The sequence below is a fragment of the Tersicoccus sp. Bi-70 genome (genome assembly GCF_001968825.1).
GTDB lineage: Bacteria > Actinomycetota > Actinomycetes > Actinomycetales > Micrococcaceae > Tersicoccus.
The window spans coordinates 112,728-343,413 of record NZ_MIEU01000012.1 but is presented as its reverse complement, the minus strand read 5'-3'; the positions used below and the strand labels follow the sequence as shown (position 1 = coordinate 343,413).

Annotated in this window: 190 protein-coding genes, 5 tRNA genes and 1 riboswitch (2 of these 196 only partly in view); of the genes, 123 read left to right on the top strand and 72 right to left on the bottom strand. The window is 72.3% G+C overall.

What is annotated here, in order from left to right; genetic code table 11:
• From BGP79_RS10665 to dnaE, 19 genes are all read left to right on the top strand, one after another.
• Positions 1–410: the 3' end of a peptidoglycan D,D-transpeptidase FtsI family protein gene (locus BGP79_RS10665; protein ID WP_369800187.1), read on the top strand. 1,381 nt of this gene lie to the left of the window's left edge; only the last 410 of its 1,791 coding nucleotides appear in the window; its start codon lies off the left edge, out of view; its stop codon occupies positions 408–410.
• A 26-nt stretch (positions 411–436) separates the two neighbouring features.
• Positions 437–2,272 carry a UDP-N-acetylmuramoyl-L-alanyl-D-glutamate--2,6-diaminopimelate ligase gene (locus tag BGP79_RS10660; RefSeq protein WP_076695267.1) on the top strand — a complete coding sequence of 612 codons (1,836 nt, stop codon included), beginning with the start codon at positions 437–439 and terminating at the stop codon, positions 2,270–2,272.
• Positions 2,269–3,777, top strand: coding sequence for a UDP-N-acetylmuramoyl-tripeptide--D-alanyl-D-alanine ligase (gene murF / locus BGP79_RS10655; protein WP_076695265.1), 1,509 nt, complete (start codon positions 2,269–2,271; stop codon positions 3,775–3,777). The genes BGP79_RS10660 and murF overlap by 4 nt, the downstream gene beginning before the upstream one ends.
• Positions 3,774–4,880: a phospho-N-acetylmuramoyl-pentapeptide-transferase gene (gene mraY, locus BGP79_RS10650; protein ID WP_076695263.1), complete on the top strand. Its 1,107-nt coding sequence runs from the start codon at positions 3,774–3,776 to the stop codon at positions 4,878–4,880. The genes murF and mraY overlap by 4 nt, the downstream gene beginning before the upstream one ends.
• Entirely contained in the window at positions 4,862–6,487 is a 1,626-nt protein-coding gene (gene murD, locus BGP79_RS10645) for a UDP-N-acetylmuramoyl-L-alanine--D-glutamate ligase (protein WP_076695261.1), read from the top strand. Before mraY ends, murD begins: the two co-directional genes overlap by 19 nt.
• Positions 6,488–6,620: 133 nt before the next feature.
• Positions 6,621–7,955: a putative lipid II flippase FtsW gene (ftsW, locus tag BGP79_RS10640; RefSeq protein ID WP_083701823.1), complete on the top strand. Its 1,335-nt coding sequence runs from the start codon at positions 6,621–6,623 to the stop codon at positions 7,953–7,955.
• Positions 7,955–9,088, top strand: a complete 1,134-nt coding sequence (murG, locus tag BGP79_RS10635) for an undecaprenyldiphospho-muramoylpentapeptide beta-N-acetylglucosaminyltransferase (protein WP_076695257.1) — start codon at positions 7,955–7,957, stop codon at positions 9,086–9,088. The genes ftsW and murG overlap by 1 nt, the downstream gene beginning before the upstream one ends.
• An 8-nt stretch (positions 9,089–9,096) precedes the next feature.
• Positions 9,097–10,572 carry a UDP-N-acetylmuramate--L-alanine ligase gene (gene murC / locus BGP79_RS10630; protein ID WP_076695402.1) on the top strand — a complete coding sequence of 492 codons (1,476 nt, stop codon included), beginning with the start codon at positions 9,097–9,099 and terminating at the stop codon, positions 10,570–10,572.
• Positions 10,565–11,440 carry a cell division protein FtsQ/DivIB gene (locus BGP79_RS10625; protein WP_083701795.1) on the top strand — a complete coding sequence of 292 codons (876 nt, stop codon included), beginning with the start codon at positions 10,565–10,567 and terminating at the stop codon, positions 11,438–11,440. The genes murC and BGP79_RS10625 overlap by 8 nt, the downstream gene beginning before the upstream one ends.
• 339 nt (positions 11,441–11,779) lie before the next feature.
• Positions 11,780–13,183 (top strand): cell division protein FtsZ, encoded by a 1,404-nt coding sequence (gene ftsZ, locus BGP79_RS10620; RefSeq protein WP_076695255.1) that lies wholly within the window; start codon positions 11,780–11,782, stop codon positions 13,181–13,183.
• Between the two features lie 7 nt (positions 13,184–13,190).
• Complete coding sequence (locus BGP79_RS10615; protein ID WP_076695253.1) at positions 13,191–13,898, top strand: polyphenol oxidase family protein; 708 nt, start codon at positions 13,191–13,193, stop codon at positions 13,896–13,898.
• Entirely contained in the window at positions 13,895–14,662 is a 768-nt protein-coding gene (locus BGP79_RS10610; protein ID WP_076695251.1) for a YggS family pyridoxal phosphate enzyme, read from the top strand. The genes BGP79_RS10615 and BGP79_RS10610 overlap by 4 nt, the downstream gene beginning before the upstream one ends.
• Positions 14,663–14,786: 124 nt before the next feature.
• A complete protein-coding gene (locus tag BGP79_RS10605) occupies positions 14,787–15,293 on the top strand; it encodes a cell division protein SepF (protein ID WP_076695397.1) in 507 nt (168 codons plus the stop codon).
• A gap of 88 nt (positions 15,294–15,381) precedes the next feature.
• A complete protein-coding gene (locus BGP79_RS10600; protein WP_076695249.1) occupies positions 15,382–15,681 on the top strand; it encodes a YggT family protein in 300 nt (99 codons plus the stop codon).
• Between the two features lie 186 nt (positions 15,682–15,867).
• Entirely contained in the window at positions 15,868–16,812 is a 945-nt protein-coding gene (locus tag BGP79_RS10595) for a DivIVA domain-containing protein (protein WP_076695248.1), read from the top strand.
• Between the two features lie 394 nt (positions 16,813–17,206).
• Complete coding sequence (gene lspA / locus BGP79_RS10590; RefSeq protein ID WP_233121414.1) at positions 17,207–17,803, top strand: signal peptidase II; 597 nt, start codon at positions 17,207–17,209, stop codon at positions 17,801–17,803.
• Complete coding sequence (locus BGP79_RS10585; RefSeq protein ID WP_076695245.1) at positions 17,800–18,738, top strand: RluA family pseudouridine synthase; 939 nt, start codon at positions 17,800–17,802, stop codon at positions 18,736–18,738. The genes lspA and BGP79_RS10585 overlap by 4 nt, the downstream gene beginning before the upstream one ends.
• Positions 18,739–18,891: 153 nt before the next feature.
• Positions 18,892–19,407 carry a hypothetical protein gene (locus BGP79_RS10580; protein ID WP_076695242.1) on the top strand — a complete coding sequence of 172 codons (516 nt, stop codon included), beginning with the start codon at positions 18,892–18,894 and terminating at the stop codon, positions 19,405–19,407.
• 70 nt (positions 19,408–19,477) lie between these two features.
• The gene (gene dnaE / locus BGP79_RS10575; protein WP_076695240.1) at positions 19,478–23,089 is read left to right on the top strand and encodes a DNA polymerase III subunit alpha; all 3,612 of its coding nucleotides are present in this window, start codon (positions 19,478–19,480) and stop codon (positions 23,087–23,089) included.
• Between the two features lie 47 nt (positions 23,090–23,136).
• Here dnaE and BGP79_RS10570 read toward each other — a convergent pair whose 3' ends face one another.
• Positions 23,137–23,682 carry a flavin reductase family protein gene (locus BGP79_RS10570; RefSeq protein WP_083701794.1) on the bottom strand — a complete coding sequence of 182 codons (546 nt, stop codon included), beginning with the start codon at positions 23,680–23,682 and terminating at the stop codon, positions 23,137–23,139.
• A gap of 296 nt (positions 23,683–23,978) precedes the next feature.
• Here BGP79_RS10570 and hisD point away from each other — a divergent pair, with 296 nt between their 5' ends.
• Both hisD and nrdR read left to right on the top strand, forming a co-directional pair.
• Positions 23,979–25,301, top strand: a complete 1,323-nt coding sequence (hisD, locus tag BGP79_RS10565; RefSeq protein ID WP_076695393.1) for a histidinol dehydrogenase — start codon at positions 23,979–23,981, stop codon at positions 25,299–25,301.
• A 141-nt stretch (positions 25,302–25,442) separates the two neighbouring features.
• On the top strand, positions 25,443–26,027 hold the full coding sequence (nrdR, locus tag BGP79_RS10560) for a transcriptional regulator NrdR (RefSeq protein WP_083701792.1): 585 nt from the start codon (positions 25,443–25,445) through the stop codon (positions 26,025–26,027).
• Between the two features lie 130 nt (positions 26,028–26,157).
• Here the strand turns inward: nrdR and ppgK are convergent, their stop codons facing one another.
• From ppgK to BGP79_RS10530, 6 genes are all read right to left on the bottom strand, one after another.
• Complete coding sequence (ppgK, locus tag BGP79_RS10555; protein ID WP_076695391.1) at positions 26,158–26,934, bottom strand: polyphosphate--glucose phosphotransferase; 777 nt, start codon at positions 26,932–26,934, stop codon at positions 26,158–26,160.
• 263 nt (positions 26,935–27,197) lie between these two features.
• Positions 27,198–28,076 (bottom strand): type I methionyl aminopeptidase, encoded by an 879-nt coding sequence (map, locus tag BGP79_RS10550; protein WP_076695238.1) that lies wholly within the window; start codon positions 28,074–28,076, stop codon positions 27,198–27,200.
• A gap of 38 nt (positions 28,077–28,114) precedes the next feature.
• The gene (locus BGP79_RS10545; RefSeq protein ID WP_076695388.1) at positions 28,115–28,612 is read right to left on the bottom strand and encodes an FBP domain-containing protein; all 498 of its coding nucleotides are present in this window, start codon (positions 28,610–28,612) and stop codon (positions 28,115–28,117) included.
• A gap of 515 nt (positions 28,613–29,127) precedes the next feature.
• A complete protein-coding gene (locus tag BGP79_RS10540) occupies positions 29,128–29,661 on the bottom strand; it encodes a MarR family winged helix-turn-helix transcriptional regulator (RefSeq protein ID WP_233121392.1) in 534 nt (177 codons plus the stop codon).
• A complete protein-coding gene (locus BGP79_RS10535; RefSeq protein ID WP_083701790.1) occupies positions 29,633–30,349 on the bottom strand; it encodes an FMN reductase in 717 nt (238 codons plus the stop codon). The genes BGP79_RS10540 and BGP79_RS10535 overlap by 29 nt, the downstream gene beginning before the upstream one ends.
• Before the next feature lie 3 nt (positions 30,350–30,352).
• The gene (locus BGP79_RS10530) at positions 30,353–31,531 is read right to left on the bottom strand and encodes an LLM class flavin-dependent oxidoreductase (RefSeq protein WP_076695236.1); all 1,179 of its coding nucleotides are present in this window, start codon (positions 31,529–31,531) and stop codon (positions 30,353–30,355) included.
• Between the two features lie 162 nt (positions 31,532–31,693).
• Here BGP79_RS10530 and BGP79_RS16455 point away from each other — a divergent pair, with 162 nt between their 5' ends.
• From BGP79_RS16455 to BGP79_RS10520, 3 genes are all read left to right on the top strand, one after another.
• Positions 31,694–31,858 (top strand): SPOR domain-containing protein, encoded by a 165-nt coding sequence (locus BGP79_RS16455; protein WP_143588376.1) that lies wholly within the window; start codon positions 31,694–31,696, stop codon positions 31,856–31,858.
• A 97-nt stretch (positions 31,859–31,955) separates the two neighbouring features.
• Positions 31,956–33,296: a type I glutamate--ammonia ligase gene (gene glnA / locus BGP79_RS10525; protein WP_076695234.1), complete on the top strand. Its 1,341-nt coding sequence runs from the start codon at positions 31,956–31,958 to the stop codon at positions 33,294–33,296.
• A gap of 8 nt (positions 33,297–33,304) precedes the next feature.
• Positions 33,305–36,364, top strand: coding sequence for a bifunctional [glutamine synthetase] adenylyltransferase/[glutamine synthetase]-adenylyl-L-tyrosine phosphorylase (locus tag BGP79_RS10520; RefSeq protein ID WP_076695232.1), 3,060 nt, complete (start codon positions 33,305–33,307; stop codon positions 36,362–36,364).
• On the opposite strand, the gene BGP79_RS10515 is transcribed toward BGP79_RS10520, so the two are convergent.
• Positions 36,352–36,981: an O-methyltransferase gene (locus tag BGP79_RS10515; RefSeq protein WP_076695230.1), complete on the bottom strand. Its 630-nt coding sequence runs from the start codon at positions 36,979–36,981 to the stop codon at positions 36,352–36,354. The two genes, BGP79_RS10520 and BGP79_RS10515, sit on opposite strands and share 13 nt — an antisense overlap.
• Before the next feature lie 108 nt (positions 36,982–37,089).
• Here BGP79_RS10515 and BGP79_RS10510 point away from each other — a divergent pair, with 108 nt between their 5' ends.
• Positions 37,090–37,272, top strand: a complete 183-nt coding sequence (locus BGP79_RS10510) for an AsnC family protein (RefSeq protein ID WP_369800186.1) — start codon at positions 37,090–37,092, stop codon at positions 37,270–37,272.
• A gap of 88 nt (positions 37,273–37,360) precedes the next feature.
• On the opposite strand, the gene glnA (BGP79_RS10505) is transcribed toward BGP79_RS10510, so the two are convergent.
• Positions 37,361–38,785, bottom strand: a complete 1,425-nt coding sequence (gene glnA / locus BGP79_RS10505; protein ID WP_076695226.1) for a type I glutamate--ammonia ligase — start codon at positions 38,783–38,785, stop codon at positions 37,361–37,363.
• Between the two features lie 256 nt (positions 38,786–39,041).
• Between glnA (BGP79_RS10505) and BGP79_RS10500 the strand changes: the two genes are divergently transcribed.
• Positions 39,042–39,473, top strand: coding sequence for an RDD family protein (locus BGP79_RS10500; protein WP_076695224.1), 432 nt, complete (start codon positions 39,042–39,044; stop codon positions 39,471–39,473).
• Between the two features lie 58 nt (positions 39,474–39,531).
• Here the strand turns inward: BGP79_RS10500 and BGP79_RS10495 are convergent, their stop codons facing one another.
• The 4 genes from BGP79_RS10495 to lipB form a co-directional block, all read right to left on the bottom strand.
• Positions 39,532–40,260 (bottom strand): DUF4191 domain-containing protein, encoded by a 729-nt coding sequence (locus BGP79_RS10495; RefSeq protein ID WP_076695222.1) that lies wholly within the window; start codon positions 40,258–40,260, stop codon positions 39,532–39,534.
• A 208-nt stretch (positions 40,261–40,468) separates the two neighbouring features.
• Positions 40,469–41,884, bottom strand: a complete 1,416-nt coding sequence (locus tag BGP79_RS16450; RefSeq protein WP_076695220.1) for a PRC and DUF2382 domain-containing protein — start codon at positions 41,882–41,884, stop codon at positions 40,469–40,471.
• A 263-nt stretch (positions 41,885–42,147) separates the two neighbouring features.
• Complete coding sequence (gene lipA, locus BGP79_RS10485; protein ID WP_076695218.1) at positions 42,148–43,155, bottom strand: lipoyl synthase; 1,008 nt, start codon at positions 43,153–43,155, stop codon at positions 42,148–42,150.
• Positions 43,152–43,841, bottom strand: a complete 690-nt coding sequence (gene lipB / locus BGP79_RS10480) for a lipoyl(octanoyl) transferase LipB (RefSeq protein WP_076695216.1) — start codon at positions 43,839–43,841, stop codon at positions 43,152–43,154. The genes lipA and lipB overlap by 4 nt, the downstream gene beginning before the upstream one ends.
• Before the next feature lie 103 nt (positions 43,842–43,944).
• On the opposite strand from lipB, the gene BGP79_RS10475 reads away from it, so the two are divergent.
• The gene (locus BGP79_RS10475; RefSeq protein WP_076695213.1) at positions 43,945–45,798 is read left to right on the top strand and encodes a phosphotransferase; all 1,854 of its coding nucleotides are present in this window, start codon (positions 43,945–43,947) and stop codon (positions 45,796–45,798) included.
• A gap of 151 nt (positions 45,799–45,949) precedes the next feature.
• Here BGP79_RS10475 and sucB read toward each other — a convergent pair whose 3' ends face one another.
• From sucB to BGP79_RS10460, 3 genes are read right to left on the bottom strand one after another with little or no spacing between them, the layout of a single operon-like run.
• The gene (gene sucB / locus BGP79_RS10470; RefSeq protein ID WP_076695211.1) at positions 45,950–47,809 is read right to left on the bottom strand and encodes a 2-oxoglutarate dehydrogenase, E2 component, dihydrolipoamide succinyltransferase; all 1,860 of its coding nucleotides are present in this window, start codon (positions 47,807–47,809) and stop codon (positions 45,950–45,952) included.
• 53 nt (positions 47,810–47,862) lie between these two features.
• Positions 47,863–49,290, bottom strand: coding sequence for a dihydrolipoyl dehydrogenase (gene lpdA / locus BGP79_RS10465; RefSeq protein ID WP_369800185.1), 1,428 nt, complete (start codon positions 49,288–49,290; stop codon positions 47,863–47,865).
• A 56-nt stretch (positions 49,291–49,346) separates the two neighbouring features.
• Positions 49,347–50,918 (bottom strand): leucyl aminopeptidase, encoded by a 1,572-nt coding sequence (locus tag BGP79_RS10460; protein ID WP_076695207.1) that lies wholly within the window; start codon positions 50,916–50,918, stop codon positions 49,347–49,349.
• Positions 50,919–51,153: 235 nt separating this feature from the next.
• On the opposite strand from BGP79_RS10460, the gene BGP79_RS10455 reads away from it, so the two are divergent.
• The 4 genes from BGP79_RS10455 (at position 51,154) to BGP79_RS10440 (ending at position 56,705) form a co-directional block, all read left to right on the top strand.
• Positions 51,154–52,197 carry a proteasome assembly chaperone family protein gene (locus BGP79_RS10455; RefSeq protein WP_076695205.1) on the top strand — a complete coding sequence of 348 codons (1,044 nt, stop codon included), beginning with the start codon at positions 51,154–51,156 and terminating at the stop codon, positions 52,195–52,197.
• A gap of 69 nt (positions 52,198–52,266) precedes the next feature.
• Complete coding sequence (locus tag BGP79_RS10450; protein ID WP_083701788.1) at positions 52,267–53,523, top strand: nitrate/nitrite transporter; 1,257 nt, start codon at positions 52,267–52,269, stop codon at positions 53,521–53,523.
• 108 nt (positions 53,524–53,631) lie between these two features.
• Positions 53,632–54,951: a DUF4192 family protein gene (locus BGP79_RS10445; RefSeq protein WP_076695201.1), complete on the top strand. Its 1,320-nt coding sequence runs from the start codon at positions 53,632–53,634 to the stop codon at positions 54,949–54,951.
• Between the two features lie 227 nt (positions 54,952–55,178).
• The gene (locus tag BGP79_RS10440; protein WP_369800184.1) at positions 55,179–56,705 is read left to right on the top strand and encodes an RNA polymerase sigma factor; all 1,527 of its coding nucleotides are present in this window, start codon (positions 55,179–55,181) and stop codon (positions 56,703–56,705) included.
• Positions 56,706–56,815: 110 nt separating this feature from the next.
• Here BGP79_RS10440 and BGP79_RS10435 read toward each other — a convergent pair whose 3' ends face one another.
• Entirely contained in the window at positions 56,816–57,040 is a 225-nt protein-coding gene (locus BGP79_RS10435) for a hypothetical protein (RefSeq protein ID WP_076695197.1), read from the bottom strand.
• Between the two features lie 181 nt (positions 57,041–57,221).
• Between BGP79_RS10435 and BGP79_RS10430 the strand changes: the two genes are divergently transcribed.
• The gene (locus BGP79_RS10430; protein WP_076695196.1) at positions 57,222–59,333 is read left to right on the top strand and encodes a type IIA DNA topoisomerase subunit B; all 2,112 of its coding nucleotides are present in this window, start codon (positions 57,222–57,224) and stop codon (positions 59,331–59,333) included.
• A 52-nt stretch (positions 59,334–59,385) separates the two neighbouring features.
• On the opposite strand, the gene BGP79_RS10425 is transcribed toward BGP79_RS10430, so the two are convergent.
• Complete coding sequence (locus BGP79_RS10425) at positions 59,386–60,474, bottom strand: M56 family metallopeptidase (protein WP_076695194.1); 1,089 nt, start codon at positions 60,472–60,474, stop codon at positions 59,386–59,388.
• A gap of 7 nt (positions 60,475–60,481) precedes the next feature.
• On the bottom strand, positions 60,482–60,853 hold the full coding sequence (locus BGP79_RS10420; protein ID WP_076695192.1) for a BlaI/MecI/CopY family transcriptional regulator: 372 nt from the start codon (positions 60,851–60,853) through the stop codon (positions 60,482–60,484).
• 194 nt (positions 60,854–61,047) lie between these two features.
• Between BGP79_RS10420 and BGP79_RS10415 the strand changes: the two genes are divergently transcribed.
• From BGP79_RS10415 to BGP79_RS16620, 3 genes are read left to right on the top strand one after another with little or no spacing between them, the layout of a single operon-like run.
• The gene (locus BGP79_RS10415; protein ID WP_076695190.1) at positions 61,048–62,652 is read left to right on the top strand and encodes a cytochrome ubiquinol oxidase subunit I; all 1,605 of its coding nucleotides are present in this window, start codon (positions 61,048–61,050) and stop codon (positions 62,650–62,652) included.
• Between the two features lie 60 nt (positions 62,653–62,712).
• On the top strand, positions 62,713–63,756 hold the full coding sequence (cydB, locus tag BGP79_RS10410; protein WP_076695188.1) for a cytochrome d ubiquinol oxidase subunit II: 1,044 nt from the start codon (positions 62,713–62,715) through the stop codon (positions 63,754–63,756).
• The gene (locus BGP79_RS16620; protein WP_076695186.1) at positions 63,743–68,200 is read left to right on the top strand and encodes an ATP-binding cassette domain-containing protein; all 4,458 of its coding nucleotides are present in this window, start codon (positions 63,743–63,745) and stop codon (positions 68,198–68,200) included. The genes cydB and BGP79_RS16620 overlap by 14 nt, the downstream gene beginning before the upstream one ends.
• Positions 68,201–68,327: 127 nt before the next feature.
• On the opposite strand, the gene BGP79_RS10400 is transcribed toward BGP79_RS16620, so the two are convergent.
• The 5 genes from BGP79_RS10400 to BGP79_RS10380 form a co-directional block, all read right to left on the bottom strand.
• Positions 68,328–69,863, bottom strand: a complete 1,536-nt coding sequence (locus BGP79_RS10400; protein WP_076695184.1) for an HNH endonuclease signature motif containing protein — start codon at positions 69,861–69,863, stop codon at positions 68,328–68,330.
• A gap of 600 nt (positions 69,864–70,463) precedes the next feature.
• Entirely contained in the window at positions 70,464–71,633 is a 1,170-nt protein-coding gene (locus BGP79_RS10395; protein ID WP_076695182.1) for an RtcB family protein, read from the bottom strand.
• 403 nt (positions 71,634–72,036) lie between these two features.
• A complete protein-coding gene (locus BGP79_RS10390; protein ID WP_076695179.1) occupies positions 72,037–72,498 on the bottom strand; it encodes an SRPBCC domain-containing protein in 462 nt (153 codons plus the stop codon).
• Entirely contained in the window at positions 72,495–73,157 is a 663-nt protein-coding gene (locus BGP79_RS10385; RefSeq protein WP_076695177.1) for a dihydrofolate reductase family protein, read from the bottom strand. The genes BGP79_RS10390 and BGP79_RS10385 overlap by 4 nt, the downstream gene beginning before the upstream one ends.
• Entirely contained in the window at positions 73,154–73,498 is a 345-nt protein-coding gene (locus tag BGP79_RS10380; RefSeq protein ID WP_076695176.1) for a helix-turn-helix transcriptional regulator, read from the bottom strand. The genes BGP79_RS10385 and BGP79_RS10380 overlap by 4 nt, the downstream gene beginning before the upstream one ends.
• Positions 73,499–73,636: 138 nt before the next feature.
• Here BGP79_RS10380 and BGP79_RS10375 point away from each other — a divergent pair, with 138 nt between their 5' ends.
• Entirely contained in the window at positions 73,637–74,194 is a 558-nt protein-coding gene (locus tag BGP79_RS10375; protein ID WP_076695174.1) for a GNAT family N-acetyltransferase, read from the top strand.
• 79 nt (positions 74,195–74,273) lie between these two features.
• Here the strand turns inward: BGP79_RS10375 and BGP79_RS10370 are convergent, their stop codons facing one another.
• Positions 74,274–76,949 (bottom strand): DNA topoisomerase IV subunit A, encoded by a 2,676-nt coding sequence (locus BGP79_RS10370; protein ID WP_083701786.1) that lies wholly within the window; start codon positions 76,947–76,949, stop codon positions 74,274–74,276.
• A 217-nt stretch (positions 76,950–77,166) separates the two neighbouring features.
• Between BGP79_RS10370 and BGP79_RS10365 the strand changes: the two genes are divergently transcribed.
• From BGP79_RS10365 to BGP79_RS10350, 4 genes are all read left to right on the top strand, one after another.
• Complete coding sequence (locus BGP79_RS10365) at positions 77,167–79,992, top strand: GNAT family N-acetyltransferase (protein WP_076695172.1); 2,826 nt, start codon at positions 77,167–77,169, stop codon at positions 79,990–79,992.
• An 86-nt stretch (positions 79,993–80,078) separates the two neighbouring features.
• Complete coding sequence (locus BGP79_RS10360; RefSeq protein WP_076695170.1) at positions 80,079–80,753, top strand: DUF5998 family protein; 675 nt, start codon at positions 80,079–80,081, stop codon at positions 80,751–80,753.
• On the top strand, positions 80,746–81,975 hold the full coding sequence (locus tag BGP79_RS10355; protein WP_083701820.1) for an alkaline phosphatase family protein: 1,230 nt from the start codon (positions 80,746–80,748) through the stop codon (positions 81,973–81,975). The genes BGP79_RS10360 and BGP79_RS10355 overlap by 8 nt, the downstream gene beginning before the upstream one ends.
• A complete protein-coding gene (locus tag BGP79_RS10350) occupies positions 81,968–82,609 on the top strand; it encodes a thymidine kinase (protein ID WP_076695168.1) in 642 nt (213 codons plus the stop codon). Before BGP79_RS10355 ends, BGP79_RS10350 begins: the two co-directional genes overlap by 8 nt.
• A gap of 90 nt (positions 82,610–82,699) precedes the next feature.
• On the opposite strand, the gene sepH is transcribed toward BGP79_RS10350, so the two are convergent.
• Positions 82,700–84,286, bottom strand: a complete 1,587-nt coding sequence (sepH, locus tag BGP79_RS16425; protein WP_076695166.1) for a septation protein SepH — start codon at positions 84,284–84,286, stop codon at positions 82,700–82,702.
• Between the two features lie 310 nt (positions 84,287–84,596).
• Between sepH and BGP79_RS10340 the strand changes: the two genes are divergently transcribed.
• Positions 84,597–84,896, top strand: a complete 300-nt coding sequence (locus BGP79_RS10340) for a DUF4193 domain-containing protein (protein ID WP_076695164.1) — start codon at positions 84,597–84,599, stop codon at positions 84,894–84,896.
• Between the two features lie 128 nt (positions 84,897–85,024).
• Here BGP79_RS10340 and BGP79_RS10335 read toward each other — a convergent pair whose 3' ends face one another.
• Positions 85,025–85,561, bottom strand: a complete 537-nt coding sequence (locus BGP79_RS10335) for a DUF3093 domain-containing protein (protein ID WP_083701785.1) — start codon at positions 85,559–85,561, stop codon at positions 85,025–85,027.
• Between the two features lie 142 nt (positions 85,562–85,703).
• Here BGP79_RS10335 and dut point away from each other — a divergent pair, with 142 nt between their 5' ends.
• From dut to BGP79_RS10315, 4 genes are read left to right on the top strand one after another with little or no spacing between them, the layout of a single operon-like run.
• Complete coding sequence (gene dut, locus BGP79_RS10330; RefSeq protein ID WP_076695162.1) at positions 85,704–86,189, top strand: dUTP diphosphatase; 486 nt, start codon at positions 85,704–85,706, stop codon at positions 86,187–86,189.
• Positions 86,186–87,127, top strand: coding sequence for a DUF3710 domain-containing protein (locus BGP79_RS10325; RefSeq protein WP_233121387.1), 942 nt, complete (start codon positions 86,186–86,188; stop codon positions 87,125–87,127). Before dut ends, BGP79_RS10325 begins: the two co-directional genes overlap by 4 nt.
• The gene (locus BGP79_RS10320) at positions 87,120–87,401 is read left to right on the top strand and encodes an OB-fold nucleic acid binding domain-containing protein (protein WP_076695160.1); all 282 of its coding nucleotides are present in this window, start codon (positions 87,120–87,122) and stop codon (positions 87,399–87,401) included. The genes BGP79_RS10325 and BGP79_RS10320 overlap by 8 nt, the downstream gene beginning before the upstream one ends.
• Complete coding sequence (locus tag BGP79_RS10315) at positions 87,398–88,240, top strand: DUF3159 domain-containing protein (protein ID WP_143588374.1); 843 nt, start codon at positions 87,398–87,400, stop codon at positions 88,238–88,240. The genes BGP79_RS10320 and BGP79_RS10315 overlap by 4 nt, the downstream gene beginning before the upstream one ends.
• On the opposite strand, the gene BGP79_RS10310 is transcribed toward BGP79_RS10315, so the two are convergent.
• Together BGP79_RS10310 and BGP79_RS10305 are read right to left on the bottom strand one after the other, a co-directional pair.
• Positions 88,206–88,979, bottom strand: a complete 774-nt coding sequence (locus BGP79_RS10310) for a TrkA family potassium uptake protein (RefSeq protein WP_083701817.1) — start codon at positions 88,977–88,979, stop codon at positions 88,206–88,208. The genes BGP79_RS10315 and BGP79_RS10310 overlap by 35 nt on opposite strands.
• Before the next feature lie 8 nt (positions 88,980–88,987).
• On the bottom strand, positions 88,988–89,662 hold the full coding sequence (locus BGP79_RS10305) for a TrkA family potassium uptake protein (protein ID WP_076695158.1): 675 nt from the start codon (positions 89,660–89,662) through the stop codon (positions 88,988–88,990).
• Between the two features lie 155 nt (positions 89,663–89,817).
• On the opposite strand from BGP79_RS10305, the gene BGP79_RS10300 reads away from it, so the two are divergent.
• From BGP79_RS10300 to BGP79_RS10290, 3 genes are all read left to right on the top strand, one after another.
• Entirely contained in the window at positions 89,818–91,803 is a 1,986-nt protein-coding gene (locus BGP79_RS10300; RefSeq protein ID WP_076695157.1) for an APC family permease, read from the top strand.
• Positions 91,800–93,281 carry a class I SAM-dependent RNA methyltransferase gene (locus BGP79_RS10295; RefSeq protein ID WP_076695155.1) on the top strand — a complete coding sequence of 494 codons (1,482 nt, stop codon included), beginning with the start codon at positions 91,800–91,802 and terminating at the stop codon, positions 93,279–93,281. The genes BGP79_RS10300 and BGP79_RS10295 overlap by 4 nt, the downstream gene beginning before the upstream one ends.
• 244 nt (positions 93,282–93,525) lie before the next feature.
• The gene (locus BGP79_RS10290) at positions 93,526–96,348 is read left to right on the top strand and encodes an aconitate hydratase (protein ID WP_076695153.1); all 2,823 of its coding nucleotides are present in this window, start codon (positions 93,526–93,528) and stop codon (positions 96,346–96,348) included.
• Positions 96,349–96,441: 93 nt separating this feature from the next.
• Here BGP79_RS10290 and BGP79_RS10285 read toward each other — a convergent pair whose 3' ends face one another.
• Both BGP79_RS10285 and BGP79_RS16955 read right to left on the bottom strand, forming a co-directional pair.
• Entirely contained in the window at positions 96,442–96,969 is a 528-nt protein-coding gene (locus BGP79_RS10285) for a winged helix-turn-helix domain-containing protein (protein ID WP_083701783.1), read from the bottom strand.
• 10 nt (positions 96,970–96,979) lie between these two features.
• On the bottom strand, positions 96,980–97,297 hold the full coding sequence (locus BGP79_RS16955) for a hypothetical protein (protein WP_233121384.1): 318 nt from the start codon (positions 97,295–97,297) through the stop codon (positions 96,980–96,982).
• On the opposite strand from BGP79_RS16955, the gene BGP79_RS16950 reads away from it, so the two are divergent.
• The 4 genes from BGP79_RS16950 (at position 97,178) to BGP79_RS10265 (ending at position 102,119) form a co-directional block, all read left to right on the top strand.
• Entirely contained in the window at positions 97,178–97,906 is a 729-nt protein-coding gene (locus tag BGP79_RS16950; RefSeq protein WP_255363078.1) for a S41 family peptidase, read from the top strand. The two genes, BGP79_RS16955 and BGP79_RS16950, sit on opposite strands and share 120 nt — an antisense overlap.
• Before the next feature lie 177 nt (positions 97,907–98,083).
• Positions 98,084–100,111, top strand: a complete 2,028-nt coding sequence (dxs, locus tag BGP79_RS10275; protein WP_076695147.1) for a 1-deoxy-D-xylulose-5-phosphate synthase — start codon at positions 98,084–98,086, stop codon at positions 100,109–100,111.
• Positions 100,112–100,199: 88 nt separating this feature from the next.
• Positions 100,200–101,174, top strand: a complete 975-nt coding sequence (locus tag BGP79_RS10270; protein ID WP_076695145.1) for an aldo/keto reductase — start codon at positions 100,200–100,202, stop codon at positions 101,172–101,174.
• Between the two features lie 81 nt (positions 101,175–101,255).
• Positions 101,256–102,119: a helix-turn-helix domain-containing protein gene (locus BGP79_RS10265; protein ID WP_076695143.1), complete on the top strand. Its 864-nt coding sequence runs from the start codon at positions 101,256–101,258 to the stop codon at positions 102,117–102,119.
• Positions 102,120–102,218: 99 nt separating this feature from the next.
• On the opposite strand, the gene BGP79_RS10260 is transcribed toward BGP79_RS10265, so the two are convergent.
• The 7 genes from BGP79_RS10260 to BGP79_RS10230 form a co-directional block, all read right to left on the bottom strand.
• Positions 102,219–102,695 (bottom strand): Rieske (2Fe-2S) protein, encoded by a 477-nt coding sequence (locus tag BGP79_RS10260; protein WP_076695141.1) that lies wholly within the window; start codon positions 102,693–102,695, stop codon positions 102,219–102,221.
• 111 nt (positions 102,696–102,806) lie between these two features.
• Complete coding sequence (locus tag BGP79_RS10255; RefSeq protein WP_076695139.1) at positions 102,807–104,945, bottom strand: 3-hydroxyacyl-CoA dehydrogenase NAD-binding domain-containing protein; 2,139 nt, start codon at positions 104,943–104,945, stop codon at positions 102,807–102,809.
• Positions 104,942–106,204, bottom strand: coding sequence for a thiolase family protein (locus tag BGP79_RS10250; protein ID WP_076695137.1), 1,263 nt, complete (start codon positions 106,202–106,204; stop codon positions 104,942–104,944). Before BGP79_RS10250 ends, BGP79_RS10255 begins: the two co-directional genes overlap by 4 nt.
• Before the next feature lie 124 nt (positions 106,205–106,328).
• Positions 106,329–107,696: an HRDC domain-containing protein gene (locus BGP79_RS10245; RefSeq protein ID WP_076695135.1), complete on the bottom strand. Its 1,368-nt coding sequence runs from the start codon at positions 107,694–107,696 to the stop codon at positions 106,329–106,331.
• A gap of 95 nt (positions 107,697–107,791) precedes the next feature.
• Entirely contained in the window at positions 107,792–108,427 is a 636-nt protein-coding gene (locus tag BGP79_RS10240; protein ID WP_083701782.1) for a DUF3000 domain-containing protein, read from the bottom strand.
• An 81-nt stretch (positions 108,428–108,508) separates the two neighbouring features.
• A complete protein-coding gene (msrB, locus tag BGP79_RS10235; protein ID WP_143588373.1) occupies positions 108,509–108,958 on the bottom strand; it encodes a peptide-methionine (R)-S-oxide reductase MsrB in 450 nt (149 codons plus the stop codon).
• 165 nt (positions 108,959–109,123) lie between these two features.
• On the bottom strand, positions 109,124–109,600 hold the full coding sequence (locus tag BGP79_RS10230) for a hypothetical protein (RefSeq protein WP_076695132.1): 477 nt from the start codon (positions 109,598–109,600) through the stop codon (positions 109,124–109,126).
• A 166-nt stretch (positions 109,601–109,766) separates the two neighbouring features.
• On the opposite strand from BGP79_RS10230, the gene BGP79_RS10225 reads away from it, so the two are divergent.
• Positions 109,767–111,008, top strand: a complete 1,242-nt coding sequence (locus BGP79_RS10225; protein WP_076695130.1) for an alpha/beta hydrolase — start codon at positions 109,767–109,769, stop codon at positions 111,006–111,008.
• A gap of 231 nt (positions 111,009–111,239) precedes the next feature.
• On the opposite strand, the gene BGP79_RS10220 is transcribed toward BGP79_RS10225, so the two are convergent.
• Together BGP79_RS10220 and BGP79_RS10215 are read right to left on the bottom strand one after the other, a co-directional pair.
• Positions 111,240–111,713 (bottom strand): SufE family protein, encoded by a 474-nt coding sequence (locus tag BGP79_RS10220; RefSeq protein WP_076695128.1) that lies wholly within the window; start codon positions 111,711–111,713, stop codon positions 111,240–111,242.
• Between the two features lie 157 nt (positions 111,714–111,870).
• Positions 111,871–112,791, bottom strand: a complete 921-nt coding sequence (locus tag BGP79_RS10215) for a sulfurtransferase (RefSeq protein WP_076695126.1) — start codon at positions 112,789–112,791, stop codon at positions 111,871–111,873.
• A 200-nt stretch (positions 112,792–112,991) separates the two neighbouring features.
• Between BGP79_RS10215 and zapE the strand changes: the two genes are divergently transcribed.
• Complete coding sequence (zapE, locus tag BGP79_RS10210) at positions 112,992–114,026, top strand: cell division protein ZapE (protein ID WP_076695124.1); 1,035 nt, start codon at positions 112,992–112,994, stop codon at positions 114,024–114,026.
• Between the two features lie 126 nt (positions 114,027–114,152).
• Here zapE and BGP79_RS10205 read toward each other — a convergent pair whose 3' ends face one another.
• Together BGP79_RS10205 and BGP79_RS10200 are read right to left on the bottom strand one after the other, a co-directional pair.
• Positions 114,153–114,518 (bottom strand): antitoxin, encoded by a 366-nt coding sequence (locus tag BGP79_RS10205; RefSeq protein WP_076695123.1) that lies wholly within the window; start codon positions 114,516–114,518, stop codon positions 114,153–114,155.
• Between the two features lie 210 nt (positions 114,519–114,728).
• Positions 114,729–114,800, bottom strand: a tRNA-Val gene (locus BGP79_RS10200).
• 244 nt (positions 114,801–115,044) lie between these two features.
• Here BGP79_RS10200 and BGP79_RS10195 point away from each other — a divergent pair.
• The 16 genes from BGP79_RS10195 (at position 115,045) to hisF (ending at position 127,011) form a co-directional block, all read left to right on the top strand.
• Positions 115,045–115,117 (top strand) — tRNA-Gly (locus BGP79_RS10195).
• Positions 115,118–115,199: 82 nt separating this feature from the next.
• A tRNA-Cys gene (locus BGP79_RS10190) sits at positions 115,200–115,273 on the top strand.
• 36 nt (positions 115,274–115,309) lie between these two features.
• Positions 115,310–115,381: transfer RNA gene (locus BGP79_RS10185), tRNA-Val, on the top strand.
• Positions 115,382–115,528: 147 nt separating this feature from the next.
• Positions 115,529–116,512 carry a cytochrome gene (locus tag BGP79_RS10180; RefSeq protein WP_233121379.1) on the top strand — a complete coding sequence of 328 codons (984 nt, stop codon included), beginning with the start codon at positions 115,529–115,531 and terminating at the stop codon, positions 116,510–116,512.
• Positions 116,513–116,608: 96 nt separating this feature from the next.
• Positions 116,609–117,247 carry a peptide deformylase gene (def, locus tag BGP79_RS10175; protein ID WP_076695119.1) on the top strand — a complete coding sequence of 213 codons (639 nt, stop codon included), beginning with the start codon at positions 116,609–116,611 and terminating at the stop codon, positions 117,245–117,247.
• Positions 117,244–118,203 (top strand): methionyl-tRNA formyltransferase, encoded by a 960-nt coding sequence (gene fmt / locus BGP79_RS10170; RefSeq protein ID WP_076695117.1) that lies wholly within the window; start codon positions 117,244–117,246, stop codon positions 118,201–118,203. The genes def and fmt overlap by 4 nt, the downstream gene beginning before the upstream one ends.
• Positions 118,196–120,040, top strand: coding sequence for an RsmB/NOP family class I SAM-dependent RNA methyltransferase (locus BGP79_RS10165; protein WP_076695115.1), 1,845 nt, complete (start codon positions 118,196–118,198; stop codon positions 120,038–120,040). The genes fmt and BGP79_RS10165 overlap by 8 nt, the downstream gene beginning before the upstream one ends.
• 50 nt (positions 120,041–120,090) lie before the next feature.
• Entirely contained in the window at positions 120,091–120,741 is a 651-nt protein-coding gene (gene rpe / locus BGP79_RS10160; protein ID WP_076695113.1) for a ribulose-phosphate 3-epimerase, read from the top strand.
• A 116-nt stretch (positions 120,742–120,857) separates the two neighbouring features.
• Positions 120,858–121,013: riboswitch (FMN riboswitch) on the top strand.
• 123 nt (positions 121,014–121,136) lie between these two features.
• Positions 121,137–121,826 carry a nicotinamide riboside transporter PnuC gene (gene pnuC, locus BGP79_RS10155; RefSeq protein ID WP_076695111.1) on the top strand — a complete coding sequence of 230 codons (690 nt, stop codon included), beginning with the start codon at positions 121,137–121,139 and terminating at the stop codon, positions 121,824–121,826.
• Complete coding sequence (gene ribD / locus BGP79_RS10150; RefSeq protein ID WP_076695110.1) at positions 121,823–122,983, top strand: bifunctional diaminohydroxyphosphoribosylaminopyrimidine deaminase/5-amino-6-(5-phosphoribosylamino)uracil reductase RibD; 1,161 nt, start codon at positions 121,823–121,825, stop codon at positions 122,981–122,983. The genes pnuC and ribD overlap by 4 nt, the downstream gene beginning before the upstream one ends.
• 1 nt (position 122,984) lies before the next feature.
• Entirely contained in the window at positions 122,985–123,743 is a 759-nt protein-coding gene (locus BGP79_RS10145; protein ID WP_076695109.1) for a riboflavin synthase, read from the top strand.
• Positions 123,740–124,546, top strand: a complete 807-nt coding sequence (gene ribB / locus BGP79_RS10140) for a 3,4-dihydroxy-2-butanone-4-phosphate synthase (RefSeq protein ID WP_076695107.1) — start codon at positions 123,740–123,742, stop codon at positions 124,544–124,546. Before BGP79_RS10145 ends, ribB begins: the two co-directional genes overlap by 4 nt.
• Complete coding sequence (ribH, locus tag BGP79_RS10135) at positions 124,543–125,055, top strand: 6,7-dimethyl-8-ribityllumazine synthase (protein WP_076695105.1); 513 nt, start codon at positions 124,543–124,545, stop codon at positions 125,053–125,055. Before ribB ends, ribH begins: the two co-directional genes overlap by 4 nt.
• A 10-nt stretch (positions 125,056–125,065) precedes the next feature.
• On the top strand, positions 125,066–125,329 hold the full coding sequence (locus tag BGP79_RS10130; protein WP_076695376.1) for a phosphoribosyl-ATP diphosphatase: 264 nt from the start codon (positions 125,066–125,068) through the stop codon (positions 125,327–125,329).
• 41 nt (positions 125,330–125,370) lie between these two features.
• Entirely contained in the window at positions 125,371–126,213 is an 843-nt protein-coding gene (gene hisG, locus BGP79_RS10125; protein WP_076695103.1) for an ATP phosphoribosyltransferase, read from the top strand.
• Positions 126,214–126,237: 24 nt separating this feature from the next.
• Positions 126,238–127,011, top strand: a complete 774-nt coding sequence (gene hisF, locus BGP79_RS10120) for an imidazole glycerol phosphate synthase subunit HisF (protein WP_076695101.1) — start codon at positions 126,238–126,240, stop codon at positions 127,009–127,011.
• A 64-nt stretch (positions 127,012–127,075) separates the two neighbouring features.
• On the opposite strand, the gene BGP79_RS10115 is transcribed toward hisF, so the two are convergent.
• The 3 genes from BGP79_RS10115 to BGP79_RS10105 form a co-directional block, all read right to left on the bottom strand.
• On the bottom strand, positions 127,076–127,705 hold the full coding sequence (locus tag BGP79_RS10115) for a TIGR03085 family metal-binding protein (RefSeq protein WP_076695099.1): 630 nt from the start codon (positions 127,703–127,705) through the stop codon (positions 127,076–127,078).
• Between the two features lie 108 nt (positions 127,706–127,813).
• Complete coding sequence (locus BGP79_RS10110) at positions 127,814–128,416, bottom strand: FMN-binding negative transcriptional regulator (protein WP_076695097.1); 603 nt, start codon at positions 128,414–128,416, stop codon at positions 127,814–127,816.
• Entirely contained in the window at positions 128,416–129,321 is a 906-nt protein-coding gene (locus BGP79_RS10105; protein WP_233121376.1) for a DMT family transporter, read from the bottom strand. Before BGP79_RS10105 ends, BGP79_RS10110 begins: the two co-directional genes overlap by 1 nt.
• Before the next feature lie 31 nt (positions 129,322–129,352).
• On the opposite strand from BGP79_RS10105, the gene BGP79_RS10100 reads away from it, so the two are divergent.
• Positions 129,353–130,759 carry a PLP-dependent aminotransferase family protein gene (locus BGP79_RS10100; RefSeq protein WP_076695093.1) on the top strand — a complete coding sequence of 469 codons (1,407 nt, stop codon included), beginning with the start codon at positions 129,353–129,355 and terminating at the stop codon, positions 130,757–130,759.
• Between the two features lie 67 nt (positions 130,760–130,826).
• Here the strand turns inward: BGP79_RS10100 and BGP79_RS10095 are convergent, their stop codons facing one another.
• The 3 genes from BGP79_RS10095 to BGP79_RS10085 are packed head-to-tail and all read right to left on the bottom strand — an operon-like array spanning position 130,827 to position 133,294.
• Positions 130,827–131,321 carry an SRPBCC family protein gene (locus BGP79_RS10095; protein ID WP_076695092.1) on the bottom strand — a complete coding sequence of 165 codons (495 nt, stop codon included), beginning with the start codon at positions 131,319–131,321 and terminating at the stop codon, positions 130,827–130,829.
• Between the two features lie 48 nt (positions 131,322–131,369).
• Entirely contained in the window at positions 131,370–132,368 is a 999-nt protein-coding gene (locus BGP79_RS10090) for a patatin-like phospholipase family protein (protein ID WP_076695090.1), read from the bottom strand.
• Positions 132,365–133,294 carry a helix-turn-helix transcriptional regulator gene (locus BGP79_RS10085; RefSeq protein WP_076695088.1) on the bottom strand — a complete coding sequence of 310 codons (930 nt, stop codon included), beginning with the start codon at positions 133,292–133,294 and terminating at the stop codon, positions 132,365–132,367. Before BGP79_RS10085 ends, BGP79_RS10090 begins: the two co-directional genes overlap by 4 nt.
• A gap of 102 nt (positions 133,295–133,396) precedes the next feature.
• On the opposite strand from BGP79_RS10085, the gene BGP79_RS10080 reads away from it, so the two are divergent.
• Together BGP79_RS10080 and BGP79_RS10075 are read left to right on the top strand one after the other, a co-directional pair.
• The gene (locus BGP79_RS10080; RefSeq protein ID WP_076695086.1) at positions 133,397–134,860 is read left to right on the top strand and encodes an MFS transporter; all 1,464 of its coding nucleotides are present in this window, start codon (positions 133,397–133,399) and stop codon (positions 134,858–134,860) included.
• A gap of 49 nt (positions 134,861–134,909) precedes the next feature.
• On the top strand, positions 134,910–135,791 hold the full coding sequence (locus BGP79_RS10075; RefSeq protein WP_076695374.1) for an aldo/keto reductase: 882 nt from the start codon (positions 134,910–134,912) through the stop codon (positions 135,789–135,791).
• A 90-nt stretch (positions 135,792–135,881) separates the two neighbouring features.
• Here BGP79_RS10075 and BGP79_RS10070 read toward each other — a convergent pair whose 3' ends face one another.
• Both BGP79_RS10070 and BGP79_RS10065 read right to left on the bottom strand, forming a co-directional pair.
• Positions 135,882–136,829: an NADP-dependent oxidoreductase gene (locus BGP79_RS10070; protein ID WP_076695372.1), complete on the bottom strand. Its 948-nt coding sequence runs from the start codon at positions 136,827–136,829 to the stop codon at positions 135,882–135,884.
• Between the two features lie 146 nt (positions 136,830–136,975).
• Positions 136,976–137,545, bottom strand: coding sequence for a TetR/AcrR family transcriptional regulator (locus tag BGP79_RS10065; RefSeq protein ID WP_076695084.1), 570 nt, complete (start codon positions 137,543–137,545; stop codon positions 136,976–136,978).
• A gap of 87 nt (positions 137,546–137,632) precedes the next feature.
• On the opposite strand from BGP79_RS10065, the gene BGP79_RS10060 reads away from it, so the two are divergent.
• Together BGP79_RS10060 and BGP79_RS10055 are read left to right on the top strand one after the other, a co-directional pair.
• On the top strand, positions 137,633–138,673 hold the full coding sequence (locus tag BGP79_RS10060; RefSeq protein ID WP_076695370.1) for a zinc-dependent alcohol dehydrogenase family protein: 1,041 nt from the start codon (positions 137,633–137,635) through the stop codon (positions 138,671–138,673).
• Positions 138,674–138,994: 321 nt separating this feature from the next.
• Positions 138,995–141,064: a bifunctional diguanylate cyclase/phosphodiesterase gene (locus tag BGP79_RS10055; RefSeq protein ID WP_076695082.1), complete on the top strand. Its 2,070-nt coding sequence runs from the start codon at positions 138,995–138,997 to the stop codon at positions 141,062–141,064.
• Between the two features lie 99 nt (positions 141,065–141,163).
• Here BGP79_RS10055 and BGP79_RS16615 read toward each other — a convergent pair whose 3' ends face one another.
• The 3 genes from BGP79_RS16615 to BGP79_RS10040 form a co-directional block, all read right to left on the bottom strand.
• Positions 141,164–143,077 carry an adenylyl cyclase gene (locus BGP79_RS16615; RefSeq protein WP_158067171.1) on the bottom strand — a complete coding sequence of 638 codons (1,914 nt, stop codon included), beginning with the start codon at positions 143,075–143,077 and terminating at the stop codon, positions 141,164–141,166.
• A gap of 220 nt (positions 143,078–143,297) precedes the next feature.
• Complete coding sequence (locus tag BGP79_RS10045) at positions 143,298–144,131, bottom strand: alpha/beta fold hydrolase (RefSeq protein ID WP_076695078.1); 834 nt, start codon at positions 144,129–144,131, stop codon at positions 143,298–143,300.
• Between the two features lie 5 nt (positions 144,132–144,136).
• Complete coding sequence (locus BGP79_RS10040; RefSeq protein WP_076695076.1) at positions 144,137–144,637, bottom strand: hypothetical protein; 501 nt, start codon at positions 144,635–144,637, stop codon at positions 144,137–144,139.
• Between the two features lie 56 nt (positions 144,638–144,693).
• Between BGP79_RS10040 and BGP79_RS10035 the strand changes: the two genes are divergently transcribed.
• On the top strand, positions 144,694–145,440 hold the full coding sequence (locus BGP79_RS10035; RefSeq protein ID WP_076695368.1) for a hypothetical protein: 747 nt from the start codon (positions 144,694–144,696) through the stop codon (positions 145,438–145,440).
• A gap of 86 nt (positions 145,441–145,526) precedes the next feature.
• Here the strand turns inward: BGP79_RS10035 and BGP79_RS10030 are convergent, their stop codons facing one another.
• Positions 145,527–146,489 carry an alpha/beta fold hydrolase gene (locus tag BGP79_RS10030; protein WP_076695075.1) on the bottom strand — a complete coding sequence of 321 codons (963 nt, stop codon included), beginning with the start codon at positions 146,487–146,489 and terminating at the stop codon, positions 145,527–145,529.
• Entirely contained in the window at positions 146,486–147,472 is a 987-nt protein-coding gene (locus tag BGP79_RS10025) for an SDR family NAD(P)-dependent oxidoreductase (RefSeq protein WP_076695073.1), read from the bottom strand. Before BGP79_RS10025 ends, BGP79_RS10030 begins: the two co-directional genes overlap by 4 nt.
• Positions 147,473–147,637: 165 nt before the next feature.
• Here BGP79_RS10025 and hisI point away from each other — a divergent pair, with 165 nt between their 5' ends.
• The 11 genes from hisI to pyk all read left to right on the top strand — a co-directional run bounded on the left by hisI (position 147,638) and on the right by pyk (position 163,369).
• A complete protein-coding gene (hisI, locus tag BGP79_RS10020; RefSeq protein ID WP_083701780.1) occupies positions 147,638–148,063 on the top strand; it encodes a phosphoribosyl-AMP cyclohydrolase in 426 nt (141 codons plus the stop codon).
• Between the two features lie 78 nt (positions 148,064–148,141).
• Complete coding sequence (locus tag BGP79_RS10015) at positions 148,142–149,893, top strand: anthranilate synthase component I (protein WP_083701779.1); 1,752 nt, start codon at positions 148,142–148,144, stop codon at positions 149,891–149,893.
• The gene (locus BGP79_RS10010; RefSeq protein ID WP_083701778.1) at positions 149,890–150,714 is read left to right on the top strand and encodes a Trp biosynthesis-associated membrane protein; all 825 of its coding nucleotides are present in this window, start codon (positions 149,890–149,892) and stop codon (positions 150,712–150,714) included. The genes BGP79_RS10015 and BGP79_RS10010 overlap by 4 nt, the downstream gene beginning before the upstream one ends.
• Before the next feature lie 136 nt (positions 150,715–150,850).
• A complete protein-coding gene (locus BGP79_RS10005) occupies positions 150,851–151,144 on the top strand; it encodes an HGxxPAAW family protein (RefSeq protein ID WP_233121372.1) in 294 nt (97 codons plus the stop codon).
• On the top strand, positions 151,141–152,031 hold the full coding sequence (trpC, locus tag BGP79_RS10000; RefSeq protein WP_076695071.1) for an indole-3-glycerol phosphate synthase TrpC: 891 nt from the start codon (positions 151,141–151,143) through the stop codon (positions 152,029–152,031). Before BGP79_RS10005 ends, trpC begins: the two co-directional genes overlap by 4 nt.
• A gap of 8 nt (positions 152,032–152,039) precedes the next feature.
• On the top strand, positions 152,040–153,365 hold the full coding sequence (trpB, locus tag BGP79_RS09995) for a tryptophan synthase subunit beta (RefSeq protein WP_233121369.1): 1,326 nt from the start codon (positions 152,040–152,042) through the stop codon (positions 153,363–153,365).
• Positions 153,362–154,216: a tryptophan synthase subunit alpha gene (gene trpA / locus BGP79_RS09990; protein ID WP_076695067.1), complete on the top strand. Its 855-nt coding sequence runs from the start codon at positions 153,362–153,364 to the stop codon at positions 154,214–154,216. Before trpB ends, trpA begins: the two co-directional genes overlap by 4 nt.
• Positions 154,213–155,292, top strand: a complete 1,080-nt coding sequence (gene lgt, locus BGP79_RS09985) for a prolipoprotein diacylglyceryl transferase (RefSeq protein ID WP_233121367.1) — start codon at positions 154,213–154,215, stop codon at positions 155,290–155,292. Before trpA ends, lgt begins: the two co-directional genes overlap by 4 nt.
• Positions 155,293–155,488: 196 nt before the next feature.
• Positions 155,489–160,303, top strand: a complete 4,815-nt coding sequence (gene gltB, locus BGP79_RS09980) for a glutamate synthase large subunit (protein ID WP_233121365.1) — start codon at positions 155,489–155,491, stop codon at positions 160,301–160,303.
• Positions 160,296–161,762 (top strand): glutamate synthase subunit beta, encoded by a 1,467-nt coding sequence (locus BGP79_RS09975; RefSeq protein WP_076695065.1) that lies wholly within the window; start codon positions 160,296–160,298, stop codon positions 161,760–161,762. The genes gltB and BGP79_RS09975 overlap by 8 nt, the downstream gene beginning before the upstream one ends.
• A 98-nt stretch (positions 161,763–161,860) precedes the next feature.
• Positions 161,861–163,369, top strand: a complete 1,509-nt coding sequence (gene pyk, locus BGP79_RS09970; RefSeq protein ID WP_076695063.1) for a pyruvate kinase — start codon at positions 161,861–161,863, stop codon at positions 163,367–163,369.
• A 136-nt stretch (positions 163,370–163,505) separates the two neighbouring features.
• On the opposite strand, the gene BGP79_RS09965 is transcribed toward pyk, so the two are convergent.
• Complete coding sequence (locus BGP79_RS09965; protein ID WP_083701777.1) at positions 163,506–164,165, bottom strand: response regulator; 660 nt, start codon at positions 164,163–164,165, stop codon at positions 163,506–163,508.
• Between the two features lie 94 nt (positions 164,166–164,259).
• Between BGP79_RS09965 and BGP79_RS09960 the strand changes: the two genes are divergently transcribed.
• Positions 164,260–164,341, top strand: a tRNA-Leu gene (locus tag BGP79_RS09960).
• Between the two features lie 250 nt (positions 164,342–164,591).
• On the opposite strand, the gene BGP79_RS09955 is transcribed toward BGP79_RS09960, so the two are convergent.
• Entirely contained in the window at positions 164,592–165,620 is a 1,029-nt protein-coding gene (locus BGP79_RS09955) for a PHP domain-containing protein (protein WP_076695061.1), read from the bottom strand.
• Positions 165,621–165,784: 164 nt separating this feature from the next.
• Between BGP79_RS09955 and BGP79_RS09950 the strand changes: the two genes are divergently transcribed.
• Complete coding sequence (locus BGP79_RS09950) at positions 165,785–166,993, top strand: inorganic phosphate transporter (RefSeq protein ID WP_076695059.1); 1,209 nt, start codon at positions 165,785–165,787, stop codon at positions 166,991–166,993.
• On the top strand, positions 166,990–167,211 hold the full coding sequence (locus BGP79_RS09945) for a hypothetical protein (RefSeq protein WP_076695057.1): 222 nt from the start codon (positions 166,990–166,992) through the stop codon (positions 167,209–167,211). Before BGP79_RS09950 ends, BGP79_RS09945 begins: the two co-directional genes overlap by 4 nt.
• Positions 167,212–167,305: 94 nt before the next feature.
• Here the strand turns inward: BGP79_RS09945 and BGP79_RS09940 are convergent, their stop codons facing one another.
• Positions 167,306–167,791, bottom strand: coding sequence for a hotdog fold thioesterase (locus BGP79_RS09940; RefSeq protein ID WP_083701776.1), 486 nt, complete (start codon positions 167,789–167,791; stop codon positions 167,306–167,308).
• Between the two features lie 96 nt (positions 167,792–167,887).
• On the opposite strand from BGP79_RS09940, the gene polA reads away from it, so the two are divergent.
• The 5 genes from polA (at position 167,888) to coaE (ending at position 176,156) form a co-directional block, all read left to right on the top strand.
• Complete coding sequence (gene polA, locus BGP79_RS09935; RefSeq protein WP_076695055.1) at positions 167,888–170,614, top strand: DNA polymerase I; 2,727 nt, start codon at positions 167,888–167,890, stop codon at positions 170,612–170,614.
• Positions 170,615–170,636: 22 nt separating this feature from the next.
• The gene (locus BGP79_RS09930) at positions 170,637–171,944 is read left to right on the top strand and encodes a GNAT family N-acetyltransferase (protein ID WP_076695053.1); all 1,308 of its coding nucleotides are present in this window, start codon (positions 170,637–170,639) and stop codon (positions 171,942–171,944) included.
• Positions 171,945–171,981: 37 nt separating this feature from the next.
• Positions 171,982–173,304, top strand: coding sequence for a GNAT family N-acetyltransferase (locus BGP79_RS09925; protein WP_076695052.1), 1,323 nt, complete (start codon positions 171,982–171,984; stop codon positions 173,302–173,304).
• A gap of 236 nt (positions 173,305–173,540) precedes the next feature.
• Positions 173,541–175,010, top strand: coding sequence for a 30S ribosomal protein S1 (gene rpsA / locus BGP79_RS09920; RefSeq protein WP_076695050.1), 1,470 nt, complete (start codon positions 173,541–173,543; stop codon positions 175,008–175,010).
• Between the two features lie 168 nt (positions 175,011–175,178).
• The gene (gene coaE / locus BGP79_RS09915) at positions 175,179–176,156 is read left to right on the top strand and encodes a dephospho-CoA kinase (RefSeq protein ID WP_076695048.1); all 978 of its coding nucleotides are present in this window, start codon (positions 175,179–175,181) and stop codon (positions 176,154–176,156) included.
• Between the two features lie 95 nt (positions 176,157–176,251).
• Here coaE and BGP79_RS09910 read toward each other — a convergent pair whose 3' ends face one another.
• A complete protein-coding gene (locus BGP79_RS09910) occupies positions 176,252–176,611 on the bottom strand; it encodes a hypothetical protein (RefSeq protein ID WP_076695046.1) in 360 nt (119 codons plus the stop codon).
• Positions 176,612–176,769: 158 nt separating this feature from the next.
• On the opposite strand from BGP79_RS09910, the gene uvrB reads away from it, so the two are divergent.
• The 5 genes from uvrB to BGP79_RS09885 all read left to right on the top strand — a co-directional run bounded on the left by uvrB (position 176,770) and on the right by BGP79_RS09885 (position 185,343).
• On the top strand, positions 176,770–178,878 hold the full coding sequence (gene uvrB, locus BGP79_RS09905) for an excinuclease ABC subunit UvrB (protein WP_076695044.1): 2,109 nt from the start codon (positions 176,770–176,772) through the stop codon (positions 178,876–178,878).
• A 1-nt stretch (position 178,879) separates the two neighbouring features.
• On the top strand, positions 178,880–180,904 hold the full coding sequence (locus BGP79_RS09900) for a hypothetical protein (protein ID WP_076695043.1): 2,025 nt from the start codon (positions 178,880–178,882) through the stop codon (positions 180,902–180,904).
• A 149-nt stretch (positions 180,905–181,053) separates the two neighbouring features.
• Positions 181,054–182,268, top strand: a complete 1,215-nt coding sequence (locus BGP79_RS09895; protein ID WP_083701774.1) for a TerC family protein — start codon at positions 181,054–181,056, stop codon at positions 182,266–182,268.
• A 113-nt stretch (positions 182,269–182,381) separates the two neighbouring features.
• Positions 182,382–183,842, top strand: a complete 1,461-nt coding sequence (locus tag BGP79_RS09890; protein ID WP_083701773.1) for an MFS transporter — start codon at positions 182,382–182,384, stop codon at positions 183,840–183,842.
• Between the two features lie 235 nt (positions 183,843–184,077).
• Positions 184,078–185,343: a TerC family protein gene (locus tag BGP79_RS09885; protein WP_076695041.1), complete on the top strand. Its 1,266-nt coding sequence runs from the start codon at positions 184,078–184,080 to the stop codon at positions 185,341–185,343.
• A gap of 95 nt (positions 185,344–185,438) precedes the next feature.
• Here BGP79_RS09885 and BGP79_RS09880 read toward each other — a convergent pair whose 3' ends face one another.
• Together BGP79_RS09880 and BGP79_RS09875 are read right to left on the bottom strand one after the other, a co-directional pair.
• A complete protein-coding gene (locus BGP79_RS09880) occupies positions 185,439–188,042 on the bottom strand; it encodes an RNA helicase (RefSeq protein ID WP_083701772.1) in 2,604 nt (867 codons plus the stop codon).
• Between the two features lie 71 nt (positions 188,043–188,113).
• Positions 188,114–189,130: a LacI family DNA-binding transcriptional regulator gene (locus tag BGP79_RS09875; RefSeq protein WP_076695039.1), complete on the bottom strand. Its 1,017-nt coding sequence runs from the start codon at positions 189,128–189,130 to the stop codon at positions 188,114–188,116.
• Positions 189,131–189,301: 171 nt separating this feature from the next.
• On the opposite strand from BGP79_RS09875, the gene BGP79_RS09870 reads away from it, so the two are divergent.
• From BGP79_RS09870 to BGP79_RS09850, 5 genes are all read left to right on the top strand, one after another.
• Positions 189,302–190,612 carry an extracellular solute-binding protein gene (locus BGP79_RS09870; RefSeq protein WP_076695351.1) on the top strand — a complete coding sequence of 437 codons (1,311 nt, stop codon included), beginning with the start codon at positions 189,302–189,304 and terminating at the stop codon, positions 190,610–190,612.
• On the top strand, positions 190,609–191,514 hold the full coding sequence (locus BGP79_RS09865; protein ID WP_076695038.1) for a carbohydrate ABC transporter permease: 906 nt from the start codon (positions 190,609–190,611) through the stop codon (positions 191,512–191,514). Before BGP79_RS09870 ends, BGP79_RS09865 begins: the two co-directional genes overlap by 4 nt.
• A gap of 1 nt (position 191,515) precedes the next feature.
• Entirely contained in the window at positions 191,516–192,388 is an 873-nt protein-coding gene (locus BGP79_RS09860) for a carbohydrate ABC transporter permease (protein ID WP_083701771.1), read from the top strand.
• 71 nt (positions 192,389–192,459) lie between these two features.
• Positions 192,460–194,799 (top strand): glycoside hydrolase family 3 N-terminal domain-containing protein, encoded by a 2,340-nt coding sequence (locus BGP79_RS09855; RefSeq protein WP_233121360.1) that lies wholly within the window; start codon positions 192,460–192,462, stop codon positions 194,797–194,799.
• A gap of 124 nt (positions 194,800–194,923) precedes the next feature.
• Positions 194,924–196,054, top strand: a complete 1,131-nt coding sequence (locus tag BGP79_RS09850) for an aldose epimerase family protein (RefSeq protein ID WP_083701770.1) — start codon at positions 194,924–194,926, stop codon at positions 196,052–196,054.
• Positions 196,055–196,186: 132 nt separating this feature from the next.
• Here BGP79_RS09850 and xylB read toward each other — a convergent pair whose 3' ends face one another.
• Both xylB and xylA read right to left on the bottom strand, forming a co-directional pair.
• A complete protein-coding gene (gene xylB, locus BGP79_RS09845) occupies positions 196,187–197,659 on the bottom strand; it encodes a xylulokinase (protein WP_076695036.1) in 1,473 nt (490 codons plus the stop codon).
• 3 nt (positions 197,660–197,662) lie between these two features.
• The gene (gene xylA, locus BGP79_RS09840; RefSeq protein ID WP_076695035.1) at positions 197,663–198,841 is read right to left on the bottom strand and encodes a xylose isomerase; all 1,179 of its coding nucleotides are present in this window, start codon (positions 198,839–198,841) and stop codon (positions 197,663–197,665) included.
• 78 nt (positions 198,842–198,919) lie between these two features.
• Between xylA and BGP79_RS09835 the strand changes: the two genes are divergently transcribed.
• Entirely contained in the window at positions 198,920–200,158 is a 1,239-nt protein-coding gene (locus BGP79_RS09835) for an ROK family transcriptional regulator (protein WP_233121357.1), read from the top strand.
• 49 nt (positions 200,159–200,207) lie between these two features.
• Here the strand turns inward: BGP79_RS09835 and BGP79_RS09830 are convergent, their stop codons facing one another.
• The 6 genes from BGP79_RS09830 to BGP79_RS09805 form a co-directional block, all read right to left on the bottom strand.
• Positions 200,208–200,906 (bottom strand): class F sortase, encoded by a 699-nt coding sequence (locus BGP79_RS09830; RefSeq protein WP_076695033.1) that lies wholly within the window; start codon positions 200,904–200,906, stop codon positions 200,208–200,210.
• Positions 200,903–202,054: a glycosyl hydrolase family 8 gene (locus BGP79_RS09825; protein ID WP_076695032.1), complete on the bottom strand. Its 1,152-nt coding sequence runs from the start codon at positions 202,052–202,054 to the stop codon at positions 200,903–200,905. The genes BGP79_RS09830 and BGP79_RS09825 overlap by 4 nt, the downstream gene beginning before the upstream one ends.
• Positions 202,051–202,932 (bottom strand): DUF4397 domain-containing protein, encoded by an 882-nt coding sequence (locus BGP79_RS09820; protein WP_076695030.1) that lies wholly within the window; start codon positions 202,930–202,932, stop codon positions 202,051–202,053. Before BGP79_RS09820 ends, BGP79_RS09825 begins: the two co-directional genes overlap by 4 nt.
• Positions 202,932–205,013, bottom strand: coding sequence for a glycosyltransferase family 39 protein (locus BGP79_RS09815; RefSeq protein WP_083701768.1), 2,082 nt, complete (start codon positions 205,011–205,013; stop codon positions 202,932–202,934). Before BGP79_RS09815 ends, BGP79_RS09820 begins: the two co-directional genes overlap by 1 nt.
• Positions 205,010–206,488 carry a glycosyltransferase family 2 protein gene (locus BGP79_RS09810; RefSeq protein WP_233121354.1) on the bottom strand — a complete coding sequence of 493 codons (1,479 nt, stop codon included), beginning with the start codon at positions 206,486–206,488 and terminating at the stop codon, positions 205,010–205,012. The genes BGP79_RS09815 and BGP79_RS09810 overlap by 4 nt, the downstream gene beginning before the upstream one ends.
• A 193-nt stretch (positions 206,489–206,681) precedes the next feature.
• Positions 206,682–207,332, bottom strand: a complete 651-nt coding sequence (locus tag BGP79_RS09805; protein ID WP_076695027.1) for an MBL fold metallo-hydrolase — start codon at positions 207,330–207,332, stop codon at positions 206,682–206,684.
• Between the two features lie 86 nt (positions 207,333–207,418).
• Here BGP79_RS09805 and BGP79_RS09800 point away from each other — a divergent pair, with 86 nt between their 5' ends.
• The 17 genes from BGP79_RS09800 to secG all read left to right on the top strand — a co-directional run bounded on the left by BGP79_RS09800 (position 207,419) and on the right by secG (position 228,191).
• The gene (locus tag BGP79_RS09800; protein ID WP_076695025.1) at positions 207,419–207,943 is read left to right on the top strand and encodes a MarR family winged helix-turn-helix transcriptional regulator; all 525 of its coding nucleotides are present in this window, start codon (positions 207,419–207,421) and stop codon (positions 207,941–207,943) included.
• Between the two features lie 11 nt (positions 207,944–207,954).
• The gene (locus BGP79_RS09795) at positions 207,955–209,877 is read left to right on the top strand and encodes an MDR family MFS transporter (RefSeq protein WP_076695024.1); all 1,923 of its coding nucleotides are present in this window, start codon (positions 207,955–207,957) and stop codon (positions 209,875–209,877) included.
• A gap of 177 nt (positions 209,878–210,054) precedes the next feature.
• The gene (locus tag BGP79_RS09790; protein WP_076695022.1) at positions 210,055–211,866 is read left to right on the top strand and encodes an ABC transporter ATP-binding protein; all 1,812 of its coding nucleotides are present in this window, start codon (positions 210,055–210,057) and stop codon (positions 211,864–211,866) included.
• Positions 211,863–213,782 (top strand): ABC transporter ATP-binding protein, encoded by a 1,920-nt coding sequence (locus tag BGP79_RS09785; protein ID WP_083701766.1) that lies wholly within the window; start codon positions 211,863–211,865, stop codon positions 213,780–213,782. Before BGP79_RS09790 ends, BGP79_RS09785 begins: the two co-directional genes overlap by 4 nt.
• A complete protein-coding gene (locus BGP79_RS09780; protein WP_233121352.1) occupies positions 213,779–214,210 on the top strand; it encodes a GntR family transcriptional regulator in 432 nt (143 codons plus the stop codon). The genes BGP79_RS09785 and BGP79_RS09780 overlap by 4 nt, the downstream gene beginning before the upstream one ends.
• A 67-nt stretch (positions 214,211–214,277) precedes the next feature.
• A complete protein-coding gene (gene uvrA, locus BGP79_RS09775) occupies positions 214,278–217,154 on the top strand; it encodes an excinuclease ABC subunit UvrA (protein WP_233121401.1) in 2,877 nt (958 codons plus the stop codon).
• 82 nt (positions 217,155–217,236) lie between these two features.
• Entirely contained in the window at positions 217,237–217,998 is a 762-nt protein-coding gene (locus BGP79_RS09770; RefSeq protein WP_233121350.1) for an HAD hydrolase-like protein, read from the top strand.
• Entirely contained in the window at positions 217,995–218,663 is a 669-nt protein-coding gene (locus BGP79_RS09765) for a 1-acyl-sn-glycerol-3-phosphate acyltransferase (RefSeq protein ID WP_076695018.1), read from the top strand. The genes BGP79_RS09770 and BGP79_RS09765 overlap by 4 nt, the downstream gene beginning before the upstream one ends.
• 8 nt (positions 218,664–218,671) lie before the next feature.
• Positions 218,672–220,714, top strand: a complete 2,043-nt coding sequence (uvrC, locus tag BGP79_RS09760; RefSeq protein ID WP_076695016.1) for an excinuclease ABC subunit UvrC — start codon at positions 218,672–218,674, stop codon at positions 220,712–220,714.
• 114 nt (positions 220,715–220,828) lie between these two features.
• On the top strand, positions 220,829–221,728 hold the full coding sequence (rapZ, locus tag BGP79_RS09755) for an RNase adapter RapZ (RefSeq protein WP_076695014.1): 900 nt from the start codon (positions 220,829–220,831) through the stop codon (positions 221,726–221,728).
• 23 nt (positions 221,729–221,751) lie between these two features.
• Entirely contained in the window at positions 221,752–222,732 is a 981-nt protein-coding gene (yvcK, locus tag BGP79_RS09750) for a uridine diphosphate-N-acetylglucosamine-binding protein YvcK (RefSeq protein ID WP_076695333.1), read from the top strand.
• Positions 222,733–222,816: 84 nt separating this feature from the next.
• Complete coding sequence (whiA, locus tag BGP79_RS09745) at positions 222,817–223,797, top strand: DNA-binding protein WhiA (RefSeq protein ID WP_076695012.1); 981 nt, start codon at positions 222,817–222,819, stop codon at positions 223,795–223,797.
• A 156-nt stretch (positions 223,798–223,953) separates the two neighbouring features.
• Positions 223,954–224,583 (top strand): superoxide dismutase, encoded by a 630-nt coding sequence (locus tag BGP79_RS09740; protein WP_233121348.1) that lies wholly within the window; start codon positions 223,954–223,956, stop codon positions 224,581–224,583.
• An 81-nt stretch (positions 224,584–224,664) separates the two neighbouring features.
• Positions 224,665–225,672, top strand: a complete 1,008-nt coding sequence (gap, locus tag BGP79_RS09735) for a type I glyceraldehyde-3-phosphate dehydrogenase (protein WP_076695009.1) — start codon at positions 224,665–224,667, stop codon at positions 225,670–225,672.
• 11 nt (positions 225,673–225,683) lie between these two features.
• The gene (gene pgk, locus BGP79_RS09730) at positions 225,684–226,934 is read left to right on the top strand and encodes a phosphoglycerate kinase (protein ID WP_076695007.1); all 1,251 of its coding nucleotides are present in this window, start codon (positions 225,684–225,686) and stop codon (positions 226,932–226,934) included.
• 110 nt (positions 226,935–227,044) lie between these two features.
• Positions 227,045–227,875 carry a triose-phosphate isomerase gene (gene tpiA, locus BGP79_RS09725; protein ID WP_076695006.1) on the top strand — a complete coding sequence of 277 codons (831 nt, stop codon included), beginning with the start codon at positions 227,045–227,047 and terminating at the stop codon, positions 227,873–227,875.
• Positions 227,876–227,939: 64 nt separating this feature from the next.
• A complete protein-coding gene (gene secG / locus BGP79_RS09720; RefSeq protein ID WP_076695004.1) occupies positions 227,940–228,191 on the top strand; it encodes a preprotein translocase subunit SecG in 252 nt (83 codons plus the stop codon).
• Between the two features lie 113 nt (positions 228,192–228,304).
• Here the strand turns inward: secG and pgl are convergent, their stop codons facing one another.
• From pgl to zwf, 3 genes are all read right to left on the bottom strand, one after another.
• Positions 228,305–229,090, bottom strand: coding sequence for a 6-phosphogluconolactonase (gene pgl, locus BGP79_RS09715; RefSeq protein ID WP_076695003.1), 786 nt, complete (start codon positions 229,088–229,090; stop codon positions 228,305–228,307).
• Positions 229,091–229,161: 71 nt separating this feature from the next.
• Complete coding sequence (locus tag BGP79_RS09710; protein ID WP_076695001.1) at positions 229,162–230,109, bottom strand: glucose-6-phosphate dehydrogenase assembly protein OpcA; 948 nt, start codon at positions 230,107–230,109, stop codon at positions 229,162–229,164.
• Positions 230,106–230,686, bottom strand: partial view of a glucose-6-phosphate dehydrogenase gene (zwf, locus tag BGP79_RS09705; protein ID WP_076695331.1) — the final stretch only. It continues 970 nt past the right edge of the window; only the last 581 of its 1,551 coding nucleotides appear in the window; its start codon lies beyond the right edge, outside the window; its stop codon occupies positions 230,106–230,108. Before zwf ends, BGP79_RS09710 begins: the two co-directional genes overlap by 4 nt.

The following is a 230,686-nucleotide window of genomic DNA, read 5'->3' as shown; positions in this document are numbered from 1 at the left end:
ACGCCTACGTCGACCCGGACGGCACCGAGCACAAGGTGCCGATCGCCGCCGGCACGCGCGTCGTCTCCGACGACACCGCCCACCAGGTGCAGCAGATCATCGAGGGCGTGATCACCGACGGTGGCGCCAAGGACGCGCAGCTCGAGGGCTACCGCGTCGGCGGCAAGACCGGCACCTCGGAGAACCCCGGCCCCAACGGCCGCTTCGACGGCTACACCGCGTCCTTCGTGGGCATGGCCCCGATGGAGAACCCCAAGTACGTGGTCGGCATCGTGCTGCAGAAGCCGCAGGGCAACATCTACGGCATCTCGACCGCCCCGGCGTTCAAGACGATCATGAGTCAGGTGTTGAACACCTACAAGGTCCCGCCGTCGACGGGTACGCCGCCGCACCTCCCGCTCAACTACTGAGCGAAGGACGCGCTACGGTGAACAGGATGCCTGCTGATCATTTCGCCTCCCCTGACGCTGCCCGCGGCCCGGTCGCGGGTCACGAGACCGCTGCCGCCGACCAGCCCCCGGCCGGTCCCGCGGCGCTGCGACCGGCCCGTCCCCGGGCCGTGCCGCTGTCGGAGCTGCGCACGCTGATCGGTGCCGAGACGGCCCCGCCCGCGACGCCCGCGACGACGTCCGTGCCGTCGGTCGCCTCGGGCGCCGCCGCCGGCGACGAACTCGACCCGGCCGTGACCGGCGTGAGCCTGAACACGTCGCAGGCCCTCCCGGGCGACCTCTACGCCGCGCTGCCCGGCGCCCACCGGCACGGCGCGGAGTTCGTCGCCGCGGCGGTGGACGCCGGTGCCGTCGCCGTCCTGACCGACGCCGCCGGAGCGGCCTTCGCCGCCCGCAGCGGCGTGACCGTCCCCGTCCTGGTCCACTCGCAGCCGCGCTCCGTCGTCGGCGCCCTGTCCGCGCGGGTGTTCGGCCCGGCGCCGGAGGAGCCGCCGCTCGCGCTGTATGCCGTCACCGGCACCAACGGCAAGACGACGACGACGTACCTGGTCAACGCGCTGCTCGGCGCGGCCGGGTCGCGGACCGGGCTGATCGGGACGATCGAGATCCTCGCCGGGCGCACCCCGATCCCCTCCGTCCTGACGACCCCCGAGGCGCCGCAGGTGCACTCGGTGCTGGCGCTGATGCGCGAGCACGGGGTGGACGCGGCCGCGATGGAGGTCTCCTCGCACGCGCTGTCCTACCACCGGGTCGACGGCATCCGCTTCGACGTCGCCGGCTTCACCAACCTCACGCAGGACCACCTGGACCTGCACGGCAGCATGGGGGAGTACTTCGCCGCCAAGGCGCAGCTGTTCACCCCCGAGCACGCCCGGCGCGCGGTGATCCTCGCGGACGGCGAGTGGGGCCGGGCGATGGCCGCCCACGCCGCGGAGCAGCTCGGCGCGGACGCCGTCACGACGCTGCTGGTGGACGACGCCGCCGCCCCCAGTACCGCTGGCACCGACGGCACCGACGGCACCACCGACCTGCCCGGCGCCGTCTGGCGCGTCACCGACCTGACCCGGGACGGGCTCGGGCACCGGTTCACCCTCTCCGGCCCGGACGGCGCCCGGCTGAACGCCCGCACGGGGCTGCCCGGCGGCTTCAACGTGGCCAACGCCGCGCTGGCCGTGCTGATGGTGCACGCCGGCGGCATGGACCTGCCCACGCTGCAGCGCCTGCTGGACACCACCGACGCGCTGACCCCGCAGGTCCCCGGCCGGATGCAGGTCATCGGCACCGCGCCGCACGCTATCGTGGACTTCGCCCACAATCCCGACGCCCTGGTCCGCGCCCTCGAGGCGACGCGGCCGGACGGTGACGGGCGGCTGCTGATCGTCTTCGGCGCCACCGGCGACCGGGACGCCACCAAACGACCCCTGATGGGGGAGATCGCGGCGCGGCTCGCGGACGTCGTCATCGTCACCGACGACGACCCGCACGACGAGGATCCCGCCCCGATCCGCAGCGCCGTCCTGGACGGGGTGCACCGGGCCGTCGACGCCGAGGGCCTGGCCACCGTCGTCGAGGAGGTCCACCCGCGGGCCGAGGCGATCCGCCGCGCGGTGGAGCTGGCCCGGCCGCAGGACAGCATCCTCGTGGCCGGCCGCGGACACGAGGTGTGGCAGGAGGTCAAGGGCGTGAACCTGCCGCTGGACGACCGGCAGGAGCTCGCCGAGGCGCTGCGGACGGCCGGTCAGCACGGGCAGGCGCCCGACGCCGCGGCCGATCCCGACCCCCGGGACGGCCGTCACCACGAGGAAGGCAACACACCAGCATGATGGACCTCACGGCGACGCAGATCGCCGAGATCACCGGCGGGACGCTCACCGCCGGCGCCGATCCGGAGGCGGTCGTCACGACCGTCGCCACCGACTCCCGCGAGGTCACCGCCGGCACACTGTTCGTCGCCAAGCCGGGCGAGGTGGCCGACGGGCACGACTTCATCCCCGCGGCCCTGGCCGCCGGGGCGAGCCTGATCCTCGCCGAGCGCGAGACCACCGACGACGCCGGCCGCCCCCACCCCGCCGTCGTCGTCCCCGACGCCGTGCTCGCGATGGGCACCCTGGCCGCCGACCACGTCGCCCGGCTGCGCGCGGCCGGCCCGCTGACGGTCGTCGGCATCACCGGATCCGCCGGCAAGACCACCACCAAGGACCTGACCACCGCGCTGCTCGCCACGCAGGGTCCGACCGTCGGCCCGATCGGCTCGTACAACGGCGAGGTCGGCGTCCCCCTGACCGTCTTCACCGCCGGGCCGCAGACCCGCTTCCTCGTCATCGAGATGGGCGCCACCCAGCGCGGCAACATCGCCTACCTCGCCGACATGGTGCGCCCCGACCTCGGCGCCGTGCTCATGGTCGGCACCGCGCACCTGGGCGAGTTCGGCTCCGTCGAGAACATCGTCGCCACCAAGGGCGAGCTCGTCGAGGCGCTGCCCGCCTCCGGGATCGCCGTCCTGAATCACGACGACGACCGGGTCCGGTCGATGGCCGACCGCACGGGCGCCACCGTCCTCTGGTTCACCGCCGACCCGGACGCCGGCGCCACCCCCGAACTCGCGAACGCCGTGCGCGCCTCGGACCTGCGCACCGACGCGGACGGGCACCCCGTCTTCACGCTGCACCTGCCCGCCGGCCCGGCCGGCGCCGCACAGGAGCACCCCGTGCACAGCCGCCTGATCGGTGTCCACCACGTCGGCAATCTGCTCGCCTCCGCCGCCCTCGCCCACGCCGCGGGGGTGCCCGGGGCCACCATCGCCGAGGTGCTGACCACCAGCGGCGCCGTCAGCCGCTGGCGGATGGAACGGACCGACCGGGCCGACGGCGTGACCGTCATCAACGACGCCTACAACGCCAACCCCGACTCCATGCGCGCCGCCCTGCGCACCCTCGCGGCGCTCGGGGCCGACTCCGGCCGCCGCACCTGGGCGGTGCTCGGCACCATGCTCGAGCTCGGGGCGGACTCCGTCGCCGAGCACGACGCGATCGGCCGTGCCGCGGTGCGCCTGAACATCAACCAGCTCGTCGTCGTGGGGGAGGATGCCCGCGCGCTCCACACCGGCGCCGTGATGGAGGGCTCGTGGGGGGACGAATCCCGCTGGGTGCCCGACGTCGAGGCCGCCGAGGCGCTGCTCGCCGAGACCCTGCGGCCCGGTGACATCGTGCTGGTCAAGTCCTCCAACGGGGCCGGGCTGCGCCATCTGGGCGATCGGATAGCATGGGGGCCGATGAGCAGCCAGGACACGGACGAGGGCCCCGCAGCCCCGGAGGTCACCGCGCCGTGATCGCGCTCATCCTCGGCGGTGGCCTGGCCCTGCTCTTCTCCCTGATCGGCACGCCGCTCTTCATCCGCCTGCTCGTGCGGCGCGGCTACGGCCAGTTCATCCGCGATGACGGCCCGACCTCGCACCACACGAAGCGGGGCACGCCCACCATGGGCGGCACCGTCGTCGTCGCGGCCGTGGTGGTCAGCTATCTGCTCACCCACCTCATCATCTTCCTGCTCAACCCGCGCACCGAGGGCCCGACCATCTCCGGCGCCCTGCTGCTGTTCCTGATGTGCGCGATGGGCGGGGTCGGGTTCCTCGACGACGCCCTGAAGATCTCCAAGCAGCGCAGCCTCGGCCTGACCGCCGTGGCGAAACTGGTGCTGCAGGGCCTCATCGGCATCGTGTTCGCGGTGATGGCGCTGGGCTTCCCGGACGCCAACGGCGTCACGCCGGCGTCGACCGCCGTCTCCTTCGTCCGGGACACCCCGGTCAACCTGGCCTTCGCCGGCCCGGCCCTCGGCGTCGTGCTGTTCGTGATCTGGGCCAACCTGATCGTCACCGGCACCACGAACGGCGTGAACCTGACCGACGGCCTGGACGGGCTCGCGGCGGGCGCCTCCATCATGGTGTTCAGCGGCTACCTGATCATGGGGTTCTGGCAGTACAACCAGAACTGCGCGTCGCCGCGCATCGCGCACGGCGCCTGCTACACCGTCCGCGACCCCCAGGACCTGGCGATGCTCGCGGCGGCCCTGATCGGCGCGCTCGTCGGCTTCCTGTGGTGGAACACGTCACCGGCCAAGATCTTCATGGGCGACACCGGCTCGCTGGCGCTCGGTGGCGCGGTGGCCGCGTTCGCGATCCTCTCGCGCACCGAACTGCTGCTGATCGTCCTCGCCGGCCTGTTCGTCATCATCTCCCTCTCCGTCATCCTGCAGGTCGGGTTCTTCAAACTGACCAGGGGCAGACGGCTGTTCAAGATGGCGCCCCTGCAGCACCACTTCGAGCTCAAGGGCTGGGCCGAGGTGACGGTCGTGGTCCGGTTCTGGATCGTCTGCGGTCTGTGCGTCGCCGTGGCCGTCGGCATCTTCTACGCCGAATGGGTGGCCCTGGCGTGAGCCCGGAACCCTCCGAGGCCGCTGATTCGTCCGTCACCCCGCCCCTCGACTCCGCGCGCACGCGTGAGCTGCGCAACTGGGACGCCGACTGGGCCGGGCTGCGCGTCGTGGTCGCGGGCATCGGCACCGCCGGTTTCGCCGCCGCGGACACCCTGATCGAACTCGGCGCCGCCGTCGTCGTGATCGACGCCGCCGACACCGACGCGAGCCGGCAGGCGGCCGACACGCTGCGCATCGTCGGCGCGCGCGCCGTCCTCCTCGGCCCCGACACCGCCGGCACCCTCCCGGTGATCGACGACGCGCCACCGGAGCTGGTCGTCGTCTCGCCGGGCTGGCGACCCACCGCGCCGCTGCTGCGCGCCGCCGCGGCCGCCGGCGTTCCCGTCTGGGGCGACACCGAACTCGCGTGGCGGCTCACCGAGCGCGCCGGCCGGAAGACGCCCGCCTGGCTCGCCATCACCGGCACCAACGGCAAGACCACCACCGTCGGGATGACCGAGGCGATCCTGCAGGCCTCGGGCCGGCGCGCGATCGCCGTCGGCAACGTCGGGACGCCCATTCTCGACGCCCTGCGCGACCCGGTCGAGTACGACGTGCTCGCCGTCGAGCTCTCCAGCTTCCAGCTGCACTACAGCCACAGCGTCTCGCCGCTGGCCAGCGTGTGCCTGAACATCGCCGAGGACCACGTCGACTGGCACGGCTCCTACGAGGCGTACCGGGACGCGAAGGCCAAGGTCTACGCACGCACGCAGGTGGCCTGCGTCTACAACGCCGAGCAGGTCGAGACCGAGCGGATGGTCGAGGACGCCGACGTCGTGGAGGGGGCCCGTGCGATCGGCTTCACCACCGGCGCGCCCGCGGTGAGCATGCTCGGCATCGTCGACGGGCTGCTCGTGGACCGCGCGTTCATCGCCGAACGCCGCGACAGTGCCGCCGAGCTGGGCCACGTCTCCGACATCGGGGACCTCGTGCCGCGGCACCAGGTGGCGAACGCCCTTGCCGCCGCCGCCCTGGCCCGCGCCGCCGGCGTCGAACCCGTCGCCGTGCGCGACGGGCTGCGCGCCTACCAGCCCGGCACCCACCGCATCCAGCCCGTCGCCACCCGCGACGGCGTGCTCTGGGTCAACGACTCCAAGGCCACCAACCCGCACGCCGCCGACGCCTCCCTGGCCGCCTTCCGGCCGGTCGTGTGGATCGCCGGCGGTCTCTCCAAGGGCGTCGCGTACGAGGACCTGGTCACCCGTCACCGCGACCGGCTCAAGACCGTCGTGCTGATCGGCGCGGACAGTGCCGACCTGCGGGCCGCACTGCGGCGACACGCTCCGGATGTGCCCGTCATCGAGGGCGGCGCGGGCGAGACTGGATCCGGGCAGTCCGCCGGACCGGACGTCATGACCTGGGCCGTGTCGGCCGCCGCCGCGGTGGCGACCGACGGGGACACCGTGCTGATGGCACCGGCGGCCGCCTCGATGGACCAGTTCGTCTCCTACGCCGACCGCGGCGACGCCTTCATCCGGGCGGTGCAGCATCTCACCACAGGGGAGCGCACCGCCGGCCCCGGCTCCACCGGGCCGGGCTCCACCGACGGCGGCACGGACGCCGGCTGACGCCGCCCGCCGGTCACCCGACCGGCATCCGGGCGATGGCGGCCGAGCCGCTCGCCCACCCGGTGCAGCTGCGCCCGTCCGGCCGGGACGACGACACCGGCCCCTTCGCTGCAGACAGGAGTTCCCCGTGGTCATGACGCCCCCGCGTCCGCAGGCCCCCCGAGCCGGTTCGGCGACCGCCGTCCGGCCCGCGTCCCCTCCGGCACCCCACGTGCCGCGGTCGACGCTGCTGCGGCTCATCGCCGGCGTCTGGGCCAGGATCGAGGACCGCGACCAGCGGTCGGGCAACTCCAGCTACTACCTGATCCTCGGCTCCACCATCGCCCTGACCGCCGTCGGGCTGCTCATGGTGCTCTCGTCCTCCGCGGTCGAGGCGATCGCCGAGGAGGGCTCCTCGTACGCCCTCTTCCTCAAGCAGGGCATGTTCGGCGTCGCCGGCCTCGCCCTGATGTTCATCCTCAGCCGGCTGCCGGTGCGCACCATCAAGCTGCTCGCGTGGCCCGCCGTGGGCGTGGCCGTGCTGCTGCTGATCGCGATCTTCACCCCGCTCGGCTACGAGGTGAACGGCAACCGCAGCTGGCTCCGCCTCGGCGGACTGACGGCGCAGCCCTCCGAGGCCGCCAAGTTCGCGCTCTGCCTCTGGATGCCGCTCATCCTGGCGCGCAAGGGTCCGCTGCTGCGACAGGTGCGCCACGCGCTCATCCCCGTGCTGCCCGTCGCCGGCATGATCATCGTCCTCGTCGTGCTCCAGCACGACCTCGGCACCTCGCTGCTGCTCACCCTCATCGTGATCGCCACCCTGTTCTTCGCGGGGGTGCCGAAGCGGCTCTTCCTCGTCGCCGGCGTGCTCGCCGCGGCGGGCGCCGTCGTGATGGCGCTGGGCAGCGGCAACCGCATGTGCCGCATCACCGGCTGGCTCGGTGACGGCCAGTGCGTCGGCATCAACGACCAGGCCAACGCCGGCCTCGGCGCGCTCGCCTCCGGCGGCTGGTGGGGCCTGGGACTCGGCCAGAGCCGGCAGAAGTGGTTCTACATCCCCGAGGCCCACAACGACTTCATCTTCTCGATCATCGGCGAGGAGCTCGGGCTGGTCGGCACGATCGTCGTCCTGTGCCTCTTCGGCATCCTCGCCATCGCGATCCTGCGCGTGATCATGCGGCACACCGACCCGTTCGTGCGGATCACCTCGGGCGCCATCCTCACCTGGATCCTCGGTCAGGCGTTCGTCAACATCGCCATGGTCACCGGCCTGCTGCCCGTCATCGGCGTCCCACTGCCCTTCATCTCCTACGGCGGCTCGTCGCTGCTCGTGGTGCTGTGCGGCATCGGCGTCGTCCTCTCGTTCGCCCGTGCCCGTCCGACGCCGCGGCGAGGCACCGGGGGAGCGAGCCGGGTGTCCCTGCTCACCGGGCGCGACGGCCGGTTCGAACCGGACCTCGCGGGCCCGAGCGGACGGGGGCGCGGCTGATGGGCCGGCCGAGCATCGTCCTGGGCGGCGGCGGCACCGCCGGCCACGTCTCGCCCCTGCTGGCGATCGCCGACGCGATCCGCGACGCGCGCCCCGAGGCCGACCTGCTGGCCGTCGGCACCCCCACGGGGATGGAGACGCGCCTGGTGCCCGCCGCCGGGCATCGGCTGGCCACGATCGACCGGGTGCCCCTGCCCCGCTCGCTCTCCGCCGACCTGGTGCGGCTGCCCGTCCGCCTGGTCAAGGCGATCCGGCAGGCCGGCGCCCTCCTCGACGCCGCGCACGCCGACGCCGTCGTCGGTGTCGGCGGATACGTCTGCACGCCGCTCTACCTGGCCGCCCGCCGCCGGGGGGTGCCGATCGTCATCCACGAGGCCAACGTCACCGCCGGTCTCGCGAACCGGGTCGGTGCCCGGTTCGCCACCGCCGTCGCCACCGCGTTCAGCCAGACGAAGCTGCCGCACGCGCGACTGGTCGGCATGCCGATGAGCCGGGCCATCGCGGACCTGGACCGGGCCGCCGCCCGGCGCGCCGCCCGCGCCCGGTTCGGCATCGCTCCCGACGCGACGCTGCTCGCCGTCACCGGCGGCTCCTCCGGTGCGGCCTCCCTGAACCGCTCTCTGATCGCGGCCCTGCCGGCGCTGGCCGCGGCCGGGATCAGGGTGCTGCACGTGACCGGCCGCGGCAAGCAGATGGAGTCCGCCCCCGGCGTGCCCGTCACCGCGGACCACTACACGCAGGTCGAGTACGTCGACGGCATGGCCGACCTCTACGCGGCCGCGGACCTGCTCGTCGCCCGCGCCGGGGCCGGCACGGTCAGCGAGGTGGCCGCCGTCGGGCTGCCCGCCGTCTTCGTGCCCCTGCCCCACGGCAACGGCGAACAGGCCCTGAACGCGCGCTTCCTCGTCGACGCCGGCGCCGCCCTGATCGTGCGGGACCACGAGTTCACCGCCGACTGGATCGGCGCCCATGTCCCGGAGCTGCTGCACGACGATGCGCGGCTCGCCGGGATGGCCGCCGCCGCCGCCGAGCGCGGGATCCGCGACGCCGACCGCACGATGGCTGCACTCGTCCTCGACGCCGCCGAGCGGCACGCCGACGGTTCCGGCTCCGGCGGGGAGGTGTCCCGGTGAACGAGTCCGTGACGACCCGGCCGGACGCGCTGGCACGGCTCGGCCGGGTCCACCTGATCGGCATCGGCGGTGCCGGCATGTCCGCCGTCGCCCGGATCCTGCTCGCCCGCGGCGTGCCCGTGAGCGGGTCCGACGGGCGGGAGTCCGCCGTCCTGACCGCGCTGCGGGACCTCGGTGCGACCGTGCACGTCGGACACGACGCCGCCCACCTCGCCGACGTCGATACCGTCGTCGTCTCCACCGCGATCCGCACCACCAACCCGGAGCTCGCCGCCGCGCGGGCCACCGGGCTGACGGTCCTGCACCGCTCCGAGGCCCTCGCCGCCGCCATGACCGGCACCGACGTCGTCGCCGTCGCCGGCACCCACGGCAAGACGACGACCACCGCGATGACCACCGTGCTGCTGCGCGAGACCGGGCGCGACCCCTCGTTCGCGATCGGCGGCGACGTCTCCGCTCTCGGCGTCAACGCCGCTCATGGCACCGGCGGCATCTTCGTCGCCGAGGCCGACGAGTCCGACGGGTCGTTCCTGAACTACGACCCGCGCATCGCCGTCGTCACCAACATCGAGCCGGACCACCTCGACCACTACGGCACCGCCGAGGCCGTGCACGCGGCGTTCGCGGACTTCGCCGCCCTGCTCGGCCCGGACGACACCCTCGTCGCGTGCCGGGACGACGCCGGCTCCGCCGCCCTGGCCGTCGCGGTCCGGACCCGCACGGACGGCCCGACGGTGCTCACCTACGGCACGAGTCCCGTGACCGATCCCGACCGTGACGCGCTGATCGAGGACATCGTCCCCGCCGGTGCGGGCAGCCTCAGCCGGATCACCCTGCCCGGTGGCCGGCGGACCGAGCTGGCGCTGCAGGTGCCGGGGGAGCACAACGTCCGCAACGCCGCCGCCGCACTGCTCGCCGGCACGGTCCTCGGCGTCGACGCGGGGGAGGGGAGCGCCGCGCTCGGCACCTTCACCGGGGCCGGCCGTCGCTTCGAGTACAAGGGCGCGTCACCCGACGGGGCCGTCCGGGTCTACGACGACTACGCCCACCACCCCACCGAGGTGGCCGCCGCCCTGTCGGCCGCCCGCGCCGTTGCCGGAACCGGCGCCGTGCACGTGCTGTTCCAGCCGCACCTCTTCTCCCGCACCCGCATCTTCGCCGCCGAGTTCGCCGCCGCGCTGGCCGGCGCGGACCGGGTGACGGTGCTGGACATCTACCCGGCACGCGAGGAACCCGAACCCGGGGTCACCAGCGCGCTGATCACCGACCGCTTCGCACCGGGCGAGGCCGCCGTCCTCGAGACCGACCCCGAGCGCGCCGTCCACGACATGGCGGCCGCCGCCCGGCCGGGCGACCTGCTGCTCACCGTCGGTGCCGGCGACGTCACCGCCCTCGGGCCTCGCCTGGTGGACGCTCTCGCAGGCCCGCCGGCGATCGCCGCGTCCGATCCCACCACGCCCGTACCGGAGGCCGATCATGAGTGAGCGCACCCCGCGCGACCGCGACCGCGAGGCCGGCGGCCCGTACCGCTCGGAGATCCGGCTCGGCTCGACCGGCAAGGTGAGCCTGCTCGAGCCGGAGCGGCCCAGTTCCGCCCTGCTGGCGGACCAGCCCGGCGCGGACGGTTCGACCGTGCTCGACTTCCCGGGCACGCACCGGCGCCACCGTCGCCGCGCCTGGGCGATCGGCATCGGCGCGACCGCCGTCGTCGTGGCCGCGCTGATCGCCGTGCTCGTGTTCTCCCCGATCCTGGCGATGCGCCACGTGAGCGTCGTGGGCAACCGGCTGACCACCGCGCGGGCCGTCACCGACGCCCTGTCCTCCCTGCAGGGAACCCCGTTACCCCAGATCACCCGGGACGAGGTGCGCAACCGGCTCGCGTCGATGGCCGCCGTCGAGGACGTCTCGGTCGAGGCCCGGCCGCCGTCGACCCTCGCCGTCACGATCCACGAGCGCACACCGGTCGCGATCCTCAAGGAGAACGGCAAGTACCTGCTGATCGACCAGAACGGCACCCAGCTGGCCACCGCCACCGACCGGTCCTCCGTGTCGCTGCCGATCATCGACGGCGGCACCGCCGTCATCGGCAAGGACGTGTTCCGGGCGATCACCGCGGTGCTCGCCGCGCTGCCCGCCGACGTGCTGGCCAAGATGGAGCACGCGTCCGCGACGTCCGTCGACTCCGTCGAGCTGACCCTGCTCGACGGCAAGAAGGTCGTGTGGGGCAACTCCTCGCAGCGCGAGCTCAAGGCGAAGGTGCTCGCCGCGCTGATCGCCCGTCCGCAGAACCCGGACACCCCGGCGGTGCAGACGTACGACGTGAGCACCCCGTCGCGCCCCGTCACCCGCTGACCGTACGCGGGGGGGAACGCCCCGTCATCCGTCGTCGTCCACGACCGGTCTCCCGCACCGATCGGGGACACGCCGACGACGTTGTTTGCTCCCGACGGACCCACCGCCTAGCGTTCTTCACGACGTCGTACTTGACATAACTCTAACCCTCAACCTGAGGGTTAAGGTCACGGACTTCGGCTTCGTGTCGCACTCGGACCCCGTGCGAGCATGGGAGGCGCAGTCGTGGCCCTGAGCACCGAGGGACCTCACGCGCACCGGTGAGGGACCACCGCAAGGCCAGGCACCGGACCGCTGGGTCCGGCACGGCGAGGAACGAACGAACAAGGGATCGAGAACGTGGCAGCACCTCAGAACTACCTGGCCGTCATCAAGGTCGTCGGGATCGGCGGCGGCGGAGTCAACGCCGTGAACCGGATGATCGAGGTGGGATTGCGCGGTGTCGAGTTCATCGCCATCAACACCGACGCGCAGGCCCTGCTGATGAGCGACGCCGACGTCAAGCTCGACGTCGGGCGGGAGCTGACCCGCGGCCTCGGTGCGGGCGCGGATCCCGAGGTCGGCCGGAAGGCCGCCGAGGACCACGCCGAGGAGATCGAGGAAGTCCTCAAGGGCGCCGACATGGTCTTCGTGACCGCCGGCGAGGGCGGCGGCACCGGCACGGGCGGTGCCCCGGTGGTCGCGCGGATCGCCCGCGGCCTCGGCGCCCTGACCATCGGCGTCGTGACCCGCCCGTTCACGTTCGAGGGCCGTCGCCGCTCGAACCAGGCCGAGTCCGGCATCGACACGCTGCGCGACGAGGTCGACACCCTCATCGTGATCCCGAACGATCGGCTGCTCTCGATCAGCGACCGCAACGTCTCCATGCTCGACGCGTTCCGTTCCGCCGACCAGGTGCTGCTCTCCGGTGTCCAGGGCATCACCGACCTGATCACCACGCCGGGCCTGATCAACCTCGACTTCGCCGACGTCAAGTCGGTCATGCAGGGCGCCGGCTCGGCGCTGATGGGCATCGGCTCGGCCCGCGGTGAGGACCGCGCGGTCAAGGCGGCCGAGCTGGCCATCGCCTCGCCGCTGCTCGAGGCCTCGATCGACGGCGCCTACGGCGTGCTGCTCTCCATCCAGGGTGGCTCCGACCTCGGCCTGTTCGAGATCAACGAGGCCGCCCGCCTGGTCCAGGAGGTCGCACACCCCGAGGCCAACATCATCTTCGGTGCCGTCATCGACGACGCGCTCGGCGACGAAGCCCGTGTCACCGTCATCGCCGCGGGCTTCGACAGCCCCGACAACGACGACGATCGGGCCGCCTCGGCCGCCTACGCCGCGAGCCAGATCGGCGCCGCACCGTCGGGCCCGTCCCGCTCCGCCGGCCAGGGAGCGCAGGGTGGCCAGCACGGCCAGTCCCGGCCCGCCGCCGGCAACCGCCCCGCCCCGTCGCGCCCCTCGGGTCGCCCGGCCGCGCCCGAGCGTCCGGCCCCGGCCGCCGCGCCGAGCAGCCAGAACAGCTACGGCCAGAACGGTCACGGCCAGAACGGCAACGGCTACCGCGACGGTGGCCAGGAGCCGGTCCCGGCCTACGCGCCGGACGGCGTCGGGTCCTCCGCGGCGGGTCAGTACGGTGGGAACCGTTCCTCCGCGCAGGACGACGCGGGATACGACGAGCTCCCGGCCGTCGTCGAGCCGGGCCCCGGTCAGGTCGGGCGCCGCGGTGACGACCTGGACGTGCCGGACTTCCTCAAGTAGTCCGCGCATGTTCCATCACCGCGAGCAGGTCGCGGCCGGCACCTGGGTCGGTTTCACCGACACAGGTGCCGGCAACCTGGCCAGCCGCCTCGGGGGCGACCCCGCGGGGGTGGCCCGCAACCGGGCCGCGCTGCTCGCGGAGATGGGCGTGACCCGCGGGTCACTGCGCTTCATGCATCAGGTGCACGGCACGGCCGTGCATCGTCTCGCGCCCACCGAGGCGCCCGGCGTTCCCGTCGCGGACGCCCTTGTCGACGGTGCGGGCGACAGTGCCCTGGCCGTCCTCGTCGCCGACTGCGTGCCCATCGTCATGGTCGCGGAGCGCCCCGACGGCTCGACCGCGACCGCCGTCGCGCACGCGGGCCGCCGCGGCGCCGCCGGCGGCATCGCGACCGCCACCGTTCGCGCGCTGCAGGCCGACGGCGGCGAGCGGATCCGTGCGTGGCTCGGGCCGGCCATCTGCGGCGCCTGCTACGAGGTCCCCGCCGACATGCGCACCGAGGTCGACGCCGCTCTGCCCGGCTCCGCCTCGACCACGCGCGACGGCACCCCGGGGCTCGACCTCCGCGCCGGTCTCGAGCGGCAGCTGGTCGCCGCCGGGGTCGAGGTCACCGTGGTTCCCGGCTGCACGCGGGAGAGCGAGGGTCTCTTCTCCTACCGTCGCGATCCGGCCACCGGGCGGACCGCGGGCCTGGTCTGGCACACGCCCTCGTGACGGACGTCCCGGAGGCCGACGCCCGCACGGAGGACCTGCGGTCCCGGCTCGCCGCCGTCCACGGGCGCATCGACCGGGCGACGGCGGATGCCGGCCGGGACGACCGGCCCGAGCTCATCGTGGTGACCAAGTTCTTTCCCGTCGAGGACGTGCTGCGCCTCGCCGCGCTCGGCGTCCGTGACGTGGGGGAGAACCGGGACCAGGAGGCCTCCGCCAAGGCCGATGCTGCGGCGGCCGCCGCAGCGGCATCGAATACCGCGGGCGACCTGCGCTGGCACTTCATCGGGCAGCTGCAGAGCAACAAGGCCAGATCCGTGGTGCGGTACGCCCGCAGCGTGCACTCGGTCGACCGGTCCTCCCTCGTCCGCGCGCTCGGCCGGGCGGCCGCCGAACACCGCCCCGCCGACCTCGGTCCGCTCGCCTGCTGGGTGCAGGTGGACCTGTCCTCCGTCGCGGGTGCCGCGGGTGACGGCGGTGGCCGTGGCGGCGCCGACCTGTCGCAGGTCCTGCCCCTCGCCGACGCGATCGCCGCGACCGACGGCTTGACCGTGGCGGGCGTGATGGCGGTGGCGCCGCTCGGCGTGGACCCCGATCCCGCCTTCGCCCGGCTCGCCCGGATCGCCGCCGATCTGCGCGCCGCGCACCCCTCCGCCACCGGCATCTCGGCGGGCATGAGCGCCGACCTGGAGAGCGCCATCGCCCACGGGGCGACACACCTGCGTGTCGGGTCCGATGTTCTCGGCCCGCGTCCGGCCGTGGGGTAGCGTCCTAGACAGCACCCCACCCCAGCTGCCGAGCACGGTTCACAACGAGCACGGTTCACAATGAGCACGGTTCGGACCGGGTGGGTCCACGGATCGACACGCACGACGCACAAGGGAGATGTTCATGGCCGGGACGATGCGGAAGGCAATGGTCTATCTCGGACTTGCCGACGGCGATGAGGACTACGACGCGCCGGCCCCGGTGCAGCGTCAGGAGACCGCCTACGCGGAGCCCGAGCGCGAGACGCGACGGGAGGCCCCGCGCCCCGTCCCCGGCAGCGACGACTACCGTGCGCCGGTCACGCCCATCAAGCGGGCCACGTCGTCTCGCGAGGAGAGCACCGAGTTGCACCAGATCACCACGGTCCACCCCCGCTCGTACAACGACGCGAAGGTCATCGGGGAGAGCTTCCGCGACGGCATCCCGGTCATCATGAACGTCACCGACATGGGAGAGTCCGACGCCAAGCGGCTCGTCGACTTCTCCGCCGGCCTCGTCTTCGGTCTGCACGGCAGCATCGAGCGCGTCACCAGCAAGGTCTTCCTGCTCACCCCGTCCTACGTCGAGGTGCTCGGCGAGGAGAAGAAGCCGCAGGACACCACCGCGGCCGGCTTCTTCAACCAGAGCTGAACCCCCGGACCGTGCACCGGTTCCGCCCCGGCGGACCCGGTAGACTCCACGCGACCGGTACGCGAGCGATGAGGGAAGTGCGGCTGTAGTGAGTCTCGTCTTCGGAGTGATCTACGTCCTCCTCCTGCTGTTCGTGCTGAGCCTGTTCATCCGGCTCGTCTACGACTGGGTGCAGATGTTCGCCCGCGGCTGGCGTCCCACCGGCCCGGCCCTGGTGCTCGCCACGGCCATCTACACGATCACCGACCCGCCGGTGAAGTGGTTGCGGCGCACGATCCCGCCGCTGCGGCTCGGGTCCGTCTCCCTCGATCTCGGGTTCCTCATCCTGCTCCTCGTCACGGGGATCCTGATGAGCATCACGTCCGGCCTGGCCGCTTCCTTCGCCTGACGGCGCGAGCCGCCACCGGTGTCGATCGGTGCCCGCACGGGCCCGTCGCGCCTGCCACCGGGGTTCCGGTCGCTCGCGTACAGTGGTCGGATGGCCGCCGTGTCCACCGGGGTCCTGCTTCGGCGCCCCCGGGCGTCGCGGGTCGGGTCGACACGAGATCGAACATCGAACAAGTGAGGTGACCTGATGGCTCTGACGCCCGAGGACGTTGTCAACAAGCGTTTCCAGCCCACCAAGTTCCGCGAGGGCTACGACCAGGACGAAGTCGACGACTTCCTGGACGAGGTCGTCGTGGAGCTGCGCCGGCTGACCCAGGAGAACGACGAGCTGCGCCAGCGCCTCGCCCGCCACGAGAGCGGCGCGAGCGACGGCGGCACGAGCATCCGTCCGGCGACCGCCGGGGACTCCGCCCCCGGTACTGCTGCCGCCGCGGCCCCGACGACCGGGGACGCCGGCACGGACACCACCGCATCGCCCGCCGTGTCCAGCACGCCGTCCAGCTCGGACGCGACCGACACGACGCCGTCCGGCACGGACGCAGCCGGTACCACGACGTCCGGCACCGACGCAGCCGGTACCACGACGTCCGGTGCGGACGCGGCCGGCACGTCCGCTGACGCCGTCCGCGGCGGCTCCGACACCACGAGCGCCGACACCACGGGCGTCGACGCCACGGGCACCGACGCGACCGACACCCCGACGACCGGCACGCCGGCTCCGGGCGTGGACGCCGCTGCCGACACCGCCGTCCCGGCCACGTCCGCCGCTCCGGTCACCGCCTCCGCCGGCACCACCTCCGCCGGCACCACGCCGACCGCCGACAACGCGGCCGGCCTGCTCGCCATGGCGCAGCGCATCCACGACGAGTACGTCAACTCGGGCATCGAGCAGCGCGACAGCATCATCGCCGAGGCGCAGACCAAGGCCGAGACCATGGTCAGCGACGCCGAGGCGCACCGCACGAAGACCCTGACGGATCTCGAGCACCAGAAGTCGGATCTCGAGCGTCAGGTCGAGCAGCTGCGCGGGTTCGAGCGGGACTACCGCTCGCGCCTGAAGGAGTACATCGAGGGTCAGCTGCACGACCTGCAGAGCACCGGCTCCGTCGAGCACCGCTCCGACAACGTCTGAGTCGGCTCTCCCTGATCCACCACCGGGTCGGGTCCGGCGGCCCGGGATGTCCTGTCCCGTCAGCCGCCGTCCCGGCCGGCGTGCACCCGGCGCGGCCGGTGTCGAGGCGGTCCACCCGCCCCGGCGCCGGCTGCGCCGTCTGCGCATCACCGGTGTGGGTCCCATCAACATCACGAGGAACAGCCCCACCATGATCGACGGCGACGACGCCCGCCCGACCGCTGCCGCGCCGGACACCACCCCCACCCGGCGCCCCGCGGAGCACCATCCGGTCCAGCCCAGCGCCAACCGGGCCAGCGCCGATCAGCCGGGTGCGGACACGTCCGCGGACGCCGCCGGCGGTGATCCGCGCACGGCGGCGGGCGCGGTCGCCCGCCGCCGCCGCACTGGATACGTGGTCCTGCTGCTCGCCTGTGCGGCCTTCGCCTGGGTGTTCGACCAGTCGACGAAGCTCTGGGTGCTCGGCACGATGACCGAGGGGCAGATCACCCCGGTCCTGCCGCCGCTGCTGCGCTGGCACTTCATCCGCAACTCCGGCGCCGCCTTCTCGTTAGGCGAGGGGTACACGTGGGTGTTCACGCTCGTCATGATCGCGGTCGCGCTGTTCGTGCTGGTCGTCCTCCTGCGCCGGGTCGCGTCCTGGTGGTGGGCGATCGCGCTCGGTCTGCTCCTCGGCGGCACCCTCGGCAACCTCACCGACCGGTTGTTCCGGCCCCCGGGCTTCGGCGTCGGCCACGTCGTCGACTTCATCGCCCTGCCCAACTTCGCGATCTTCAACATCGCCGACTCCGCCATCGTGGGCGGCGTCATCACGCTGTGCGTGCTCACCCTGTTCGGCATCGGCATCTCCGGCCAGCGGGAGACGGCGAGCGGCCACGAGGCCGGCGACGAGACCAGGTCCGACGGGGCCACCGCCGACGGGACCACCACCGACGAGAGCACCACCGAGCAGGGCGCGGACACCGGGGACGGGCCGGGACGGCTCCGGTGAGCGCCGAGACGACCCCCACCCCGGTCCGCGTTCCCGCCGACGTCGAGGCCGAACGCGCCGACGCCGTCGTCTCCGGTCTGCTCGGGATCTCCCGTTCGGCGGCCGCGGCTCTCTTCGCGGGGGGCCACATCCGCCGCGGCGGCCATCCGTTGGCCAAGTCGGACCGGCTCACCGGCGGGCAGACCATCGAGGTGACCGTTCCCGAGCGTGACGACACCGCGGCGATCCGGCCCGAGGCGATCGACACCATGGGCATCATCGCCGACACCGAGGACTACGTGGTGGTGGACAAACCGCCCGGGGTCGCCGCGCACCCCTCACCGGGCTGGGTGGGGCCGACCGTGGTCGGCGGGCTGGCCGCGGCCGGTTACCGCATCTCCACCTCCGGGGCGCCCGAGCGGGCCGGCATCGTGCACCGCCTCGACGTCGGCACCTCCGGCGTCATGGTCGTCGCCAAGACCGAGCACGCCTACAGCCGGCTCAAGCGGGCCTTCAAGGAGCGCACGGTCGAGAAGGTCTACCACGCGCTCGTGCAGGGCCTGCCCGACCCGATGGCCGGCACCATCGACGCGCCGATCGGCCGGCACCCCGGGCACGACTGGAAGTTCGCGGTGATCTCCGACGGCCGTCCCTCCGTCACCCACTACGAGATGCTCGAGGCCTTCGGCCGGGCCACCCTGCTCGAGGTGCACCTGGAGACCGGGCGCACCCACCAGATCCGGGTGCACGTCTCCGCGCTGCGCCACCCCTGCGTCGGAGACCTCACGTACGGCGCCGACCCGCGGCTCGCGGCCGAGCTCGGGCTCACGCGGCAGTGGCTGCACGCCCGGCGGCTCGGCTTCGAGGATCCCGGCACCGGTCAGCCGGTCAGCTTCGAGAGTCCGTACGCGCCGGACCTGCAGTACGCCCTGGACGCCCTCCGTGACCACCCGTGAGCCGGCTCGTGCGGTGCTGAGCCGACGATCCCGTCCCGGGCCGCGCACCGGCCGATCCCGCCTCCCGGGACGGAACCCGGAACGCCGCCCGTCGCGTTGCCCGTCTCGCTGCCCGTGCTTCTGCCCGTCTTTGACTCGCTGCGACGGAGCGCCGTGGCGTCGGTGAGCTTCGGGCTCAACCGACGCCGGGTCCGCCGCCAGTACCTGACGGCGGTGCTGGTGTGCGCCGCGGTGCTCGCCGGCTGCATCGTCCTCGCCCTCGTCCTCGGCGAGGAACTCGCGGGGCCGCACCACAGCTCGATCCTCATCATGGCGCTGGGGACCGGCATGTTCTTCTCCGCGATCACGCTCGTCGTGCTGGCCACCCGCCTGTTCGACCTGCGCAGCACGCCCGCCCGCGTCACCGTCGACAGTCGCGGCATCTGGATGGGGGAGACCTACTACTCGTTCACCGACCTGCAGTCCGTGGCCGTCACGCCCGCGGACCGGGGCCGCCCCTCCCGACGGCGCTTCGTCCTCACCCCGCTCGACGAGCACCGGGTCGTCTACCGGCTCGGCGCGGCCGCGACCGACGAGACGATGGAGGCGGACTACCGGCAGTTCGTCCAGGTGCTGACCACCGCCGTCGCGGCGCACCCGAACCTGCCGAGGATCACCTTCCTCGACTGACATGCCCGGGCGATATGAGCGACGAGCGCGGCACCACGAAGCGGTCCGCGAGGGCCACTAGACTGACTCGGTGGCAACCGGTTCCTCCTCGTCGTTCGTCCATCTCCACAACCACACCGAGTACTCGATGCTCGATGGCGCCGCCCGCCTCGACGACCTGTTCGCCGAGGCCAATCGCCAGCAGATGCCGGCGATCGCGACCACCGACCACGGCTATCTCTTCGGTGCCTTCGACTTCTGGAAGAAGGCCACCGACGCCGGCGTCAAACCGATCATCGGCGTCGAGGCCTACGTCACCCCGGGCACCGCCCGCTCGGACCGCACCCGCGTGCGCTGGGGCGACGAGAGCCAGAAGAAGGACGACGTCTCCGCGTCCGGCACGTACACCCACATGACCCTGCTCAGCTACAACAACCAGGGCATGCGCAACCTCTTCCGGGCGTCCTCGATCGCCTCGCTGGACGCCGCGTACGGCAAGTACCCGCGCCTGGACCGCGAGCTGCTGGAGACGTACAGCCCCGGCCTGATCGCCACCACCGGCTGCCCCTCGGGCGAGGTGCTGACGAAGCTGCGGCTCGGCCAGTACGACGCCGCGCGCCAGGCCGCCTCGGACTACCGGGACATCTTCGGCGCCGAGAACTACTACTGCGAGGTCATGGACCACGGCCTCGAGTTCGAGCGACGCACCGTCACGGACCTGCTGCGCCTGGCCAAGGACCTCGGTCTGCCGCTGGTGGCCACCAACGACCTGCACTACACGCACGAGGAGGACGCGAAGGCGCACGAGGCGCTGCTCGCCCTCCAGTCCGGCTCGACGCTGCTCGAGCCCACCTACGACAACGGCGGCAGCCGGTTCGCATTCAGCGGCACCGGGTTCTACCTCAAGAGCGCCGCCGAGATGCGGTCCCTGTTCGCGGAGATGCCCGAGGCGTGCGACAACACGCTGCTCATCGCCGAGCGGTGCGACGTCTCGTTCAACACCGACGCGAACTACATGCCGAAGTTCCCCTGCCCGGACGGCGAGGACGAGACGTCCTGGCTGGTCAAGGAGGTCGACAGCGGCCTGGCGTACCGGTTCCCGGGCGGCATCCCCGAGGCGGTCCGCAAGCAGGCGGACTACGAGCTCGGCGTCATCACCCAGATGGGGTTCCCCGGCTACTTCCTCGTCGTCGCCGACTTCATCAACTGGGCCAAGAACAACGGCATCCGCGTCGGCCCCGGCCGTGGCTCGGGCGCCGGCTCCATGGTCGCGTACGCCCTGCGCATCACCGACCTGGACCCGCTGCGGCACGGCCTGATCTTCGAGCGGTTCCTCAATCCCGAGCGCGTGTCGATGCCCGACTTCGACGTCGACTTCGACGATCGCCGCCGCTCCGAGGTGATCCGCTACGTCACCGAGAAGTACGGCGACGACCGGGTCGCCATGATCGTCACCTACGGCACGATCAAGACGAAGCAGGCGCTCAAGGACTCCGCCCGCGTGCTGGGCCATCCCTTCAGCATGGGGGAGCAGCTCTCCAAGGCGCTGCCGCCCGCGGTGATGGCCAAGGACATCCCGCTCGCCGACATCCACGACCCGCAGGCCAAGCGGTACGGCGAGGCCGGCGAGTTCCGCGAGATGCTGGCCAACGACGCCGCCGCGCAGCAGGTGTTCGACACCGCGCTCGGCCTCGAGGGCCTGAAGCGCCAGTGGGGCGTGCACGCCGCGGGCGTGATCATGTCCTCGGACCCGATCATCGACGTCGTCCCGATCATGCGCCGCGCCCAGGACGGCCAGGTCATCACGCAGTTCGACTACCCCACGTGCGAGGGTCTCGGGCTGATCAAGATGGACTTCCTGGGGCTGCGGAACCTGACGATCATCTCCGACGCCCTGGCGAACGCGAAGCTGAACCGGGACGTCGACATCGACCTGGAGACCCTGGGCGTCGACGACCCGGACGCCTACGACCTGCTGGCCCGCGGCGACACCCTCGGGGTGTTCCAGCTCGACGGCGGCCCGATGCGCGCCCTGCTCAAGCTGATGCGACCCGACAACTTCGAGGACATCTCCGCCGTCATCGCCCTCTACCGGCCCGGGCCGATGGGCGCGAACTCGCACACCAACTACGCGCTGCGCAAGACCGGGGTGCAGGACATCACCCCGATCCACCCGGAGCTGGCCGAGTCGCTCGCCGACATCCTCGACACCACCTACGGCCTGATCGTGTACCAGGAGCAGGTGATGGCGATCGCGCAGAAGGTGGCCGGCTACTCGCTGGGACGCGCCGACATCCTGCGCCGCGCGATGGGCAAGAAGAAGAAGTCCGAGCTGGACAAGCAGTACGCCGGCTTCCACCAGGGCATGCTGGACAACGGATACTCCGAGGCCGCGGTGAAGACGCTGTGGGACATCCTGCTGCCCTTCTCCGACTACGCGTTCAACAAGGCGCACTCCGCCGCCTACGGGCTGGTCGCGTACTGGACGGCGTACCTGAAGGCCCACTTCCCGGCCGAGTACATGGCCGCCCTGCTCACCAGCGTCGGCGACGACAAGGACAAGCTCGCCCTCTACCTGAACGAGTGCCGCCGGATGGGGATAACCGTGCTGCCGCCGGATGTCAACGAGTCGCTGGCCACGTTCACCCCGGTCGGCACCGACATCCGATTCGGCATGGCCGCCGTCCGCAACGTCGGCACCAACGTGGTCGAGGCCATGGTCGCCTCCCGCACCGAGAAGGGCGCCTTCACGTCCTTCAACGACTTCCTCGCCAAGGTCCCAGCCTCGGTGTGCAACAAGCGCACCATCGAGTCGATGATCAAGGCCGGCGCGTTCGACGGCATCGGGGAGGCGCGGCGCGCCCTGGCGATGGTGCACGAGGAGGCGGTGGACCTCGTCATCGACCAGAAGCGCAAGGAGGACGCCAACCAGTTCGACCTCTTCTCCTCGCTCGGCGGCGACGATCCCGAACCCGGTTTCGCCGTGGCGATCCCGGACCTGCCGGAGTGGGAGAAGAAGGACAAGCTGGCGTTCGAGCGGGAGATGCTCGGGCTCTACGTCTCGGACCACCCGCTCGCGGGGCTCGACAAGGTGCTCAGCGAGCACGCCGACACCTCGGTCGAGGCCCTGCTGGCCGACGAGTCCCGCCCGGACGGCTCCAGCGTCACCATCGCCGGCATGATCACCTCCCTGTCCCGCCGGATCGCCAAGACGTCCGGCAACGCGTACGCGCGGGCGGAGATCGAGGACATGTCCGGGTCCATGGAGGTGATGTTCTTCGGCAAGGCCTACGCGCCGATCGCCAACGTGCTGGCCGAGGACCTCATCGTCGTCGTCAAGGGACGCCTGCAGCGGCGCGACGACGGCAGCGTGACCATCAGCGCGCAGGAGCTGTCCGTACCGGACCTCTCCAACGGTGCGCACGGGCCGGTCGAGATCACCCTTGCCTCCCACCGGGCCACCGAGATGCTCCTGACCGAGATGGCCGACGTGCTGCGCAACCACCCGGGCAACTCCGAGGTGCGGCTCAACCTGGTGGGACGGTCCTCGGTCGAGGTGCTGCGCCTGCCGGTGCGGCTGCGGGTCAACCCGGACAACGCGCTGTTCGGGGACCTGAAGGTTCTCCTCGGCGCCAACTGCTTCGAGACGGTGCCCATGGGGGCGAGCGTGCCACGACCCCCGGCGTTCGCCGGAGTCCGCTGACGGGACTGCCCGTCAGCGAACCGGGGATCCGGGGAACGTCCGGTCGCTCAGATCTCGTACTCGAGGTCCCCGGCGAGGTAGTACCGGCCCGAGTGGTAGAGCAGCGGGTCCGTGGCGTCGTCCGCGGCGGAGGCCCCGCCGTCGACGATCCGGGCGACGATCACGGCATTGTTGTCGAACGGGATCCGCGCCTCGATCAGGCCCACGAGCCAGCCGCGCACGCCGTGCAGCACCGGGACACCCTGCGGGCCGAGGTCCCAGTTGTGCTCGTCGAAGCGGTCCCGGGTGCGGGCGAAGCGGTCCGCCAGCGGCTGGTTCGCGACGCCGAGGAAGTGGACGCCCAGGTGCGTGGCGGCCTCGATGGCCGGCCAGGACGACGACGTGAGCGCCATGTTGAACGTCAACCGCGGCGGCTCGGCGGAGAGGGAGGCGACCGACGTGGCGGTGAAACCGTAGGGCACGCCGTCGCGCATCGCCGTGATGATCGCGACGCCGGCGGCATGGCGCCGGAACCCCTCCTTGAACAGGGTCTGCAGCTCCGCGTCGCCGCGGGCGGACGCGATACCGGTCGTGCTGGTTCCGGACGTGGTCATCGATCAACCTCGGGGTCGGGTGCAGGATGGTCTTTCCGCTGCGCCGGACCGGGTCCGGCGCTTTTCACGATACGCCGGACGACCAGGGCCGGAACCCGTTTGCGACCCTCCGTGAACCCGGACGGCGACGTGTCACCGGGTGCGCGCTGACCGGGCGGGCCGGCCGCCCCGCCTACCATGGTGGGGTGAACGACGCCGCTGCTCCCGCCTCCGCCCGCACCACCCTCGACGCCGCGTCCGGCGACGTCGTCCGGGATGACGCCCACGAGGCGACGGGCGGCCCGGTCGCCTTCGCGGTGCAGGATCTGCGGGACTCGGCGGCCACCGGTGCCGACCTGCGGGCGGTGATGCCCCGGGCCGGTGCCATCGCGAAGGACGCGACCGCGACCGTCACCGCCCTGTTCGAGCGGTTCCAGGCGGCGCCCCTGGCCACCGTGCTCGAGATGACCGAGCAGTTCGACGGTGTGTGGCTGGACCACCCGCGCGTCCCGGAGGAGCAGCTGGACGAGGCGCTCGCCCGGCTGGACCCGCAGGTCGAGCAGGCGCTCCGGACGGCGATCGACCGGGTCCGCCGCTTCGCCGAGGCCACCCGGCCGGCGGACACCGAGGTCATGATGGCCGACGGTGCGCGGGTCGCGAATCGCTGGCTGCCCGTCTCCCGGGTGGGGCTGTACGTGCCCGGCGGCCTCGCCGTCTATCCGTCGTCCCTGGTCATGAACGTGGTGCCCGCGCAGGCCGCCGGCGTCACCTCCATCGCCCTCGCCTCCCCGCCGCAGAAGGCCTTCGGCGGCCGGCCGCACCCGACGATCCTCGCGGCGGCCGCGATGCTCGGCATCCGCGAGGTGTACGCGATGGGCGGGGCCCAGGCGGTGGCCGCCTTCGCGTGGGGCCTGCCCGGCGCCGAGCGCGCCGACGGCTCGACCGCGGCCCCGCTGCCGGCCGTGGACGTCATCACCGGGCCCGGCAACGTCTTCGTGGCGACGGCCAAGCGGCTCGTGCGGGGCCGGGTCGGCATCGACTCCGAGGCCGGCACCACCGAGATCGCGATCCTCGCCGACGAGACCGCGGACCCGCGGTTCGTCGCCGCGGACCTGATCAGCCAGGCCGAGCACGACCCCAACGCCGCCTCGGTGCTGATCACGGACTCCGCGGCGCTGGTCGACGCGGTCCGCACGGCGCTGGACGAGCTGGTGCCGGCGACCCGGCACGCCCAGCGGGTGGCGACCGCGCTGGGCGGCCCCCAGTCCGGCGCCCTGCTGGTGCGTGACCTCGACCAGGGAATCGCCGTGTGCGATGCGTACGCCGCCGAACACCTCGAGATCCACACGCGGGACGCCGCCGGTGTCGCCGCCCGCATCCGCAACGCCGGTGCCGTGTTCGTCGGCCCGTGGAGCCCCGTGAGCCTGGGCGACTACTGCGCCGGCTCCAACCACGTGCTGCCCACCGCGGGCACCGCCGCGTACTCGTCCGCGCTGAACACCACCACGTTCCTCAAGGCGGTCCAGTACATCGACTACGGCCGGGAGGGCCTCGCCGAGGTGGCCCCCGTCGTGCGCGCCCTCGCCGACGCCGAGGATCTGCCGGCGCACGGGGACGCGGTCGACATCCGCTTCGCCTGAGGCCGCATCCTCGACCCACTACATGTGGGACGAAATGCTGGTCTCACCACTACATGTGGGATATGCTGATCCCGGTCTCAGCCGGTTCCCACCGGCCGTCCGGGGCCGGATGCCGACGGGTGCGAACGGGGAGGTGCCGGGATGAACTGTCCGTTCTGCCGCTCGGCCGATTCCCGCGTCGTGGACTCGCGGATCGTGGACGAGGGCGCCTCGATCCGCCGTCGCCGGTTGTGCTCGAACTGCGGCAAGCGGTTCTCGACGCTGGAGACCACGAGTCTGACCGTGCTCAAGCGGTCCGGGGTGGCGGAGCCGTTCAGCCGCAACAAGGTGATCTCGGGCGTCCGCAAGGCCTGCCAGGGCCGGCCCGTCACCGAGGACGACCTGGCGATGCTCGCGCAGGAGGTCGAGGAGTCCATCCGCGCCGCGGGTGCCGCCGAGATCGACGCGCACGACGTCGGCCTGGCGATCCTGCGCCCGCTGCAGCGGCTCGACGTGATCGCGTATCTGCGGTTCGCGAGCGTCTACCAGAGCTTCGAGAGCCTGGAGGACTTCGAGCAGGCCATCTCGCTGCTGCGGCACGAGGCGGACGTCGCCGCCGGACAGACCCACTTCGACGAGGCGCTCGCGAGCGTGCTGCCGGAGCGCGAGGAGCCGGCATCGCCGGCGAAGAAGCCGCGGAAGCGGCGCACGTCGGCGGGTACCGCCGACCAGGGCGGATTGTTCTAGCCCTCACCACACGCCGGTGGTGGCCGCGGAGGGGAAGCCACGGCCACCACCGGACTCCACCCGATCGGGTGACACCCCGAGACAGGAGAGGCCCCCGGCGTATGCGCCGGGGGCCTCTCCTCAGGGAAGGTCAGGACTTCGCCCGCTTCTTCGTGTAGTCGAACCGGAGGGCGGCGTGCAGGGCCGCACCGACGATGCCGGCGTTGTTCTTCAGCGTGGCCGGCACGATCTTCGTCTGCAGGTCCAGCTGGGGCAGGAAGTCCTCGCTGCGCTTGGAGATGCCGCCGCCGACGATGAACAGCTCGGGGGAGAAGAGGAACTCGACGTGCGAGAAGTACCGCTGCAGGCGGGGCACGTACTCCTCCCAGCTCAGGCCGTCACGCTCCCGCGCGGTCGCGGAGGCCCGGCTCTCGGCGTCGTACCCGTCGATCTCCAGGTGACCCAGCTCCGCGTTCGGCACGAGCTTGCCGTCCATGATGTACGCCGAGCCGATGCCGGTGCCCAGGGTGATGACGAGGACGACCCCGAGCTGGCCCTTGCCGGCGCCGTACTGCGCCTCGGCCAGGCCCGCGCCGTCCGCGTCGTTGAGCACCTCGACGGGCCGCTTGAGCTTCTCGGTCATCAGCTTGTCCACGTCGGTGCCGATCCAGCTCTGGTCGACGTTCGCGGCGGACCGGGCGACGCCGTTCTTGATGATGGCCGGGAAGGTGATGCCGACCGGCGCGTCGGGCTCGGGGCCCTCGGGGCGGCCGGTCAGTTCGGCGACGACCTCGGTGACGACGTCGGCGACGGCCTCGGGCGTGGACGGGCTGGGCGTCGGGATGCGGAAGCGTTCCCCGATCAGCGTGCCCTTGGCCAGGTCGACGATGCCGCCCTTGATACCGGTGCCGCCGATGTCGATGCCGATGACCGGTCCACTGAACCGGTGATGGCTCGGGGCGGCCGCAGCGCGCGCGGCATCCTTCTCGGTCTTCTCCGCCCGCTTGCGGGCCTGCTTGATCGCCTTCTCGGCGTCGTCGTCATGCGACACGTGATGCTCCATCGGATCGGGTGCGGCCGTGGTGCCGACCACCGGCCGGCGTGCTTTCCCTATCATGCCTGCTCAGCGGGCCGGAGGCGATCCGGGGGCCGCGGTGGGCGATCGACACCCCGGCCGGGGCGGTGTCCGGGTCAGGAGAGGGTGAGGATGTCCGCGCCGGTCTCGGTGACGACGAGGGTGTGCTCGAACTGGGCGGTGCGGCGGTGGTCCTTCGTGACCACGGTCCAGCCGTCGTCCCACATGTCCCACGCGATGGTGCCGAGGGTGAGCATCGGCTCGATCGTGAAGGTCAGGCCCGGCTCCATCACCTGCGAGTAGGACGGCGCCGCGTCGTAGTGGGGGATGATGAGCCCGCTGTGGAAGGCCTCGCCCACGCCGTGACCGGTGAAGTCGCGCACCACGCCGTAGCCGAAGCGACGGGCATAGGACTCGATGGCCCGGCCGATCACGTTGATCTGGCGGCCCGGCTTGACGACCGTGATGGCCCGCCGCAGGCACTCCTCGGTGCGCTCGACCAGCAGCCGGGACTCCTCGTCGACGTCGCCCACGAGGAACGTCCGGTTCAGGTCCCCGTGCACCCCGTCCTTGTAGGCGGTGATGTCGATGTTGATGATGTCGCCGTCGGCCAGCACCGTGCTGTCCGGGATGCCGTGGCAGATCACCTCGTTGACCGAGGTGCAGATCGACTTGGTGAAGCCCTGGTAGTGCAGCGTCGACGGGTACGCGCCGTGCGCGACCATGAACTCGTGGCCGATCCGGTCCAGCTCGTCCGTCGTCACGCCGGGCGCGATGGCCTCCGCGACCGCGTCGATCGCCTGCGAGGCGATGCGCCCGGCCGCGCGGATCCGCTCGACCACCTCGGGCGTCTTCACGTCCGAGGCGGTGACCCGCTCGGGCCCGGTGCGGCCGACGTACTCCGGCCGCGGGATCGAAGCGGGCACGGTGCGGATGGGGCTGAGCGTGCCCGGAACGAGGGAGCCGACGGGCGCGGTGGACGGGGTGGAGAGCATCTGCTGATCCTATCGACAACCGCGCCCGCAGCCTGCGCTCAGCGTTCTCGCACGCGCTCGGCGAACTGGTCGGCGCGGGCGATCAGCCCGTCGATCTGACGCGCGACGACGGCGGCCGGATCGGGGTGCATGTCTCCCTCCGGCGGGGCCACCCGCACGTTGGCGCTGCAGGCGAAGTCGGCGCAGATCAGGGTGCCGACCGTGTTGCCGTTCCGCCCTGCGGCACCGGCCCGGCGGGCGACCCACAGCAGGACGTCGTTGGTGGCCTCCACCGAGCGGCACAGCTCGCACAGCACGGCGCGGTTCTTCCGTGCGCCGCCGGCCGGTGCGCGCAGGAGCACCGAGACGAGCCGGTCCCCGGTGGTGCGCAGCGTCAGGTAGCCGCGCAGCGGCATCTTCGGGTCGCGCCAGCCGAGGACGTCGAGGGTGTCCCAGGCCAGCTGGTCGAAGCCGGGCGGAAGGGTGAGTCGTGCCGCCTCGGAGCGGCTGGCGTTGATGAAGGACGATCGGATCTGGGCAGGGGTGACGGGACGCATGGCGGTCTCTTCCGGGGTGACGGCGGAGCCCCGCCGGGCGCGCGGCAGCACGGTGGCCGGGCGCGACGACGGGGAACGGGGACGGGAAGGTGCGTCTGCCGTGGCCGGTGAGGCCGGTGCGGGCAACGACGTGCCGGGCACCGCTCACGGGCGAGGGAGCTGGGACCGCCGCGGGTGGACCGGGTCGGGTCAGCGGGAGAGGGCAGACGAGAGCGGGTGCGGGCAGCAGGCCATGACGGCCACCCCGCATCCCGGAGCGGTGGGCTCGTGACCCGGTCGCATCCACGTCTCCTCGAGAAGAATCCTTCGATCGCCGGTGTCGCACGGCGATCCGGCGGTGCCGCGGCGTCCGGCTGGAGCCGGCACCGAAGCCGTTCCATCATGCCAAGGGCCCCCGGCCGTGTCCACCGCGATGGCCCGTCATCAGCCGGCCCGGACGCACGCCGCCCACGCCGTGGCCGCCGCCGGGCCGGAGAACGGCCGTCCCGGCGACGGTCACCACGCGGGCGAGACCGTCACGGCTCCTCGTGCAGCGCGCCCGCCAGCCGAGAGAAGACCCGCAGCAGCACGCCGGCCTCCTCGTCGTCGATCCGGTCGAGGACCAGGTCGGTGACGTCGCGGAAGTGCAGGGCGGCCGCCCGGCGGAACAGGTGCCGGCCCTCCTCGGTCAGCACCGCCTCGGCGCCACGCCGGTCGCCCGGAGCGGCGCAGCGCTCGACGAGACCGCGCTGTTCCAGGGTGCGCACCTGGTAGCTGAGCCGGGAGGGGGAGAAGACCATCCGGCCCGCCAGCTCGCCCATCCGCATCCGGTGGTCCGGCGCCTCCGTGAGGACGAGCAGCAGGTTGTAGTCGGCCAGGTGCAGGCCCGTGTCCGCGCGCAGCGACCGCTCCAGCCGGTCCTGCAGGACGGCCGTCGTCTCGAAGTAGGCCCGCCAGGCCTGCCCCTTCCGGTTCGACCGGCCGCCGCCGGGGACGGCGCTCGGCGGCGGTGCGTCCGGAGACGCGTCCGACCGCGCGTCGTCAGCGGCCGCCACCGAGGAGCTGGTCAAACGGGATCACCTCCAGCGGCTTCGCCTCGCCGGAGCTACGCCGTGCCCGCGCCGGCAGCCGGCCGACCACGGAGGCCAGTTCCGTCCCGGCCGCCTCGATCCGCGACTGCAGGGGTGCGGTGCGGGCGGACGCCTGGCCTCCCTCGACCTCGCCCCAGTCGTCCGAGGCGGCGTACACCGCCGACGGCATGATGCGGGTGCGCAGGTAGGAGAACAGCGGCCGCATCGCGCTGTCGACCATGAGGGAGTGACGGGGGGTGCCACCCGTGGCGCCGAGCAGGACCGGGACGCCGCGCAGCGCGTCGTCGTCCACCAGATCCCAGAAGGACTTGAACAGGCCCGAGTAGCCGGCCTTGAAGGTGGGGGAGACGGTAATGACGGCGTCCGCCTGCTCAACCTCGTCCAGGGCGGACTGCAGCGCCGCCGAGCGGGACGGATTGACCATCGCCTCGGCGATGTCGACGGCGATCAGCCGCAGCTCGACGACGTGCACCTCGGGCACGATCCCGTCGGCGGACAGCGCGTCCGTCGCTGCGGTGGTCAGCCGGTCGGCCAGCTGCCGGGACGACGACGGGTCGCCCAGACCGCCGGAGACCACGACGAGGTGGCGCGCCTGCGGGGTGAAGGGGTCGGTGGCCTCGCCGCCGAACGACGCCGGCCCGCCGGTGATGTCGGGGATCCCGGTCATGGCTCAGGCTCCCGCCGCGGCGGTCGCGGTGGCCTTCGCCGCGCGCTCGCGGGCGTCGGCGAAGGCCTGCGACCCCTCGGCGCCGCCGGGAATCGGATCCTCGCCGCGCTCGTGGCGCTCGACCAGGAACGCGTGGGTCGGAGCGTCGGGCACATCGGCGGGCTTGAGGGCGTCGAACTCCTTCCGCAGCACGGGCAGCACCTCCTCGCCGAAGATGTCGATCTGCTCGAGCACGGTGTCGGTCGGCAGGCCGGCGTGGTCGATGAGGAACATCTGCCGCTGGTAGTCGCCGACCCAGTCCCGGAAGCCCAGGGTCCGCTCGATGACCTGCTGCGGGGACCCGACGGTCAGCGGCGTCATCGTCGAGAAGTCCTCCAGGGACGGGCCGTGGCCGTAGACCGGGGCGTTGTCGAAGTAGGGGCGGAACCGTGTGACCGCGTCCTGCGAGTTCTTCGCCATGAACGCCTGGCCGCCCAGGCCGACGTAGGCCTGGTGCGCCTTGCCGTGGCCGTAGTACTCGTAGCGCTGCCGGTAGAGCTGCACCATCGCGATGATGTGCTCCTTGTTCCAGAAGATGTTGTTGTGGAAGAACCCGTCGCCGTAGTAGGCGGCCTGCTCGGCGATCTCGGGCGAGCGGATCGAGCCGTGCCAGACGAACGGGGCGACGCCGTCGAGCGGCTGGGGCGTCAGGGTGAAGTCCTGCAGCGGGGTGCGGAACCGGCCCGTCCAGTCGACGTGCTGCTCGTGCCAGAGCCGGTACAGCAGGTTGTAGTTCTCGACCGCGAGGTTGATGCCCTGCCGGATGTCCTTGCCGAACCACGGGTAGACCGGGCCGGTGTTGCCGCGGCCCATGGTCAGGTCCACGCGGCCGTCGGCCAGGTGCTGCAGGTAGGAGTAGTCCTCGGCCAGGCGGACGGGGTCCATGGTCGTGATCAGGGTCGTCGCCGTCGAGAGGGTCAGCGTGTCCGTCTGCGCCGCCAGGTAGGCCAGCAGGGTGGGCGGGTTGCCCGGCGCGACGAACGGCGGATTGTGGTGCTGGCCCGTGGCGAAGACCTCGAAGCCGGCCTGCTCGGCGTGCTTCGCGATCGTGACGGTGTCCTTGATGCGCTGGTTCTCGGTGGGGGTCTTCCCGGTGGTGGGGTCCGTGGTGATGTCGCCGATGGTGAAGATGCCGAACTGCATGACCACTCCTGAGGTCTCGTCGTGCGATTAGTTCAAATTTGAATCACTTGTGTCAACGCACCCGCGGCCGATCTATTCCCGGCTCTATTCCCGGCGCCGCCTAGCATGGAGTCCCGGGCCACGACCGCGGCCCGCCACCTGCGACTACGGAGGAGTCCGGTCATGGCCGACTACTGGTACAACGTCAACACCCACCAGGTCGAGAAGGGCGCGCAGTCCGACTACACGCAGCTCCTCGGCCCCTACGAGACGGAGGCGGAGGCCCAGCAGGCGCCCGCGAAGGTCAAGGCCAACAACGACGCCTGGGACGCCGGCGAGGACGACTGACACGGACGTCCGCCGCCTCCGGGAGCGCGGCGAACGGACCGGCGCGGGCGACCAGTAGAGTGGCAACGATCGCCCCGTCGTCGTCAGGAAGGGCCCGATGGACCGCCAGCAGGAATTCGTCCTCCGCACCATCGAGGAGCGCGACGTGCGCTTCGTTCGACTGTGGTTCACCGACGTCGTCGGCACCCTGAAGTCGGTCGCGCTCGCCCCCGCCGAGGTGGAGGGCGCCTTCGAGGAGGGCCTCGGGTTCGACGGCTCCTCGATCGAGGGCCTGGCCCGGATCTACGAGTCGGACATGCTGCTCGTCCCGGACCCGTCGACGTTCCAGATCCTGCCGTGGCGTGGTGAGACGGAGAAGACGTCCCGGATGTTCTGCGACATCCGCACCTCCGACCGCGAGCCCTCCGCCGCGGATCCGCGGCACGTGCTCAAGCGGACCCTCGCGAAGGCCGCCGACCTCGGCTTCACCTGCTACACGCACCCCGAGGCCGAGTTCTACCTGCTCGAGTCCGACCAGGTCGGCCCGGACGGCGAGCCGGTGCCCGTGGACCGCGCCGGGTACTTCGACCACGTCCCCGGTGGCGTGGCCCAGGACTTCCGCCGCACCGCGGTGACCATGCTCGAGTCGGTCGGCATCTCGGTGGAGTTCAGCCACCACGAGGCCGGCCCGGGCCAGAACGAGATCGACCTGCGGTACGCCGACGCGCTGCAGACGGCGGACAACATCATGACCTTCCGCACCGTCGTGAAGGAGGTCGCCCTGATGAGCGGCACCTATGCGACCTTCATGCCCAAGCCGTTCTCGGCGCACCCGGGCTCGGGCATGCACACGCACTTCTCCCTGTTCGAGGGCGACTCCAACGCCTTCTACGAGGCCGGCGCCCAGTTCCAGCTCTCCCGCACGGGCCGTCAGTTCATGGCCGGGGTGCTCAAGCACGCTCCGGAGTTCACCGCGGTCACCAACCAGTACGTCAACTCCTACAAGCGGCTGTGGGGCGGCGGCGAGGCGCCCAGCTACCTCTCCTGGGGCCACAACAACCGCTCCGCCCTGATCCGCATCCCGCTCTACAAGCCGGAGAAGGGCCAGGCCGCGCGCCTCGAGTATCGCGGCATGGACTCGGCGGCCAACCCGTACCTCGCGTACGCGTGCATCCTCGGCGCGGGGCTGAAGGGCATCGAGGAGGGCTACGACCTGCCGCCGGCCGCCGAGGAGGACATCTCCGCCCTGAGCACGGCCGAGCGCCGGGTGATGGGTCACGACCCGCTGCCGTCCAGTCTGCACGACGCGATCCGCTCCATGGAGGAATCCGAGCTGGTCGCCGAGATCCTCGGCGAGCAGGTGTTCGAGCACTTCCTGCGGAACAAGCGCGAGGAGTGGAACGAGTACCGCCGCCAGGTGACGGACTGGGAGCTGGAACGGCATCTGAGCGTGCTCTGAGGACGACGATGAGCCTGACCCGGCAGCTGATCAGCGGCGGCTTCGCCGACCTGGAGAAGTCCGCGCGGTTCCTCGACGCCCCCGAACTGGCCACCGTCGACCGGGAGCGGCTGCTCTCCGACCTCGCCCAGGCCGCCGACCCGGACCTGGCGCTGCAGTCGCTGGTCCGTCTGCTGGCGCTGCAGCCCCAGCTCCGCACCCTGCTCGACGGACCGCCGTCGGCCACCTTCCCGCTGTTCCGGCTGCTCGGGGCGTCCGAGGCCCTGGCGGAGTTCCTGATGCGCCGGCCCGAGCACCTGGACGTGCTCAGCACCCGGCTCGCCCCCGAACCCGAGGCGGTGCCCGCCGCTCGCCTGCGCGCCGCCCTGATGGCCGCCGTCGACGCCGATCCGGAGGCCCCGACACCCGTGGCCGGCCGCACCGGCCCGGACGCGTGGGTGGCCCTGCGCGTGGCCTACCGGCGGTTGCTGACCGATCTGGTGATCCGCGACGTGTGCGCGCTCGACCCGCTCGCGTGGCTGCCCGCCGTCGGTGCGGAACTGGCGGACCTGGCCGCGGCCGCCCTCGACGCGGCGCTCGCGGTCTCCCGCGCGGAGGCGGCCACGACCCACGACCCGGACGACATCGCCGCTGTCCGGCTCTGCATCATCGCGATGGGCAAGTGCGGGGCCCGAGAGCTGAACTACGTCTCCGACGTCGACGTCATCCACGTCATCGACACCGTCCAGCAGCCCGACACCGTCCAGCAGCCCGCGGGCGCCGGGCTGTCCGACGAGACCGCCGTGACCATCGGCACCGCCCTGGCCGCCGGCGTCGCCCGCGTGATCTCGGCGTCCGCGCCCGAGCCGGCCCTGTGGGAGGTCGACGCGAACCTGCGGCCGGAGGGGCGCGAGGGGCCGCTCGTGCGCACGCTCGCCTCGCACGTGGCCTACTACCAGCGGTGGGCGCAGAACTGGGAGTTCCAGGCCCTGCTCAAGGCCCGGCCCGCCGCGGGGGACCTGGAGCTCGGTGAGCGGTACCGGGCGGCACTGGCGCCGCTGGTGTGGGCCAGCAGCGAGCGGGCGGGGTTCGTCGAGTCCGTCCAGGCGATGCGCCGGCGGGTCAGTGAGAACATCCCGGCCCGGGACCGGGAGCGGCAGATCAAGCTTGGTGCCGGGGGACTGCGGGACGTCGAGTTCAGCGTCCAGCTGCTCCAGCTGGTGCACGGCAAGGTCGACGAGTCGGTGCGGGTGTCCACCACGACGGCGGCGATCGACGCGCTGGCCGCGGCCGGCTACATCGGCCGGGCGGACGCGCGGGAGATGGGCCATCACTACCGGTTCCTGCGTCTGCTCGAGCACCGCATCCAGCTCGTCCGGTTACGGCGCACGCACCTGATGCCCGAGAGCAGCCACGCCCGGCGCGCGCTGGCGAAGGCGGTGCTCGCGCCCGACGAGCCGGTCCGGCCCGCTCCGGAGGCCCTGATGGCCGAGTGGGCGCGCGTGAAGCGGGACGTGCGGGCTCTGCACGAGCGCATCTTCTACCGGCCGCTGCTCAACACCGCCGCCCATCTGAGCGCCGACGACGTCCGGCTCAGCCCCGAGGCGGCGCAGGCACGCCTGGCGGCGCTGGGGTACGGGGATCCGCGCGGGGCGATGCGGCACATCGAGGCCCTCACGGCGGGTGTCAGCCGGCGCGCGGCGCTGCAGCGGCAACTGCTGCCGGTGCTGCTCGGCTGGCTGGCCGACGGCGTCGATCCGGACGCGGGCCTGCTCGGTTTCCGCCGCGTCTCCGAGGCGCTCGGGACCAGCCCGTGGTACCTCGGCCTGCTGCGTGACTCCAGTTCCGCCGCCGAACGACTCTGCCACGTGCTCTCCAGCTCTCGGCTGATCACCGACCTGCTCGAGGTCGAGCCCGAGGCGGTCGCCTGGTTCGGCAACGAGGACGAGCTGCGGCCGGTGCCGTTCGCCGCGCAGTGGGCCGAGATCCGGTCGAAGATGTCCCGGCATGCCAGTGCCGACGCGCAGATCCGGCTGGTGCGCCTGACCCGGCGCCGGGAGATCCTTCGCACCGCGATCTGCGACGCCGGCGGCCTGCTGGACCAGGCGGCGGTCGGTCGTGCCCTGGCCGACGCGGACCGGGCCGCGGTGCTCGGTGCGCTGCACATCGCCGAGCGCGAGGTGTTCGGCGACCCGCGGGACCGGCCGGAGCCGCCGACCGACGTCCTCATTGTCGGCATGGGCCGACAGGGCGGGCGCGAGATCGGCTACGGCTCGGACATGGACGTGCTCTACGTGCACGACCCCCGCCCGGGCGCGGATCCGGCGGAGGCCAGGAAGGCCGCCGAGACCATCGTCGCCCGGCTCGGGGTCCTGCTGCAGCAGCGGTGCACCCCGCCGGTGCTGGCCGAACGGCCCCTCACCCTGGACGCCGCCCTGCGGCCCGAGGGGCGGCAGGGGCCCCTGGTGCGCACGCTCTCCTCCTACCGCGAGTACTACCAGCGGTGGGCCGACACGTGGGAGGCGCAGGCCCTGCTCCGCGCCCGTCCGCTCGCCGGGGATGACGGCCTGGCCGACCGCTTCATCGAGCTGATCGACCCGGTCCGCTACCCGGCCAGGCTCGACCCGGCCGCGGTGCGCGAGGTGCGGCGGATCAAGGCGCGCGTCGAGGCGGAGCGACTGCCGCGCGGCGCCGACCCGTCCCGGCACGTCAAGCTCGGGCGCGGGGGACTGAGCGACGTCGAGTGGCTCGTCCAGCTGCTCCAACTCCAGCACGCCGGCGCCGTCCCCGCCCTGCGGACGACGTCGACGCTGGACGCCCTGCACGCGGCGGTCGACGCCGACCTCCTGCCCGCCGAGGACGCCGAGGTGCTCGAGGAGAGCTGGCTCCTGGCCAGCCGGGTGCGGTGCGGGACCATCATCTGGTCCGGGCGAGCCTCGGACGTCCTGCCGTCCGACCGGCGCGCCCTCGAGGCGGTCGCCCGCTGGTGCGGATATCCCGCCGGCTCCGCCGCCCGGCTGGAGGAGGACTACCTCCGGCTGACCCGGCGCGCGCGGGCGATCTTCGAACGCCACTTCTACGAGACCTGAGCGGCTCCCGGCGGATCGGTGTGGGGGTCCGCGGGTCCCCGCACGATCACGAGCAGGCCGGCGCCGGTCGGCACCACCGCCTGCGTGACGCCGGGGGTCGCGTCGACGAGCTCACGGAACTCCTGGACCTGCTCGGCGTGGGAGAGCACGTTGTCGACGACGAGCGTGCCCCCGTCGGGGCGGAGGCCGGCGAACAGCCGTGGCCAGTAGTCGACGTAGGCGGGTCGTTCGGCGTCGAGCAGCACGACGTCCCACGGCCCGGACTCGCGCCGCAGCCAGCCGCCCGCGTCGGCGGTGACGAGGTCCACCCGATCCGCCAGGCCGGTGCGGTGCAGGTGCTCACGGGCGGCCTCGGTGCGGGCGACGTCGACGTCGAGGCTGGTCACGCGTCCGCCGGTGGCGCGCACGGCGTCGGCCAGCCACAGGGTCGAGTACCCCACGGACGTCCCGATCTCGAGCACGCGCCGCGCGCGGGCGCTGCGGACCAGGGCGGAGAGGACCGCAGCCGAGTCCGGCTCGAGGCACCGGTAGCGCATCAGTCGATCGTCCAGGCCGGCGTCGTGGGCGGTCACGGCGCCGTGCAGGTCCGCCAGATAGGCGGTGAGACGAGGATCCACGTCACGAGCGTACGTCGATCGCTCGTCAACGATGGTTGACTTCCGTTCGGCTCGTCAACTAGCGTTGACGGCATGGAGGTGGATCGATTGAGAACGTTGGTGGATTCGATGAGCGACGACGGCGATCCGACGACTGCGCTGTTCGCCGCGGCGGAGGCCCGGAAGGAACTGGATCGCACCGAGGCCGCCCTGGTGCGCCGCGCGCGCCTGCAGGGCATGACGTGGGAGATGATCGCCGTCTCACTCGGCGTCAGCAAGCAGGCCGTGCACAAGAGGTACGGGAAGGTCTAGCGTCAGGACGAGCAACGGCGACGGCCGCGCACCCGGGCGGGTGCGCGGCCGTCGCCGTGCGTGGAGCGGTGGTCGTCGGACCCGGTGCTCAGACCCCGTAGTAGAGCTCGAACTCGTACGGGTTCGGGCGGGCCGCCAGCGGGAGGATCTCGGCCTCGCGCTTGTACGCGATCCAGCTGTCGATGAGGTCCTGCGTGAACACCTCACCGGCCTGCAGGAACTCGTTGTCCGCCTCGAGGGCGTCGAGCGCCTCCTCGAGCGACCCCGGCGCCTTCGGGATGTCCTTGGCCTCCTCGGGCGGCAGCTCGTAGAGGTCCTTGTCGATCGGGGCGGGGGGCTCGATCCGGTTCTTGATGCCGTCGAGGCCCGCCATCAGCTGCGCCGCGAAGCCCAGGTACGGGTTGCCCGAGGGGTCCGGTGCGCGGAACTCGATGCGCTTGGCCTTCGGGTTCGACCCCGTGATCGGGATGCGGATACCGGCGGACCGGTTGCCCTGCGAGTACACCATGTTGACCGGCGCCTCGAAGCCCTTGACCAGGCGGCGGTAGCTGTTGACCGTCGGGTTGGTGAAGGCGAGAACCGCAGAGGAGTGCGCGAGCAGGCCGCCGATGTACCAGCGGGCCAGGTCGGAGAGGCCGGCGTACCCGGTCTCGTCGTAGAACAGCGGCTCGCCGCCGTTCCACAGCGACTGGTGGCAGTGCATGCCCGAGCCGTTGTCACCGAAGATCGGCTTGGGCATGAACGTCACGGACTTGCCGTAGGCCCAGCCGGTGTTCTTGATGATGTACTTGAACTTCTGCAGGTCGTCGGCGGCGTGCAGCAGCGTCGTGAAGGTGTAGTTGATCTCCGCCTGGCCGGCCGCGCCGACCTCGTGGTGGGAGCGCTCGACCTTCAGGCCGGCCTTGCCGAGCTCGATGCACATGGCATCGCGCAGGTCCGCCTGGTGGTCGGTCGGGGCCACGGGGAAGTAGCCGCCCTTGAACGGCGTCTTGTACCCGAGGTTGCCGCCCTCCTCCTTGCGCGCGCTGTTCCAGGGCGCCTCCTCGGAGTCGATCCGGTAGGAGGAGGATCCCGGGGTGCTCTCGAAGCGCACGTCGTCGAAGACGTAGAACTCGGCCTCGGGGGCGAAGAACGCGGTGTCGGCGATGCCCGTCGAGGCCAGGTAGGCCTCGGCACGCTGGGCGACGCCGCGCGGGTCGCGGTGGTAGGGCTCACCGGTGCGCGGGTTGACGATGGAGAAGTTCAGCGCCAGCGTCTTCTCGACGCGGAACGGGTCGATGAACGCCGTCGCCGGGTCGGGGATGAGCTGCATGTCGGACTCGGCGATGCCCTGGAAGCCGCGGATCGACGAACCGTCGAACAGCTGGCCGTTGACGAAGAAGTCCTCGTCGACGGTCTCGGCGGGCACGTTGAAGTGCTGCTGCACGCCGGGCATGTCGGTGAACCGGACGTCGACGAACTTGACGTCCTCTTCCTTGATGAAGCTCAGCACTTCACTGGCACTGTTGAACATCTACCGTGCTCCTCTGCTGGGACTGGCGGGGGCGGCGCGTGAACGGGGACGCGCCTGCGCCGGACCGTCGGCGACGATGCCGTCGTCCGGCCCTGCTGTTGCCTCAACCCTACGGGCTTCGATTTGCCCGGACGTGTCACCGATGTTTCACGCACGTAACGGGGCCCACCAGGACGCGGATCCACGGGCGTGTCGTCCCCGGGTGCCAGGACCGGCCGCGGCGTCCGCGGCGAGCGCGCGCGACTAGGCTGGTGGCGTGGTCGATCGTCGTGACATCGGGTCCTGGCTGCAGGGCCCACCCCGCCCATCCGCGTATCCCGGGCAGAACCTCGGCGCTCCCGAGCGGGGACCCGGATCGGTCGCCCGCCTCGGCCGGCGGGTCGTCGCCCTGGTGATCGACTGGGGCCTGAGCTATCTGATCGCCGCGGCCTTCCTCGACAGCAACAACCTCGCCCTGCTCGGCATCTTCGCCCTCGAACAGGTCGTCCTGCTCGGCACCGCCGGGTTCGCGTTCGGTCACCGGCTGCTCCGCCTGCGTCTGCAGCGCCTCGACGGCTCCGCCCCGGGCCTCGGCCGCGCGGCGCTGCGCACGATGCTGCTGGTGCTCGTGGTACCGGCGCTGATCAACGACCAGAACCAGCGGGGTCTGCACGACCGGGCAGCCGGCACGGTGCTCGTGCGGTTCTGACGGATCGGTTCCGACGGTGCGGTGCGGGGAGGCCGTCCCCGCTGCTGACCGGTCCGGCTCAGCGCCCGCGCAGGGCGCGACGGTCCGGCCGGGCCCGCGTCGGGTCGATCCCCTTGGGGATCGGCAGCCGCGGCGCGAGCGAGGAGAGCCGCTTCCCGACGGCGCCGACCTCCTGCCGCGTCAGCTGCGGCTTGAGCTTGGTGATGGCGCGGGAGAGCTTCGGCAGCGGCACCTGACCCTCCTCGCGGCCCGACTCGATCACGTGCACGGCCACGTTGGGCAGCAGACGCGTGAGCCGCTTCTGCTCGGTTCCCGCCAGCCGACGCGCCCGGTGGGACGGCCCTTCCGTGATCAGGATGATGCCCGGTCGGCCGACGACGCGGAAGACGGTGTCCTTGGTCCGCGGATCGACGGCGACCGGCTGCTCCTCGACGATCCAGCCGCGCTTGAGCGTGCTGAGGGCGGCGCCGGCCGCGCCGGGCTGTCCCTCGATCTGCCCGAACGCCGCACGCTCCGCCTTGCGCGAGAGGACGACCAGCGCGCCGAGGACACCGAGAGCGATGCCGATGATGAGCAGGGTGATGATGTTGTTGATCAGCAGGCCGATGACGAGGCTGAGCGCCACCACGCCGAGGAACACGGCGAGCATGACCCACACGACCGTGGGGTCCTGCCGGCGGGTCATGGTGAAGACCTGCTTCATCTGAGCGAAGCGGCCCGGCTTCTTCTGGGCGTCAGCGGGCTTGCGGCCGAATCGGCGCTTCTTCGGCTGCGGTGTTGTGGACACGGTGGATTACCTCGATCGCGGTCGGGAGCGAGTCCATCCTAGTTCACCGGTGCCGCGGACCGCGTCGCGCCGTCCGGCGGAGTCGGCGCCGTCGTCGCCGGGCACGGAAGCGGGGCCGTGCTCGGTGAGCACGGCCCCGCGTCGTGGGTGCGGACGGCACCCGGGTGGGTCTGACGGTGTCGATGACGCAGGTCACCGACGGTGGAGGTCAGTACCGGTCGGTGCCCGGACGATCCGTGTCGGTCGTCCCGGTCCCGGTTCCCGTTCCGGTGCGGCCGGTGCCGGTGGTGTCCGTGTCCTCGTCGACGTCGATCTCCTCCCGGCGGACCTCACCGGAGACCGCCTCCTCGTCGTGGACCGTGTCACGGTGCACCCGGATGCGCTCGGCGTCGACGACCTCCTTCTCGACGACCGGCACCTGGCCGGTCACCGTGATGGTGCGTTCCTCGTCCTCACCGATGGTGCCGCCGGTGTGGGCCTCGCCGTCCGCGATGGGCTCCCGCTCGATGGAGACCTCCTCGCGCTCGACGGGGACGGTCACCGTCTGGTTCTCGGTGACGACGTGCTTGCGCAGCCGCAGGCGACCGGTCTCGCGCGTCTCGGTGCCGACGCGGAGACGCTCCTCGTGCCGGACGATCTCCTCGTCACCGCCCACACCCGTGTCGCGCGTCCCGGATGCGGTACCCGTGCCGGCCAGGCCGGCCGCGGTTCCCGTCCCGGCGGCGCCCGACGTGGTGTCGGTCGTCGAGGCGTCGGTCGTGGAGGTGCCGGTCGTGGCGGTCTCCGGGTCCCGCAGGTCCGCGGAGTACCCGGACGAGGTGCCGACGACGTCCTCGTCGACCCCGGTGGTGCCGCGGTCGGCGCCCCCGGTCGTGTCGTCGTGGCGACCCGTGGAACCCGGCGTCGCGTACCCGGCCGTGCCCGCGGTGTCGCCCGTGTCGGTCAGGCCGGCGCGCGTGCCGTCGCGGTCGACGTCGGTGTACTCGCCTTCGCCGGTCAGGCCGCTGCGGGAGCGGTCGCCGTCGACGTCGGTGTACTCGCCCTCGCCGGTCAGGCCGCTGCGGGAGCGGTCGCCGTCGACGTCCGTGTACTCGCCCTCGCCGGCCAGGCCGCTGCGGGAGCGGTCGCCGTCGACGTCCGTGTACTCGCCCTCGTCCACCCCGCGCGTCCGGGAGGTGTCCCCGGCCGCGGTGCCGGCCGCGACGCCCGCTGCGGTCCCGGCGGCGGTGCCGGTGCCTGCAGTGGTGTCCCGGTCCGTGGTCCCCGTGCCCGACGCCGCTTCGCGGCCGGCGTCCGTGCCGGTCGTGGTCCCGGTGTCGAGGCCGTAGTAGCGGTAGAGCTCCGCCTCCTGCTCGGGGGAGAGGTGTTCGTCCTCGTCCATGTTGGGCGCGTCCTTGACGAACTTCTTCTCGTAGGGGACGCGGAGGCCGTTCGCGTCGTTCTCGGCGCGATCCAGCGGGATGAAGGTCTCCTTCGTACCGAAGAGGCCGGTCCGGACGGTGACCCAGCTGGGGTCACCCGTGGCGTCGTCGACGTAGACCTGACCGACGTCGCCGATCTTGTCCCCGTCCTGGTCGATGACGGTCGCACTCTGAAGCTGTTCGATCGAGAGATTGCTGCTCATGGAGATGCTTCCTTCCTGTACCGGCGGCTGGCTCTCAGCCACGTCCGTTCGGCCTGCTCCCGGACCGAGGATGTCCAGCCCGAGCTGAGCCCACTCCCGATCCTTTCCCCGGTACAGGGCCAAGTCAATGGGTAGACATGAGCCACGTCACATGGGAAGGAGCCCGAGATGATCCGCGTCCACGCGGCCGGCCGTCGAGCCGGGAACGACGAAGCGGCCGGCCCCGAGGGACCGGCCGCTTCGCGGATCGTGTGTCGGCGTGCTCAGCCGACGCGGGAGAGGACGCTCGTGGCCTCCTGCAGGGTGGACCCGGACTCACCGATGTGGGCGAGCTCCGGCGGGATCGTCATGCCCTTCTTGCGCATGGCGGTGGCCCAGAGCCGGCCGGCACGGTAGCTGGAGCGCACCAGGGGACCGCTCATGACGCCGAGGAAGCCGATCTCCTCGGCCTCGTCCCGCAGCTCGACGAACTCCTGGGGCTTGACCCAGCGCTCCACCGGGTGGTGCCGCGGGGACGGCCGCAGGTACTGCGTGATGGTGATGAGGTCGCACCCGGCGTCGTGCAGGTCGCGCAGGGCCTGCGAGATCTCCTCGCGGGTCTCGCCCATGCCGAGGATGAGGTTGGACTTGGTCACCATTCCCCGCTCGCGACCGCGGGTCAGGACGCCGAGGGACCGGTCGTAGCGGAACGCCGGGCGGATCCGCTTGAAGATGCGCGGAACCGTCTCGACGTTGTGGGCGAACACCTCGGGCGCGGCGTCGATCACGGCGTCCAGGTGCTCGACGTGGCCGGTGAAGTCCGGGATCAGGATCTCGACGCCGGTGCCGGGATTCATCGCGTGGATCGCGCGGATGGTCTCCGCATAGAGCCAGGACCCCTCGTCGGCGAGATCGTCCCGCGCGACGCCGGTCACCGTCGCGTACCGCAGCCCCATCTGCGCGACCGACTCGGCCACCTTGCGGGGCTCCTGCACGTCCAGGCGCGCGGGCTTGCCGGTGTCGATCTGGCAGAAGTCGCACCGACGGGTGCACTGGGCGCCGCCGATGAGGAAGGTGGCCTCACGGTCCTCCCAGCACTCGAAGATGTTGGGACAGCCGGCTTCCTCGCAGACCGTGTGCAGGCCCTCGGAGTGGACGAGCGACTTCAGCTCGGTGTACTCCGGGCCCATCTTCGCGGTGGTGCGGATCCATGCGGGCTTGTTCTCGATCGGCGTCTCCGCGTTGCGGGCCTCGACCCGCAGCAGGCGACGGCCCTCGGGGGCGATGGTCACAGCAGGACTCCTTCGGTGGGGGAGGTGGCGGCCGGGGCCGCGCCGGTCAGCAGCGCTTCGTGGGCGAGCAGCTGAGCCTGGACGATGGGGGCGAGGTCGGCCGGGGTCACCTCGCGACCGGTCTCCTCCAGGACGGAGGTGACGGAGGCGTCGGAGATCCCACAGGGCACGATCTTGCCGTAGGGGCGCAGGTCGCAGGTGGCGTTGATGGCCACCCCGTGCATGGTGACGCCGTCGGCGACGCGGATGCCGATCGCGGCGATCTTGCGATCCGGGCCGCGGGAGTCGCCGGGAAGCCACACGCCGGAGCGGCCCTCGACGGTCACGCCCTCGACGCCGACCTCCCGCAGGGTGGCGATGAGGATGGTCTCCAGCGCCCGGACGTACGCGACGACGTCGAGGGGCTGGGGCAGCCGCAGGATCGGGTACCCGATGAGCTGACCCGGTCCGTGCCAGGTCAGGCGGCCACCGCGGTCGACCTTCACGACCTCGGTGCCGTCGTACGGGTAGTCCTGCGGCTCGGTGCGCTTGCCCGCGGTGTAGACCGGCGGGTGCTCCAGCAGCAGCACGGTGTTCGGCTCGGTGCCGGCCGCGACCGCGCGGTGCAGCCGTTGCTGTTCGTTCCAGGCCTCGCGGTAGTCGACGAAGTCCGGGGCTAGTCGTGCAGGAGGGAACCTCAACGTCATGCGTCTCAGCCTAGTCCCGGTGACCGACAGGACCCTCCCTGAGGCCTCCCGTGACCTGTGGACAACTCCGGCGGGCGTGACCGTCTCCGGCGCACACTGAAGCATGGACATGCGGGAGGACGGGCAGACCGGGACGGCCGGGTGTGTGCGTGACACGACGCCGCAGGTGCCGGGCCACGAGACGCTGCGCCTGATCGGCGAAGGGGCCTCGTCGGTGGTATGGCTCGTCCGCCGCGGGCAGGACGGCGCGCTGCTGGCCGGCCGGGTCGAAACGGATCCGCTGCCCTCCCGCAACGCTCCCGGTGTGGCTGGCCGGCCGCCGACGCTCGGGTCGGCCGCGGCTGCGCTCGGTCCGCTCGCCGCGGACCACCTGGTGCACCCACGAGGTGAAGCCGTGGCCGGCTGCCGGATCGCCGGCCATCGGCACCGGGTGATGCTGATGGACCATCTGCCCGGCGGCAGTCTCGCCCAGGTGGTCGCGGCGCGGGGGCCGCTGTCCATCGGCGAGACGGTCACCGTCATCACCCCGCTGGCGCAACTGCTCGCCGCCGCGCACGCCGCCGGGCTCACCCACGGTGACGTCAGTCCGGGGAACGTGCTGTTCGCGGTGGACGGCCGGCCCGTTCTGGCGGACTGGGAGCTGGCCGGCCTGCCGGGCCGACCGGGACCGCCGGGGACCGGCACGGACGGCTTCCGCGATCCCGTCGCGACGCCTGCCGGCCGGTCGGGGCCGGCGGCGGACGTCTACGCACTCGCCGCCGTCGCGTGGTTCTGCCTGACCGGGCGGGTACCGGGGCCGACGGAACATCGGCCACCGCTTCCCGTCCTCGTGCCGGCGGTCTCGCGTCCGCTCGCGCTGCTGCTGGACCGAGGGATGGACCCGGACCCGCAGGCGCGGCCCAACGCGGCCGAACTGGCGCGCGGGGTGTTCGCGGTCGCCGTGGCGGAACCGGTCGACCTGCACGCCAGCGTCCATCCCAGCGTGCGGCCGGACCTGGTGACGCGCCGGACCGCCACGGAGGTGGGACGCCGACGACGGGCGCGACGTTCGACCGGGCGTGGATCAGTGCGAGCAGGGCCGCTGCGGGGCGGGGGCTGGGCCGCAGGACCCGTCGTGGCATCCGGTCGACGCCGCACCCGCGTGGGGGCGACGAGGGCGGAGCCGACCACCACGACGGTCGCTCCGCGGTGGCGTGGATGGGGGATCGCCCTGCTGCTGGCGGTCACCGTCGGGGGAGTGGCCGCGCTGCTGGCCCCGGTGCCCCCGCCGGGCGGTGCCGCGGTCGCCGGACGGACACCGACCGGGCCGGTCGCGGCGACGTCCGGCCCTGTGTCCGCGTCGGACGCTGCTTCCGACTCAGGACCGGGCAGCGCCTCGTCCCTCGCTGCGGTGCGGCCGGAGGCGACGGCCGCGGCGGGCGCCACCTCGACCGTCGCTCCACCAGGAGTGGATGCGTCCCGGTCACCTCGCCCGGCGGCGGCCACCCCGGTTCCCGCGACCGCCTCACCGGCGGCCCCGGCTGCGCCGGCCGAGCGGCACCCGGGATCGGCTTCGGCTTCGGCCGATCCTGTGGCGGCCGCGCGCGCCCTGACGGAACAGCGGACGCGCGCGTTCCGGGAGGGGCGCTGGGATCTGCTGGCCGACGTCTCCGTCCCCGGATCGCCGGCCGCGTTGGCTGACCGCGCCGCGGCAGCCGCCCTCGTCGCTGCGTCGGGGCGTCTCGCCGATCTGCGCGTCGAGGTCACGTGCGCTCAGCGCATCTGGGCGCGGAACGGATCCGGCGGCCCGGTCGTCGTCCGCCTGTGCGCCCGCTTCACCGGGTACCGCCAGGTCGACAGGACGGGCACGGTCGTCCGCACGGTCGCGGCGTCGCCGGTTCAGGACGTCCGGCTGCAGCTGGTCCGCGCGGGGGACGGCCGCTGGCGGATCGACCGGGTGAGCGGGACGGCAGGGTGAGCGGGACGGCCGACTGAGGCGGCGCCCGGAGGCCGACCGCGCCGGCGGCACCGACGGCACCGACGGGTCGATCGCGCCGGGACGTGCCCGGACAGACAGGAACGGGGCGGGAGCGCCGTGCGCTCCCGCCCCGTTCCTCAGATGCTGTCGGTCAGAGCCCGAGGTCGGACTCGAACGCACCTTCCTCGAGCCGCTGCTTGAGCGACTGCAGGAAGCGGCCGGCGTCCGCACCGTCGACCAGACGGTGGTCGTAGGTCAGCGACAGGTAGCACATCGACCGGATCGCGATCGTGTCGTTGCCGTCACGGTCGGTCACCACGACGGGACGCTTGACGATCGCGCCCGTGCCGAGGATGCCCACCTGGGGCTGGTTGATGATCGGGGTGTCGAACAGGGCGCCGACGCTGCCGATGTTGGTGATCGTGAACGTGCCACCGGACAGCTCGTTCGGGGCGATCTTGTTGGTCCGCGTGCGCTCGGCCAGATCGGCGATCGCCCGCGAGATGCCCGCGAGGTTGAGGTTGCCGGCGTCGTGGATCACCGGGACCAACAGGCCCTTCTCGGTGTCGACGGCGATCGCGAGGTGCTCGGAGTCGTGGTACTCGATCTCCTTGGCCTCGGCGTGGTAGGACGCGTTCACCTTCGGGTGCTGCTTCAGCGCCTCGGCCACGGCCTTGGCGAAGAAAGGCAGGAAGGTGAGCTTGACGCCCTCCTGCGCGAAGAACTGGTCCTTCGCCCGTCCGCGCAGCTTCGCGATGCGGGTCATGTCGACCTCCTGGACCTGCGTCAGCTGCGCCGACACGTCCAGGGACTCCTTCATCCGCTGCGCGATGACCTGACGGATCCGCGGCGCCTTCTGCGTCGTCCCCCGCAGGCGGGCGTTCTCCTCCGACACCGCGCCCTGCGCAGCCGCCGGGGCGGAGGCAGCGGCGGCCGGAGCGGCCTGCTGGGCTGCCGCGGCCTTCTTGGCCTCGGCCGCCTCGATGACGTCCTGCTTGCGGATGCGACCGCCTACACCGGTGCCGGTGAGGGACGAGAGATCGACGTCGTGCTGCTGCGCCAGCTTGCGCACCAGCGGGGTCACGTAACCGCCGGCGTCGCCACCGGTGGCCGCAACTTCCTGCTTGGGCGCCTCCTGCTTCGGAGCTTCCTGCTTGGGGGCTTCCTGCTGGGGCGCCTCCTGCTGGGCGGGCTCCTGGGTCGCGGGGGGCTGGACGGCCTGCTGCGGCTCGGCCGGCGCGGGCTTCTCCTGCTCCTTCGGTGCCGGAGCAGCCTCCTCGCGGTCCTCCGACGGGGCGGCGACGACCGGCTCCGGGGTGGGGGCCTCCGCCGTGGCCGGCGCACCGGAACCGGAGCCGATCACGGCGAGGACGGCGCCGACCTCGACGGTCTCGTCCTCGGCGACCTTGATCTCCTGCAGTGTGCCCGCCACCGGCGACGGGATCTCGGTGTCGACCTTGTCGGTGGAGACCTCCAGCAGCGGCTCGTCGACGGCGACGTCGTCACCGACCGACTTCAGCCAGCGGGTGACGGTGCCCTCGGTGACGCTCTCGCCGAGCGCCGGCAGCGTCACCTGGCTGCTCTCGCCGCCGGATCCACCGCCCTGCTGACCGGAGTCGCTCTGGCCCGAGGGCGCGGACGCCGGTTCGGAAGCGGCCGGCTCACTGGGCTGCTCGGATTCCTGGGCGGCCTCCTGCTCGGGCGCCGGCTCGGTCTCCTGTGCGGCCGGCTCGCTCTGCGCGGCGTCGTCGCCGCCCGAGGCGGAGCCGCCCTCGCCGGAGCCGATCCGCACCAGCGCGGCACCGACCTCGACGGTCTCGTCCTCCTGGACGAGGATCTCCTCGATCACCCCGGCGACGGGGGAGGGGATCTCGGTGTCGACCTTGTCGGTGGAGACCTCCAGCAGCGGCTCGTCGACGGCGACCTCGTCGCCGACGGACTTCAGCCACCGCGTGACGGTGCCCTCGGTGACGCTCTCACCGAGGGCGGGAAGGCTGACGGTTTCAGACATGTCGTCCCCGTTTCTTCTGTGTACGAGTGATGTTCGCGTGGTGGGTGGGGGTGTCAGCCGTGCAGCGGCTTGCCGGCCAGGGCCATCGCGGCCTCGCCGAGCGCCTCGTTCTGGGTCGGGTGCGCGTGCACGAGGGACGCGACGTCCTCCGGGAACGCCTCCCAGTTGACGATGAGCTGCGCCTCGCCGACCTGCTCGCCCATGCGAGCGCCGATCATGTGGACGCCCACGATGGGGCCGTCCGCCTGGCGCACGAGCTTGATCAACCCGGCGCTGCCCAGGATCGAGGTCTTGCCGTTGCCGGCGAGGTTGTACTCCTGGATGGTCACGGCGTCGTCGCCGAACTTCTCCTTGGCCTTTGCTTCCGTGAGACCGACCGAGGCGATCTCCGGCTCGCAGTAGGTGACCTTCGGGATGTTGACGTCCTCGACGACGACCGGCTTCTTCCCGGCGATCTCCTCGGCGACGAAGATGCCCTGCTGGAAGCCGCGGTGCGCCAGCTGCAGGCCGGGGACGATGTCGCCGACCGCGTAGATGTTGCCGACGCCGGTGTGCAGGCGCTCGTTGGTGATGACGTACCCGCGGTCCATGGTCAGGCCCGCGTCCTCGAAGCCGAGGTTCGCGGTGACGGGGCCACGGCCGACGGCCACGAGGAGCAGATCCGCCTCGAACGTCTTGCCGTCCTCGAGGGTGGCCTTGACGCCGTTCTCGTTCTCCTCGACGCCGGCGAACCGGGTGCCGGTGTTGAAGTCGATCTTGCGCTTCTTGAACGCCCGCTCGAGCTGCTTGACGATGGCCGCGTCCTCGTTCGGGACGAGCGACGGCAGGGCCTCGATGATGGTCACGTCGACACCGAACGAGTTCCACACGGAGGCGAACTCGCAGCCGATGACGCCGCCGCCGAGCACCAGGGCCTTCTTCGGCAGGGTGTCCATGGTCAGGGCGTGATCGGAGGTGATCACCTTGTTGCCGGTGATCTCCAGGCCCGGCAGGCTGCGGGAGTACGAGCCGGTGGCGAGGATGATGTTCTTGCCGGTGTAGGCGGTGCCGTCGACCGTGACGGTGTCCTGCCCGGTGAGCTTGCCCTCACCCTCGATGACGGTGATGCCCTTGGACTTGATCAGCCCGGTCAGGCCGCGGAACTTGCCCGCGATGATGCCGTCCTTGTACGCGTTGACGGCGGGCATGTCGATCGACTCGAACGAGGCCTTGACCCCGTACTTCGCCGCGGTCTTCGCGTTCTCGGCGATCTCCGCCGAGTGCAGCAGCGCCTTGGTGGGGATACAGCCGTTGTGCAGGCAGGTACCGCCCAGCTTGCCCTTCTCCACCAGCGCGACCGAGAAGCCGAGCTCCGCGGAGCGCAGTGCTGCCGCGTAGCCGGCGCTGCCTCCGCCGAGAATCAGGATGTCGAATGCCTGCGAAGCTGCCGGTTCGGCCACGTGGATGCTCCCTCGCCTGTTCGTCCGCCGAGCAGGGACCATCCCCTGCCCGGGCTGTCGTTTCGCGCTTCACCCTACTGTGGACGCGCCTCTCGACTCTACTCGCGCACGACGCCGTGACGTGCCACGGACTCCGCCAGGGAGACCAGTGTGCGCACCCCCACACCGGTGCCCTCCTTGGGGGTGTAGCCCCAGGCGCCGCCCTCGTTGAACGCCGGTCCGGCGATGTCGAGGTGCGCCCAGGGCACGCGCCGTCCGTCGACCTCGGGGACGAACTCGTGCAGGAACAGACCGGCGGTCAGCATGCCGCCGAACTTGCCCCCGATGTTGGCGATGTCGGCGACGGTCGAGTCCAGTCCGCGGCGCAGGTCGGCGGGCAGCGGCATGGGCCAGAACTCCTCGCCGACCGCGGTGGCGGCGTCGACGACGGCCTGCCGGGCGCCGTCGCTGCCCATGACGGCGCTGACGCGGGTGCCCAGGGCGATCATCTGCGCCCCGGTCAGGGTCGCGATGTCCACGAGCAGGTCGGGCTTCTCCTCACCCGCGGCGACGAGGCCGTCGGCGAGCACGAGGCGACCCTCCGCGTCGGTGTTGAGCACCTCCACGGTGCGGCCGCCCTTGATCCGGATCACGTCGGAGGGGCGCTGCGCGGACGCGGACGGGAGGTTCTCCGCCAGGCACAGCCAGCCGGTCATGCGCACCTTCAGGCCGAGGTCCGCGGCGGCGAGGACGGCGCCGAGCACGGCGGCCGCCCCGGCCATGTCCGACTTCATCGTCGTCATGCCCGTCGGCGGCTTCAGGCTCAGGCCGCCCGAGTCGAACGTGATGCCCTTGCCGACCACGGCCAGGTGGGCGCGGGCCCCGGAGGGCGCGTAGTCGACGCGCACCAGGCGCGGCCCACGGGTCGAACCCTGGCCGACGCCGGTCAGGCCGCCGAAGCCCTGCGCGGCCAGCTGCTCGTCGTCCAGCACGGTCACCGTGACCGGCCGGCCCGCGGCGGCGGAGACCGCCGCGTCGGCGAACGTCTCCGGGTAGAGGTCCAGCGGCGGCTGGTTGACGAGCGAGCGGGTCAGCCCGACGGCGCCGCCGATCGCGCGCGCCCGGTCGAAGGCCGGGCGGATCGTGCGGCCCGGCAGCCCGGTGGGGATCAGCACCCGTTCGACGGGGGCGCGCAGCCCGGCGGCGGTCGCGTGCCGGTAGGGGGTGTACGCGTAGGCGCCCAGGGCGGCACCCTCGGCGATCGCGGCGACGTCCTCGACGGTGGCGGCGGGCAGGCCGAGCACGACGGTCGCCGAACCGGTGAGCTGCCGCACGGCCGAACCGACGGCGCGGCGCAGCGACTCCGCCCGGGCGGGACCGGTGTCGGCGAGACGACCGACGCCGGTCAGGGCGAGGACGGGCACAGACGGGAGGCCGTCGCCGGCCGGCAGCCGGAGCAGCTCGTCCGGCGCGCCCGAGGCGGCGAGCACGGACAGGGCGTCGGTGATCCTCGTGCGCTCGGCCGCCGGGAAGGGGCCGTCGAGCAGGACCGGGCCGTCGGCGCCCTGGGCGACGCCGAGGACGAGCACGTCCGCGCGCACCCGGGCCAGGTCCTCCCGGCAGGCGTCGATGCGGACGGGCTCGACGATGAGCCCGGCGGGGATCTCGGTGGACTTCTTCTTGGGCGCCATGGCGCTCCTCCTCGACGTGTCGGTGACCGGTGCTCGTCCGATCCAATCACGGGGCACCGACCGAACACGCGGCGGCGGCCTGGTGCGGGAATGCGGCACGCCCGTGCGAACGTTGCAGCAGAGACAGGCGTACGGGTCGGTAACACCGGCCACGGCCGCCGAGAGAAGCACCGAGAACAGCGCCGAGAACAGCGATGACGGGATCCCGTCATCGCCCGACCATCGAGGAGTCACCGTGCAGGAGCCGTCCACCCTCTACGAGGTGGTCTCCGACCTGGTCCACACCCCGCAGATCCGGGGCCTGAACCTGATCATGGGGCTCACCGGTGCCGCCGAGGCCGGGCAGGCGGCGGACCAGATCCGCACCGAGCTGCTCGACCGGCTCGAGCACGAACTGGTCATCGAGTTCGACGCCGACGCCCTCTACGACTACCGCGACCGTCGACCGATCATCGCCTTCGACGGGGACCACTTCGCGGACTACGAGCAGCCCCGACTGCAGGTGCACGTCCTCAAGGACGAGACCGGTCAGCCGTTCCTCATGCTCAGCGGCTTCGAGCCCGACTACCAGTGGGAGCGATTCGCGCGCGCCGTCGTCGGGCTCGTCCAGCAACTGGACGTGCGGCTGGTCAGCTGGGTGCACTCGCTGCCGCTGCCGGTGCCGCACACCCGGCCGCTCGCGGTGACGGCCCACGGCAACCGCCCGGACCTGATCGAGGGCATCTCGGCGTGGAAGCCGACCGCGCGGATGTCCGCGACCGTCGGCCAGCTGCTCGAGATGCGGCTCGCCGAGGCCGGGAAGGACGTCGTCGGCTTCGCCGTGCACGTACCCCACTACCTGGCCGAGGCGCGTTTCCCGCAGGCGGCCGTGACCGGGCTCGAGCACCTGGCCGCCGCCGCCTCCCTGATGCTCCCGTCGGACCGGTTGCGTGAGGCCGGACGGGAGCTGGAGAAGTCCATCGACGAGCAGGTCGCCTCCTCGGAGGAGGTCCGCGAGCTGGTGCACGGGTTGCAGCGCCAGTACGACGAGTACCGCCAGGGTCAGGAACCGCGCCGGTCCCTGCTGGCCGGCCCCGACGGTGAGCTGCCGGACGCCGACGAGCTCGGCGCGGCCGTCGAGGCCTACCTGGCCACCATGGACGCCGACGATCCCGATCAGCTGACCCTGGACACCCCGCCCGCCGAGACGGACGACCGCCCCGACGCCACGGGCGCCGACGGCACCGACACCACCCACACCGACGGCACCGGCACGGACGGCGGCGACCCGCAGCACTGAGTGACCCGTCGACCCGGGTCCCGACGTCACGGTGCGGGCCCCCGGGCGCCGGGCTGCGATGATGACGAGGTGGGAACGCGTCGAGCCTGGGTGGTGTGGATCGCCGGGCTCGCCGCCTACGTGATCGCCATCACCCAGCGCACCTCGTTCGGGGTGGCCGGGGTCGCCGCGACCGACCGGTTCAACGCGACTGCGTCGGCGCTGTCGGCGTTCGCCGTCATCCAGCTGGTCGTCTACGCCGGCCTTCAGATCCCCGTGGGGGTGCTCGCCGACCGGTTCGGTTCCCGGGCCATGATCGCCGGGGGAGCGGCACTGATGGCCGTCGGCCAGCTCCAGCTCGCCGTCGCCACCACCATCCCCGCCGGGGTGTTCGGCCGCGTGCTCGTGGGCGCCGGGGACGCCATGACGTTCATCTCCGTGCTGCGGCTGGTCCCGCTCTGGTTCACGCCCGCCCAGGTGCCGCTGCTGAGCCAGGTCACCGGCATCGTCGGGATGGGCGGCCAGCTGATCTCCTCCATCCCGTTCGCCGCCCTGCTCGACGGACAGGGCTGGTCCACGGCCTTCCTCTCACTCGCCGGCCTCGGCGTCCTCGCGGCCGTGCTCGCGGCGGCGGTGGTGCGCAGCGAGCCGCCCGGCTCCGGCGTTCCCCGGCACACGCCCACCGTGCGGCAGACGGGACGGGTGATCGCCGACGCCTTCGCCGAACCCGGCACCCGGCTCGGCATGTGGAGCCACTTCACCGTCCAGTTCCCCGGTCAGGTGTTCATCCTGGCCTGGGGCTACCCCTTCCTCGTGTCCGCGCAGGGCATCCCGCCCGAGCGTGTCGCCGTGCTGATGACGGTGTTCGTGGTGGCCGGCGCGGTCGGCGGTCCGTTCCTCGGCCGCATCGTCGCCCTGCGGCCGCTCGTGCGCTCGCGGCTCGTGCTCGGGATCGCGCTGGCGATCCTCGTCGCGTGGACGGCCGTGCTCGTGTATCCCGGCCGTGCCCCCTTCTGGCTGCTGACGGTGCTCGTCGTCGTGCTCTCCGCCGGCGGTCCCGGGTCGATGATCGGCTTCGACTTCGCCCGCGAGTTCAACCCGCCGCACCGGCTCGGTACCGCCAACGGCATCGTCAACATCGGCGGTTTCACGGCGGCCCTGGTGAGCATGTACCTGATCGGCCTCGTGCTGGACGTGCTCAAGGCGACCGGCTTCTCCGGCGGGAATCTCTATGCCCTCGATTCGTTCCGCATCGCGCTGTGCGTCCAGGGCGTGCTGATGGTGCTCGGTGGGCTGGCGCTGATGCGGGTCCGTCGGCTCGTCCGGGGTCGCGCCGCCTCGTCCTGAGGCCGCGGCCACCCGGTCTCCCTCCCCAGGTGCTGCCCCGGCGGTGGTTGTCCACAGGCGCGACACCGGCCGTCCCCGACCGGGCCCCCACGGAGGACGGTGGGGCCCATGACTCGATCGCCCGCCACCGCCATCCGTTCCGCCGAGGACCTGCTCGCCTACGTCCCGCACGGGCTCGGGCACTGGCCGCGGGAGAGCCTCGTGATCCTCGCCGATTCCGGGGGCGAGGCCGGGGGCCTGCTCCGCCTCGACCTGCCGCACCGCTGCACCGCGACTCTCGGGGCGGAGATCGCCCGGTACGTGGGTACCGTGCTGGCCCCGGGTACACCCAGCGGGGTGTTCGTCGTCGTCTACACCGCGCAGCGGCCACGCCCCGGGGCGGGCCTCCCGGTGCTCGTCCACCGCCTCGTCCGCACCCTCGAACGGCTGGAGCTGACGGTGCGGGACTGCCTGTACGTCACCGACGGCGGGTGGGGGCACATCGATCGGTCCGGTTCCGACGTGCCGTGGGGCCGCCGCCGTCCCCTCGAGGACATCGCCGCCAGCGTGCTCCACACCGAGTTCGTGTTCGCCGGTCTCTCGTGGGGGTCCGCTCCGGTGGACGACGTGGTCCCGGCCGCCACCGGGCCGGACGCTGACGAGATCCGCCGCTGGGCCACCGTCCACGACCCCGGGGCACGGCCCGATCCGCCGGACGCGGACTGGGTCCGCCGGATCGGGGAGGTGTGGGACGAGGTGCTGGCAGCCGTCGGTGCCGGCGGGGCCGGCGTACGGTCCGCCGGGGGATGCGCCGGGGGAGCGGGGCGACCGAGTCCGGGTGTGGGGCGCGCGACGATGCCGCCGGCCGGGGCCGGGGCGCCGGCTCCGTTCCCGGTGTCGGCCGAGACCGCCGGTCTGCTGCTCGCAGGACTGCGCAGCCGGACCGTCCGGGACCTGCTGCTGTTCCAGAGCGCGGTCGGTCCCTCGCCGGTCATTCCGGAGCTGCTCCTCGGTGACGGTCGTGTCCGGACCCACGCTCGCCCTCCCGCGGGTGCGGAGCGGACCGCCGAGGCGTGTGCGCGGGAGGCGACGGACCGGGACGCCTGTCTGCGGACCGGCGGCATGCCGCTGCTGGCGTCCGTCATCACCGGGACGGTGGCGCTCACCCCGGACTGGAGCCGGCTGGACGCGGCGCACCGGATGCTCGAGGCGCTCGCCCCGCACGCGCAGGGAGAGGCGCGGTGCGCGACGCTGACGCTGCTGGGGTGGATCGAGTTCGCGCGAGGCCGGGGGTCGCGCGCCCACCGGTGCCTGGACGCCGCCCTGCAGGTGGACGGCGGGTACGAACTGGCGCGTCTGTTCGACCGGTTCCTCGACCTCGGACAGGTGCACGAATGGGCCCGCCACCGGACGACGGCCTGGCGGGGCGGTCATCCGGACGCCGCGTGAACAGGGCGGTCCGGGCACCGGATGCGCCGTCGGCGGGGCTGTCGTGTCACAATGGGAGGACGACCCTTCGAGTCCGTTCAGCCGCATCCGCGGCATTCAGCACGTCGCCCCCCGCCGATCTCCCCGACCACCGTTCCCCGGTGACCGGGGGAACATTCCGGGTGGTGTCGGTGTTTGAAGGAGCAAGACCCTTCAAGTGCCCGTGCGACGGACTTGACAGGGTCATAGTGGTGTTACCCAGTCTCGGGGCGCCGCGGACAGTCTGCGAAAGGTTTTCAGTGTCACCGGCGAAGAAGTCCAGTACCGCATCCGACGAGACGACGGCCACCCTCACCGAGGAGCGCGCCGCTCGTACCCCTGCCCGGAAGAGCGGCACCGCGAGCAGGACCGCCGCCAAGCCGGCCGCGAAGTCCACCGCAGCCGCCCCGGCCAAGCCCGCCGCGGCCGGCGCCGCGAAGAAGACGACCACCCGGAAGCCCGCGGCCGCGAAGACGGCGACCACCAAGCGCGCCACCACCCGGAAGAAGACCACGGCCGAGGGCGAGGACCAGAACCTCGCGACCACGGGCGAGGACACCATGGAGGACTCGGAGCCCGTCGAGACCGATCTGGACGCCGAGGCCGAGGCCACGGTGCCCGAGGACGACGAGGACGAGTCCAGCACCAACGACAACGACGCGACCACCTCGGACGACGAGAACGGCCGCAGCACCGCCGCCACCGGCACCACCGCGGCCAAGCAGGAGACGACCGGCACCGGTTTCGTCTACTCCGACGCCGACGACGACGACGCGCCCGCCGTCCAGGTCGTCTCCGCCGGGGCCACCGCGGACCCGGTCAAGGACTACCTCAAGCAGATCGGCAAGGTCGCGCTGCTGAACGCCGAGCAGGAGGTCGAGCTCGCGCTGCGGATCGAGGCCGGCCTGTACGCCGAGCACAAGCTGGTGGACCTGCAGGCGGACCCGAACGGCGCCGGCAAGGCCCTGGATAAGAAGTTCGAGCGCGAGCTGAAGTGGATCATCCACGACGGCAAGCGCGCCAAGAACCACCTGCTCGAGGCGAACCTCCGCCTCGTCGTCTCCCTCGCCAAGCGCTACACCGGCCGCGGCATGCTGTTCCTGGACCTCATCCAGGAGGGCAACCTCGGTCTGATCCGCGCCGTGGAGAAGTTCGACTACACCAAGGGCTTCAAGTTCTCCACCTACGCCACCTGGTGGATCCGGCAGGCGATCACCCGGGCCATGGCCGACCAGGCGCGCACCATCCGCATCCCGGTGCACATGGTCGAGGTCATCAACAAGCTCGCCCGCGTCCAGCGTCAGATGCTGCAGGATCTCGGCCGCGAGCCCACCCCGGAGGAGCTGGCCCTCGAGCTGGACATGACCCCCGAGAAGGTGGTCGAGGTCCAGAAGTACGGCCGCGAACCGATCTCGCTGCACACTCCCCTGGGTGAGGACGGCGACTCCGAGTTCGGCGACCTGATCGAGGACTCCGAGGCGGTCGTTCCCGCGGATGCCGTGAGCTTCACGCTCCTGCAGGAGCAGCTGCACTCGGTGCTCGACACGCTCTCCGAGCGGGAGGCCGGCGTCGTCGCGATGCGGTTCGGCCTGACCGACGGCCAGCCCAAGACCCTCGACGAGATCGGCAAGGTCTACGGCGTCACCCGCGAGCGGATCCGCCAGATCGAGTCCAAGACGATGTCGAAGCTGCGGCACCCGTCGCGGTCCCAGGTGCTGCGCGACTACCTGGACTGACCGGTCCCCGGGATCTCCCGGAGAACCTCAGGACACGCAAGAGGCCCGTTCCCTCCAGGGGAACGGGCCTCTCGTCTGTCGTCTCGGTCGCCGGAACGGCGCCGGCGTGCTCAGTCCTCGGACGCGGCCGCCGGGGTCTCGCGGAGGCGGTCCGTCTCGTCCTGCCACGACGCGGCCAGGGGCCGCAGACGGGCCTCCACCTTGCGCGCGTGGTGCGCGCAGAACGCCAGCTCGCCCCCGGAGGATTCGAGCACGACCCGGACGTACGCCTGCGCCCCGCAACTGTCGCACCGGTCCATGGCGGTCAGTTCTCGATCTGCCACTGCTGTACTCATCGCTACCTCCTCGCTGGATGCTGTACTCCATACAACCACCCGCAGGCCCCGAGTCATCTCAACCCGGCCTCTCTTTCGCTGACCGCGTACCGGGTGAGCCTGCCCGGAGCGGCGCTCGTGCTGGCCTAGGATCGAGAAGCCGGCCTGACCGGCACCCCATCACGAAACGGATCTGGATCACGTGACTGCGCAGCGCTCCGAGTACACCGCACGGCACCTCTCGGTGCTCGAGGGGCTGGAGGCCGTGCGCAAGCGTCCCGGCATGTACATCGGCTCGACCGATTCGCGGGGGCTGATGCACTGCCTCTGGGAGATCATCGACAACTCCGTCGACGAGGCCCTGGCCGGCTACGGGCAGAACATCGTGGTCATCCTGCACGCCGACAACTCCGTCGAGATCCACGACGAGGGCCGTGGCGTTCCCGTCGACATCGAGCCGCGCACCGGCCTGACCGGCGTCGAGGTCGTCTTCACCAAGTTGCACGCCGGCGGCAAGTTCGGCGGCGGCTCCTACACCGCCTCGGGCGGCCTGCACGGCGTCGGCGCCTCCGTCGTCAACGCCCTCTCCTCGCGCCTGGACGTCCAGGTGGACCGCGGCAGCAAGACCTATCAGATGTCGTTCCGCCGGGGTGAGCCGGGCCGCTTCACCGACCGCGGGTCCCGGCCGACCGCCGACGCCGTCTTCGCCCCCTTCGACGAGGCGACCACGCTCGACGTCGTCGGCAAGACCAAGCGCGGCGTCACCGGCACCCGCATCCGCTACTGGGCCGACCGGCAGATCTTCACCCCGGACGCGCGCTTCAACTACGACGAGCTGATCACCCGCGCCCGGCAGACCTCCTTCCTCGTCCCCGGTCTGCGGATCGTCATCCGCGACGAACGGCGCCTGCCCGGCACGCCCGGGGAGCTCGGCGTCGCCGAGGAGGTCTTCCAGCACGACGGCGGCATCGCCGAGTTCGCCGACTACCTCGCCGTCGACGCGTCCGTCACCGACACGTGGCGCATCCACGGCAGCGGCTCCTTCACCGAGACGGTGCCCGTGCTCGACGAGACCGGCCACTCCCGCATCACCGAGGTCACCCGGGACTGCGAGGTCGACGTCGCGCTGCGCTGGGGGATCGGGTACGAGACGACGATCCGCAGCTTCGTCAACATCATCGCCACCCCCAAGGGCGGCACCCACCAGTCCGGCTTCGAGCAGGCGCTGCTGAAGACCTTCCGCAAGGCCGTCGAGACGAACGCGCGGCGCCTGAAGGCAGGCAACGACAAGGTCGAGCGCGACGACGTGTTCGCCGGCCTGACCGCCGTGCTCACCGTCCGCCTCGCCGAGCCGCAGTTCGAGGGCCAGACCAAGGAGGTCCTCGGCACGTCCGCCGTGCGCGGCATCGTCGCCCGGGTCGTCGAGAAGGCGCTGACCGCGAAGCTGACCTCCACCGCGCGGGCCGAGAAGACCCAGGCCAACGCGCTGCTCGAGAAGATCGTCAACGAGATGAAGTCCCGCGTCTCGGCCCGGCAGCACAAGGAGACGCAGCGGCGCAAGAACGCGCTGGAGACCTCCACGATGCCGGCCAAGCTCGCGGACTGCCGGATCAACGACGTCGAGAAGTCCGAGCTGTTCATCGTCGAGGGCGACTCCGCGCTCGGCACCGCCAAGCTCGCCCGCTCCTCGGACTACCAGGCGCTGCTGCCCATCCGCGGCAAGATCCTCAACGTCCAGAAGGCGTCGATCGGGGACATGCTCTCCAACGCCGAGTGCGCGGCGCTGATCCAGGTGGTCGGTGCCGGCTCGGGCCGCACCTTCGACCTGACCGCCGCCCGCTACGGCAAGGTCATCCTGATGACCGATGCCGACGTCGACGGTGCCCACATCCGCACCCTGCTGCTGACCCTGTTCTTCCGCTACATGCGACCGATGGTCGAGGACGGCCGGGTCTACGCCGCCGTCCCGCCGCTGCACCGGGTGGAGATCGTCAACCCCGGGGCGAAGGCCAACGAGACGGTCTACACGTACTCGGACGCCGAGCTGCACCGCGTGCTCGCGGAACTGGAGAAGACCGGTCGCCGGTACAAGGAGCCCATCCAGCGCTACAAGGGGCTGGGGGAGATGGACGCGGACCAGCTGGCCGAGACCACGATGGACCCGCGCCACCGCACGCTGCGCCGGGTGCGCTACCAGGAGGCCGCGTCGGCCGAGACGGTGTTCGAGTTGCTGATGGGCTCGGAGGTCGCCCCGCGCAAGGACTTCATCGTCGCCGGCGCCGCCTCGCTGGACCGGGACCGCATCGACGCCTGAGCGGCTCGCCGGACGACGTCCGGACAGGAGAGCCGTCCCGACAGGAGCGCGGTCAGGCGAGCAGGGTGGCCGGTGCCAGCACGAGCAGCAGGGCGAGCAGCCCGACGACGATGCGCGGCACGGCACCAAGGGGTGCCGGGGGCCGCAGCAGCCGGGTGACCCGGGCCGGGGTGACGCGGCGTGGCGTCGCCATCGCATCCGCCTCGACACCGTCCACCCGGACCACCGGATCCGCGCCCGCGGTCAGCGGGCGGTGACCGACCGCGTCCGGCCGGGCCGACCCCGATCCGCCGGCCGGCTCGTTGCCGTCCGCGGCCCCGCCGGACTGAGCCGGCTCGACAGGCGCGGACGCCCCACCGACGATCGCGATGGCCCGCACCAGGGTGGTCCGGTCCACCGTGTGCAGGGCGTCGTCGTCCGCCAGCATCTCCACCAGGTCGGTGACCGCGCCGAGGGCCAGCCGCGACGTGGGCAGCCACGGCAGGGAGGAGCGCCAGGCGGCGAAGGCGAGCAGCAGCAGGTGGTGGTGCTGGCTCAGGTGGGCCCGCTCGTGGGCGAGGACGGCGTCCAGCTCCGCGGGAGCGAGGGCCTGCAGCAGCCCGTCGGAGAGCACGGTGACCGACTTGGTGCCGCCGGGCAGGCAGTAGGCCAGGGGAGTGGGGTGGTCGACGACGAGCGTGTTGTCCCGCGCCGCCCCGTCCCGCACGGCGCCGTCACCCCCGGAGTCGTCAGGCGTCGCCGGACGGCTGAGCAGCCGGAGGGCGTCCCGGTGCGCGCGACGGCGCTGGCTGATCCGCCGCCAGGTCAGGCCGAGGGTCAGCAGGAGGTGACCGCCGAGCAGCACGGCCGCGCAGAGCGCGAAGACCGGCACGATGCCCAGCGTCATGCTCGGATCGGTGCCGCCGCGCACGTCCGCCAGGACGGTCGATGACGCGGAGAGCAGGTCGTGCCCGGCGGGGGCGAGCCCGAACGCGAGCAGGGCGCCGATCATGCACATGCCGCCGGAGAGGGCGATCGCCTGCCACAGCACGAGGGCGAGGGCCGGTCCGCGCGCCGTCCAGCGCGCCCGGACCAGGAGCATCGGCACCGGCCAGGCGAGCACCACGGCCAGCAGGCCGAGGATCACTCCCGTGCGGACCATGCCAGGATCAGTCGCGGCCGCGAAGGATCTGCCGCAGCAGGGAGGCGTCCTCCTCGGACATCGAGCCGACGAACCGGCTGAGCACGGCGTCCCGGTCCGGGGCCTGGCCGAGCACCTCGTTCATCAGGGACACGGTGTGCGCCTCGCGGGTGGAGATCGCCCGGTACTGGTGCGGCCGGCTGGTCCGGCTGCGGGCCACCAGCCCCTTCTTCTCCAGGCGGGAGAGCACCGTGAGCACCGTGGTCACGGCGAGCTCGCGGCCCTCCGCGGAATCCGGGCTCTCGGCGAGCCGATCCCGCAGGGTGGTCGCGGTCATCGGGTCCGCGCTGGACCAGAGCTGGTCCATGATGGACCGCTCGAGATCCCCCAGTGACGCCATACCGTCCCCCTTACACTGATGGCGGGCGCCCCGAGAGGCGCCGATGGATGTCGTGTCGGAGACCAGATTACCGTGCGACGACGGGTTGTTCTACACTCGGTAGAAGCTGAGGTTTCTACGAAGCGTAGAAATACACGGTTGCGGCCGCCAGCCGCACCGCTGCTCACGATTCCCCCGGTCTAGGAGCGCACGGTATGGACCCCCTCGACATCGCCCGGTGGCAGTTCGGGATCACCACGGTCTACCACTTCCTCATGGTCCCGCTGACCATCGGCCTCGGCCTCAGCGTGGCCGTCATGCAGACGCTGTGGCACCGCACCGGCGCCGAGCACTACCTGCGGATGACGAAGTTCTGGGGCAAGATCTTCCTGATCAACTTCATCATGGGCGTGGCCACGGGCCTCGTGCAGGAGTTCCAGTTCGGCCTCGCGTGGAGCGAGTACAGCCGCTTCGTCGGCGACGTGTTCGGCGCCCCGCTGGCGATGGAGGCGCTGCTCGCCTTCTTCGTCGAGTCCACCTTCCTCGGTCTGTGGATCTTCGGCTGGAAGCGCCTGCCCCCGCGCATCCACCTGGCGACGATCTGGCTGGCCTCCCTGGCCACCATCGGCTCCGCCTACTTCATCATCGTGGCCAACTCCTGGATGCAGCATCCCGTGGGCGTGCAGATGATCGACGGCCGCCCGCACATGACCGACGTCGTCGCCGTCCTGACCAACAACACCGCGATCGTCGCCTTCACCCACGCCGTCACGGGGGCCTTCGCCGTCGGCGGGGCGATGCTGTTCGGCGTCGGCTGGTACCACCTGTGGCGCCGGCGCAAGGACGGCGTGGACACCGTCGACGCGAAGGGATACGTCATCCCGGGCGCCGGCAAGGGCATCGGCCGTGACGTCGTCGAGCACAAGGTGTGGTTCCGGTCCCTCGTGATCGGTGGCTGGATCGCCGTCGTCGCCTTCGCCGGCACCGCGATCACCGGCGACGCCCAGGGCAAGCTCATGTTCCAGCAGCAGCCCATGAAGATGGCCGCCGCCGAGGCCGCCTGCCACTCGGGCACCCAGTTCTCGGTGCTCTCGATCGGCCAGCTCGGCTCCCGGGACTGCTCGAAGATGGTCGCCGTGTTCGAGGTGCCGGGCGTGCTGTCCTTCCTCGCCAACGGTGACTTCACCACCCCGGTCAAGGGCGTGAACGAGCTGGTTCCCGAGTACCAGCAGAAGTACGGCACGAACCTGCCCGACGACCCGAAGTACGGCGAGCGGGCCGGCCAGGCGATCCAGTACGTGCCGGTCATGGAGGTCACCTACTGGGGCTTCCGCCTGATGATCACCTTCGGCGGCCTCTCCGCGCTGGCCTGCTTCATCGGGCTGATCATCACCCGCAAGGGCACCGTGCCCCTGTCGAAGCCGTTGATGATCAGCGCGGTGCTCGGCATCCTCGCACCGTTCGGCGCCAATTCGGCGGGCTGGATCTTCACCGAGATGGGCCGCCAGCCGTTCGTCGTCGCCCCCAATCCGGACCCGAGCGGCATCGACCAGGTGTTCATGTACACGGCGGCCGCCGTCTCGCCCGGCGTCTCCTTCGGGGAGGTGCTGTTCTCCCTCATCGTGCTCACGTCGGTCTACGCGGTGCTCGCGGTCGTGGAGGTGGGCCTGCTGGTGCGGTTCATCCGCGGCGGTGTGGCGTCCGCGATGCCCGAGCTCGCGCACGCAGGATCCCCGGCGTCCGACGACGACGAGGGCCCCAGCCCGGACCGCGGCCCCGACGACGGGAAGGACAGCGATGTCCTCGCCTTCGCCTACTGACCCGCGGCCCGGCGACATCGCCGCGACCACCCCGTTCCGTCACCATCCGGGAGAGTTCTGATGGACGTCCTGCCCACCGTCTGGTTCGTGCTCATCGCCGTCCTGTGGACCGGCTATCTGTTCCTCGAGGGCTTCGACCTGGGCGTCGGCCTGCTGATGAAGCTGTTCGCGCGCGACGAGCGGGAGCGCCGGGTGCTGCTGAACACCATCGGGCCTGTCTGGGACGGCAACGAGGTGTGGCTCATCACTGCCGCCGGCGCCACGTTCGCCGCCTTCCCGTTCTGGTACGCCTCCCTGTTCTCGGCCCTGTACGTCCCGCTCGTCGTCGTGCTGCTCGGCCTGATCTTCCGGGCCGTCGCCATCGAGTACCGCGGCAAGCGGACCTCGCTGCGGTGGCGCACCGGCTGGGACTGGGCCCTCGCCGGAGGCTCGCTGATCGCCGCGGCCGGCGTGGGTGCCATGCTCGCGCTGACGACGACGGGGCTCCCGTTGAACGCCGACGGGGACCGGGTGGGGGGCCCGTTCGCCTGGCTGAACGGGTACGCGGTGCTCGGGGCGGTGGCGAGCGTCGGCTTCTGCCTCGTGCACGCCCTCGCGTTCATCGCCCTGAAGACGGACGGCCCGGTGCGCCACCGGGCGCGGCGCCTGCTGGTGCGGGTGCTGCCGGTGGGGCTGCTGCCGATCACCGCGTGGGTGCTCGTGGTGCAGGTGCGCAGCGGGACCCTGCTGACGTGGCTGCCGATCATCGTCGCCGTGGCCGGAGCCGTCATCGCGTGGGTGCAGGCACGCCGCGATCGGGAGGGCCGGGCCTTCGCCGGGCTCGCGGTGTTCCTGCTCGGCGGGATGGCCGCGATCTTCTCCGCCGCGTACCCCGTGGTCCTGCCGTCGTCGCTGAACTCCGCCTGGGACCTGACCGTCGCGAACGCCTCGTCGTCGGCGTACACGCTCGGCGTCATGACGGTGGTCGCCGCCTTCGGGGTGCCCCTCGTGCTGGCCTACCAGGGGTGGACGTACTGGGTGTTCCGCAAGCGCGTGACCGGCGACCACATCCCCGACGCCCACGACTTCGAGCCCGTCGCCGCGGCCGACCGTGCCGGCCGCTGAGCCCGCGACCGCCGGCACGGAGAAGGGCACGGGGAAGAGCGCCGACGCGGACGCGTCCGCTCGGTTACCGCGTCGGGGCCTGAGCCGTCGGGGTGCTGCTCGTCGTGATGCTGCCCGACGTGGCGCGACCCCGCCCTGGGCGGGGGTCGCACCACGGACGCTCTACCTGCTGGGCCTGACCGCGGCGCTCAAGGCGGCCGGTCTCGTCGCCGTCGCGCAGGCGATCGCGACGGCCGTCGCCGGCCTGGCCGCGGGCCGCGCACCCGCGGGCGGTACCCTGGCGATCGGCGTCCTCGGTGCCATACTGCAGGCCGCCGCGCACTGGGGCGGCCAGGTCGCCGCCCGCCGGGCCGCGCTGGGGGAGAAGGAGCGGCTGCGGGCCCGGCTGACCCGCCGTGCCGTCGACGGCGCCGGCCGGGACCTGCCCGGTGGTGGCGCGGGTTCGGTGGCGGTGCTCGCGACCCGGGGCCTGGACGACCTGGACAGCTACTACACGCAGTACCTGCCCGCGCTGGTCGGCTGCGCGGTCGTGCCGCTGCTGGTCGGGCTGCAGATCCTCGCCGCGGACTGGGTGAGCGCCCTCATCGTCGTGCTCACCGTGCCGCTGGTGCCGGTGTTCATGATCCTGATCGGGCTCGAGACACGCGACGCCGTCGACGCCGCGGCCGGCTCCCTGTCCCGCCTCTCGGACCACCTGGTCGAACTCGCCCGTGGCCTTCCCGTCCTGGTCGGGCTCGGGCGGGCCGGCGCCCAGCTCCGCGCCCTCCGGCGGCTCTCCGACGACTACCGGTCCCGGACGATGCAGACCCTCAAGGTCGCCTTCCTCTCCTCGCTGGCGCTCGAGTTGATCGCCACCATCTCCGTGGCGCTCGTCGCGGTGTTCATCGGGGTCCGCCTGATCGCGGGGCAGCTGGACCTGCAGCTCGGCCTGCTGGCCCTCGTGCTCGCCCCCGAGTGCTACCTGCCGCTACGGCAGCTCGGTGCGGCCTACCACGCCAGCGACGACGGCCTGGCCGCCCGAACCCGCGCCGAGGAGCTGATCGACGCGCCACCGATGCGCCGGCTCGCCGAGCCTGCTGTCACGACGGACGCGGGGGCCACGGCGGACGCGCCGGGCACGACGGACGCGCCGGACGCCATGGACGCCACCGACGCGACGGGCACGACGGACGCGACGCACACGCGGCCCGGCGCCTCGCTCGCCGACGTCGTGATCGAGGACCTGGGCGTCACCTACCGGGGCCGGACGCGGCCGGCGGTCATCGACGTGAGCCTGACGGCTCCGGCGGGGGCGATCACGGCCCTGGCCGGCCCCAGCGGCTGCGGCAAGTCGTCGGTGCTCGGCGTCCTGGCCGGCACCCTCGGGGACCACCCGGCGGTCGCGTCGGTGACCGGTCGGGTGCGCGGCATCGATCCCGACCGGGTCGCCTGGCTGTCCCAGCACCCCGTCACGACGGAACCGACCGTGAGGGCCGAGGTGCGGGCCTGGGCGGCCGGGGTCCACGCCGGCCGGACCGACCCTCGCGACACCGGAACCGGGACCACCGCCACTGCCGCCACCGCCGCTGCCGCGACCGAGACAGCCGCGCCTGCGGCCGCTGCGACCACCGCGCCTGCGTCCCCCGTGACCTCCACGACGCGGCCCGGTGGTCCCGACCGGCCGGGTGACGACACTGCCGACGACGACCTGGCCGTCGTCCTCGGAGTCGACCGCGAGACCGACGTCGACGCTCTGACCCGGCGGCTGCTGGCGCAGGTCGGCCTGGCGGATCAGGCGGACGCCGAACCGGGCCGGCTCAGTCCCGGCCAGCTGCGCCGCCTCGGTCTCGCCCGCGTACTGGCGCGCGTCGAGTGCGGTGCGACCGTCGTGCTGCTCGACGAACCGACGGCCCACCTGGACACCGCCACCGCGCGGCTGATGGGCGACGTCATCGACTCGTTGTGCGGCCGTGCCACCGTGCTGCTCGTCGCGCACAGTCGCGCGACCCTGGCGCTCGCCGACACCGTGATCACGTTGCCCGCACCGTCTGCCGACCCCGCACTGTTCACCGACGCCGCGTCGGACGCCGACGCCGCGTCGGACGCCGACGCCGCGTCGGACGCCGACGCCGGGTCGGACGTTGGAGCAGCCGTTGGCTCGGCAGCCGGAGCAGCCGCCGACTCGCCAGCCAGACCTGCCGACGGATCCCTCATGGCCGGCTCGTCGACGGCCGGCTTCCTGACGGCAGGACACGACGAAACCCGTGCGCTCACCGACGCATCGGTCGCGTCCCTGCCGGTCGACGTCGTCACCCCCGCCCTGCCGGAGGGCAGCGCCGCCGTGCCGATCCGGTCCGGAACCGTGACGGACGACCGACTCACGGAACTCACCGACGTCGCCGACGGCGCCGACGGCGCCGACGGCGTCGCCGCTGGGCAGCCCGACCTCCCCGGTACGGCCGACCACCGCGGCCGCCGTCCGCGATCGGCTACCTGGCGGGCGCTGCGACTGGCCCTGAACCCGCTGCGCCCCCGCTTCCTCGGCGCCGTCCTCGTCGGCACCCTCTCGACGCTGTTCGCCGTGTCGCTGACCGCGCTGTCGGGCTGGTTGATCGTGCGGGCCAGCACGCAGCCGCCCATCCTCTACCTGCTCGCAGCGATGGTGGGGGTGCGATTCTTCGGGATCGGCCGGTCGGTGCTGCGGTACCTGGAGCGGCTGTGGCTGCACGACGCGATCTTCGCCTCCCTGACGGATCTGCGCACCACAGTATGGCGGGCTCTCGGCCGACGCGCGGGCTCCTTGCGCGTCCTCGCCCGCGGCGAGGTGGCCGTCTCCCGGCTGATCGGCGACGTCGACCAGCTCCGCGACCTCGCCCCCCGGGTGATGCTGCCGCCGGTCGTGGCGGTGGCCACCTCCGTCGCCGTGCTGATCGCCACCGGCATGCTGGCCCCCGCGCTGCTCGGCGTGCAGATCGCCGCACTTGCCGTCGTCCTGCTCGTCGCCCCTGTCGTCGCTCTGCTGGCCGACCGTCGAGCGGTCGTCGCCGAGCAGCGAATCCGTGGCGGCGTCCTGCGGCGAACCGCCACGCTGATCCTCGCCGCGCCGGACCTGCGGGCCAACGGCATGGCCGCGCCGCTGCTCGCCCGGCTCGGCGCGGACGACCGGCGTGCCACGGACGCCGCGCGCCGGGCCACCGGGGCGCAGGGCGCCGGGGGAGCCGTGATCGTGCTGGCCATGCTGCTCTCGGCGGTGACGATGACGGCGGTCAGCGCGGCCCCGGTGCTCGCCGGAACACTCGACCCCGAGGCGATCGCCGTGATCGTCCTGACCCAACTGGCCCTCGTGGACCCCTTCATCGACACCGTGACCGCGGTGCAGCAGCTGCCCGCCCTGCGAGCGGCCGTCGACCGGTTCGCCGACCTGACCGGCCCCGAACCGGCGACCCCGCGCACGGTGCTGGAGGACGAGCGGGAGGCCGGCGCCGTGCATGCCGGTCCACTCGCCGGGGCCGAGCTTGCCGATGCGGTGTTCGCGTGGCCGGACGCCGACGCGGCAATGGGCGCAGGCCTGTCGTCGGGCGCTCCCAGCGCGGGCTCGAGCGCCGGCTTGTCGTCGGCCGCAGCCGGCCCGGGGCCGGGCGCAGGCCTGTCGTCGGGCGCTGGTCCGACTGTCACTGGTGCAGCCGGTGCAGCCGGCCCGGGGCCGGGCGCAGGCCTGTCGTCGGGCGCTGGTCCGACTGTCGCTGATGCAGCCGGTGCAGCCGGCCTGTCGTCGGCCATCGGGCCGTCGGTTGCCGACGTCTCGGCGGCACGGCCATTCGCCGTCGGGCCCGTGAGCGGGCAGCTGCCGGTGCCAGGCGGCGGTGGGTGGCTCGTCATCACGGGGCCGTCCGGGTCGGGCAAGAGCACCCTGCTGTCCGGACTGCTCGGTTTCCTCCCGGCCGCCGAGGGACGATACCTGCTGGACGGGGACCCAGTGGAGAGCGCTGCCGCCGGCACCGCCGGCCGGCATCGCCTGACCCGGATAGCGTGGTGCCCGCAGGATGCCCACCTGTTCGACTCGAGCCTGCGCGCCAATCTGCTGCTGGCGCGAGCCCGCGAGGACGCCCCCACCGAGGACCAGGTGCGGCGGGCGCTGTCCGCCGTCGGGCTGGGAGAGCTGCTCGCCGACCTGCCGGACGGGCTCGATACCCGCATCGGAGCCTCGGGCAGTGCGCTCTCGGGTGGTCAACGGATGCGGGTGGCGATCGCCCGCACCCTGCTCGCCGAGGGCGAGCTGGTGCTGCTCGACGAGCCGACCGCCCACCTGGACACCGCGACCGCCGAGGCGCTGATGGCGGACCTGCGCCGGGGCCTGCGCAACCGGATGGTCGTCCTGGTCACGCACGACCCGACGCAGATCCTGCCTGGCGATGCCGTGATCGACCTTCCCGACCCGGCAGGGGTCCCAGCCGCCGCGAGTTGAATCGAGGCGGCCTGGCCCGGCGCGCGTCGCGGCCGCAGCGAGTTGAGCCGAGGCGGCCTGGCCCGGCGCGCGTCGCGGCCGCAGCGAGTTGAGCCGAGTCGAGCGCCACGAGCTGGGTCGGTGTCCGTCAGAAGGGCGGTCCCTCGGGTTCGGCGGGGTAGTGACGTCCGGTCGGAGAGCGCCAGATCAGGCTGCCCGGCGTCCCGGCTTCCGGTGGTGCGGACGCCACCGACCACCCGGAGTGGTGTTTGAGCACATGGTGCTTCCGGCACAGGTGGGTCAGGTTGCCGGGCTCGCTCGACCCACCGTCGGCCCAGGCGACCAGGTGGTCGACGTCGCAGCTGGTTGCCGTCCGTCGGCACCCGGGGAATCGGCAGATCCCGTCGCGCACGGCCAGCGAGCGACGCAGCCGGTCGGGTATCCGGTACTGCCGGCCGTCGGTGACGATCACCGGCACGATCCGGCTGTCGGTGCGCAGAACGGCGCCCCCAGGATCGTCGACGGTCAAGCCCAGCATGAGCGAGGCGGCCGTGGCAGCCAGCTCACGGGCCTCGGCGGCGGTGATGGGACCGAACTCGCCCAGCACACCCGGCTCGTGGCCGCCCAGCAGGGTGGACGCCGGGATGGTGAGCAGTACCCGGGGCGCCGGAGCCTCGGTCGTCGCGCCGTTCGCCGTGCCGGTCGACGTGCCGGTGCGAACCCGGTTCATCGCACCCGCGTCGGTAGGGGCTCCGCCCGATCGACCGATGACGGTGCCGGCCGTCCCCACCGTGCCGCTTCCGAACCGGCCCGGTCGACCGGCATCGAACCGGCCCGGTCGACCTGTGCCGGTGCTGTCGGGAGTGCCGTCGCCGGCGCAGTCGGCCAGATCGGCAGCGCCGGTGAGCAGGTCGGCCAGGACGTCGGCGCGCAGCTGCGTGAGGGTGCGTGACGGCGCCGCCGGCCGGCGTATACCGAACGAGTCGACAGTCGGGTCGGCAGTGAGGCCGGGGTCGGTGATGGTCTCGGCTGCCTGCAGGGCCCGGGCGAATTCGCCGAGCCGCCCGTCGATACGGAAGGCGACGGCCGCGGGCAGCACCGCGGTGAGGACGGCCATGCCGTCGCCGTCCGGCGTGATGCGCACGTGCCGGTCGGCGAGGGCGGCTGCGTGCCGCGCGGAGAAGCTGATCGGATGACACCGCTCCCGCAGACGCCGTGCCCGAGCCTTCAGCTGGTCGGGTCGGCATCCGGCCAGACCGACGTCGAGCAGAGAGGACTCGGTGTCTTCCATCGCGTGACGGAAGACCGCGGCTTCCTGCCCGTCCGTGGCCGAGGCGAGGCCGTCGGCATACTGCTGGACCTCGTCGGCGATGATCGTTGCGGTCGCGCCGGTAAGCAGGGCCGCACCCAGTGCGGCGTCCGTGGCCGACAGGTGATCGGCCAGGAGATCGGCCCGGCGCACCAGCGCATACACCGCCTTCTCCCCGATCTGCAGGGCACCCGCGATCTCCGCCACCGCGCTGCGCTGCCCGACGGCGAGGCGTTCCGCGCGCGGAAGACCGCGGCCGCCGTCCGGCTCGGGGTGGGCCTCGACCCAGCGCTCGTGCTCAGCCTGGGCCAGCGCCATCGTCGCCCGCACCGCACGGTGCTTCGCCCAGGCAAGCCAGGACTCCAGCCGCCGCACGTCCTCGAGTGTGGCGACTCCGGACGCAGCGCTGACGAAGGAATCCGCGGCAGTCAGCCGAGCGAGGATGTCCGTCGCCGGGAGCGGGCCTGGGCGTGCGGGTGCCGGGCCAAGGGGTGACGCCAGATTTGGCGTCCGGGAGGAGGTCAGCACGCCGCCAGCCGAGCGAGGCATCAGCTCGCCCTGCGCCAGATCACGAGGCCCTTCCATGACCTCACTACACCACCCACCACCCACAGAACTCGTGGTTGCCGACGGCCTGTGGATATGTCGGCGCCGCCCCGTCGAGTGCGAGGGAGCGGCACCCTCGCACTCGAGCTCGCACCGTTGCGCGCGACGGAACTGCGGGGATGCGTCCGGCGTCCTGGTCTGCACTGGCGCGGGGCGCAAGGGGACCGTGGCTCCGTTGCTGAGCTCGCATCGACATCGTCGGGAGAAGACCACGCGCTGGCCTGCCAGACCGGGGGTTTCATCTCGACCCACGAGGCGCAGCGGGTCTTCGCGCCGCCCCGTCGAGTGCGAGGGAGCGGGCCCTCGCAGCGCGCGCCACAACGCACAGCGGGTCCCCCGGGAGAGCCCCGGGGGACCCGCTGCCGGGCGTCAGTCGCCCTTGACGTTCACCACCTGCCTCAATGTGTGCCGCACGGTCACCAGGTCCGCGGCGTCCGCCATGACCCGGTCGATCGGCTTGTAGGCCTGGGGGATCTCGTCGATGAAGGCGTCGGTGTCCCGGTACTCGATCCCGGCCATCGCCTCCCGCAGCTGCTCGTGCGTGAAGGTCTTCCGCGCCGCCGACCGAGAGTACTCACGGCCCGCCCCGTGGGGCGAGGAGTTCAGCGACACCGGATTGCCCTTGCCCTCCACGACATAGGACGCGGTGCCCATCGACCCGGGGATCAGCCCGGGACGGCCCGCGTCGGCCATGATGGCGCCCTTCCGGGACACCCACACGCGCTTGCCGAAGTGCTTCTCGGACTCGGTGAAGTTGTGGTGGCAGTTGATCCGCTCCTGCTCCTGCACCGGCGCGCCCAGGAACTCGCTCAGCTGACGGGCGACGCGGTCCATCATCTCCTCGCGGTTGAGCAGAGCGAACCGCTGTGCCCACCGCAGCTGACGGATGTACTCAGTGAACTCGGGCGTCCCCTCGACCAGGTAGGCGAGGTCCCGGTTGGGCAGATCGATCCACCACTGCGTCGCGAGCCGCTGGGCGACGGCGATGTGGTGCTGGGCGATCTTGTTGCCGACGCCGCGTGACCCCGAGTGCAGGAACATCCACACGGCGTCCGACTCGTCGACCGACACCTCGATGAAGTGGTTGCCGCTGCCGAGCGACCCCAGCTGGAGCCGCCAGTGACCCGTGTACGTCGCCGGGTCGAACTCGGCCTGCCGTGCCGCCTCCTCGAGTTCGGCGACCCTGGGCTCGGCGGTGGCGACGACCTTCCGATTGTCGTGACCGGCCGACAGGGGAACGGCCCGCTCGATCTGCTGCCGCAGCACGGACAGGTCGCGACCGGCGAGGTCGCCGCGCGTGAACTGTGTGCGCACGGCGATCATGCCGCAGCCGATGTCGACGCCGACCGCCGCGGGCATGATCGCGCCCAGCGTGGGGATGACGGAGCCGACAGTGGCACCGAGCCCGAGGTGGGCATCGGGCATCAGCGCCAGGTGCGGGTGGATGAACGGCATGGTCGACGATATGCGGGCCTGATCCAGCGTCTTCTCGTCGAGCAGGCTCGCCCACGAGACGAGGTGTTTCGACAGCCTTTCCATGGAGATTCCTTCGGTGGAGCGCACGACGGGTGCGCGGTCAGTGGGCGGGTCGTCAGGTCCGCTGACGTGCCGACCGGCTCGTTTCCGAAGGAAGGCTGCCGGCAGAGAGAACGCCCCGGACCTGTGCGGTGCGGGGCGTGAGAAGAGGTGAAGCTACTGCACGACCGGCGCCGGAGGGCACGACTCGAAGCGGAGCGAGGCGTAGAGCCCCAGCACCGCGTTCTGGCGACGTTCCCGTTGCGGGGTCATCGCGTCGTCCTTCCGACCAGCCTGATCACCGTGCCGGCGGCACAGCCTCCTCAACGTAGCGGTACGTCGGGTGGCGCGCAAGAGGGGCCGGCCAACGATCGAGGTCGCCCGTCACGGGCGGCCCACGCCACTGCTCCGTGTCCTGGTACAGCACTCAAGCGAGGTAGGTGGCGAGAGCGTCGAGCAGGCCACGGGTACCCGCCTCTCGCCCCGGACCGTCGTCCCAGAACCGGTCGAAGAAGACCCCGTGTTCGGTATGCGTGAAGCGGGTGCCGTCGGCGATGGGTTCGAATTCCAGGGTCGCCAAGGACGTCGACATGTGGGTCCCGTCGATCCACATGTCGTAGGTGGTGACGATCCGGCAGTGCTGCACGATGTCGGTGTAGGTGGCTTCGTATCGAGAGACGGGGCCGTCGTGGAAGCGTCCCTCGTCGACGTCGTGCCCTCCGACGCGGAAGTCGAACGCCCAGGCGCCCGGTTCCGCGGCGTCGCCCGCGCCCCACCAGCTCCGCTTCTGGTTCTCGTCCGCGAAAGCGTCCCAGACGCGGTCGACGGGTGTGGGGTAGTCGCGGGTCAGGCTGAACCCGGAGCGGGCGATCCGCCGTTCGGTCGTCACGGGCGTTCCTCCTGCCGTGCGAAGGTGACGTGGATGGTTCCGCTCTCGGCGACCTCCGCCGTCGTCCTGTGCGTGAGGTCGAGTCCGGGCAGGTCGTCCCACAGCCGGGTGCCCCGGCCGAGGACGATCGGAGTCATGGTGAGGTGCAGCTCGTCGACCAGCCCGGCGCTGATGAACTCGCGCGCGGTACCGATTCCGCCGCCGATGCGCACGTCCTTGCCGTCGGCTGCGCCGACCGCTTCGGCGAGCACCTCCTCGATGGCACCGCTGCGGAAGTGGAACGTGGTCCCGCCGTCCATCGATATCGGCGGGCGGGGAGCGGTGCTGGTGAGGACGTACACCGGGGTGCCGAACGGGGGTCGATCGCCCCACCAGCCCTTCCAGTCCGGGTCGTCGGGATAGGAGTGCAGGCCGAACATGGCCGCTCCCATGATCTCGGCGCCGATGTTCTCGAAGGACGCCGCGACGTGGGCATCGTCGATGCCGGTGGTGCCGGCGCCGCTCGTGTCGCCGAACACGCGTTCCCGGAAGGTGCGCGTGGCGAGGTGGGACGCCGTCAGGCGACCCCAGTCGTCACCCATCGGGTTGTCCGGAGACTGCCCGGTCGTCGAGGTGCAGCCGTCCAGCGAGACGAACAGGTCCATGCGAACGCGGGTCATCGGGAGTGTCCTTTCGTGGTGCTTCGCGTGAGGTGCATGCCGAGTCGATCGGCCTGGTGTTCCGCGGGGGTGCGTTGCTCGGAGAGCCACAGGTGCAGGACGTCGAGACCTCCTGGCCGCAGCGTCACCGTCCGGACGCGTCCGTGCTTCTCGGACGTGACCAGCCCGGCTTCCTCGAGCACTCTCAGGTGCTGCATGAGGGAGGGCAGTGCCATCGAGAACGGTGCCGCGAGGTCGGAGACGACGGCCGGAGACTTCGCCAACCGTTCCACGACGGCTCGGCGCGTCGGGTCCGCGAGGGCGCGGAGGACGACGTCGAGCTCCGCCCGATACTTAGGCATGGGACTAAGTATCATGGTGGGACGGAGGATCGTCAATCGCCCTCGGGCGTCGGCAGCGCTTCCCGCACGGAGCGGCGCCGCCGAGGCCGGGCGTGCGCGGTCCCAGGATGAGAGTTCACGCACGTCGAGGAGCGAGCCATGTTCGAGAAAGCAGTCGGTGACGGGGTCACGATCACGCCCCTGGAGGTCTGGCACGCGCAGGAGTTCGCCGATCACCTTGACCGGGCGCGGGAGCACATCCGTCCCTGGGTTGGCCCGCGATTCGTCACGGATACCGTCGACGATGCCAGATCGACGCTCCGGCGCTATGCCACGGCGACCGCGGAGGACGGCGCGCGGATCTACGGGCTGTGGGACGGCGGCGCCATCGTCGGCGGCGTGATGTTCGTCGCCTTCGACCCGGTCTGGGGGATCTGCGAGATCGGCGGCTGGCTCGAACCGGGAGCCGTCGGCCGAGGACTCATGTCCCGTTCCGTCGACATGCTCATGCAGTGGGCGTTCGAGGAGCGGGGGATGGCGCGGGTGGAGTGGAGGTGCCGAACGGACAACGACCGCAGCATCGCGACCGCTCGGCGGTTGGGCATGCGTTCGGAGGGAGTCCTGCGGAGCAGCTGGGTGTTCGAGGGCCGGCGATACGACAAGGAGGTCTTCGCCCTCCTGCGCGACGAGTGGGCCGCACGTCGAACCGGGGCGTAGCAGGTCGGAAGGGCATCAACGCGGGAGCGCTGATCACGCCGGCGGGCGACCTCCGGAACCGGTCGGTGCTCGGCTCAATTCACCAGAGCGTCTCGGTGTCCTCGTCCGTGCTGACACGGGTGTCCGCGTCCACGTCCACGGTCCCCGCGTCGGAAGCAGCCCCCGCGTCGGAGGCGGTCCCCGTGTCGGAGGCGGTCTTCGCGGGAGCCGCCGCCTCCGCGTCGTGCGCCGCTGCCTCGACCACCGGGACCGGCGCCGGGCCGATCGCGTCGATCGCCTGACCCGCCGGCACCCCGGAGCCGTCCCGCCGGCCGTGCTCGGTCGGCAGCGCCCGGGAGGCGCCGTTGGCCGCCGCTGCCCGCGCCGGGCCGTGACCGGCCCACGCCAGCGCCAGCTCTTCCTCGCCCTTGAGGAACCGGTGGGCCCGCACGCCCGCGGTGCCGCGGCCCTTGGCCGGGTACTCGCCCAGCGGCGTCACCTTCACGGAGGCCCCCACGTCGGATGACGAAGCCGCCGTCAGGGTCACGACGACGGCGTCCGGGTCCTCGGCCGTGACCACGCTGAACGCGATCACCGCGTCCCCGGCGCCCAGCTTGATGCCCGCCATTCCCCCGGCGGTTCGCCCCTGGGCCCGCACGAGCCCGGCCGAGAAGCGGAGCAGCTGCGCGCGCCGGGTGACGAGCACGAGGTCGTCGGTGTCGGTGGCCGGGGCCACCGCGAGCACACGGTCGCCCGGCTTGAGGGTGATGATCTCCCAGTCGTCCCGGTTCAGCGGGTAGTCGGGGCTGACGCGCTTCACCACGCCGCCGGCGGTGCCGAGCGCGATCACCGCTCCCAGCGGGGCAAAGCCGATCAGCGACTCGCCGCGCTCGAGCGTGAGGAACTCCTTGACCGGCACGCCGCCGGCCAGGTTGGGGGTGCCGGCGGTGGGCGGCAGCTGCGGCAGGTCCACGACCTGCACCCGCAGCATCCGGCCGGTGTTGGTGACCGCGCCGATCTCGGCCCGCGCGGTGGTGCGCAGCACCGTCCGCCACGCGTCGTGCCGCTGCCGGGGCGCCTGGACCGGCAGGGCCGCGGCGTCCGAGGTCCGGGCCACCTGGCCCGACGTCGAGAGCAGCACCCAGCACGGGTCGTCAGCGATCTGCAGCGACGCCGGGGCGCCCTTTCCCGAGAGACCGGCCGGTCCGGCCGACACGGCGGCGGGCAGCGCCGGGGCGGCGTCGGCCTCCAGCAGGACGGTGCGGCGCGGAGTGCCGTAGGTCGCCGCGACCTCGGCCAGCTCGTCCGAGACCACGGCGCGCAGCCGTGCGTCGGAGCCGAGGATCGCCTCGAGCTCGGCGATCTCGGCCCGCAGCTCGTCCTGCTCCTTCTCCAGCTCGATGCGGGAGAACTTCGTCAGTTGGCGCAGTCGCAGCTCGAGGATGTAGCTGGCCTGCGCCTCGGACAGGTCGAACACGGCCATCAGCCGGGCCCGGGCGTCGGCCACCTCGTCCGAGGAGCGGATGATCTCGATGACCTCGTCGATGTCCACCAGCGCGATCAGCAGGCCCTCGACCAGGTGCAGCCGGTCCTGACGCTTCGCCAGCCGGTACGCCGTCCGCCGTCGCACCACCTGCAGCCGGTGGCCGACGAAGACCTGCAGCAGTTCGACGAGGCCCAGCGTGCGCGGCTGGCCGTCGACGAGGGCGACGTTGTTGATGCCGAACGAGTCCTCCATCGGCGTCAGCTTGTACAGCTGGGCGAGGACGGCCTGCGGGTTGAACCCGTTCTTGATCTCGATGACCAGTCGCAGCCCCTTCTTGCGGTCGGTCAGGTCGACGATGTCGGAGATGCCCTGCAGCTTCTTCGCCTGCACGGCGTCCTTGACCTTCTCGATCACCTTCTCCGGGCCGACCAGGTAGGGCAGCTCGGTGACGACGATGCCGGTCTTCCGGGCGCTGACCTGCTCGATCGTGACGGTGGCGCGCGTCTTGAACGAGCCGCGGCCCGTCCGGTACGCGTCCCGCACCCCGTCCAGCCCGACGATCCGGCCACCGGCCGGCAGGTCCGGGCCCGGCACGAAGCGCATCAGCTCGTCGATCCCGGCCTCGGGGTTCGCGATGAGGTGCCGCGCCGCCTCGATCACCTCGCCGAGGTTGTGCGGCGCCATGTTCGTCGCCATGCCCACCGCGATGCCGGAGGACCCGTTGACCAGCAGGTTCGGGATGGCCGCGGGCAGCACCTCCGGCTGCATCAGCTGGTTGTCGTAGTTGGGCACGAACTCGACGACGTCCTCGTCCAGGTCCGCCGTCATCGGCTGGGCCGCCGAGGCCATCCGCGCCTCGGTGTACCGGGCGGCCGCGGGCCCGTCGTCGAGGGAGCCGAAGTTGCCGTGCCCGTCGATCAGCGGCAACCGCAGGGTGAAGGCCTGGGCCATCCGGACCATGGCGTCGTAGATCGCCGCGTCCCCGTGCGGGTGCAGCTTGCCCATCACCTCGCCGACCACGCGGGCGCTCTTGACGTGCCCGCGGTCCGGCCGCAGACCCATCTGGCTCATCATGTAGAGGATGCGACGCTGCACCGGCTTGAGGCCGTCCCGGGCGTCCGGCAGCGCGCGGGAGTAGATCACCGAGTAGGCGTACTCGAGGAACGAGGTCTCCATCTCGGAGGAGACGTCGACGTCAACGATTCTTTCTTCGACCTGGATGTTCTCGACGAAGGCGCCTCCACCGTCGGAGTGCGGACCGTCGTTCGACGTCGGCTTGCGGCGTGCCATGGGTCGGTGATCCTCCTGCCGCGACCCCGGCGACCGCCGTGTCCGGCGGCGCGCGGGACCGTCGGTGCATGTGTCGTGGTGCGGTCGTGCGGGCGGTGACGTGTCGGCCGGTCCGGCGCGCGATGCCGTCCGCGTCGGCCCGCGGAAAGGGGCCGTGACGGCGGAGTGACAGCGCGGGGAAAAGACAGCGCAACGGCGTTCACCGTACTGTGAGTCTATGGCGAACGGCGCCCCGACCCGCGGATATCCCCAGCACTGGGAGGCCGACGTCGTGCTGCGCGACGGCGGCACGGCGCACTTGCGGCCGATCCTGCCCGAGGACGCCCCCGCCCTGCAGGCCATGCACATGGCTCAGTCCCAGGCCTCCATCTACCTGCGGTTCTTCACCTACAAGTCCCAGCTCTCGGACCGGGAGCTGGTGCGCTTCACCGAGGTGGACCACGTCAACCGGGTGGCGTTCATCATCACCATCGGCGAGGAGATCATCGGGGTCGGCCGGTACGACCGGCTGGAGGGCTCCGACGACGCCGAGGTCGCGTTCAACATCTCCGACCACCACCAGGGTCGCGGCATCGGGTCGATCCTGCTCGAGCACCTGGCCGCCGCCGCCCGGGAGAAGGGCATCCGCACCTTCGTCGCCGAGGTGCTGCCCGAGAACCGGAAGATGCTCACCGTCTTCGCCGACGCGGGCTACGAGGTGCAGCGCCACTTCGACTCCGGTGTGGTCGAGGTCAGCTTCGACATCGACCCCACGGACCGCTCCCGTGCCGTGATGGAGGCCCGCGAGCACCGCGCGGAGGCCCAGTCGGTGGCCGCGCTGCTCTCCCCGCACACGATCGCCGTGATCGGCTCGGACGCGGACCGGCGCCGGGCGGGGGGCCTGCTCGCCCACATCCGCGACGGCGGCTTCACCGGCACGGTGTACACGGTCACCGGCGGGGGAGCCGACGTCGACACCGAACAGGCCGACACCACCGAGGTCGACACGACCGTGGCGAGCCTCGCCGACGTGCCGGCCCCGGTGGACCTGGCGGTCATCGCGGTCGCCTACGACGAGGTGATGCCCACCGTGCACGCCTGCGCGGCCGCCGGGGTGCGCGGGCTGCTGGTCGCCACGGGCGGGTACGCCGACGACGCGGAGCACGGCCAGGATCGCCAGCACGAGCTCGTCCGGGTCGCCCGTGCTCACGGGATGCGGGTGATCGGCCCGGCCTCGCTCGGCATCGTCAACACCGATCCCGCCGTCCGGCTCAACGCGTCCGGCCTCGCCCCCGTCGACCGGGGCGTGCTCGGCGTCTTCACCCAGTCCGCCGCGCTCGGCGTGCTGATGGACGCGGCGGCCCGGCGCCGCTGCCTCGGCGTCTCCCACGTGGTCTCGGCCGGCAACCGGGCGGACGTCTCCGGCAACGACGTGATGCAGTTCTGGGAGGACGACGCCGCGACCGCCGTCGTCGGCCTCTACCTGGAGTCGATCGGCAACGCCCGCAAGTTCTCCCGCATCGCCCGCCGGCTCGCTCGCAGCAAGCCCGTGATCGTCGCGAAGTCCGACGCGATGGGCCTGCAGCTGCCCCCCGGCCACGCCGCACGCACGAGCCAGGCCCCGGTCGGGGCGCTGGACGCGATGATGCGCCAGTCCGGCGTCATCCGCGTCCGGACCAGCGAGAAGCTGATGGAGGTGGCGCAGCTGCTGGTCAGCCAGCCGCTGCCCGCGGGCGGATCGCTCGGGGTGGTCGCCAACTCGCTCGCCCTCGGGGAGGTGGTCGCCGACGCGGCCCGGGAAGCGGGGCTGCACCTGGCCCGGATGCAGGCCGACGTGCAGCTCGGTGGAGACCCGGCGTCCTTCGCCGAGGCGGTCCGGGCGGTGCTCGCGGACGAGGCGGTCCACCTGCTGCTCGTCAGCCTGCTCCCGCTCGGCGACGTCCCGGTGCAGACGTGCGCCCGGATCCTGCTCGATGCCGGGGCCGCGGCCGGCAAACCCGTGGTCGCGGTCTTCACCGGCGCGGACGACGGCGGGTGGACCGAGGGAGTCGCCGTCCCCGCCGGGGAGGATGTGAGCGAGCCGGACGACGTCGAGGGCGAGGCGGATGCCGCGGCGCTCGCCGATCCGGCCGAGCTCGCCGATCCCGCGGACCCCGCCCGCACCGCGGGGCAGGACGAGCGGGCCCGCCAGGCCGGGCTGCCCTGCTTCATCGGCCCCGGCGCCGCCATCCGGGCCATTGCGGCCGCCGTCGGCTACCGCACCTGGCTGGACCGGGAGGAAGCGGACCTCGTCGACCCGCCCGGCCTGCGGCGCAAGGACGCCGCCGCGCTCATCGCGGGCTGGCTGCAGGACGCCGGCGCCGCCACGCGCGGGGCCGAGCTGTTCACCCTCGACGCCGCCCGGACCGCGGCGCTGCTCGACTGCTACGGCATCGCCGTCCTGCCCTCGGTCTCCTTCACCACGGCGGACGAGGCAGTCGCCGCCGCCGACGCCATCGGCTGGCCCGTGGTGCTCAAGACGACCGACGAACACCTCCGGCACCGGCTCGATCTCGGCTCCGTCCAGCTGAACATCCCGGACGCCGCCGCCCTGCGCTCCGAGATCGCCCAGATGACGGCGGTGCTGACCGCCCACGGCGCCAGCGGGATGGAGATCCAGGCCATGGCCCCCACCGGTCAGGGCTGCGTGCTGCGAGGTCTCGAGGATCCGCTGCTCGGCCCCGTCGTCTCCTTCGGGCTCGCCGGCGACGCGGTCAACCTGCTCGACGACTGGGGGCACCGGTCGCCCCCGCTGACCACCACCGACGTCGCCGATCTGATCCGTGCGCCGCGGGCGGCCCGCAAGCTGATCGGCCACGAGGGCCAGCCCGCCGTCGACCTCGCCGCGCTCGAGGACCTCGTGGCCCGCTTCGCGGTGCTCAAGGACGAGCACCCCGAGGTCGGCGTGATCGAGTTCAACCCCGTGCTCGCCTCCGCCTCCGGACCGACCGTGCTGAGCGCGCTCGTGCGGATCGGCAACCCCGAGCAGCGCACCGACAGCGCGCGCCGCGCCCTGCGGAGCTGAACGGCGCCGTCGTCGGCGAGCCGGCCGTGATCCCCAGGTCGCCCGCGCCGGCACACGGCCGTGAGCGGTTCTGAGAGACTGGGTCCATGCCACAGTCCATCGGCTCGGCGGCCGCCGCCAAGAAGTTGAAGAAGACCCTCGACCATGCCGGTTTCTACCCGGCCCTCGTGGCGGACGTCATCATCGACGCCCTCGACGGGCGGGAGCCGTCCGGCGAGCTGGTGCACCTGGAGACCCACGTCGAGCGCACCGAGGTGCACCGCCACATCACCGTGCTGGTGTTGACGGAGGACATGCTCGTCGTCGCCCAGGCCGACGACCAGCACCTGGACGAGGACGGCCCCGAACCGCTCGCGCACGTCTCCACCGAGTCGGTCCCGCTGGCCGCGGTCAGCTCCGTGGTGCTCTCGGCCGCGTGGGCCCGCCCGCAGGACTACAAGCCCGGGGACCAGCCGCGGGAGGTGACGCTCGCGATCTCCTGGAGCGGCGCCCAGCGGCTGGACCTCGTCCCGGCCGGCTGCACCGACCCGCAGTGCGACGCCGACCACGGGTACACGGGGACCTCGGCGCTGGAGGACCTCGTGCTGCGGATCAGCGCCGACGCGGACGGCCCGGACGCCGTCGAGCAGGCCCGGCGGTTCGCCCGCGCGATCCGCTCGGCCAGCACCGTCCCGGACACGCACCCGCACCCCGCGCCCGCCCGTGGCGGCACGATCTCCGCCCGGCTCGGCCGGCCCCACCAGCCCCGTCCGGGTGCCTGAGCGTCCCACCTCCGGGTCCGAGCGCGGTCTGGACGGACTCGCCGGGCCGCCGGACTACGACCGCCGTGCCGTCTCCGCCGTCTTCACCAGTGCGGCGGCGACCGTCGGTGTGCCCGGTTTCACCGACACCCTGGGTCTGCCGGCCGCGAGCCGGGTGTGCGTCTTCATGGTCGACGGGATGGGCCACGAGCAGCTGACGCGGCGATCCGGACACGCGCCGGTGCTGCGGTCCCTGCTGGCGGGGGATCACGGGGCCACGACCCGGGTGATCGATGCCGCGTTCCCGTCGACCACCGCGGCCTCCCTCGCCGCGCTGGGCACCGGCCTGGCGCCCGGCCGGCACGGCCTGGTGGGGTACGACGTCCTCGACCCGGACCGCGACGTCGTCGTCAACATGCTCGGCGGCTGGGACGCCGCCATCGACCCCGAACGGTGGCAGCCGCACCCGACCGTGTTCGAGCGCGCCGCCGCCCACGTCCCGGTCTCCACCGTCAGCCAGTCGCGATTCGAGCGTTCGGGCATGACGCGGGCGGCTCTGCGCGGAGCACGATTCCTGCCGGCGAGCACCCTGCAGGCCGCCACCACCGTTGCCACGGAGGCGCTCGCTCCCGCCGGTCCGCACCTGCTCTACCTCTACGCCAACGACCTGGACAAGGCCGGGCACCGGTACGGCGTCGACGCGCCGGCCTGGGAGCACGCCCTCGAGGAGGTCGACGGCGCCGTCGGGCGGCTGCTGGCCCGGCTGCCGCGGGGCACGCTGCTGATGATCACCGCCGACCACGGGATGATCGACGTGGACGAGGCCCACCGCATCGACGTCTCCGCCGAACCGGACCTGATGGCCGGCGTCCGGCACACCGCGGGGGAGCCCCGCCTGCTGCAGCTCCACCTCGACCCCAGCGCCGACCGTGCCGCGGTGATCGCCCGCTGGCGCGAGCGGTTCGGCCGGGTGGCGTGGGTGCTGGACCGGGAGGATCTGATCGAGGCCGGGCACCTGGGCCCGGTCGACCCGGCCGTGCGGGGGCGCATCGGCGATGTCCTGGTGGCGGCTCGCGAGCCCGTCGCGTTCTACGACCGGGCCCGCGTGGGGGAGGGCCCGATGCGGATGGTGGGCCAGCACGGCTCGTGGACGGCCGCCGAGCGGAAGGTCCCGCTGATCACCGTCGTCGCGCCGGGACCGCAGGGGAAGAAGCGGAAGGGCGCGGACCCCCGCCGTGGCTGAGCTGGTCTTCTTCACCGGCACCATGGACTGCGGCAAGTCCACCCTCGCCCTCCAGACGGACTGGACGCACCGCTCCCGTGGCCGCACCGGCATCCTGTTCACGCGGCAGGACCGGGGCGGGCCCGCGACGATCTCCAGCCGGCTCGGGCTGTCCGCGCCGGCGGTCGAGGTGACCGACGCGACCGACTTCTGGCGCGAGGTGACCGGGGACGGGCCCGACGAACGCACCGTCGACTACGTGATCTGCGACGAGGTGCAGTTCTACCGGCCGGAGCAGATCGACCAGCTCGCCCGGCTCGTGGACGAACGCGACGTGGACGTCTTCGCGTTCGGCATCACGACGGACTTCCGGACCCGACTCTTCCCGGGCTCGGCGCGCCTGGTGGAGCTGGCCGACCGGATCCGCAGGCTGCCGGTCGAGCCGCTGTGCTGGTGCGGTCGGCGGGCCACCCACAACGCCCGGACCGTGGACGGCGTCATGGTGGTCGAGGGCGAGCAGGTGGCGATCGGCAACGTCGCATCGGAGACGGAGATGGAGCCGGCGTCGTCGTCGGCCCAGGCCGGCGGCGCCGTCGCCTACGAGACGCTGTGCCGCCGGCACCACCGGCAGCGGATCACCGCGCGACACGCCTGACCTCCGGAACCGCCCGAGAACGACGACGGCCCGCCGACGGAAGGATCCGTCAGCGGGCCGTCGGTCGACGTGGCGCGTGTGCCCCGGTGGTCAGTCGCCGCGCTTGCCGAAGACGATCTCGTCCCAGCTGGGCACGCTCGACCGGCGGGCCTTGCCCTTGCCCTGGTCGCCGTCCTGCGGGCGACCCTTCTTCGCCGCCTCGTCGGACTCCTCGGCAGGGGTGCCGGCACTCGTCCCCCGGGCGGCAGCGGACGGGGAACCGGCCGGCCGGTTCTGCTGGCCGGGTCGATCCTGGCCCGACCGATCCTGGCCCGACCGATCCTGGCTGGCTCGGCCCGAGGACGGGCGGCCCAGCGCGGGTCGGGCGCCGGTACCGGTCTGCTCCCCACCGGACGGGGTGCGGGTCTGATCGCCCGCCTCACCGGCGACGGCCTCGACGCCCTCGGACTCCGTGGTCCCGTCGTCGGTCATGACGTCGGCAGGCTCGCCGTCGGATCCGGAGGAGTCGGCGTCACCGGACGGACCGGCACCGGACGCGTTCTCGCTGTGCGGCTCGGCGTCGCCGCCCGTAGCGTCGGCACCGGCCTCGTTGCCGGGAACCGAGCCCCGGTCGAAGCCGAGCAGGTCGTCGACCGAGACGTCCTCGGGGGTGTCGCCGCGCCGGTTGCGTCCACGCAGCAGACCCGAACCCCAGCGGTGCCCCTCGCGCGACGGGGTCGCGATGGAGGTGTCGCCCTCCGCGGTCTCGGCGGTGTCGCCGCCGCGCGGGTCCGGCACCTGCTGGCCGTCCTCGTCGATCGGCAGCCGGGTCTGGTCGTCGTCGGCCGACCCGGAGGCGTCCTGGCCCGGGCGCGGGTGAGCCGCCGGCACCGGCCCCCGGCTGAGCAGCAGGGCCAGCGCGTCGTCGGCCTCCTCGTCGCTGCCGAGGCGCTGGCCGCGGCGGGAGCGCAGCACGTCCAGCAGGTCGGCGGACTCGTCCTCGACCTCGGGCTCGGACTCGACGTCGAAGACGGCGTCGGTCACGGCGGTCAGCCGGCGCGGCGGGATGGGCCCACTGAGCGGCTCGAGCTCGCTGAGCACCTGCGCCCAGCGGTTCGCGTTGGCCAGGTGCTTGCGGGACGGGTCGAACACCCACTGGGCGGGCGGCTGCTCGCCGAGGTCGATCGCCGACTCCTCGGGCAGATCGAATCGGGCGACGACGTCCCAGGATCCGTCCGTGCGACGCCAGGCGTCCCACTGCACGGTGGCCGGGTCGACGGACATGGCGCGCAGGCGCACGGCGACCATGGCGTCCAGCGTCGCCGGCTGATCGCCGAAGGCGGCGCGGTACTCGTCGTGGTGGCTCGGGGAGGCGACCTCCACCTGCCGGGCCTGGCCGGCCAGCCAGTCGCGCTCTGCGCGCACCGGGGCCTCGTACCGACGGATGTGGTCCAGGTCGTAGCCGCTCTCGACGGCGATCTGCTCGGCGCTCGCGCCGGCACGGATCCGCGCCTGGATCTCGCGGGGGGAGAGGGGGACCTTGACGGCGGGGGTCTGGCGGGCCTGACGCCGCGGCACCCGCTGGGTGGCCACACGCAGGGTCTCGTCGATCCGCACCTTGTACATGGCGCCGGCGTCGTCACCGAACAGCAGGTGATCGCCGTCCTCGTGAACGCCCATCAACCGGAGTTCCTGCATCGATCGCCCTCCACGGCATGAGATTGGGACGGCGCCCGCACGCGCGCCCGCCAATGACAATGGCACTAGAACAATGGCACGGAATCGGCCCGGACTCCACTTGGTGGCGCGTCTCGGCGCGCCCCGCCGGTCGCGGGTCGGCGACGGCTTCGCCCACAGCGCAACGGCGATGTCGCGGGCATGAAATCGGGGTCGTCGCGGTTGGAGAACGGCGTACACCTCGCGTGCTGAACGCGGCTACCGAGGCCGTATAGTATCTTTCTTCCCGACCAGGGACCCGCACGAACGACCGGAGCGTGAAGAGACACCAATGGCGACAGATTACGACGCGCCACGCAAGACCGACGACGAAACGAACGAAGACTCCATCGAGGAACTGAAGTCCCGGCGTACCGACAAGCAGTCGGCGGTCGTGGACGAGGACGAGGCGGAGGCGGCCGAGGGGTTCGAACTCCCCGGTGCCGATCTGTCCGGTGAAGAGCTCCTGATCCGGGTGCTGCCCGCTCAGGCTGACGAGTTCACCTGCGGTTCCTGTTTCCTGGTGCGGCACCGCTCGCAGATCTCCCGGCAGAAGGACGGCATGTTCATCTGCAAGGAGTGCGACGCCTGAAGCGCTTTCCCCGGTCCGTGTCCAGCAGCGGCACGGACCGGACGACGCACCACTGCCGTACCGACAGGTACGGCAGTTTTTTTGTGCCCGGATGACCGCCCGAACGGCTCAGTGTGGCTGAGCCCGGCTCAGTCCGCGGCGCGGGAGGCGCCGGTGAGGACGCCGACCAGCCGGCGCGGGTGCCGCGTCGAGGTGATCCAGTACGGGGTGGGATCCGCCGGATCGGTGATGCCGATGGTCACGACCGGATCGACCCAGCCGCGGATGCACTGGTAGGCGCGCGCGTTCAGCTCCATACCGCGCTGCACCCGGGCCTCCTCGTGGCTGAAGCCGGCGACGTCGCCGAGGTAGCGCCGTTCGATCTGCGCGCGGCCGACCTGCAGCACCGTCGGGGTGACGACGATGGTGGCGGCGGAGCGGATCAGTGCGAACACGAGCAGCCCCGCGAGGATGAGGAAGACGACGACGCCGGCCGTCATGTTGATCGGGGCGAACACCACCATCGAGCCGGCGGCGACGCCGATGCACACGAACCAGACCCAGAACGAGGGCCACAGCCGTTCCCGGTAGAGCACGGCGTCCGCTCCGGGCGCGTCCGCCGCGGTCGACGAGGACGACGCCGGGTCGGGGGTCGGCTGGGCGGGATCGGGCGCGGAGCGGGGCATGGCTCCAGCATCCCACCGCGCGCGTGTCCGCAACCAATCCGCGCCTCGCCTCCCGGCGATCACCGGCCCGCCCCCCGGCGATCACCGGCCCGCCCCCGCTGATCGCCGGGACGCCCGGCACGGCTGGTTAGAGTGGGGGACTGTGACCGACGAGAACGCGCCGACCACCGTCCGGGTAGCGGTTCAGCTGCTGGACGAGGGCATCGAACCACCCGCCTACGCCCATCCCGGGGACGCCGGAGCCGACCTGCGCAGCCGGGTCGACCTCGTCCTCGAACCGGGGGAGCGGGCGCTGGTGCCGACCGGGGTGGCCCTCGCGCTGCCCTTCGGCTACGTCGGCCTCGTCCATCCCCGCTCGGGGCTGGCGACGAAGCACGGCATCACCATCGTCAACGCGCCGGGCACCGTCGATGCCGGCTACCGCGGCGAGCTCATGGTGACGCTGTTGAACACGGATCCGCGCGAGGCGTTCACCGTCGCGCGCGGCGATAGGATTGCCCAGCTGGTCATCCAGCGCGTCGACCGCGCCGACTTCGATGTGGTGACCGACCTACCGACCTCGGTCCGCGGCGCCGGAGGCTTCGGCTCCACCGGCGGGTTCGGGACGAAAGGACTGAAGGACGCATGATCTTCGGACGCTCCAAGCGACGCGGCTCCGCCGACCTGCCGATGACCTCGGCCGATCCGGTGGCCCCCGCCGACACGACCGACACCACCGACTCGGACAGCACCGGCTCGATCGGTACCGACTCGGCCAGCACTCCGCCGACGACGGGCACGCCCTCGACCGACGGCTCGGCGACCGGCACGGACACCGCCGCGACGGACACCGCCGCCGAGGACGCCACGCCCGCGTCGAGCCAGACGCCTGAGGTCCCGGCCGACGCCGGCACCGACGGGAGCCCCGAGGAGCCCGCCACCGCACCGGCCCCGGGTCCCGCGGTCGATGTCCTGGATCGGGCCGAGCACGGTCCTCACGACGTCGGTGAGATCACCGATCGCGACGGCTACCTCGACCTCGGCGCCATCATGATCAAGCCGGTGCAGAATGTGATGCTGCGCCTCGAGGTGCAGGAGGCGACCAACCGGGTCCTCGCCGCGATCCTCGACCTCGGCGAGAGCAGCCTGCAGCTGCAGGCGTTCGCCGCTCCGCGCTCCGCCGGTCTGTGGGACGAGATCCGCGCGCAGATCGCCGAGGGCGTCACCGCGCAGTCCGGCCAGGCCCACGAGGTGCGCACCTCCTTCGGCACCGAGCTGCTGGCCGCCGTGCCCACCGTCGCCGGTGCGGACGCGGGTCTGCGCGTCGCCCGCTTCGTCGGCGTCGACGGACCGCGCTGGTTCCTGCGCGGCGTCATCACCGGCGCGGCCGCGACGGACGACGAGCAGGCCGCCGCCATCGAGGCGCTGTTCCGCGACGTCGTCGTGGTCCGCGGCACCGAGGCCATGGCCCCGCGCGACCTGCTCACCCTCTCCATCCCCGGCGTCGAGGACGCCGGCGACACCCCGGAGGGACCCACCCCGGACGGCCCGCCGGAGCGGGGCCCCGAGGTCACCCAGATTGGCTGAGTGGCCCGCCATCGAGACCCCCCACCGGGTCACGCTGACCGGCAGCCTCGAATCGGTGACCATCCAGCCGATCGGCGCGCCCCCGTACTACGAGGCGGTGCTCGACGACGAGGCGGGCCACCGGGTGCACTTGATCTGGCACGGGCAGCGGTTCGTGCCCGGCGTCGACGCCGGCGTCACGCTGCGCGTCGAGGGCACGCTCTCCCAGCAGGCGCACCGTGCGGTCATCTTCGACCCGCACTACGAGATCATCCAGCAGGGAGGCGAGGCGTGAGCGGCCAGCACCTTCCCGGCACGCCGGGCATGCCCGACGAGGGCCCCGAGCCGGGGCGTGTCGAGCACAGCCGCGACGAAGAGAGCCGCGTCGAGCAGAGCCGTCGGGAGGCCCGTGACGCCGAGTCGCGCGCCGGCTCACCCTCGGGTGAGCCGGGTGCCGAACCGACCGGCTTCGCCCGGGTGGCCGCAGGCATGACCGGCAGCGGCCTGAAGACCGACGACGCCGGACGGATCGACGTGCTCGCGGCGATCGGCGGGCCGCGCGGCATCGTCGAGGCCGTGCTGCCGGGCCTGGTGTTCCTCACCGTCTTCACGTTCGCCCGCGCCCTGACCCCGGCGCTGATCAGCGCGATCGCCGTCGCCGTCGTCTTCACGGTGTGGCGGCTGATCGAGCGGCGCCCCGTCGTGCAGGCGCTCTCCGGCCTGGTCGGCGTCGTGATCTGCGCCCTGTTCGCCGACGTCAGCGACCAGCCGCTGAACTACTACGTGCCCGGCTTCTGGACGAACGTGGTGAGCATCGTCGTGCTCGTCGCCTCGGTGTTCGCCCGTTGGCCCCTGGTCGGCCTCGTGTTCGGGCTGCTCCGCAACGAGGGCAACGACTGGCGCCTCGTGCCGGCCCGGGCCCGCGCCTACACCCGTGCGACGTGGTTGCTGATCGCCATGTTCGCCCTGCGGCTGATCGTGCAGTTCCCGCTCTACCTGGCCGGCAACCTCGTGGCGCTCGGCACCACCCGGCTGCTGATGGGAGTGCCGCTCTACGCCTTCACCCTCTGGATGGCGTGGCTGATCTCCCGGCCGGCAGTCAGTCCTCGCCGCGCCCCGCGCTCGACCCGCTGACCTCCGCGGCGGTCGATCCCGTCGTCTCCGTGGCTGCCGTCGACCCGGTCGAGCCCGTCGTCTCACCCGTCGCCGACGTCCCGGTGCCGGACAGGATGGTCCGCAGCTCGTCCTCCGCCTGGATGGTGGTCAGGAAGAACAGCTGGTCCCCGCCCTCGATGACGTCGTCCTGACTCGGCGCGATCGGGATCTCGTCCCGCAGGATGGCCACGGCCGTCGAGTCCTCGGGCCACGCGACGAACGCCATCGTGCGGCCGACCAGCGGCGACTCGTCCGGCACGGTGAACTCGACGAGCGAGGAGACGCCGGCCCGCAGGGTGAGCAGCCGGACGATGTCCCCGACCTCGACGGCCTCCTCGACCATCGCCGTCATCATCCGTGGCGTGCTGACGGCGACGTCGACACCCCAGGCGTCGTCGAACATCCAGTCGTTCTTCGGGTTGTTCACGCGGGCGACCGTCCGGCCGACGCCGAACTCCGACTTCGCGAGCAGCGAGACGACGAGGTTGACCTTGTCGTCACCGGTGGCGGAGACGACGACGTGGGTGTTGGGCAGGTCGGCGTCGGCCAGGGTCGACAGTTCGCACGCGTCCCCGATCAGCCAGCGGGCGCCCCGCAGGCCGGACCGGCCGATCACCTCGGGCTTGCTGTCGATCAGCAGGACGTCGTGGTCGTGGGCCAGCAGCTCGCGGGCGATGGACGATCCCACCGCTCCCGAGCCGACGATGACGACACGCATCGCCATGATCAGTTCACCTCCGTGGCGGGGGCGGCGGACAGGAGCTTGGTGACCTCGTCGGAGCGGTCCACGGGCATCATCACGTGCACGGTGTCGCCCGGCTGGTAGGTGGTGTCCGCCGCGGGGAGCATGCCCTCCCCGAACCGGGTGAGGTAGGCGACGCGCACGCCGGTGAGCCGCTCGACGTCGGCGACCGGGCGGCCGGACCAGGCCTCGTCCAGGTTGACCTGGCTGAGGATCAGCCGGCCGGAGGACTCCCGGAAGTCGCCGGCGATGGCCTGCTCGGGCAGGATCCGGCGGAGAACCTGGTCCGCGGTCCAGCGCACGGTGGCAACGGTGGGGATGCCGAGGCGCTGGTAGATCTCCGCGCGCCCGGAGTCGTAGATGCGGGCCACCACGTGGCGGACATGGAAGGTCTCGCGGGCCACGCGGGTGGCGAGGATGTTGGAGTTGTCGCCGCTGGAGACCGCGGCGAAGGCGTACGCGTTCTCGATGTCGGCGCGCCGGAGGGTGTCCTGGTCGAACCCGATGCCGCTGACCTTGCGGCCGCTGAAGCTGGACCGCAGGCGCCGGAACGCGCGGTCGTCCTGGTCGATGATGGCCACGGAGTGACCGTTGTTGTCCAGGGTGTGGGCCAGGGACAGGCCGACCCGGCCACAACCCATGATGACGAAGTGCGCCACGGACGCTTCTCCCTCGCTTCTGGTCTCGACGGCAGCCGGTGTGGACGATGCCCCCGGCACATCCTACGCAGGCGCACGAGGGCGTCCGGTCACCCGCACGGGTGGGTGGCCGGGCGCGCGTGGCGATGGGTGGGACAAACGTCTAGGTTTGCTCTGTGCTGACGTTCTTCAACGCGATCAAGCGGATCCTGGTCGGCAAGCCGTTCCGCAACGACCGCCTGGGCCACACCCTGCTCCCGAAGCGGATCGCCCTTCCCGTTTTCGCCTCCGATGCCCTCTCCTCGGTGGCCTACGCTCCCGACGAGATCCTGCTCACCCTCGCCCTGGCCGGCGTCGGGGCGGTGACCATATCCCCGTGGGTGGGTCTCGCCGTCGCGCTCGTGATGCTGACCGTGGTCGCCTCGTACCGGCAGAACGTGCACGCCTACCCCTCGGGTGGCGGCGACTACGAGATCGCCAACGAGAACCTGGGCAAGCCCGCGGGTCTGACCGTGGCGTCCGCGCTGCTCGTGGACTACGTGCTCACCGTCGCGGTGTCCATGTCCTCGGCGTCCAACTACCTCGTCACCGCGGTGCCGGCGCTGCACGGGCAGCAGGCCGGGCTGGCCGCGCTCGGCGTCGTCCTGCTCGTGGTGGTGAACCTGCGCGGCATCAAGGAGGCCGGCTCCGCGTTCGCCGTGCCCACCTACGTCTTCATGGTCTCGATCCTCGGCATGTGCGCGGTCGGCATCATCCAGTCCTTCTTCGGCGTGCTGCGGCCGGCCGAGAGCGCGGACTTCCAGATCATCCCCGAGGCCGGACTCGACCAGGGCCTGGTGGGGCTCGCGGGAGCGTTCCTCATCCTGCGGGCCTTCTCCTCGGGCGCTGCGGCCCTGACCGGCGTCGAGGCCATCAGCAACGGCGTGCCGAACTTCGAGCGGCCCAAGTCGAAGAACGCGGCCACCACCCTGCTGCTCCTCGGCGTCATCGCCGTGAGCATGATCGCCGGCATCCTCTTCCTGGCCAGTGCGACGCGCGTGCACATGGCGCAGGATCCGGCGACGCAGTTCCGCCTCAATGGCGCCCCGCTGCCGGACGGCTACATCCAGCACCCGGTGATCAGCCAGCTGGCCGAGGCGGTGTTCTCGGACGGGACCATCCCCTTCTACATCGTCGTCGCCGCCACCGGCCTCATCCTGGTGCTCGCCTCCAACACGGCGTTCAACGGCTTCCCCGTGCTGGCCTCGATCCTGGCCAAGGACGGCTACCTGCCCCGCCAGCTGCGCACCCGCGGGGACCGGCTCGCCTACTCCAACGGCGTGCTCGCCCTCGGTGCGGCCGCGCTCGTGCTGATCCTCGCGTTCAACGCGGACGTCACCCGGCTGATCCAGCTCTACATCGTCGGTGTGTTCGTCTCCTTCACGGCCAGCCAGCTCGGCATGATCCGGCACTGGGGCCGGCAGCTCAAGGTGACCCGGGAGGGCCCCGAACGACGGCGGATCCTGCGCTCGCGCGTGATCAACACGATCGGCCTGACCATGACGGCCACCGTGCTCGTGATCGTGCTGCTCACCAAGTTCATCCACGGGGCGTGGATCGCGCTGCTGGCGATGGGCATCATCTACGCGATCATGTGGAGCATCCACGCCCACTACGTCAACGTGGCGCGGGAGCTGTCCGTCGACGGGTCCCGCGGCGACAAGGCCGCCCGGGCGCTGCCCTCGCGCGTGCACGCCGTCATCCCGGTGGGCCACGTGCGCAAGCCCGTGCTGCGTGCCCTCGCCTTCGCCCGTGCGACCCGACCCTCGACCATCAGCGCCGTCGTCGTCGACGTCGACCGCGAGGAGACGAAGCAGACGATGGAGGACTGGGACCGGCTGCGGATCCCCGTGCCCCTGACCATCCTCGCCTCGCCGTACCGCGACACCACCACGCCCGTGCTCCGCTACATCAAGAGCCTGCGCCGGGACTCCCCGCGGGACCTGATCGTCGTCTACATCCCCGAGTACGTGGTCGGCAAGTGGTGGGAGCAGCTCGTGCACAACCAGACGGCGCTGCGGATCAAGACCCGGCTGCACTTCGAACCGGGCGTCGTCGTCGCCTCCGTCCCGTGGCAGCTGGCCTCCTCGGAGGAGGCCGCCCGCTACCAGGAGATGCTGTGACCGCGGGGGACGTCCGCCCGGACACGGATCCGGCGGCGGGTGCCCCGGCCGAGCTGGAGCTGACCCTCGGGCCCATCGCGCACGGCGGTCACACCGTCGCCCGGCACGAGGGCCGCGTCGTCTTCGTCCGGCACGGCATCCCGGGGGAGCGGGTACGGGTGCGGGTCACCGAGGCCGCCCCCACCGCCTCCTTCTGGCGGGCCGACGTCGTCGCGGTGCTCGACGCCTCCGAGGACCGGCGGGAGCACCCGTGGGCCGAGGCGGACGCGCTCGCCGCCGCCGACGCCGGATCGGTCCCGGTGGGCGGCGCCGAGTTCGGCCACATCGTCCTGTCCCGGCAGCGGGACCTCAAGCGGGAGGTCCTCGCCGAGCAGTTGCGTCGCCTGGCCGGGATGGACGGTGACGAGCTGCCCGCTCTCGCGGTCGAGGCCGTGCCGGACGAGGACCCCGCCGGCCTGCACTGGCGCACCCGCGTCACCTTCGACGTCACCGCCGACGGCCGGGTCGGGATGCACCCGCACCGCAGCGATCTCGTGCTGCCCGTCGCCACCATGCCGCTCGGTGTCCGCGCGGTCGACGCCCTCGGTCTCGCCGGCGTGGACCTGACCGGCGTCGCCCGGATCGAGGTGGCGGTGCCCTCGGGCGATGCCGGTGCGGGTTCCGGCCGGCCGCTGATCACGCTGTTCCCCACGATCAGCGCCGACGACGGCGAGAGCGCCGACAGGGCCGACAGTGCCGACAGCGCCGTCGACGAGGCGGCCCTGCACCGCATCGCGGCGGACGTGCCCGGCGCGTCGGTGTGCTGGCACGACCCGGTGACCCACGAGATCCACGCCCTGCGCGGGGACCCCTGGGTGACCGAGCGCGTGGGGGAGCGCACCTACCGGGTGACCGGGGACGGCTTCTGGCAGGTCCACCGGTCCGCTCCGGACGTGCTGTCCGCGGCCGTGCGGGAGGCGCTCGGCGCAGTCGACGGGCTGACCGTGCAGGACCTCTACGCCGGGGCGGGCCTGTTCAGCGGCCAGCTCGGCGCCGCCGGTGCCGCCGTCACCTCCGTCGAGTCGGCCCACGCCGCCAGCGCCGACGCCGCCGTCAATCTCGCGGACCTGCCCGGGGTCACGGTCCGCCGCGGAGACGTGGCCCGGTACCTCGGCGGCCCCGGCCGCGGCCGCGGTCGACCCTCCCGGAGCGGACGCCGCACCGGCAGGCCCGAACCCGCGGCCGCCGGTCCTGGACCCGCCGACGCCGTCGTCGTCGACCCGCCCCGCGTGGGGCTGGACCGCCGCGTCACCGACCGGCTGATCGCCGCGCCGCCCGCCCGGCTCGCCTACGTCTCCTGCGACCCGGCGTCGTTCGCCCGGGACCTCGGCCGGTTCCGCGCCGCCGGTTGGCGGCTGCACACCCTGCGGGCCTTCGACCTGTACCCGGACACCCATCACCTCGAGTCCTTCGCTCTGCTGTCCCCGTCCGGGCGCTGAGCAACATGCCGGAACGGGTGCGTCCGAACGGCTAGGATGAATCTGCCCGTCGGCCGCGACGCGCACCGAGACGCCGGGGGATCACCTCCGGGGGGACCTCCCGGGGCACGCACGACGGGCAGCGTGGTGGTGCCGGCGCCGCTGGACGGCGGCCGGCCGGGGGGAGACCCCGATCAGGCTTCACCCGTCGCTGAAGACGACGACGGGTCGTGAGTCATCAGACGGTAGCGAGAGGAGCGTCGCTGTGAGCGCAGTCGACAGTTTTGGTTCCAAGGGCGTCCTGGACGTCAAGGGAAAGCAGTACGAGATCTTCCGGCTGAACGCCGTCGAGGGGTCCGAGAAGCTGCCCTACAGCCTCAAGGTGCTGCTGGAGAACCTGCTCCGCACCGAGGACGGCGCGAACATCACCGCCGATCACATCCGGGCCCTGGGCTCCTGGAACCCCGAGGCCGAGCCGGACACGGAGATCCAGTTCACCCCGGCCCGCGTCATCATGCAGGACTTCACCGGCGTCCCCTGCGTCGTCGACCTGGCCACCATGCGTGAGGCCGTCAAGGAGCTCGGCGGCGATGCGAAGCGCGTCAACCCGCTCGCGCCGGCCGAGCTGGTCATCGACCACTCGGTGCAGATCGACGTGTTCGGCACCGGCAACGCCATCGAGCGCAACATGGACATCGAGTACCAGCGCAACGGTGAGCGGTACCAGTTCCTGCGCTGGGGCCAGACCGCGTTCGACGACTTCAAGGTCGTCCCCCCGGGCATGGGCATCGTCCACCAGGTCAACATCGAGCACCTGGCGCGCACGGTCATGACCCGGGAGGTGGATGGCACCCTGCGGGCGTACCCCGACACCTGCGTCGGCACCGACTCGCACACCACCATGGAGAACGGCCTGGGCGTGCTCGGCTGGGGCGTCGGCGGCATCGAGGCGGAGGCGGCCATGCTCGGCCAGCCCATCTCGATGCTCATCCCGCGCGTCGTCGGCTTCAAGCTGACCGGCTCCATCCCGTCCGGTGCCACCGCGACCGACGTCGTGCTGACCATCACCGAGATGCTGCGCAAGCACGGCGTCGTCGGCAAGTTCGTCGAGTTCTACGGCGAGGGTGTCGCCGCGGTGCCGCTGGCCAACCGCGCCACGATCGGCAACATGAGCCCCGAGTTCGGCTCGACCGCCGCGATCTTCCCGATCGACGACGTCACCCTCGAGTACCTGCGCCTGACCGGCCGCTCGGCGGAGAACGTCGACCTGGTCGAGGCGTACACCAAGGAACAGGGCCTCTGGCACGACCCGTCGAAGGAGATCTCCTTCTCCGAGTACCTCGAGCTGGACCTCTCCACGGTCGTCCCGTCCATCTCCGGCCCGAAGCGGCCGCAGGACCGGATCGAGCTGACCAACGCCAAGCCGCAGTTCCGCGAGGACCTGAAGAACTACGTCGAGGACGGCGAGACCGAGCTGCACGGCGTGGACGAGGCCTCGGACGAGTCCTTCCCCGCGTCGGACTCCCCGGCCTACCACGCCAACACCGACGCCGAGGACGCCGCCGCCGCGCCCCGCGAGACCGTCTCCGCGGCCTCCGGTGCCACCGGCCGCTCCTCCAACCCGGTGTCGGTGACCATGGAGGACGGCCGCCAGTTCACGCTGGACCACGGCGCCGTCTCGATCGCCTCGATCACCTCCTGCACGAACACGTCGAACCCGTCGGTCATGATGGCCGCCGCGGTGCTGGCCCGGAACGCGGTCGAGAAGGGCCTGGCCTCCAAGCCGTGGGTCAAGACCTCCGTCGCCCCCGGCTCGAAGGTCGTCACGGACTACTACGAGAAGTCCGGCCTGGTGCCCTACCTGGAGAAGCTCGGCTTCTACATCGTCGGCTACGGCTGCACCACCTGCATCGGCAACTCCGGCCCGCTGGAGTCCGAGATCAGCCAGGCGGTCCAGGACAACGACCTCGCCGTCAGCGCCGTCCTCTCCGGCAACCGCAACTTCGAGGGCCGGATCAACCCGGACGTCAAGATGAACTACCTGGCCTCCCCGCCGCTGGTCATCGCGTATGCCCTGGCCGGCACCATGGACTTCGACTTCGAGAACGACGCGCTCGGCCAGGACGAGAGCGGGGCGGACGTGTTCCTCTCCGACATCTGGCCGGACCCCGCCGAGGTCCAGCACATCATCGACGGCTCGATCGACACCTCGATGTTCGACGAGGAGTACAGCACGATCTTCGACGGTGACGACCGCTGGAAGCAGCTGCCGACGCCCGCCGGCGACACCTTCGCGTGGGACACCGAGTCCACCTACGTGCGCAAGCCCCCGTACTTCGAGGGCATGACGATGGAGACCACGCCGGTCGAGGACATCACCGGGGCGCGCGTGCTGCTCAAGCTCGGCGACTCCGTCACGACCGACCACATCTCCCCGGCCGGCTCCTTCAAGTCCGACACCCCCGCGGGTCGGTACCTCACCGAGCACGGCGTCGAGCGCAAGGACTTCAACTCCTACGGCTCCCGCCGTGGCAACCACGAGGTGATGATCCGCGGCACGTTCGCGAACATCCGGATCAAGAACCAGCTGCTCGACGGCGTCGAGGGCGGGTTCACCCGGGACTTCACCAACGGTGGCGAGCAGGCCGCGGTGTACGACGCGTCGGTGAACTACCAGGCCGCCGGCACCCCGCTGGTCGTCCTGGCCGGCAAGGAGTACGGCTCCGGGTCCTCCCGCGACTGGGCCGCCAAGGGCACCGCGCTGCTCGGCATCAAGGCCGTCATCGCCGAGTCCTACGAGCGGATCCACCGGTCCAACCTGATCGGCATGGGCGTCCTTCCCCTGCAGTTCCCGGCCGGCCAGTCCGCCGACTCGCTGGGCCTGGACGGGACGGAGACCTTCGCCATCACCGGCGTCACCGCGCTGAACGAGGGCACCACGCTGAAGTCGCTCTCGGTCGTGGCGAGCAAGGACGGGGCCGAGGACATCTCCTTCGACGCCGTGCTGCGCATCGACACGCCGGGTGAGGCCGACTACTACCGCAACGGTGGCATCCTGCAGTACGTGCTGCGTCAGATCGCCAAGTGATCGCCGCCTAGACGGGCGACGACGCCGGGAGGGCCCGGGGGAGTGATCCCCCGGGCCCTCCCCTGTACGCCGGGTGGCACGGTGGGACCGCTTCTAGGCGTCGAACACCGTGATGAAGATTCCGTGACGGGGGGCATCTCGCTGGGCGGGCAGGTGCAGCACGACATTCTCGAGGTGTTCGGCCACGGATCTCACCTGAGCGGAAGTGAGCCGCACCGTTCGCAGGAGGGCGAAGGCGTCGCTATCGGCCAGTACGGCCTCGGTCACGGTCTGCAGCATCCCGGTGGTGGCGTCCCGCCCGCGCAGGCACAGAGGAGCGCTGCGGTACAGGATCCCGGTCCCGCCGCGGCCGGTCACCGAGCCGACCCGATCGACGAGGCCGACGCGCTCCAGCACGGCCACGTGATGGGCGATGTTGCCCTTGTTGATCCTCAACTCTCGCGCCAGAGCGCTGACGGTCATCGGCTCACGCAGAGCCAGGGTGATCCGGTGCCGCGTCGAGTGCCGCATCGCTTCACGCTGCTCGATCGTCTCGACGAGGGTACGCAGCTCCGGATTCTCCATGACGAAAGCGTCAAGCCAGTTGGGGCAGCCGTCAAGAGGGCTGGACGGTAGAGGCATGTCCTGTGCCTCACCGTCGACCGGTCCGGCTGCTCACGTGTTCCTCGCGCTGGCCGACCTCGTCGATCAGCACTACGTCCTGAGCGATCGTGCGCGCACCCACGCCGACGCCATCCGCAGTCATGCCGGCGAACTGGCCGGGCACCTGCCGGACATCGACGCCGCCAACACCGCCCTGCGCACTCTCGTGCCCGACCGGCACCTGTGCCTGCGACCGACGCGCCCGAGCGTTGTCCAGGACATCGCAGACACGCCGGACGACGCTCGAGCCGGCGGAATCCACCAGGTCGAGAGCCTCGTCGGCGGCCTCTGCCTCGTCGAGTTCCACCCCGTCTTCCCCGCGCCCGATCGGGCGCTGCCCGCCCTGCGGGCAGCGGCACGGCGCGCGGCCGGGTCCCGCGGGCTGGTGATCGACCTGCGCCGCTGTTTCGGCGGGGACACCGACACGGCCGCCCTCATCCACGGCTGGCTCCTGGGTCCCACACCGATCCACCTCGGGCGGTTCGAGCACCGTGGACACCCGAGTACCGACTACGTGTCCGACCCTGATGTCGGCGCCCATTACGGCGCACCGGTACGCGTCCTCACCTCAGCAGGCACGTTCTCCGGGGGCGAGGACATCGCCTACGTCCAGCAGGCTCTCGGTCGGGCCCGTGTCGTCGGGGAGCAGACGTGCGGCGGAGCCCACCCCGTCGAGCACTTCTCACTCCCGGGGGACCACTCGTGCCAGATACCCGTGGCCCGGAGCGTCATCGAGGCCACCGGAGGCAATTGGGAAGGGATCGGCGTCACCCCCGACACGGTCTGCCCTGCCGACCGAGCCCTCGACCACGCCCGACGCGAACTCGCGGACCTCGACGCAGTGCCACCACGGCACGCGACGATCACAGAGACCGCACCGACCGCGGTCCCGGCTCGATCGCGGCCTGAGTGGTGACGGCCCGCCGTCGGGCCAGCTCCGCGCCCAGCAGCGCGTCCGAGGCCGGTGACGACGTCGGTGGCGAGCATCTGACGAGGCCCGGGACACCGGGCGTCCTGCAGCGGGGAGGAGGTCGCCCGGCGTACAGTGGAGAGTTCGCACGGAAGACGCCGCCGTGCGGGAAGGAGCCGGACCATGGGCCTGCTGGAGACCATTGCCCACCCCCAGGACCTCAGCCGTCTCACCCCGGCCCAGCTGGAGAAGCTGGCCGCCGAGATCCGCGATTTCCTCGTCGCCAACGTCTCCCGCACCGGCGGGCACCTGGGCCCCAACCTCGGGGTCGTCGAGCTGACGCTGGGTCTGCACCGCGTCTTCGACTCGCCGCGGGACAGCATCGTCTTCGACACCGGGCACCAGTCGTACGTGCACAAGCTGGTCACCGGGCGGCAGGACTTCAGCACCCTGCGCCAGGAGGGCGGCCTCTCCGGCTACCCGGAGCGCGCCGAGTCGGTCCACGACATCGTCCAGAGCTCCCACGCCTCCAGTTCCCTGTCCTGGGCGGACGGCATCTCCAAGGCGCGGAAGCTGCGTGGCGAGGACGACCGGTGGACGGTGGTCGTCGTCGGCGACGGCGCCCTCACCGGCGGCATGGCCTGGGAGGCCATCAACAACATCGCCGCGGACCGCGACCGGCGCGTCGTCATCGTCGTCAACGACAACGGCCGCTCCTACGCCCCGACCATCGGCGGCCTCGCCGACCAGCTCGCCGCGCTGCGCGCCGGCATCGACCGCGTCCGCACCGCCCCCGCGTACGAGGGCACGCTCGACTTCTGGAAGGAACGGCTGCAGAACGGCGGCGTCGTCGGGCAGTTCGCCTACAAGAGCCTGCACGCCACCAAGAAGGGCATCAAGGACTGGTGGGCGCCGCAGGGCCTCTTCGAGGATCTCGGCATGAAGTACATCGGGCCCATCGACGGCCACGACCTCGGCGCCGTCGAGGACGCCCTGGGTCAGGCCCGGCGCTACCAGGGGCCGGTCATCGTGCACGCGCTGACCGAGAAGGGACGCGGGTACGCGCCCGCCCGCGCCGACGAGGCGGACCAGTTCCACGCCGTCGGCGTCATCAACCCCGAGACGGGGATGCCGCTGGAGAAGCCCGGCGCCCGCTCCTGGACCTCCGTGTTCAGCGAGGAGATCGCCGCGATCGCCGACGAGCGGGACGACATCGTCGGCATCACCGGGGCCATGACCATCCCGGTCGGCCTGCACACCATGGCCGCTCGCCACCCCGACCGCGTCTTCGACGTCGGCATCGCCGAGCAGCACGCCGTCGCCTCCGCCGCGGGCATGGCCTTCGGTGGGCTGCACCCCGTCGTCTGCCTGTACGCCACCTTCCTCAACCGGGCCTTCGACCAGCTGCTGATGGACGTCGCCCTGCACCGGGCCGGGATAACCCTCGTCCTGGACCGCGCGGGCGTCACCGGCCCCGACGGGCCCTCCCACCACGGCATGTGGGACCTCTCCCTGCTGCAGATCGTGCCCGGCCTGCACCTGGCCGCGCCCCGCGATGCGGACACCCTGCGGGAGGAGCTGCGGGAGGCGGTCGCCATCGACGACGCGCCGTCGGTCGTGCGGTTCTCGAAGGGCTCGGTCGGACCGGCGGTCGCGGCGATCGACCGCACCGGCGACGGCGTCGACATCCTCGCCCGCACTACCCCGAACGGGGACACCGCGGACGACGACGACGAGCCGGGCGGCGGGACCGACCGGGCCGCCGACGTGCTGCTGGTCAGCGTCGGCGCGATGAGCGAGCTGGCGCTGGACGTCAGCCGGCGCCTGGCCGACCAGGGCATCTCCTCGACCGTGATCGACCCGCGCTGGGTGCTGCCCGTCGCGGAGTCCGTGGTCGCGATGGCGGCGCGGCACCGCATCGTCGTCGTGATCGAGGACGGCGTGAAGGCCGGCGGCGTCGGCTCCCGGCTGCGGCAGCACATGCGCGCGGCCGGCGTGGACACCGCCCTGAACGAGGTGGGCCTGCCGGTCGAGTTCCTCGCCCACGGGTCCCGCTCGCAGGTGCTCGCCCGGGTGGGGCTGACCGGGCAGCAGATCGCCCAGGACACCGTCGCCCAGGTGCTCGGCGCGAAGGTGCCCTACGCGCGGCCCCTGCCGGCCGACGCGGACGAGGACCGGACGGCGCAGAGCCGGGAGTCGGACGCGCGCTGACCACGCAACTGCCGACGTCGCGTCGTCGCAGGTGACCCCGGTACCGCCGGTGACCAGGGCGGACCTCGAGGTTCCCTAGACTGGAGCGATGGAACTCCGTCAACTGGGCACGTCCGGCCTGACCGTCTCCGCGGTCGGCCTCGGCTGCAACAACCTCGGCCGGGCCGACACCGCGAGCGAGACCCTCAAGGGCAGTCAGGCGGTGATCGGTGCGGCGCTCGATGCCGGCATCACCCTCTTCGACGTCGCCGACAACTACGGGAAGACGGCCGGCCTGAGCGAGGAGCTGCTCGGCAAGAGCCTGGGCCGGAGACGCGACGAGGCCGTCGTCGCCACCAAGTTCGGCATGGACACCCGCGGCGCCAGCGGGTCGTGGCAGGGAGCCCGCGGCTCCCGCCGGTACATCATGACCGCGGTCGAGAACTCCCTGCGTCGCCTCGGCACCGAGTGGATCGACCTGTACCACTACCACACGCCCGACGGCGTCACCCCGATCGAGGAGACCCTCGAGGCGCTCGACGACCTGGTCCGCGCGGGCAAGGTCCGCTACATCGGGCACTCCAACCGCGCCGGTTGGCAGATCGCCGAGGCCGAGTTCACCGCCCGGATGCGGGGGACCGCGCGCTTCGTCTCCGCCGAGAACGCCTACAACCTGCTGGACCGGCGGGCCGAGCAGGAGGTGATCCCGTCGGCGACCGCGTACGGGATCGGCGTGCTGCCGTACTTCCCGCTCGCCAACGGCCTGCTCACCGGCAAGTACGCGGGCGGCAAGGCCCCGGAGGGCTCCCGCCTGACGCACTCCCGCAGCGGCCTGCTGGACACGACCGACTGGCGGCAGCTGACCCGGTTCTCGGAGTACGCCGCCGCCCGGGACCTCACCGAGGTGGAGGTGGCGTTCTCCTGGCTGGCGTCCCGGCCCGCCGTCGCCAGCGTGATCGCCGGGGCGACCCGCCCGGAGCAGGCGACGACGAACGCGTCCGCCGTCCGGTGGAAGCCGACGGCCGAGGACCTCGCCGAGCTGGACGAGATCTTCCCGCCGGCCGAGAAGGTCGCCCCCTTCTGACGGGGGTCTGGTCACGCCGGGACCGGCGCCGTACGCTGGAGGTGTGAAATTTCGCACCTATTGGCGACGGGGACTGCGGCGATGACCGCCGACCCGGCGCCGGTGTGGGCGGCCCTGGCCGACCCCGTGCGACGTGCGATCGTGGACCGGCTGCGCCACGGGCCGGCCACGACCTCGGATCTGCAGGCGGTGGTCGGACGCACCGGCCGCGGCGGCAGGACCGGCTACGGCGCCCTGCATCACCTGAAGGTCCTGCGGGAGGCGGGGCTCGTCACCGCCGAGGCCCGCGGGCGGGAGCGCCTCAACCACCTGAATGCGGCCCGGCTGGTCGAGAGCACGCTGAGCTGGCTCTCGCCCGAGCAGGCCGACGACGCCCTGCGGCTGAATCGTCTGGCCGCCTTCGTCAGCAGGCCGGCGTCCCCGGACGCCGGTACGGAAAGGCCCAGTGCCATGCCCGAGATCAACACCTTCAGCGTCCGCCAGTCCCTCGAGATCGACGCCGACCCCGCCACCGTCTACCGGGCCATCACCCAGGACCTGGAGGCCTGGTGGGGCGCCCCCTACCTGCTGATCGCCGAGGACGGCGACGCGCCGACCCGGATGACCGCCGAGCTGCGCATCGGCGGATCGGTGACCGAGAGCCGGGGGGAGCGCGCCGAGCTGTGGGGCGTCGTCAGCGGCCTGGAGCCGGATCGTGTCTTCGCCTTCACCGGGTCGATGGGCATGCGATCGCCGTGCACCGGCGAGGTCCGCTACGAGCTCGTCCCGGTCGGGGAGCGCACGCGGGTGAACCTGAGTCACGACGCGGTGGGAGCCTTCCCGGCCGAGCGTGCCGCCGGGTACGACCGCGGGTGGGAGGACCTCAACCTGCGCCTGCAGGCCTGGGTCGAGCGCCAGGAACGCTACGGCGTCGGCGGGAAGAACCGGGACACGCGAGCCGGCTGACACACCCCTGAGCGCCAGCTCGTCGATAGATGTCGCGAAACTCCGCGAATCCGTGTCGGATGCAGCATCTCTTGACGAGCTGGCGCGGATAGCGGCAGGTCAGGCGAGGTAGACGGTGCCGTCCGCGACGGTGATCTTGCGCTCGATCAGCGGCTTGTCCGCCGGGCCCTGCAGGACGGCGCCGTCGGCCAGCGCGAACTCCGAGCCGTGGCACGGGCACACGAACTTGTCCGACTCGACGTCGACCGTGCAGCCCTGGTGGGTGCAGGACGGGCTGAACGCGCGGAAGGTGTTGCCCGACGGGTGGGAGAGGAACACCTGCGCGTTGCCGGTGCCCACCAGTTTGCTGGCGCCCACGGGCACGTCGGCGGCCTTCGCCAGTTCGGGTCCGCGGGCGGCCGCCGAGGAACCTCCGGCCGAGGACGCCGTCGCCGAGCCGGGAGCGGACGACCCGCCGGCGGAGGAGCTGCCCGATCCGGTGGGGGCACAGGCGGCGAGGGCAGCGGCCGCCACCGCCGAGGACGAGAGCGTGATGACCACGCGGCGGGACGGGGACGAGGCGGAAGGCTGTTCCATGTCGGTCAGCCTAGGGTCGGCCGATCCGGACGCCCAGCCGACCGGCACTCCTCCGGGGCGATTCAGGGTCAACACCCAGCCGCCCCGGAGGAAATGCAGGTCAGCGCGTTGTCAGCCCTGGTCCGCGTGGAACCGGCGTCCCGTGACCCGCTCGGAGGCGCCCACCCGGTCCAGGTAGGGCGTGATACCGCCCAGGTGCAGCGGCCAGCCGGCACCGAGGATCATGCACAGGTCGATGTCCTCGGGCCCGGCGACGACGCCCTCGTCGAGCATCCGCCGGATCTCGTCGGCCAGCGCGTCTTGCGTGCGGGTCAGTACCTGCTCGGCGGTCGACGGGGTGTCACCGACCTCGAGCAGGGCCAGCGTCTCGTCGGAGACGACGTCGTTCCCGTCCGCGTCCTTCTCGAACAGGCTCGTGCGCCCGGCGTCGATCAGGCGCTGCTGGTTCGCCGAGACGTGGAAGCGGTCGCCGAACGCGGCCTGCAGCGACTCCTGCACGTGCGCGCCGACCGGCAGACCCACGAGCGCGAGCAGGGCGAACGGCGTCATCGGCAGTCCCATCGGAGCCAGCGCGGTGTCCGCGGTGTGCGCGTCGGTGCCCTCGTCGAACACCTTCGTGATCTCGCCGAACATGCGGCCGAGGACGCGGTTGACCACGAACGCGGCGGAGTCCGTGACGAGCACGGCGTTCTTCTTCAGCCCCTTCGCGACGGCGAAGGCGGTGGCGAGCACCGCGTCGTCGGTCTTCGGGGCGCGCACGATCTCCAGCAGCGGCAGCACGGCCACCGGGTTGAAGAAGTGGAAGCCGACCACGCGCTCGGGGTGGGCCAGGTCCTCCGCCATGGCGGTGACGGAGAGCGAGGAGGTGTTGGTGGCGAGGATGCAGTCCTCCCGCACCACGGCCTCGACCTCGGCGAAGACCTGCTTCTTGACGGAGAGCTCCTCGAACACCGCCTCGATGACGAAGTCGGCGTCCGCGAACTGGCCCTTGTCGACCGTCCCGGTCACCAGCGCGGTGATCCGGTTGGCGGCGTCGGTGCTGATCCGGCCCTTGTCCTTGAGCTTGGCGACCTCGGCGTGCACGTACGCGACGCCCTTGTCCACGCGCGCCTGGTCCACGTCGGTCATGACGACGGGCACGGTCAGCCGGCGCGCGAAAAGCAGCGCGAGCTGGCTGGCCATCAGGCCGGCGCCGACGACGCCGACCTTGGTCACCGGGCGCGCGAGCTTCGCATCGGGGGCGCCGGCGGGCCGCTTCGCCCGCTTCTGGACGAGCTCGAGGAAGCCGTACACCGTGGTCTGGAACTCGGGGGTGGTGATCAGCTCGGCGAGAGCGTCGTCCTCCGCGGCGAACGCCTCGGCCTTCGTCCGGTGCCGGCCCTGGTCGAACAGCTCCAGCGCCCGCTGCGGCGCCGGGGTGGCGTTCGAGGTACGGGCGGTGACCACGGCGCGGGCCTTCGCGACGGCGGCGTCCCAGGCGGCGTGGTCGATGGTGTCGTCGTCGAGGGCGTCGGGCCGGGTCACGGTGACCGTGCCGGTCAGCACACCCGCGGCCCAGGTGAGCGACTGCTCGAGGAAGTCGGCGCCCTCGAACAGGGCGTCGGCGATGCCGAGCTCGGCCGCCTGCGGCCCGGTCAGGGTCCGGTTGTTGGCCAGCGCGTTCTCGAAGATGACCTTCTCTGCCTTCGCCGGCCCGATCAGCCGGGGGAGCAGGTAGATGCCGCCCCAGCCGGGCACCAGGCCGAGGTAGACCTCGGGCAGGGCCAGCGCACCGGCGGCGGTGGAGACGGTGCGGTAGTCCGCGTTCAGGGCGATCTCGAGACCGCCGCCGAGCGCGACGCCGTTGATGAACACGAAGCTCGGCACCCCGAGGGAGGTGAGCAGCCCGTACACGTGGTGGCCGAGGCGCGCCATCTGCCGGCCCTGCTCCTGATCGCTCAACCGCGTCGTGGCGGACAGGTCCGCGCCGGCGACGAGGTAGTGCGGCTTGCCGGTGATGCCGACGGCGACGATCTCGCCCGCCGCCGCGCGGGCGGCCAGCCCCTCCAGGGTGCGGCCGAGCTCCACCAGGGTGTTCGGGCCGAGCGTGGTGGGGCGCCGGTGGTCCTGGCCGTTGTCCAGGGTGATCAGCGCCATCGTGCCGGCGCCGGCGGGTAGGGCGACGTCGGTGGTCAGGGAATGGGTGACGACCTCGTCGGCGAAGGCGTCCGCGAGGGGCTGGAACTGCGCGGTGGTGGTGTCGGCGCTCATGCCGTGGCTCCTTCGGTGCTGGTGGTGCCGGTGCTCGCGGTGCCGGTGCTGCTGCTGCCGTAGTCGGCGTGGTGGGGGTTCTCCCAGATGACGGTGGCGCCCATGCCCAGGCCGATGCACATCGTCGTGATGCCGTACCGGACGGACGGGTCCTCCTCGAACTGGCGGGCCAGCTGGGACATCAGCCGCACGCCCGAGGAGGCGAGCGGGTGGCCCACGGCGATGGCGCCGCCGTACCGGTTGACCCGCGGGTCGTCGTCGGCGATGCCGAAGTGGTCCAGGAACGAGAGCACCTGCACGGCGAACGCCTCGTTGATCTCGAACAGGCCGATGTCCTCGATGGACAGGCCCGCGTTGCGCAGTGCCTTCTCCGTCGCGGGCACCGGGCCGACGCCCATCACCTCGGGCTCGACACCGGCGAACGCGAAGGACACCAGGCGCATCTTCACGGGCAGGCCGAGCTCGACGGCCGTCTCCTCGGAGGCCAGCAGCGCCGTGGTCGCGCCGTCGTTCAGGCCGGCGGCGTTGCCGGCGGTGACCCGGCCGTGCGCGCGGAACGGGGTGCGCAGCTCGGCGAGGTCCTCGACGGTGGTGCCCGGTCGCGGCGGCTCGTCCACGGTGCGCAGCTCCCAACCGGAGCCGTCCTTGCGGGTGGCGACCGGCACGAGATCGGGCTGGATCTGCTGCGCCTCGTACGCGGCACCGAGCTTGCGCTGGCTGGCCGCCGCGTAACGGTCGGTGCGCTCCTTGGTGATGGCCGGGAAGCGGTCGTGCAGGTTCTCGGCGGTGTTGCCCATGTTCAGGGCAGCGGGGTCGACGATCCTCTCGCTGACGAAGCGCGGGTTGGGGTCCGCGCCGACGCCCATCGGGTGGTGGCCCATGTGCTCGACACCGCCGGCGATGACGACGTCGTACGCGCCGAAGGCGATGCCGGAGGCGGTGGTGGTCACGGCGGTCATCGCGCCGGCGCACATGCGGTCGATCGCGAAGCCGGGCACGGACCGCGGCAGGCCGGCCAGCAGGGCGGCGGTGCGGCCGATGGTCAGGCCCTGGTCGCCGGACTGCGTCGTGGCGGCGATGGCGACGTCGTCGATGCGCTCGGGCGGCAGTTCGGGATGGCGGCGCAGCAGGTCGCGGATGCAGTGCACGACCAGATCGTCGGCCCGCGTCTGCGCGTAGTAACCCTTCTCGCCGGCCCTGCCGAACGGGGTGCGGACGCCGTCGACGAAGACGACCTCTCGCAGCTGCCTCTGGTTCACGGATGACTCCTCGCACCGATCGCGGTGTGCGCTGGTTCACGCACGTCCTCGATGTTACCCGTGGGTAACAAGCCCGCTCAACCCGCGACGCGGCTGTTCGGCAGCGCGGATGGATCGGTGCAGGTCAGCGGGTGGTCGAGGTCGTCGAGGCGGTGGCGGCCCGCTTCGGTGGTGCGGCCTCGGTGATGCGCAGGGCGTCGAGGACGATGCCGCCCACGAGCTCGCGCTGCCAGGGCCGGGCTCCTGACGCGGTCAGGGCAAGCTCGACGGCGTCGCCGTCCACGGCGTCACCCGCGGCGGGGGGACGCCAGATCACCCGGCGCAGCAGGTCCGGGGTGAGCAGGTTCTCGATCGGGATGGTCCACTGCTCGGACAGCTCGGCGATCCGGGCGCGGGCGGCGGTCAGCCGGGCGGCGGCCACCGGGTCCTTGTCCGACCACTGCCGCACGGGCGGCGGGGAGTCCCCGGCGACGTGCAGGGGCGGGAGGTCCTCGGCGGCGCGGCCGGCGGCGACGGCGCGCAGCCAGCGCGGTGCCTCCCGGCGGGCGGCGCGCCCGTGGAACCCGCGCGTCTCGAGCAACTGCGGCACGGTGCGCGGCATGGCCTGGGCCGCGGCGACGATCGCCGAGTCGGGGATCAGGCGGCCCGGTGCGACGTCGCGGTGGCGGGCCAGGTTGTCGCGCTCGAGCCAGAGTTCCCGCACGGCGGCCAGCTGATGCCGGTCACGGATCTGGTGCAGGCCCGAGGTCCGGCGCCACGGGTCGGTGCGCACGATCGGGGTGGTGGTGAGACGGACGTGCTCGAACTCCTGCCGGGCGAACTCGTCCTTGCCGGTCTCGGTGAGGCGGTCGGCCAGCCGGTCGCGCAGCGCGACGAGCACCTCGACGTCGAGGGCGGCGTACTTCAGCCAGGGTTCGGGCAGCGGGCGGGTGGACCAGTCGACGGCCGAGTGCTCCTTGGCCAGGTGCAGCCCGAGCTCGGCCTCGATCACGGCGCCGAGGCCCACCCGGGGCATGCCGAGCAACCTCGCGGCGAGCTCGGTGTCGAAGAGGCGGTCCGGGCGCATGCCCTGCTCGGCCAGGCACGGCAGGTCCTGGGACGCGGCGTGCAGCACCCACTCGACATCGGTGAGCGCCTCCTGCAGCGGGTCGAGGCCGTCCAGGGCCTCGGGATCCACCAGCCAGGTGCCCGCACCCTCGCGGCGCAGCTGGACCAGGAAGGCGCGCTGCCCGTACCGGAAACCGGAGGCGCGTTCGGCGTCGACCGCGACGGGTCCGGTGCCGGCGGCCAGGGCACGGGCGGCTCGCTCCAGACCCTCGGCGGTGTCGATCACCGGCGGGATGCCCTCGGCCGGGTCGAGCAGGTCGACGACGGCGACGGTGTCCACGGCGGCGCTGTCGGCGGCGGCGGCGTCAGTCTCGGACGGGGTGGCGTCAGGGGCCGGCGTGGTGTCGTCGGGCCGTGGCTGACGGGAAGAGGGACCTGTTGTCATGTCGGGTCAAGGATATCCCGTCGGCACAGGTCAGACGGCGAGACCGGCCGGGCGGGAACGCGACGGCACGGCACCCGACCCGACCGGACGGTCGCTCAGGTCAGGCGCCGGCCCGGCAGTGAGGTGACGCCCTCGGGCAGCGGCGGCAGGCCCGCGAAGGTGCACACCATGTCGCCCCACGCCTCGAGGTGGTCGGTGACGTCCGCGTCGGCCGGAGTCCAGGACGCGCGCAGTTCGATGTCCACGGCGTCCGGGCGGTCCGCGAGCGAGCCGTAGCTCTCCGAGAGGATGCGAGTGGCGGTGCCGCCGGCCTGCCGGAAGGCGGCGCCGTGATCGGCGAGGGCTTCCTGCAGCCACGTCCAGGCGACCGAGCCGAGCATCTGGTCGTTGCCCATCTCGGGCTCGAGCTCGGCCCGGATGTAGGTGACGATACGGAAGTGCCCGTCCCACACCGGGGAACCGTCCGGGTCGTGCAGAAGGATGAAGCGGCCGTGGGCCAGCTCGGGTGTGTCGTCGCTGCCGAGGGCCAGCCGCGCCGGGCCGTGCACCGGAGTGAGGGTCGGTCCGCTGGCGGTCACGTCGGCGCCGAGCGCGACGGCGAAGGGCGCGAGGCGGCTGGGAGCGGGAATCTCGTGGAGCGCGAGTTCCCGGCGCACGCGCGCCCGCCGCAGGGCGCCCAGGGCCGTGATGAAGTCGGCCGGCGCGTGCTCCAGGCCGCCGATCGTGGTCACCCTCGGAACACTAGTGGCCGGGGTGGAGCCGGGGATCGAGGCGCGCCGCACACGTGCGCGCGCCCCGGCCCGGCGGACGGGTCAGCCCTGTGCGGCCGGTGACCCATCGTCGTCACCGTCGTCGCGCACGAGGCGCATCGAGACGGAGTTCATGCAGTAGCGCAGATCGGTCGGGGTGCCGTATCCCTCGCCCTCGAACACGTGGCCGAGGTGGGAGTCGCAGGTCGCGCAGCGCACCTCGACGCGGTCCATACCCATGGTGCGGTCGTGGATGTAGCGGACGCGCTCCTCGGCCAGCGGGGCGTAGAAGGACGGCCAGCCGCAGTGGGAGTCGAACTTGGTGTCGCTGCGGAACAGCTCGGCGCCGCAGGCGCGGCACTGGTAGACGCCGGTCTCGTGGCTGTCCCAGTACTCGCCGGTGTAGGGGCGCTCGGTTCCCGCGCGGCGCAGCACGGCGAACTCCTCGGGCGTCAACTCCTGGCGCCACTCGTCCTCGGACTTGGTCACGGTGCTGGTCGGCTGATCGGTCACGGATGCTCCTCGGTTCGCGGTCGAGATCCCTGATGTGGAGATGCTGGGGTTCCGGATGCTGTCGGGCCGGGTCCCGGCCCACTGGTGTCAACGCGGCGCGCGGGTACCCGTATTCCGGTGCGGGGCCCGCTCGGCGGTGCCGGTCAGGTGCAGGTCAGGTGCCGGTCAGGAGTCGCCGATGAAGCTGGAGCCCGAGTAGAGGTGCAGGACGGGCAGGCCCAGCTTGTCCTGCGCGCGGGTCGCCCAGTCGGTGTGGAAGGTGTCCTCGACGGCGTGCGGGACGGTGATCACGACGGCCTCGCGAGCGTCGTGAGCGCGGACGGCGGCGACCAGGGCGTCGACCGGCTTCTCCGCGGCGACCTCCCCGGTGACAGCGGCACCGGCGCGCTCGAGGACCTCCAGCGACGTGCGCAGCGCCTCCTCCGGCCGGGGCCGATCCGTCGGGCCGTGCTCGTCACCGCCACGCTCGGGCAGCTCGAAGAGGCTGAGCCGGTCGATCAGCTCGACCAGCAGGGACCGGCCGGTGCGGCCCGGGAGGACGACGTGGAAGGCGACGTCGACGTCGGGGTGCAGGGCGGTCAGGTTGGCGGCATCCGCGTCCAGCAGCGGCTGCTCGGTCAGCACGACGATGGTCTCGCTCATGCGGGAAGTCTAGTGGGGGAGCGGGTCCCGGGTCCCGAGCCGGTGTCGCTCCGTGGCGGTGCTCTGCTCTGCTGGGTTGTGCCTGCCGTCCGGCTGGGTTGTGCCTGCCGTCCGGCTGGGTTGTGCCTGCCGTCCGGCGTTCAGGGCTGCGTGGTACGAATGGGCCATGGCGATGGACTCCCGTGGGCGCACCGGCGCGGCCGGTGCGGTGCTGCCCTGGCTGCGCTGGGGTGGCACCGGGCTGGCGGCAGGAGCCGCGGTGGCCTCGGTGCTCGCGGCCACGTCGTCCGGTCTGGCCGCCTACTACGCGCGCATGATCGTCATCCCCAATCGCCGCCGCGAGGACCTCGAGATCCTTGCCGTTGCGGGCGTGGCCGGACAGCGCCGCGTCGTCCTGCCCGCCACCGCGGAGACGACCGTGCCCGGCCGGTATGCGCTCTACGTCGGCGGCGGAGCCAGTCGCGCGCTGATCGGGGAGATCCTCTCGCTCGACGGGTCGACCGTGACCCGCGCCGTGACCGGGGGCGACGAGGCCGCGCTCGCGGCCGCCACCCGGGGCTGGTGGTCCGGCGACATCATCGCCGACCCCGGCGAGCTCGGCCTGGCTCACGTCGACGTGCAGATCGGCACCCCGGCGGGCCTGGCTCCGGCCTGGCGGATCGACCCCGACGACCCGCACGCCCCCGAGGCGTCGACCTGGGTGATCGGCATCCACGGGCGCGGGGCCCGGCGCAGCGAGACCCTGCGCGGCGCGGCCGTCATGCACCGGCTCGGGCACACCATGCTCGCGATCGCGTACCGCAACGACGGGGAGGCGCCCCGCGCGGACGGCGGCCGCTACGGCCTCGGCGGGACCGAGTGGCGGGACGTGGACGCGGCCATCGCGTACGCCCTCGACCACGGGGCCGAGCGGATCGTGCTGCTGGGGTACTCGATGGGCGGGGCGGTGGCCCTGCAGACGGTCGACCAGTCGACGTGGGCGCACCGGATCGCCGCCCTCGTGCTCGACGCCCCGGTGGTGAACTGGACGGACGTGCTCGGATACCAGGCGAGGCTGAACCGGGTGCCGGACTCGATCGGCCAGTTCTCGCAGCTGATGATCTCCCACTCCGCCGGCCGGGCCGTGACCGGGCTCGTGGCCCCGGTGGACCTGAAGAGCATGGACTGGGTCTCCCGCGCCGAGCACCTGCACACCCCGACCCTGATCATCCACTCGGTGGACGACGACTTCGTGCCCGCGGGCCCGTCCGAGGAGCTGGCCCGGCGCAACCCGGAGTTCGTCCGGTTCGTGCCCTTCGACGCCGCACGGCACACCAAGGAGTGGAACGTGGACCCGGAGCGGTGGGAGGCCGTCGTCGCCGACTGGCTGCCCACGGCGCTGCGCGGGTCGGCGCCGGCCCCGCGCTAGCTGAGGCTCTCGGCGTCCTGGGTCGGCGGCGAGTGGACGGTTGATGCGGCGTACGGGCCCGGGTGTCGAGTGGACGGTTGCTGCGGCGTACAGGCCCGGGGGTGACGTCGTCCGTCCACTGGGCGACGAGGTCTTCGCCGAGTGTGCGGATACTGCAGTCATCCGGCCCGAATGGGTGCGTTATCCGCACACTCGGCGGACGAAATCGATGCGGGGCCCGCCCGGGGCGGGTCAGGAAGCGGCGGCGCCCTGCGCGGCGAGCTGCTGGGCGATCTGACGCTTGATCCGCATCAGCATCGCGCCCATGCCGCGCATCCGCAGCGGGGTGACGGCACGGGTGAGGCCGAGCATGTCGGGGGTGTCCTCGGGGACGGCGAGCACCTGGGCCGCGGTCGATCCGGCGAGGCCCTGCTGCAGGACGCTGGCGAAGCCGCGCGTCGTGGGCGCCTCGGCGGGCGCCGAGAAGTGCAGGTCGACCCGGTCGCCACCGTCGGCGACGTCGACCTTGACGAACAGCGGCGTCTGGCACTCGACGACCTGCTCGAGCAGTTCCGGATGCTTGCCGTACTCCGCGGGCAGGTCCGCCAGCTCCCGGGAGAACTCGAGCAGGAGCTGGAGGCGCTCGCGCTCGTCGACGGCCTGGAAGTCGTCGACGATCTCGGCGAGCTTGTCGGGCAGGGCGGGGGAGTTGGGGGTGGTGCTCACGATCACTCAGTCTAGGCGCGCGGGCGTTCTCGCGCCGTCGCGCACACCACACCGCCGGTGCGGCCGAGCCGGACGAGGCTCACGATCGGCGGCCGGGACGACGACGGGCGCCGCGGACCGGGTGGTCCGCGACGCCCGTCGCTGGGGAGCAGCGGCGTCAGCGCGCGGCGGGAGCCTCGCCCGGTGCGTCACCGGTGGCGATCGGCACGCGCACTGCGTTGCCCCACTCGGTCCAGGAGCCGTCGTAGTTGCGGACGGACTCGAAGCCGAGCAGGTGGGAGAGCACGAACCAGGTGTGGCTGGACCGCTCGCCGATGCGGCAGTAGGCGATCACGTCGTCGCCATCCTTCAGACCGGCACCGTCGAGATAGACCTTCTCCAGTTCCTCGCGGGACTTGAAGGAGCCGTCCTCGGCGGCGGCCTTCGCCCACGGCACAGACGCCGCGGACGGGATGTGACCGCCGCGCAGGGCGCCCTCCTGCGGGTAGGCCGGCATGTGGGTCTTCGCGCCGGAGTACTCCTCGGGGGAGCGGACGTCGATGAGCGGCTTGCCGAAGTGGGCGAGCACGTCCTCCTTGAAGGCCCGGATCTGCGCGTCGGAGCGCTCGACCTCGGGGTAGTCGCCGCCCGCGGCCGGGTCCGATGCCTCCGTGGTCAGGTCGCGGCCCTCGGCGACCCACTTGTCGCGGCCACCGTCCATCAGCCGGACGTCCTCGTGGCCGAAGAGGGTGAAGACCCACAGGGCGTACGCGGCCCACCAGTTCGACTTGTCGCCGTAGATGACGACGGTGGTGTCGCGGGAGATGCCCTTGCTGTTCATCAGCTGGGCGAAGGTCGCGCCGTCGACGTAGTCGCGGGTCACCGGGTCGTTCAGGTCCGTGTGCCAGTCGACCTTCACCGCACCCGGGATGTGCCCGGTCTCGTACAGCAGCACGTCCTCGTCGGACTCGACCAGGACGAAGTCACCGTGCTCGGGGTGCGCGGAGTCGACGCGTTCGGCCACCCAGTCGGTCGAGACGAGCCGGTCGGGGTGCGCGTAGCCGCGGAACTTCTCGTTCGCATCCGCTGCGATGGTCATCGGACATCCTTCTTCCGGTCGGGGTCTGATCCAGCCCCCACCCTAGCCGTGGCCACCGGGGTGTGTCCGGCCCCGATGCCGTCGGCGTCATCCGCCGTCACCCCCGCGCGCAGGGGCACGCGACCGTCGGGGGAGAGGGGTGCTGCCGTACTGTGGGTACGCATCGAGAACCGACGCACCACCCTGGGAGGACTGACGCCGTGGGCGAGATCGTGCACCTGGTCGACCGACAGCCGACGGTCTCCGCCGACGACCTGCTGGCCGGATTCCATCCGTCACCGCGCTTCGGGGAGGTCTCGTTCGACACCTACCGTCCGGACCCCGCGCAGCCCACGCAGACGGAAGCGGTGCACGCGCTGAAGTCCTTCGCCGCGGCCATCGAGGCGCCCGCTCCGTCCGGGTGGCGCAAGCTCTTCGGTTCCCGGCCGCCCGAGACCAAGGCCGGGATCTATCTCGACGGCGGCTTCGGCGTCGGCAAGACCCACCTGCTGGCCTCGCTGTGGCACGCGGTGGAGGGTCCCAAGGCGTTCGGCACCTTCGTCGAGTACACGAACCTCGTGGGGGCCATGTCCTTCCGCCGCGCCGTCGACGAGCTGCAGCGCTACCGGCTGGTGTGCATCGACGAGTTCGAGCTCGACGACCCGGGCGACACGGTGATGATGTCCCGGCTGATGCGTGAGCTCGCCGACGCGGGCGTCAAGCTCGCCGCCACCTCCAACACGCTGCCCGGGGCCCTCGGCGAGGGTCGGTTCGCGGCGGTCGACTTCAAGCGGGAGATCCAGGTGCTGGCGGACCAGTTCGACGTCGTGCGGATCGACGGCGAGGACTACCGGCACCGCGGGCTGCCCGCCGCCCCCGAGCCGCTGACGGACGACGCGGTCTCCGCCGCCGCCGACGCCGCGGCGCAGGACGGGAGGACGGTCGCGCTCGACGACGTCCAGACCCTGGTCGAGCACCTCTCGAAGGTCCACCCGAGCCGGTATCGGCAGTTGATCGACGGCGTCGACGTCGTCGCCTGGCGAGGCGTGCAGACCATCACCCGGCAGGACCAGGCCCTGCGGTTCGTGGTCCTCGCCGACCGGCTCTACGACAAGGACGTGCCGATCATCTCCAGCGGCGAGCCGCTGGACCGGCTCTTCTCCGAGGAGATGATGGCCGGCGGCTACATGAAGAAGTACTTCCGGGCGGTGTCCCGCCTGACCGCGCTGACGCGCGAGGGCGGCACCGCCGGCTGACGGCGTCGTCCGGGCCCGGACACACGTGAACCGACGCCACCCGCAGGTGACGCCGGCTCACGGCTCGATCATTCGTCTGGGCAGTCCTCCGTCGGCCTCACGCGGCCGCGGTCACCCGCTTAGGCGTCAGCGCCCCAGGTCGGGGTCCACCTTCGTCGGGTCGGGCTGCGTCGCGTCCTCGGTGGGCGCGGAGGGGGTCTCGGTACCGGGCGTTCCCGTGCTCGGCGTTCCGGTGCCACTGCCGGGCGTGGTGCCCGTGGTGGTTCCCGTCTCGCCGGGCCGGTCCTGTGAACCGAGGCGGTTCACGGCGTCGCCGGCCTTCTGCTGCACGGAATCGATGCGGTCGGCATACTTCCCGCCGGTCTTCTGGTCGATGAAGTCACCGGCCTTCTCGATGCCCTGCTTCACCTGATCCTCATGACCGCGGACGGCGTCAGCGGCCTTGTCGAACAGGCCCGAGGCTTTGCCCTTCAGATTGTCGAAAGCAGACATGCCACCTCCTCTCTGCCGGGAGGCCCGTCGCCTCCGTGTGCGAACCATGCTAGAGCAGTCGGCTCGCGGGAGACCCGGGTGACGGCGCCGAGTTCGCCGGTTTCACGGCGAGCGGAATGCCATGCCCGGTGAACGGCACGGGCTCGACCGCCGAGATCGGTCCTGACGACGAGAGAGGGCCCCGGAGCGACTCCGGGACCCTCGATGCGGTGGGCGATACTGGGTTCGAACCAGTGACCTCTTCGGTGTGAACGAAGCGCGCTACCACTGCGCTAATCGCCCTCGCGTGCCACCCGCAGGCCGGGCAGCGATTCACCATCGTAGCGGAGTCGGAACCGGGCGCGAAATCGGTGTGGACCGCCCTGGACGGCTCGGTGGAGGGCGGGATGTCGGTGCGGTCACGAGACCGTGAAATCCGCGCGAACACAGGGATCACCGGCCGATTTGGAACTGCGCCGGGACGCCTGTAGAGTCATTTCTCGCAAGAACACGGCGGCACCGCCCCGAGGCGGGCCGGTTTCTTCATGCGGACGTAGCTCAGCTGGTAGAGCACCACCTTGCCAAGGTGGATGTCGCGGGTTCGAATCCCGTCGTCCGCTCGCACGTCACTGTTCAGTCAGTCGGTGATCCGGACCTCCAGTCCGGCCTCCGGACGGCGGTCCGAGTGGACCACCTGGTCACGGTGGGGTGGCCGAGAGGCGAGGCAGCGGCCTGCAAAGCCGTATACGCGGGTTCGAATCCCGTCCCCACCTCCAGCCCCGGAGAGTTCCGACCCTCCGACGGCGACATGGGCGCGATTGGCGCAGCGGTAGCGCGCTTCCCTGACACGGAAGAGGTCACTGGTTCGATCCCAGTATCGCGCACGACAGAAGGCCCCGGCGGGTGACCGCCGGGGCCTTCGTGCGTCCGGGGCCTGACACACGAAGGCCGAGCGGCCCTGCGCACCCCATCCGGGCCGAGCCCGGCGCGGGCGTTGGAGAAACGTCGGTGGCCGGTGGGAGAGTGAAGGCATGACGCAACCGAGGCTGGCGCACCAGACCGAACACGGACGGATGTACTCGAGATCGACGAGTGCGCCGCCGACGGTGCCGTCCATCACCACCGTCATCGGCCAGCAGGCCATGGACCTGACCGGCTGGTCCGGCTACATGGCCGCGAACCACCTGGCTTCCCACCCGGAGCTGCGCGGCGCCTCGGCCGATCCGGGGCAGCTGCGCGCTCTCGTGCGGGAGTCCGCGGCCGCCGCCGAGCGGTACCGCGACCGTGCCGCCGAGCGCGGGGACCGTGTGCACTACTACGCCGAGCAGGTCGCCCTCCGGCACCTGGACCGGGAGCACCGCGTGCGGGAGGCCCGGGAGGACCTCGCCCAGCACGACGAGCACCCCTTCGCGGACCGGTTCGACGAGTGGTGGGACGCGTACGCGGTGGAGCCCCTGGCCGCCGAGGTGACCGTGTGGAACCACGAGGTCGGCTACGCCGGCACCCTCGACCTGGTCGCCCGCATCGGGGGCCGGGTGTGCCTGATCGACTTCAAGACCAAGGGCACGGACCGGGACGGCTTCGTCAAGGCCCTCGACGACAAGGTCGTCATGCAGCTGGTGGCCGGCATGAAGGCGCAGGAGATCCTCGTCGACCCGGTGGCCGGCACCTGGGAGGCCTTCCCGTACGGCGCGAACCCGCTGCTGCTGCCGGTCGCCATCGGGCAGACCGAGGTGCGGCCGATGCGAGCCCGCGACGACGTCCTCGCCCACCACTGGTACAAGTTCTGCTCGCTGCGCCGCGTGTGGGAGACCTCTACGGACGCCACCGCAGCCGGCCGGGCGCTGCTGCCCATCGCGCCGCCGCCGGCATCGAGCGCCGCGACCGCCGGTTCCGGTGCGCAGGACGCCGCCGCGTCGTCGGCGATCACCGACGCCGAGGCCGGGACCACGCACCGCACCCCGTCCGGATCGACCGCCGTCTCCGCGCTCGCCGGGTCCTCGTCGGGCGCCTGAGCGGTTCGTCGGCGTCGGCGTCCCGACCACTAGACTGGAGCGCCGGACCGGACCACACGGGGCCCGGACGACGACACGAGGAGCGCGACGACAGCGATGGCGATACTGCCCGTCCGGGTGCTGGGTGACCCGATCCTGCGGACCCGGGCCGAGGCCGTGACCCGGTTCGACGACGCCCTCGCCCGGCTGGTCGAGGACATGCACGAGACGATGATCGCCGTCGGAGGTGTCGGGCTCGCCGGCCCGCAGGTCGGCGTCGGGCTGCGCGTCTTCACCTGGGAGGTGGACGGCTCCTCCGGGCACGTCGTCAATCCCGTCCTCACGATCGAGGAGGAGACGCAGGCCGGCATGGAGGGCTGTCTCTCCGTCCCGGCGATCGGCGGCCACACCACTCGCGCGCAGCGGGCCACCGTCACCGGCGTGGACGTCGGGGGCGCTCCCGTGACCGTCACCGGCGAGGGGCTGCTCGCCCGCTGCCTCCAGCACGAGACCGACCACCTCGACGGGATGCTCTACCTCGACCGGCTGATCGGCGACGAGCGGCGCACCGTGATGGCGGCGCTGCGCACGGACGACTGGCGCTCCGCCGTCGACCAGGTGCAGGCCGAACGGCGGGACCTCGATGCCGCCGGCAGCGTGACGACGCCGCACCGCGGGACGACCGGGGCCGCGCCGACGAGTGCACCGGGCAGGGCTGCCGCTCCCGGCGCGAGCTTCTTCGGCGGCGGCCGATGAGGATCCTGTTCGCGGGTACCCCGGAGACGGCGGCCGATTCGCTCCGCCGGCTGCAGGAGCGGCTCGATGGGACCGACCGGCAGATCGTCGCCGTGCTCACCCGGCCCGACGCGCCGCTCGGGCGCAAGCGTGTGCTCACGCCGTCGCCGGTGGCCGCTGCCGCCGTCGAGGCGGGGTTGCCGGTGATCAAGGCCGCCCGGGTCGACGACGACGTCCGGTCCCAGCTGGCTGCTCTCGACCTCGACGTGGCCGTCGTCGTCGCCTACGGCGCGCTCGTGCCCGCTGCCGCGCTGGACCTTCCCCGCCACGGCTGGCTCAACCTGCACTTCTCCCTGCTTCCCGCCTACCGCGGGGCCGCCCCCGCCCAGCGGGCCATCATTGACGGGCACACCGAGACCGGCGCGAGCGTCTTCGCCCTGCGCACCGGTCTGGACACCGGCCCCGTGTACGCCACGGTCACCGCGCCGATCGGGCCGGACGACACGGCGACGTCGCTGCTGCAGACCCTCACCGTCACGGGCTCGGACCTGCTGGCCGGCGTGCTCGACGGCCTCGCCGACGGATCGGCGCACGCCACCGAGCAGACCGGTGACGTCACGCTCGCCCCGAAGCTGAGCCTGGAGGACGGGCGACTCGACTGGTCCGCCTCCGCCGCGGCGCTGGACGCCCGCAGTCGCGGCGTCACCCCCGAACCGGGAGCCTGGACCATGCTGGACGGGCAGCGCGTCAAGCTCGGTCCGGTCCGGGACGCCGCGCGTGCGGACGCCTCGTCCCGTGTCGACGAACCGCCCGCGCTCGAGCCCGGCCTCGTGGCCGGACACGGCAGGACGGTGCTGGTCGGAGCCGGTGACGGCGCGGTCGTGCTGAGCACCGTGCAGCCCGCCGGACGTACCCCGATGCCCGCCGCGGACTGGTGGCGTGGCGCCCAGCACGGTCAGGAGATCCGTTTTGGCTGACAACGACAGGAACGGTCACGACCGTGACCGGCGTGACGATCGCGGTCGGGCAGGTGCTGGTGGCCGTGCCGGCGGGAACCGGCGGGACGACCGCGGCGATCGCGCCGGCCGTCCCTCAGGCGCAGGCGACGACCGGCGTCAGGCCGGGGACCGGCAGCCGCGTGGCGCCGGCGAGAACCGAGGCGGCGGGGCACGCGGCGGCGGAGAGGTCCGCCGGAACGCGCAGGGCCGTGAACGCAACCGCGGTGGTGAGCGCAGCTTCAGCGCGTCCGCGCCGGCCCGCCGCGGACGCACGTCCGACCCGGCCCGTCTGGCCGCCTTCGAGACGCTGCGTGCCGTCAGCGCCGACGACGCCTACGCCAACCTGGTCCTGCCGGCCCGGCTGCGCCGCCACGGGCTGAGTGGACGCGACGCCGGTTTCGCCACCGAACTGGCCTACGGATCGCTCCGTTCGCTCGGCACCTGGGACGCGATCCTCGCCCGCTGTGTGGACCGTCCCCTCGAGTCGGTCGACGCTCCCGTGCGCGACGCCCTGCGCCTGGGCGTCCACCAGCTGCTCGCGATGCGGGTGCCCGCCCACGCGGCCCTCGACCAGACCGTGGCGCTGGCCCGGGAGGCGATCGGCGCCGGGCCCAGTGGGTTCATCAACGCGGTGCTGCGGCGTGTCTCCGAGCGCTCGCTCGACGACTGGCTGCAGGAGTTGACCGCCGGCGTGGACGACACCACCGCCGCCGGGCTGCGCTACAGCCATCCGACGTGGGTCGTGCGCGCCATGCGGCAGGCGCTCGTCGCCCACGGCCGCGACGCCGGCGAACTGACCGACCTGCTCACGGCCGACAACGCCGCCCCGGTGGTCAACCTGGTGGCCCTGCCCGGCCTCGGCGACCTCGACGAGGTGCTCGCCGCCGGGGCCCACGAGGGTGAGCTCGCCGCCGGATCCGCCTCCATCGCCGCAGGGGACCTGAGCCGCTTCACCGGTGTCCAGGACGGCACCGTCCGCATCCAGGACGTCGGCTCCCAGCTCGTCGCCCGCGTCCTGGCCGCCGCGCCGGTCCAGCCCGCGAGCACCGGCGACGCGGACATCGACGGTACCGACGGCGAACGCTGGCTCGACGGATGCGCCGGGCCCGGCGGCAAGGCCGCGCTGCTCGCCGCGCTGGCCCTCGAGAGCGGCGCCACGGTGACCGCCAACGAGCCGGCCCCGCACCGGGCGGACCTGGTCCGCCGGGCACTCGGCGCCGTGCCCGAGGCCGCGTGGCGGATCACCGAACGAGACGCACGGGACATCGGCGCCGAGGAGACCGGCCGGTACGACCGGGTCCTCGTGGACGTGCCCTGCTCCGGTCTCGGCGCCCTGCGCCGCCGTCCCGAGGCGCGCTGGCGGCGCACCCCCGCGGACGTCGCCCAGCTCGGCGCCCTGCAGCGTGACCTGCTCCGCTCCGCGATCGCGGCGACCCGTCCCGGCGGCGTCGTCGCCTACGCGACCTGCTCGCCGCACCCGGCGGAGACGGTCGCCGTCGTCGACGACGTGCTGCGCGCGTATCCCGGGGTGGAACTGCTCGACACCCCGGCCGTGCTCGACGACGCCGCCCTCGTCCCGCTGCACGCGGGCGGCATCGAGGGCTCCGACCGGGACGCTCCCGGTCCCCGCACCGCCCAGCTCTGGCCGCACGTCCACGGCACGGACGCCATGTTCCTGGCGCTGCTGCGGGTGCCCGCGAACGCGGACGCCCCGAGCGCCGGCACGCAGAACACCACGACGCAGACCACCAGTACGCAGAACACCCGCACGCAGAACACCAGCACGCAGCACACCCGCACGACGGAGGCCCCGTGACCGAGTCCGCACCCGCGCCATCGACCTCGCCCGCATCAGGGCACCGGCCCGTGAGGATCCACCCGAGCATCCTCTCGGCCGACTTCGCGAACCTCGAGGCGGAGCTGGGCCGGATCGCCGACGCGGACAGCGTGCACGTGGACATCATGGACAACCACTTCGTGCCGAACCTGACGCTCGGGCTGCCGGTCGTTCAGCGCCTCCAGCAGGTGAGCCCGATCCCGCTGGACGTGCACCTGATGATCGCGGATCCCGATCGCTGGGCTCCGGGCTACGCGGAGGCGGGGGCGGCATCGGTCACGTTCCACGCCGAGGCGGCGCGCGCGCCCGTCCGCCTCGCGCGGGAACTGCGGTCCCTCGGTGCGCGGGCCGGCGTCGCCCTGCGTCCGGCCACCCCGGTCGAGCCGTGGCTGGACCTGCTCGCCGAGATGGACCTACTGCTCGTGATGACGGTCGAGCCCGGCTTCGGTGGCCAGGCGTTCCTCGACGTCATGCTGCCCAAACTGCGTCGGGCCCGGGCCGCGATCGACGGCTCGGGGGCCGCAGTTGCCCTGCAGGTGGACGGGGGCGTGACCGCGGAGACCATCGTAGCCGCCGCCGACGCCGGGGCCGACGTGTTCGTCGCCGGCTCCTCGGTCTACGGGGCCGACGACGCCGCGTCCGTGATCGCGGATCTCCGCCGGGCCGCCGGCGGCTGCTGAGGCGGACGCGCGCTCGGGCTGTCCGCCGGGCGTCACCCCTCGCACCGGCCCGCTCGCTGACGTCACCGTGACGGACCGAACGGCGTCGCCCGCGTGCCCCGTGCCATAATGAGCGGGTACGTGCTCCGGGGTCGGTGAAATTCCGAACCGGCGGTCAAAGTCCGCGACCCGGTGCGTCGATCCCGGTGGCTCAGCCACCGCGGGACGCGCATCGGTTGAGCCGGTGGAATTCCGGCACCGACAGTCACAGTCTGGATGGGAGAAGCACGTCGCGCGCGACGTCCGGCGACAGCCGGGCCCGTCGCCGGGACAGCGGTCGTCGCCGTCCCGGCCCTCGTGCGCACCCTCGCCCCGGAACCGTCAGTGAACGGATCGGCGAGGAAGGGAACGGGCCCGTGGACGTCCTGCGATGGCTGTTCGAGGCGAAGCTGACCATCGGTGGTGGCTTCATCCTGTGGCGCGAGGTGCTCGGCAACGTCTTCGGCCTGGTCAGCGCCTTCGGTGGGATGCGCCGCAAGGTGTGGGCGTGGCCGGTCGGCATCGTCGGCAACGTGCTGCTCTTCACCGTCTTCCTCGGGGCGGTCTTCGGCTCCCCGAACCCGGTCAACCTGCTCGGCCAGGCCGGCCGCCAGGTGATGTTCATCGTCGTCTCGATCTACGGCTGGTACCGGTGGCGCCAGTCCCGAGGCGACGGCGGCACCGCCGTGACCCCCCGCTGGGCCTCCAACCTCACCCGCGTCCGCCTCGTCATCGCCCTCGTGGTCGGCACCGGTGTGCTCACCCCGGCGTTCCGCGCCCTCGGCAGCTACGAGCCGGTGTGGGCCGACGCCTGGATCTTCGTCGGCTCGCTGCTCGCCACCCTCGGCATGGCCCGCGGCTGGGTCGAGTTCTGGCTGATCTGGGTCGCCGTCGACATCGTCGGCGTGCCCCTGCTGATCTCGGCCGGCTACTGGGCGTCCGCCATCATGTACATCATCTACGGCGGGTTCACGCTCACCGGCTTCTTCGTCTGGTGGCGCTACCGCAACCAGGCCCAGGCGCCGCGCGTCGAGACCGTGTTCCCGGATCCGCGGGTCGAGTCATGACCGCGACGACGCATCACCACACCACCGACGCGGGGTTCACCCTGGCCGAGGAGCACGCCATGGCCGCCGCGCTGCGGGCCGCCGCCACCGGCGTCCGCGGCGCGAACCCCCTCGTCGGCGCCGCCCTGCTCGACGTCGACGGCCGGCTGATCGCCGTCGGGCACCACCGCGGCGCCGGGACGGACCACGCCGAGGTCGACGTCCTGCACCGGGCCGCAGCCGCCGGGGCGAGCCCCGAGCAGATCGCCGCCGCGACCATGGTCGTGACGCTGGAACCGTGCAACCACACGGGCCGCACCGGTGCGTGCACCGAGGCCATCCTGGCCGTCGGCATCCGCTCCGTCGTGCACGCCATCGGCGACCCGCACCGGGCCGCCGCCGGGGGAGCCCACCGGCTGCGGGCCGCGGGCGTGGACGTGCGCGACGGCCTGCTCGCCGACCAGGCGTTCGACCTGAACCGCCGGTGGCTCGACGTCGTCGGCACCCGGCCGTTCGTGACCCTCAAGATCGCCCAGAGCCTGGACGGCGCGGTGGCCGCGGCGGACGGCACGAGCCAGTGGATCACCGGCCCCGCCGCCCGGCAGGACGGCCACCGCCTGCGCGAGCTCGCCGACGCCGTCCTCGTCTCCACCGGCACGGTCCTCGCCGACGACCCGACCCTGACCGCCCGCCACCCGGACGGCACCCCGGCCGGACGGCAGCCGCGTCGCGTCGTCATGGGCCTTCGCCCGGTCCCGGCCGAGGCCGCGGTCCGCGGCGACGACGGGCGTTTCCGCGCCCTGCCCACCCACGACCCGGACGAGGCGCTGGCCGCGCTCTACGCCGACGGCACCCGGCACGTCCTGATCGACGGCAGTCCCCGGCTCAGCGCGGCGTTCGCGCGGGCCGGCCTGGTCGACGAACTCATCGTCTACCAGGCGCCCCTGCTGATCGGGGGCCGGCCCGCGTTCCCCGATCTCGGTCTGGACACGCTCGACGACGCCCTCCGGTTCGAGCCCGACGAGGCCGGCGGCGGCGCCGCCACGCGCTTCGGCCCGGACACCCGGCTGCGCTTCCGGCCGGTGGACGGGACGGCCGTCCAGCTCGACCCCGAGACCCTCGACCCGCTCGACCGACCCCAGACCTCCGATCACTCCGCCACCGGCAAGAAGGGCTGACATGTTCACCGGCATCATCACCGACCAGGGCACCGTCCGGGACATCGTGCTCGACCCGGCGCGCGACAGCGCCGTGCTCACGCTGACCGCGCACGAGGCCGCGGCCGACCTGCCGTTCGGCGGCTCGCTGGCCGTCAACGGCGTCTGCCTGACCGCGACGACGGACCCCGCGCTGAACGCCGGCACCGGCGCCGACGGCGTCGATGCCGTCGGGGAGCTGCCCGCGACCGCCGCGAGCGGCGCGGCCGGGACCGTCCGGCTCGACGTGATGGGGGAGACCCTGCGGCGCACGACCATCGGCGCCCTGAGCGCCGGTGACACCGTCAACCTCGAGCGCTGCCTGCAGCCCACCGGCCGGTTCGACGGCCACATCGTGCAGGGTCACGTCGACGGCGTCGCCCGGTTGGCCGAACGCGAGGACCTGGGCGACTGGGAGCGCCTGCGCTTCGCCGTGCCCGCGACCCTCGCGCCCTACCTGGCGGAGAAGGGCTCCGTCGCCGTCGACGGGGTGTCCCTGACGGTCACCGCGGTCAGCGACGCCGACGCCGCCGAGCACTGGTTCGAGGTCGGCCTCATCCCCACCACCCTGGCCGTCACGACCCTCGGGACGCTGACGCCGGGCAACCCCGTCAACCTGGAGGTCGATGTGATGGCCAAGTACGCCGCCCGCCTCGCCGCCTTCGGCGCGGTCGCCACGCGGCCGGCCGCGACGACGAGCGCAGCGACCAACCCGACGACGGACGCAGGAGTGCAGGCATGAGCGGTGTGACCACCCCGGCCTCGGCCGACGCCAGCGCCGCCACCGGCGAGACCACGATCGCGGCGACGACGGCCGCCGCCGGCGCCGTGACGCTCGATCCGATCGAGGCGGCCCTGACCGCCCTGCGCGCGGGCCGTCCCGTCGTCGTCGTGGACGACGAGGACCGCGAGAACGAGGGCGACATCATCTTCCCGGCCGAACGGGCCGACGCCGCGCTGATGGGCTTCACCGTCCGGTACACCTCCGGGGTGATTTGCGTGCCGCTCACCGCCGAGCGCGCCGCGCAGCTGGCGCTGCCGCCCATGCTGGCCGTCAACGAGGACCCGAAGGGCACCGCCTACACCGTGTCGACGGACGCGGCGAGCGGCGTGAGCACCGGCATCAGCGCGGCGGACCGCGCACGCACCGCCACGGTGCTGGCCGACCCCGCCGCGACGGCCGGGGATCTCACCCGGCCCGGTCACGTCTTTCCCCTGATCGCCGTGGACGGCCTGCTCGACGTCCGGCCCGGCCACACCGAGGCCGCCGTGGCCCTGTGCCTGGCCACGGGGCACCGGCCCGTCGGCGTGATCGCCGAGCTGGTGCACGACGACGGGTCGATGATGCGGTTGCCGGCCCTGCGCGCGTTCGCCGACGAGCACGACCTGAGGCTGATCAGCATCGCCGACCTGATCGTCCACCTCGGCCGTCACCCGCTGGAGGACGGCGGCGGCACCGAGCCGATCAGTACCGACCGGACCACCACCGACCCCAGCACCACCGATTTCAGCACCGACTCCACCCTCCGAGAGGATTCCCGATGAGCGGCCACGGCGCCCCCCAGCCCACCCTCGACCCCGGCACGAAGGACCTGCGCGTCGCGATCGTCGCCGCCTCCTGGCACGAGCAGGTGATGGACGGACTGCTCGACGGCGCCCGCCGCGCCGTCGCCGCCGCCGGCGCGACCGCCGTCGAGGTCCGCGTGCCCGGCTCCTTCGAGCTGCCCGTCGCCGCCGCGCGGCTGGCCCCGACCGTGGACGCCGTCGTCGCCCTCGGTGTCGTCATCCGCGGCGGCACCCCGCACTTCGAGTACGTTTGCTCGGCCGCCACGACGGGCCTGACCGACGTCTCGGTCGCCACCGGGGTGCCGGTCGGCTTCGGTGTCCTGACGTGTGACACCGAGCAGCAGGCCCTCGACCGCGCCGGCCTGGAGGATTCGAGCGAGGACAAGGGCTTCGAGGCGGCCGCCGCGGCGCTGAACACGGCCGCCGTTCTCGCCGGTGTGACGGGCGCCGCCGCCGCCGATACCGGGGCAGCAGCGGGACGACGGTAACGTGGACGCCGTGAAATCCTTCGACTCCCTCTTCGCCGAGCTGCGCGCCAAGGCCGCCGACCGCCCCGACGGTTCCCGCACCGTCGCGGAGCTGGACGCCGGCGTGCACGGCATCGGCAAGAAGATCGTGGAGGAGGCCGCCGAGGTGTGGATGGCCGCCGAGTACGAGACCGACGAGGAGGCGGCCGAGGAGATCTCGCAGCTGCTCTACCACGTGCAGGTGATGATGATCGCGAAGGGCCTGATGCTCGAGGACGTCTACCGACATCTGTAGGCCGCCCCTCCGCCGTCAGACCTGATCAGGAAGAGACCACCATGCTCCGCGTCGCCGTCCCCAACAAGGGTTCCCTGTCCGAAGCCGCCACCACCATGCTCAGCGAGGCCGGCTACCGGCAGCGCCGGGACAGCCGGGAACTGGTCCTCACGGACCAGGAGAACCACATCGAGTTCTTCTACCTCCGGCCCCGCGACATCGCCGTGTACGTCGGCTCCGGCACGCTCGATGTCGGGCTGACCGGCCGTGACCTGCTGCTGGACTCCGGTGCCGAGGCGGTCGAGCTGATGGAGCTCGGCTTCGCCGCGTCGACCTTCCGCTTCGCCGGCCCAGTCGGCCGGTACAGCGCCATCGAGCAGCTCGCGGGCCGTCGCCTGGCCACCAGCTACGACGGGCTGCTGCGCCGCTACCTCGCCGAGCGCGGCATCGACGCGTCGGTGGTCCGGCTCGACGGCGCCGTCGAGTCCTCCGTCCGGCTCGGCGTCGCCGACGCGATCGCCGACGTCGTCGAGACCGGGACGACGCTGCGCGCGGCCGGCATGGAGACCTTCGGGGACCCGATCCTGCGCTCCGAGGCCGTGCTGATCGGCCGGGACGGGCACGAGCCCGAGGGCCTGGACGTGCTGATCCGGCGCCTCCAGGGCGTCCTCGTCGCCCGCCGCTACGTGATGATGGACTACGACATCCGCGCCGAGCTGGTCGACGCCGCCTCCGCGATCACGCCGGGCCTCGAGTCGCCGACCATCTCCCCGCTGCGGGACGGCGAGTGGGTCGCGGTCCGCGCCATGGTGCTGCGCAGCCAGACCAACCGGATGATGGACGAGCTGTACGAACTCGGCGCCCGCGCCATCCTCACCAGCGCCATCCACGCCGCCCGGATCTGACGCGCCGCATCGAAGGAGACCGACATGAGCGTGGCGATCCGCGTCATCCCGTGCCTGGACGTCGACGCCGGGCGGGTGGTCAAGGGCGTGAGGTTCGAGGGACTGCGCGACGCCGGTGACCCCGTCGAGCTGGCCCACCGGTACGACCGGGCCGGCGCCGACGAGCTGACCTTCCTCGACGTCACCGCCTCCTCCGGCAACCGGGCGACCACGTACGACGTCGTGCGCCGCGCCGCCGAGGAGGTCTTCATCCCGCTGACCGTGGGCGGGGGCGTGCGCTCCGCCGCGGACGTCGACCGGCTGCTCCGCGAGGGCGCCGACAAGGCCTCCATCAACACCGCCGCGGTGGACCGGCCCGAGGTGATCGACGAGATCGTCACCCGCTTCGGCTCCCAGGTGCTCGTGCTCTCCCTCGACGCCCGGCGGGTCCGCGACGGCGACCGCACCGACTCCGGCTTCGAGGTCACCACCCACGGGGGACGCCGGGGCACCGGCATCGACGCCTTGACCTGGGCGCGGCAGGCCGCCGAGCGCGGGGTGGGGGAGATCCTGCTCAACTCGATCGACGCGGACGGCACCAAGGACGGCTTCGACCTGGAGCTGATCGCCGCGGTGCGGGCCGTCGTGGGCGTTCCGCTGATCGCCTCGGGCGGGGCGGGCGAGCCGGCGCACTTCCCGCCGGCGGTGGACGCGGGGGCGGACGCCGTGCTGGCGGCCTCGGTGTTCCACTTCGGCCCCGACGACGCGATCGCCCAGGTCAAGGCCGCGATCCGCGCGGCGGGTCACCCCGTCCGCTGAGGCATGTCCCGCACGTCGGCGTTGCCGGATTGAGGCGATCCCGGGCCGAAACCCGCCGGTCGGGTCAGCCCCGCAGGGCCGCGACGGCCTCGGGGGATCCCTCGACGGTGACCAGCGCGTTGGCGCGCCGGCCGGAGGCGTGCATCAGCAGTTCTCCGGGTGCGCCGACCACGGCGACGGAGTCCGCGGCGCGGCGGGCCACGTGCCGGTATCCCTCCGGGTCCACCAGGACGACGCCGACGCCGGCCGACCGGTAGGCCAGGCCGGCGAAGGCGACGAGCCGCTCCCACAGCGCGGCCTCGTAGTCGGCGTCCAGGATCCGTGGCGCCCACTCGTCGACGGCGCGGCGCACGTCCTCGGTGTGGACGAAGTACTCGAGCAGGTTGACCCGGGCCGCGAGCTGCGGGAGGCGCCGGGGGCTGAGCAGACTGGGCTCACGACGGAAGCGGTCGACGAGCGTGGCGAAGTCGGTGCGCGTGGAGGCCGTGGCGGCCAGCTCGCGCGTGCGGCGCTCGGTCCGCTCGGCCAGCGGAGGCAGGGCGATGCCGGCGGCGGCGCCGGGCCGGTGCTCGCGCAGGTAGAGGTGCGCGGCGAGTTCCTGGGTGCGCCAGCCCTCGCACAGCGTGTCACGGCCCGGGCCGGCCGCCAGCAGCGTCTCGGCCAGCGCCTCCCGGGAGAGCTGCACGAAGTCCATCAGGGCGAACGTAGCACGGTATCCGAGAGGAACCGCGGTGCACGCAGCAAGGGCCGCCACCCTTCCGGGTGACGGCCCCTGCCGGCATCGCCTCGTGTCAGCACCGTGTCAGCCCTGTCGCCGCATCTCCGCGGCCAGTGCGGCGTTGTGCCGGGCGAGCTGGTCCGTGATGTGCGCGCGGACCTCGGGACTCTTGTTCTGGCTGAGCTTGGCGCGGGCCTCGAACCGGTCCACGCGCAGGCGCAGGCCGACGGTGCCGCGCGCGGCCCGGCGGGTGGCCGGCTCGTCCTCCCCGAGGCTGCGACCGCCCGGCCGGTGCTGCTCGAAGTGGTCGGTGAGCCGGTTGAGCATGGCCCAGTTCTCCTCGTCGGTGAGCACCTGCGGGGTGCCGTAGAGGTGCGCGGTGACGTGGTTCCACGTCGGCACCAGGTCGCCCGCCGCGTACCAGCTCGGGGACACGTAGTCGTGCGGGCCCTGCACGATGACGAGCATCTCGTGCTGCCCGAGCTCGTGCAGCTCGTCGTCGGGGCGGCCGACGTGGCTGGCGAGGACGATCTCGTCCCCGCCGTCGTCGTCGATCAGCAGCACCGGGTAGTGCGAGGCGACGAGGCCGCGGCTCGTGGCCGAGACGAAGGTGGCCCACGGGTGCGCGGTGACGAGCCGCTTGACCTCGGCGGGGTCGGTCATCAGGTATCGGGGGGTGTGGCGCATCAGGCGGGGACCTTCCGGTGCAGACGGGTACGGACGGCGAGGGCGGCGCAGGCGATGATCGCGAGGCCGCCGACGACGGTGGGCCAGCCGACCCGCTCGTGCAGGATCAGCGCGGCCCAGGCGATGCTGAGGACGGGCTGGACGAGCTGGACCTGGCTGACCTGGGCCATGGGGCCGATCGCGAGACCCCGGTACCAGGCGAAGAAGCCGAGGAACATGCTGATCACCCCGAGGTAGGCGAGCGCCAGCCACGCGGCCGGGGTGCCGGAGAGGTCCCGGCCGGCGACGGAGGCCAGGCAGCACACCGTCATCACGGGGGCCGCGACCACGAGCGCCCAGGAGATCGTCTGCCACGACCCGAGCTCGCGAGCGAGCAGCCCGCCCTCGGCGTAGCCGACCGCCGCGGCGACGACCGCGCCGAACAGCAGCAGGTCGGACCAGTGCAGGGCGCCGAGGCCGCCGTTCTGCAGGGACGCGACGACGACGGTGACCACCGCACCGAGGGCGGCGAGGAACCAGAAGGAGCGGGCCGGGCGTTCCCGGCCGCGCAGCACCGCCATCACCGCGGTGGCGGCGGGCAGCAGGCCGATGACGACGGCGCTGTGGCCGGCGGGGGCCGTGGTGAGGGCGAAGGAGGTCAGCAGGGGGAAACCGGCGACCACCCCACCGGCCACGACGCCGAGGCGCAGCCACTGACGGGCCGTCGGACGCCGCTGCCGGGTCACCGCGAGCACGGTGGCGGCGAGCGCGGCGGCGATCACGCCGCGGGCCGAGCCGATGAACAGCGGCGGGAAGGCGGTGACGGCCACGCGGGTGAACGGGACCGTGAAGGAGAAGGCCACGATGCCGAGCAGTCCCCACCACCAGCCGGTGGTGCGGGACGACATGCCGGGTAGCAGTGGCATCACCGAGTGGGTAGCGCTACTCTCTATCGTCATGAACGACGATAGCACGAGCAGGATCGTCACCGGCCTGCGCGCGTGGATCGGCGACGCCCGGCCGGACGCCCGGCTCCCGTCCAACCGCGCCCTCGTCGCCGAGTACGGCGCGAGTCCGGTCACGGTGCAGAAGGCGATGCGGCAGCTGATCGGGCTCGGCCTGGTGGAGAGCCGTCCCGGGGTCGGCACCTTCGTGCGCGCCGTGCGCACGGCGGCGCCCGTCGACCACGGCTGGCAGACCGCCGCGCTCGGCGCGGCGCAGGTCCGCGGCTCCACCCTGTCCTCGACGCAGCGGTCGGTCGCCCCCGACGCCATCGGGCTGCACATGGGCTACCCGTCGCGGGATCTGCTGCCGGAGCGGCTGGTCCGGCAGGCGCTGGCCCGCGCCGCCCGCAGCGACGTCGCCCTGCGCCGGGCGCCCGCGGCGGGACTGCCGGAGCTGCAGGCGTGGTTCGCCGCCGAGCTCGCGAGCGCCGCCCCCGCCGGCGTCACCCCGGCCGCGCCGCGGGACACGCTCGTCCTCTCGGGCAGCCAGAGCGGGTTGAGCTCGATCTTCCGCGCCGTGGTCGGCCCCGGCCAACCGCTGCTCATCGAGTCGCCGAGCTACTGGGGGGCGATCCTCGCCGCGGACCAGGCCGGGGTGACGCTCGTGCCGCTGCCGTCGGGACCCGACGGGCCGGACCCGGTGGACGTCGACCGCGCCCTCGCCCGGACCGGGGCGCGGGCGTTCTACGCCCAGCCCACCTTCGCCAACCCGACCGGCGGCCGGTGGCCGGCGGAGACCGGCCTGGCCGTGCTGGAGAGCGTGCGCCGGCACGGCGCGTTCCTGATCGAGGACGACTGGGCGCACGACCTCGCCATCGACGCGGACCCGCACCCGCTCGCGGCGCTCGACACGGACGGGCACGTCATCTATCTGCGCTCGCTGACCAAGAGCGTCTCGCCGGCGCTGCGCGTCGCCGCCGTCATCGCCCGCGGGCCCGCGCGCGACCGCATCCTCGCCGACCGTGCCGCGGAGTCGATGTACGTCAGCGGCATCCTGCAGGCCGCCGCGCTCGACGTCGTCACCCAGCCCGGCTGGCGCACGCACCTGCGCGGCCTGCGGGAGCAGCTGCGCGCCCGCCGGGACCTGCTGCTGGCGAGCCTGCGCGACCACGCCCCCACCGTGCACGTGGAGACGGTCCCGGCCGGCGGGCTCAACCTGTGGCTGCGGCTGCCCGACGGCAGCGACGTGCCCGAGATCGTGCGGGACTGCGAGAGCCGGGGCCTGATCATCGCCCCGGGCACCGAGTGGTTCCCGGCCGAGCCCTCCGGGCCGTACGTCCGCGCCAACTACGGCGGCGAGGACCCCGAACGCTTCCCCGAGGCGGCGGCCATCCTCGGCCGGGTGCTGGCCGCCCGCTGACGGACGACGGGTGACGGCCGGCGGCTGAGCGACGTCGGCCGGGGCCGGAGCGCGACCGGTGCCGGTCTCAGCCCTCCAGGTCGGCCTTGAGCCGGGCGAGCGTGCGGCGGATGTTGCCGGCCTGGAACTCGTGGAAGAGCCGGCCCTTCGTCACGAACCGGTCGAACCGCGCGGCCCAGGCGTCGGACCACGTCGTCCGGTCGTCCTGCCAGGTCTCGGTGACGCGGGTCCCGGTGGCGGTCGGCTCGAAGGTGTACGCCCACGTGGCGATGGGCGCGCTGATCAGGGGCCGGCCGACGCCGATCCGGTGCACCCGGAAGGCGAACCGTTCGCCGGGCTGCGCCGCGATGACGGTGCAGGCGGTGGACCAGCGGGCGAACCCGCGCCGATTGTGGCCGACGAACGTGTCCCCGACCGCGAGGGCTCCGCGACTCGGCTCCCGGGTGCCCCGGTTCTCCGGGCTCCAGCGGCCCATCTGGGCCGGATCGGCCACCTCGCCGTAGATGGTCGAGGCGGGGGCGGCGATCTCGATGCTGTCGGACACGCTCATGGGTCGGGTCATGCGCTCAGCCTGACACAGGCGCGGGCGTGCCCCGGTCGGCGGGGGTGATCAGTGCCAGAAGGCGGCGAGCGGGCCGGCGAGCGCGCGGCCCTGGCGGTGGCCGGCGCGGGCGGCGGGCGGGCGCGAGGCGGGATCCATCATCCCGCCGGTCCCGAAGGCGTCGCGCGCTCCCTCGTCGGGCAGGATCGTCTCGACGGCGCTGCCATCCCCGCGCAGTTCCGCGACCTGGGCGGCGAGCTGCATGCCCCACGCCGACGGGTGCCGCGACCGGCCGCCGAAGGGAGAGAGCACGAGCACGCGGGCGTACCCGGCCGCGAGGTCGGCGTTCTCGTTGCGCCGATAGCCACCGTCGATGTAGCGGTCCGCCCCGATCCGGTACGGGGCACCGCTGGAGGTACTCGCGGCGACGGCATCGACGAGGTCGACGCCGCTGTGCCGGTCGAAGACGACGGGCTCACCGGTGCGGGCGTCCACCGCGGTGATCAGCAGCGCCCGTTCCGGCCAGTGCAGACCGGGCAGGCGGGCGGCGACGGTCTCCCGCCAGCGGGTGGCGGCCGCGCCGTCCGACGTCGCGTCCAACTCGAGGGCGGCCGCCCCCATCCGACGGCGCATGTCGGCCGCGTCCGTGGCGGCGGCGATGATGCGGTTCGTCCGCTCGAGGTGATCGGCGACCGCGCCGGCCGCGCCGCGACCACCGGCCGACGACGCGTTCCCGGGTGACCCTGCGTTCCCGGCCGCCCCGGCTGGTCCGGCGGGCCGACCCGACCGGCCCGGTGCCGCCTCGAGGATGGCGGCGAGCAGCTCCGCGGGCGTCGACCCGGCCCGTTCCGCCCCGGCGACCGGTGATCCGGTCACCTGCGCCGCCGCCGTCGCCCCGGCCGAGGTCCCGATGATCAGGTCGGCGTCCAGCACGTCCAGCCCGGCGTCGGCCAGGCCGGCGATGACGCCGATCTCCCAGGCGTTGCCGGCCGACCCGCCGCCGTGCAGCACCAGCGCCCGCTGGCCCCGCGGCACCCGGCCGGTGGCGTCGATGCCGGGCTCGGTCACGAGGGGTCGCCGATCTGCGCGGCGGTGTTCGATCCAGGTGCGTCTGGTGCTCCGGTGTCCTGGCCGGTGTCCGCGCCGGCGTTCTGGGTCGCGACCCAGCTGGCGAGCACCTTCAGGCCGTCCTCGGCGGGGGTGCCGGGGTCGGCGGTGTAGACGTTGATGCGCAGCCCCGGATCCGCGGCCAGTTCGAGGGCCTCGAAGCTGAGGTCGAGGTCCCCGACGATGGGGTGGTGCAGGCGTTTGCGCCCGGTGCGGTGGTACTTGACGTCGTGCCGGGCCCACCGGGTGCGGAACTCCTCGCTGCGGGTGGAGAGCTCGCCGACCAGGTCGGTGAGGTCCTTGTCGTAGGGGTTCCTCCCGGCGGTCGAGCGCAGGATGGCGACGATGTCGTCCGCGGCCCGCTCCCAGTCGGTGTAGAAGGCCCGGGCCTTCGGGTTGAGGAAGGTGAACCGCGCGTTGTTCGGCGGGCTGGTGGGCTCGGCCATCAGGTCGAGGTAGAGCGCACGACCGAGCTCGTTGGCGGCGAGGACGTCACCACGGTCGTTGCGGACCCACGCCGGGGCCGTCGTGATCGCGTCGAGGACCCGCTGCACACCCGGGCGCACCGTCGACGGGCTGCGCCGTCGTCGCACGCGCGGCGGGGCGGCGGACGCGCGGGCGAGGTCGAACAGGTGGGCCGTCTCCGCCTCGTCGAGCTGCAGCGCCCGCCCGAGCGACTCGAGCACGCTGTCCGAGGCACCGGTCAGATTGCCGCGCTCGAGGCGGATGTAGTAGTCGATGCTCATCCCGGCGAGCATCGCGACCTCCTCGCGGCGCAGGCCCGCGACGCGGCGGTTGCCTCCCCACGCCGGCAGGCCGGCCTCCTCGGGCGTGATCCGGGCCCGGCGCGAGGTCAGGAACTTCCGCACGTCCTCCGCGTGTGTCATGCCTCCACGCTACGGGGGAACCGCCCACCGGTGGGAGGTACTGCCGGTACCCGGAAGAGCCGTGACTCCCCGGGGCGTCGACGCGATGGTGGTGTTGACGGCATGAGATCCGCACCCTCCACGGCCGCCCACCCGGCGGCGATCCTGGCGATCATCCTCGTCAGCTACTTCATGATCCTGCTGGACAACTCCGTCATCTTCACGGCGCTGCCGACGCTGCAGGCGGAGCTCTCGTTGACGCCGGGGGAGCTGTCCTGGGTCCAGGACGCCTACACGCTGGTCTTCGGCGGTCTGCTCCTGCTCGGTGCCCGGGCGGGGGACCTGCTCGGACGCCGGCGCGTGTTCGTGATCGGCCTCGTCGTCTTCTCCGTCGCGTCCCTGCTGATCGGACTGTCCCCGGCCGGGTGGTGGGCGATCACCGGCCGGGCCGTGCAGGGCGTCGGCGCGGCGATCGTGGCCCCGGCGTCGCTGTCGCTGCTGACCGCCAGCTTCCCGGAGGGCCGTGAGCGTTCCCGCGCGGTCGCCTGGTACGGCGCGACGGCCGGGATCGGCGCCAGCCTCGGTCTGCTCATCGGTGGCGCCCTGGCCCAGGGTGTGTCCTGGCGGGCCGGGTTCTTCGTCAACGTGCCCATCGGTGTGGCGATGATCGCCCTCGCTCCCCGGTTCCTCGGCGAGACCGAGCAGGCTCGCGGTCGGTTCGACCTGCTCGGCGCGCTCACGGCGACGCTCGGCATCGGTGCCCTCGTGTTCGGCATCATCCACGCGGCCGACGCCGGCTGGGTCTCCCCGGTGACGATCGCCGCGGTCGGCGCCGGGGTGGTGCTGCTGGTGCTGTTCGTGCTGATCGAACGGGCCGCTCCGCAGCCGATCATGCCGTTGCGGCTGTTCAGAAGCCGTCGTCGCACCGGCGCCTACGTGGCCCGCCTGCTCTACCTGGGCGCGATGATCGGGTTCTTCTACTTCACCACCCAGTTCCTGCAGGAGGTGCTCGGCTTCGGACCCCTGCAGGCCGGTCTTGGGTTCCTTCCGATGACGGCGGTCAACTTCGCCGTCGCGATGGTCGTCCCCCGGCTCGTCCGACGACTGCCGGACTCGGTGCCCCTGCTGGCCGGCATCGCGCTCACCCTGGCCGGCATGGTCTGGCTCGGTCGCGCCGGCGTCGCCGCGGACTACGGGATGGACATCGCCGCGCCGATGATCCTCATCGGCGCAGGTCAGGGGCTGGCGTTCGCGCCGCTGACCTCCTTCGGGATCGTCGGCGCGTCGACCGCGGACGCCGGAGCGGCCTCCGGTCTGGTGAACACGTTCCACCAGGTCGGGACCTCCCTCGGTCTGGCCATCGGCGTGGCCGCGGCCGCGGCGGTGCCCGCCGGGGCCGGCCACCCCGCTCGGCTGGCCGCGCAGGTCGGCGCCGCGCTGACGACGGGCAGCGTGCTGCTGGTGCTCGGCCTGGCCGTCGTCGCGGTGCTCATCGCCCCCGCGGACCTCGCCGGCCTCCGGGACCACCGAGGCCGGTCGAGGAGACGCGGCGACGCCCTCGGCGTCGCCGCCCGAGAGGGGTACTGACGCGCCCTCCCATCTCGCCCGTCCCCTCCCTACCGTGGAAGGCATGACCATGGAACTCACCTTGAACAACGGCGTCACCATGCCGGCCCTCGGGCTCGGCGTCTTCCAGAGCCCGCCGGAGGAGACGACGGCGGCCGTCGAGGCGGCGCTCGCCGCCGGATACCGGCACATCGACACCGCCGCCATCTACGGCAACGAGCGCGAGGTGGGGGAGGGCATCCGCCGCTCCGGCGTCGACCGCGCGGACGTGTTCATCGAGACGAAGGTCTGGGTGAGCGACTTCGGCCACGACGAGACGCGGCACGCGTGGGAGAAGGCCGTCGGCAAGCTCGGCGTCGACCAGCTCGACCTGCTGATCCTGCACCAGCCGGCCCCCGACCGCTTCGAGAAGACGATCGCCGCCTACCAGGGGCTTCAGACCCTGCTGGCCGAGGGGAAGGTCCGTTCCATCGGCGTCAGCAACTTCACGCCGCGCCACCTCGAGCGGCTGCTGGCCGAGACCGACGTCGTGCCCGCCGTCAACCAGATCGAGCTGCACCCGTACTTCGCGCAGCACGACGTGCAGGCCGCCGACGCCGAGCACGGCATCCTCACCCAGGCGTGGTCGCCCATCGGCGGCATCACCTTCTACCCGGGCTGGGGCGAGGACCGGAAGAACGTGATGGAGGACGCCACGATCGGCGAGATTGCCCGGGCGCACGGCAGGAGCCCGGCCCAGGTGATGCTGCGGTGGCACCTGCAGGAGGGTCGCTCGGCCATCCCCAAGTCGGTCAACCCGGGGCGCATCGCGGAGAACGTCGCGGTCTTCGACTTCGAGTTGAGCGCCGACGAGATCGCGGCCGTCGACGCCCTCGACACCGGCTTGCGCAGCGGCCCGGACCCGGACGTCGCCCGCGAGGAGCGGTTCGCCGTCGCCATCCCGGAGGCCTGAGCGCGAGCTCGACCGACAGGCTTGCCGGCCGAGCCGACACAGCAGGAGGGCCGGATCGCGATCCGGCCCTCCTGCTGTGTCCGGTTCGACTCAGGCGGCCGCCGGCACGCTGACGACGACCTTGCCCGACACCGGCGTGGTCGCCGCCTCGGCGTGCAGCGCCGGGAGCTCCTCGAGCGAGATCCGGCGGCTGACGTCGATGTGCAGGTCACCGCGATCGACCGCCGCGACGAGCTGCGCGAGCTGGGCGGCGTCGCTGCGCACGAAGACGTTCAGCCCGCGGACGCCGCGTGCCTCGTCGCTCGGCGCCTGCATCCACACGGTCGTGTTGACGACCGCGCCGCCGTCGCGCACGAGCGCTGCCTGACGAGCGAGCTCGTCCGGTTCGATCGGCGCGAGGTTGAGCAGCAGGTCGACCGGCTCGCTCACGGCGGCGCTGACGTCGCCGGCGGTGTGGTCGATCACCTCGTCGGCCCCGGCAGCACGGACGCGTTCGGCGCTGCGGGCGCTCGCCGTGGCGATGACGTGCGCACCGGCACCGTGGGCCAGCTGCACGGCGTACGCGCCGACGGCGCCCCCGGCCCCGGTGATGAGGACCCGCTGACCCGCCCGCAGGTCGCCGAGCTCGAACAGCGCCTGCTGGGCGGTGAGCGCCACCGAGGGCAGGGCCGCCGCATCGACGAGGTCCACGCCGGCCGGCGCGGCGGTGAGGACGTCCGCCGGCGCGACGACGTACTCGGCCGAGGCGCCGGGTGCGGCCATCGGCAGGAAGCCGATCACCCGGTCCCCGACGGCGACGCCGTCCACGCCGTCGCCCAGCAGCTCGACGGTGCCGGCGACGTCGATGCCGGGCGTGTGGGGCAGCTGCACCGGGAACGGCTCCTGCAGGCCGCCGCCGCGGATGCCGGCGTCGACCGGGTTGAACGAGGTGGACGTGACGCGCAGGCGGACCTCGCCGGCGCCGGGCTCGGGAACCGCCACGTCCTCGTAGCGCAGGACGTCGGCGTCGCCGTAGGTGTGGAACCGTACTGCCTTCATGATCATTCGCCTTCGGGAGGAGGGACTGCATCGCCGGCACGTCGCCGGCACGCATCCATAGCGGAGGCTTTCCTCCGTTTATTCCGGCCAAGACGAGATGGCGCCGAATCGGCGGCCGCTCGGCTCGATGGGTGACGCCGACGGCGTCAGTCGGGGTCGGCGGCGATGCCGCGCAGGAACACGGTGCGCTGTTCGGCGGCGGCGGCCTCCCAGCCGGGCACGTTCGCCAGGGGCTGGGCGAGCAGGGCGCCGAAGCGGACCACGGTGCCGGCGTCGACGTCGGGCCGGACCGTCCCGTCCTCGTGGCCGCGCCGCAGGATGGCACCCATGGTCTGCTGCATGCGGGCCCGGTACTGCGCGGACTCGGTCCCCTCGGTCATCGGCGCCCCGTGGAGCGGCAGGACCAGGTCCTCGCGGTGGGCGAACGTCTGGTGCAGGAAGCGGCTGACGGCGTCGAGCCCGGTCTCGCCCGACGCCAGGGCGTCCTCGGCCTCGGCCAGGATCAGCCGGTAGGCGCGGACGGCCAGCGCCTCCAGCAGCGCCTCGCGGTTGGGATACCGGCGGTACAGGGTGCCGATCCCGACGCCGGCCTCGGCGGCGATCTGTTCGAGGGGGACGAACTCACCGCGGGCCAGGCCCGCGCGCGCGGCCGCGGCGAGCAGGCGCTCGGCGTTCTCGGCGGCGTCCTTGCGGAGCCTGCGGGGCGGTGCGGTCATGGTCCCGCAAGGTTACGCGGGCTGATGCCCGTCGTCCGCGCCGTCACGGCGGCGTCGGACTCGCGGCGACCGCGATACGGTGCACGGATGCGTGCTGTCGTCATCGATGCGGTCCAGGGTCAGCCCGAGGTGCGGGAGGTCGACCGGCCGTCGGCGCCCGACGGCGGCGTCGTCGTCCAGGTGCGGGCCACCGGGATGTGCCGCAGCGACTGGCACGCGTGGGCCGGTCACGACGACATCGCCTTCCCGCACGTGCCCGGGCACGAGCTGGCCGGCGTGGTCGCCGAGGTCGGCACCGGAGTGACCCGCTGGACCGTGGGGGACCGGGTCACCGTGCCGTTCGTGTGCGGGTGCGGTCGCTGCGCGTGGTGCCGCGACGGCGACGCCCAGGTGTGCCCCGACCAGCAGCAGCCCGGCTTCACGCACTGGGGTTCCTACGCCGAGTACGTCGCCCTGCACGCCGCCGACACCAACCTGGTCGCCGTGCCGGACGACGTCGACTTCACGACCGCGGCGAGCCTCGGCTGCCGGTTCGCCACCGCGTACCGCGCCCTCGTCGGCCGCGCCCGGCTGCGGGCCGGGGAGTGGGTCACCGTGGTCGGCGTCGGCGGGGTGGGCCTGAGCGCGGTGATGATCGCTCAGGCGCTCGGAGCCCGCGTGATCGCGGTCGACCGGAACCCGGACGCGCTCGCCGTCGCGGCCCGCCTGGGAGCGGAGCACACGCTGCTCACCGCCGACGGCTCCGACGTTCCCGCGTCCGTCGCCGACCGGACCGGCGGTGGCAGCCACGTGGCGGTGGACGCGGTGGGCAGCGAACAGACCTGCGCGGATGCGATCCACAGCCTGCGCCGCCGCGGCCGGCACGTGCAGATCGGCCTTCTTCCCCCGGTCGACGGGCTGCCGCGGGTGCCCATGGACCGGGTGATCGCCTGGGAGCTGGACGTGCTCGGCAGCCACGGCATGGCCGCCGCGGATTACCCGGGCATGATGGCGCTCATCGAGCAGGGCCGGCTTCAGCCGCAGCTGCTGGTGGGGCGCACGATCGGCCTCGAGGAGGCGGCCGCCTCGCTCCCGACCTACGACCGGGCCACCGCCGCCGGCATGACGATCATCGACCCCACCCGATAGGACATCGGCGACAGCACGACGCCGCGGGCGGCACCGGTCCGCATGCGCGGCAACGGCGGCGGCAGCGTCATCCACCCCGTCCTCACCCGCCGCGGGTGCCGGGAGGTCCGAGCCGGGAGGACGCGAACAACTCGTGACGCCCGGTGCCTCACGGAGGGGCGGACGGTGCCGATAGTGGACAGCAGTCACGTCTGTCCACGTCACACCATCACGCATCCGGGGAGAACATGTGGGGAATCAGTTCCGCCCCGTCCGGGCACGCCGGTGTTCCGTGCGCCGGCCGTGCGACCGGCACCGATCCGAGGGGGGCACGAGAGCGGCATGAGGTCGCCTGAGCAGACGCGTATCGAGGAGCTCGAGCGCAGCGTCGAGCGGGAGCGGCAGGGCCGGCTCGCCGCCGAGGCCATCGCCGAGCAGGGGGTGCGGGAGCTGTACGACAAGCAGCAGCAACTGCGCCTGCTCGAGGCGGTCGCCGACGCGGCCAACCAGTCGAGCACGGTCGAGGCGGCGCTGCAGGCCGGGGTCCGGACCGTGTGCGAGTACACGGACTGGCAGATCGGTCACGCGTTCCTGCCCGACGCCACCGGACGGCGACTGCGGCCCACCTCCATCTGGTACGGCGTCGAGGAGGGCCGGTTCGGCGAGTTCTACGAGTCGACCGGGGACTTCGGCTTCGCCGTCGGACACGGCCTGCCGGGCCGCGTGCTGGCCAGTGCGACCGCCGCCTGGGTCACCGACCTTACGGTCGACACCACCTTCACGCGTGCCGAGCAGGCCCGATTCGCCGGTCTCCGGTCGGCCGTCGCGTTCCCCGTCCTGGTGGGCAGCGAGGTGACGGCCGTCCTCGAGTTCTTCTCCGACCAGGTCCTCGAACCCGACGAGACCCTGCTGCGCCTGCTGGCGAAGATCGGTGCCCAGCTGGGCCGGGTGGCCGAGCGGGAGCGGGCGCGGGATCGCCTGCTGCACGACGCCCTGCACGATCCGCTGACCGGGCTTCCGAACCGTGCCCTGTTCTCCGACCGGCTCGCGCACGCCGTCACCCGTACCGAACGGGACGCGAGGACGTCGTTCGCCGTCCTCTTCCTCGATCTGGACCGGTTCAAGCTGTTCAACGACAGCCTCGGCCACCCCGTCGGGGACGCCGTCATCATCGAGGTGGCCCGCCGGTGGGCTGCCTGCCTGCGCGCGGGGGACACGCTCGCCCGGCTCGGAGGCGACGAGTTCACCGTGCTGCTGGACGGGATCGTGGACGTCAACGACGCGGTGCGCGCCGCGGTGCGGATGATGGACGCGCTCGCCGACCCGATCGTGGTCGACGGGCAGGACCTGTTCGCCAGTGCGAGCATCGGCATCGCCACCAGCAGCACGGGCGGCGAGTCGACGGACGACATCCTGCGCCAGGCGGACCTGGCGATGTACCGCGCGAAGGTCCTCGGCAAGGGCCGGTACGAGATCTACGACCCGGTGATGCACGAGCACGCCGTCGGCCGCTTCTCCCTCGAGTCACGGATGCGCCAGGCGCTGCAGGAGGAGGAGTTCGTGGTGCACTACCAGCCGATCGTCTCCCTCCACGACGGCGCGATGGTCGGCGTGGAGGCGCTGGTGCGCTGGCAGAAGTCGCCGACCGAACTGGTGTACCCGGACGACTTCATCCCGGTGGCCGAGGAGACCGGCCTGATCGTCTTCCTCGGGATGTGGGTGCTCAGGGAGGCCTGCGAGACGATGGTGCGCTGGCACCAGCAGTTCCCGCAGGAGCCGCCGCTGACCGTCGCCGTGAACGTCTCCGCCCGCCAGTTCGCGCAGTTCGACTTCGCCGAGCAGGTGGGCCGGGTGCTGGCCGAGACGGGGATCCGCCCGGAGACTGTGAAGCTGGAGATCACCGAGAGCGTGTCGATGACGAACACCGAGCACACCAAGGAGGTGCTCACCCAGCTCGAGCGCCTGGGCGTGTTCGTCAGCATCGACGACTTCGGCACCGGGTACTCCTCGCTGGCCTACCTGCACAGCTTCCCGATGGACACGCTGAAGATCGACCGGTCCTTCGTCGCCCAGCTGGACCGCGGGGACACCGGCCGGCAGATCATCGCGACCATCATGAACCTGGCGCGGGACCTCGGCATCCGGGTCATCGCGGAGGGCACGGAGACGTCGCAGCACGTCGAGGAACTCAAGTCCCTGGGGTGCGACTTCGCGCAGGGATACTTCTTCTCCCGTCCGGTCGAGTCGGCCGCGGTCACCAGCCTGCTCGAGCTGCGGGGCGACCGTCCCCAGGAGCTCGAGGCGCCGCCGGTGCCGACCGGGACCGTCGCGGCTGCCGTCGCCGCCGCCGCCGTCGTGGCCGTCGCGGCTGCCGTCGCGCCCGACGGCGAGCCGGACGCCCTGCCCGTCTAGCACCGACCGTCACACGACGGCACCGACCCGTCACACGAGAACGGCGGCCCCGGGATGCGATCCCCGGGCCGCCGTTCTCTCGTGAGGCGGGTGCCGCGCCTAGTTGGCCCGGCCGTTGGTGTAGGTGGTGATCGTCTGCGGCTGGCCGTCGTTGACGCCGCCGATGGCCGCCGTGCCCTGTCCGTTGATGACGTGGTCGATCGTGCCCGCCTTGTTCAGCGAGACCGTGGTCAGGTCATGCATGATCACGCCCGGGGCGTCCGGGACCTCGAACGACTGCGTCGCGTGCAGGGACGGGTTGACGTTCGTGTAGACGTAGCTGCCCAGTCCCCACGCCTCGTGGGTCCTGACCGTGTTCGCCACCTTGTACGCCGCCCAGCCGTTGAGGCCGTCGTGCTGCCACGCCGCCTGGTCGGGCGCGTCGTAGGGGAGCTCGTTCTGGAAGAACACGGTGCGGCCGCGCTCACCGTTCCAGATCACGTTGTCCTTCTGGTAGTGCTCGACGAACAGGCCGGTCGCGGTGACGTCGTCACCGTTCACGACGACGCCGGTGTCCGCGGTGTTGACCGTCCAGCCGACCGAGCCGGGCACGCCGTGGTCGGCGCGCCACGCCCACACGTCGTCGAGGATCGCGTGGTCGCTGTTGACCTCGAGGCTGGTGGTGGCCTTGCCGACGTGCGGGCCGCCGATGCGGAAGAAGACGTCCTGCAGCGCGGTGGGATCGGCGGCGGTGCCCTGGTGCTTGCCGCCCTCCTGCCGTCCGCTGCCGATGCGCAGCAGCGTGGGGGAGTTGACCGTCCCGGCGTCGAAGGTGAGACCGGCGATGTCGACGCCCTGGACATCGGCCACCGTCATCGGCACCGCGCCGTTCTGCGCGGTGAAGGTGGCCAGACCCAGGCCGAGGACGACGGTGTCGGCCCGCTTGACCGCGATGCTCTGCGCGACGTCGTACACGCCGGGCGTGACGAGCAGATTCTTCCCCTGGGCCAGCGCGGAGTTGATCTTCGCGACGGAGTCCCCGGGACGGGCGACGTAGAAGTCGCTCAGCGGCAGAGACCGGCCTGCGGTGTGGCCGTTCGCCCACGTGGTGCCCGTGGAGTTGGTCTGCGCACTGGGGACGAACACCCGCCAGGCGCCGGCCTCGTCCACGTACAGGTAAGGCTTCTCGCGGGAGACCGGCGTGGCCGTCAGGGTGGTGTAGGGCGGGTCCGGGAAGGACTGCGCCGGGGCGTTGACGTCCCCGGAGAACACCTGGTTCCAGACGCCGTTGGACCAGCCCGCGCCGAGATCGGTGTTGCGGACGTAGAACTGCTGCTGCGAGCCGTTCAAGGCGCCGCCCCGCAGTCGCGAGTCGGCCACGAAACCGCCGCTGGCGTAGTTCGGGCTCTCGCAGTAGGGCATGAAGGTGGTGAATTCCTTCACGTCCACCCGGCGCATCGGGGCGGCCTGGGAGACCGCCCACATCTCGTTGCCGGTGTGGCAGCCGTCGGCGGTCGGGACCACGTGGATCGTCAGGTTGGACACCGATCGCCAGAAGGTGTCCAGGGCGCCGCTGCCGTTGCGGCCGGTGGCGGTGACGCCGCCGTTGATGGTGACGCCGGAGGGGTCCTGCCCGAGGCCGTCGACCTCGGTGTAGTAGCCGACCTTGACGTCCAGCGGGTTCGACTCCGAGCCGTAGGTGCCGGGCTTGAAGAGCAGCGCGTACCGCTGCGTGCCCATCTCGTTGTCGACCTGCTGGGCGTAGATCGCGTCGACCCGGGCCTGGATGTCGGCCTGGGCCATGTCGGGGGAGAAGACGACGACGTTGGGACCGAGCTCCTGGGGAGTCTGGTTCCTGGCCTGGCTCGCCTGGGTCGGGGCCTGGGCCGGGGCCTGGCTCGGGCTTGACGGGCTGGGTGCGGCCACCGCGCTGGTGGGGGCGAGGACGCCGAGCGTCACCGCGCACACGGCGGCGGCGACGCCGGTGCGGCGTCGACGGGACCGGGGCACAGTGAAGGGGGAGGGGAGGGACACGGGTACCTGCTTCCGAACGAAGCGGCGGTCCCCCCGCTCACTCGGATCGGGTGGTCCGAGCGACGCGGTGTCAGGACCGCACATCGATGTGATGCACGTAACATAACACCGATGTCGTCAGCACCCTGTTGATCGGCATTTCCGGTCTTCGCGCTGGTCGCAGGCGCGCATCACCCGGCGCGGGTCAGCGGGTCAGCGGGCCGGGATCAGCGGGTGCGGGTCAGCGGGTGGTGAACAGATCCGCGAGTGCGCCGGCGACGCGGCCGGGCTCGTTCTCCATGGGCAGGTGCCCGGCGCCGGGGATGCGGACCAGGCCGGTGTGCGGGATCTGCGCGGCGAACCGTTCGGCGTACTCGACCTTCTGGAAGCCGTCGTCCTCGCCCCATACCAGCACCTTCGGCAGGGACGACTGCTCGAGTGCGGGCACGAGATCCGTCGTGAACCGGGCGTCGGCCGCGGCTGCCATGGCCATCCACGACCGGCACACGCGCGCATCGTGCCACGGCTCGAGGTAGTCGTCGATCAGCTGCTCGGTGGCGGCGCGGCCCAGCGCGGTCGTCACGGCCTCGCGCCGCGAGGCGAGCAGATCCTCCGGCGTCGTGGCGGCCACCACGGCCGGGTCCCGGAAGCGGGCGACGCCGGGCACGGGCCACGAGTCGAACATGACCGCGTTGACCAGCGCCAGCCGGCGAACGTCGAGAGGGCCACGGACGGCCAGGTGCTGGGCGACACCGCCGCCGATGTCGTGACCGGCGACGCCGACGGGACCGGTGATCCCGAGCGCGGCGGCGAAACGGCCCACCCAGTCGGCGAGGGCGGGCACGGCGGCGGTCTGCGGGTCGAGCTCTCCGTCCGAGCGGCCCATCCCGGGGAAGTCGACGGCGACGGGCCGCAGCCCGGCGTCGGCCAGACCGTCGAGCACCGGTTGCCAGACCCGGCTCCAGTACGTGCCGTGCAGGAGCAGGACGACCGGCCCGTCCCGGTCGACGGTCAGGTAGCTGGTGCGGTGCCCGTCGACCTCGGTCTCGGCCCGTGTCACGTTCGTCTCCGTCATCCTCCTCACTGTACGGGCGGGGGGTGAGCGGTGGTCGACCGGTCGCCCGCGGTCCCGCGGGTGCCCCTACGGGCGGCCACCCGCGTCTGCAGTCCCGCGATGCCGGCGCGGATCATCGCGCCATAGCCCTCGTCGGCCAGGCCGTCGGCGCTCGCCCGCGCCCGGTCGAGGTGGTGCGCGGCGTCGTCGAGCCGGCCCAGGCGCAGGTAGTCGTCGCCCAGGTTCAGATGCAGGCTGGGGGCGAAGCCGTGGGCCGAGGGAACGCCGATCGGGGCGAGGTCCGCGTCGGCCACGGACCCGTGAGCGGCCAGGGCGCGCTCGTCCCAGGCGGTCTCCTCCGCGAGATCGTCCTGCTGGTCCGCGAGGTAGTGCGCGATGACGCACCGCTGGGCGCCCTGCTCGGGCGCGGTCGCCGCCCAGCACGCCGTCAACGCGTCCCGCGCCTCGGCGCTGCGCCCGCCGAAGGACACGGTGACGGCGGCCAGGATCTCCTCCCACGTGATCATGCGGCGAGGTTACCGGCGGCTTGCGCCGTATGCGCGCGACGGCTGAGATCGTGAACATGTTCTCCGTCCCCGAACGCTCCGAGATCCGATCCCGACTCGTGGAGCGCGCCGCCGCGGACCCGGACATCGCTGGAGCGGCCCTGGTGGCATCGGCGGCACGCGGGACCGAGGACCGCTGGTCGGACATCGATCTGGTGCTCCAGCTGCGGACGGGCGTGGCGGAACCGACCGTCGTCGACGCGTGGACGCGCTACCTCGACCGGATCGTCGGCGTCTCCGACATCCACGACGTGGTCGCCGGGTCGGTGCGCTACCGGGTGTTCCTCCTGCGATCCTGTCTGCAGGTCGATGTCTCCTTCTGGCCCCGGGACGAGTTCCGGGCGACCGACACGGGCTTCCGGCTGCTGTTCGGGACGGCCAACGAGCCGGCGGACCCGCGGCCGGCGGACGCCGGCGACACGATCGGCCGGGGATGGCTGTACGCGCTCCACGCCCGGTCGGCGGTGGCGCGCGGCCGGCTCTGGCAGGCCGTCACCATGCTCGACGAACTCCGGAACAGTCGGATCGCCCTGCAGTGCATCCGCGCGGGACTGGACCCCTGGCACGGCCGCGGAGTCGACCAGCTGCCGCCGCGTGAGCGGCAGGACCTCGAGACAAGCCGGGCGACACAGGTCACGGCCGCGTCGCTGGACCGCAGCCGGATCCACCTGACGCGGCTGCTCCTGGCGGAGATCGCCCGGCACGACGCGGATCGGTCCGCCGGGCTGCGCGACCCGTTCGCCGCACTGGCGAAACCCGTCTGACGACGACGCGAGCCGGATCCCGACGAGCCCGTCCACCCGCGCAGAGGCGACCATGGTCGGCTCCCGGTGTGCTCGACCACGGATCGTCACCCCGCCACGAAGCGGTCGTTCGCAGCGCGCCAGGCCGCGCCCATCGTGCCGCCGCCGTGGCCGCCGTCCTCGTCGATCACCAGCTGGGACGCCGGCCAGCGCCGGTGGAGCTGCCAGGCCGTCGCGACGGGTCCGGAGATGTCGCGCCGGCCGTGGATGAGGACGGCCGGGATGCCGACCGGCCGGTCGGGGCGCGCCAGCAGCGGCGGATCCAGGAATCCGTCGTGGGACCAGTAGTGGGTGGTCAGCCGGACGAAGGCGTGCCGGAAGCGCCGGTCCTGCCATCGGGGGTCGCGGTGCAGTCCTCCGGCATCGATCGACACGTGGGTGTCCTCCCACCGGGCCCATTCCCGTGACGCGGCGTCCCGGACGGCCGGATCGGGGGAGCCCATCAGGCGGGCGTACGCCTCGACCAACCGGTCCTGCCCCCGCACATACCCGACGCCGGCGTCCTCGGCGTGCCGGGCGAGCCGATCCCAGGCCTCCGGGAAGACCGCCCCCACTCCCTCGCTGATCCAGTCGACCTCCGGCCGGCTCGTGGTGGTGACCGCGACGAGGACCAGGGCGGTGACGCGGTCGGGGTGGGCATGGGCGTAGGCCAGGGCGAGCGTGCAGCCCCAGGAGGCGCCGTTCACGATCCACGCCTCGACGCCGAGGTGCTCCCGGAGGCGTTCGATGTCGCGCACGAGGTGGTCGGTCGTGTTGGCGTCCAGCGACGTCGCGGGATCGGAGGTGTGAGGAGTCGAACGACCGCACCCGCGCTGGTCGAGGCCGATCACGCGGGTGCGCGTCAGGTCGAAACGGTGCCGATAGGTGCTCTCGCCCAGGGTGCCGCCAGGGCCGCCGTGCAGATGGAGGGCCGGCGTCCCGGCCGGGTTGCCCCACTCCTCCCACCAGATCCGCTGGCCGTCGCCGACGTCGAGCAGGCCGGACCGTCGCGGCTCCTCCGGCGTCGTCACGCGAGGAGCCGCTCGCTGAGGTCCCAGAGGCGTCGCGCGTCGTCCGGGTCGAGCATGGCGGAGTTCGCGTCGGCCGGGATGCTGTCCGCGGTGAGCGGGCGGTCCGCATCATCCAGGACCGCGACGTCGTTGTCCTTCAGATAGACCCCGCCGATGCCGTCGAGCAGGGGACTGGCCGCCCCGAGGACGAGGGTCGACGCGCCCTGCTCGACCGTCTTCTTGCCCGCGGCCGGGTCGATGACCGTGGCGCCCTGCTCGTCGACGAGCCCCTGGGCCCGGTAGGACTCGACGCGGTCGGCGCGGTGCGGACCGGGCCCGATGACGACGCCGGGGTGCGCGGCGAGGGCGCGGATGCCCTCGTCGGCATGGCGTCGATCGAGTTCCACGGTGAAGAGGGTGTTCGCCCGCTTCGACTGTCCGTAGGCCGCACCGGGGTCGTACCCGGAGGCGAAGTCGACGTCATCCCAGCGGATCCGGCCGAAGCGCGCCGCACCGGAGGTCACGGTGAGGACGCGGGCACCGCCGGCGGCCCCGGCCGCCCGGAGGGAGGGCAGGAGCGCCCGCGTGAGCCGGAAGTGGCCGAGGTGCGAGGTGGAGAACGCGAGCTCGTGGCCGCGGGCGTCGAGTCGGAGTTCCGGCTGGAACAGCACAGCGGCATTGTTCACGAGCATGGGCAGGGGCCGTCCCGATCCGTTCCACCGGTCGCCGAAGGCGTCGATCGAGACGGGGTCGGTGAGGTCGAGCTGCTCGACGCGGACGCCGTCGATGCCGCCGACGACGGCAGCGGCGCGCTCCGTGTCCCGGGAGGCGACGGTCACGGACGCCCCGGCCGCGGCGAGCGCGCGGGTGACCTCGCGGCCGAGCCGGCTGTGTCCGCCGGTGACGATCGCCTCCTGCCCGGTGAGGTCGACGCCCGCCAGCACGTCGGCGGCGGTGCTGGCGGCGGTGAACGGCGTGGGCAGGGGAGCCTGGGGCGAGGTCATGTGCTCAGTGTCGTCGTCCTTCGCCCGACGGGGAATCGTGACCGCCGGCAGGGGTCGTGTGGTTTGGTGGCCCCACTGTCGACGGGTCGAGGTGTGCTTCACCGACCAGGACGGGAGAGGACCCGTCCCGGCGGCTCGACCCGTGCGCCGTAGACTGGGACGGCCATGGACTCCACCACCGCTGATCCCTTCCGCGTGCCCGAGAACGGCGCTGCCGACAACGGCTCCGGCCAGCACCCCGCCCTCGACCCGACCGTCGCCGAGCGCCTCAAGCGCGACGCCGCCGGGCTGGTCGCCGCCGTGGTGCAGCAGCACGACACCCGCGAGGTGCTGATGGTGGGCTGGATGGACGACGAGGCCCTGCGTCGCACCCTCACCAGCGGCCGGGTCACCTACTGGTCCCGCTCCCGGCAGGAGTACTGGCGCAAGGGCGACACGTCCGGTCACGTCCAGTGGGTCAAGTCCGTGGCCCTGGACTGCGACGGCGACGCCCTGCTCGTGACCGTCGACCAGGTCGGCGCCGCCTGCCACACCGGCACGCACACCTGCTTCGACGGCCGCGACCTCGCCGCCGTCACCGGCTCGCGGTAGCGGCAGCCCACCAGCGGTCCCGGCACCGGGACCCGCCCGCACGATCGTTCCCGCCCGAAGGAAGGACCCGTCAGCCTCATGGCCGCGTTCGGCGTCGTCAGCCCCACCCTCGAGGAGTTCCGTGAACTCGCCGCGCACCGGCGGGTGATCCCGGTCCGCGTCCGCGTGATCGCCGACGGGGTCACCCCGGTGAGCCTCTACCAGCGGCTCGCGGGGGAGCGGCCGGGCACCTTCCTGCTCGAGTCCGCCGCCGTCGGCGGCCTGTGGTCGCGCTACTCCTTCATCGGCGTCAACGCCCGCGCCACCCTGACGACGAAGGACGGGCAGGCGCACTGGATGGGCACCCCGCCGCTCGGAGTCCCGACCGACGGGGACCCCGTCGTCGCCCTGCGCGACACGGTCGACGCGCTGCGCACGGACCGGTTCGACGGGCTGCCCCCGCTCACCAGCGGCATGGTCGGCTTCATCGGCTGGGAGTCCGTGCGGCACTGGGAGAAGCTGACCAGCCCGCCCGAGGACGACCTGCAGCTGCCCGAGCTCGCCATGGGCCTGGTCTCCGACCTGGTCGTGCACGACAACAAGGAGGGCACCGTCTGGGTGATCGCCAACGCGATCAACGTCGACAACACCGGCGAGCGGGTCGACGAGGCCTGGCACGACGCCGTCGACCGCGTCCACGCCATGCTCCGCACCCTCGCCGAGCCCCACCCCGTGGATCCGGTGCGCGTCATGGAGCCGGGGCCGGACGGGACCGACGACGTGGACGTCACGGTGTCGGCCGCCGGCCCCGTCCGCGAGTCCTGGGCCGAGCAGCAGTACCTCGCCGCGATCGAGCACGGCAAGCGCGCCATCGTCGACGGCGAGGTGTTCCAGGTCGTCATCTCCCGCCGGTTCGAGGCGGACTGCGCCGCGTCCCCGCTGGACGTCTACCGGGTGCTGCGCCGCACCAACCCGAGCCCGTACATGTACCTGTTCCGTTTGCAGGACGCGGACGGGAAGGACTACTCGATCGTCGGGTCGTCGCCGGAGTCCCTGGTCAAGGTCGAGGGCGACACGGTGATCACCCACCCGATCGCCGGCTCCCGGCCCCGGGGCGCCACCGCCGAGGAGGACCACGCGCTCGCCGAGGAGCTGCTGGCCGACGAGAAGGAGCGCTCCGAGCACCTCATGCTCGTCGACCTCTCGCGCAACGACATCTCGAAGGTGTGCGTGCCCGGCACCGTGGACGTCACCCAGTTCATGCAGATCGAACGGTTCAGCCACATCATGCACCTCGTCTCCACGGTGATGGGCCGGCTGCGGCCGGGCGCCTCCGCGTACGACGTGCTGGCAGCGACGTTCCCCGCGGGAACCCTCTCCGGTGCCCCGAAGCCCCGGGCGATGCGCCTGCTCGACGAACTCGAACCCCACCGGCGCGGCGCCTACGGCGGCGTCGCGGGCTACCTCGACTTCGCCGGCGACATGGACATGGCCATCACCATCCGCACCGCCCTGCTGCGTGACGGGAAGGCCTGGGTCCAGTCCGGTGGCGGCATCGTCGCCGACTCGGACCCGGCGACGGAGGCCGCCGAGTCCGTCAACAAGGCGGCCGCCCCGATGCGCGCCGTGCTGCTCGCCTCCCGACTGCGCGAGGTGGACCACGCCTGGCTGGACGCGCGGGAACGGCTCGACGGTGGCCCGGGCGGCCACCACGCCGGGCGGCACCGGGCGGACCACCGGATGGCGGCCCGTTTCGACGCGGCCGACGGAACACCGGACGACGCGGAGGCCGACGCGACGGAGATCGCCACCGCGGACGTGCATGCCGCGGGGGACGGAACGAGCCGATGACCGCCACGAACGCCGCCACGCGTCGTCCCCGGCGGACCGGTCCGCGCCTGACCCGGGCGCGGACCGTCCTGATCACCGTGGTCGCCGCCGGCGCCGTCTTCCTGACCACCACGCAGACGTGGGTGCACGCGACCCTCACCTCGGGCACCGTGCGCAGCATCGAGGCCGCGGTCAACGGGTCCGACGCCGCCCGCTCGGTCACCGCGCTCGCCCTCGTGGCGCTGGCGGGCGCGCTCGCCCTCAGCATCGCCGGACGGGTCGCCCGCGTGATCGTCGCGATCCTCATCGTCCTCGCAGGCCTCGGCTCCGCCGTCGCGGCCGTCTCCCTCCTCGCGGACCCGGCAGCCGCGGCGAACGGGGAGATCGCCACCCAGTCCGGTGTGACCGGCGGCAACATCGTCGCGAGCGCGACCGGCTGGGTGGGCGCCGCCGTCGTCGTCGCCCTCCTGCTGGCCGCGTGCGGCGTCCTCGTCCTGATCGCCGGCCGCCGCTGGGACTCCGCCCGCCGCTTCGAGACACCCGCGGCCGGTGCGGCCGCCGTCACGACGGCCGACGCCACGACCGGGGAGGCCCCGGCCGGTGACGCCGCCGACCGGGATCGGGACGCGCCGGCGCCGGAGACCATCCCGCAGGACGCGACGCCGCGGACCGGGAAGCCGACCGGAACCCCGACACCGACCGGAACCACGACGGCGACCGGAGCCACCGGAACGACGACGTCGACACCCGAAGGCGCACCGACCGGAAGCCCGTCGACCGCACCGGTGGACGACATCGACAGCTGGGACCGGCTGACCCGCGGCCAGGACCCGACCGACTGACACCCGCGCGGCCCGCTGTGAGTCGGGTCACGGACGGGCGCCGACACCGGGGCAGCAGGGGTCCAGTGGCAGAATGGACCCGACGCACCGGACGCGACACACCGCAGCCGAGCAGCCACACGAGAGGACACCGCCGATGAGCACCGGAACGCAGCAGGGTCACCACGAGCAGGGCGGCGACGCCGCCAACACCCCCGACCGCAAGGTCGACCTGCTTCCCGTCGGTCACGGCAACAGCCCCGCCGCGTGGACGTGCGTCGGTGTCATGGCCCTCGGTGTCGTCGTGGCGTGCCTGGCCTTCGTCTTCGCCAACGTCCCCTTCTTCGTCGTCGGCGTCGTGATCATCGTCGCCGGTCTGTTCGCGGGCTGGTTCCTCCGCCGCGCTGGCTACGGCGTGGGAGGCGACAAGATCAAGAGCCACCACGCGTGAGCGTCCTCGACGACATCGTCGCCGGCGTCCGGGAGGACCTGGAGGTCCGCCGCCGGGAGATCGGTGACGCCGAGGTCGCCCGGGCCGCGACCGGTGTGCTGCCCGCGCGGGACGCGTTCGCCGCGCTCGGAGGCGGCGTGGTCGGTGCCGACCGCCGGCTCCGGCTGATCACCGAGGTCAAGCGGGCGAGCCCCTCGAAGGGGGACCTGGCCGCGATCGCCGATCCCGCGTCACTGGCCGCCGCCTACGAGGCCGGGGGAGCAGCCGCCATCAGCGTGCTCACCGAACAGCGCCGGTTCCGCGGGTCGCTGGCCGATCTGGACGCCGTCCGCTCCGCCGTCTCCATCCCGGTGCTGCGCAAGGACTTCACGGTCGACGCCTACCAGATCCACGAGGCGCGGGCCCACGGCGCCGACCTCGTCCTGCTGATCGTGGCCGCCCTGGACCAGCCGACCCTGATCGACTTCCTGGCGCTCACGCACGAGCTCGGCATGAACGCACTCGTGGAGTCCCACACCGCGGACGAGCTGGAGCGCGCCCTCGACGCCGGCGCCCGCATCGTCGGCGTCAACACCCGGAACCTGAAGACCCTCGACGTGGATCCCGGCGTCTTCACCCCGCTGGCCGGGATGATCCCGAGCGACGTCGTCGCGGTGGCCGAGTCCGGCGTCGTGGATGCCGACGACGTCGCCGGCTACGCGGCCGCCGGGGCCGACGCCGTCCTCGTCGGCGAGGCGCTCGTGCGCAGCAGCCTCGGCGAGGGAGCCGACCCGGCCCAGACGGTCCGCCGGTTCGCCGCCGCCGGAACCGCCGCGCAGCGCGAACGCGGATCCCATGCACCCGCGCCGACGTACACCGATCCGACCGACACCGAGCCGACACGATGAGTGAGCCCGTGACCCAGACCCCAGCCCCCACCCCCGCCACGGACGAGCCCCGCTCGGCCGCCGACGACTTCCTGGCCGGCGGCCTGCGCCACGCGCCCGGGCCCTACTTCGGGGACTACGGCGGACGCTGGATGCCCGAGTCGCTGATCGCCGCCCTCGACGAGCTGACCGACACGTTCGAGAAGGCCAAGACGGACCCGGACTTCATCGCCCAGGTGAAGGATCTGAACCGCAACTACTCGGGCCGGCCGTCGCTGCTGACCGAGGCGAAGCGGTTCTCCGCCCATGTCGGCGCGCGGGTCTTCCTCAAGCGCGAGGACCTGAACCACACGGGCAGCCACAAGATCAACAACGTCCTCGGCCAGGCGCTGCTCGCCGCCCGGATGGGCAAGACCCGGCTGATCGCCGAGACCGGCGCCGGCCAGCACGGCGTCGCCAGCGCCACCGCGGCCGCCCTGATGGGCATGGAGTGCGTCGTCTACATGGGCGCGGAGGACACCCGCCGCCAGGCGCTCAACGTCGCCCGGATGGAGCTGCTCGGCGCGACCGTCATCCCCGTCACCAACGGTTCGCAGACCCTCAAGGACGCCATCAACGAGGCGCTGCGGGACTGGGTCGCCAACGTCGACACGACGCACTATTTGCTCGGCACGGCCGCGGGCGCCCACCCGTTCCCCTCCCTCGTCCGGTACTTCCACGAGGTGATCGGCGACGAGGCCCGCGAGCAGATCCTGGAGCAGACCGGCCGGCTGCCCGACGCCGTGACCGCCTGCATCGGCGGCGGCTCGAACGCCATCGGCATCTTCCACGCTTTCCTCGACGACGCGTCGGTCCAGCTGTACGGTTTCGAGGCCGGTGGCGACGGCGTCGAGACCGGCCGGCACGCCGCGACCATCACGCTGGGCCGGCCCGGCGTGCTGCACGGCGCCAACACCTACCTGATGCAGGACGAGGACGGCCAGACCGTCGAGTCCCACTCGATCTCCGCGGGCCTGGACTACCCGGGCGTGGGTCCGGAGCACTCCTACCTGCACGACATCGGCCGCGTCACGTACGAGCCGATCACCGACGCCGAGGCGATGGACGCGTTCCGGCTGCTGTGCCGCACCGAGGGCATCATCCCGGCGATCGAGTCGGCGCACGCCCTCGCCGGCACCGTCAAGGTCGGGCAGCGCTGGGCCGCCGAGGACGAGGCCGCCGCGCGCGAGAAGGTCATCGTCGTCTCCCTCTCGGGCCGGGGCGACAAGGACGTCGCGACCGCCGCCGAGTGGTTCGACCTGCTGGACGCGGACAGCGCGGAGCAGGAGATCGCCGAGGAAGGGGAACAGCTGTGAGCACGCACGTCACCGAGACCGGGACCGCCCCCTCCTCCACGTCGAAGGCGGCCGCCGCGATCGACGCCGCCCGCGAACAGGGCCGCACCGCACTGATCGGGTACCTGCCCGCCGGGTACCCGGACGTGGCCGGCAGCATCGAGGCCGCCGTGGCGCTGGCCGAGAACGGCGCCGACATCATCGAGATCGGCGTCCCGTACTCCGACCCGGTGATGGACGGACCCGTGATCCAGGCCGCGACCACCGAGGCCCTGGCGAACGGCTTCCGCGTGGCCAGCGTCTTCGACGTCGTCCGTGCCGTCACCGAGCGCACCGGCGTCGCCGTGCTCGTGATGACCTACTGGAACCTGGTCAAGCGGATGGGCGTCGACGAGTTCGCCCGCCGGCTCGCCGAGGCCGGGGGCGCCGGCCTGATCACACCGGACCTCACCCCGGACGAGGCGGACGAGTGGTTCGCGGCCTCGGACCGGTACGGACTGGACCGCGTGTTCCTCGCGGCCCCGTCCTCCAGCGCCGAGCGGCTCGCGATGGTCGCGCAGGCCAGCCGCGGCTTCGTCTACGGCGTCTCGATCATGGGCGTCACCGGTGCCCGCTCCGCCGTGAGCGACGCCGCCGAGGCCGTCGTCGCCGGCTCCCGTGACGCGGGCGCCGAGCGCGTCTGCGTCGGCCTGGGCGTCTCCACCCCCGAGCAGGTCCGCGAGATCGGTGCCTACGCCGACGGCGTCATCGTCGGCAGTGCCCTCGTCGCCGCCCTGCGCGACGGTGGTCCGAGCGCCGTCGGTGACCTCGCCGCCGCGCTGCGGAGCGGGACGAGCCGGGCCGACGGCGCCGGCAGGGGGACCGGCGCGTGAACCTCCTCGACACGGTCGCGGGCCTGCCCGCGACCCTGACGGCCAGCATCCCCAGCCCCGGCTGGTCCGGGTTCACCCTCGGCCCCTTCAGCGTGAAGGCCTACGCGCTGTGCATCCTCGCCGGCATCGTCGTGGCCCTGATCCTGACGCGGCGCCGCTGGGCGGCCCGCGGCGGGGACGACGACTCGCTGTGGTCGATCGCCGTCTGGGCGATCCCCGCCGGCATCATCGGCGGCCGGCTCTACCACGTGTTCTCCTCCCCGGACGCCTACTTCGGTCCCGGGTTCGACGGCACGGGTGACCTCTCCCTGATCCCGCAGGTCTGGCGGGGAGGCCTCGGCATCTGGGGCGCCGTGCTGCTCGGCTTCATCGGCGCCTGGATCGGCGCCCGTCGCGCCGGCGCGCGGATCCTCGTGTTCGCCGACGCGGCCGCCCCCGGTCTGCTGCTCGCCCAGGCCATCGGCCGCCTCGGCAACTGGTTCAACCAGGAGCTGTTCGGCGGGCCCACCACCCTGCCGTGGGGCCTGCAGATCGACCCGTCCAGTCCCACGTTCCCCGCGCAGTATCCGCCCGGCACGCTCTTCCACCCGACGTTCCTCTACGAACTGCTGTGGAACCTCGCCGGGGTGGCGGTGCTGATCTGGGCGGACCGCCGGTTCCGCCTGCGCGGTGGCCGCGTGTTCTGGCTGTACGCGGTGATCTACACGCTCGGCCGCGTGTGGATCGAGGCCCTGCGCATCGACGACGCGGAGCTCATCCTCGGCGTCCGGCTCAACGTGTGGACGTCGATCCTCGTCTTCCTCGTCGCCCTCGCCATGTTCGTCCACCTCGGCGTCCGCCAGCGGCAGCACCCGGCTCCGGACCAGGCGCTCGTCACCCCCGCCGGTCACCCGGACGGCGAGCTCACCGACGCGTCCTCGGACGACGACGCGAGTGTCCAGGATGTGGACAATAGCGACCGCACTCCGGACGCATCGACCGTCCCGAGCGGTGCTGACGGCGCCGATCACCGTGCTACGCTCGGTGCCACGGAACGCGAGAAGCCTGCGGCGGTCGACGAACGACGCCGTTCCTGACGAGGCGCCGTTTCTCTGCGAGGGCGGTGGCGCACCAGCCCACGTCCGCGGTCCCGGGCCACCCCCGGTCTCCGACAGCGGTGACGCCACCAGGACCCGGAGGACACCGGGGCCAACCGCGCCGTCCACCTCGCGCACTCGATGCGCTCCGGGGCCAGTGTCGTCCCCTTTCGCACCATCCTGGGAAGGACAGGCCATGACTGATCAGCATCCGTCAACGCTGCCCGAGAACACTCCCGGCGCAGCCGAACAGACAGCAGCCGGAGAGACAGCAGCCGGAGAGACAGCAGCCGGGAACCACGACGTCGTCGAGGACGCCGCGATCGAGCGTGCCGGGATCCGGGACGCCGCCGACGCCGCCGACGGGTCGGACGCCGCGCAGGCGGACCAGCAGGACGCCGAGAGCACCGACGCGCAGGCGTCCGGTGTCGCGCACCCGTTCCAGGAGTTCTCCGCCGCCCCCGGCAAGCAGGGCCTCTACGACCCCGAGAACGAGAAGGACGCGTGCGGCCTGGCGGTCATCGCCACGCTGCGCCGCGAACCCGGCCACGACATCGTCGACGCCGCCCTGACCGCCCTGCGCAACCTCGAGCACCGTGGCGCCGTGGGCGCCGACGAGGGCACCGGCGACGGCGCCGGCCTGCTCACCCAGATCCCCGACGAGTTCCTGCGCGCCGTCGTCGACTTCGACCTGCCCGAGCGCAACCAGTACGTCGTCGGCACCGCGTTCCTGCCCGCGGAGGAGAAGGACCGGCAGACCGCCGTCGAGGGCCTCGAGGCCCTCGCCGAGGAGGAGCGGCTGACCATCCTCGGCTGGCGCGACGTGCCCGTCGTGGCCGACCTCGTCGGCTCGATGGCGCGGCAGACCATGCCGTTCTTCCGGCAGCTGTTCCTCACCACCGAGGAGTCCGCCGGGGACACCGCGGCCGTGGACCAGAACACCCTGGAGGCGCGGGCCTTCCGGCTGCGCAAGCGCGCGCAGAACAAGTTCGGGGTGTACTTCCCGTCCCTGTCCTCCCGCACGCTGGTCTACAAGGGGATGCTGACCACCGCGCAGCTGGAGCCCTTCTACCCGGACCTGTCCGACCCGCGGTTCACCACGCGGCTGGGCATCGTGCACTCCCGGTTCTCGACCAACACGTTCCCGTCCTGGCCGCTGGCCCAGCCGTTCCGCACCATCGCGCACAACGGTGAGATCAACACGGTCAAGGGCAACCGGAACTGGATGCGGGCCCGGCAGTCGCAGCTGAGCAACCCCCTGCTCGGCGACAGCCCGGAGCGGCTCTACCCGATCTGCACGCCCGGCGCCTCGGACTCGGCGTCGTTCGACGAGGTCGCCGAGCTGCTCATGCTCTCGGGCCGGCCGATCGAGCACGCGATCATGATGATGATCCCGGAGGCGTGGGAGAACCACACCACCATGGACCCGGACCGCCGGGCGTTCTACGAGTACCACTCGATGCTCATGGAGCCGTGGGACGGGCCCGCGGCCGTCTCCTTCACCGACGGCGTCAAGGTCGGCGCCACGCTGGACCGCAACGGGCTGCGCCCGGGCCGGTACTGGGTCACCGACGACGGGCTCGTCGTCTTCGCGTCCGAGGTGGGCGTGCTGAACATCGACCCGGCGAAGGTGGTCCGCAAGGGCCGCGTGGCCCCGGGCAAGATGTTCCTCGTCGACACCGAGACCGGCCGGATGATCGAGGACGAGGAGGTCAAGGCCTCCGTCGCCGCCTCGAACCCGTGGGCGGCCTGGGTCAAGGAGAACCTGCTCAGCCTCGAGGACCTGCCCGAGCGCGAGCACGTCACGCACACCCGGGCGTCCATCACCAAGCGGCAGCGCACCTTCGGGTACACCGAGGAGGAGCTGCGCATCCTGCTCGCCCCGATGGCGCGCACCGGCGCCGAGCCGATCGGAGCGATGGGCTCGGACACGCCCATCGCGGTGCTCTCGCAGCGCCCCCGGCTGCTCTTCGACTACTTCGTGCAGTCCTTCGCACAGGTGACCAACCCGCCGCTGGACGCCATCCGCGAGGAGCTCGTCACCTCCATGCGGTGCTCGCTCGGCCCCAACGGCAATCTGCTCAACACCGGTCAGGTCCGGGCCAAGCAGATCCGTCTGCCCTTCCCCGTGATGAGCAACGACCAGCTCGCCAAGATCTCCGCGCTGCGCGGCGACGACGACGAGGCGCTGAGCATGCGCGTGCGCGGCCTCTACCGGCCGGACGGCGACGGTGCGGCGTCCCTGCGGGCGCGGCTGACCGAGATCAACGAGAAGGTCTCCGGCGCCATCAACCGCGGCGTGCAGTACGTGATCCTCTCCGACCGCGACTCCAACGCGCAGTGGGCGCCCATCCCGTCCCTGCTGCTGCTCTCCTCCGTGCACCACCACCTGCTCCGCAGCGCCAACCGCACCCGGGTGTCGCTGATCGTCGAGACCGGTGACGTGCGCGAGGTCCACCACGTCGCCCTGCTGGTCGGCTACGGCGCCTCCGGCGTCAACCCGTACCTGGCGATGGAGAGCGCCGAGGAGCTGGTGCGCAACGGCACCATCGAGGGCATCACCCCCGAGCAGGCGGTGAGCAACCTGATCAAGGGCCTCGGCAAGGGCATGCTCAAGATCATGTCGAAGATGGGCATCTCGACGGTCGCCTCGTACTGCGGTGCGCAGACCTTCGAGGCGCTCGGCCTGTCGCAGGCGCTCGTGGACCAGTACTTCACCGGCACCACCACCCAGCTCGGCGGCGTCGGCCTCGAGGTGATCGCGGCGGAGACCACCGCCCGGCACCGCGGCGCCTACCCGCCGGACGGCGGCGACGAGGACCCGCACCGTGGCCTCGACATCGGCGGCGAGTACCAGTGGCGGCGCGAGGGACCGCCGCACCTGTTCAGTCCCGAGAACGTGTTCCGCCTCCAGCACGCCACCCGGTCCCGCCGGTACGACGTGTTCAAGGCGTACACCTCCAGCGTCGACGACCAGTCGAAGGCGCTGATGACCCTGCGCGGCCTGTTCGCGTTCAAGGACGGCCTCCGTGAGCCCATCCCGCTGGAGGAGGTCGAGCCCGTCTCGTCCATCGTCAAGCGGTTCTCCACCGGGGCGATGAGCTACGGCTCCATCTCCCAGGAGGCACACGAGACCCTCGCAATCGCCATGAACCGGCTGGGCGCGAAGTCCAACACCGGCGAGGGCGGCGAGGACGTCGAGCGGCTGCTCGACCCCGAGCGGCGCTCCGCGATCAAGCAGGTGGCCTCCGGGCGCTTCGGCGTCACGAGCCTGTACCTGACGAACGCGGACGACCTGCAGATCAAGATGGCGCAGGGCGCGAAGCCCGGCGAGGGCGGCCAGCTGATGGCCCGCAAGGTGTACCCGTGGGTGGCCAAGACCCGGCACTCGACCCCCGGCGTCTCCCTGATCTCCCCGCCGCCGCACCACGACATCTACTCGATCGAGGACCTCGCGCAGCTGATCTTCGACCTGAAGCGGTCCAACCCGGCCGCCCGGGTGCACGTCAAGCTGGTCTCCGAGGTCGGCATCGGCACGGTGGCGGCGGGCGTGACGAAGGCGAAGGCCGACGTCGTGCTCGTCTCCGGTCACGACGGCGGCACCGGCGCGTCCCCGCTGAACTCGCTCAAGCACGCCGGCGCCCCGTGGGAGCTCGGCCTGGCCGAGGCGCAGCAGACGCTGATCCTCAACGGGCTGCGCGACCGCGTCGTCGTGCAGGCGGACGGCCAGCTCAAGACGGGCCGCGACGTCGTCATCGCCGCGCTGCTCGGCGCGGAGGAGTTCGGCTTCGCGACCGCCCCGCTGGTGGTCTCGGGCTGCATCATGATGCGCGTCTGCCACCTGGACACCTGCCCGGTGGGTGTGGCCACCCAGAACCCCGAGCTGCGCTCCCGGTTCACCGGCAAGCCCGAGTTCGTCGTCAACTTCTTCGAGTTCATCGCCGAGGAGGTGCGGGAGATCCTCGCCTCGCTCGGCTTCCGGACCCTCGCCGAGGCCGTCGGACAGACCGACGCGCTGAACACCCAGCCGGCCATCGACCACTGGAAGGCCGACGGGCTGAACCTGGACCCGATCCTGCACGGGCCGCGGTTCGGGCCGGACGTGCCGCGACGGAACCGCGTGAGCCAGGACCACAGCCTGGACAAGCACTTCGACAACCACCTGATGGCGATGGGCGCCGAGGCGATCGAGCACGGCACGCCCGTGAAGATCTCTGCGGACATCGTCAACACCGACCGTTCCGTCGGCACCATGCTCGGCAACGCCGTGACCCGCCGGCACCAGGTGACCCCGCTGGCCGAGAACACCATCGACGTCACCCTGACCGGTCAGGCCGGGCAGTCCCTCGGTGCGTTCGTGCCGGCCGGGATCACCCTGCGTCTGTTCGGTGACGCCAACGACTACGTCGGCAAGGGCCTCTCCGGCGGCCGGATCATCGTCCGGCCGGACCGGGCCAGCTCCTTCGCCGCCGAGCACGAGGTGATCGCCGGCAACGTCATCGGGTACGGCGCCACCAGCGGGCAGCTGTTCCTGCGCGGCCTGGTGGGGGAGCGGTTCCTGGTGCGCAACTCCGGGGCCACCGCCGTCGTCGAGGGCATCGGCGACCACGGCTGCGAGTACATGACCGGCGGCATCGCCCTCGTCCTCGGCCCCACCGGACGCAACCTCGGTGCCGGCATGTCCGGCGGCACCGCCTACGTGCTGGATCTCGATCCGGCCGCGATGAACACCGACAGCATCGCGTCGGGCGAGCTGGAGCTGCTGCCCCTGGACGCCAACGACGTCGAGCTGGTCCGGTCCCTGATGATCACCCACCACGCCGAGACGGAGTCCGCGCTGGCCGAACGGCTGCTCGCGAACTTCGAGCAGACCGTCGGCCGGTTCACCAAGATCCTCCCGCGCGACTACTCCGCGGTCCTCGCGACCCGGAACCAGGCGGAGCAGGAGGGGCTGGACCCCGACGGCGACGAGGTGTGGACCCGCATCCTGGAGGCGACGACCCATGGCTGATCCCCGCGGATTCCTCAAGAACCGTGACCGCCAGACCCAGCCGCGGCGGCCCGTGCCCGTGCGCATCATGGACTTCAAGGAGGTCTACGAGCGGCAGGAGAAGGGCGTCCTGCAGGCGCAGGCCGGCCGCTGCATGGACTGCGGCGTGCCGTTCTGCCACCAGGGCTGCCCGCTCGGCAACCTCATCCCCGAGTGGAACGACCTGACCTGGCGGGACCGGCCGCGGGAGGCCATCGAGCGCCTCCACGCGACCAACAACTTCCCGGAGTTCACCGGGCGGCTCTGCCCGGCACCCTGCGAGGCGTCCTGCGTGCTCGGCATCAACCAGCCCGCCGTGACGATCAAGCAGATCGAGGTCTCGATCATCGACGAGGCGTTCGACAACGACTGGGTCGAGCCGGTGATCCCCACCCGCGTCACGCACCAGACGGTCGCCGTCGTCGGCTCCGGGCCCGCCGGCCTGGCCGCCGCCCAGCAGCTCACCCGCGCCGGGCACACCGTGGCCGTGTACGAGCGCGACGACGAGATCGGCGGGCTGCTGCGCTACGGCATCCCCGACTTCAAGATGGAGAAGATCCACCTGCAGCGCCGGATCGCGCAGATGGAGGCCGAGGGCACCCGGTTCCGGCCGGGCGTGACCATCGGCCAGGACATCTCCTTCGGGGCCCTGCGCCGCCGGTACGACGCCGTCGTGCTCGCCACCGGCGCCACCGTCCCGCGGGACCTGACCATCCCGGGCCGGGACCTCGACGGCGTGCACTTCGCCATGGACTACCTGGTGCCGCAGAACCGCGTGGTCGCCGGCCAGCGGGTGGACGAGACCATCGACGCCACGGGCAAGCACGTCGTCATCCTGGGCGGCGGCGACACCGGTGCGGACTGCATCGGCACCGCCCACCGGCAGAAGGCCGCCTCCGTGACCACCCTGGCGATCGGCAAGCGGCCCGCGGAGGAGCGCGCCGAGCACCAGCCGTGGCCCATGTTCCCGACCCTGTTCGAGGTCGCCTCGGCGCACGAGGAGGGCGGGGAGCGCAGCTACCTCGCCTCGACCGTCGAGTTCGTCGGCGACGACGAGGGCCGGGTGCGGGCGCTGCGCGTGGCCGAGACGGAGTTCCGGGACGGCCGGCGCGTGCCGAAGCCCGGCACCGAGCGGGAGATCCCGGCGGACCTCGTGCTGCTCGCCCTGGGCTTCACCGGCCCGGAGACCGAGACGCTGACCGCCCAGCTGGAGACCGCCCTGGACGACCGGAACGCCATCGCCCGCGACGGCTACTACATGACCAACGTCGACGGCGTGTTCGCCGCCGGGGACGCCGGCCGCGGCCAGTCCCTGATCGTCTGGGCCATCGCGGAGGGCCGCGCGTGCGCGGCCGCCGTGGACACCTACCTGCGGGGCAGCACCCGGCTGCCCGCCCCGGTGGCGCCGTCGGACCGTCCGATCGACCTGCTGCCGTTCTGACCCAGGGCATCCCCCGTTCACCGGGAGTTCGTCCGACACCACCGGGGATCCGGCGCCACCGGCGCCAGGATCACCGGGCCCCTCACTAGGCTGGAGACATGAGAAGAGCAAAGATCGTCGCCACATTCGGGCCCGCGCTGGAGGACTATGCGCAGGCGAAGGCGGCCCTGGAAGCGGGCATGAACGTCGCCCGCCTGAACATGAGCCACGGTGACCACGCCGTGCACGCGAGCAACTACGAGAACATCCGGCGTGCCGCCGAGGAGCTCGGCACCCCGGTCGGCATCCTCGCCGACCTGCAGGGCCCGAAGATCCGGCTCGGCCGCTTCGAGGGCGGCCCGTACCAGCTGGCGGTGGGGGACACCTTCACCATCACCACCGAGGACATCGTCGGCACCAAGGACATCTGCTCGACGACGTTCAAGGGCCTGCCGCAGGACGTGCGCACGGGTGACAGCCTGCTGATCGACGACGGCAAGGTCGCCCTGCAGGCCACGTCCGTGTCCGCCACCGAGGTGCAGACCGTCGTCGTCGTGCCCGGGGCCGTGTCCAACAACAAGGGCATCAACCTGCCCGGCGTCGCCGTCAACGTCCCCGCGCTGAGCGAGAAGGACGAGGACGACCTGCGCTGGGCCATCCGCCAGGGCGTCGACATCATCGCCCTGTCCTTCGTGCGCAATGCCGAGGACGTCCGCCGCGTGCACGAGATCATGGACGAGGAGGGCCGGCGCGCCCCGGTCGTCGCCAAGATCGAGAAGCCGCAGGCCGTCGAGAATCTGCACGCCATCGTCGACGCGTTCGACGCCATCATGGTCGCCCGTGGTGACCTCGGCGTCGAGCTGCCCCTCGAGGAGGTGCCGCTCGTCCAGAAGAAGGCCGTCGAGCTGGCCCGCCGCTGGGCGAAGCCGGTGATCGTGGCCACCCAGGTGCTCGAGTCGATGATCGACAACCCGCGCCCGACCCGCGCCGAGGCCTCCGACTGCGCGAACGCCGTCCTCGACGGCGCGGACGCGGTCATGCTCTCGGGTGAGACCAGCGTCGGCAAGTACCCGATCGAGACGATCCGCACCATGGCGCGGATCATCGAGACCACCGAGCAGGGCGGCCTGGACCGCGTCCCGCCGCTGGGCACCAAGCCCAAGACCCGGGGTGGCGCCATCACCCGCGCCGCCGTGGAGATCGGCGACATGCTCGACGCGAAGTACCTGTGCACATTCACCCAGTCGGGCGACTCCGCCCGCCGGCTGTCCCGGCTGCGGCCGAGCAAGCTGGTGTTCGCGTTCACCCCGATCGAGCACGTGCGCAACCAGCTCTGCCTGGCCTGGGGCCTGCAGCCGGTCTACTCCAAGACCGTCGAGCACACCGACCAGATGACCGAGTTCGTGGACACGTTCCTGCAGGAGAACCGGCTGGTCGACATCGACGACCTCGTCGTCATCGCGGCCGGTTCCCCTCCCGGACAGGTCGGCACGACCAACTCGCTGAAGGTCCACAAGGTCGGCGACCGCGGCGACTCCGGCACGGTGCTCGAGGGCAGCGCGCGGAAGAAGGAGCCGGTGGGTCCCTGGCCCACGACCTCCGACGCCGGTGACGGTCAGCACGGCTGATCCCGCTCGAGCCCGACCCGGACTCGCGCGAGTCCGGGTCGGGCTCGTTTTAGCCGGACCGGCTGCGGACACACGAAGGGCCGCCTCCCTGACGGGGGCGGCCCTTCGGCGTCGGTGCGGTGATCCTGGGGGGGTGTCAGGCCATCTGGCTGATGATGGTCTCGGCGACCTGGCGCATGCTCAGCCGGCGGTCCATCGAGGTCTTCTGGATCCAGCGGAACGACTCCGGCTCCGTCAGCCCCATCTTCGTCATCAGCAGGCTCTTCGCGCGCTCCACCAGCTTGCGGGTGGCGAACTGCTCCTGCAGGTCCGCGACCTCGGACTCCAGCGTCGTGATCTCCTCGTGCCGCGAGAACGCGATCTCGATCGCGGGGATCAGGTCCGCCGGGGTGAACGGCTTGACCACGTACGCCATGGCGCCGGCGCTGCGGGCCCGCTCGACGAGTTCCTTCTGGCTGAACGCGGTCAGCAGCACGACGGGCGCGATGCGATCGGCGACGATCTGCTCGGCGGCGGTGATGCCGTCCATGACGGGCATCTTCACGTCCATCAGCACGAGGTCCGGGTTCAGCTCCCTGGCCAGGTCCACGGCCTTCTGCCCGTTGTCCGCCTCGCCCACGACGTCGTAGCCCTCGCCGCGCAGGATCTCGATGATGTCCAACCGGATCAGGGTCTCGTCCTCGGCCACCAGAACCCGCCGTGCGGGATGGACGGCGCCCGTGTCGTGCTGGGCGGTCGCGGTGGTCGCCGACGGCGACGGGTTCGGTTCAGACACTTCGGTAGCTCCTCGCTGCATGAGCACGCTGGTCGGGCTGACGGGGTGCGCCGCTCCAGCCTATCGGCAGGTAGAGTGGATTCCCGCACGGGCCGGGCCGTCGGCTCGGCGGTATGCCCGAATGGCGGAATTGGCAGACGCGCCGCACTCAAAATGCGGTACCGAGAGGTGTGGGGGTTCGAGCCCCCCTTCGGGCACCGTTCTCTCTTCTTCTTCTCGTGTCAGCGACCCTTGTCCTCGGTGCGTTCTCTTTCGTCGGCTCCGGCCGTCACGGTACCGGGCACGGGGACTGGATCTCTCGTCGCTCGCAGAGCTCGCTCCGGTCGACACGTCCCCTTTCGCCCGGCACCGCGCCGGCCTCGTGCGTGGTTGCGCTAGGTCGGGCTTCGGCCGGTGCGGTCTGCTCTGGTCCGGTCGGCACATACTTGCGCCAGCCCGGGTTCGTGGCTATCGGGGTCCCGCCGACCTCGTGCTCCAGGCCAGGAGGTCCTCGACCGGCCAGGTGGTCACGATGCGCTCCGCTGGGACGCCCAGGCGTTCAGCCCGTTCGGCGCCGTACTGGAGGAAGTCCAGCTGGCCGGGGGCGTGGGCGTCCGTGTCGATGCTGAACCGGCAGCCGGCCTCCAGGGCGAGGCCGATGAGGTCGTCCGGGGGATCCACGCGCTCGGGCCGGGAGTTGATCTCGACGGCGACGTCGTGCTCGGCGCACGCCGCGAAGACCGCCTCCGCGTCGAACTCCGACGGCGGCCGGGTGCCGCGCCCGCCCGTCACCAGCCGCCCCGTGCAGTGGCCGAGGACGTTGATGTGGGGGTCCGCGATCGCGGTGAGCATCCGCCGGGTCATGGTCCGCCGGTCCGAGCGCAGCTTCGAGTGGACGCTCGCCACCACGACGTCGAGCCGGCCCAGGACGTCCGGCGTCTGGTCGAGGGAGCCGTCCTCGAGGATGTCGACCTCGATGCCGGTGAGGACACGGACGGACGAGCCGGCGGCGTTGATGCCCGCGACGATGTCCAGCTCCTGTTCCAGCCGCTCGGTGCTCAGACCGTTGGCGATGGTGAGGCTGGGGGAGTGATCCGTCAGGGCCAGGTACTCGCGGCCGAGCAGCGCCGCAGCCGCGACCATCTCCTCGATCGGGGAGCCACCGTCGGAGAACTCGCTGTGACTGTGCAGGTCGCCGCGCAGCTTCGCCCGCAGCGTCTCGCCACCCTCGGCCAGGGGCTGGGCGCCCCGCTCACGCGCAGCCGCCAGGTACTCGGGCACGTCACCGGCGAGGGCCTGGGAGATCACCTCGCCCGTGCGACCACCGATGCCCTTGGTCCGGGCCAGCCGGCCATCGGCGTTCCGGGCGCGCAGCTCGTCCGGATCGAGGCCGCGGATGGTGTCCGCGGCCTTGCGGAAGGCCTTGACCTTGAACGTCGGGGCGAGCTCGCGCTCGAGCCAGAACGCGATCTCCGACAGGGCGTCGACGGGATCCATGGGTCCATCCTGCCTCGTCCGCACCGCCCGCGCCGAGCCGCCTCGTCGCACCTGCTACGGTGGCTGTCGGCCGCGATCGCTGCCGTCTGCCGTTCACGCGGCCCCGTCCCGCCGTTGACCCGGCGCCCGTTCCGTATCCCGCACCCGCGCAGAGGGGAATCACCGTGGACCTCACCGTCGTCGTGGTCCTCGTCATTGTGATGGCGTTGTTCTTCGACTTCACCAACGGCTTCCATGACACGGCCAACGCGATGGCCACGCCCATCGCCACCGGCGCCATCACCCCCCGCGTGGCCGTGGCCACCGCCGCCGTGCTCAACCTGGTCGGGGCGTTCCTGTCGACCGAGGTGGCGAAGACCGTCTCCGGCGGCATCCTGCGGGAGGGCGACGGCGGCGCGGCCGTGCATCCCGAACTGATCTTCGCGGGCCTGCTCGGCGCCATCGTGTGGAACATGCTGACGTGGCTGCTCGGTCTGCCGTCCAGCTCCTCCCACGCCCTCTTCGGCGGCCTGATCGGTGCCGCGATCGTGGGCAGTGGGATGGGGGCCGTGAACTTCCCGGTCGTCGTGTCCAAGGTGATCCTCCCGGCGCTGCTCGCCCCGGCCGTCGCAGGCCTCTCCGCCTTCCTGTGCACCCGGCTCGCCTACGCCCTGACCCGCCGGTACGACGCCGAGTCGGGCGAGAAACTGACGCAGCGACGTCGCGGCTTCAAGTACGGGCAGATCTTCTCCTCGTCCCTCGTCGCCCTCTCCCACGGCACCAACGACGCGCAGAAGACGATGGGCGTCATCACGCTCGTGCTCATCGCGGCCGGCCTGCAACCGCGCGGCACCGGGCCGGAGTCCTGGGTGATCACGGCGTGCGCCCTGGCGATCGCGCTCGGCACCTACGCCGGCGGCTGGCGGATCATCCGCACCCTCGGCGCTGGCCTGACCGAGGTCAAACCCGCGCAGGGCTTCAGCGCGGAGACCAGCACCGCGGCCGCGATCCTCGCCTCCTCGCACCTGGGCTTCGCCCTCTCGACGACCCAGGTCGCGTCCGGCTCGGTGATCGGCTCCGGCCTGGGCCGCCGTGGCGCGGGGGTCCGGTGGGGCACCGCCGGACGGATCCTCGTCGGCTGGGTGCTGACCCTGCCCGCGGCCGGCATCGTCGGCGCGATCGCCGCGTGGGGAGCCGGGCTGGGCACCGTCGGCCTCGTCGTCGTCACCGTCCTCGCCGTCGGCCTCATCATCGTCATGTTCGTCCGCGCCAACCAGCAGCGGATCAGCCACGACAACGCCCTCGAGGTCCATGCCGCGGGCACCGCCGTGGACATCCCGTCCAAGAGCCGCCGGCGAGAACTGGCGCGCGCGGCCCGTGAGCGGCGCGGATGATCAACTGGGCCGCCTTCGCCATCGTCACCGTCGCCACCCTGGTCGCGGCGCTGACCGTCGTCTTCCTGTTCTCCCTCGGCGTGCGCCTCGGCGCCATCGCCAACGACCGCGTCGGCGGTCAGGCGCAGACCCTCACGTGGGCATCGCGCCTGTGCTTCGTCGGCTGCGGCGCCGCCGTCCTCTACGGCGTCTACTTGATCATCCCGGCGTTCCACTGACGGCCCGCCCCTCGGCGCAGCCGAGGGAGTCGGGGGACGGTCCGGCGACGTCCGGGCTTGCGGTCGACGGCGAGCGGCGTGGTCGTCCCGCGCGTCAGCCCCGGCGGATGAGGTTGGTGATCCGGGCGGTGGAGAGCCGCCGTCCCGCCTCGTCGGTCATCACGACCTCGTACGTTGCCAGGGTCCGCCCGCGGTGCAGAGGAGTGGCGGTACCGGTCACGACGCCGTCCCGCACGCCGCGGTGGTGCGTGGCGTTGACGTCCGTGCCGACGACGGTCGCGCCCGGTCCCGCCCACAGCGACGCGGCCGTCGAACCGAGCGTCTCCGCGAGCACGACGTGCGCACCCCCGTGCAGCAGGCCCGCCGGTTGCGTGTTCCCCTCGACGGGCATGGTCGCCACGCACCGGTCGGCGGAGAGCTCGGTGAAGACGATGCCCATCCGGTCCGCCAGGCCGCTGCCCGGGAACGGGAAACGCTCGTGCAGCTCGTCGGGGATGCCGCGGGCACGCAGGCGGGCCCGGGTCGTCTCGGTCAGGGGCGGGGCGGCGGGACGCCCATCCGTGTCGGTCACGGCGCTCATTCTCGCAGCCCGGCCCGGGGAGGGTGCACCGGGGAGTGATGCCGGCGCGACGTCCCGGCGCCCTCCGGTGTCGGAGGCAGCAACTAGGGTGGACGGGTGAGTGAGACGACGACCCCGGACAAGCCCATCCTGCTGCTCATCGACGGCCACTCGATGGCGTTCCGGGCGTTCTTCGCGCTCCCGGTCGAGAAGTTCAGCACCACCACCGGCCAGCACACGAACGCCGTCTACGGGTTCACCTCGATGCTGATCAACCTGCTCAAGCAGGAGCGGCCCACCCACATCGCCGTCGCGTTCGACCTGTCGACCCCGACGTTCCGCGACGAGCAGTACGACGCCTACAAGGCCGGCCGCAGCGCCACCCCGAACGAGTTCAAGGGGCAGATCGACCTGATCGGGCGGGTGCTGACGGCGATGAACATCCGCACCGTCACGGCCGAGGGGTTCGAGGCGGACGACGTCATCGCCACCCTCGCGACCCAGGGGGAGGACGCCGACTTCGACGTCCTGGTCGTCACCGGCGACCGCGACGCCTTCCAGCTGGTCGACGACGCCGTGACCGTGCTCTACCCGCGCAAGGGCGTCACCGACCTGCCGCGGATGGACGCCGCCGCCGTCGAGGAGAAGTACTTCGTCCCGCCGAACCGGTACCCGGACCTCGCCGCGCTGGTCGGGGAGACCGCGGACAACCTGCCGGGCGTGCCCGGCGTCGGCCCCAAGACGGCCGCCAAGTGGATCACCCAGTACGACGGGCTGGAGGGTGTCCTCGCCCACGCGGACGAGATCAAGGGCAAGGCCGGCGAGTCCCTGCGGGAGCGCCTGGACGACGTGCGCCGCAACCGCCGGCTCAACCGGCTGATCACCGACGTCGATCTGCCGGTCGGCCTCGACCACCTCGGCATGAGTGCCCCGGACCGGGAGGCCATCGACGAGCTGTTCGACGCCCTCGAGATCCGCACGCTGCAGCCGCGCCTGTTCGAGCTGTTCGGCGAGCAGGAGGCACCGCCCGCGGCCGACGACGTCGTCGGGCCCGAGCTGGTGACGCCGGCCACCGCCGCCGAGCTGACCGCGTGGTTCGCCGCGGCGCCGGGCCCGGTCGCGCTGGTCCCGCTCGTCGAGGCCGGGGACTGCACGAGCCTGGTCCTCGTCGCCGAACCCGCTCCGCAGGACGGGCAGGATGGGGTGACCGGGCCTGCCGTCGGCGCACGGCTCGACCTGACCGCGCTGGACGCCGAGACCGAGGCGGCCCTGGCCACGTGGCTCGGGAACCGGGACGCGGGCAAGGTCGTGCACGACCTGAAGACCGTCTACAAGCTGCTCCGCGGCGGCCGCGGGCTCGTGCTCGACGGCGTCGTCGACGACCCCTCGCTCTCCGGCTACCTGCTGCAGCCGGACCGCCGCAGCTACGAACTGGCCGACCTGGCCCAGCACCACCTGCGGATCAGCATCGCCGCCGGCGAGGCCGCCGGTTCCCAGACCGAGCTGGACCTGACCGGTGACGAGGAGCAGACCCGGCTCGCCACGGCCGCGCGCAACGGCGTCGTCCTGCTGCGGCTCAGCCGCTACCTCACCGACGAGCTGGCCGCCCGCAGTTCCGCGGAGCTGATGACCCGGCTCGAACTGCCGCTCGCCAAGGTGCTCGGCGACATGGAGCTCGCCGGCATCGCCGCCGACTCGGCCCACCTCGCCGCGCTCACGGACGACTTCAGCACGTCGATCGACGCCGCGCAGAAGGAGGCGTTCGCCGTCATCGGCAAGGAGATCAACCTCGGCTCGCCCAAGCAGCTGCAGGCCGTCCTCTTCGACGACCTCGGCCTGCCCAAGACCAAGAAGATCAAGACCGGCTACACCACGGACGCGGACGCGATCACGGACCTGATCGCCCGCACCGACGGCCACCCGTTCCTCGTCGCGCTGCTCGCCTACCGGGACGCCAGCAAGCTGCGCCAGACCGTCGAGGGCCTGGTGAAGTCGGTGGCCGACGACGGGCGGATCCACACCACGTACGTGCAGAACATCGCCGCCACCGGTCGGCTGTCCTCGATGAACCCGAACCTGCAGAACATCCCGATCCGCACCGACGAGGGCCGCCGGATTCGCGAGGTGTTCGTCGTCGGCGGCGGGTACCGCACCCTGCTGACCGCCGACTACTCGCAGATCGAGATGCGGATCATGGCGCACCTCTCCGGCGACGAGGCGCTGATCCAGGCGTTCCGCGACGGGGAGGACCTGCACCGCTTCGTCGGCTCGCACGTGTTCGACGTGGCGCCCGAGGACGTCAGCCCGGCCATGCGGTCCAAGGTCAAGGCGATGTCCTACGGTCTGGCCTACGGGCTGAGCTCCTTCGGCCTGTCCAAGCAGCTGGCCATCGGCGTCGACGAGGCGCGCAACCTGATGGGCGACTACTTCTCCCGCTTCGGCGCCGTCCGGGACTACCTGCGCGGCATCGTGGAGACCGCCCGCAAGGACGGCTACACCTCGACCATCGAGGGCCGCCGCCGCTACCTGCCGGACCTGTCCAGCGACAACCGGCAGCTGCGCGAGATGGCGGAACGGGCCGCGCTGAACGCCCCGATCCAGGGCTCGGCCGCGGACATCATCAAGAAGGCGATGCTCGGGGTGGACCGGGCGATCGAGGCCGGGGGCCTCTCCTCCCGGATGCTGCTGCAGGTGCACGACGAACTCGTGCTCGAGGTGGCCGACGGCGAGGAGGAGCAGCTGACCGCGCTGGTGCGCGAGCAGATGGCGGGGGCCGCGGACCTGGCCGTCCCGCTGGACGTCTCCGTGGGCCTGGGCCGCAGCTGGCACGAGGCCGCCCACTGAGACGGTGACCTAGGCTGGTCGGGTGACCAGCAGCGACGAGTACGAGATCCGCCGGTTCCGGGCCGGACTGAACGACGACGGCACGGTGACCGCCGAGACGGAGGCCTGGCTGCAGGCCGTGAACCGTGGCTTCCACGAGCAGGCGTTCACTCCGAAGACCCTGCGCCGGGAGGCCGAGTTCATCGCCGCGGACGACCGGCTGATGACCGGCGTCTACGTGGACCGGAAGCTGCCGCACTCCGTCGGCGCCGAGGTCCCCGTCGCCACCTTCACCACGTACATGAGCACGCTGAGCACGGGGGAGACCCTGCTGCCCGCCCACCTCATCTCGGACGTCACCGTCCGGCCGACCCACCGGCGCCGCGGGCTGCTGCGCCGGATGATGACGGAGAGCCTCACGGCCGCGCGGGACGCGAGCCTGCCGATCGCCGCCCTCACCGCGTCGGAGGCCACGATCTACGGCCGGTTCGGCTTCGGGGTGGCGACCCAGACCAGCACCATCGAGCTGGACACGACGTCCCGCTTCGCGCTGCCGTCGCTGGATCGCGGCGCCGTCGGCACGGTCGAGCTGGCCCGCCGGGAGGCCATCGCCGAGGTCGCCGACGACATCGTCGCCCGCTTCCACACCGCCACCCGCGGCTCGGTGGGCCGGCAGGCCTCCTACCCGGCGCGGATCGACGGCACCATCAACGGCCACGCCGACGAGCCGGACCTGACCGTCCGCGCCGCCCTGCACTACGACGTCGACGGCGTCCCGGACGGCTACGTCACCTACCAGCACGTCGAGTCGCGCGACGCCGTGGCCGAGGTCAAGGTCATCGACCTCGTGGCGACCGGCCCGGACTCGTACCTCGGCCTGTGGAACTTCGTCGGCAACCTCGACCTCATCCAGCGGGTGCGCTTCAGCCGGGCCCGGATCGACGACCCGCTGCCGTGGGCCATGGCCGACACCCGCGGCTACCGCGTCACCGGGCGGGACGACCTGCTGTGGCTGCGCATCCTCGACCCGATCGCGTGCCTCCAGTCCCGCCGGTACTCCGGCGACGGCGAACTGGGCCTCGCGGTCGAGGACGCCCTCGGGTTCGCCGCGGGCACCTTCGATCTCGGCGTCAGCGGCGGCATCCCCTCCGTCCAGCAGACCGCCACGACGGCCCGCCCGGACGCGGACGTGACCCTCGACGTCGCCTCCCTCAGCTCGGCGTTCCTCGGCGGGGCCACCATCGGCGCCCTCGCCGACGCCGGCCGCGTGCGCGGGGACGACGACGCCGTCCGGCAGCTCGGCCGGATGTTCGCCGTCGACCGCGCTCCGTACTGCATCACCTACTTCTGAGTCCACCGTCCCGTTCGCTCCCACCCGGAGGTCCCGCGTGCCGCACACCGACTACGAGATCCGCCGATTCCGCGCCGCCCTGGACGGCACCGGCGCCGACGCCCGCGCCGACGCGACCACGCTCGCCTGGATCGAGGCCGTCGACCGCGGCTTCCACCAGAAGCCACCGGTTCCCGGGCAGGCGGAGCGGATGGTCCGCTTCTACCTCGAGGACGACCGGGAGCTGACCGGCGCCTACGCGAGCGGTACCCCCGACGGCGCCGTCGACACCGCGTCGCCGGTGGCCACCTTCGCCACGATGCGGCACACCCTCAACACCGGGGCGTCGCTGCTGCCCACGCACCAGATCACCGCCGTCACGGTGCGGGCCACCCACCGGCGCCGCGGACTGCTACGGGCGATGATGACCGAGGACCTGCGCCGCGCCGCCGCCGACGGGCTCGCGATGGCGGCGCTGACCGCGTCCGAGGCCACCATCTACGGCCGGTTCGGTTTCGGGGTCGCCGTGGAACGGGAATCCCTGCGCATCGACACCCGCCGCGGACTGGCCCTGCTTCCGCACGCGACCGCAGCCTCCGAGCACGCCGGCACCACCGAGTTCGTCGACCGCGAGGCGATCGCCGACCTCGCCCGTCGGGTGTTCGCGCGCTGGCACGCCGCGACGCCGGGATCGTTGGACCGGCAGGCGTCCTATCCCGGCAACATCGACGGCACCCTGCGGGACGCGGACCTGGAGCCCGACACCGCCGTCCGCGGGGCGGCGCACTGGGGGGCCGACGGCGAGCCGGACGGGTACGTCACCTGGTCCTTCGCCGGCTGGGACGCCGACCCGACGACCGTGCGCGTGCGCGACCTCGTGGCCGTGACCGACGAGGCCTACCGGGCGCTGTGGGACCTGATCGGCTCGCTCGACCTCGTCGACGTCGTCACCTGGGACCGGGCCAGCGTGGACGAGCCGCTGCGCTGGGCCGTCGCCGACACCCGCACCTGCGCCGTGACCGAACGCGAGGACAGCCTGTGGCTGCGCATCCTCGACCCGGTCGCCGCGCTGCAGGCGCGGCCCGGCGGGGCTCCCGGCGCCGTCCGGATCGCCGTCACCGACGACCTCGGCATCGCCGCCGGCACCTTCGACCTCGTCTCCGAGGACGGCCGGCTGACCGCGCGGCGCACGGCGGACGGCGCGGAGCCGGACGCGGAGGTGACGCTCTCGGTCGCGGCGCTCGGATCGGCGTACCTCGGCGGGATCAGTGTCACCACCCTCGCCCGGGCGGGCGCCGTGGCGGGGGACGACGCCGCGGTGCAGCGGCTCGCCGGCATGCTGGCGACCGGCCGCGTGCCCCAGTGCCTCACCGGCTTCTGAGCCGACCGCTCCGCGAGATCCATCACCGCCGGAGGGACCCGGAGGCCGTCTTTGCGCGGGTTGCCACCAGCAACTAGACTGAGATGGCGCATTTCTGCGTGCGCGAGGGACCGGTGGGAAACCCAGCCGTTCCTCGACGCACCTGGTTCGGCGTTCGATGCTGAACCCAGTACAGCATCGCGACCGGCTCCGGCCGGCCGCACCGACAATCCACCACAAATCGGAGTCCCTCCTACATGACCATCACCGCCACCGACAAGACCGCTGCCCCCCAGGTTGCGGTCAACGACATCGGCACCGCCGAGGACTTCCTCGCCGCGATCGATGCAACCATCAAGTACTTCAACGACGGCGACCTCGTTGAAGGCACCGTGGTCAAGGTCGACCGCGACGAAGTGCTCCTCGACATCGGCTACAAGACCGAGGGCGTCATCCCGTCGCGCGAGCTGTCCATCAAGCACGATGTCGACCCCGGTGAGGTGGTCTCCGTCGGTGATGAGGTGGAAGCCCTCGTCCTGACCAAGGAGGACAAGGAAGGCCGCCTGATCCTCTCCAAGAAGCGGGCTCAGTACGAGCGCGCGTGGGGCGACATCGAGAAGATCAAGGACGAGGACGGCGTCGTCACCGGTACGGTCATCGAGGTCGTCAAGGGTGGCCTCATCCTCGACATCGGGCTCCGTGGCTTCCTCCCCGCCTCGCTGGTGGAGATGCGCCGCGTCCGCGACCTGGCCCCGTACATCGGTCAGGAGCTCGAGGCGAAGATCATCGAGCTGGACAAGAACCGCAACAACGTGGTCCTGTCCCGCCGTGCGTGGCTCGAGCAGACCCAGTCCGAGGTCCGCTCCGACTTCCTCAACAAGCTGCAGAAGGGCCAGGTCCGCCCGGGTACGGTCTCCTCGATCGTCAACTTCGGTGCGTTCGTGGACCTCGGTGGCGTCGACGGCCTGGTGCACGTCTCCGAGCTGTCCTGGAAGCACATCGATCACCCGTCCGAGGTCGTCGAGGTCGGTCAGCCGGTCACCGTCGAGGTGCTCGACGTCGACCTGGACCGCGAGCGTGTCTCCCTGTCGCTGAAGGCGACCCAGGAGGATCCGTGGCAGACCTTCGCCCGGACCCACGCCCTGGGCCAGATCGTCCCCGGCAAGGTCACCAAGCTGGTGCCGTTCGGTGCGTTCGTCCGCGTGGAGGACGGCATCGAGGGTCTGGTGCACATCTCCGAGCTGGCGACCCGCCACGTGGACCTGGCCGAGCAGGTCGTGTCCGTGGGCGAGGAGCTGTTCGTCAAGGTCATCGACATCGACCTGGACCGCCGCCGGATCTCCCTGTCGCTCAAGCAGGCCAACGAGGGCGTCGACGCGGACTCCACCGAGTTCGACCCGGCGCTGTACGGCATGGCGGCCGAGTACGACGACGAGGGCAACTACAAGTACCCGGAGGGCTTCGACCCGGAGTCCAACGAGTGGCTCGAGGGCTACGACGCCCAGCGCGCCACCTGGGAGGCGCAGTACGCGCTGGCCCAGGAGCGCTGGGAGGCGCACAAGCGCCAGGTCGCCTCGCAGGCCGAGGCCGAGGCCGAGAACACCGGCGGCGGCAGCTTCGAGTCGGGCTCGACCAGCTACTCCTCCGACGAGGCGCCGCGTGACTCCGGCACCCTCGCCTCGGACGAGGCCCTGGCCGCGCTGCGCGAGAAGCTCACCGGCAACTGACACCCGCGCGGCCGTCCGCGGCCCGCGACGTCCGAACGAACGCCCCCGCCTTCCGGCGGGGGCGTTCGTCGTATCCCGGGACCTGTCCGGTGCCCTGCCAGTCCGGTGCCCCGCCTGTCCGGCACCCGGCCTGTCCGGCGCCCGGCCGCTTCCGCCTAGGGTGGGCACATGCTGAGGATCGGACTGACCGGGGGGATCGCGGCGGGCAAGTCGCTGGTGGCGGCGCGGCTGCAGGAGCGGGGGGCGGTGCTGATCGACGCCGACCGGCTCGCGCGGGAGGTGGTGGCCCCCGGCACGGACGGGCTCGCGGCGGTGGTCGACGCCTTCGGCTCGGGCGTCCTCGCCGGCGACGGCAGCCTGGACCGGCCGGCGCTCGGCGCCGTCGTGTTCGGTGACGACGGGGCCCGGGCGACCCTGAACGGCATCATCCACCCGCGGGTGCGTGCCGAGGCCGCCCGCCGGATCGCGGCCGCTCCGCACGACGCCGTCGTCGTCCAGGACATCCCGCTGCTGGTCGAGACGGGCCAGGCCGAGGCGTTCATGCTCGTGATCGTCGTCCAGGCGCCCGCGGAGGCCCGGGTGCGGCGGATGATCGAGCAGCGGGGGATGAGCGCCGAGGACGCCCGTGCCCGGATGGCCGCACAGGCGAGCGACGCGGAGCGCGCGGCGGTGGCCGACGTCCTGCTGACCAACGACGGGAGCGTCGACGCGTTGACCGACGCCGTGGACCGGTTCTGGGACGAGCGAATCGGCCCGTTCGAGGCCGCGCTGCTCGCCGGCCGGCCCGGTGAGCGCGGCAACGCGAGGGCGAGGGGCGCCGATGCCGGGTGGTCGCCGGACGACGGGGTCCTCGCGCGGGCGGCCGCGCGGATCCGGCGTTCCGGCGGCGACGCAGTGGGCGCCGTGGAGGTGACCGCGGGAGACGGTGTCCCCGACCTGGTGGTCTCACCCGGATCCACGGCCGGAGGCGCCGCCGGAAACGACGACGACGCCCTGACCGCCGAGGCCTCGACCGGTGACGCTCTCGCCGGCGCCGTGACGGCGGCCGGCTATCCGCCGGTGCCCGGCAGCGACGGCCTGCACGCGGCGGCGGACCCGGCACAGCCCGTCGTCGTGCGGATCCGCCGCGGGGACCGTACGCCGTGACGCACGCCGGAACGCGCGGAACCCTGGGCGACGGGTCGCCCAGGGTTCCGTGCTGACGGTGCCGGCGTTCCCCCGGAACGGCCCGGCGGGTCGGCTCAGGAGCAGGTGTAGGTGATGCCGTCCTTGACGTGCGAGCCCGGCCCGAGCTGCTGGCAGGTCTCGGCGACCTGGCTCGCCGCGATCGCGCCGATGATCACCAGGCCGATGACGGCCAGGAGCACCAGGGCGCTGATGATGATGCCGGCGATGGCGAAGCCGTTCGAGCGGCCGGCGCGGCGCGACTGGACGAGCCCGACGATCGAGAGGATCAGGCCGATCAGGGCCGCCGGACCGAAGAACGCCAGGACGAAGCCGGCGATCCCGAGCCCCCGGCCGGGTGTCGATCCGGTGGCCGGAGCCGGCTGGTTCCCGCCGGCGTACGGGGTGGTGGAGTACTGCGAATCGGGTGCGGACATGAATCCCCCTCATTTCCGTGATGTGCGGTGACGAACACCGCGTTGACAAGGCGAATCACATCACGGAACCGCGCCGGCGGGGAAGGGACGCGCCCGGGTGCTCCTGCCCTGGGCGAACCCCGGGCGGTTCTGTCGGTGCGGTGATCTAGCCTTGAACCATGAGTCTGGCGCAGGACATCAAGCGGGTGGTGGCCCCCTTCGAGGTGGTCAGCGAGTACCAGCCGGCGGGCGATCAGCCCCAGGCCATCAAGGAGCTCGCGGAGCGGGTCAACGGAGGAGAGCAGGACGTCGTCCTGCTCGGCGCCACCGGTACCGGCAAGAGCGCCACCACCGCGTGGCTGGTGGAGCAGGTCCAGCGGCCCACCCTCGTGCTGGTGCAGAACAAGACGCTCGCCGCGCAGCTGGCCAACGAGTTCCGCGAGCTGCTGCCCAACAACGCCGTCGAGTACTTCGTCTCGTACTACGACTACTACCAGCCCGAGGCGTACGTCCCGCAGACGGACACCTTCATCGAGAAGGACTCCTCGATCAACGAGGAGGTCGAGCGGCTGCGCCACTCGGCCACCAACGCGCTGCTGACCCGGCGCGACGTCATCGTGGTCGCCACCGTGTCCTGCATCTACGGTCTGGGCACCCCGGAGGAGTACGTCGCCGGCATGGTCACCCTGAAGGTGGGGGACCGGATGGACCGGGACGACCTGCTGCGCAAGTTCGTGTCGATGCAGTACGCCCGCAACGACGTCGACTTCCACCGGGGCACGTTCCGGGTCCGCGGCGACACCGTGGAGATCATCCCGATGTACGAGGAGCTCGCCGTCCGGATCGAGTTCTTCGGCGACGAGGTCGAGTCGATCCACACCCTCCACCCGCTGACGGGCGAGATCGTCCGCGAGGAGGAGGAGATGTACGTCTTCCCCGCGAGCCACTACGTGGCCGGTGAGGAACGGATGGCGCGGGCGATCCGCACGATCGAGGACGAGCTGCGGGAGCGGCTGGCAGAGCTGGAGTCGCAGAACAAGCTGGTCGAGGCGCAGCGGCTGCGGATGCGCACCACCTACGACCTCGAGATGATGCAGCAGATGGGCTTCTGCAACGGCATCGAGAACTACTCGCGGCACATCGACGGACGCGTGTCCGGTACCGCCCCGCACTGCCTGCTGGACTACTTCCCGGACGACTTCCTGCTGGTCATCGACGAGTCGCACGTGACCGTGCCGCAGATCGGCGCCATGTACGAGGGCGACATGTCCCGCAAGCGCACGCTCGTCGACTTCGGCTTCCGGCTGCCCTCCGCGATGGACAACCGGCCGCTGAAGTGGGACGAGTTCCTCGAGCGGATCGGGCAGACCGTCTACCTCTCGGCCACGCCGGGGCAGTACGAGCTGGGCAAGAGCGACGGGGTGGTCCAGCAGATCATCCGGCCGACCGGCCTGGTGGACCCGGAGATCGTGGTCAAGCCGACCAAGGGGCAGATCGACGACCTGCTCGCCGAGATCCGCACCCGGACCGAGAAGGACGAGCGGGTCCTGGTGACCACGCTGACGAAGCGGATGGCCGAGGACCTCACCGAGTACCTCACCGAGCACGGCGTCAAGGTCCAGTACCTGCACTCGGACGTGGACACGCTGCGCCGCGTCGAGCTGCTGCGCGAACTGCGGCTGGGCACCTTTGACGTCCTCGTCGGCATCAACCTGCTCCGTGAGGGCCTCGACCTGCCCGAGGTGTCCCTGGTCAGCATCCTGGACGCGGACAAGGAGGGCTTCCTCCGGTCGACGACGTCGCTGATCCAGACCATCGGCCGCGCCGCCCGCAACGTCTCCGGTCAGGTGCACATGTACGCGGACCGGATCACCGACTCCATGGCGAACGCGATCGACGAGACCAACCGGCGCCGGCAGATCCAGGAGCGGTACAACGCCGAACGCGGCGTGGACCCGCAGCCGCTGCGCAAGCGCATCGCTGACATCACCGACACCCTGGCTCGCGAGGATGCGGACACGCAGAACCTGCTCAAGCAGTTCGACTACGGCAAGGGCAAGCGCGGGTACTCGGCGGCGAAGGCCGCGGGGCTCGGGCAGGAGACGATCCGCAAGGACGGGCTGGCCGCCGCACCGGCGGAGGATCTGACCGAGCTGATCGCCCAGATGACCGAGCAGATGCATGCCGCCGCCGCCGACCTGCAGTTCGAGCTCGCCGCGCGGCTGCGCGACGAGGTCGGGGACCTGAAGAAGGAGCTGCGCCAGATGCGCGCCGCGGGTCACGCCTGACGTGACCGCCGCTGTGCCGCCCGGCGGACCCCCGACCGCGTCCGAGGACGGTCCGCTCGTCGAGATCCGGGTCCAGGGCATCGGTGCGCTGCCGTGGACGGACGCTCTCGGCCGGCCCCGCAACCGGGTGCTGCAGCGCCGCGTCCGGATCGTCGATCCGCCCCGGCTGCCGCGGCACCGGGTGCGCATCGTCAACTGGGTGCGTGGCACGCGCCGCGCCCAGCGGGCCGGCTGGTACCTGGCGTTCCCGTTCACCCTGGTCAACGTCACCGCGTTCCTCCATCCGGCCGGTCGACGGTCGCGGTGGCTCGCCGCGGCCACCGCGACCATCTCCGCGGTCCTGACCCTGGCCACGCTGCTGTGGGGTGTCGCCATGGTCGAGACCGTCCTGGCCCGCCTGCCGGTGACCGTGGACCCCGCCGTCGCGGCGTGGTGGGCGAGTCTGCCGGTCGCCGTGCTGATCGCCGCGGTGATCGTCGTCCGGCACGTGCGTGCGGCGCGCTCGGACGCCCGGACCGACGTACCGAGTCCGCCGGAGCCGGGGTCGCAGCCGGAGCCGGGGTCGCAGCAGCAGGATTCCTGGGAGGACCCGGGACCGCAGGCGGCCGGACGCACGGTGACCGTGGTGCACGCCGGGCTCGCCCTGGCCGGTGGCGTCCTCCTCGCGGTCACCCGTCCCGCCCGGTGGCCGGTCTCCGGGCCCTGGCCGTCCATCCCGACCCGGCTGCCCGAAGGCACCGGCACAGGCGCAGGCATAGGCACCGTGGTCACCCGGCTCCTCGACCCGCTCCCGACGGTCGCCGCCCTGTCGGTCATCCTCGCCGCCCTCGTCGGCGTCGGGCTGGTGGCTCGGGCAGCGGCGCGCCAGGGCGCCGGGGAGCCCGACGACGACCCGGCGACGGACTCCGGCGCGGTACCCCGATCGGCGCTCCGGCCGTCCGGGCCGGCCGGCCTCAACTTCTCCGGGGCGGCTCTGCTGCTGACCACCGCCGTCGTCGTCCTGCACGCCGTGTTCGCCCTGCTGCGGATGGTGGTCGACAGTGCCGCGAGCCTGGTCGCCCAGGCCTTCGCGCCGGGCAGCCGGGCCACCGGCACCTGGGTCGGCGTCGTGCTCTCCGCGGACGATCCGACCACCTACCAGGACAACCGGGTGGACTTCCTCCCGGCACACGCCCTCCTGCTGCTCCTCGTCCTGGTCGCCTCCGCGCTGGCCGTCGCCGCCTGGCGCAGCCGTCGTCTCGCGGTGCCGGTGGGCAGCCCGTACCGGTGGCGGGAACTGGCGCGGCGGGCCGTGCTCGACGCCGGGGCCGTCGTGTGGCGCAGTCTGGCGGTGGCCGGCATCGTCGGCACCGCGGTGAGCTGGGCCGGAGTCGCGTTCCTCGAGTCGCGGCGCGCCCAACCGGTGTTCCCCGTCCCCTACCTGCTCATCTCCGTGCTGGCCACCCTCGTGGCCGTCGCGGTGCTGCTCGCGCAGTTCAGCGGGGTCCGGGAGCTCGTCAACCGGGTCGGGGACGTCAGCGGCTTCTGGCCGGTGCGGGCCCACCCGCTGGCCGGCAGCTCGTACCGGGCGGAGGTGATGGCGGCGCTGCGGACCGAGCTGGCGACGCACCGCGGCCGTCCCGTCGTGCTCGTCGGTCACAGCCAGGGCAGCCTGCTCTGCCTCTGGCTGCTCGCCACCACCCCACCGGACCCGCCCGGTGCGCAGGACGGGGACGGGGACGCGGTGCCGCGCCGGCCCGGTCTCGTCACGACCGGCAGCCCGGTGCACAGTGTCTTCCGCGGCCTGTTCCCCGCCCACGTGGACGGCCGGCTGACCAGCGTGGCCGCGACCCGCACCGCCGGCTGGGTGAACGGCTTCCGGACCACCGATCCCGTGTCCGGCCCGATCCCCGGCGCCGAGAACGTCCAGCTCACCGATCCGACCCCGCCGGACCCGGTGAGGGGCCACGGTGGCTACTGGGACGATCCGGTGCTGGCGGCGCGGATCGCCCGTTTCCCGCAGGGCTGGTCCGGCGGACTAGACTGATCCGCAGCGTAGGGGAGTATCCCGTCCGATCCGCACCCGTCAGCACGCCGGACACTGTCGTCCGGCCGGGTGCGTGTGCACGCCCGCGACCACGGTCGCCGGTGTGATGGAGAGACTTACGGCACTCACTCGTACCCGAAAGGCCCTCCATGCCACAGCTTCCCGTGGCGTTCGAGGTCGGCACCTTCGTCGTCCTGATCGCCGTCCTGCTCTTCGATCTGCTCTACGTCTACCGGCGTCCACACATTCCTTCGATGAAGGAGGCCGGCCTGTGGGTCGGCTTCTACGTCGGGCTCGCGCTCGTCTTCGCCGTGGTGATGCTCCTCGTCGCCGACGCCGAGCACGCCGGCCAGTTCGTGGCCGGCTGGGTCACCGAGTACAGCCTGAGCATCGACAACCTCTTCGTCTTCATCATCATCATGGCCCGCTTCCGGGTGCCCCGGAAGTATCAGCAGGAGACGCTGATGGTGGGCATCATCATCGCGCTCGTGCTGCGCGGCATCTTCATCGCCCTCGGCGCGGCGATCATCGACACGTTCAGCTGGGTCTTCTACCTCTTCGGGGTGTTCCTGCTGTACACGGCGTGGAAGCAGGCCCGCGACTCCGGTGAGCAGGAGTCCGAGGGCGGGGACAACCCGCTGATCTCGCGGCTGCGCAAGGTGGTGCCCGTGACCGAGGAGTTCGACGGGAACAAGCTGCGCACCGTTCAGGGCGGCAAGCGGCTGTGGACGCCGATGATCCTCGTCTTCGTCACCCTCGGCGTCACCGACCTGATGTTCGCGGTCGACTCCATCCCGGCGATCTTCGGCCTGACCACGAGCCCGTTCATCGTCTTCACCGCCAACATCCTGGCGCTGATGGGCCTGCGGCAGCTCTACTTCCTGCTCGGCGGCCTGATGGAGCGGCTGATCTACCTCAAGCACGCGCTCTCGATCATCCTCGCGTTCATCGGCGTGAAGCTGATCCTGCACGCGATGCACGAGAACGAGGTCGCCTTCATCAACGGCGGCCACCCGATGGAGTGGGCCCCGGAGATCCCGACCATGATCTCGCTCGTCGTGATCGTCGGCGTCATCGTGGTCGCCACGGTGGCGAGTCTGCTCAGCCCCAAGGCGAAGGCCCTGCAGGCGGTCGCGGAGCTGAAGACGGCGATCGAGACCTACCGCGGGCTCGGCGAGGACACGGCCGTCGAGCACCGGCAGGACGCCTACCACCGCGTGGTCACCGCCCGCGATCGTGCCGTCGAGGCGGCGAACAACACGCGGGCCGACGCGGCCGACCTCGACCCGGACGAGGAGGTCCGTCAGCAGTTCCGCGAGGCGGAAGACCTGCACCAGCGGCGTCTCTCCGACGGCGGCCGCTGACCACCGGCCGGCGACCTGCCGGCGTCGCACCCGCGGTGCTCCCGACGTGCTGATGACGCCCGGGCGGGCGGCGGGGGAGCGGGCGGGGTGGCGCGGCGGGCTACCCTGCCGTCATGAGTACGACGCCTCCCGCCGGTGACCCCGTCGCCGGCACCCCCGCAGACCTGGCGGGCACGGACCCGGCCGGCACGGGCCCGACGGCCCCGACCGACCGCGAGGGGCGCTCGGACCCCGCGGCCCGCGACCGCACGATCGCGGGTGAAGCGGGCCCGGCGGATCGCGGACGGTCGTCCCTGCAGCGGCGCACCGTCGGGGTGCTCGCCGTCGCCCAGGTGTTCAGCGGGCTTGGCAACGGGTCGACGCTCGCGCTCGGCTCGATCCTCGCGGTCCGGCTCTCCGGCTCGGAGGCATGGGCAGGAGCGACGACGACGGCGCTCACCCTCGCCGCCGCCGTCGTGGCCGTGCCCCTCTCGGCGCTGGCCGTGCGCCGCGGCCGGCGGATCGCCCTCGTCACCGGCCTGGCCGGGGCGATGGCGGGCTGTGCCGTCATCGTCCTCGCCGTCGTGACCGGGCTCTTCGCCCTCCTGCTGGCCGGCGCCGCGCTCGTCGGTCTCGCGACCGCCGTCAACCTCCAGTCCCGGTTCGCCGCCGTCGACCTGGCGAGCGACGCGCGCCGCGGCCGTGACCTGTCGATCGTCGTCTGGTCGATCACCGTGGGCGCCGTGGCCGGCCCGAACCTGGTGCGGCCGGGCGCCGTGCTCGGCCGTGCTCTCGGCCTGCCGGAGATCGCCGGCCCGTTCGTCATCTCGCTGGCGGGCATGGCCGTCGGCGCCCTCATCCTGCTGATCGCGCTGCGCCCCGACCCGCTCCTGACCGCCCGCGCCGCCGCGGTCGACCGGGTCACGGGCCCGGCACCCCGCGGCCGCGCCGCCCTCCGGCACGGGTGGGCGGCGATCCGCCGGGAGCCGCGCGCCCTGGCCGCGCTGCTCGGGGTGCTCGCGGCGCACGGCGCCATGGTCGCCGTCATGTCGATGACCCCGCTGCACCTGCAGCACCTCAACGCCGCCCCGCCGGCCGACGCCGCGGCGCACCTGCACGAGCCGGACCTGCTCGCCCTGATCGGCCTCACCATCTCGCTGCACATCCTCGGCATGTACGCGTTCTCGCCGGTGATGGGCTGGTGCACGGACCGGTGGGGCCGGACCACCACCCTGCTCGCGGGGCAGGGTGTCCTCGTCGTGGCCGTCGTCCTCGCCGGCCTCGGCCAGGCCCAGGTCCCGGTCGTGACCGTCGGCCTGCTGCTGCTGGGCCTGGGGTGGTCGGCGTCCACGGTCGCAGGCTCGACGCTGCTCGCCGAGAGCGTGGACCCGGGCTCCCGGGTGCTCGCCCAGGGCGTTTCGGACACCCTGATGGGCGCCTTCGGGGCGGTCGGCAGCGCCGTCGCCGGCGCCCTGCTCGCGGGCGTGGGTTACCTCGGGCTGAACCTGACCGCCGTGGTGCTGCTCGGTGTCGCGATCGTGGCCGTGCTCCGGCTCGCCCGCACCGGAGCAGACCGGCCCGCCACCGCCCGCTGAGAGGGACGGCCGGCGGGCTCTGCTAGGCTCGAGATCGACGTAGGGGAGTATCCTTTCGCGCTGCGGACGTCAGCACGCCGGGCAACCGGCCGGACGCAGCGACCAGCCACAGAGCCCCGGATCCGCGGATCCGGCCGTGCCGTGGGCGGTGGAGAGACTTGCGGCACCGTTCCGGTGGCACCTCGGTGTGCTCCGGGGCGGGTTGTCCCGTCCCCGTTCCCCGAGAGGGAGTGTCATGGAAGTCTCGCCCGTCGTCTGGATCGTGACCATCGTCGTCATCCTGGGCATGCTCGCCTTCGACTATGTGTTCCACGTCCGCAAGGCCCACGAACCCACCCTGCGCGAAGCGGCGATCTGGTCGTCGATCTACGTGGGCATCGCCCTGATCTTCGGCCTGTTCGTGCTGATCCAGTGGGGCGGCGGCTACGCCGGCGAGTACTACGCCGGGTACATCACCGAGAAGGCGCTCTCGGTCGACAACCTCTTCGTGTTCCTGATCATCATCGGCTCGTTCAAGGTGCCGCGCGAGGACCAGCAGAAGGTGCTGCTGTTCGGCATCACGTTCGCCCTGATCGCCCGCACCGCCCTCATCTTCGTCGGCGCCGGCCTGATCAACCAGTTCGCCTGGGTCTTCTACCTGTTCGGCCTGATCCTGCTGCTGACGGCCGGCTCGCTGATCAAGGGCGAGGTGTCCGGGGGGCACAAGGACGAGGGGGACAACGTCGTCACCCGCCTGGCGAAGCGCTTCATGCACACCACCGACTACTACGACGGCGACAAGCTGTTCACGTGGGCGAACGGCAAGCGCATGATGACGCCGATGCTGCTCGTCATGGTGGCCATCGGCGGCACCGACATCCTCTTCGCCCTCGACTCGATCCCCGCGATCTTCGGCCTGACCCAGCAGACCTACCTGGTGTTCACCGCCGTCGCGTTCTCCCTGCTCGGCCTGCGCCAGCTGTACTTCCTCATCGACGGGCTGCTGGACCGGCTCATCTACCTCTCCTGGGGCCTGGCACTGATCCTCGCGTTCATCGGCGTCAAGCTCGTGCTGCACGCCCTGCACGAGAACAACCTGCCGTTCATCAACGACGGCGAGCACGTCAAGGTCGTCGAGGTCAGCACCGGGCTCTCCCTCACGGTCATCGTCGGCGTGCTGGTCATCACCGTGCTCGCGTCGCTGTACAGCCCGAAGGGCCGGGCTCTGCGCATCATCAGCGGTGCGCAGACGGCCGCCCAGCAGTACGTCGAGCTGCCGCAGGACACCCCGGCCGCCGAGCGCGAGAAGCTGGCCGCGAAGGGGGCTCGGCTGCGGGAGAAGATGGCGTCCATCTCGCCGCGGTACCGGGATGAGCTCGTCACGTCCGAGGAGCACTTCCACGACCTGCTCGACCGCGCCCGCGGCAGGCACCACGAGTTCCAGCGCACCGGGACCGCCCCGGCACCGGAGGCGGCGGCGCCGGGCGAGGCCGACGCGGTGAGCAGGCCGGAGCACGGCTGACCCAGCCCGTTCGTCGACGGGTGGACCATCCAGGCCGAATCCGGCCCCGACGGACCACCCATCGACGAGCCGGCGGACGGCGACGAGCCGGCGGGTCAGCCGCCGAGGCGGCCCGCGTCCGTGACCGTGACGACAGCCGCCCCGGCCTCGTCGGAGGCGGCCAGGTCCACGTCGGCGCTGATGCCCCAGTCGTGGTGGCCGGCGGGATCGTCGAAGATCTGCCGGACCCGCCACCGGCCCGGGGCCTGGTCGATGAGCAGCAGCTGGGGGCCGCGGGCCTGCGGCCCGGTGCCCAGCTGCTCGTGCTCGTCGAAGTAGTCGTCCATGACGGCACCCCAGCGGTCCGCGTCCCAGCCGGCCTCGCCGTCCAGCTCACCGAGCTCCTCCTCGCGCTCCGCGGCGAACAGCTCCACCCGGCGGAACAGCGCGTTGCGGACCATCACCCGGAACGCGCGGGCGTTCGCGGTCACCGGGGTGGCCGGCTGCGCGACCTCGACGCCGGGCCGCTCGTGCTCCCGCACGGCCTCGTCGACGTGCTCGGGGTCGAGCAGCTGCTCCCACTCGTCGAGCAGGGAGGAATCGACCTGCCGGACGAGCTCGCCGAGCCAGGCCGCCAGGTCGCCGAGATCCTCGCGCCGCGCCTCGGCGGGGATGGTCTGGCGCAGGGCGCGGAACGCGTCGGCGAGGTAGCGCAGCAGCACGCCCTCACTGCGGGCCAGGCCGTAGTACGCCGTGAACTCGGTGAAACCCATCGCCCGCTCGTACATGTCGCGGACGATCGACTTGGGGGTGAGGGCGAAGTCGTTGAGCCACGGGGCGCCACGGCGGTACGTCTCGAAGGCGTCCTCGAGCAGCTCGGCGAGCGGCTGCGGGTGGGCGATGGTCTCCAGCCGGGCCATCCGCACCTCGTACTCCACCCCGTCGGCCTTCATCGCCGCGACCGCCTCGGTGCGGGCCCGGTTCGCCTGGGCGGCGACCACCTGCCGCGGCGGCTCCAGCGTCGCCTCGATCACGGACACGGCGTCGAGCGCGTAGGCCGGTTCGTCGGGGTCGAGGATCGACAGGGCCGCGAGGGCGAACCCGGACAGCGGCTGGTTCAGCGCGAAGTCCGGCTGCAGGTCGACCTGCAGGGCCAGCACGCGCCCGCCGGGTGACGGGTCGGGGACCCGTTCGACGACGCCGCCGGCGAGCAGTTCCCGCAGGATGCCGAGCGCGCGGCGCAGCAGCACGAGCTGGCGCTGCCGGGGCTCGTGGCTCTCCTCGATCAGCCGGCGCATCGCGGTGACCTGGTCCTCGTCCCGCTCGAGCACGTTCAGGGCCATCGCGTGGGAGACGGTGAAGCTGGAGACGAGCGGCTCGGGCGGGGCCTCGACCAGCCGGCGGAACGTCGGCTCGCCCCACGAGACGAAGCCGGTGGGCGGCTTCCTCCGGTTCATCTGCCGCAGCTTCTTCGCGTCGTCGCCGAACTTGTCCCGCGCCTTCTGCAGCGCCTTCTCGTTCTCGATCACGTGCTCGGGGGCCTGCACGATGACGGTGCCCGCGGTGTCGTACCCGGCGCGGCCGGCCCGCCCGGCGATCTGGTGGAACTCGCGGGCGGTGAGCACCCGGGTGCGGGTGCCGTCGTACTTGCTCAGCGCCGTGATCAGCACCGTGCGGATCGGCACGTTGATGCCGACGCCGAGGGTGTCGGTGCCGCAGATGACCGTCAGCAGCCCCGCCTGCGCGAGCTGTTCGACGAGGCGGCGGTACTTCGGCAGCATGCCCGCGTGGTGCACGCCCACTCCGTGCCGCAGCAGCCGGGACAGGGTGCGGCCGAACCCGGCGGCGAAGCGGAATCCGGCGATGGCCTCGGCGATCGCGTCCCGGGCGTCCCGGTTCGCGGGGTTGAGGCTGATCAGGGCCTGCGCGCGCTCGACGGCGTCGGCCTGGCTGAAGTGCACGATGTACACGGGCGCCCGGTGGGTGGTGAGCAGTTCCTCGACCGTCTCGTGCACCGGCGTCATCGCGTACTCGAAGGACAGCGGGACCGGCCGCTCGGCGTTGGCGATCACCGCGGTGGGCTTGCCGTTCAGTTCCGTCAGTCCGTCAGCGAAGCGGGTGACGTCGCCGAGCGTCGCGGACATCAGCAGGAACCGGCTCTGCGGCGCCTCGAGCAGCGGCACCTGCCACGCCCAGCCGCGCTGCGGGTCCGCGTAGAAGTGGAACTCGTCCATGATCACGGTCTCGACGTCGGCGTGCCGGCCCGCCCGCAGCACGAGGTTGGCGAGGATCTCCGCGGTGCAGCACACGATCGGGGCGTCGGGATTGACGGCCGAGTCGCCGGTGACCATGCCGACGTTGCGGGGGCCGAACACGGCGCACAGGTCGAAGAACTTCTCCGAGACGAGGGCCTTGATCGGCGCGGTGTAGTAGCTGCGCCGGCCCCGCATCATGGCGTCGAAGTGGGCCGCGACGGCGACGAGGGACTTCCCGCTGCCGGTGGGGGTGGCGAGGATGACATGGGAGCCGGAGACGAGCTCGAGGACGGCTTCGTCCTGCGCCGGGTACAGCTCGATGCCGCGGCCGCTGCACCAGCCCGTGAACGCGTCGTACACCTGCTCGGGGGACGGCACGTCGGCGGCCGGCTGGTCGGCCTGACCGATCGGTCGGAGCGGGGCGGGGGTGAGCCCGTGGGCGGCGGCGTACTCGGTCAACAGCATGGTGGTGCCAGCCTATCGGCCGGGCCGTCGGGCCCCGGCCGACGGGCCGGCCCAGCCGGGCTGTGAAGGAATCAGCCGGCGGGGGCGGCCGTCGAGCCGCGCACGACGAGCCGGGTGCCCAGCTGCACGGGCGCCGAGGTGGCCGCCTCCCCACGCACTCCCGCGAGCGCGGCGCGCACGGCGACGTGGCCCATCTCGGCGAGGGGCTGGTTGACGGTGGTGAGCGGGGGAGAGGCGCTGGACGCAGCGTAGGAGTCGTCGAATCCGATCACGGAGAGGTCCTCGGGGACGCGGCGACCCGTGCGGCGGGCCGCCTCGAGCACGCCGAGGGCGACGGCGTCGGACGCGGCGAACACCGCGGTGGGCGGCTCGGGCGCGGCCAGCAGATCCGTGGCCGCCAGCCCGTCCTCGAACCGGAACGCGCCGGGCACGACGAGCCGCTCGTCGACCGGCAGGCCGGCCGCCGCGAGCGCGGCGATGTAGCCGGCGCGGCGCTCCTCGCCGGGCGTCGAGGAGACCGGGGCGCCGAGGAAGGCGATCCGGCGGTGTCCGAGACCGATCAGGTGCTCGGTCGCCTGCATGCCGCCGCGCCAGTTGGTGGCACCGACGGACAGGACGCCGGCGGGCATCGACGTGGAGGGATCCATGACCACCAGCGGAGTGCCGAGGCGGTGGGCGGCACGGGCGTGCGCGTCGTCGGCCGGGGTCGTGATCAGCAGGAAGGCATCGGCACCGTGAGCGTGCCCGTACTCCATCCACTCCGGGGTGGCCGGCCGGGGCCCCGGACCGCGGGCGTCTCCCCAGCGGGCGATCACGGCGACGGCACCGAGCGCGTGCACCTCGGCGAGCAGCCCGTCGAGCACCGTCGCGGCGTAGTGGTTGGCGAGCGTGTCGAAGGCGACCCACACCGTCGGCGGGCCCTCGGGCCGGACCCGCTCCGTGGCGACGTACCCCAGCTCCTGCGCGGCGGCGCGGACCCGCGCCGCGGTCTGCGTCGAGATGCCGTGCCGGCTGTTGAACACCTTCGACGCCGTGCCCTTCGACACCCCCGCGACTCGTGCCACGTCCCCGAGACCCACCCGTTCCATGGGGACACGGTAGGACACCGCGAAACGTTTCGTCCATTCCGCCGCACCTGCCCAATTTGTTGTTCCGCAGAAAAAAGTGGTCCGCAGCCTCTTGTCGGGCGGCAGTGGACTGCTCTAGCGTGTGATGTGACGGAAACAACAGCGCAACGTTGCGCAGAAAAGAGGGTGGCCATGCGAGCACTACGGACGGGCATGGTGGCGGTCGCGGTCGCCTCGGCGCTGACGCTCACCGCCTGCGGCGGGGGAGCGAAGCCCGGTGGGGCGGACGGCGCGGCCGGCGGCTCGGGATTCTCCGCCTGGGCGCTGACCGGCGGAGCCGAGCAGGCGTTCCACGACTCGTTCGACGAGTGGAACGGCGCCCACGGTGACACGAAGATCTCCTCGGAGTTCTTCGCCAACGACGCGTACAAGGAGAAGATCCGCACCGCGGTCGGCTCCGGCAACGCCCCGACCCTGATCTACAACTGGACCGGCGGCACGCTCAAGGAGTACGTGCAGAACAAGAAGGTCGTCGATCTGACCGACTCGACGAAGGACCTCCAGTCCCGGCTGCTGCCCTCGGTGCTCGAGTCCGGCAAGGTCGACGGCAAGGTGTACGCGGTCCCCAACAACAACGCCCAGCCGGTGGTGCTGTTCTCGAACAAGGACCTGATGGACAAGGCCGGCGTGACCAAGGCGCCGGCCACGTTCGACGAGCTGCTCGACGCCGTCGCCAAGCTCAAGGCGGCCGGCGTGAAGACGCCGATCGCCCTGGCCGGTCAGAGCGTGTGGCCCGAACTGATGTGGATCGAGTACCTCGCGGACCGCGTGGGCGGCCCGGAGCTGTTCGCGAAGATCAAGGCCGGCGACTCGTCCGCGTGGAGCGACCCGGCGATGCTCAAGGCGCTCGACATGATCTCCCAGCTGGTCAAGGCGGGCGCGTTCGGTGACCGCTACGGCTCGGTCACCGCCGACTCGGGGGCCGACGTCGCCCTCATCCACCAGAACCAGGCGGGCATGCTGCTGCAGGGCGCGTGGGTCTACGCCAGCTTCCTGACCGACGCCCCGGACTTCGTCAAGAACGGCAAGCTCGGCTACGCGACCTTCCCGTCCGTGGCCGGCGGCAAGGGCGACGCGAAGAACATCGTCGGCAACCCGGCCAACTTCTGGTCGATCTCCGCGACGGCGTCCGACGCCCAGAAGAAGGCGGCGACGCAGTACCTGAACGAGGGGCTGTTCGACGACACCTACGTCAAGTCGCTGATCGACGGCGGCAACGTGCCCGTCACGAAGGACGCCGAGAGCAAGCTGGCCGCCTCGGACCAGAAGGACTTCCTGACCTTCGCCTACGGCATGGTCAAGAACGCGCCCAACTTCGAGCTCTCCTGGGACCAGGCACTCACGTCGGGCCAGTCCCAGACGCTGCTGACGAACCTCGGCAAGCTGTTCCTGGGCCAGGCGACGCCGCAGCAGTTCGCGGACGCCATGAAGGCGGCCAAGTGAGTCCAGCACGACGAGCCGGTGCGCGTGAGCGTGCGCGCACCGGCCCCTCGGCCTGGCTGGCGGCGCCGGCGCTCGCGTTCTTCGCCGTCTTCGCGCTGATCCCGCTGGTCGGGGTGGTGGTCCTGTCCTTCATGTCGTGGGACGGCCTCGGCACGCCGGCCTGGATCGGCCCCGACAACTGGGGCAGGATCCTCACCGATCCGACCACGCAGCGCGCGTTCGGCCTCACGCTCGTGCTGACGGCGGCCAGCTGGCTCGTCCAGTTCCCGGTGAGCCTGCTGCTCGGCGTCTTCATGGCCGGCCAGCAGCGGTACCGGGCGGTGCTCTCGGTGCTGTACTTCCTGCCGCTGCTCTTCTCCGCGGCCGCGATCGGCATCGCTTACAAGGCGCTGCTCGACCCGAACTTCGGGCTGGGCCGGGCCTTCGGCGCCGACTGGCTGAACCAGGACTGGCTGGGCAACCCCTCCCTGGCGATGCCGACCCTGCTCTTCGTCGTCTCCTGGTCCTTCATCCCGTTCCACTCGCTGCTCTACCAGGGCGCCGTCCGGCAGATCCCCGTGCAGATGTACGAGGCGGCGCGGATCGACGGGGCCGGACGGGTCGCGTCGTTCCTCCACATCACGCTGCCGCAGGTGCGGAACACGATCATCACCTCATCCACCTTGATGATCGTCGGCTCCCTGACCTACTTCGACCTGATCTTCGTCATGACGGGCGGGGGACCGGGCGACGCGACGCGGATCCTGCCGCTGGACATGTACCTGCGCGGCTTCCGGTCCTACGACATGGGCGGCGCGAGCGTCGTCGGCGTCCTGCTCGTCGTCGTCGGCCTGACCGTCTCCCTGGCGCTCAACCGGCTCGGCGGCGGCGCCAACGCGGCCAGCCGCCTGGAAGGAGCCTGACATGGCCATCGCCCTGCGCGAACGCAAGGCCTCCGGTCTCTCCCTCGGCCTGGGCGGCCGGAAGGCACCGAACCTCATCGGCGGGCTGCTGGGCTGGCTCTGGCTCGCGATCACCATCCTGCCGATCTACTACATCGTGGTGACGAGCCTGCGCCCGCGGGCCGAGTACTTCTCGGCGAACCCGCTCTCGGTGCCGTCCGCACCGACGCTGACGGCCTACGGTCAGGTGCTCAAGGCCGACTTCGCCACCTATTTCGTCAACTCGGTGATCGTCACCGGGGTGAGCGTGGCCGTCGCCGTGTTCGTCTGCCTGCTGGCGGCCTACGTGATCGTGCGCAACCCGTCCCGGTTCTCCCGGCGGTTCTTCGATGCGCTGCTCCTCGGCATCGCCATCCCGCTGCAGGGCGTGATCATCCCCGTCTACTACCTGATCGTGCAGCTCGGCCTGTACGACACCCTGTGGGCGCTGATCCTGCCGTCGATCGCCTTCGCCATCCCGATCACCGTGCTCATCCTCGTGAACTTCCTCCGCGACGTGCCGAGCGAGCTGTTCGAGTCGATGACGGTCGACGGCGCGAGCCCGTGGCGGATGCTGTGGTCGCTCGCCGTGCCGCTCGCCCGCCCGGCGATCATCACCGTCGCCATCTACGACGCCCTGAACGTGTGGAACGGCTTCCTGTTCCCGCTGATCCTCACGCAGAGTGCGAGCCAGCGGGTACTGCCGCTGTCGCTGTGGTCCTTCCAGGGCGCCTTCACCGTCAACGTGCCCGCCGTCCTGGCCGCCGTCGTGCTCTCGGTGCTGCCGCTGCTGGCCGCGTACGCCGTCGGGCGCCGGCAGCTCGTCTCGGGCCTGACCGCCGGCTTCTCCAAGTAATCCTGTCTGCCTTCCTGGCCACCGACTCTTCTTCACCGCACCGGTCTCCGGTGCCCGTCCCCTGGAGCACCATGCACATCCGGAACGACATGCACCCCCAGAACGACCTGCACCTCTGGAACGACCCGCAGCAGCCCACCGAGTCCCGGGTCCAGGCTCTGCTCGCCGAGCTGTCCCTCGCCGAGAAGATCGGCCAGCTCGGCAGCTTCTGGCCCACCCCGCGGCAGGCCGGCCAGATCGCCGGTGACGTCGCCCCCATGGAGAGCGGGCTGAGCGCGGGCGTCACCTGGGACGACGCGACCCGGGACGGCCTCGGGCACCTGACCCGCAACTGGGGGACGGAGCCGGTGAGCGTCGCCGACGGCCTCGCGCACCTGCGGGACTACCAGCGCCAGGTGATCGAGCGCTCCCGGCTGGGGATCCCGGCGATCGCCCACGAGGAGTGCCTGACCGGTTTCACCGCCTACGGCGCGACCGTCTACCCGGCCGCCATCGCGTGGGGCGCGACCTTCGACCCGGACCTGATCGAACGGATGGCGCACGCGATCGGTGCCGACCTCGCCGCCGTCGGCGTCCACCAGGGCCTCTCCCCGCTGCTCGACGTCGTGCGCGACTACCGGTGGGGGCGGGTGGAGGAGACGACGGGGGAGGACCCGTACCTCGTCGGCACGCTCGGCGCCGCCTACGTGCGGGGCCTGCAGGAGGCGGGTGTGCACGCGACCCTCAAGCACTTCGCCGGCTACTCCGCCTCCCGTGCCGGCCGCAACCACGCGCCCGTGCCGATGGGGCCGCGCGAGTTCGAGGACGTGATGCTGTACCCCTTCGAGCTCGCGGTGCGGGAGGGCGGTGCCCGCTCGGTGATGAACTCCTACTCCGACATCGACGGGGTGCCCGCGGCGTCGAGCCGGGACCTGCTGACCGGGGTGCTGCGCGAGCGGTGGGGGTTCGACGGCGTCGTCGTCTCCGACTACTGGGCGGTCACCTTCCTCGAGACCATGCACCGCGTCGCGGGCGGGCCGGCCGAGGCCGCCGCCCTGGCGGTGAGCGCCGGCCTGGACGTGGAGCTGCCGAACACGGGCACCTACGCGCGGCTGGCCGAGGCCGTCGAGGCCGGGCTGCTCGACGAGGCCACGATCGACACCGCCGTGGCCCGCGTGCTGCGCCAGAAGATCGACCTCGGGCTCCTCGACCCCGGCTTCGACCCGGCGACCGTCGGCACCGAACGGGACCTGGACTCCGCGGCCAACCGGCAGCTGGCCCGGGAGGTCGCGGAGCGCAGCATCGTCCTGCTGGCCAACGACGGCGTCCTGCCCCTGGCCGACGGCACCTCCGTCGCCCTGATCGGCCCGTGCGCCGACGAGGCCCGCACGTTCATGGGCTGCTACTCGTTCCCCAACCACGTCCTCGGCCGCTACCCCGACCTGGGCCTCGGCATCCGGGTCGACTCGCTGCGCGACGCCCTGACCGAGCGGTTCGGCGACGCGGTGACCCACGCGCTCGGCGCCCCCGTGCTGGAGGCGGACCGGTCCGGCTTCGACGCCGCGGTGGCGCTCGCCTCGGCGGCCGACGTCGCGGTGCTCGCGGTCGGCGACCTCGCCGGCCTCTTCGGCCAGGGCACCTCCGGTGAGGGCTGCGACGCGGAGGACCTGCGCCTGCCCGGCGTGCAGGGGGAGCTCGTCGAGGCCGTCCTCGCCACCGGCACGCCCGTCGTGCTCGTGGTCGTCTCCGGCCGGCCGTACGCACTCGGCGACCACGCCGACCGCTGTGCGGCCGTCGTCCAGGCGTTCATGCCCGGGGAGGAGGGCGGTGCCGCACTCGCCGACGTGCTGACCGGCGTCGTCGACCCCTCGGGGCGTCTGCCCGTCGGCATCCCCGCCACCGTGGGCGGCCAGCCCGGCACCTACCTCGCGCCGCCGCTCGGCTGGTTCAGCGAGGGCGTCTCCAACCTGGACCCGCGGCCGCTGTACCCGTTCGGCTTCGGTCTCGGGTACGCGCAGCTGAGCCTCGGCGAGGCCGAACTGGACCGCACCGAGGTGCCGGTCGACGGCGAGCTGACCGTCTCGGTCCCCGTCACCAACACGGGCGAGCGGACGGCCACCGAGGTCGTCCAGGTGTACCTGCACGACGACGTCGCCGAGGTGACCCGGCCGATCATCGCGCTGATCGGCTACGCCAGGGTCACTCTGGAGCCGGGGGAGTCTGCGTGCGTCCGGTTCCGCGTGCACGCCGACCGCACGTCCTTCACCGGGACGGACCTGCGGCGCATCGTCGAGCCCGGCGCGATGAGCCTGCGGGTCGGCACCTCGAGCCGGGACATCGTCTCGGACCTGCCGTTCACCCTCACCGGTGAGCGGCGCGTGGTGGGCGAGGGCCGCGTGCTCACCACCCCGTGGACGCTGGAACGCCGGTGACGCGTCGCGAGCGGTGACCGCGCCGGCGTCGGCCGGACGGCGTCGTCCGGGCGGCGCAGGACTGTGGGCGATCGCGGCGCGTGAGATCGTGGATCGCAGGTGAGGGGCGAGGACAGGAGCAAGGGTGAGTGACGCCGTGGAGGCACCCGGGACCGCACCGGTGGACGAGCCGGGCTCGTCGCGTCGGTTCGGCGCCGACGCGGAGGGCGGGCCGGTCGCCGCCCTGGCCATCGGGGGCGACGCGCTCGCGGTGACGATCCTGGATCGCGGCGCGACCGTCAATCGGATCCGCCTGCGGACCGGCAGCGGCGGGGACGCCTGGACGGATGTCGCCCTCGGCTTCGGTGACATGGCCGGGTACCTCGCCCACCCGGATGCCTTCCTCGGCGGCCTGATCGGCCGGTTCGCCAACCGCATCGCCGGTGCCGCCTTCGAGCTGGACGGCCGGCGGTACCCCCTCGTCGCCAACAACGGGGAGCACACCCTGCACGGCGGCGGCGCCGGGCTGGACCGGCGGCCCTGGCGGGTCACCGGGCACACGCCGACCAGCCTCGAGCTCGCCCTGACCAGTCCCGACGGAGACGGCGGATTCCCCGGGCGGCTCGACGTGATCGCTCGGTACACGGTCGAGGGATCGACGCTGGACCTGACGATCGAGGCGGTCACCGACGCGCCCACGCCCGTCAGCCTCACCAGCCACCTCTACCTCAACCTCGCCGGGCGCGGCAGCGTGGACGAGCACGTGCTGCGGGTGCCGGCCGGGCGGGTGCTGGCGGTGGACGCCACCGGTATTCCCGGCGACATCGTCGACGTCGACACCGCCGGGCTGGACCTGCGGGACGGGGTGGAGCTCGGCCGGGCACGCCGTCGCCCGGTGCCGCAGGTGACCGCCGTCGGCGGCCTCGACCACCCCTATCTCCCGGACGGCGCGACACCCGACCGGGCCGACGATTCGACCGGTGCCCGGCCCGATGGAGCCGGCCTGCGCGAGATCGCGGACCTCAGCCTGCCCGGCACGGGTCGCGGCGTGCGGGTGCTCGCCGACCAGCCGTCGGTGCAGGTCTACTCCGGCAACGTGCTGGCCACGATGGTGCCGGGACACGGCGGGGAGCTGTACCGGCCCGGCGACGGCATCGCGCTGGAGGCGCAGCAGTGCCCCGACGCACCGAATCGGCCGGATCTCCCGTCCGCGGTCCTGCGGCCCGGGCGGACGTGGCGGGCCCGGATCCGGTGGGAGTTCCGCACCGCGGACTGAACGCAACGGCCTGACCACGACGGACTGAACGCGACGGACGGGCGAGCGCGCCGCGCCGAGCGGAGGCCCTGCCGGTGTCGGTGACCGGAGGCAGTTCTGGGGGTGGATCCGTCGACGGACTCACCACGGCGGTCACGCTCCGGGGTCGGCGGTCCCGGTGAACTCCTCCGCGACCCGGGCGGCCTGCCGGTCCCAGGCGGCCCGGACCTCCGGTTGCGCCGGGCCGGTGAAGCGCTCCTCGTCGGTGCGGGCCCACGCGACGAGTGTGTCGGCGCCGGCGACGGTGGTCGCGGCCTGCCGGGCGGCGCCGTCGGCCACGTACTCGCCCGCTGCCGGCACCACCACGGGCACGCCGAGCAGGCCGGGGGCGAGGCGGCGCACGGCCGCGGAGCGGGCGCCGCCGCCGACGAGGGTCACCTCGTCGGCCTCGACGCCGAGCGCCCGGATGCCGTCCAGGGCCGCGGCCAGGTGGCACAGCAGGCCCTCGACGACCGCCCGGGCGAGGTTCTCCCGCGTGAGCGACGCCGGGGTCATGCCGCGCAGGGACCCCGTGGCGCGGGGCAGGTCCGGGGTGCGCTCGCCCTCGAGGTACGGCACGTGCACGAGTCCGCCGGCGCCGGGCTCGGCCGCCAGCGCGAGCGCGCTCAAACCCTCGTGGTCGACGCCGAGCAGGCGCCGCCCCGCCTCGAGCACCCGGGTGCCGTTGAGGGTGCAGGCCAGGGGGAGGAAGGCCCCCGTGGCGTCGGCGAAGCCCGCGACGATCCCGCTCAGGTCGGCGGCGGGGGAGTCCGCCACCGCGGCGACCACGCCGGACGTGCCCAGGGACACGAACACCTGGCCGGGCGCCAGCCCGAGGCCGAGGGCCGCGCCGGCGTTGTCGCCGCACCCGGGGGCGAGGACGATGCCGGCCGGGATCGCGCCGGACGCGGCCGTCTCGCCGACCGCCTCGAACGGCCCGGCGACGCGCGGCAGCGCCAGGTCGCCCGGCCCGACGTCGCGGCGCAGGGCACGCGAGAGCAACTCCCAGCGGTACTGCCCGGTGCCCGGATGCCAGTACCCGGTGCCGGACGCGTCAGACCGGTCCGTGGTCAGCGTGCGTACGTCCGTTGAGCCCGAGAGCCGCCAGGTGAGCCAGTCGTGGGGCAGTGCCACCGCGGCCACCCGGCCAGCGTTCTCCGGTTCGTGGTCGGCCAGCCAGCGCAGCTTGGTCACGGTGAACGACGCGAGCGGCACGGAGCCGCCCGCGGCCAGCAGGGCGGCGCGGCCGCGCTCCAGGTGCCCGTCGCCCAGTTCGCGGGCCAGATCCGTGGCCGCGTCCGCCGAGCGGGTGTCGTTCCACAGCAGGGCCGGCCGGATCACCGCCCCGTCGGCGTCGAGCACCACCATGCCGTGCTGCTGACCGCCCACCGCCATCGCGGTGACGCCGTCCAGGCCACCGGCGTCCTCGACGGCCGCCTGCAGGGCGAGCCACCAGGCCTCGGGGTCCACCTCCGTGCCGTCGGGGTGCGGGGCCGAGCCGGAGCGCACGAGCGCCCCGGTCGCGGCGTCCCGGATGACGACCTTGCAGGACTGCGTCGAGCTGTCGACGCCGGCGACGAGGGACACGACTCAGCCGATCAGGTGCTCGACGGCGAGCTGGTGCAGCTGGACGAACCCGTAGTCGCGCTCGGCGGCGGCGTCCAGGTCGAAGTCGTCCGTCGCGGTGAGCAGGTCCGCCACCGTCTCACCCGGGGCGAGCGTCGGCTGGGCGAGATCCGCGACGCCGGAGTACCGCATGGCCTCCTGCACGCGGTCGTCGGCGCGGAACGCCCGTGCCTTCTCGGCCAGCTGCAGGTAGGTCGCCATGTTGGCGGCCGCGGACTTCCACACGCCCTCGAAGTACTCGGTGCGGGACGGCTTGTAGTCGAAGTGCTTCGGGCCGGTGTAGCGGGGGCCGTCGGGGGAGCCCGGGAAGCCGTTCTCCAGCAGGTCGACCGTGAAGAAGGCCGAGAGCAGGTCACCGTGGCCGAACACGAGATCCTGGTCGTACTTCAGGCCCTTCTGCCCGTTCAGGTCGATGTGGAACAGCTTGCCGCTGAACAGCGCCTGCGCCAGGGCGTGCGTGTAGTTGAGGTTGGCCATCTGCTCGTGCCCGGTCTCGGGGTTCAGCCCGACGATGTCGCCGTGCTCGAGCTCGGCGATCAGCGCCAGCGCGTGCCCGGCCGTGGGCAGGAAGATGTCGCCGCGCGGCTCGTTGGGCTTCGGCTCGAGGCCGATCCGCAGGTCGTAGCCCTGGCTCTTGATGTAGCCGGCCACGGTGTCCAGACCCTCCTTGTACCGCTGCAGCGCGGCGAAGAGGTTCTTGGAGGAGTCGTACTCGGCGCCCTCGCGGCCGCCCCACATCACGAAGGTGCTCGCGCCCATCTCGGCGGCCAGGTCGACGGCGGAGAGCACCTTGCGCAGGCCGAAGCGGCGCACGCCCCGGTCGTTCGAGGTGAGCCCGCCGTCCTTGAACACCGGGTGGGTGAAGGTGTTGGTGGTGACCATCTCGATGACCAGGCCGGCCTTGTCGGCGGCATCCTTGAGCTGGCCGGTGATGCGGCGCCGGGTCTGCTCGTCCGCGTCGAACGGGAAGACGTCGTTGTCGTGGAAGGTGATGCCCCAGGCACCCAGCTCCGCGAGCTTCTCGCTGTACTCCCAGGGGTCCAGGGACGGGCGGGTCGCGGATCCGAACGGGTCGATACCCGTCCATCCGACGGTCCAGAGGCCGAATGAGAACCGGTCGTCCTTCGTGGGCTGGCGCACCATGTCTGCTCCTTCATGAGTCTTCACTGACCATTTGTTGTTTCACACAACATAATAGTGACGTCCGCTACAGTCAATGCCGTGAACACCGTCATCGGCGTCCCGGCGCGGCCCCGACCGGCGGCGGCCGCCACCCAGGCCACCCTGCGGGAGCACAACCTCTCGCTCGTCGCGCGCATCGTGCTCGGCGCGCCCACGGCGATGTCCCGCGCCGACGTCGCGGTAGCGACGGCGCTGACCCGGTCCACCGTCTCCCGCCTGGTCGACGACCTGCTCGCCGGCGGACTCGTGCGCGAGGTGGCCAAGGTGGGCGGGGGGCTCGGGCGGCCCGCGACGCCCGTGGTGGCCGACGACCGGCTCTGCGCCCTCGGGCTCCAGGTGAACGCGACGTTCCTGCTTGCCCGGCTGGTGGCGCTCGACGGCACGGTCGTCGCGGAGGAGGCCGTCGACGGGGACTTCGTCGGCAGCGACCCCGCCGCGGTGCTGCCGCTGATGGGTGCCTGTGGCGCCCGCGTCCTCGCCACGGCCGGGGCGGACCGCATCCTCGTCGGCACCGGCCTCGCCCTGCCCGGCATCGTGCGCCCGGGGACGGGCACCCTGCTGCGGGCACCCAACCTCGGCTGGTCCGCCGTCGAACCCGTCCCGCTGCTCGCGACGCCGGACCTCGGTCCGGTCCAGCTGAGCAACGAGGCCGATTCCGCCGCCGTGACCGTCGCCCAGCCGGTACCGGGACGGCCGGACGGGCCGCAGGACTTCATCTACCTCTCCGGTGAGATCGGCATCGGCGGCGCCGCGGTGCTCGGCGGCCGGGTGATGCGCGGCCAGCACGGCTGGGCCGGGGAGATCGGGCACGTCTGCGTCGACGCCGACGGCCCGGCCTGCCCGTGCGGCTCGCGCGGCTGCCTCGAGCGCTATGCCGGGCTGCGGGCCCTGCAGACCGCCGCGGGCCTGCCGGCGACCGCGGGCATCGACCAGTTCGCCGAGGCGTGCCGGGCCGGCGACGAGGCGGCGGTGCGGGCGCTGGAGACGGCGCTCGGGGCGCTGGAGACGGCGCTGGTCAGCGCCGTCAACCTGCTCGACATCCCCGCCGTCGTGCTCGGTGGCCACCTCGGCCGCCTCGGGGCGCTGATCGCCCCGGATCTGGCCGGGCGGCTCGGTTCCCGGGTGCTGGCGGGGCGCTTCGGCGGCCCCACGGTGACGGTCGACGAGCACGTCGAGGACCGGGCGCCCGCCGCGACCGGCGCCGCGATCAGCGTGCTCGAGGGGGTCATCGACCGGCCCGCGGCGTGGATCGACGGCGGTGGACGCCCCGGCCGCTGAGCCCGTCCGGATCGGCGGGCTGCGCAGCGCGCTCCCGCCGGCCGTGTTCTCAGCCGTCGGCGGTCGCGAAGACGACGAGGTTGCGGGTCCAGTGGCCGAGTGCCGGGTCCCAGTGCCCGTCGCACGTGATCAACCGCAGCTGCGCGTCCGGTGTCGGCCCGTAGATCTGCTCGGTGGGGAAGATCCCGACCCGGTCCGCGCTGAGGACGCGGGTGACGGTGAAGTGCACGTCCCGCCCGTCGGCACCGGTGACCGTCACCGGGTCCCCGGGGCGGAGCTCGGGCAGCCGGTAGAAGACGCCCGGGCCGTCCGGGGCCGTCAGATGGCCGGCGATCACGGACGGACCCCGCTGCCCGGGCACGGGCGACTCGGTGTACCAGCCGGCGCGCTGCCAGTCCTTCGGCGCGGCGAGCACGCCCGCGGCGTCCCGTCGGAGGTTCTCCAGTGTGCTGTCCACGCCGATGCCGGGAATCCGTACCCGGGTCGGTGCGCCGACACTCGCCGCGGGGGACGCCCCCGTGGGGTCCTGCAGGCGATCCAGCCGGCCGGGACCGAGTGAGGAGGCCGCGGCCGACGGCGGCGTGGAGGAAGCCGCCGAGGACGACGGTGCCGGCGACGCGGCGGACGACGGGGCCGCCCCCGTCCCGATCGCCGTCGCCGCCCCGCCCCCGGCACACCCGCTCAGGGTGAGCCCGGCGGCGACGGCGAGAGCCGTGACGACGGCGAGGGGGCCGGTGCGCGTACTCACGCGGCAGCTCCCGGGGTGCAGCCGCCGAGATCGTCGGTGGTGAGCATGATCCTCCCGAGCGCCGCCCAGGCAGCGCCGTAGTAGGTGGGCCGTTCCGCGTCGAGCGCGGCGGCCCGTTCCAGGTCGCCGCGGGCGTCGGCCGGGTCCCCGGCGGCGGACCGCGTCGCCGCCCGCGCCGCGTAGGCCAGGGGGTGTTCGGCCGGGTCCGTCGCGGTGCCGCCCAGGTCCAGGGAGATCGGCAGGGGGTCGTTCCGCTCCAGCACCGGCCGCAGGCGGGAGGCCAGGGTCCGGTCGGCCGCGTCGCACGATTCGGCGTAGCGCAGGGCCACGCGGGCGGCGTCGTACCCGTAGCGCACCGGGCCGCCGGCGCCGTCCGGGCCGGGCAGCGGGTTGACCGCGCCGTCGGCTCGCAGCTGCGCCCAGTCCGGCGGCAGCGACGTCTCCTGCAGGATCGCCGTCGTCACGGCCCGGGAACCGGCCTCCAGTTCCGCAAAGCGCCGGTCGCCGGTGGCCCGGCCCAGCACCGCGAAGGCGGCGGGGGAGGCGTACGACGGGTTGTACGGCACATCCGCCCGTCCGGCGGCCCAGCGCCCGGGCAGCAGCACGCGCCCGTGCTTCGTGGTCGTCGTCAGCCGGTCCAGCACGGCGGTCGCCAGGCGGGTGCCGGCGGTCGTGTACCGGGGCTCGCCGAACGCCCGGCCGGCCAGCACGAGCGCCCGTGCGGCGTCGAGGTCGGCGTCGGCGGCCGGCGCGGAGTCCTGCACCGCGCCGTCCGCCCACCGCCAGGAGAGCAGCTGGTCGTCGCGCTGCAGGTGGGCCTGCGTCCAGCCGAGGATCCGGGCGAACGCGTCACGGTCGCGGGCGGCCAGCGCGATCAGCAGGCCGTACGCCTGCCCCTCGCTGACCGTGTCACCGCCCTGGTCCCGGCGCACGACCCGGCCGTCCGGATCCACCCACCGGTCCAGGAAGGCCCGGGCGGATCCGGCCGCCGTGGCCGGCACCGTCGGCGCGGGGGACTGGTCGGTGCTGTGCGCCTGGGGCGTCGAACGCCCGCCCGAGGTCGTGGCGACCACCCCGAGGGCCACCGCCAGCAGTACCGTCACGCCGATCACGGCCGAGAAGGTCAGGATCCGTCGTCGGCGGCTCATCCGCGCCCGGCGGACCGGCGCCGGCGGGCCAGCAGCGCGCCCGCCAGGACGACGCCACCGACCGCGGCCGCGCCCACGGGCAGGGCCGGGCTCGCACCGGTCGCACTCGCGGGAGCGGCACCGGTGTTGATGCCGCCCTTCGGCATGGCCTTGACCGCCTCGGAGTCGACGACGGCCTTGGCGGTGAGCGTCCGCTTCGCGTTGTCCATCACCAGCACCGTGGTGGTGCTGCCGGACGGCAGGGTGACGGTGGCGTCGACCGAGGTGCTGCCGGACCGGAGGGTCAGCGGCCACGCCCCGGCGGGGACGGTGGCGTACCCGGTCGCCTCACCGGTGCCGGCGTCCTGGGCGATGTCGTCGCCGTCACGGGTGCGGACGGTGACGGTCGGGTGCACGGACGAGGCCTGGATGATCCGGACCTTCGCCTTCTCGGCGGGGACCGTGGCGAGCTGGTCCGTGTAGAGCTGGGTGGCGAGCTTCCCGCCCATTCCGGTCACGGCCATCGTCAGCGGCTGATCCTTCGCGATCGTGATGGACCGTTCCAGCAGGGCGCGGGTGCTGTGGGCCGGCTTGATCGCCACGACGTAGTTGCCGGGCGGGACGGCGAGGTACTTCGAGGCGTCGCCGAAGTGCACCCCGCTGACCGTCTTCTGGGCACCGCCGGACACCGCGGTCAGGGTGACGGCGGCCTCCGCGGTGTCGGGCGAGAGGTGCATGACGCGGATCCAGCCCGAGCCCGGTGAGGGGTTGGGCGTGGGCTTGTCCGCGGCGATGGCGGGCGCGCCGCCGGCACCGAGCGCCAGCAGCAGGGCTCCGATCACGGCGGCGAGTCGGGTGAGGAGGCGGACACGGGGGCGGGCGGGACTGGTGCTGTTCATCATCGGGTTCCCTTCGACAGTGACGGGTCGAGCAGGTTCTCCGGCTCGCCCAGGGGGTAGGTGATGGTCATGCCGTTGTCGGCCGCGGTCACGGCCGGGTGGCCGAACGGGCCGGTGAGCCCGCTGGTCCACGCGGTGATCCGGCGGGCCGCGTCGGTGCCGGTGACGGCGGGGCGCCCGTCGACGGCGGTGACGAGTGCGCTGCGGCGGTAGGTGCCGTCGGTCCCGTCCTCCGCCGGGAAGTCGGTGATGGTCAGGGTGGTCTGCATCACCTGCTGCGCGAGCGCGAGCATGACCCGCGAGTCGACCTGGCCGGCACGCAGCTGGGCGCGCGCGCTGGGCGTCAGGGTGAGCCGCGGGTTGGCGGCCAGCTCGGCGCCGACGGCGGCACGCTCGGTGCGCAGCGCCCGGTCGGCGCGCTCGCCGGCGGCGAGGCCTTCCGCGTGGATCTGCCGGACGTCGACACGCTGCTGTCCGGAGCCGAACGAGGCCACCACCGTCGAGTTCGCGATCGCGGCCTTGACCTGCGGGAACTGGTCCGGGAACGTGCGCATCGAGTCGGTCGTGATGATCCAGTCCGAGTCCTTCCACCCGTTCGGGGACTGGGCGATCACCTGGGAGTCGGTGTCGAGCTTGTAGTACCAGATGACGTTCTCCCGCGCGAAGCCGGAGCGGACGAGGTCCACCCACATCGCGTCGTCGACCAGCAGGCGCTGATCCTTGCCGACGTTGCGGGCCACCCACTGCTGCGCCTCGACGGACGGCCGGTCCAGGTCCGCCGTCAGCTGGCCCGCGTACAGCGAGCCCCACACGGGCACGGCCACGACGCCACCGGCGAGCAGCACCAGGATGCCGGCGACGCCCTGGGCGCGCCGGATCCCGGCTCCCGCGCGCAGTCGCTCGACGGCGGCGTGGGCGACACCCGCCACGGCCACCGCGGCCAGCGGCAGCAGCATGATGACGTAGGGGACCGGCAGGTAGCCTCCCGGCCGGAACATGAACAGGACCAGGGCGACGACGATCACGGCGAACGGCCGGACGCGCCGGATGCCGATCCCGATCACCGCGCACAGCAGCCCGAGGGTGATGAACACCGGGTCGAGGTGCCACCACTGGGACAGGGTCCGGCTGATCTGGCTGCCCGCCTCGGTGGCGAGTCCACTCGAGGCGCGTCCGCCCAGCTGGAAGGCGACGCCACCCATCAGGCTGACCCGGTCGGGGCCGGGGAACAGCTCGCCCTTGACCGTGGCGAGCAGCAGGTAGCTGATGCCGATCAGACCGAGCACGCTGCCGGCGACGGCGAGCGTGTAGCGCCGGGTCGAGGGGTGCGACTGGCGGATCATCACCCAGGCGACCGGGACGATCGCGAGCAGGTAGGTCTCCTTCGAGAGCACCGCGACCCCGAGACAGGCGGCGGACGCGGCGAAGCCGGCGAGCTGCCGGTGCCGCGCGGTGGCCAGGATCAGGGCGAGGAGCAGCCAGACGGTCGCGACGTTGTCCAGGTAGACGGTGCGGTGGTACTGGATCGCCAGCGGCGAGAGCGCGAACAGGCCCGCAGCGAGCGCCGCGGCCGGGCGGCCCAGGCGCAGCCGCCGGCAGAGCCAGAACACCAGGCCGGTGCTGATCAGCGCGGCGACGACCATCGCCTCGCGCGCGGCGATCACCGAGACGTCGTACCGCTCGAAGGCGCCGGTCACCTGCGCATACCCGGCGATCTGGATCCAGCCGAGCGGCGGGTGGTCGTACCAGTAGGTGTAGTGGGCCAGCTCGCCGAGGGTGTCCACCGCCCACGCCTGAGCCGTGTACGTGCCCTCGTCGTCGATCCGCTGCGGCGTGCCCGCCAGGTTGACGACGTTGATCACGCCGGCCACCAGCAGCAGCGGTGCCAACCACACCAGCGAACGGATGTGCCGAGTCGGCCAGGAGCCGCTCCGGTCCGGTGCGGGGCTCGATCCCGTGGCGCGGTTCGCCCGGTCCGCCCGCGCGGCGGGGGTACCGGGCCGGGCTCCCCGCCCGACGGCGGGCGGCGCGTTCAGCGGGGACGCGGGCGGAGCCGGCGTCCAGTCGGTGAATGCCCTCATCGGCCCGCCCCGGAGGTCTGCAGCTCGGCGGTGGCCACGGTCGCCACGGGTTCGGCCGTGCGGTGGGCGCCGGTGTGCTCCGTCTTCTCCCAGGAGTGGTCACCGCGCAGCTGCCGCACGACGGATCGGACGGCGGCGGCGGCGAGGAAGATCTGGAACGGGACGGTGCCCAGGAGCAGTCGCGCGTAGTCGCGGATGCGCGCCCGGTTCCCGTAGAGGTGCCCGAACTCGTGCAGGGCGGCCACCTCGACGGCCACGGTGATCAGGGTCGGCGCGAGCGGCAGGAAACTGATCATCGCGACCCAGGCGGGCACCTTGGCCACGGCCATCAACAGGAGGGAGACGGGGATGAGCACCCCGGCGAACGCCTGCAGGAACGGCATCGCCAGCATGTACCGGGCGAAGGCCCGCTGGGAGCGGAGAGGCAGCTTGCGCCATTCGCCCTTCCGCAGCACCTGCAGGAAGCCCTGGTTCCACCGGGTCCGCTGCTTGAACAGGGAGAGCAGGCTGCCGGGCGTCTCCTCGCGGGTGACCACCTCGGGCGAGTACGCGACGGCGACCTTTGCGCCGGCACTGGACAGACGCACGCCGAGCTCGCAGTCCTCCGCGAGGCACTCGGCGTCCCAGCCGTCCGAGTAGTCCAGCCAGTCGCGCCGGACGAACACCGTGTTGCCGCCGAGCGGGATGAAGTTGGCGTTGGCGTGGAAGTGGAGCCGGGACCGGAACCAGAAGTAGTACTCCAGCACGTTGCGCAGGGCCCACCAGCTGCTCCGGAAGTTCATCAGCTGGACGCCACCCTGCACGACGGCAGCGCCGGTCTCGCTGAACCGGGAGTCGACGAGACGCAGCAGGTGCGGATGCACCTCGTCCTCGGCGTCGAACACGCCGACGATGTCGCCGGTGGTGTGGGCGAGCGCGGTGTTCAGGGCCTTCGGCTTGTTCTTGGGCACGCTGTGGTCGACGACGACGGAGATGAGGTCCGGGTGGCGGGCCGCGGCCTCGCGGGCGACCCGCTCGGTGCCCGGGTCGTCGTGGCCCACGATGGCGATGATCTCGACGTCCGGGTGGTCCTGCTCCGTGAGGCGGTCCAGGGTCTGGCCGAGCACCTCCTCCTCGTGGCGCGCGGGCACGAGGAGGGAGAACCGGTGGGCGGGGGCGATCGGACGCACGGCGAACTGACTGCGGGTCAGGTTGTCGCGAGACCACCACGCGTGCAGCATCCACCACAGGGTGGTCAGGGCCACGGCGGTCAGCGCGACCGAGACGAGGATCAGGGCGGTGCAGCCCAGCCATTCCATCGCCGTCCAGTGGGCCACGTCCGGCAGGATGCCGTCGGCGCCGCCGGTGACCGGTGGCGGGAGCTCGCTCCCGCGGTTGGGGACCACCCCGGTGACCGGAGCCGGGCTCGGCTGCGGGGTCAACAGGGGATCCGGGGTGCCGTCGGTCGCGGGTGCGGTGACGAACAGGGAAGGCAACACGATCTCTCCTCGGGGGTTCGGATCCATGGTCGGCGCACACGCGTCGAGCACGAATCGACCTCAGGCCCCCCCTGTCAGCGATCCGGTCGCCGGCACGCACGACGGATCGCTGTTTCTGATCGTTCACCCCGGGTTCGGAGCGGGTCGCCCTCCCGGATGGGTCAGATCGTCGAAAGAAGTGTGGCGGCTGTCACCACCCGCGCTTCTCCCAGGCGGGCAGCGCCGGGCGTTCCGCCCCGATCGTCGTCGGCAGCCCGTGCCCCGGGTGGACGACGGTGTCGTCGTCGAGCACGTCGAACACGCGCTCCACGACGTCGCGGTACAGGGACGCGAAGTCCTCCGGGCCGGCGGTCCTGCCCACGCCGCCGGGGAAGAGCGAGTCCCCGCTGAACAGGTGGTCCGGGCCCTCCGGGTCGCGGAGCAGCAGGGCGACGGAGCCCGGAGTGTGCCCGCGCAGGGCGATCGCCTCCAGATCGAACCCGTCGAACTGCCCGACGTCGCCGTGGTCGAGCAGCACCGCGGTCGGCACGTCGATCGCGGGGGCGTCGTCCCGGCCGGCGGCGGTCCGCGCGCCGGTCCGCTCGGCCACCGCGGCGAGGGCGCCCACGTGGTCGTGGTGCCGGTGGGTCGTGATGATGAGGGCGAGCCGGGGCTCGGCGGGGGAGTCCTCGCCGGACGAGGCGAGCAGCTGCTCGATCGCCGGGGCGTCGGCGGCGGCGTCGATCAGCACCTGGGCGCCGGAGCGGCGGGAGGTCAGCAGGTAGACGTTGTTGTCCATCGGGCCGACACTGATGCTGCGCAGCACCACGTCGGTCAGGGCGGTCACGGCGATGTCGGTCATGTGATGAGCATAACGACGTAGTTAGTTGACCTAAGCAAGCATCGAACCGTATTGTTGGTTAGGTCAACAAAACGACGGAGGAGATCATGACCGTCACCGAGAGTACCGCCGCCGCCCTGGTGGAGCAGATCACCCGACTGCAGCGCACCATCAAGCACGTGACCGCGCGGTCGACGGCGGCCGCGGACGGCGTCGGGATGGCCCATGTGGGCATCCTCTTCATGCTGTGTTCCTCCTCGGAACGGCGCGCGACGGATCTGGCCGACGACCTCGGGATCGGCACGTCCGCACTGAGCCGCCAGATCTCCGCCCTCGAGGACCGCGGGCTGCTCAGCCGCCGCCCCGATCCGGACGACGGCCGCGCGAGCCTGCTGTCGGTCACCGCCTCGGGTCGCGACCTGGTCGGTGCGGTCACGGCGGAGCGCACGCAGCGCCTGAAGGACCTGTTGACGGGGTGGGACGAGGCCGAGGCCGAGCACGCCACCCGCACCCTGGGCCGACTGAGTGAGGTCTTCCAGATCGCCCAGCACGAGAACGTCCGGCTCCGTCACGACGGAGATCCGGGGGAGGCGCCCGCGAGCGCCCCCGAAGCAGCCATCACGACCGCGTAGAGGAAACCTTCATGAGCAGCACCACCGCAGCGGAACCGGTCGCGTCGACGACGCCACCCGACGAACCGCACATGTCCCACAAGGAGATCATGGCCGCCCTGACCGGGCTGCTCGCGGCGTTCTTCACCGCGATCCTCTCCTCGACCATCGTCGCCAACGCGCTGCCGCGCATCGTCGGCGACCTGCACGGCACCCAGACGGACTTCGCCTGGATCATCACCGCCGCGCTGCTGGCCAACGCCGCCTCCACCCCGATCTGGGGCAAGCTCGCCGACCTGTTCGACAAGAAGCTGCTCGTCCAGATCTCCATCGTCATGTTCGTCCTCGGCTCCATCGGCGCCGGCATCGCGCAGACGATCCCCGTCATGATGGTCGGCCGTGTCGTCCAGGGCCTGGCCATGGGTGGTCTGACCGCGCTCGCCCAGGCGATCCTCGGCACCATCATCCCGCCGCGTCAGCGTGGCCGGTACGCCGGCTACATGGGCGCCGTCATGGCGGTCGCGATGTCCGGCGGCCCGCTCCTCGGCGGTCTGATCGTCGACAGCCCGCTCGGCTGGCGGGGCACCTTCTTCGTCTGCGTGCCGCTCGCCGTGATCGCGCTGATCATCATCCAGCTCAAGCTCCACCTGGGTCACCTCAACGTCAAGCGCCGCGTCTCCATCGACTGGGTCGGCGCCGTGCTCCTCGCCGCCGCCGTCAGCATCCTGCTGATCTGGGTCTCGTTCGCCGGCAAGGCCGACTACTACGACTGGTGGTCGCCCCAGACCGTGTGGATGGTCGGTGGCAGCCTCGTGCTGATCGCGCTCTTCATCCTCGTCGAGTCGAAGGTGTCCGAGCCGATCGTGCCGCTGAAGATCGTCTCCGAGCGCACGACGGCGCTGGCCATCATCGCCTCGGTGGCGGTGGGCATCGGCCTCTTCGGTGGCAACACCTACCTCGGCCAGTACTTCCAGGTCGCCCGCGGCTACACGCCGACCGAGGCCGGCCTGCTGATGCTGCCGATGATCTTCGGCAACCTGATCGCCACCACGGTGGCCGGTCAGCTGATCACCCGCTTCGGCAAGTGGAAGCGCTACCTCGTGATCGGGTCCGTGCTGCTGATCGCCGGCCTCGGCCTCGCGTCCACGCTGGACCACACCACCCCGCTGTGGCAGGTGAGCATCTACATCTTCCTCGTCGGTCTCGGCACCGGCGCGCTGATGCAGAACCTCGTGCTCGCCGTCCAGAACACGGTCCGGGCGCAGGACATCGGCGCGGCCAGCGCCTCGGTGGCCTTCTTCCGCTCCTTCGGCGGCGCCATCGGCGTGGCCGTCCTCGGCGCGGTGCTCGGCAACCGGGTCACCGACCTGACGACGCAGGGCCTCGCTGCCCACGGCATCCGGCCCTCCGGCGGTACCTCCGGCGCCTCCCTGGACCTGAATGCCCTGCCGGGCCCGGTCCGCGAGGTCATCCAGGCCGCGTACGGCGACGCGACCGGCCTGATCTTCCGGTACGCGGCGATCGTCGCGATCGTGGTCCTCATCGCGGTGCTGCTGATCAAGGAGCGGACGCTGCGTTCGACCATCGACATCAAGCCGAGCACCGAGCCGGTGGACGCCGCGAAGGCCACCCCGCCGTCGGGTTCCATTCCGATCGTCGGGCTCCCGGCCACCGGGGTCACCGCCGCGGGCACGGTCGCCGGCAGGCCGTCGGACGACGCGCGGTCGGCCGACGCCACCCCGGCCCGCGGCCGCCACGCCGCCGCCACCACGGCGGACGACGAGCGGAACGCGGACGCCGACGAGGCTCCGGTTCGCCGGGGCCGGCACGCCGCCCCGGCGGCCCACCGCGCCGACCACCGTGCGGACGACCGTACGGAGAACGACGCCGACCACACCGGCATCGAGGATCTCGACGCCGAACGCATCGACGCACTGGAGGCCGCGCGCCGCTGACCCGGCACGTCCCTCGGGGCGGTGTCCACCCGACGGGTGGGTGCCGCCCCGTCGGCGCCTCCGGACGCCGCCCCGACGGCTCGTCCGGCCGCCGGGGACCGGATCGAACGGCCCGCTGGACGCCCAGCCCGCCGAGAGCACGACAATGACGGAGAGAAGCACGGAAGGGAGACCGGGATGCTGATCCGACTGGTCCGCCGCCACCTGGCCCCGCACCGGGCGGCGGTGATCGCGATCGTGGTGCTGCAGCTGCTGCAGACCCTCGCCACGCTGTACCTGCCGACGCTGAACGCCGACATCATCGACGACGGCGTGGTCAAGGCCGACCTGGGGGTGATCTGGTCGCTCGGCGGCCTGATGCTCGTCATGACGGTCGGGCAGATCCTCTGCAACATCGGCGCCATCCTGCTGGCCGCCCGCGTCGCGATGAGCGTGGGCCGGCAGGCCCGCGCCGAGGTGTTCGGCTCCGTCCAGCGCTTCTCCGCGCGCGAGGTCAACCACTTCGGTGCGCCGTCCCTGATCACCCGCAGCACCAACGATGTCCAGCAGGTCCAGATGATCGTGCTGATGTCCTTCACGATGCTCGTCACGGCGCCGATCATGGGCATCGGCGGCGTCGTGCTCGCCCTCCAGCAGGACGTCGCGCTCTCGGGGCTGCTGCTCGTCGTGCTGCCCGTGCTGCTCGTCGTGATCGGGCTGATCGTCCGGCGCCTCGTGCCGCTGTTCCGCCGGGGCCAGACCCAGCTGGACCGGGTCAACGGGGTGCTGCGCGAGCAGATCATGGGCCTGAGCGTGATCCGCGCGTTCGTGCGCGAACGGCAGGAGGCGGACCGGTTCGACGCCGCCAACCGCGACCTGACGGACACCCAGCTCGCGTCGGGCTACCTGCTGGCGCTGATGTTCCCGTCGATCATGCTCGTGGTCAACGTCGCCACGGTCGGCGTGCTGTGGTTCGGAGCCATGCGCATCGACGCCGGCCAGATGCAGATCGGCGCCCTGACCGCCTTCCTCGCCTACATCATGCAGATCCTGATGGCGGTCATGCTCGCGATGTTCCTGTTCATGATGCTGCCGCGCGCGGCCGTCTCGGCCGAGCGCATCCAGGAGGTGCTCGACGCCGAGCCCTCCGTCGTCTCCACCCCCGACGCGGTGGACGCCGCGGTGCTGCTGGGGGAGCGGTCGAACGGGCACGTGCCGGACAGGCAGGACGGCGGCCTCGCCGACGGCCGGCCCCGCGCCCGGCTCACCGGCGCTCTCCGGTTCGAGCACGTCGGCTTCCGGTACCCCGGCGCCCAGCGCGACGTCCTGTCGGACATCAGCTTCACCGCCGAGCCCGGCCGGACGACCGCCGTCATCGGCTCGACCGGGGCCGGCAAGACCACGCTGCTGAGCCTGATCCCGCGGCTGCTCGACGCCACGGAGGGCACCATCACCGTCGGCGGGCACGCCATCACGGGGCTCACCCTGGACAGCCTGCGGTCCGGCATCGGGCTCGTGCCCCAGCGCGCGCACTTGTTCTCCGGCACGGTCGCGTCCAACCTGCGGCTCGCGGACCCGGACGCGACCGACGAGCAGCTGTGGGCCGCGCTGCGGGTCTCCCACGCCGCCGACTTCGTCACCGCCCTGCCCGACGGCCTCGCGTCCGCGGTCGAACCCGGCGGCACCAACTTCTCCGGCGGCCAGCGGCAGCGGCTGTGCATCGCCCGCGCCCTGGTCCGCCGGCCCGGCATCTACCTCTTCGACGACAGCTTCTCCGCGCTCGACTACGCGACGGACGCCCGCGTGCGGTCCGCGCTCGTCCCGTGGACCCGCGACGCCGTCGTCCTGGTGGTCGCCCAGCGGGTCAACACCATCCGGTACGCCGACAGCATCATCGTCCTGGACGAGGGCGCCGTCGTCGGCACCGGCACGCACGAGCAGCTGCTCGCCGGCTGCGACACCTACCGCGAGATCGTCGAGTCCCAGTTGAGCGCCGAGGAGGCGGCATGAGCATGCGCGGACGGGGAGCGCCCCCGAGCAAGCCGCTCCACGTCAAGGCCACCATCGCCCGGCTCGCCGGGGTGATGCGCCCCGACGCCGGGCGTCTCGGCCTGGTCGTGCTGATGGCCGTCGGCGCCGTCGGCCTGACCGTCGCCGCCCCGAAGATCCTCGGAGCGGCCACCGACGTCGTCTTCGCCGGCGCGGTCGGCCGGATGACGCCCGCCGGCGTGTCCCGGGACCAGCTGATCGCCGGGCTGCGGGCCTCCGGACAGCAGCAGCAGGCGGACCTGCTCTCCGGGATGTCGTTCGTGCCGGGGCAGGGCCTCGACACGGGCCGGCTCTCCGCGATCCTGCTCGGGGTGCTCGCCCTCTACGTGGTGGCGTTCGTGCTCAACTGGCTGCAGGCCAGGCTGATCGCCGCGTCGGTGCAGCGGGCCATGTACACGCTGCGCCGCTCCGTGCAGGACAAACTGTCCCGGCTGCCGATGGCGCACTTCCACGACCACCCGCGTGGCGAGGTGCTCTCGCGCGTCACCAACGACATCGACAACCTCGCGCAGACGCTCAACCAGACGCTCACGCAGATCGTCGTCTCGGTGCTGACCGTGGTCGGGGTGCTGGTCATGATGATCTCGATCTCCCCGACGCTCGCGGTCGTCGCCGTCGTGAGCATCCCCATCTCGGCGGTCATCACCGTGCTGGTGGCGCGCCGCTCGCAGCCCCAGTTCGTCGCGCAGTGGAACCGCACCGGCGCCCTGAACGCGCACATCGAGGAGATGTTCACCGGTCACGAGGTCGTCACCGCGTTCGGCGGGCAGGCGGAGGCCCGGGCCCGGTTCGACGCGACCAACACCGAGCTGTACGAGGCAAGTCGCCGCGCCCAGTTCATCTCCGGCCTGATCATGCCGCTGATGATGTTCGTCTCGAACCTCGTCTACGTCGCGGTCGCCGTGGTCGGGGCCATCCAGGTCGCCTCCGGCCTGATCACCATCGGCAGCGTCCAGGCCTTCGTCCAGTACGCCCGGCAGTTCTCCCAGCCGCTCGGCCAGCTCGGCGGCATGCTCAACCTGCTCCAGTCCGGTCTCGCCTCCGCCGAGCGCGTGTTCGAGCTGCTCGACGCGCCCGAGCAGAGCCCCGATCCGGTCGAGCCGGCCCGGCTGCCCGTCGCGCGCGGCCTCGTCGCGTTCGAGGACGTGTCCTTCCGGTACCGGCCGGACACCCCGCTGATCGACCACCTCGACCTGCGCGCCGAACCCGGCCGGACGGTCGCGATCGTCGGCCCCACCGGCGCCGGGAAGACGACGCTGGTCAACCTCCTGCTGCGGTTCTACGAGCTGGACGGCGGCCGGATCACGATCGACGGCGTCGACATCGCCGCGATGACCCGGGACGAGCTGCGCGGCCACTTCGGCATGGTCCTGCAGGACCCGTGGCTGTTCGGCGGCACCATCCGGGAGAACCTGGCGTACGGGCGGTCCGACGCCACGGAGGACGAGATCGTGGCCGTCGCCCGGGCCACCTCGGTGGACCACCTGGTCCGCTCACTGCCCGACGGGTACGACACGGTGCTCTCCGACGAGGGGTCCGCGCTCAGCGCCGGGCAGAAGCAGCTCGTCACCATCGCCCGCGCCCAGCTCGCCGACCCCGAGATCCTCATCCTCGACGAGGCGACCAGCTCGGTGGACACCCGCACCGAGGTGCTGATCCAGCAGGCGATGAACCGCCTCCGCGCGGGGCGCACCAGCTTCGTCATCGCGCACCGCCTCTCCACCATCCGGGAGGCCGACGTGATCGTCGTGCTCGAGGACGGGCGCGTCGTCGAGCAGGGGGACCACGAGTCCCTGCTCGCCGCCCGCGGCCACTACTACGACCTGTACAACGCGCAGTTCGCCGCGCCCGCCATCGAGGAGGAGGTGAGCCGGTGACCGGGTTCTCCCTGATCGACGCGCTCCACATCGACCCCGCCAGCTCCACCGCGCCGTTCGAGCAGGTGCGCCGGTTCATCGCCGCCGCGGCCGCCACCGGGCAGCTGCCCGCCGGCTCCCGGCTGCCCCCGGTGCGGACCCTGGCCCAGCAGCTGCACCTCGCCGCGAACACCGTGGCCCGCGCCTACCGGGAGCTGGAGGAGGCGGGCATCGTCGTCACCGCCGGCCGGGCCGGGACCACGGTCGCCGCCACCGACGCGGCCCGGGAGCGGGTGGCCGCGGCCGCCCGGGACCTGGCGCGAGCCGCGCGGGCCGCGGGTCTGGACCAGACCGAGGCCGGGACGATGCTGCGGGCGGCCTGGGAGGCCGCCGCCGAGGCGGGCGGCATGCGGGCGGCGATGGCCGCGGCGAGGTCCGCCGACGGCTGAACCGGCGGCCGACGGCCTGCCGTTCGAACGGGTCTTCGATAGGATGGACGCCGTGCCCAACGCTGAGATGACCCGACTGATGACGCACGACTCCTCCCGGCTGACCGTGAAGGGCGCGCGGGAGAACAATCTGCGCAACATCGACGTCGACCTGCCGCGCGACGCGATGATCGTCTTCACCGGCCTCTCCGGCTCGGGCAAGTCGTCGCTCGCGTTCGACACCATCTTCGCCGAGGGCCAGCGACGCTACGTCGAGTCCCTGTCCGCGTACGCGCGCATGTTCCTCGGCCAGGTGGACAAGCCCGACGTCGACTTCATCGAGGGTCTCTCCCCGGCGGTATCGATCGACCAGAAGTCCACCTCCCGCAACCCGCGGTCGACGGTCGGCACCATCACCGAGATCTACGACTATCTGCGTCTGCTGTGGGCCCGCGTCGGCCGGCCGTACTGCCCGGTGTGCGGGGAGCCGGTCACGAAGCAGACGCCGCAGCAGATCGTCGATCAGCTGCTCGAGATGGAGGAGGGCACCCGCTTCCAGGTGCTCGCGCCGGTCGTGCGCGGCCGCAAGGGCGAGTTCGTCGACCTGTTCGCCGACCTGTCCGCGAAGGGCTTCTCCCGTGCCGTCGTCGACGGCAAGCAGATCCAGCTGACCGAGCCGCCGAAGCTCGGCAAGCAGTACAAGCACACCATCGACGTCGTCGTCGACCGGCTCGTCGTGCGCGAGGGCATGCGCCAGCGGCTCACCGACTCCGTCGAGACGGCGCTGCTGCTGGCCGAGGGCCGCATGCTCGCCGACTTCGTCGACCTGGACGCGGAGGACGCCGGCCGCACCCGCGCCTTCAGCGAGAACCTCGCCTGCCCCAACGAGCACCCGCTCGCGATCGATGAGATCGAGCCGCGCTCGTTCTCCTTCAACAACCCGTTCGGCGCGTGCCCCGTGTGCACCGGCATCGGGACCCGGCTCGAGGTCGACGAGGACCTCGTCGTCCCGGATCCGGGCAAGACCCTCGAGGAGGGGGCGATCGCCCCGTGGACGCTCGGCACGTCCACCACCCAGTACTGGAACCGCCTGCTCGAGGGCCTGGGCAAGGAGCTCGGCTTCGACCTGGACACCCCGTTCGCGCAGCTGCCGGCCGCGGCGAAGAAGGCCATCCTGCTGGGCAAGGACCACAAGGTCACCGTCCAGTACCGCAACCGGTTCGGCCGCGAGCGCACGTACAGCACCGGCTTCGAGGGCGTGATCGCGTACATCAAGCGCAAGCACGCCGAGACGGAATCGGACAGCACGCGTGACCGCTACGAGGAGTACATGCGCGAGGTCGCGTGCCCCGAGTGCAACGGCGCCCGCCTGAACCCGGCGTCGCTGTCCGTGCTGATCGACGGCCGGTCCATCGCCGAGGTCACCGCGCTGCCGCTGCGCGAGTGCGCCGCGTTCCTGGGCGACCTGCAGCTGACCGAACGTGAGCGACAGATCGCCGCGCAGGTGCTCAAGGAGATCGAGGCGCGGCTGACGTTCCTGCTCGACGTCGGGCTCGAGTACCTCGACCTCTCCCGTCCCGCCGGGACCCTCTCCGGTGGGGAGGCGCAGCGCATCCGGCTGGCCACCCAGATCGGCTCCGGGCTGGTCGGCGTCCTGTACGTCCTCGACGAGCCGTCCATCGGGCTGCACCAGCGGGACAACCGCCGGCTGATCCAGACGCTGACCCGGCTGCGGGACCTCGGCAACACCCTGATCGTCGTCGAGCACGACGAGGACACCATCCAGGAGGCCGACTGGATCGTCGACGTCGGCCCCGGCGCGGGGGAGCACGGCGGCGCCATCGTGCACTCCGGCAGCTACGCCGACCTGCTGCAGAACACCATGTCCCTGACCGGTGACTACCTGGCCGGCCGCCGCTCGATCGACCCGCCCGCCACCCGGCGACCGGTGGACCGCAAGCGGATGGTCAAGGTCGTCGGCGCGCGGGAGAACAACCTGCAGCACGTGGACGTCTCGTTCCCGCTCGGCGTCTTCACCGCCGTCACCGGTGTCTCCGGCTCCGGCAAGTCCACCCTGGTCAACGACATCCTCTACAAGACGATGGCGAACCGGCTCAACGGCGCCAAGCAGGTGCCCGGCCGGCACACCCGCGTCGAGGGCCTCGAGCAGCTGGACAAGGTCATCCACGTGGACCAGAGCCCGATCGGGCGGACGCCGCGGTCCAACCCGGCCACCTACACGGGCGTCTTCGACCACATCCGCAAGCTCTTCGCCGAGACCAACGAGGCGAAGCTGCGCGGCTACCTCCCGGGCCGCTTCTCCTTCAACGTCAAGGGCGGCCGCTGCGAGGCGTGCTCCGGCGACGGCACGCTGAAGATCGAGATGAACTTCCTGCCGGACGTCTACGTGCCGTGCGAGGTGTGCCACGGGGCCCGGTACAACCGGGAGACCCTCGAGGTGCACTACAAAGGGAAGACGATCGCCGAGGTGCTGCAGATGCCGATCGAGGAGGCCGCGGAGTTCTTCGCCGCGTTCACCCCGATCGCTCGGCACCTGAACACCCTGGTCGACGTCGGGCTCGGGTACGTGCGGCTCGGCCAGCCGGCGACGACGCTCTCCGGCGGCGAGGCGCAGCGCGTCAAGCTCGCCAGCGAGCTGCAGAAGCGCTCCAACGGCCGCAGCGTCTACGTGCTCGACGAGCCGACCACCGGCCTGCACTTCGAAGACATCCGCAAGCTGCTGCTCGTGCTCCAGTCCCTCGTGGACAAGGGCAACACGGTGATCACCATCGAGCACAACCTCGACATGATCAAGAGCGCCGACTGGGTGATCGACCTCGGGCCCGAGGGCGGCTCCGGCGGCGGCACGGTGCTCGCCACGGGTACCCCCGAACAGGTGGCCGCGGTCGAGGCCTCCTACACCGGGCAGTTCCTCACCGAGCTGCTCGTGCCGGCGGCGTCCTGAGCGTGACCATGCCCGCACCGTTGTATGCCGGGGGCGGAATGCGTGGTTGGGCGGCTCTGTCACGATGTGGGAAACTTCCCCGGTGACCGTCGACACCTTCCACTCCGCCGCCCCGGCCGTGCTGTTCGACCTCGACGGCACGCTCGTGGACCCGGCCGGTGCGATCACCGGCGGCATCACGCAGGCCCTCGCCCAGCACGCGCTGCCGATCCCGCCCGACGCCGCCCTGCGCAGCATGGTCGGCCCGCCCCTGGCCCAGTCCCTCGGTGCGGTCGCGGGCGTGCCGGCGGACCGGCTCGCGGCCGTCATCGCGACCTACCGGGAGCGGTACCGCGCGGAAGGCATGGCGGCCAGCCGGGTGTACCCGGGCGTCGCGGACCTGCTCGTGCGCCTGCGGGAGCACGGCTACCGGCTCGCCGTCGCGACGCAGAAGCCGGTCGGCCTGGCCACCGAACTGCTCGCCGCGACCGGCCTGCTCGACGCGTTCGACGTCGTGCACGGCTCCTCCGACGACGAGGCGGACCCGGTGCCGCTGACCAAGACGCAGATCGTGGCCGCCGCCCTCGCCGACCTCGGCCTCGCCGGGACGAGAGCCGCCGGGACGAGCGCTACTGCCGCCCACCGGGCCGTGATGATCGGCGACCGGCAGCACGACATGCTCGGCGCCGCCGAGAACGGCCTGCCCGGCATCGGCGTGGCCTGGGGCTTCGCCGGGGACCGGGAACTGGTGGACGCGGGAGCCACCGTCGTCGTCGGCAGTGCCCGCGAGCTGGAGTCGGCCGTCGTCCGGCTGGTCGCCCCGCCCGCCGACGCACCCTCCGTCTCCGGAGGTGCGGTCGCGTGAGCGTCTACGAGTCCACCCGGGCCGCGTCCCGTGCCGCCTTCCGGCTCAGCTGCCGCCCGCGCCTGTCCGGTCTGGCCAACTTCCCGGCGTCGGGCCCGGTGATCGTCGCGCCGAACCACCTCTCGTTCCTGGACAGCATCATCGTCTCCTCGTTCATGCCGCGTCGGGTCAGCTTCTTCGCGAAGGCGGAATACTTCACCTCCCCGGGCTTCAAGGGGGCCGCGATGCGCACGTTCTTCGAGGGCATCGGCTCCATCCCGGTCGAGCGGGGCGAGCAGGCCGCGAGCGTCGCCGCACTGCAGACCGCGCTGGAGGTCCTCGACCGGGGCGACGTGTTCGGCATCTACCCGGAGGGCACCCGCTCCCGGGACGGCAAGCTCTACCGCGGCAAGACCGGTGTCGGGTGGCTCGCGCTCACCACGGGCGCGCCCGTCGTCCCGGTCGGCCTGATCGGTACCGAGAAGCTGCAGCCGGCCGACAGCATGATGGTCACGCCCCGCCGCTTCACCATGAAGGTCGGCGAGCCGCTCTACTTCGACCGCGTGGGCCCGGGCCACTCCCTGCCGCAGCGCCGTGAGGTGACCGACCGCATCATGGAGGCCATCGCGGGACTGACCGGCCAGGAACGCGTCGGCCGCTACAACCAGCGGCCCGGCGCCGAGTAGGGGGCGGCGTGGCGGACCCCCGCACCTACCGCCCGAAGACCGGCGAGATCCCCACCACCCCGGGCGTCTACCGGTTCCGCGACCAGCACGGGCGCGTCATCTACGTCGGCAAGGCGAAGAACCTCCGGTCACGGCTCAACTCCTACTTCGCCTCGCCCCGCACCCTGCTGCCCAAGACTCGCACCATGGTCTTCTCCGCGTCCAGCGTCGAGTGGACGGTGGTGGGCAGCGAGTTCGAGGCCCTGCAGCTGGAGTACACCTGGATCAAGGAGTACGACCCGCGGTTCAACATCGCGTTCAAGGACGACAAGTCCTACCCGTACCTCGCGATCACCATGGGGGAGGAGTTCCCCCGCGTCCAGGTGATGCGCGGCGACAAGCAGAAGGGCACCCGGTACTTCGGGCCCTACTCGCAGGCGTGGGCCATCCGGGACACCGTGGACACCCTGCTGCGGGTCTTCCCCATGCGCTCCTGCTCCGGCGGCGTCTTCCGGCGCGCGAAGCAGGCGGGTCGGCCCTGCCTGCTCGGGTACATCGGCAAGTGCTCGGCGCCGTGCGTCGGCCGGGTCACTCCCGAGGAGCACCGCGACATCGCCCAGGAATTCTGCGACTTCATGGCCGGGAAGCAGCAGCCCTTCATCACCGAGCTCGAGAAGAAGATGCACGCCGCGGTCGCCGAGCTCGACTACGAGCGGGCGGCCACCCTGCGCGACGACATCGGCGCGCTGACCAAGGCGTTCACCAAGAATGCCGTCGTGCTCAAGGAGTCGGTCGACGCCGACGTGTTCGGCATCGCGCAGGACGAGCTCGAGGCCGCGGTCCAGGTGTTTCACGTCCGCGGTGGCCGGATCCGCGGCCAGCGCGGCTGGGTCGTCGAGAAGGTCGACGACAGCGACGACGCCGAGCTGATCGAGCAGCTGCTCCAGCAGGTCTACGGCGACGCGACGCGGGAGAACGAGCGGATCCCGCGGCAGGTGCTCGTCCCGGAGCTGCCCGCCGACCTCGAGGACGTCACCAGCTGGCTGAGCGGGCTGCGGGGCTCCCACGTGGCCGTCAGCGTGCCCAAGCGCGGCGACAAGGCGGCCCTGGCCGACACCGTGCGGGAGAACGCCGTCCAGTCGCTGCGCCTGCACAAGTCCCGCCGCGCCGGGGACCTGACCACCCGGTCCGCGGCGCTGCAGGAACTGCAGGACGCGCTCGAACTGACCGACTCCCCGCTGCGGATCGAGTGCTACGACATCTCCCACGTGCAGGGCACCAACGTGGTGGCCTCCATGGTCGTGTTCGAGGACGGGCTGGCCAAGAAGTCGGACTACCGCAAGTTCGGCATCAACGGCGACGCCGCCCGCGACGACACGGCCGCGATGTACGACGTCATCCACCGCCGGTTCCGCAACTACCTCACCGAGCAGGCGGAGCGGGCCGCGAGCGGCCCGGTGCCGCGCGGGGGAGCGGGGGTTGACCCCGTCCACGGCGGGGCCCGCCCGAAGTTCGCCTACCCGCCGAACCTCGTCGTCGTCGACGGCGGACCGCCGCAGGTCGCGGCGGCGGGACGTGCGCTGGCGGACCTCGGCATCACCGACATCGACGTCGTCGGGCTGGCCAAGCGGCTCGAGGAGGTGTGGGTGCCGGACAGCGAGTTCCCCGTCATCCTGCCCCGCGCCTCGCACGGCCTGTTCCTGCTCCAGCGGGTGCGCGACGAGGCGCACCGGTTCGCCATCACCTTCCACCGGCAGCGCCGCTCCGCCGCGATGACCGCCTCCGAGCTGGACGACGTGCCCGGTCTCGGCCCCGTCAAGCGCAAGGCGCTGCTCAAGGCCTTCGGCTCGGTCAAGAAGCTGCGTGCCGCGGACCTGGCCGAACTGACCGCCGTACCCGGGGTCGGCCAGGCCCTCGCGATCTCCGTGATGCGCACCCTCGGTTCGCCCTCCCTCACCGAGGGGGAGAGCACAGCGCGAAGCGGCGCGGAGGACGCGGAGGGCGACGGCGCGACGGACGGCGGGACGGAGCGCGCCGCCGTCAACGTGAGCACGGGCGAACTGCTCGACTGAGCGGCCTCGGTCCCGGGCCGGACGCGGAGACCGCCGCGAGCCGGGGTTCGCGGGGCCACTAGGGTGGAACGAGGACGCGCCGGGGCGATCCACCGGCCACGTGAGGAAGGGACCATGAGCGCACCCGAGGAACTGACACCGGTCAAGCCGCCCGAGCCCGAGATGCTCATCGTGACCGGCATGTCCGGAGCCGGCCGCAGCACCGCCGCCAACGCGCTCGAGGACCACGGCTGGTACGTCGTGGAGAACCTCCCGCCGGAGATGCTCGTCCCGCTCTCGCACATCGTCGCCCGCACGCCCCAGCCGATGGCCAAGCTCGCCGTCGTGATGGACGTGCGCAGCAAGGAGCTGTTCGCCACCGTCCGGGAGGCCCTCGCCGCGCTGACCGCCGCCGGGGTGAACTACCGGGTGCTGTTCCTCGACGCCGACGACGACGTGCTGGTGCGCCGCTTCGAGCAGGGCCGGCGCCCGCACCCGCTGCAGGGCGACGGCCGGATCCTCGACGGCATCGCGGCGGAGCGGTCGCTGATCGCCGACCTGCGGGCGATGGCGACCCTCGTCGTGGACAGCTCGACGAAGAACGTGCACGACCTGGCCACCACGATCACCGACCTGTTCTCCGAGTCCGGCCCCGTGACCCTGCGCCTGACCGTGATGAGCTTCGGCTTCAAGTACGGGCTGCCCGTGGACGCCAACTACGTCGCCGACGTCCGGTTCATCCCCAACCCCCACTGGGTGCCGCAGCTGCGCCCGCACACCGGGCTCGACGCGGACGTCGCCCGGTACGTGCTGGAGGACAACGGGGCCAACGAGTTCGTCCGGCGGTACGTGCACGCGCTCGAGCCGGTGCTGGAGGGCTACCGGCGGGAGAACAAGCACTACGCGACCATCGCCATCGGCTGCACCGGCGGCAAGCACCGGTCCGTCGCGGTGACCGAAGAGCTCGCCCGCCGCCTCGCGCAGCTGCCCAAGACGAAGGTGTCCATCCACCACCGCGACCTGGGGCGCGAGTAGTGCCCGGCTTCCCGACCGGCGCGATGCCGATGGTCGGCAGCGGGGGAACCCGCAAGCCCGGCCGCAAGGAACCGGCCGTCGTCGCGCTCGGCGGCGGCCACGGCCTCTACGCCTCGCTGTCGGCGCTGCGCCTGCTCACCGGCGACCTGACCGCCGTCGTCACCGTCGCCGACGACGGCGGCTCCTCCGGGAAGGTCCGGCAGGAGCTGGACGTGCTCCCGCCGGGGGACCTGCGGATGGCGCTGGCCGCCCTGTGCGACGACACCGACTGGGGCCGCACCTGGCGCGACGTCATGCAGCACCGGTTCCGCTCGCGTCCGGGCAGCGACGCGACCCTGGACAACCACGCGCTGGGCAACCTGCTGATCGTGGCCCTGTGGGAGCTGCTGGACAACCCGGTCGACGGCCTGCGCTGGGCCGGGGCCCTGCTCGGCGCGCGGGGGCAGGTGCTGCCGATGGCGAGCGTGCCGTTGACCATCGAGGGCGACGTGCGCCGGCCCGACGGCGGCGTCGACGTCGTGCGCGGTCAGTCCCGGCTCGCCGTCGCCGGCACGCTGGACGCCGTCCGCCTCGATCCGCCGGACGCCCCCGCCTGCCGGGAGGCGCTGGAGGCCATCGACCTCGCGGACTGGGTGATCCTCGGTCCCGGGTCCTGGTACACCTCCGTGCTGCCCCACCTGCTGCTGCCGGAGCTGCGCGAGGCGCTGTGCGCGACGACGGCGAAACGCCTCGTCACGATGAACCTGGGCACCTCCACGAAGGAGACCCGGGGACTCACGGCGGCGGACCACCTGGCCGTGCTGCGGCACTGTGCGCCGGACTTCCGGGTAAACGCCGTGCTCGTCGACCCGACCAGCGTGGACGACGCGGACGCCCTCCGGGCCGAGGCCGCGGGTCTGGGGGCCGAGGTCTTCTTCGGTAGAGTGGGGGCTTCTGGTGGCGCCCCGGTGCACGATCACGTGCGTCTCGCGACGGCCTACCATGACATCTTCGGTGGCAGCTGATCTGGGGTCGGCGCGCCGGACGGAGGGCGCCGGCAGCAGCGCCCGGATGGGGACAGCCCCGGTTGGGGCAGTGAGGACGAGAACATGGCGTTGACCACCCAGGTCAAGGAAGAGCTGTCGCAGCTGCAGACAGCGAAGTCCGCGGTCCGGAAGGCGGAGGTGTCCGCCCTGCTGCGCTTCGCGGGCGGTCTGCACATCATCTCGGGACGCATCGTGATCGAGGCGGAGGTCGATCTCGCGGTCACCGCCCGCCGGCTCCGGTCCGCGATCGCGGAGGTCTACGGGCACACGAGCGACGTCGTCGTGGTCTCCGGCGGCGGTCTGCGCAAGGGCAACCGGTACGTGGTCCGCGTGGTGCGCGACGGTGAGTCCCTCGCCCGGCAGACCGGCCTGCTGGACAGCCGCGGCCGGCCCGTGCGTGGGCTGCCCCCGGCCATCGTCAACGGCTCCAACGACGAGGCGGCCGCCGTCTGGCGCGGCGCCTTCCTCGCCCACGGTTCCCTGACGGAACCGGGCCGCTCCTCCGCCCTGGAGGTCACCTGCCCCGGCCCCGAGGCGGCCCTCGCCCTCGTCGGCTCCGCCCGCCGCCTCCACATCCTCGCCAAGGCCCGCGAGGCCCGCGGGGTGGACCGCGTGGTGATCCGCGACGGCGAGGCCATCGGCTCCCTGCTGACCCGGATGGGCGCCGCCCGCGCCTGCGGGGTGTGGGAGGAGCGCCGCGAGCACAAGCAGAACCGGGCGTCCGCCAACCGACTGGCCAACTTCGACGACGCCAACCTGCGCCGCTCCGCGCAGGCCGCCGTCGCCGCCGGCGCCCGGGTGGAGCGTGCCCTGCACATCCTCGGCGACGCCGTGCCCGATCACCTCAAGTACGCCGGCGAGCTGCGGGTCGCCCACAAGCAGGCCAGCCTGGACGAACTGGGCCGCCTCGCGGAACCGCCGATGACCAAGGACGCGATCGCCGGGCGCATCCGCCGGCTGCTCGCGATGGCCGACAAGCGGGCCTCCGATCAGGGCATCCCGGGCACCGACGCCAATGTGACCGCCGAGATGCTCGATGAGTAGGGGAGTGCATAGGATGGGAAGGCAGTCGCGCCGACCCGCCCGGCCCCCGTCGGCGGCATCGTCGGCCCAGCTCGGGACGCGGTTCCGCCGCTGAGTTCCGTCGCGGCCGTCGGCACGGCTGCACCGTGGAAACACACAGGACCGATGGAGGAATTCGTGAGCGAGAAGTACACCCTGCCCGACCTTCCCTACGACTACGCCGCGCTCGAGCCGCACATCTCCGCGCGCATCATGGAGCTGCACCACGACAAGCACCACAAGACGTATGTGGACGGCGCCAACACGGCGCTGGAGAAGCTGGCCGAGGCGCGCTCGAACGGTGACTTCGCCAACGTGCCGAAGCTGAGCAAGGACCTCGCGTTCCACCTCGGCGGTCACCTGAACCACACGATCTTCTGGAACAACCTGTCCCCGGACGGCGGCGACAAGCCCGAGGGCGAACTCGCGTCGGCCATCGACGACTCGTTCGGCTCCTTCGACGCATTCGTCGCGCACTTCAGCAACGCCGCGACGAGCCTGCAGGGCTCCGGCTGGGCCGTGCTCGCGTTCGAGCCGCTCGGGCAGAACCTCGTCATCGAGCAGCTCTTCGACCAGCAGGGCAACATCCCGGTCGGCACCATCCCGCTGCTGCAGCTGGACATGTGGGAGCACGCCTTCTACCTCGACTACGTCAACGTCAAGGCCGACTACGTCAAGGCGTTCTGGAACATCGTGAACTGGAACGACGTCTCGGCCCGACTGGCGGCGGCCCGCACCGGCGCGCACCAGCTGATCGTCCCGGCCTGATCCACGTCGGACCCCGGGCCACGTGGCCCGGGGTCTGCCCGCTCCACCGACAAGCCCGTCCCCCCAGCGAAAGGGAATGCAGTGACTACGAAGATTGGCATCAACGGATTCGGCCGCATCGGCCGCAACTACTTCCGTGCGGCCCTGTCCCAGGGCGCCGATCTGGACGTCGTGGCCGTCAACGACCTGACCAGCCCCGAGACCCTCGCCCACCTGCTCAAGCACGACAGCGTGCTGGGCAAGCTCGCCGAGACGGTCGAGACGGACGGCCAGAACATCATCGTCAACGGCAAGACCATCAAGGTCCTGTCCGAGCGCGACCCCGCGAACCTCCCCTGGGGTGACCTCGGCGTCGACATCGTCGTCGAGTCCACCGGCTTCTTCACCAAGGCCGCCGACGCGCGCAAGCACATCGACGCGGGCGCCAAGAAGGTCCTCATCTCCGCCCCGGCCTCCGACGAGGACATCACCATCGTCCTCGGCGTCAACGACGGCGACTACGACTCGGCGCAGCACCACATCATCTCCAACGCGTCCTGCACGACCAACTGCCTCGGCCCCCTCGCCAAGGTGCTCAACGACGCGTTCGGCATCCAGCAGGGCCTGATGACCACGATCCACGCCTACACCGCGGACCAGAACCTGCAGGACGGCCCCCACAAGGACCTCCGCCGGGCCCGCGCCGCGGCGATCAACCTGGTCCCGACCTCCACCGGTGCCGCCAAGGCCATCGGCCTCGTGCTGCCGGAACTGAAGGGCAAGCTCGACGGGTACGCCGTCCGCGTGCCGGTCCCCACCGGCTCGGCGACGGACCTGACCGCCACCGTGAGCCGCGAGGTCACCGTCGAGGAGGTCAACGCGGCCTACCGCGAGGCCGCCGAGAACGGCCCGCTGAAGGGCTACCTGACCTACACCGAGGAGCCCATCGTCTCCTCGGACATCGTCACCGACCCGGCGTCGTCGATCTTCGACTCCGGTCTGACCAAGGTGCTCGGCAACCAGGTCAAGGTCGTCTCCTGGTACGACAACGAGTGGGGTTACTCCAACCGCCTCGTGGACCTGACCGAGCTCGTCGCCAGCAAGCTCTGAGGCGGCATCCGGTGAGCGCGAAGACCCTGCAGGACCTGCTCGCCGACGGTGTCGCCGGGCGGCACGTCCTGGTCCGCTCGGACCTGAACGTGCCGCTCGACGGGGACCGGGTGACCGACGACGGGCGCGTGCGCGCGTCCCTCCCGGTGATCTCGGCCCTCGCCGAGGGCGGGGCCCGCGTCATCGTCATGGCCCACCTGGGCCGCCCCAAGGGCGCCCCGGACCCCAAGTACTCGATCGCCCCGGCGGCGGCGCGGCTGGCCGAACTGGCCGACGTGCCCGTGAGCGTGGCCACCGACGTCGTCGGCGAGGACGCGCACGCCGAGGCGGACGCCCTGACCGACGGTCAGGTGCTCGTGCTCGAGAACGTCCGGTTCGACCCGCGGGAGACCAGCAAGGACGACGACGAGCGCGCCGCGTTCGCCGCCGACCTGGCCTCCCTGACCGGAGGGCCCGACGGGCAGAACACCGGTGCCTACGTGGACGACGCGTTCGGCGCGGTGCACCGCAGGCACGCCAGCGTGTACGACATCGCCGCCGTCCTCCCGGCCTACCAGGGCGACCTGGTCAAGGCCGAGATCGACGTGCTGCGCCGGCTGACGGAGGACCCCGAGCGGCCCTACGTCGTCGTGCTCGGCGGCTCGAAGGTCTCGGACAAGCTCGCCGTGATCGACTCCCTGCTCGGCAAGGCCGACGTGCTGCTGATCGGCGGCGGCATGGTCTTCACCTTCCTCGCCGCCCGCGGCGCGAAGGTCGGGGCGAGCCTGCTCGAGCAGGATCAGCTGGACACGGTGCGCGGTTACCTGGACCGGGCCGAGCAGACCGGGGTGCGGATCGTGCTGCCCACGGACATCGTCGTGGCGGAGAAGTTCGACCGCGACGCCGACCACGAGACCGTCCCCGCGGACGGCATCGAGTCCTCCCGGTTCGGTGCCTCCGGCATCGGCCTGGACATCGGGCCCGACTCGGGTCGGGCGTTCGCCGACGAGATCGCGAAAGCGCGCACCGTGTTCTGGAACGGGCCCGCGGGCGTGTTCGAGTTCGAGGCGTTCGCCGGCGGCACGAAGGCCATCGCCGCGGCGCTGGCCGCGGTCACGGCCGACGGCGCCCTCACGGTCGTCGGCGGCGGCGACTCCGCGGCCGCCGTGCGTACCCTCGGCTTCCCCGACGACGCGTTCAGCCACATCTCCACCGGTGGCGGCGCCAGCCTGGAGTACCTCGAGGGCAAGGAACTGCCGGGCATCACGGCACTCGAGCGCTGAGCTCGCGCGTTTTCCACCTCGAGCCACGCGATGCCCCTCACCCGGTGGCCCGGCGACCGCACGGTCCCCGGGCCACCGTGCTGACCACTCACGATGAAGGACGGACGGCAATGAGCACCACTCCCACTTCTCCCTCGGCCTCCAGCCCCGCCGGCACCCGCGTGCCGCTGATCGCGGGCAACTGGAAGATGAACATGGACCACGTCCAGGGCATCACGCTGCTGCAGAAGCTCGCGTGGACCCTCGACGACGCGAAGCACGACTACCGGCGCGTCGAGGTGACGGTGTTCCCGCCGTTCACCGACCTGCGCGGCGTGCAGACCCTCGTCCACGGCGACGACCTGAGCATCAGCTACGGCGGCCAGGACCTCTCCGACCAGGACGCCGGCGCCTACACCGGGGACATCTCCGGCCAGTTCCTCGCCAAGCTCGGCTGCACCTACGTCCTCGTCGGCCACAGCGAGCGGCGCACCATCCACGGTGAGACCGACGAGCTGCTGGCCGCCAAGCTCAAGGCCGCGTTCCGGCACGGACTCGTCCCCGTCCTGTGCGTCGGGGAGGGGCTCGAGGTCCGGCAGGCCGGCACCCACGTCGAGCACACCCTCGGCCAGCTTCGCGCTGACCTCGAGGGGCTGCCCGAGGAGCAGGTGCGCCAGCTCGTCGTCGCCTACGAGCCGGTCTGGGCCATCGGCACCGGCGAGGTGGCCGGCCCGGAGGACGCGCAGGAGATGAGCGCGGCGATCCGCGCCGACCTGGCCGCCCGGTACGGCGACGACGTGGCCGGCGCGGTCCGCGTCCTGTACGGCGGTTCGGTGAAGGCGGCCAACGCGGCGGCGATCATCGGGCAGCCCGACGTGGACGGCGTGCTCGTCGGCGGTGCGAGCCTCGACGCGGGCGAATTTGCTAACATTGTCAGGTTCGAGAGCCACCTGACCTCCTGATCAGCGTCCCTCCTCAGGGTGCGATGATCCGGGTCCGGCGGACGCGACACTTCGAAAGGCCACCGTGGACATCCTCAAGATCGTGCTGCAGGTGCTGCTGGGTATCACCAGCCTCCTGCTCACCCTCCTCATCCTGCTGCACAAGGGCAAGGGCGGTGGGCTGTCCGACATGTTCGGCGGCGGCATGACGTCGAGCCTGAACTCCTCCGGCGTCGCGCAGAAGAACCTCAACCGGTTCACGGTCGTGCTCGGCATCTGCTGGGCCGCGGTGATCGTGGCGCTCGGCCTGATCCTGCGGTTCTCGGGCGAGAGCTGACCGGCACCGAGTTGATCTGATCGACGACGACCGAGGGCGCCATCCGCACGGATGGCGCCCTCGGTCGTTGGTGCGTCGGGTCGCGTCAGGGACCGACGGTCAGGAACCGGGCGTCAGCCCTCGTCGTCGCCGGCGCGCTCGGGCAGGCGGGACGCGGCGGCCGAGTCCAGGAACCAGACCGTCCGGTCGGTGCCCCGCACGCCCGCGGCGGGCACCTGCTGGGCGGCGGCGCCGTTCGCGGCCAGCGCCACGGCTCCGGCCTTGTCGGCGCCGGCGACGACCAGCCACACCTGCCGGGCGGCGTTGATCGCGGGCAGCGTGAGCGTGACCCGGTCCGCGGGCGGCTTGGGCGCGTCGTGCACGGCGAGGGCGGTGGCCCGCTGCTCGGTGACGGCGTTCAGCTCGGGGAAGAGGGAGGCGACGTGGGCGTCCGGGCCGACGCCGAGCATCAGCACGTCGAAGGCCGGTACGGCGGTGCCGTCCGCCGGGCGGTTGCCCTCGGCCTCACTCACCCGGGCGAGCTCCGCCGCGTAGCGCTCCGCGGCCTCCTCGGCGGTCGCGACCTCGTCGGCGGCGGCCACGGAGTGCACCCGCGACGGGTCGAGGCCGAGCCGGTCGAGCAGCGCGGACCGAGCCTGCCGGTCGTTGCGCTCCTCGTCGCCGGCCGGCACGAAGCGTTCGTCGCCCCACCACAGGTCCACGCGGGACCAGTCGACCGCCCCGGTGTCGAGGTCGCCGACCGCCGTCAGGGTGCGACCACCCATGCCACCGCCGGTCAGCACCACGGACGCGGTGCCCCGGGCGGCCTGGGCCGCCGTGATCTCGGCGACCAGCCGTTCGGCCACGTGGTGGGCGAGGGGTTCGGGGGCATCGAGGATGACGACGTCGGCTTCGGTCATGTGGTTCAGGACTTCCTCAGGTAGGGATGAGAACAGTGGGGTGGACCCGGGTCGACCCGGTCAGCACGCGTTCACTGCCGGTGGCACAGGGGCAGGCCCTCGGTCACGACCTCGCCGAACACCTCGTCGGGATCGAGCCGCCGCAGTTCCTCGGCGAGGCACTCCTGCAGCGTGCGCTTCGGCAGGGCGATGTGCTGGTCGGTCTGCCCGGGCATGGACAGGGTCGCGATCGCCGTGTCCGGGCGGGCGAGCATGACGGAACCGCTGCCGGTGCTGATCTCCACCAGGCCGATCCCGAGACCCGCGGGCAGATCGCTGACCGTGGCCTCGACGCCGAACCGCAGCGAGAGCCAGGCGGCCAGCAGCATCGTGCTGGGGGAGTCGACCGCGCCCTCGACCCGGATGGCGTCGACGCTGGTGACGTCCCCGCCGTCGGCCAGGAACTCGTCGACGGCGGCGGCCAGCTGCAGCCGCCAGTTGGTCAGCCGGGTCCACGCGAGGTCGGTGTCGCCGGCCGTGTACGTCTGGCCGATCCGACCGAGCGCACCGAGCGGGTCCGGGGCGTTGCCGGTGTCGGTGATCCGCCGGTGCGCGATGGCGCCGATGGAACTGGCGGCCGCATTGACGGGCGCCCGGCGCGGCCACCAGGCGACGATCGGGGCGTCGGGCAGCAGCAGCGCGGCGAGCAGCGGCTCGTCGGGGTCGGCGAGCACACCGGAGCAGCGCAGCACGACCACCTCGGCAGCGCCGGCGTCACCGCCCACCCGGATCTGCCCGTCCATCCGGTCGGCGTCGTCGACGCCCTCGGCGGCGTCCACGGGCACGTGCACGATGATGCGGCACGGGTGCTCCCGGCTCGCGGCGTTGGCGGCCTCGATGGCCTCCTCCTCGCTGCCCTCGCTGGCGAGGACGACGAGGGTGAGCACCCGCCCGAGGGCGACGACGCCGCCCTCGTCCCGCAGGCTCATCAGTTTCCTGTTGACCTCTGCCGTGGTCGTGTCGGGCAGATCGACGATCATGGCCGCCTCCAGGTGCGCCCGTCGCGGGCGAGCAGGTCGTCGGCGCTGGCCGGACCCCAGCCACCGGGTTCGTAGGGTTCGGGCTTGACGTGATGCTCCGCCCAGTACTGCTCGAACGGGTCGAGCACCTTCCAGGACAGCTCGACCTCCTCGTGCCGGGGGAACAGCGGGGGCTCACCGAGCAGGACGTCGAGGATGAGACGCTCGTACGCCTCCGGGCTGGACTCGGTGAACGCGTGCCCGTAGCCGAAGTCCATGGTCACGTCGCGCACCTCCATCTGGGTACCCGGGACCTTCGAGCCGAAACGGATGGTCACGCCCTCGTCCGGCTGGATGCGGACGACGACGGCGTTCTGGCCGATCTCGTCGGCGCTGTCCGCGAACAGCACGTTCGGGGTGCGCTTGAACACGACCGCGACCTCCGTGACCCGTCGGCCCAGGCGCTTGCCGGTCCGCAGGTAGAACGGCACGCCCTCCCAGCGGCGCGTGTGGATGTCCACGCGCAGCGCGGCGAAGGACTCCGTGACGGTGTCCGGGTCGATGCCGTCCTCCTCGAGGAAGCCACGGACCTGCTCAC

Coding starts and splice junctions, on each gene's coding strand:
- BGP79_RS10660 (WP_076695267.1), top strand. CDS start 437: ATGCCTGCTGATCATTTCGCCTCCCCTGACGCTGCCCGCGGCCCGGTC.
- murF (WP_076695265.1), top strand. CDS start 2,269: ATGATGGACCTCACGGCGACGCAGATCGCCGAGATCACCGGCGGGACG.
- murD (WP_076695261.1), top strand. CDS start 4,862: ATGGGTGGCCCTGGCGTGAGCCCGGAACCCTCCGAGGCCGCTGATTCG.
- ftsW (WP_083701823.1), top strand. CDS start 6,621: ATGACGCCCCCGCGTCCGCAGGCCCCCCGAGCCGGTTCGGCGACCGCC.
- murG (WP_076695257.1), top strand. CDS start 7,955: ATGGGCCGGCCGAGCATCGTCCTGGGCGGCGGCGGCACCGCCGGCCAC.
- BGP79_RS10625 (WP_083701795.1), top strand. CDS start 10,565: ATGAGTGAGCGCACCCCGCGCGACCGCGACCGCGAGGCCGGCGGCCCG.
- BGP79_RS10615 (WP_076695253.1), top strand. CDS start 13,191: ATGTTCCATCACCGCGAGCAGGTCGCGGCCGGCACCTGGGTCGGTTTC.
- BGP79_RS10605 (WP_076695397.1), top strand. CDS start 14,787: ATGGCCGGGACGATGCGGAAGGCAATGGTCTATCTCGGACTTGCCGAC.
- BGP79_RS10595 (WP_076695248.1), top strand. CDS start 15,868: ATGGCTCTGACGCCCGAGGACGTTGTCAACAAGCGTTTCCAGCCCACC.
- BGP79_RS10570 (WP_083701794.1), bottom strand. CDS start 23,682: ATGACCACGTCCGGAACCAGCACGACCGGTATCGCGTCCGCCCGCGGC.
- nrdR (WP_083701792.1), top strand. CDS start 25,443: ATGAACTGTCCGTTCTGCCGCTCGGCCGATTCCCGCGTCGTGGACTCG.
- map (WP_076695238.1), bottom strand. CDS start 28,076: ATGCTCTCCACCCCGTCCACCGCGCCCGTCGGCTCCCTCGTTCCGGGC.
- BGP79_RS10545 (WP_076695388.1), bottom strand. CDS start 28,612: ATGCGTCCCGTCACCCCTGCCCAGATCCGATCGTCCTTCATCAACGCC.
- BGP79_RS10535 (WP_083701790.1), bottom strand. CDS start 30,349: ATGACCGGGATCCCCGACATCACCGGCGGGCCGGCGTCGTTCGGCGGC.
- BGP79_RS10530 (WP_076695236.1), bottom strand. CDS start 31,531: ATGCAGTTCGGCATCTTCACCATCGGCGACATCACCACGGACCCCACC.
- BGP79_RS16455 (WP_143588376.1), top strand. CDS start 31,694: ATGGCCGACTACTGGTACAACGTCAACACCCACCAGGTCGAGAAGGGC.
- glnA (WP_076695234.1), top strand. CDS start 31,956: ATGGACCGCCAGCAGGAATTCGTCCTCCGCACCATCGAGGAGCGCGAC.
- BGP79_RS10520 (WP_076695232.1), top strand. CDS start 33,305: ATGAGCCTGACCCGGCAGCTGATCAGCGGCGGCTTCGCCGACCTGGAG.
- BGP79_RS10510 (WP_369800186.1), top strand. CDS start 37,090: ATGAGCGACGACGGCGATCCGACGACTGCGCTGTTCGCCGCGGCGGAG.
- glnA (WP_076695226.1), bottom strand. CDS start 38,785: ATGTTCAACAGTGCCAGTGAAGTGCTGAGCTTCATCAAGGAAGAGGAC.
- BGP79_RS16450 (WP_076695220.1), bottom strand. CDS start 41,884: ATGAGCAGCAATCTCTCGATCGAACAGCTTCAGAGTGCGACCGTCATC.
- lipB (WP_076695216.1), bottom strand. CDS start 43,841: ATGACGTTGAGGTTCCCTCCTGCACGACTAGCCCCGGACTTCGTCGAC.
- BGP79_RS10475 (WP_076695213.1), top strand. CDS start 43,945: ATGGACATGCGGGAGGACGGGCAGACCGGGACGGCCGGGTGTGTGCGT.
- sucB (WP_076695211.1), bottom strand. CDS start 47,809: ATGTCTGAAACCGTCAGCCTTCCCGCCCTCGGTGAGAGCGTCACCGAG.
- lpdA (WP_369800185.1), bottom strand. CDS start 49,290: ATGGTCCCTGCTCGGCGGACGAACAGGCGAGGGAGCATCCACGTGGCC.
- BGP79_RS10460 (WP_076695207.1), bottom strand. CDS start 50,918: ATGGCGCCCAAGAAGAAGTCCACCGAGATCCCCGCCGGGCTCATCGTC.
- BGP79_RS10445 (WP_076695201.1), top strand. CDS start 53,632: ATGACTCGATCGCCCGCCACCGCCATCCGTTCCGCCGAGGACCTGCTC.
- BGP79_RS10435 (WP_076695197.1), bottom strand. CDS start 57,040: ATGAGTACAGCAGTGGCAGATCGAGAACTGACCGCCATGGACCGGTGC.
- BGP79_RS10425 (WP_076695194.1), bottom strand. CDS start 60,474: ATGGTCCGCACGGGAGTGATCCTCGGCCTGCTGGCCGTGGTGCTCGCC.
- BGP79_RS10420 (WP_076695192.1), bottom strand. CDS start 60,853: ATGGCGTCACTGGGGGATCTCGAGCGGTCCATCATGGACCAGCTCTGG.
- BGP79_RS10415 (WP_076695190.1), top strand. CDS start 61,048: ATGGACCCCCTCGACATCGCCCGGTGGCAGTTCGGGATCACCACGGTC.
- cydB (WP_076695188.1), top strand. CDS start 62,713: ATGGACGTCCTGCCCACCGTCTGGTTCGTGCTCATCGCCGTCCTGTGG.
- BGP79_RS10395 (WP_076695182.1), bottom strand. CDS start 71,633: ATGGAAAGGCTGTCGAAACACCTCGTCTCGTGGGCGAGCCTGCTCGAC.
- BGP79_RS10385 (WP_076695177.1), bottom strand. CDS start 73,157: ATGACCCGCGTTCGCATGGACCTGTTCGTCTCGCTGGACGGCTGCACC.
- BGP79_RS10380 (WP_076695176.1), bottom strand. CDS start 73,498: ATGCCTAAGTATCGGGCGGAGCTCGACGTCGTCCTCCGCGCCCTCGCG.
- BGP79_RS10375 (WP_076695174.1), top strand. CDS start 73,637: ATGTTCGAGAAAGCAGTCGGTGACGGGGTCACGATCACGCCCCTGGAG.
- BGP79_RS10370 (WP_083701786.1), bottom strand. CDS start 76,949: ATGGCACGCCGCAAGCCGACGTCGAACGACGGTCCGCACTCCGACGGT.
- BGP79_RS10365 (WP_076695172.1), top strand. CDS start 77,167: ATGGCGAACGGCGCCCCGACCCGCGGATATCCCCAGCACTGGGAGGCC.
- BGP79_RS10360 (WP_076695170.1), top strand. CDS start 80,079: ATGCCACAGTCCATCGGCTCGGCGGCCGCCGCCAAGAAGTTGAAGAAG.
- sepH (WP_076695166.1), bottom strand. CDS start 84,286: ATGCAGGAACTCCGGTTGATGGGCGTTCACGAGGACGGCGATCACCTG.
- BGP79_RS10340 (WP_076695164.1), top strand. CDS start 84,597: ATGGCGACAGATTACGACGCGCCACGCAAGACCGACGACGAAACGAAC.
- BGP79_RS10335 (WP_083701785.1), bottom strand. CDS start 85,561: ATGCCCCGCTCCGCGCCCGATCCCGCCCAGCCGACCCCCGACCCGGCG.
- BGP79_RS10325 (WP_233121387.1), top strand. CDS start 86,186: ATGATCTTCGGACGCTCCAAGCGACGCGGCTCCGCCGACCTGCCGATG.
- BGP79_RS10310 (WP_083701817.1), bottom strand. CDS start 88,979: ATGCGTGTCGTCATCGTCGGCTCGGGAGCGGTGGGATCGTCCATCGCC.
- BGP79_RS10285 (WP_083701783.1), bottom strand. CDS start 96,969: ATGCCTCTACCGTCCAGCCCTCTTGACGGCTGCCCCAACTGGCTTGAC.
- dxs (WP_076695147.1), top strand. CDS start 98,084: ATGGGCCTGCTGGAGACCATTGCCCACCCCCAGGACCTCAGCCGTCTC.
- BGP79_RS10270 (WP_076695145.1), top strand. CDS start 100,200: ATGGAACTCCGTCAACTGGGCACGTCCGGCCTGACCGTCTCCGCGGTC.
- BGP79_RS10265 (WP_076695143.1), top strand. CDS start 101,256: ATGACCGCCGACCCGGCGCCGGTGTGGGCGGCCCTGGCCGACCCCGTG.
- BGP79_RS10260 (WP_076695141.1), bottom strand. CDS start 102,695: ATGGAACAGCCTTCCGCCTCGTCCCCGTCCCGCCGCGTGGTCATCACG.
- BGP79_RS10255 (WP_076695139.1), bottom strand. CDS start 104,945: ATGAGCGCCGACACCACCACCGCGCAGTTCCAGCCCCTCGCGGACGCC.
- BGP79_RS10245 (WP_076695135.1), bottom strand. CDS start 107,696: ATGACAACAGGTCCCTCTTCCCGTCAGCCACGGCCCGACGACACCACG.
- BGP79_RS10230 (WP_076695132.1), bottom strand. CDS start 109,600: ATGAGCGAGACCATCGTCGTGCTGACCGAGCAGCCGCTGCTGGACGCG.
- BGP79_RS10225 (WP_076695130.1), top strand. CDS start 109,767: ATGGCGATGGACTCCCGTGGGCGCACCGGCGCGGCCGGTGCGGTGCTG.
- BGP79_RS10215 (WP_076695126.1), bottom strand. CDS start 112,791: ATGACCATCGCAGCGGATGCGAACGAGAAGTTCCGCGGCTACGCGCAC.
- BGP79_RS10205 (WP_076695123.1), bottom strand. CDS start 114,518: ATGTCTGCTTTCGACAATCTGAAGGGCAAAGCCTCGGGCCTGTTCGAC.
- BGP79_RS10180 (WP_233121379.1), top strand. CDS start 115,529: ATGACGCAACCGAGGCTGGCGCACCAGACCGAACACGGACGGATGTAC.
- def (WP_076695119.1), top strand. CDS start 116,609: ATGGCGATACTGCCCGTCCGGGTGCTGGGTGACCCGATCCTGCGGACC.
- fmt (WP_076695117.1), top strand. CDS start 117,244: ATGAGGATCCTGTTCGCGGGTACCCCGGAGACGGCGGCCGATTCGCTC.
- ribD (WP_076695110.1), top strand. CDS start 121,823: ATGACCGCGACGACGCATCACCACACCACCGACGCGGGGTTCACCCTG.
- BGP79_RS10145 (WP_076695109.1), top strand. CDS start 122,985: ATGTTCACCGGCATCATCACCGACCAGGGCACCGTCCGGGACATCGTG.
- ribB (WP_076695107.1), top strand. CDS start 123,740: ATGAGCGGTGTGACCACCCCGGCCTCGGCCGACGCCAGCGCCGCCACC.
- ribH (WP_076695105.1), top strand. CDS start 124,543: ATGAGCGGCCACGGCGCCCCCCAGCCCACCCTCGACCCCGGCACGAAG.
- hisG (WP_076695103.1), top strand. CDS start 125,371: ATGCTCCGCGTCGCCGTCCCCAACAAGGGTTCCCTGTCCGAAGCCGCC.
- hisF (WP_076695101.1), top strand. CDS start 126,238: ATGAGCGTGGCGATCCGCGTCATCCCGTGCCTGGACGTCGACGCCGGG.
- BGP79_RS10115 (WP_076695099.1), bottom strand. CDS start 127,705: ATGGACTTCGTGCAGCTCTCCCGGGAGGCGCTGGCCGAGACGCTGCTG.
- BGP79_RS10110 (WP_076695097.1), bottom strand. CDS start 128,416: ATGCGCCACACCCCCCGATACCTGATGACCGACCCCGCCGAGGTCAAG.
- BGP79_RS10105 (WP_233121376.1), bottom strand. CDS start 129,321: ATGCCACTGCTACCCGGCATGTCGTCCCGCACCACCGGCTGGTGGTGG.
- BGP79_RS10100 (WP_076695093.1), top strand. CDS start 129,353: ATGAACGACGATAGCACGAGCAGGATCGTCACCGGCCTGCGCGCGTGG.
- BGP79_RS10095 (WP_076695092.1), bottom strand. CDS start 131,321: ATGACCCGACCCATGAGCGTGTCCGACAGCATCGAGATCGCCGCCCCC.
- BGP79_RS10085 (WP_076695088.1), bottom strand. CDS start 133,294: ATGACACACGCGGAGGACGTGCGGAAGTTCCTGACCTCGCGCCGGGCC.
- BGP79_RS10080 (WP_076695086.1), top strand. CDS start 133,397: ATGAGATCCGCACCCTCCACGGCCGCCCACCCGGCGGCGATCCTGGCG.
- BGP79_RS10075 (WP_076695374.1), top strand. CDS start 134,910: ATGGAACTCACCTTGAACAACGGCGTCACCATGCCGGCCCTCGGGCTC.
- BGP79_RS10070 (WP_076695372.1), bottom strand. CDS start 136,829: ATGAAGGCAGTACGGTTCCACACCTACGGCGACGCCGACGTCCTGCGC.
- BGP79_RS10065 (WP_076695084.1), bottom strand. CDS start 137,545: ATGACCGCACCGCCCCGCAGGCTCCGCAAGGACGCCGCCGAGAACGCC.
- BGP79_RS10060 (WP_076695370.1), top strand. CDS start 137,633: ATGCGTGCTGTCGTCATCGATGCGGTCCAGGGTCAGCCCGAGGTGCGG.
- BGP79_RS10055 (WP_076695082.1), top strand. CDS start 138,995: ATGAGGTCGCCTGAGCAGACGCGTATCGAGGAGCTCGAGCGCAGCGTC.
- BGP79_RS10045 (WP_076695078.1), bottom strand. CDS start 144,131: ATGACGGAGACGAACGTGACACGGGCCGAGACCGAGGTCGACGGGCAC.
- BGP79_RS10040 (WP_076695076.1), bottom strand. CDS start 144,637: ATGATCACGTGGGAGGAGATCCTGGCCGCCGTCACCGTGTCCTTCGGC.
- BGP79_RS10035 (WP_076695368.1), top strand. CDS start 144,694: ATGTTCTCCGTCCCCGAACGCTCCGAGATCCGATCCCGACTCGTGGAG.
- BGP79_RS10025 (WP_076695073.1), bottom strand. CDS start 147,472: ATGACCTCGCCCCAGGCTCCCCTGCCCACGCCGTTCACCGCCGCCAGC.
- hisI (WP_083701780.1), top strand. CDS start 147,638: ATGGACTCCACCACCGCTGATCCCTTCCGCGTGCCCGAGAACGGCGCT.
- BGP79_RS10015 (WP_083701779.1), top strand. CDS start 148,142: ATGGCCGCGTTCGGCGTCGTCAGCCCCACCCTCGAGGAGTTCCGTGAA.
- BGP79_RS10010 (WP_083701778.1), top strand. CDS start 149,890: ATGACCGCCACGAACGCCGCCACGCGTCGTCCCCGGCGGACCGGTCCG.
- BGP79_RS10005 (WP_233121372.1), top strand. CDS start 150,851: ATGAGCACCGGAACGCAGCAGGGTCACCACGAGCAGGGCGGCGACGCC.
- gltB (WP_233121365.1), top strand. CDS start 155,489: ATGACTGATCAGCATCCGTCAACGCTGCCCGAGAACACTCCCGGCGCA.
- BGP79_RS09975 (WP_076695065.1), top strand. CDS start 160,296: ATGGCTGATCCCCGCGGATTCCTCAAGAACCGTGACCGCCAGACCCAG.
- pyk (WP_076695063.1), top strand. CDS start 161,861: ATGAGAAGAGCAAAGATCGTCGCCACATTCGGGCCCGCGCTGGAGGAC.
- BGP79_RS09965 (WP_083701777.1), bottom strand. CDS start 164,165: ATGCAGCGAGGAGCTACCGAAGTGTCTGAACCGAACCCGTCGCCGTCG.
- BGP79_RS09955 (WP_076695061.1), bottom strand. CDS start 165,620: ATGGATCCCGTCGACGCCCTGTCGGAGATCGCGTTCTGGCTCGAGCGC.
- BGP79_RS09945 (WP_076695057.1), top strand. CDS start 166,990: ATGATCAACTGGGCCGCCTTCGCCATCGTCACCGTCGCCACCCTGGTC.
- BGP79_RS09940 (WP_083701776.1), bottom strand. CDS start 167,791: ATGAGCGCCGTGACCGACACGGATGGGCGTCCCGCCGCCCCGCCCCTG.
- rpsA (WP_076695050.1), top strand. CDS start 173,541: ATGACCATCACCGCCACCGACAAGACCGCTGCCCCCCAGGTTGCGGTC.
- coaE (WP_076695048.1), top strand. CDS start 175,179: ATGCTGAGGATCGGACTGACCGGGGGGATCGCGGCGGGCAAGTCGCTG.
- BGP79_RS09910 (WP_076695046.1), bottom strand. CDS start 176,611: ATGTCCGCACCCGATTCGCAGTACTCCACCACCCCGTACGCCGGCGGG.
- uvrB (WP_076695044.1), top strand. CDS start 176,770: ATGAGTCTGGCGCAGGACATCAAGCGGGTGGTGGCCCCCTTCGAGGTG.
- BGP79_RS09895 (WP_083701774.1), top strand. CDS start 181,054: ATGCCACAGCTTCCCGTGGCGTTCGAGGTCGGCACCTTCGTCGTCCTG.
- BGP79_RS09890 (WP_083701773.1), top strand. CDS start 182,382: ATGAGTACGACGCCTCCCGCCGGTGACCCCGTCGCCGGCACCCCCGCA.
- BGP79_RS09885 (WP_076695041.1), top strand. CDS start 184,078: ATGGAAGTCTCGCCCGTCGTCTGGATCGTGACCATCGTCGTCATCCTG.
- BGP79_RS09880 (WP_083701772.1), bottom strand. CDS start 188,042: ATGCTGTTGACCGAGTACGCCGCCGCCCACGGGCTCACCCCCGCCCCG.
- BGP79_RS09875 (WP_076695039.1), bottom strand. CDS start 189,130: ATGGAACGGGTGGGTCTCGGGGACGTGGCACGAGTCGCGGGGGTGTCG.
- BGP79_RS09870 (WP_076695351.1), top strand. CDS start 189,302: ATGCGAGCACTACGGACGGGCATGGTGGCGGTCGCGGTCGCCTCGGCG.
- BGP79_RS09860 (WP_083701771.1), top strand. CDS start 191,516: ATGGCCATCGCCCTGCGCGAACGCAAGGCCTCCGGTCTCTCCCTCGGC.
- BGP79_RS09855 (WP_233121360.1), top strand. CDS start 192,460: ATGCACATCCGGAACGACATGCACCCCCAGAACGACCTGCACCTCTGG.
- xylA (WP_076695035.1), bottom strand. CDS start 198,841: ATGGTGCGCCAGCCCACGAAGGACGACCGGTTCTCATTCGGCCTCTGG.
- BGP79_RS09825 (WP_076695032.1), bottom strand. CDS start 202,054: ATGAGCCGCCGACGACGGATCCTGACCTTCTCGGCCGTGATCGGCGTG.
- BGP79_RS09820 (WP_076695030.1), bottom strand. CDS start 202,932: ATGAACAGCACCAGTCCCGCCCGCCCCCGTGTCCGCCTCCTCACCCGA.
- BGP79_RS09815 (WP_083701768.1), bottom strand. CDS start 205,013: ATGAGGGCATTCACCGACTGGACGCCGGCTCCGCCCGCGTCCCCGCTG.
- BGP79_RS09805 (WP_076695027.1), bottom strand. CDS start 207,332: ATGACCGACATCGCCGTGACCGCCCTGACCGACGTGGTGCTGCGCAGC.
- BGP79_RS09800 (WP_076695025.1), top strand. CDS start 207,419: ATGACCGTCACCGAGAGTACCGCCGCCGCCCTGGTGGAGCAGATCACC.
- BGP79_RS09795 (WP_076695024.1), top strand. CDS start 207,955: ATGAGCAGCACCACCGCAGCGGAACCGGTCGCGTCGACGACGCCACCC.
- BGP79_RS09790 (WP_076695022.1), top strand. CDS start 210,055: ATGCTGATCCGACTGGTCCGCCGCCACCTGGCCCCGCACCGGGCGGCG.
- BGP79_RS09785 (WP_083701766.1), top strand. CDS start 211,863: ATGAGCATGCGCGGACGGGGAGCGCCCCCGAGCAAGCCGCTCCACGTC.
- uvrA (WP_233121401.1), top strand. CDS start 214,278: ATGACCCGACTGATGACGCACGACTCCTCCCGGCTGACCGTGAAGGGC.
- rapZ (WP_076695014.1), top strand. CDS start 220,829: ATGAGCGCACCCGAGGAACTGACACCGGTCAAGCCGCCCGAGCCCGAG.
- yvcK (WP_076695333.1), top strand. CDS start 221,752: ATGCCGATGGTCGGCAGCGGGGGAACCCGCAAGCCCGGCCGCAAGGAA.
- whiA (WP_076695012.1), top strand. CDS start 222,817: ATGGCGTTGACCACCCAGGTCAAGGAAGAGCTGTCGCAGCTGCAGACA.
- tpiA (WP_076695006.1), top strand. CDS start 227,045: ATGAGCACCACTCCCACTTCTCCCTCGGCCTCCAGCCCCGCCGGCACC.
- pgl (WP_076695003.1), bottom strand. CDS start 229,090: ATGACCGAAGCCGACGTCGTCATCCTCGATGCCCCCGAACCCCTCGCC.
- BGP79_RS09710 (WP_076695001.1), bottom strand. CDS start 230,109: ATGATCGTCGATCTGCCCGACACGACCACGGCAGAGGTCAACAGGAAA.